General features: G+C 70.8%; 247 protein-coding genes, 2 pseudogenes and 1 riboswitch (1 of these 250 only partly in view). Of the genes and pseudogenes, 183 read left to right on the top strand and 66 right to left on the bottom strand.

Annotated elements, in window-relative coordinates:
- The 3 genes from ACWEN6_RS14220 to ACWEN6_RS14210 all read right to left on the bottom strand — a co-directional run.
- Positions 1–568 carry the 5' portion of a sensor histidine kinase gene (locus ACWEN6_RS14220; RefSeq protein ID WP_452570584.1) on the bottom strand. It extends 146 nt beyond the left edge of the window, so only the first 568 of its 714 coding nucleotides appear in the window; its start codon is at positions 566–568; its stop codon lies off the left edge, out of view.
- 264 nt (positions 569–832) lie between these two features.
- Positions 833–1,186 carry a tetratricopeptide repeat protein gene (locus ACWEN6_RS14215; RefSeq protein ID WP_452570583.1) on the bottom strand — a complete coding sequence of 118 codons (354 nt, stop codon included), beginning with the start codon at positions 1,184–1,186 and terminating at the stop codon, positions 833–835.
- Between the two features lie 150 nt (positions 1,187–1,336).
- The gene (locus tag ACWEN6_RS14210) at positions 1,337–1,555 is read right to left on the bottom strand and encodes a hypothetical protein (protein ID WP_452570582.1); all 219 of its coding nucleotides are present in this window, start codon (positions 1,553–1,555) and stop codon (positions 1,337–1,339) included.
- 222 nt (positions 1,556–1,777) lie between these two features.
- On the opposite strand from ACWEN6_RS14210, the gene ACWEN6_RS14205 reads away from it, so the two are divergent.
- Positions 1,778–2,761: a superoxide dismutase gene (locus tag ACWEN6_RS14205; RefSeq protein WP_452570581.1), complete on the top strand. Its 984-nt coding sequence runs from the start codon at positions 1,778–1,780 to the stop codon at positions 2,759–2,761.
- A gap of 183 nt (positions 2,762–2,944) precedes the next feature.
- Here the strand turns inward: ACWEN6_RS14205 and ACWEN6_RS14200 are convergent, their stop codons facing one another.
- The gene (locus ACWEN6_RS14200; protein ID WP_452570580.1) at positions 2,945–3,391 is read right to left on the bottom strand and encodes an SRPBCC family protein; all 447 of its coding nucleotides are present in this window, start codon (positions 3,389–3,391) and stop codon (positions 2,945–2,947) included.
- A gap of 50 nt (positions 3,392–3,441) precedes the next feature.
- Positions 3,442–4,005: a TetR/AcrR family transcriptional regulator gene (locus tag ACWEN6_RS14195; RefSeq protein WP_452570579.1), complete on the bottom strand. Its 564-nt coding sequence runs from the start codon at positions 4,003–4,005 to the stop codon at positions 3,442–3,444.
- 255 nt (positions 4,006–4,260) lie between these two features.
- On the opposite strand from ACWEN6_RS14195, the gene ACWEN6_RS14190 reads away from it, so the two are divergent.
- Complete coding sequence (locus ACWEN6_RS14190; protein WP_452570578.1) at positions 4,261–5,067, top strand: hypothetical protein; 807 nt, start codon at positions 4,261–4,263, stop codon at positions 5,065–5,067.
- Positions 5,068–5,169: 102 nt separating this feature from the next.
- Here ACWEN6_RS14190 and ACWEN6_RS14185 read toward each other — a convergent pair whose 3' ends face one another.
- From ACWEN6_RS14185 to ACWEN6_RS14155, 7 genes are all read right to left on the bottom strand, one after another.
- Positions 5,170–6,834, bottom strand: coding sequence for a glycoside hydrolase family 27 protein (locus tag ACWEN6_RS14185; RefSeq protein ID WP_452570577.1), 1,665 nt, complete (start codon positions 6,832–6,834; stop codon positions 5,170–5,172).
- A 343-nt stretch (positions 6,835–7,177) separates the two neighbouring features.
- On the bottom strand, positions 7,178–8,716 hold the full coding sequence (locus tag ACWEN6_RS14180) for a glycoside hydrolase family 43 protein (protein ID WP_452570576.1): 1,539 nt from the start codon (positions 8,714–8,716) through the stop codon (positions 7,178–7,180).
- A 36-nt stretch (positions 8,717–8,752) separates the two neighbouring features.
- Positions 8,753–11,755, bottom strand: coding sequence for an endo-1,4-beta-xylanase (locus tag ACWEN6_RS14175; protein ID WP_452570575.1), 3,003 nt, complete (start codon positions 11,753–11,755; stop codon positions 8,753–8,755).
- A 255-nt stretch (positions 11,756–12,010) separates the two neighbouring features.
- The gene (locus ACWEN6_RS14170) at positions 12,011–13,396 is read right to left on the bottom strand and encodes a glycoside hydrolase family 5 protein (protein WP_452570574.1); all 1,386 of its coding nucleotides are present in this window, start codon (positions 13,394–13,396) and stop codon (positions 12,011–12,013) included.
- Between the two features lie 60 nt (positions 13,397–13,456).
- Complete coding sequence (locus ACWEN6_RS14165; RefSeq protein WP_452570573.1) at positions 13,457–14,314, bottom strand: carbohydrate ABC transporter permease; 858 nt, start codon at positions 14,312–14,314, stop codon at positions 13,457–13,459.
- The gene (locus ACWEN6_RS14160) at positions 14,311–15,309 is read right to left on the bottom strand and encodes a carbohydrate ABC transporter permease (protein WP_452570572.1); all 999 of its coding nucleotides are present in this window, start codon (positions 15,307–15,309) and stop codon (positions 14,311–14,313) included. The genes ACWEN6_RS14165 and ACWEN6_RS14160 overlap by 4 nt, the downstream gene beginning before the upstream one ends.
- A gap of 140 nt (positions 15,310–15,449) precedes the next feature.
- Positions 15,450–16,745, bottom strand: a complete 1,296-nt coding sequence (locus tag ACWEN6_RS14155; RefSeq protein WP_452570571.1) for an extracellular solute-binding protein — start codon at positions 16,743–16,745, stop codon at positions 15,450–15,452.
- Positions 16,746–16,992: 247 nt separating this feature from the next.
- Between ACWEN6_RS14155 and ACWEN6_RS14150 the strand changes: the two genes are divergently transcribed.
- Both ACWEN6_RS14150 and ACWEN6_RS14145 read left to right on the top strand, forming a co-directional pair.
- Complete coding sequence (locus ACWEN6_RS14150) at positions 16,993–18,006, top strand: LacI family DNA-binding transcriptional regulator (protein ID WP_452570570.1); 1,014 nt, start codon at positions 16,993–16,995, stop codon at positions 18,004–18,006.
- 426 nt (positions 18,007–18,432) lie between these two features.
- Positions 18,433–19,338, top strand: a complete 906-nt coding sequence (locus ACWEN6_RS14145) for a cupin domain-containing protein (protein WP_452570569.1) — start codon at positions 18,433–18,435, stop codon at positions 19,336–19,338.
- 4 nt (positions 19,339–19,342) lie between these two features.
- On the opposite strand, the gene ACWEN6_RS14140 is transcribed toward ACWEN6_RS14145, so the two are convergent.
- Both ACWEN6_RS14140 and ACWEN6_RS14135 read right to left on the bottom strand, forming a co-directional pair.
- A complete protein-coding gene (locus tag ACWEN6_RS14140) occupies positions 19,343–20,632 on the bottom strand; it encodes an MFS transporter (protein WP_452570568.1) in 1,290 nt (429 codons plus the stop codon).
- Positions 20,633–20,881: 249 nt separating this feature from the next.
- Positions 20,882–21,667 carry a class I SAM-dependent methyltransferase gene (locus tag ACWEN6_RS14135; RefSeq protein ID WP_452570567.1) on the bottom strand — a complete coding sequence of 262 codons (786 nt, stop codon included), beginning with the start codon at positions 21,665–21,667 and terminating at the stop codon, positions 20,882–20,884.
- 123 nt (positions 21,668–21,790) lie between these two features.
- Here ACWEN6_RS14135 and ACWEN6_RS14130 point away from each other — a divergent pair, with 123 nt between their 5' ends.
- Positions 21,791–22,492: a copper resistance CopC family protein gene (locus ACWEN6_RS14130; RefSeq protein ID WP_452570566.1), complete on the top strand. Its 702-nt coding sequence runs from the start codon at positions 21,791–21,793 to the stop codon at positions 22,490–22,492.
- Positions 22,489–23,616: a copper resistance D family protein gene (locus ACWEN6_RS14125; RefSeq protein ID WP_452570565.1), complete on the top strand. Its 1,128-nt coding sequence runs from the start codon at positions 22,489–22,491 to the stop codon at positions 23,614–23,616. Before ACWEN6_RS14130 ends, ACWEN6_RS14125 begins: the two co-directional genes overlap by 4 nt.
- Positions 23,617–23,700: 84 nt before the next feature.
- Here the strand turns inward: ACWEN6_RS14125 and ACWEN6_RS14120 are convergent, their stop codons facing one another.
- Positions 23,701–24,930 (bottom strand): hypothetical protein, encoded by a 1,230-nt coding sequence (locus ACWEN6_RS14120; protein ID WP_452570564.1) that lies wholly within the window; start codon positions 24,928–24,930, stop codon positions 23,701–23,703.
- A gap of 123 nt (positions 24,931–25,053) precedes the next feature.
- Between ACWEN6_RS14120 and ACWEN6_RS14115 the strand changes: the two genes are divergently transcribed.
- Both ACWEN6_RS14115 and ACWEN6_RS14110 read left to right on the top strand, forming a co-directional pair.
- Positions 25,054–27,654, top strand: a complete 2,601-nt coding sequence (locus ACWEN6_RS14115; protein WP_452570563.1) for an alpha/beta fold hydrolase — start codon at positions 25,054–25,056, stop codon at positions 27,652–27,654.
- Positions 27,655–27,951: 297 nt separating this feature from the next.
- A complete protein-coding gene (locus ACWEN6_RS14110; protein ID WP_452570562.1) occupies positions 27,952–28,782 on the top strand; it encodes an ABC transporter permease in 831 nt (276 codons plus the stop codon).
- Positions 28,783–28,883: 101 nt separating this feature from the next.
- Here the strand turns inward: ACWEN6_RS14110 and ACWEN6_RS14105 are convergent, their stop codons facing one another.
- Complete coding sequence (locus tag ACWEN6_RS14105; RefSeq protein ID WP_452570561.1) at positions 28,884–29,918, bottom strand: aldo/keto reductase; 1,035 nt, start codon at positions 29,916–29,918, stop codon at positions 28,884–28,886.
- A gap of 109 nt (positions 29,919–30,027) precedes the next feature.
- Here ACWEN6_RS14105 and ACWEN6_RS14100 point away from each other — a divergent pair, with 109 nt between their 5' ends.
- From ACWEN6_RS14100 to ACWEN6_RS13945, 32 genes are all read left to right on the top strand, one after another.
- Positions 30,028–30,660, top strand: coding sequence for a MerR family transcriptional regulator (locus ACWEN6_RS14100; RefSeq protein WP_452570560.1), 633 nt, complete (start codon positions 30,028–30,030; stop codon positions 30,658–30,660).
- 463 nt (positions 30,661–31,123) lie between these two features.
- Entirely contained in the window at positions 31,124–32,674 is a 1,551-nt protein-coding gene (locus tag ACWEN6_RS14095; RefSeq protein ID WP_452570559.1) for a helix-turn-helix domain-containing protein, read from the top strand.
- A gap of 1 nt (position 32,675) precedes the next feature.
- Entirely contained in the window at positions 32,676–33,065 is a 390-nt protein-coding gene (locus tag ACWEN6_RS14090; protein WP_452570558.1) for an SsgA family sporulation/cell division regulator, read from the top strand.
- 174 nt (positions 33,066–33,239) lie between these two features.
- Positions 33,240–33,524, top strand: coding sequence for a hypothetical protein (locus tag ACWEN6_RS14085; RefSeq protein ID WP_452570557.1), 285 nt, complete (start codon positions 33,240–33,242; stop codon positions 33,522–33,524).
- Positions 33,484–34,116, top strand: coding sequence for a hypothetical protein (locus ACWEN6_RS14080; protein ID WP_452570556.1), 633 nt, complete (start codon positions 33,484–33,486; stop codon positions 34,114–34,116). The genes ACWEN6_RS14085 and ACWEN6_RS14080 overlap by 41 nt, the downstream gene beginning before the upstream one ends.
- A 15-nt stretch (positions 34,117–34,131) precedes the next feature.
- Complete coding sequence (locus tag ACWEN6_RS14075; RefSeq protein WP_452570555.1) at positions 34,132–34,527, top strand: hypothetical protein; 396 nt, start codon at positions 34,132–34,134, stop codon at positions 34,525–34,527.
- 14 nt (positions 34,528–34,541) lie between these two features.
- Positions 34,542–35,333, top strand: a complete 792-nt coding sequence (locus ACWEN6_RS14070; protein WP_452570554.1) for a hypothetical protein — start codon at positions 34,542–34,544, stop codon at positions 35,331–35,333.
- A gap of 84 nt (positions 35,334–35,417) precedes the next feature.
- Positions 35,418–37,322, top strand: coding sequence for a hypothetical protein (locus tag ACWEN6_RS14065; protein ID WP_452570553.1), 1,905 nt, complete (start codon positions 35,418–35,420; stop codon positions 37,320–37,322).
- A 99-nt stretch (positions 37,323–37,421) separates the two neighbouring features.
- On the top strand, positions 37,422–37,571 hold the full coding sequence (locus tag ACWEN6_RS14060; protein WP_452570552.1) for a hypothetical protein: 150 nt from the start codon (positions 37,422–37,424) through the stop codon (positions 37,569–37,571).
- Positions 37,549–37,743, top strand: coding sequence for a hypothetical protein (locus ACWEN6_RS14055; RefSeq protein ID WP_452570551.1), 195 nt, complete (start codon positions 37,549–37,551; stop codon positions 37,741–37,743). The genes ACWEN6_RS14060 and ACWEN6_RS14055 overlap by 23 nt, the downstream gene beginning before the upstream one ends.
- Before the next feature lie 579 nt (positions 37,744–38,322).
- A complete protein-coding gene (locus ACWEN6_RS14050; protein WP_452570550.1) occupies positions 38,323–39,402 on the top strand; it encodes a hypothetical protein in 1,080 nt (359 codons plus the stop codon).
- Complete coding sequence (locus tag ACWEN6_RS14045) at positions 39,399–40,145, top strand: hypothetical protein (RefSeq protein WP_452570549.1); 747 nt, start codon at positions 39,399–39,401, stop codon at positions 40,143–40,145. The genes ACWEN6_RS14050 and ACWEN6_RS14045 overlap by 4 nt, the downstream gene beginning before the upstream one ends.
- A complete protein-coding gene (locus ACWEN6_RS14040) occupies positions 40,129–40,935 on the top strand; it encodes a hypothetical protein (RefSeq protein ID WP_452570548.1) in 807 nt (268 codons plus the stop codon). The genes ACWEN6_RS14045 and ACWEN6_RS14040 overlap by 17 nt, the downstream gene beginning before the upstream one ends.
- Before the next feature lie 522 nt (positions 40,936–41,457).
- Positions 41,458–41,841: a hypothetical protein gene (locus tag ACWEN6_RS14035; RefSeq protein WP_452570547.1), complete on the top strand. Its 384-nt coding sequence runs from the start codon at positions 41,458–41,460 to the stop codon at positions 41,839–41,841.
- A gap of 79 nt (positions 41,842–41,920) precedes the next feature.
- The gene (locus ACWEN6_RS14030; protein ID WP_452570546.1) at positions 41,921–42,370 is read left to right on the top strand and encodes a hypothetical protein; all 450 of its coding nucleotides are present in this window, start codon (positions 41,921–41,923) and stop codon (positions 42,368–42,370) included.
- Between the two features lie 31 nt (positions 42,371–42,401).
- Positions 42,402–42,689 (top strand): hypothetical protein, encoded by a 288-nt coding sequence (locus ACWEN6_RS14025; protein WP_452570545.1) that lies wholly within the window; start codon positions 42,402–42,404, stop codon positions 42,687–42,689.
- A 71-nt stretch (positions 42,690–42,760) separates the two neighbouring features.
- On the top strand, positions 42,761–43,411 hold the full coding sequence (locus ACWEN6_RS14020; protein ID WP_452570544.1) for a hypothetical protein: 651 nt from the start codon (positions 42,761–42,763) through the stop codon (positions 43,409–43,411).
- Positions 43,408–43,926 carry a hypothetical protein gene (locus ACWEN6_RS14015; protein ID WP_452570543.1) on the top strand — a complete coding sequence of 173 codons (519 nt, stop codon included), beginning with the start codon at positions 43,408–43,410 and terminating at the stop codon, positions 43,924–43,926. Before ACWEN6_RS14020 ends, ACWEN6_RS14015 begins: the two co-directional genes overlap by 4 nt.
- Complete coding sequence (locus tag ACWEN6_RS14010) at positions 43,923–44,324, top strand: hypothetical protein (protein WP_452570542.1); 402 nt, start codon at positions 43,923–43,925, stop codon at positions 44,322–44,324. The genes ACWEN6_RS14015 and ACWEN6_RS14010 overlap by 4 nt, the downstream gene beginning before the upstream one ends.
- A 90-nt stretch (positions 44,325–44,414) precedes the next feature.
- A complete protein-coding gene (locus ACWEN6_RS14005) occupies positions 44,415–45,095 on the top strand; it encodes an ArdC family protein (protein ID WP_452570541.1) in 681 nt (226 codons plus the stop codon).
- Positions 45,092–45,697 carry a hypothetical protein gene (locus tag ACWEN6_RS14000; RefSeq protein WP_452570540.1) on the top strand — a complete coding sequence of 202 codons (606 nt, stop codon included), beginning with the start codon at positions 45,092–45,094 and terminating at the stop codon, positions 45,695–45,697. The genes ACWEN6_RS14005 and ACWEN6_RS14000 overlap by 4 nt, the downstream gene beginning before the upstream one ends.
- Positions 45,694–46,353: a hypothetical protein gene (locus ACWEN6_RS13995; RefSeq protein WP_452570539.1), complete on the top strand. Its 660-nt coding sequence runs from the start codon at positions 45,694–45,696 to the stop codon at positions 46,351–46,353. Before ACWEN6_RS14000 ends, ACWEN6_RS13995 begins: the two co-directional genes overlap by 4 nt.
- Positions 46,354–46,418: 65 nt before the next feature.
- Positions 46,419–48,017, top strand: coding sequence for a DUF3560 domain-containing protein (locus tag ACWEN6_RS13990; protein WP_452570538.1), 1,599 nt, complete (start codon positions 46,419–46,421; stop codon positions 48,015–48,017).
- Between the two features lie 25 nt (positions 48,018–48,042).
- Entirely contained in the window at positions 48,043–48,690 is a 648-nt protein-coding gene (locus ACWEN6_RS13985) for a DNA-directed RNA polymerase subunit alpha C-terminal domain-containing protein (RefSeq protein WP_452570537.1), read from the top strand.
- 72 nt (positions 48,691–48,762) lie between these two features.
- A complete protein-coding gene (locus tag ACWEN6_RS13980) occupies positions 48,763–49,314 on the top strand; it encodes a hypothetical protein (RefSeq protein WP_452570536.1) in 552 nt (183 codons plus the stop codon).
- Positions 49,311–50,066, top strand: coding sequence for a hypothetical protein (locus ACWEN6_RS13975; RefSeq protein ID WP_452570535.1), 756 nt, complete (start codon positions 49,311–49,313; stop codon positions 50,064–50,066). Before ACWEN6_RS13980 ends, ACWEN6_RS13975 begins: the two co-directional genes overlap by 4 nt.
- Positions 50,063–50,518: a hypothetical protein gene (locus tag ACWEN6_RS13970; RefSeq protein ID WP_452570534.1), complete on the top strand. Its 456-nt coding sequence runs from the start codon at positions 50,063–50,065 to the stop codon at positions 50,516–50,518. The genes ACWEN6_RS13975 and ACWEN6_RS13970 overlap by 4 nt, the downstream gene beginning before the upstream one ends.
- 84 nt (positions 50,519–50,602) lie before the next feature.
- Complete coding sequence (locus ACWEN6_RS13965; RefSeq protein ID WP_452570533.1) at positions 50,603–50,863, top strand: hypothetical protein; 261 nt, start codon at positions 50,603–50,605, stop codon at positions 50,861–50,863.
- Complete coding sequence (locus tag ACWEN6_RS13960; protein ID WP_452570532.1) at positions 50,860–51,264, top strand: hypothetical protein; 405 nt, start codon at positions 50,860–50,862, stop codon at positions 51,262–51,264. Before ACWEN6_RS13965 ends, ACWEN6_RS13960 begins: the two co-directional genes overlap by 4 nt.
- A gap of 13 nt (positions 51,265–51,277) precedes the next feature.
- Positions 51,278–51,916, top strand: a complete 639-nt coding sequence (locus ACWEN6_RS13955; RefSeq protein WP_452570531.1) for a hypothetical protein — start codon at positions 51,278–51,280, stop codon at positions 51,914–51,916.
- Positions 51,917–52,154: 238 nt separating this feature from the next.
- Positions 52,155–53,222 (top strand): hypothetical protein, encoded by a 1,068-nt coding sequence (locus ACWEN6_RS13950; protein WP_452570530.1) that lies wholly within the window; start codon positions 52,155–52,157, stop codon positions 53,220–53,222.
- Positions 53,219–53,437 (top strand): hypothetical protein, encoded by a 219-nt coding sequence (locus ACWEN6_RS13945; protein ID WP_452570529.1) that lies wholly within the window; start codon positions 53,219–53,221, stop codon positions 53,435–53,437. The genes ACWEN6_RS13950 and ACWEN6_RS13945 overlap by 4 nt, the downstream gene beginning before the upstream one ends.
- Before the next feature lie 50 nt (positions 53,438–53,487).
- Here the strand turns inward: ACWEN6_RS13945 and ACWEN6_RS13940 are convergent, their stop codons facing one another.
- From ACWEN6_RS13940 to ACWEN6_RS13930, 3 genes are all read right to left on the bottom strand, one after another.
- Positions 53,488–54,288 carry a hypothetical protein gene (locus tag ACWEN6_RS13940; RefSeq protein WP_452570528.1) on the bottom strand — a complete coding sequence of 267 codons (801 nt, stop codon included), beginning with the start codon at positions 54,286–54,288 and terminating at the stop codon, positions 53,488–53,490.
- 1 nt (position 54,289) lies between these two features.
- On the bottom strand, positions 54,290–55,141 hold the full coding sequence (locus ACWEN6_RS13935; protein WP_452570527.1) for a ParA family protein: 852 nt from the start codon (positions 55,139–55,141) through the stop codon (positions 54,290–54,292).
- 181 nt (positions 55,142–55,322) lie between these two features.
- The gene (locus tag ACWEN6_RS13930) at positions 55,323–55,715 is read right to left on the bottom strand and encodes a hypothetical protein (protein WP_452570526.1); all 393 of its coding nucleotides are present in this window, start codon (positions 55,713–55,715) and stop codon (positions 55,323–55,325) included.
- Between the two features lie 220 nt (positions 55,716–55,935).
- Between ACWEN6_RS13930 and ACWEN6_RS13925 the strand changes: the two genes are divergently transcribed.
- From ACWEN6_RS13925 to ACWEN6_RS13845, 17 genes are all read left to right on the top strand, one after another.
- On the top strand, positions 55,936–56,580 hold the full coding sequence (locus tag ACWEN6_RS13925) for a hypothetical protein (RefSeq protein ID WP_452570525.1): 645 nt from the start codon (positions 55,936–55,938) through the stop codon (positions 56,578–56,580).
- 43 nt (positions 56,581–56,623) lie between these two features.
- Positions 56,624–57,352: a DUF2786 domain-containing protein gene (locus tag ACWEN6_RS13920; RefSeq protein ID WP_452570524.1), complete on the top strand. Its 729-nt coding sequence runs from the start codon at positions 56,624–56,626 to the stop codon at positions 57,350–57,352.
- A complete protein-coding gene (locus ACWEN6_RS13915; protein ID WP_452570523.1) occupies positions 57,349–57,930 on the top strand; it encodes a hypothetical protein in 582 nt (193 codons plus the stop codon). Before ACWEN6_RS13920 ends, ACWEN6_RS13915 begins: the two co-directional genes overlap by 4 nt.
- A gap of 56 nt (positions 57,931–57,986) precedes the next feature.
- Positions 57,987–58,490 (top strand): hypothetical protein, encoded by a 504-nt coding sequence (locus ACWEN6_RS13910; protein ID WP_452570522.1) that lies wholly within the window; start codon positions 57,987–57,989, stop codon positions 58,488–58,490.
- Positions 58,487–58,783: a hypothetical protein gene (locus ACWEN6_RS13905; protein WP_452570521.1), complete on the top strand. Its 297-nt coding sequence runs from the start codon at positions 58,487–58,489 to the stop codon at positions 58,781–58,783. The genes ACWEN6_RS13910 and ACWEN6_RS13905 overlap by 4 nt, the downstream gene beginning before the upstream one ends.
- Positions 58,780–59,277: a hypothetical protein gene (locus tag ACWEN6_RS13900; RefSeq protein ID WP_452570520.1), complete on the top strand. Its 498-nt coding sequence runs from the start codon at positions 58,780–58,782 to the stop codon at positions 59,275–59,277. The genes ACWEN6_RS13905 and ACWEN6_RS13900 overlap by 4 nt, the downstream gene beginning before the upstream one ends.
- Positions 59,277–59,534, top strand: coding sequence for a hypothetical protein (locus ACWEN6_RS13895; RefSeq protein WP_452570519.1), 258 nt, complete (start codon positions 59,277–59,279; stop codon positions 59,532–59,534). Before ACWEN6_RS13900 ends, ACWEN6_RS13895 begins: the two co-directional genes overlap by 1 nt.
- Before the next feature lie 62 nt (positions 59,535–59,596).
- Entirely contained in the window at positions 59,597–60,112 is a 516-nt protein-coding gene (locus tag ACWEN6_RS13890; RefSeq protein ID WP_452570518.1) for a hypothetical protein, read from the top strand.
- On the top strand, positions 60,112–60,327 hold the full coding sequence (locus ACWEN6_RS13885) for a hypothetical protein (RefSeq protein WP_452570517.1): 216 nt from the start codon (positions 60,112–60,114) through the stop codon (positions 60,325–60,327). The genes ACWEN6_RS13890 and ACWEN6_RS13885 overlap by 1 nt, the downstream gene beginning before the upstream one ends.
- A gap of 18 nt (positions 60,328–60,345) precedes the next feature.
- Positions 60,346–60,978, top strand: a complete 633-nt coding sequence (locus ACWEN6_RS13880) for a hypothetical protein (RefSeq protein ID WP_452570516.1) — start codon at positions 60,346–60,348, stop codon at positions 60,976–60,978.
- Positions 60,975–61,175 carry a hypothetical protein gene (locus ACWEN6_RS13875; RefSeq protein ID WP_452570515.1) on the top strand — a complete coding sequence of 67 codons (201 nt, stop codon included), beginning with the start codon at positions 60,975–60,977 and terminating at the stop codon, positions 61,173–61,175. The genes ACWEN6_RS13880 and ACWEN6_RS13875 overlap by 4 nt, the downstream gene beginning before the upstream one ends.
- The gene (locus ACWEN6_RS13870; RefSeq protein ID WP_452570514.1) at positions 61,172–61,633 is read left to right on the top strand and encodes a DUF6166 domain-containing protein; all 462 of its coding nucleotides are present in this window, start codon (positions 61,172–61,174) and stop codon (positions 61,631–61,633) included. The genes ACWEN6_RS13875 and ACWEN6_RS13870 overlap by 4 nt, the downstream gene beginning before the upstream one ends.
- A complete protein-coding gene (locus tag ACWEN6_RS13865) occupies positions 61,630–61,836 on the top strand; it encodes a hypothetical protein (protein ID WP_452570513.1) in 207 nt (68 codons plus the stop codon). The genes ACWEN6_RS13870 and ACWEN6_RS13865 overlap by 4 nt, the downstream gene beginning before the upstream one ends.
- Entirely contained in the window at positions 61,836–62,564 is a 729-nt protein-coding gene (locus ACWEN6_RS13860) for a hypothetical protein (protein WP_452570512.1), read from the top strand. Before ACWEN6_RS13865 ends, ACWEN6_RS13860 begins: the two co-directional genes overlap by 1 nt.
- Positions 62,561–62,752: a hypothetical protein gene (locus ACWEN6_RS13855; protein WP_452570511.1), complete on the top strand. Its 192-nt coding sequence runs from the start codon at positions 62,561–62,563 to the stop codon at positions 62,750–62,752. The genes ACWEN6_RS13860 and ACWEN6_RS13855 overlap by 4 nt, the downstream gene beginning before the upstream one ends.
- 235 nt (positions 62,753–62,987) lie before the next feature.
- The gene (locus ACWEN6_RS13850) at positions 62,988–63,623 is read left to right on the top strand and encodes a hypothetical protein (RefSeq protein WP_452570510.1); all 636 of its coding nucleotides are present in this window, start codon (positions 62,988–62,990) and stop codon (positions 63,621–63,623) included.
- A complete protein-coding gene (locus tag ACWEN6_RS13845) occupies positions 63,604–64,137 on the top strand; it encodes a hypothetical protein (protein ID WP_452570509.1) in 534 nt (177 codons plus the stop codon). Before ACWEN6_RS13850 ends, ACWEN6_RS13845 begins: the two co-directional genes overlap by 20 nt.
- 179 nt (positions 64,138–64,316) lie before the next feature.
- On the opposite strand, the gene ACWEN6_RS13840 is transcribed toward ACWEN6_RS13845, so the two are convergent.
- From ACWEN6_RS13840 to ACWEN6_RS13825, 4 genes are all read right to left on the bottom strand, one after another.
- Complete coding sequence (locus ACWEN6_RS13840) at positions 64,317–64,928, bottom strand: phosphatase PAP2 family protein (RefSeq protein ID WP_452570508.1); 612 nt, start codon at positions 64,926–64,928, stop codon at positions 64,317–64,319.
- Entirely contained in the window at positions 64,925–66,097 is a 1,173-nt protein-coding gene (locus ACWEN6_RS13835; RefSeq protein ID WP_452570507.1) for an MAB_1171c family putative transporter, read from the bottom strand. Before ACWEN6_RS13835 ends, ACWEN6_RS13840 begins: the two co-directional genes overlap by 4 nt.
- Complete coding sequence (locus tag ACWEN6_RS13830) at positions 66,090–66,581, bottom strand: hypothetical protein (RefSeq protein ID WP_452570506.1); 492 nt, start codon at positions 66,579–66,581, stop codon at positions 66,090–66,092. Before ACWEN6_RS13830 ends, ACWEN6_RS13835 begins: the two co-directional genes overlap by 8 nt.
- A gap of 84 nt (positions 66,582–66,665) precedes the next feature.
- On the bottom strand, positions 66,666–67,172 hold the full coding sequence (locus ACWEN6_RS13825; RefSeq protein ID WP_452570505.1) for a hypothetical protein: 507 nt from the start codon (positions 67,170–67,172) through the stop codon (positions 66,666–66,668).
- Between the two features lie 186 nt (positions 67,173–67,358).
- Between ACWEN6_RS13825 and ACWEN6_RS13820 the strand changes: the two genes are divergently transcribed.
- The 23 genes and pseudogenes from ACWEN6_RS13820 to ACWEN6_RS13710 all read left to right on the top strand — a co-directional run bounded on the left by ACWEN6_RS13820 (position 67,359) and on the right by ACWEN6_RS13710 (position 78,011).
- On the top strand, positions 67,359–67,709 hold the full coding sequence (locus ACWEN6_RS13820; RefSeq protein ID WP_452570504.1) for a helix-turn-helix domain-containing protein: 351 nt from the start codon (positions 67,359–67,361) through the stop codon (positions 67,707–67,709).
- A gap of 34 nt (positions 67,710–67,743) precedes the next feature.
- Positions 67,744–68,190 carry a hypothetical protein gene (locus ACWEN6_RS13815; protein WP_452570503.1) on the top strand — a complete coding sequence of 149 codons (447 nt, stop codon included), beginning with the start codon at positions 67,744–67,746 and terminating at the stop codon, positions 68,188–68,190.
- Entirely contained in the window at positions 68,187–69,134 is a 948-nt protein-coding gene (locus ACWEN6_RS13810) for a lambda-exonuclease family protein (protein WP_452570502.1), read from the top strand. The genes ACWEN6_RS13815 and ACWEN6_RS13810 overlap by 4 nt, the downstream gene beginning before the upstream one ends.
- The gene (locus ACWEN6_RS13805) at positions 69,131–70,711 is read left to right on the top strand and encodes a recombinase RecT (RefSeq protein WP_452570501.1); all 1,581 of its coding nucleotides are present in this window, start codon (positions 69,131–69,133) and stop codon (positions 70,709–70,711) included. The genes ACWEN6_RS13810 and ACWEN6_RS13805 overlap by 4 nt, the downstream gene beginning before the upstream one ends.
- Positions 70,712–70,760: 49 nt before the next feature.
- Positions 70,761–71,270 carry a hypothetical protein gene (locus tag ACWEN6_RS13800; protein WP_452570500.1) on the top strand — a complete coding sequence of 170 codons (510 nt, stop codon included), beginning with the start codon at positions 70,761–70,763 and terminating at the stop codon, positions 71,268–71,270.
- Positions 71,267–71,593 (top strand): hypothetical protein, encoded by a 327-nt coding sequence (locus ACWEN6_RS13795; RefSeq protein ID WP_452570499.1) that lies wholly within the window; start codon positions 71,267–71,269, stop codon positions 71,591–71,593. Before ACWEN6_RS13800 ends, ACWEN6_RS13795 begins: the two co-directional genes overlap by 4 nt.
- A gap of 72 nt (positions 71,594–71,665) precedes the next feature.
- On the top strand, positions 71,666–72,010 hold the full coding sequence (locus tag ACWEN6_RS13790; RefSeq protein ID WP_452570498.1) for an HU family DNA-binding protein: 345 nt from the start codon (positions 71,666–71,668) through the stop codon (positions 72,008–72,010).
- Positions 72,007–72,267 carry a hypothetical protein gene (locus tag ACWEN6_RS13785; RefSeq protein ID WP_452570497.1) on the top strand — a complete coding sequence of 87 codons (261 nt, stop codon included), beginning with the start codon at positions 72,007–72,009 and terminating at the stop codon, positions 72,265–72,267. Before ACWEN6_RS13790 ends, ACWEN6_RS13785 begins: the two co-directional genes overlap by 4 nt.
- 22 nt (positions 72,268–72,289) lie before the next feature.
- Positions 72,290–72,556, top strand: coding sequence for a hypothetical protein (locus ACWEN6_RS13780; RefSeq protein ID WP_452570496.1), 267 nt, complete (start codon positions 72,290–72,292; stop codon positions 72,554–72,556).
- Complete coding sequence (locus ACWEN6_RS13775) at positions 72,553–72,921, top strand: hypothetical protein (RefSeq protein ID WP_452570495.1); 369 nt, start codon at positions 72,553–72,555, stop codon at positions 72,919–72,921. The genes ACWEN6_RS13780 and ACWEN6_RS13775 overlap by 4 nt, the downstream gene beginning before the upstream one ends.
- On the top strand, positions 72,918–73,199 hold the full coding sequence (locus ACWEN6_RS13770; protein WP_452570494.1) for a hypothetical protein: 282 nt from the start codon (positions 72,918–72,920) through the stop codon (positions 73,197–73,199). The genes ACWEN6_RS13775 and ACWEN6_RS13770 overlap by 4 nt, the downstream gene beginning before the upstream one ends.
- The gene (locus ACWEN6_RS13765) at positions 73,196–73,339 is read left to right on the top strand and encodes a hypothetical protein (RefSeq protein ID WP_452570493.1); all 144 of its coding nucleotides are present in this window, start codon (positions 73,196–73,198) and stop codon (positions 73,337–73,339) included. The genes ACWEN6_RS13770 and ACWEN6_RS13765 overlap by 4 nt, the downstream gene beginning before the upstream one ends.
- Positions 73,339–73,518: a hypothetical protein gene (locus ACWEN6_RS13760; RefSeq protein WP_452570492.1), complete on the top strand. Its 180-nt coding sequence runs from the start codon at positions 73,339–73,341 to the stop codon at positions 73,516–73,518. The genes ACWEN6_RS13765 and ACWEN6_RS13760 overlap by 1 nt, the downstream gene beginning before the upstream one ends.
- Positions 73,515–73,688 carry a hypothetical protein gene (locus ACWEN6_RS13755; RefSeq protein ID WP_452570491.1) on the top strand — a complete coding sequence of 58 codons (174 nt, stop codon included), beginning with the start codon at positions 73,515–73,517 and terminating at the stop codon, positions 73,686–73,688. Before ACWEN6_RS13760 ends, ACWEN6_RS13755 begins: the two co-directional genes overlap by 4 nt.
- Entirely contained in the window at positions 73,685–74,413 is a 729-nt protein-coding gene (locus tag ACWEN6_RS13750) for a WhiB family transcriptional regulator (protein WP_452570490.1), read from the top strand. Before ACWEN6_RS13755 ends, ACWEN6_RS13750 begins: the two co-directional genes overlap by 4 nt.
- A 187-nt stretch (positions 74,414–74,600) precedes the next feature.
- Positions 74,601–75,407: a hypothetical protein gene (locus ACWEN6_RS13745; RefSeq protein WP_452570489.1), complete on the top strand. Its 807-nt coding sequence runs from the start codon at positions 74,601–74,603 to the stop codon at positions 75,405–75,407.
- Entirely contained in the window at positions 75,404–75,619 is a 216-nt protein-coding gene (locus ACWEN6_RS13740; RefSeq protein ID WP_452570488.1) for a hypothetical protein, read from the top strand. The genes ACWEN6_RS13745 and ACWEN6_RS13740 overlap by 4 nt, the downstream gene beginning before the upstream one ends.
- The gene (locus ACWEN6_RS13735) at positions 75,612–75,896 is read left to right on the top strand and encodes a hypothetical protein (RefSeq protein ID WP_452570487.1); all 285 of its coding nucleotides are present in this window, start codon (positions 75,612–75,614) and stop codon (positions 75,894–75,896) included. The genes ACWEN6_RS13740 and ACWEN6_RS13735 overlap by 8 nt, the downstream gene beginning before the upstream one ends.
- A gap of 286 nt (positions 75,897–76,182) precedes the next feature.
- Positions 76,183–76,392, top strand: a pseudogene (locus tag ACWEN6_RS13730) (DnaJ domain-containing protein); the annotation flags it as partial.
- Between the two features lie 33 nt (positions 76,393–76,425).
- Entirely contained in the window at positions 76,426–76,716 is a 291-nt protein-coding gene (locus tag ACWEN6_RS13725; RefSeq protein ID WP_452570486.1) for a hypothetical protein, read from the top strand.
- Between the two features lie 43 nt (positions 76,717–76,759).
- Positions 76,760–77,140, top strand: coding sequence for a hypothetical protein (locus ACWEN6_RS13720; protein ID WP_452570485.1), 381 nt, complete (start codon positions 76,760–76,762; stop codon positions 77,138–77,140).
- A gap of 296 nt (positions 77,141–77,436) precedes the next feature.
- Complete coding sequence (locus tag ACWEN6_RS13715) at positions 77,437–77,736, top strand: hypothetical protein (RefSeq protein WP_452570484.1); 300 nt, start codon at positions 77,437–77,439, stop codon at positions 77,734–77,736.
- On the top strand, positions 77,733–78,011 hold the full coding sequence (locus ACWEN6_RS13710) for a hypothetical protein (protein WP_452570483.1): 279 nt from the start codon (positions 77,733–77,735) through the stop codon (positions 78,009–78,011). Before ACWEN6_RS13715 ends, ACWEN6_RS13710 begins: the two co-directional genes overlap by 4 nt.
- A gap of 203 nt (positions 78,012–78,214) precedes the next feature.
- On the opposite strand, the gene ACWEN6_RS13705 is transcribed toward ACWEN6_RS13710, so the two are convergent.
- Entirely contained in the window at positions 78,215–78,424 is a 210-nt protein-coding gene (locus tag ACWEN6_RS13705) for a hypothetical protein (RefSeq protein WP_452570482.1), read from the bottom strand.
- A 118-nt stretch (positions 78,425–78,542) separates the two neighbouring features.
- On the opposite strand from ACWEN6_RS13705, the gene ACWEN6_RS13700 reads away from it, so the two are divergent.
- The 14 genes from ACWEN6_RS13700 to ACWEN6_RS13635 all read left to right on the top strand — a co-directional run bounded on the left by ACWEN6_RS13700 (position 78,543) and on the right by ACWEN6_RS13635 (position 89,031).
- A complete protein-coding gene (locus tag ACWEN6_RS13700; RefSeq protein WP_452570481.1) occupies positions 78,543–79,253 on the top strand; it encodes a hypothetical protein in 711 nt (236 codons plus the stop codon).
- 58 nt (positions 79,254–79,311) lie between these two features.
- On the top strand, positions 79,312–79,884 hold the full coding sequence (locus tag ACWEN6_RS13695) for a hypothetical protein (RefSeq protein ID WP_452570480.1): 573 nt from the start codon (positions 79,312–79,314) through the stop codon (positions 79,882–79,884).
- Positions 79,885–79,960: 76 nt separating this feature from the next.
- Positions 79,961–80,347, top strand: coding sequence for a hypothetical protein (locus ACWEN6_RS13690; RefSeq protein WP_452570479.1), 387 nt, complete (start codon positions 79,961–79,963; stop codon positions 80,345–80,347).
- 565 nt (positions 80,348–80,912) lie between these two features.
- Complete coding sequence (locus ACWEN6_RS13685) at positions 80,913–81,080, top strand: hypothetical protein (RefSeq protein WP_452570478.1); 168 nt, start codon at positions 80,913–80,915, stop codon at positions 81,078–81,080.
- A complete protein-coding gene (locus tag ACWEN6_RS13680) occupies positions 81,077–82,063 on the top strand; it encodes a tyrosine-type recombinase/integrase (RefSeq protein WP_452570477.1) in 987 nt (328 codons plus the stop codon). Before ACWEN6_RS13685 ends, ACWEN6_RS13680 begins: the two co-directional genes overlap by 4 nt.
- Before the next feature lie 83 nt (positions 82,064–82,146).
- A complete protein-coding gene (locus tag ACWEN6_RS13675; protein WP_452570476.1) occupies positions 82,147–82,422 on the top strand; it encodes a hypothetical protein in 276 nt (91 codons plus the stop codon).
- Between the two features lie 125 nt (positions 82,423–82,547).
- Positions 82,548–83,480: a hypothetical protein gene (locus tag ACWEN6_RS13670; protein ID WP_452570475.1), complete on the top strand. Its 933-nt coding sequence runs from the start codon at positions 82,548–82,550 to the stop codon at positions 83,478–83,480.
- A gap of 468 nt (positions 83,481–83,948) precedes the next feature.
- Complete coding sequence (locus tag ACWEN6_RS13665) at positions 83,949–84,110, top strand: hypothetical protein (RefSeq protein WP_452570474.1); 162 nt, start codon at positions 83,949–83,951, stop codon at positions 84,108–84,110.
- 2 nt (positions 84,111–84,112) lie between these two features.
- Complete coding sequence (locus ACWEN6_RS13660) at positions 84,113–85,423, top strand: hypothetical protein (RefSeq protein ID WP_452570473.1); 1,311 nt, start codon at positions 84,113–84,115, stop codon at positions 85,421–85,423.
- 89 nt (positions 85,424–85,512) lie between these two features.
- Positions 85,513–86,583 carry a hypothetical protein gene (locus tag ACWEN6_RS13655; RefSeq protein ID WP_452570472.1) on the top strand — a complete coding sequence of 357 codons (1,071 nt, stop codon included), beginning with the start codon at positions 85,513–85,515 and terminating at the stop codon, positions 86,581–86,583.
- On the top strand, positions 86,583–86,777 hold the full coding sequence (locus ACWEN6_RS13650) for a hypothetical protein (protein ID WP_452570471.1): 195 nt from the start codon (positions 86,583–86,585) through the stop codon (positions 86,775–86,777). Before ACWEN6_RS13655 ends, ACWEN6_RS13650 begins: the two co-directional genes overlap by 1 nt.
- A 136-nt stretch (positions 86,778–86,913) precedes the next feature.
- Positions 86,914–87,519, top strand: a complete 606-nt coding sequence (locus ACWEN6_RS13645) for a hypothetical protein (RefSeq protein WP_452570470.1) — start codon at positions 86,914–86,916, stop codon at positions 87,517–87,519.
- 14 nt (positions 87,520–87,533) lie between these two features.
- Positions 87,534–87,947 (top strand): hypothetical protein, encoded by a 414-nt coding sequence (locus ACWEN6_RS13640; RefSeq protein ID WP_452570469.1) that lies wholly within the window; start codon positions 87,534–87,536, stop codon positions 87,945–87,947.
- A complete protein-coding gene (locus ACWEN6_RS13635; RefSeq protein WP_452570468.1) occupies positions 87,937–89,031 on the top strand; it encodes a GNAT family N-acetyltransferase in 1,095 nt (364 codons plus the stop codon). The genes ACWEN6_RS13640 and ACWEN6_RS13635 overlap by 11 nt, the downstream gene beginning before the upstream one ends.
- Here the strand turns inward: ACWEN6_RS13635 and ACWEN6_RS13630 are convergent.
- Positions 89,017–89,544: a hypothetical protein gene (locus tag ACWEN6_RS13630; RefSeq protein WP_452570467.1), complete on the bottom strand. Its 528-nt coding sequence runs from the start codon at positions 89,542–89,544 to the stop codon at positions 89,017–89,019. The genes ACWEN6_RS13635 and ACWEN6_RS13630 overlap by 15 nt on opposite strands.
- 68 nt (positions 89,545–89,612) lie before the next feature.
- Between ACWEN6_RS13630 and ACWEN6_RS13625 the strand changes: the two genes are divergently transcribed.
- From ACWEN6_RS13625 to ACWEN6_RS13510, 24 genes are all read left to right on the top strand, one after another.
- A complete protein-coding gene (locus ACWEN6_RS13625) occupies positions 89,613–90,101 on the top strand; it encodes a hypothetical protein (RefSeq protein WP_452570466.1) in 489 nt (162 codons plus the stop codon).
- A complete protein-coding gene (locus ACWEN6_RS13620; RefSeq protein WP_452570465.1) occupies positions 90,098–91,399 on the top strand; it encodes a PBSX family phage terminase large subunit in 1,302 nt (433 codons plus the stop codon). The genes ACWEN6_RS13625 and ACWEN6_RS13620 overlap by 4 nt, the downstream gene beginning before the upstream one ends.
- A gap of 147 nt (positions 91,400–91,546) precedes the next feature.
- On the top strand, positions 91,547–92,023 hold the full coding sequence (locus ACWEN6_RS13615; RefSeq protein WP_452570464.1) for a hypothetical protein: 477 nt from the start codon (positions 91,547–91,549) through the stop codon (positions 92,021–92,023).
- The gene (locus ACWEN6_RS13610; protein WP_452570463.1) at positions 92,023–92,496 is read left to right on the top strand and encodes a hypothetical protein; all 474 of its coding nucleotides are present in this window, start codon (positions 92,023–92,025) and stop codon (positions 92,494–92,496) included. Before ACWEN6_RS13615 ends, ACWEN6_RS13610 begins: the two co-directional genes overlap by 1 nt.
- Complete coding sequence (locus ACWEN6_RS13605; RefSeq protein ID WP_452570462.1) at positions 92,496–93,182, top strand: hypothetical protein; 687 nt, start codon at positions 92,496–92,498, stop codon at positions 93,180–93,182. Before ACWEN6_RS13610 ends, ACWEN6_RS13605 begins: the two co-directional genes overlap by 1 nt.
- A 13-nt stretch (positions 93,183–93,195) precedes the next feature.
- Positions 93,196–94,185 carry a hypothetical protein gene (locus tag ACWEN6_RS13600; protein ID WP_452570461.1) on the top strand — a complete coding sequence of 330 codons (990 nt, stop codon included), beginning with the start codon at positions 93,196–93,198 and terminating at the stop codon, positions 94,183–94,185.
- 11 nt (positions 94,186–94,196) lie between these two features.
- Positions 94,197–94,460 carry a hypothetical protein gene (locus tag ACWEN6_RS13595; RefSeq protein ID WP_452570460.1) on the top strand — a complete coding sequence of 88 codons (264 nt, stop codon included), beginning with the start codon at positions 94,197–94,199 and terminating at the stop codon, positions 94,458–94,460.
- A gap of 27 nt (positions 94,461–94,487) precedes the next feature.
- A complete protein-coding gene (locus ACWEN6_RS13590) occupies positions 94,488–96,050 on the top strand; it encodes a hypothetical protein (RefSeq protein ID WP_452570459.1) in 1,563 nt (520 codons plus the stop codon).
- The gene (locus ACWEN6_RS13585) at positions 96,050–97,135 is read left to right on the top strand and encodes a phage minor capsid protein (RefSeq protein ID WP_452570458.1); all 1,086 of its coding nucleotides are present in this window, start codon (positions 96,050–96,052) and stop codon (positions 97,133–97,135) included. The genes ACWEN6_RS13590 and ACWEN6_RS13585 overlap by 1 nt, the downstream gene beginning before the upstream one ends.
- A gap of 87 nt (positions 97,136–97,222) precedes the next feature.
- Entirely contained in the window at positions 97,223–98,059 is an 837-nt protein-coding gene (locus ACWEN6_RS13580) for a hypothetical protein (RefSeq protein ID WP_452570457.1), read from the top strand.
- A gap of 13 nt (positions 98,060–98,072) precedes the next feature.
- A complete protein-coding gene (locus ACWEN6_RS13575; protein WP_452570456.1) occupies positions 98,073–99,011 on the top strand; it encodes a P22 phage major capsid protein family protein in 939 nt (312 codons plus the stop codon).
- A gap of 73 nt (positions 99,012–99,084) precedes the next feature.
- Positions 99,085–99,432: a hypothetical protein gene (locus tag ACWEN6_RS13570; RefSeq protein ID WP_452570455.1), complete on the top strand. Its 348-nt coding sequence runs from the start codon at positions 99,085–99,087 to the stop codon at positions 99,430–99,432.
- Positions 99,432–99,728, top strand: coding sequence for a hypothetical protein (locus ACWEN6_RS13565; RefSeq protein ID WP_452570454.1), 297 nt, complete (start codon positions 99,432–99,434; stop codon positions 99,726–99,728). The genes ACWEN6_RS13570 and ACWEN6_RS13565 overlap by 1 nt, the downstream gene beginning before the upstream one ends.
- Entirely contained in the window at positions 99,715–100,065 is a 351-nt protein-coding gene (locus ACWEN6_RS13560) for a hypothetical protein (protein ID WP_452570453.1), read from the top strand. Before ACWEN6_RS13565 ends, ACWEN6_RS13560 begins: the two co-directional genes overlap by 14 nt.
- Positions 100,066–100,067: 2 nt before the next feature.
- Positions 100,068–100,463, top strand: coding sequence for a hypothetical protein (locus tag ACWEN6_RS13555; protein ID WP_452570452.1), 396 nt, complete (start codon positions 100,068–100,070; stop codon positions 100,461–100,463).
- Positions 100,457–100,771, top strand: a complete 315-nt coding sequence (locus ACWEN6_RS13550; RefSeq protein WP_452570451.1) for a hypothetical protein — start codon at positions 100,457–100,459, stop codon at positions 100,769–100,771. Before ACWEN6_RS13555 ends, ACWEN6_RS13550 begins: the two co-directional genes overlap by 7 nt.
- Entirely contained in the window at positions 100,768–101,118 is a 351-nt protein-coding gene (locus ACWEN6_RS13545) for a hypothetical protein (protein ID WP_452570450.1), read from the top strand. Before ACWEN6_RS13550 ends, ACWEN6_RS13545 begins: the two co-directional genes overlap by 4 nt.
- Positions 101,118–101,573 (top strand): minor capsid protein, encoded by a 456-nt coding sequence (locus ACWEN6_RS13540; RefSeq protein ID WP_452570449.1) that lies wholly within the window; start codon positions 101,118–101,120, stop codon positions 101,571–101,573. Before ACWEN6_RS13545 ends, ACWEN6_RS13540 begins: the two co-directional genes overlap by 1 nt.
- A 73-nt stretch (positions 101,574–101,646) precedes the next feature.
- The gene (locus tag ACWEN6_RS13535; protein ID WP_452570448.1) at positions 101,647–102,117 is read left to right on the top strand and encodes a phage tail tube protein; all 471 of its coding nucleotides are present in this window, start codon (positions 101,647–101,649) and stop codon (positions 102,115–102,117) included.
- Between the two features lie 3 nt (positions 102,118–102,120).
- Entirely contained in the window at positions 102,121–102,612 is a 492-nt protein-coding gene (locus ACWEN6_RS13530; RefSeq protein WP_452570447.1) for a DUF7426 family protein, read from the top strand.
- 184 nt (positions 102,613–102,796) lie between these two features.
- Positions 102,797–103,474: a DNA cytosine methyltransferase gene (locus tag ACWEN6_RS13525; RefSeq protein ID WP_452570446.1), complete on the top strand. Its 678-nt coding sequence runs from the start codon at positions 102,797–102,799 to the stop codon at positions 103,472–103,474.
- The gene (locus ACWEN6_RS13520) at positions 103,465–106,899 is read left to right on the top strand and encodes a phage tail protein (RefSeq protein ID WP_452570445.1); all 3,435 of its coding nucleotides are present in this window, start codon (positions 103,465–103,467) and stop codon (positions 106,897–106,899) included. The genes ACWEN6_RS13525 and ACWEN6_RS13520 overlap by 10 nt, the downstream gene beginning before the upstream one ends.
- A 43-nt stretch (positions 106,900–106,942) precedes the next feature.
- Positions 106,943–109,183 (top strand): phage tail protein, encoded by a 2,241-nt coding sequence (locus ACWEN6_RS13515; protein ID WP_452570444.1) that lies wholly within the window; start codon positions 106,943–106,945, stop codon positions 109,181–109,183.
- Positions 109,183–110,052 (top strand): hypothetical protein, encoded by an 870-nt coding sequence (locus ACWEN6_RS13510; RefSeq protein WP_452570443.1) that lies wholly within the window; start codon positions 109,183–109,185, stop codon positions 110,050–110,052. Before ACWEN6_RS13515 ends, ACWEN6_RS13510 begins: the two co-directional genes overlap by 1 nt.
- Here ACWEN6_RS13510 and ACWEN6_RS13505 read toward each other — a convergent pair.
- Together ACWEN6_RS13505 and ACWEN6_RS13500 are read right to left on the bottom strand one after the other, a co-directional pair.
- Positions 110,027–110,161 carry a hypothetical protein gene (locus tag ACWEN6_RS13505; RefSeq protein ID WP_452570442.1) on the bottom strand — a complete coding sequence of 45 codons (135 nt, stop codon included), beginning with the start codon at positions 110,159–110,161 and terminating at the stop codon, positions 110,027–110,029. The two genes, ACWEN6_RS13510 and ACWEN6_RS13505, sit on opposite strands and share 26 nt — an antisense overlap.
- Before the next feature lie 4 nt (positions 110,162–110,165).
- A complete protein-coding gene (locus tag ACWEN6_RS13500) occupies positions 110,166–110,372 on the bottom strand; it encodes a hypothetical protein (RefSeq protein WP_452570441.1) in 207 nt (68 codons plus the stop codon).
- A gap of 59 nt (positions 110,373–110,431) precedes the next feature.
- Between ACWEN6_RS13500 and ACWEN6_RS13495 the strand changes: the two genes are divergently transcribed.
- The 8 genes from ACWEN6_RS13495 (at position 110,432) to ACWEN6_RS13460 (ending at position 118,708) form a co-directional block, all read left to right on the top strand.
- Positions 110,432–113,254 (top strand): hypothetical protein, encoded by a 2,823-nt coding sequence (locus ACWEN6_RS13495; protein WP_452570440.1) that lies wholly within the window; start codon positions 110,432–110,434, stop codon positions 113,252–113,254.
- A 19-nt stretch (positions 113,255–113,273) separates the two neighbouring features.
- Positions 113,274–113,765, top strand: coding sequence for a hypothetical protein (locus tag ACWEN6_RS13490; protein ID WP_452570439.1), 492 nt, complete (start codon positions 113,274–113,276; stop codon positions 113,763–113,765).
- Between the two features lie 2 nt (positions 113,766–113,767).
- Positions 113,768–113,932, top strand: a complete 165-nt coding sequence (locus ACWEN6_RS13485; protein WP_452570438.1) for a hypothetical protein — start codon at positions 113,768–113,770, stop codon at positions 113,930–113,932.
- Entirely contained in the window at positions 113,925–116,666 is a 2,742-nt protein-coding gene (locus ACWEN6_RS13480) for a hypothetical protein (RefSeq protein ID WP_452570437.1), read from the top strand. The genes ACWEN6_RS13485 and ACWEN6_RS13480 overlap by 8 nt, the downstream gene beginning before the upstream one ends.
- A gap of 2 nt (positions 116,667–116,668) precedes the next feature.
- Positions 116,669–117,223, top strand: coding sequence for a hypothetical protein (locus tag ACWEN6_RS13475; protein WP_452570436.1), 555 nt, complete (start codon positions 116,669–116,671; stop codon positions 117,221–117,223).
- Complete coding sequence (locus ACWEN6_RS13470; RefSeq protein ID WP_452570435.1) at positions 117,220–117,549, top strand: hypothetical protein; 330 nt, start codon at positions 117,220–117,222, stop codon at positions 117,547–117,549. The genes ACWEN6_RS13475 and ACWEN6_RS13470 overlap by 4 nt, the downstream gene beginning before the upstream one ends.
- Positions 117,539–118,333 (top strand): peptidoglycan recognition protein family protein, encoded by a 795-nt coding sequence (locus ACWEN6_RS13465; protein WP_452570434.1) that lies wholly within the window; start codon positions 117,539–117,541, stop codon positions 118,331–118,333. The genes ACWEN6_RS13470 and ACWEN6_RS13465 overlap by 11 nt, the downstream gene beginning before the upstream one ends.
- Positions 118,334–118,408: 75 nt before the next feature.
- Complete coding sequence (locus ACWEN6_RS13460; protein ID WP_452570433.1) at positions 118,409–118,708, top strand: hypothetical protein; 300 nt, start codon at positions 118,409–118,411, stop codon at positions 118,706–118,708.
- 62 nt (positions 118,709–118,770) lie between these two features.
- Here ACWEN6_RS13460 and ACWEN6_RS13455 read toward each other — a convergent pair whose 3' ends face one another.
- Entirely contained in the window at positions 118,771–119,325 is a 555-nt protein-coding gene (locus ACWEN6_RS13455; protein ID WP_452570432.1) for a 2'-5' RNA ligase family protein, read from the bottom strand.
- Between the two features lie 87 nt (positions 119,326–119,412).
- Positions 119,413–120,654 (bottom strand): hypothetical protein, encoded by a 1,242-nt coding sequence (locus ACWEN6_RS13450; RefSeq protein WP_452570431.1) that lies wholly within the window; start codon positions 120,652–120,654, stop codon positions 119,413–119,415.
- A 293-nt stretch (positions 120,655–120,947) separates the two neighbouring features.
- Between ACWEN6_RS13450 and ACWEN6_RS13445 the strand changes: the two genes are divergently transcribed.
- The 10 genes from ACWEN6_RS13445 (at position 120,948) to ACWEN6_RS13400 (ending at position 129,512) form a co-directional block, all read left to right on the top strand.
- Positions 120,948–121,769, top strand: a complete 822-nt coding sequence (locus tag ACWEN6_RS13445; RefSeq protein ID WP_452570430.1) for an SAM-dependent methyltransferase — start codon at positions 120,948–120,950, stop codon at positions 121,767–121,769.
- A gap of 50 nt (positions 121,770–121,819) precedes the next feature.
- On the top strand, positions 121,820–122,068 hold the full coding sequence (locus ACWEN6_RS13440; protein WP_452570429.1) for a hypothetical protein: 249 nt from the start codon (positions 121,820–121,822) through the stop codon (positions 122,066–122,068).
- A gap of 137 nt (positions 122,069–122,205) precedes the next feature.
- A complete protein-coding gene (locus ACWEN6_RS13435; protein ID WP_452570428.1) occupies positions 122,206–123,159 on the top strand; it encodes an ABC transporter substrate-binding protein in 954 nt (317 codons plus the stop codon).
- Between the two features lie 20 nt (positions 123,160–123,179).
- Positions 123,180–124,214 (top strand): methyltransferase, encoded by a 1,035-nt coding sequence (locus ACWEN6_RS13430; protein ID WP_452570427.1) that lies wholly within the window; start codon positions 123,180–123,182, stop codon positions 124,212–124,214.
- Positions 124,211–125,176 carry a hypothetical protein gene (locus ACWEN6_RS13425; RefSeq protein WP_452570426.1) on the top strand — a complete coding sequence of 322 codons (966 nt, stop codon included), beginning with the start codon at positions 124,211–124,213 and terminating at the stop codon, positions 125,174–125,176. Before ACWEN6_RS13430 ends, ACWEN6_RS13425 begins: the two co-directional genes overlap by 4 nt.
- Entirely contained in the window at positions 125,170–125,967 is a 798-nt protein-coding gene (locus tag ACWEN6_RS13420; RefSeq protein ID WP_452570425.1) for an endonuclease/exonuclease/phosphatase family protein, read from the top strand. Before ACWEN6_RS13425 ends, ACWEN6_RS13420 begins: the two co-directional genes overlap by 7 nt.
- A gap of 95 nt (positions 125,968–126,062) precedes the next feature.
- On the top strand, positions 126,063–127,097 hold the full coding sequence (locus ACWEN6_RS13415; protein ID WP_452570424.1) for a thymidylate synthase: 1,035 nt from the start codon (positions 126,063–126,065) through the stop codon (positions 127,095–127,097).
- Positions 127,064–127,600 carry a nucleoside-diphosphate kinase gene (locus ACWEN6_RS13410; protein ID WP_452570423.1) on the top strand — a complete coding sequence of 179 codons (537 nt, stop codon included), beginning with the start codon at positions 127,064–127,066 and terminating at the stop codon, positions 127,598–127,600. The genes ACWEN6_RS13415 and ACWEN6_RS13410 overlap by 34 nt, the downstream gene beginning before the upstream one ends.
- Positions 127,597–128,853: a hypothetical protein gene (locus tag ACWEN6_RS13405; protein WP_452570422.1), complete on the top strand. Its 1,257-nt coding sequence runs from the start codon at positions 127,597–127,599 to the stop codon at positions 128,851–128,853. Before ACWEN6_RS13410 ends, ACWEN6_RS13405 begins: the two co-directional genes overlap by 4 nt.
- 20 nt (positions 128,854–128,873) lie before the next feature.
- Positions 128,874–129,512 (top strand): 3'-5' exonuclease, encoded by a 639-nt coding sequence (locus ACWEN6_RS13400; protein ID WP_452570421.1) that lies wholly within the window; start codon positions 128,874–128,876, stop codon positions 129,510–129,512.
- Between the two features lie 45 nt (positions 129,513–129,557).
- On the opposite strand, the gene ACWEN6_RS13395 is transcribed toward ACWEN6_RS13400, so the two are convergent.
- A complete protein-coding gene (locus ACWEN6_RS13395) occupies positions 129,558–130,409 on the bottom strand; it encodes a GntR family transcriptional regulator (protein ID WP_452570420.1) in 852 nt (283 codons plus the stop codon).
- A 139-nt stretch (positions 130,410–130,548) separates the two neighbouring features.
- On the opposite strand from ACWEN6_RS13395, the gene ACWEN6_RS13390 reads away from it, so the two are divergent.
- Both ACWEN6_RS13390 and ACWEN6_RS13385 read left to right on the top strand, forming a co-directional pair.
- A complete protein-coding gene (locus ACWEN6_RS13390; RefSeq protein WP_452570419.1) occupies positions 130,549–131,025 on the top strand; it encodes a hypothetical protein in 477 nt (158 codons plus the stop codon).
- Positions 131,022–132,335, top strand: a complete 1,314-nt coding sequence (locus ACWEN6_RS13385; protein ID WP_452570418.1) for a hypothetical protein — start codon at positions 131,022–131,024, stop codon at positions 132,333–132,335. The genes ACWEN6_RS13390 and ACWEN6_RS13385 overlap by 4 nt, the downstream gene beginning before the upstream one ends.
- Before the next feature lie 206 nt (positions 132,336–132,541).
- Here ACWEN6_RS13385 and ACWEN6_RS13380 read toward each other — a convergent pair whose 3' ends face one another.
- Entirely contained in the window at positions 132,542–132,709 is a 168-nt protein-coding gene (locus tag ACWEN6_RS13380; RefSeq protein WP_452570417.1) for a hypothetical protein, read from the bottom strand.
- Positions 132,710–132,890: 181 nt separating this feature from the next.
- On the opposite strand from ACWEN6_RS13380, the gene ACWEN6_RS13375 reads away from it, so the two are divergent.
- Positions 132,891–135,002, top strand: coding sequence for an ATP-binding protein (locus tag ACWEN6_RS13375; RefSeq protein ID WP_452570416.1), 2,112 nt, complete (start codon positions 132,891–132,893; stop codon positions 135,000–135,002).
- Positions 135,003–135,323: 321 nt separating this feature from the next.
- Here the strand turns inward: ACWEN6_RS13375 and ACWEN6_RS13370 are convergent, their stop codons facing one another.
- Positions 135,324–136,322, bottom strand: a complete 999-nt coding sequence (locus tag ACWEN6_RS13370) for a 4-epi-cubebol synthase (RefSeq protein ID WP_452570415.1) — start codon at positions 136,320–136,322, stop codon at positions 135,324–135,326.
- A 475-nt stretch (positions 136,323–136,797) separates the two neighbouring features.
- On the opposite strand from ACWEN6_RS13370, the gene ACWEN6_RS13365 reads away from it, so the two are divergent.
- Positions 136,798–137,703, top strand: a complete 906-nt coding sequence (locus ACWEN6_RS13365; RefSeq protein WP_452570414.1) for a proteasome assembly chaperone family protein — start codon at positions 136,798–136,800, stop codon at positions 137,701–137,703.
- Positions 137,700–138,764 carry a Gfo/Idh/MocA family oxidoreductase gene (locus tag ACWEN6_RS13360; RefSeq protein WP_452570413.1) on the top strand — a complete coding sequence of 355 codons (1,065 nt, stop codon included), beginning with the start codon at positions 137,700–137,702 and terminating at the stop codon, positions 138,762–138,764. Before ACWEN6_RS13365 ends, ACWEN6_RS13360 begins: the two co-directional genes overlap by 4 nt.
- 22 nt (positions 138,765–138,786) lie before the next feature.
- Here the strand turns inward: ACWEN6_RS13360 and ACWEN6_RS13355 are convergent, their stop codons facing one another.
- The 9 genes from ACWEN6_RS13355 to ACWEN6_RS13315 form a co-directional block, all read right to left on the bottom strand.
- On the bottom strand, positions 138,787–139,389 hold the full coding sequence (locus ACWEN6_RS13355; RefSeq protein WP_452570412.1) for a helix-turn-helix domain-containing protein: 603 nt from the start codon (positions 139,387–139,389) through the stop codon (positions 138,787–138,789).
- A gap of 418 nt (positions 139,390–139,807) precedes the next feature.
- Positions 139,808–140,800: a glycosyltransferase family 2 protein gene (locus ACWEN6_RS13350; protein ID WP_452570411.1), complete on the bottom strand. Its 993-nt coding sequence runs from the start codon at positions 140,798–140,800 to the stop codon at positions 139,808–139,810.
- Between the two features lie 263 nt (positions 140,801–141,063).
- On the bottom strand, positions 141,064–142,230 hold the full coding sequence (locus tag ACWEN6_RS13345; RefSeq protein WP_452570410.1) for a glycosyltransferase family 4 protein: 1,167 nt from the start codon (positions 142,228–142,230) through the stop codon (positions 141,064–141,066).
- The gene (locus ACWEN6_RS13340) at positions 142,170–143,207 is read right to left on the bottom strand and encodes a lysylphosphatidylglycerol synthase domain-containing protein (protein WP_452570409.1); all 1,038 of its coding nucleotides are present in this window, start codon (positions 143,205–143,207) and stop codon (positions 142,170–142,172) included. Before ACWEN6_RS13340 ends, ACWEN6_RS13345 begins: the two co-directional genes overlap by 61 nt.
- Positions 143,207–144,538, bottom strand: a complete 1,332-nt coding sequence (locus ACWEN6_RS13335; protein ID WP_452570408.1) for an endonuclease/exonuclease/phosphatase family protein — start codon at positions 144,536–144,538, stop codon at positions 143,207–143,209. Before ACWEN6_RS13335 ends, ACWEN6_RS13340 begins: the two co-directional genes overlap by 1 nt.
- A complete protein-coding gene (locus tag ACWEN6_RS13330; protein WP_452570407.1) occupies positions 144,535–145,524 on the bottom strand; it encodes a UbiA prenyltransferase family protein in 990 nt (329 codons plus the stop codon). The genes ACWEN6_RS13335 and ACWEN6_RS13330 overlap by 4 nt, the downstream gene beginning before the upstream one ends.
- A 22-nt stretch (positions 145,525–145,546) precedes the next feature.
- Entirely contained in the window at positions 145,547–146,683 is a 1,137-nt protein-coding gene (locus ACWEN6_RS13325; protein ID WP_452570406.1) for an NAD-dependent epimerase/dehydratase family protein, read from the bottom strand.
- A complete protein-coding gene (locus ACWEN6_RS13320) occupies positions 146,677–148,083 on the bottom strand; it encodes an aspartate aminotransferase family protein (protein ID WP_452570405.1) in 1,407 nt (468 codons plus the stop codon). Before ACWEN6_RS13320 ends, ACWEN6_RS13325 begins: the two co-directional genes overlap by 7 nt.
- Positions 148,084–148,643: 560 nt before the next feature.
- Positions 148,644–149,591 carry an aldo/keto reductase gene (locus ACWEN6_RS13315; RefSeq protein WP_452570404.1) on the bottom strand — a complete coding sequence of 316 codons (948 nt, stop codon included), beginning with the start codon at positions 149,589–149,591 and terminating at the stop codon, positions 148,644–148,646.
- A 68-nt stretch (positions 149,592–149,659) separates the two neighbouring features.
- On the opposite strand from ACWEN6_RS13315, the gene ACWEN6_RS13310 reads away from it, so the two are divergent.
- The 7 genes from ACWEN6_RS13310 (at position 149,660) to ACWEN6_RS13280 (ending at position 154,139) form a co-directional block, all read left to right on the top strand.
- Positions 149,660–149,935: a hypothetical protein gene (locus ACWEN6_RS13310; RefSeq protein WP_452570403.1), complete on the top strand. Its 276-nt coding sequence runs from the start codon at positions 149,660–149,662 to the stop codon at positions 149,933–149,935.
- A gap of 846 nt (positions 149,936–150,781) precedes the next feature.
- Positions 150,782–151,393 carry a dihydrofolate reductase family protein gene (locus ACWEN6_RS13305; protein ID WP_452570402.1) on the top strand — a complete coding sequence of 204 codons (612 nt, stop codon included), beginning with the start codon at positions 150,782–150,784 and terminating at the stop codon, positions 151,391–151,393.
- 52 nt (positions 151,394–151,445) lie between these two features.
- Complete coding sequence (locus ACWEN6_RS13300) at positions 151,446–151,784, top strand: hypothetical protein (RefSeq protein ID WP_452570401.1); 339 nt, start codon at positions 151,446–151,448, stop codon at positions 151,782–151,784.
- Positions 151,775–152,644, top strand: coding sequence for an RNA polymerase sigma factor (locus tag ACWEN6_RS13295; protein ID WP_452570400.1), 870 nt, complete (start codon positions 151,775–151,777; stop codon positions 152,642–152,644). Before ACWEN6_RS13300 ends, ACWEN6_RS13295 begins: the two co-directional genes overlap by 10 nt.
- 91 nt (positions 152,645–152,735) lie before the next feature.
- On the top strand, positions 152,736–153,137 hold the full coding sequence (locus ACWEN6_RS13290; protein WP_452570399.1) for a hypothetical protein: 402 nt from the start codon (positions 152,736–152,738) through the stop codon (positions 153,135–153,137).
- Entirely contained in the window at positions 153,130–153,423 is a 294-nt protein-coding gene (locus tag ACWEN6_RS13285; protein ID WP_452570398.1) for a MerR family DNA-binding transcriptional regulator, read from the top strand. Before ACWEN6_RS13290 ends, ACWEN6_RS13285 begins: the two co-directional genes overlap by 8 nt.
- Before the next feature lie 455 nt (positions 153,424–153,878).
- Positions 153,879–154,139 (top strand): hypothetical protein, encoded by a 261-nt coding sequence (locus ACWEN6_RS13280; protein WP_452570397.1) that lies wholly within the window; start codon positions 153,879–153,881, stop codon positions 154,137–154,139.
- A 50-nt stretch (positions 154,140–154,189) separates the two neighbouring features.
- On the opposite strand, the gene ACWEN6_RS13275 is transcribed toward ACWEN6_RS13280, so the two are convergent.
- A complete protein-coding gene (locus ACWEN6_RS13275) occupies positions 154,190–154,939 on the bottom strand; it encodes a methyltransferase domain-containing protein (protein WP_452570396.1) in 750 nt (249 codons plus the stop codon).
- Here ACWEN6_RS13275 and ACWEN6_RS13270 point away from each other — a divergent pair.
- The gene (locus tag ACWEN6_RS13270) at positions 154,938–155,423 is read left to right on the top strand and encodes a MerR family transcriptional regulator (protein ID WP_452570395.1); all 486 of its coding nucleotides are present in this window, start codon (positions 154,938–154,940) and stop codon (positions 155,421–155,423) included. The genes ACWEN6_RS13275 and ACWEN6_RS13270 overlap by 2 nt on opposite strands.
- Before the next feature lie 528 nt (positions 155,424–155,951).
- On the opposite strand, the gene ACWEN6_RS13265 is transcribed toward ACWEN6_RS13270, so the two are convergent.
- On the bottom strand, positions 155,952–156,824 hold the full coding sequence (locus tag ACWEN6_RS13265; RefSeq protein ID WP_452570394.1) for a tyrosine-protein phosphatase: 873 nt from the start codon (positions 156,822–156,824) through the stop codon (positions 155,952–155,954).
- Positions 156,825–157,021: 197 nt separating this feature from the next.
- On the opposite strand from ACWEN6_RS13265, the gene ACWEN6_RS13260 reads away from it, so the two are divergent.
- The 6 genes from ACWEN6_RS13260 to ACWEN6_RS13235 all read left to right on the top strand — a co-directional run bounded on the left by ACWEN6_RS13260 (position 157,022) and on the right by ACWEN6_RS13235 (position 164,620).
- Positions 157,022–157,900, top strand: coding sequence for a hypothetical protein (locus ACWEN6_RS13260; RefSeq protein ID WP_452570393.1), 879 nt, complete (start codon positions 157,022–157,024; stop codon positions 157,898–157,900).
- Positions 157,901–158,203: 303 nt separating this feature from the next.
- Positions 158,204–159,862 carry an ABC transporter ATP-binding protein gene (locus tag ACWEN6_RS13255; RefSeq protein WP_452570392.1) on the top strand — a complete coding sequence of 553 codons (1,659 nt, stop codon included), beginning with the start codon at positions 158,204–158,206 and terminating at the stop codon, positions 159,860–159,862.
- The gene (locus ACWEN6_RS13250; RefSeq protein WP_452570391.1) at positions 159,859–160,422 is read left to right on the top strand and encodes an ECF transporter S component; all 564 of its coding nucleotides are present in this window, start codon (positions 159,859–159,861) and stop codon (positions 160,420–160,422) included. The genes ACWEN6_RS13255 and ACWEN6_RS13250 overlap by 4 nt, the downstream gene beginning before the upstream one ends.
- A gap of 4 nt (positions 160,423–160,426) precedes the next feature.
- Entirely contained in the window at positions 160,427–161,248 is an 822-nt protein-coding gene (locus tag ACWEN6_RS13245) for an energy-coupling factor transporter transmembrane component T family protein (RefSeq protein WP_452570390.1), read from the top strand.
- Complete coding sequence (locus ACWEN6_RS13240) at positions 161,236–162,561, top strand: amidohydrolase family protein (protein ID WP_452570389.1); 1,326 nt, start codon at positions 161,236–161,238, stop codon at positions 162,559–162,561. Before ACWEN6_RS13245 ends, ACWEN6_RS13240 begins: the two co-directional genes overlap by 13 nt.
- A gap of 79 nt (positions 162,562–162,640) precedes the next feature.
- The gene (locus ACWEN6_RS13235; RefSeq protein WP_452570388.1) at positions 162,641–164,620 is read left to right on the top strand and encodes a sensor histidine kinase; all 1,980 of its coding nucleotides are present in this window, start codon (positions 162,641–162,643) and stop codon (positions 164,618–164,620) included.
- Positions 164,621–164,742: 122 nt separating this feature from the next.
- Here the strand turns inward: ACWEN6_RS13235 and ACWEN6_RS13230 are convergent, their stop codons facing one another.
- The 5 genes from ACWEN6_RS13230 to ppgK all read right to left on the bottom strand — a co-directional run bounded on the left by ACWEN6_RS13230 (position 164,743) and on the right by ppgK (position 172,323).
- Positions 164,743–165,414 (bottom strand): HAD family hydrolase, encoded by a 672-nt coding sequence (locus ACWEN6_RS13230; RefSeq protein WP_452570387.1) that lies wholly within the window; start codon positions 165,412–165,414, stop codon positions 164,743–164,745.
- Between the two features lie 128 nt (positions 165,415–165,542).
- A complete protein-coding gene (locus tag ACWEN6_RS13225) occupies positions 165,543–166,580 on the bottom strand; it encodes a polysaccharide deacetylase family protein (RefSeq protein WP_452570386.1) in 1,038 nt (345 codons plus the stop codon).
- Positions 166,581–166,785: 205 nt separating this feature from the next.
- Entirely contained in the window at positions 166,786–170,676 is a 3,891-nt protein-coding gene (hrpA, locus tag ACWEN6_RS13220; RefSeq protein WP_452570385.1) for an ATP-dependent RNA helicase HrpA, read from the bottom strand.
- A gap of 214 nt (positions 170,677–170,890) precedes the next feature.
- Positions 170,891–171,325 (bottom strand): ATP-binding protein, encoded by a 435-nt coding sequence (locus ACWEN6_RS13215; protein ID WP_452570384.1) that lies wholly within the window; start codon positions 171,323–171,325, stop codon positions 170,891–170,893.
- A 245-nt stretch (positions 171,326–171,570) separates the two neighbouring features.
- Positions 171,571–172,323 (bottom strand): polyphosphate--glucose phosphotransferase, encoded by a 753-nt coding sequence (gene ppgK / locus ACWEN6_RS13210; RefSeq protein ID WP_354851340.1) that lies wholly within the window; start codon positions 172,321–172,323, stop codon positions 171,571–171,573.
- A gap of 60 nt (positions 172,324–172,383) precedes the next feature.
- Here ppgK and ACWEN6_RS13205 point away from each other — a divergent pair, with 60 nt between their 5' ends.
- Complete coding sequence (locus ACWEN6_RS13205) at positions 172,384–173,316, top strand: hypothetical protein (protein ID WP_452570383.1); 933 nt, start codon at positions 172,384–172,386, stop codon at positions 173,314–173,316.
- Here ACWEN6_RS13205 and ACWEN6_RS13200 read toward each other — a convergent pair.
- Together ACWEN6_RS13200 and ACWEN6_RS13195 are read right to left on the bottom strand one after the other, a co-directional pair.
- A complete protein-coding gene (locus tag ACWEN6_RS13200) occupies positions 173,292–175,418 on the bottom strand; it encodes an aminotransferase class I/II-fold pyridoxal phosphate-dependent enzyme (RefSeq protein WP_452570382.1) in 2,127 nt (708 codons plus the stop codon). The two genes, ACWEN6_RS13205 and ACWEN6_RS13200, sit on opposite strands and share 25 nt — an antisense overlap.
- 249 nt (positions 175,419–175,667) lie before the next feature.
- A complete protein-coding gene (locus tag ACWEN6_RS13195) occupies positions 175,668–177,119 on the bottom strand; it encodes a cation:dicarboxylate symporter family transporter (RefSeq protein ID WP_452570381.1) in 1,452 nt (483 codons plus the stop codon).
- Between the two features lie 184 nt (positions 177,120–177,303).
- On the opposite strand from ACWEN6_RS13195, the gene ACWEN6_RS13190 reads away from it, so the two are divergent.
- The 3 genes and pseudogenes from ACWEN6_RS13190 to ACWEN6_RS13180 all read left to right on the top strand — a co-directional run bounded on the left by ACWEN6_RS13190 (position 177,304) and on the right by ACWEN6_RS13180 (position 179,590).
- Complete coding sequence (locus tag ACWEN6_RS13190; protein WP_452570380.1) at positions 177,304–178,923, top strand: ATP-binding protein; 1,620 nt, start codon at positions 177,304–177,306, stop codon at positions 178,921–178,923.
- Positions 178,920–179,063, top strand: a pseudogene (locus ACWEN6_RS13185) (response regulator); the annotation flags it as partial. The gene ACWEN6_RS13190 and the pseudogene ACWEN6_RS13185, both read left to right, overlap by 4 nt.
- A 50-nt stretch (positions 179,064–179,113) precedes the next feature.
- The gene (locus ACWEN6_RS13180) at positions 179,114–179,590 is read left to right on the top strand and encodes a hypothetical protein (RefSeq protein WP_452570602.1); all 477 of its coding nucleotides are present in this window, start codon (positions 179,114–179,116) and stop codon (positions 179,588–179,590) included.
- A gap of 74 nt (positions 179,591–179,664) precedes the next feature.
- Here the strand turns inward: ACWEN6_RS13180 and ACWEN6_RS13175 are convergent, their stop codons facing one another.
- Positions 179,665–179,856 (bottom strand): DUF2795 domain-containing protein, encoded by a 192-nt coding sequence (locus tag ACWEN6_RS13175; RefSeq protein WP_354851325.1) that lies wholly within the window; start codon positions 179,854–179,856, stop codon positions 179,665–179,667.
- A gap of 529 nt (positions 179,857–180,385) precedes the next feature.
- Here ACWEN6_RS13175 and lanKC point away from each other — a divergent pair.
- The 15 genes from lanKC to ACWEN6_RS13100 all read left to right on the top strand — a co-directional run bounded on the left by lanKC (position 180,386) and on the right by ACWEN6_RS13100 (position 193,105).
- Complete coding sequence (lanKC, locus tag ACWEN6_RS13170) at positions 180,386–183,106, top strand: class III lanthionine synthetase LanKC (RefSeq protein ID WP_452570379.1); 2,721 nt, start codon at positions 180,386–180,388, stop codon at positions 183,104–183,106.
- Complete coding sequence (locus ACWEN6_RS13165) at positions 183,106–183,228, top strand: SapB/AmfS family lanthipeptide (RefSeq protein WP_354851318.1); 123 nt, start codon at positions 183,106–183,108, stop codon at positions 183,226–183,228. The genes lanKC and ACWEN6_RS13165 overlap by 1 nt, the downstream gene beginning before the upstream one ends.
- Positions 183,229–183,270: 42 nt before the next feature.
- Positions 183,271–183,393 (top strand): SapB/AmfS family lanthipeptide, encoded by a 123-nt coding sequence (locus ACWEN6_RS13160; protein ID WP_380824511.1) that lies wholly within the window; start codon positions 183,271–183,273, stop codon positions 183,391–183,393.
- 42 nt (positions 183,394–183,435) lie between these two features.
- A complete protein-coding gene (locus ACWEN6_RS13155) occupies positions 183,436–183,558 on the top strand; it encodes a SapB/AmfS family lanthipeptide (RefSeq protein WP_354851312.1) in 123 nt (40 codons plus the stop codon).
- Positions 183,559–183,648: 90 nt separating this feature from the next.
- Positions 183,649–185,622 carry an ABC transporter ATP-binding protein gene (locus ACWEN6_RS13150; RefSeq protein ID WP_452570378.1) on the top strand — a complete coding sequence of 658 codons (1,974 nt, stop codon included), beginning with the start codon at positions 183,649–183,651 and terminating at the stop codon, positions 185,620–185,622.
- Entirely contained in the window at positions 185,619–187,355 is a 1,737-nt protein-coding gene (locus ACWEN6_RS13145; RefSeq protein WP_452570377.1) for an ATP-binding cassette domain-containing protein, read from the top strand. The genes ACWEN6_RS13150 and ACWEN6_RS13145 overlap by 4 nt, the downstream gene beginning before the upstream one ends.
- A 142-nt stretch (positions 187,356–187,497) precedes the next feature.
- A complete protein-coding gene (locus ACWEN6_RS13140) occupies positions 187,498–187,965 on the top strand; it encodes an Asp23/Gls24 family envelope stress response protein (RefSeq protein ID WP_452570601.1) in 468 nt (155 codons plus the stop codon).
- The gene (locus ACWEN6_RS13135; RefSeq protein WP_452570376.1) at positions 187,962–188,447 is read left to right on the top strand and encodes a hypothetical protein; all 486 of its coding nucleotides are present in this window, start codon (positions 187,962–187,964) and stop codon (positions 188,445–188,447) included. The genes ACWEN6_RS13140 and ACWEN6_RS13135 overlap by 4 nt, the downstream gene beginning before the upstream one ends.
- Positions 188,440–188,631 (top strand): hypothetical protein, encoded by a 192-nt coding sequence (locus ACWEN6_RS13130; RefSeq protein ID WP_354851397.1) that lies wholly within the window; start codon positions 188,440–188,442, stop codon positions 188,629–188,631. Before ACWEN6_RS13135 ends, ACWEN6_RS13130 begins: the two co-directional genes overlap by 8 nt.
- Positions 188,628–189,125, top strand: a complete 498-nt coding sequence (locus ACWEN6_RS13125) for an Asp23/Gls24 family envelope stress response protein (protein WP_452570375.1) — start codon at positions 188,628–188,630, stop codon at positions 189,123–189,125. The genes ACWEN6_RS13130 and ACWEN6_RS13125 overlap by 4 nt, the downstream gene beginning before the upstream one ends.
- Positions 189,122–190,015, top strand: a complete 894-nt coding sequence (locus ACWEN6_RS13120; protein WP_452570374.1) for a DUF6286 domain-containing protein — start codon at positions 189,122–189,124, stop codon at positions 190,013–190,015. The genes ACWEN6_RS13125 and ACWEN6_RS13120 overlap by 4 nt, the downstream gene beginning before the upstream one ends.
- 3 nt (positions 190,016–190,018) lie before the next feature.
- On the top strand, positions 190,019–190,699 hold the full coding sequence (locus ACWEN6_RS13115; RefSeq protein WP_452570373.1) for a hypothetical protein: 681 nt from the start codon (positions 190,019–190,021) through the stop codon (positions 190,697–190,699).
- A gap of 119 nt (positions 190,700–190,818) precedes the next feature.
- Positions 190,819–191,277 (top strand): DUF4383 domain-containing protein, encoded by a 459-nt coding sequence (locus tag ACWEN6_RS13110; protein ID WP_452570372.1) that lies wholly within the window; start codon positions 190,819–190,821, stop codon positions 191,275–191,277.
- A 149-nt stretch (positions 191,278–191,426) separates the two neighbouring features.
- Positions 191,427–191,939, top strand: coding sequence for a hypothetical protein (locus tag ACWEN6_RS13105; protein WP_452570371.1), 513 nt, complete (start codon positions 191,427–191,429; stop codon positions 191,937–191,939).
- 176 nt (positions 191,940–192,115) lie between these two features.
- On the top strand, positions 192,116–193,105 hold the full coding sequence (locus tag ACWEN6_RS13100) for an aldo/keto reductase (RefSeq protein ID WP_452570370.1): 990 nt from the start codon (positions 192,116–192,118) through the stop codon (positions 193,103–193,105).
- Between the two features lie 77 nt (positions 193,106–193,182).
- Here ACWEN6_RS13100 and ACWEN6_RS13095 read toward each other — a convergent pair whose 3' ends face one another.
- On the bottom strand, positions 193,183–194,226 hold the full coding sequence (locus ACWEN6_RS13095; RefSeq protein ID WP_452570369.1) for an SDR family oxidoreductase: 1,044 nt from the start codon (positions 194,224–194,226) through the stop codon (positions 193,183–193,185).
- A gap of 19 nt (positions 194,227–194,245) precedes the next feature.
- Positions 194,246–194,698: a MerR family transcriptional regulator gene (locus ACWEN6_RS13090; protein ID WP_452570368.1), complete on the bottom strand. Its 453-nt coding sequence runs from the start codon at positions 194,696–194,698 to the stop codon at positions 194,246–194,248.
- A gap of 265 nt (positions 194,699–194,963) precedes the next feature.
- Here ACWEN6_RS13090 and ACWEN6_RS13085 point away from each other — a divergent pair, with 265 nt between their 5' ends.
- Positions 194,964–195,176, top strand: a complete 213-nt coding sequence (locus ACWEN6_RS13085; RefSeq protein ID WP_452570367.1) for a hypothetical protein — start codon at positions 194,964–194,966, stop codon at positions 195,174–195,176.
- A 73-nt stretch (positions 195,177–195,249) separates the two neighbouring features.
- Positions 195,250–195,333, top strand: a riboswitch (ZMP/ZTP riboswitch).
- Positions 195,334–195,484: 151 nt separating this feature from the next.
- The gene (locus tag ACWEN6_RS13080) at positions 195,485–196,357 is read left to right on the top strand and encodes a bifunctional 5,10-methylenetetrahydrofolate dehydrogenase/5,10-methenyltetrahydrofolate cyclohydrolase (RefSeq protein ID WP_452570366.1); all 873 of its coding nucleotides are present in this window, start codon (positions 195,485–195,487) and stop codon (positions 196,355–196,357) included.
- Positions 196,358–196,399: 42 nt separating this feature from the next.
- On the opposite strand, the gene ACWEN6_RS13075 is transcribed toward ACWEN6_RS13080, so the two are convergent.
- Together ACWEN6_RS13075 and ACWEN6_RS13070 are read right to left on the bottom strand one after the other, a co-directional pair.
- On the bottom strand, positions 196,400–197,656 hold the full coding sequence (locus ACWEN6_RS13075; protein WP_452570600.1) for a low temperature requirement protein A: 1,257 nt from the start codon (positions 197,654–197,656) through the stop codon (positions 196,400–196,402).
- Between the two features lie 108 nt (positions 197,657–197,764).
- The gene (locus ACWEN6_RS13070) at positions 197,765–198,460 is read right to left on the bottom strand and encodes a TetR/AcrR family transcriptional regulator (RefSeq protein ID WP_452570365.1); all 696 of its coding nucleotides are present in this window, start codon (positions 198,458–198,460) and stop codon (positions 197,765–197,767) included.
- A gap of 96 nt (positions 198,461–198,556) precedes the next feature.
- Between ACWEN6_RS13070 and ACWEN6_RS13065 the strand changes: the two genes are divergently transcribed.
- Entirely contained in the window at positions 198,557–199,567 is a 1,011-nt protein-coding gene (locus ACWEN6_RS13065) for an aldo/keto reductase (protein WP_452570364.1), read from the top strand.
- Between the two features lie 23 nt (positions 199,568–199,590).
- On the opposite strand, the gene ACWEN6_RS13060 is transcribed toward ACWEN6_RS13065, so the two are convergent.
- A complete protein-coding gene (locus ACWEN6_RS13060) occupies positions 199,591–200,643 on the bottom strand; it encodes an aldo/keto reductase (protein ID WP_452570363.1) in 1,053 nt (350 codons plus the stop codon).
- A gap of 115 nt (positions 200,644–200,758) precedes the next feature.
- On the opposite strand from ACWEN6_RS13060, the gene ACWEN6_RS13055 reads away from it, so the two are divergent.
- Positions 200,759–201,310: a TetR/AcrR family transcriptional regulator gene (locus tag ACWEN6_RS13055; RefSeq protein WP_452570362.1), complete on the top strand. Its 552-nt coding sequence runs from the start codon at positions 200,759–200,761 to the stop codon at positions 201,308–201,310.
- 191 nt (positions 201,311–201,501) lie between these two features.
- On the opposite strand, the gene ACWEN6_RS13050 is transcribed toward ACWEN6_RS13055, so the two are convergent.
- A complete protein-coding gene (locus ACWEN6_RS13050) occupies positions 201,502–202,116 on the bottom strand; it encodes a TetR/AcrR family transcriptional regulator (RefSeq protein ID WP_452570361.1) in 615 nt (204 codons plus the stop codon).
- A 57-nt stretch (positions 202,117–202,173) separates the two neighbouring features.
- Between ACWEN6_RS13050 and ACWEN6_RS13045 the strand changes: the two genes are divergently transcribed.
- Complete coding sequence (locus ACWEN6_RS13045) at positions 202,174–202,893, top strand: SDR family oxidoreductase (protein ID WP_452570360.1); 720 nt, start codon at positions 202,174–202,176, stop codon at positions 202,891–202,893.
- A 303-nt stretch (positions 202,894–203,196) separates the two neighbouring features.
- Here ACWEN6_RS13045 and ACWEN6_RS13040 read toward each other — a convergent pair whose 3' ends face one another.
- A complete protein-coding gene (locus ACWEN6_RS13040) occupies positions 203,197–204,723 on the bottom strand; it encodes a gamma-glutamyltransferase family protein (RefSeq protein WP_452570359.1) in 1,527 nt (508 codons plus the stop codon).
- Between the two features lie 57 nt (positions 204,724–204,780).
- Between ACWEN6_RS13040 and ACWEN6_RS13035 the strand changes: the two genes are divergently transcribed.
- The gene (locus tag ACWEN6_RS13035) at positions 204,781–205,557 is read left to right on the top strand and encodes a sulfotransferase family protein (RefSeq protein ID WP_452570358.1); all 777 of its coding nucleotides are present in this window, start codon (positions 204,781–204,783) and stop codon (positions 205,555–205,557) included.
- 43 nt (positions 205,558–205,600) lie between these two features.
- Here the strand turns inward: ACWEN6_RS13035 and ACWEN6_RS13030 are convergent, their stop codons facing one another.
- From ACWEN6_RS13030 to ACWEN6_RS13010, 5 genes are all read right to left on the bottom strand, one after another.
- Positions 205,601–206,395, bottom strand: a complete 795-nt coding sequence (locus ACWEN6_RS13030) for a peptidylprolyl isomerase (RefSeq protein ID WP_452570357.1) — start codon at positions 206,393–206,395, stop codon at positions 205,601–205,603.
- The gene (locus tag ACWEN6_RS13025; RefSeq protein ID WP_452570356.1) at positions 206,395–210,654 is read right to left on the bottom strand and encodes a glycoside hydrolase family 38 N-terminal domain-containing protein; all 4,260 of its coding nucleotides are present in this window, start codon (positions 210,652–210,654) and stop codon (positions 206,395–206,397) included. The genes ACWEN6_RS13030 and ACWEN6_RS13025 overlap by 1 nt, the downstream gene beginning before the upstream one ends.
- A gap of 3 nt (positions 210,655–210,657) precedes the next feature.
- Complete coding sequence (locus tag ACWEN6_RS13020; RefSeq protein ID WP_354851243.1) at positions 210,658–211,479, bottom strand: carbohydrate ABC transporter permease; 822 nt, start codon at positions 211,477–211,479, stop codon at positions 210,658–210,660.
- 124 nt (positions 211,480–211,603) lie between these two features.
- Entirely contained in the window at positions 211,604–212,533 is a 930-nt protein-coding gene (locus ACWEN6_RS13015) for a carbohydrate ABC transporter permease (RefSeq protein ID WP_452570355.1), read from the bottom strand.
- Positions 212,530–213,903 (bottom strand): extracellular solute-binding protein, encoded by a 1,374-nt coding sequence (locus ACWEN6_RS13010; RefSeq protein WP_452570354.1) that lies wholly within the window; start codon positions 213,901–213,903, stop codon positions 212,530–212,532. The genes ACWEN6_RS13015 and ACWEN6_RS13010 overlap by 4 nt, the downstream gene beginning before the upstream one ends.
- A 196-nt stretch (positions 213,904–214,099) precedes the next feature.
- Between ACWEN6_RS13010 and ACWEN6_RS13005 the strand changes: the two genes are divergently transcribed.
- Together ACWEN6_RS13005 and ACWEN6_RS13000 are read left to right on the top strand one after the other, a co-directional pair.
- Positions 214,100–215,545 (top strand): ROK family protein, encoded by a 1,446-nt coding sequence (locus tag ACWEN6_RS13005; protein ID WP_452570353.1) that lies wholly within the window; start codon positions 214,100–214,102, stop codon positions 215,543–215,545.
- Positions 215,546–215,660: 115 nt separating this feature from the next.
- On the top strand, positions 215,661–216,581 hold the full coding sequence (locus tag ACWEN6_RS13000; protein ID WP_452570352.1) for an ROK family protein: 921 nt from the start codon (positions 215,661–215,663) through the stop codon (positions 216,579–216,581).
- Between the two features lie 195 nt (positions 216,582–216,776).
- On the opposite strand, the gene ACWEN6_RS12995 is transcribed toward ACWEN6_RS13000, so the two are convergent.
- The 3 genes from ACWEN6_RS12995 to ACWEN6_RS12985 all read right to left on the bottom strand — a co-directional run bounded on the left by ACWEN6_RS12995 (position 216,777) and on the right by ACWEN6_RS12985 (position 218,988).
- Entirely contained in the window at positions 216,777–217,121 is a 345-nt protein-coding gene (locus tag ACWEN6_RS12995) for a hypothetical protein (RefSeq protein WP_452570351.1), read from the bottom strand.
- A 13-nt stretch (positions 217,122–217,134) separates the two neighbouring features.
- A complete protein-coding gene (locus ACWEN6_RS12990) occupies positions 217,135–218,001 on the bottom strand; it encodes an LLM class flavin-dependent oxidoreductase (RefSeq protein ID WP_452570350.1) in 867 nt (288 codons plus the stop codon).
- 75 nt (positions 218,002–218,076) lie between these two features.
- Complete coding sequence (locus ACWEN6_RS12985) at positions 218,077–218,988, bottom strand: alpha/beta hydrolase family protein (RefSeq protein ID WP_452570349.1); 912 nt, start codon at positions 218,986–218,988, stop codon at positions 218,077–218,079.
- Positions 218,989–219,328: 340 nt separating this feature from the next.
- On the opposite strand from ACWEN6_RS12985, the gene ACWEN6_RS12980 reads away from it, so the two are divergent.
- On the top strand, positions 219,329–220,165 hold the full coding sequence (locus ACWEN6_RS12980; RefSeq protein ID WP_452570348.1) for a GntR family transcriptional regulator: 837 nt from the start codon (positions 219,329–219,331) through the stop codon (positions 220,163–220,165).
- Positions 220,166–220,187: the final 22 nt, after the last annotated feature.

Here is a 220,187-nt window from a genome sequence, read left to right as displayed (position 1 = left end):
CGGCGTCACGGCACCGGGCGGCGTCGAGACGGGCGAAGAGCTCGAACACCCGTTCACGCTCATGGGCGGGGATGCCCGGCCCGTCGTCGGTGACGGTGAGCTCGGCGATGGCGTCGTGCGGGCGGATCTGGACCTGGATCCACCGCCGGGCGTGCTTGCGCGCGTTGTCGAGCAGGTTGGCGAGCAGCCTGCCGAGGTGGGCGGGAACCGCGTCCACGGTCACCGCGGCGACGGTGCGCAACCGGACGTCCGGACCGCCCTGCCTCGGGTCGACCTGGTCGCGGACCGCCGCGGCGAGGTCGACGGGCTGATGGGGGGAGGGCGCCTCCGCCGCCACCCGCGTGAGCAACAGCAGGTCGCGGACGATCGCCTGGAGCCGGTCGACATCATCGAGCGCCGCCTCCATGAGCGCGGACAGGTCGGTCTGCTCGGGATGAAGCCCGGCCTCCTCGAGCTTGACCCGCAGCCCGGCGAGGGGCGTGCGGAGCTCATGGGCGGCGTCGGCGGCGAACCGGCGCTGCCGGACGAGGTCCCGCTCGACGGCCGGATCCACACATGTCAAGGTCATCATGCACTCCCCCCAGAGATCCCGATGATGCCAACGGCCTAGGCGGGCGGTACGGCCCGCAGACCACGGCCTCCCGCCCTTCCGCCCGGGTCGAGTCCCCGCTCGGGTCGGCGCATCATCGGCCGGTCACCCACTGAGACCGAACACCCCCCACATTCGTGACAGCCCCGCCCTCCTGCCAAAGCTTGCGCCCCTCCACCTGACGGCGAGGCCGGCGCCGTCTACGGCGCCGGACCCGTGCACGTTCGGGGCGGCGCGCACCAGCTAGGCGAGGTTCGCGGCGTACACCGACACGTCGGTGCCCTCGAGCTCCTCCGCGCCCATCGCGCGGGCCAGCTTGCGGTAGCGGTCGGCCTCGTCGTGGCGGCTGCGGCGCTCCAGGGTGCGGGCCAGCACCTCATGCGCCCAGCCGTTGGCCGGGTCGAGCTCCAGCAGGCGACGGAAGCTCTCCTCGGCGCGGCCGAGCTGGGCGCTGTGGAAGTAGGCCCTGCCCAGCAGCTCGACGGCCGCCCGGTTGCCCGGCTCGGCGGCCACCACCGGCGCCAGGATGCGCGCCGCCTCGGCATAGTCCCTGGCCTCGAAGAACAGGCACCCGCGCTGGTACTCCTCGTAGCTCATCGACCTCTCCCCTCGCGGCCCCGGCAACCCGCCGGACGCCCGACGCCCCACAACACCCCCACCCCCGCCTCTCTTCCCGGGGACGCGACGTCAGGTCCGGCTCTCACGACCGGCCTCGACGTCTCAAGGTGGCCGAGGAGGGTGAACCGGTTAAAGGTGGGATTTGCGGTAGCTCTCGTACAGGGCGGCGAGGTTGTCGGTGTACAACTCGGTGTAGCCGCACGAAGCGCAGATGCGGGCGCGGATCGTCCCTGACGCCGAGCCCTGCTTCCAGATGAACCCGTGGTCGGGCGGCTCCGGCTCCACGATGTGAACGCGCAGCGGCACCGGGCCGTTCGAGGCGCGGTCGCGCATTTCAACGTCCTCCATGACTTGCGGCGAACCGCATTTGAAACAGGGGGCGCTCGTCACGGCCGCAGCCTATCGGGACCAAGCGGGATCTACGGAAAGCGGCCTTTGACCTGTCTGGACGCCAGCAGGGACGAATCCGCCGTGAGCCGCGACGGCGGATCCTTGCGAACGGATCACTCGCCGGCCGTCGGATACGATCACCACACTCGCCGTAAATCGCGACAGATGGGATGTTGTCTGATGAAGGTGGCAGTTCTCTTAGCCGGGTTCCTGGGTCTGCTCGTCGGAGCGCCGGCCGCCGCGACGGCCGAGACAGGAGCGAGCCCCGGAACGTCCCCGACCTCCGTCTCCGGAACCTTCAAACCCGCGGGCGGGCCGGCTCACCAGGCCTATCCGAGCGAGTTCCCCCTCCCTGACGGCTTCCCGCCCGAGGGCATCGCCATCGGCCCGGGCCCTGTCGCGTACTTCGGCTCCCGCGCGACCGGTGAGATCTACCGGGCGGACCTGCGCACGGGGCAGGGCCGCGTCATCAGCCCCGGACCCGGCACCCCCTCGCTCGGCCTGAAGATCGACCCGCGCGGCCGGCTGTTCGTCGCCGGCGGCACCGGCGGCGACGCCCGCGTGATCGACACCCGCAGCGGCGCGGTGCTCGCGAGCTACCGCCTGGCCACCGAAGCCTCGTTCGTGAACGACGTCGCGCTCACCCCTGACGCGGCGTACTTCACCGACTCGGTCAACCCGGTGCTGTACAAACTGCCGTTCGGACGCGGCGGAGCGCTGCCGGCCGAGGCGGTGCGGGTGCCCCTGACCGGCGACATCGTCTACACGGCCGGCTTCAACGTCAACGGCATCGCCCCCACCCCCGACGGCACGGGCCTGATCATCGTCCAGTCGGGCACCGGCAAGCTGTTCCGCGTCGCCCCCTCGACAGGCGTCGCCACCACGATCGACCTCGGCGGCGAGTCCCTGATCGACGGCGACGGCCTGCTGCTGGACGGCCGCGTCCTGCACGTCGTGCAGAACAGCCTGAACACCGTGACGTCCCTGCTCCTGGAACGGGGCGCCACCTCAGGGAAGGTGGTGCGCAGGCTGGTGGACGACCGCTTCGACATCCCCACCACGATCGCCGCCTTCGGCGACCGCCTCTACCTCCCCAACGGCCGCTTCACCACACCCCCCACCCCCACCACCCCCTACAACGTCGTGGCCGTCGCCCGCACCTGACCCCCCGCACCACCGAGCTCCGGTTCCAGGCGCACCGCCCTACGACCCACGCGTCCTGGAACCGAAGTTCGCGCGCGAGCCGCTCGACGGGTGCCCGCTTTCAGCGGAGGCCTTCGGGTCAGGTCCGCTCACGGTGTCGGCGTGCGGAGCGCACGGCCGCCGGCCTGCTCGCCTCCCTCGTTGTCACGCCTGGGAACGCTTCGCCGCGAAACGGCGTGCCAGTTCCCTGCCGCGTGCCACCTGTACCTTCTTCGCCTGGCTCGTCGCGAACCGCAGCAGCCCCAAGGGCGCCGACAGCCGGTAGTGGTCGACCACCCGGGTTCCACCGGCCACCGCATCGATACGGTAGCCGTAGGCCACCCGGACGCCGCCGGGGCTGACCACGTCGCCGGTTATGGCGCCCTCTCCCAGGTGCAGGGTGACCTCGATGACGTTGTCGTGACGCAACGGCCCCAAGGTGAACCGCTCGACCGCCGTGAAGTGCACCGCGTCCCGCCCGCGGCGGACGTCGCGGACCTCGACGACCAGCGGAGACAGGCCGACGTGGTTGTCCGGGTCGGCCAGGTGCTCGAAGACCTCCACGACGGTAGCGGACAGGATCGTCGTGGTGCTGAACTCGACGCTTTTCATGCGGCCTCCCGGTGAACGAGGGTGAATGCGAAGACGGCGTGGCGTTGGTGTCACGCACGCGGAAGAAGCTGGTCGAGGACGGCGTCGATCTGGACGGCGTCCGGGCCGAGCAGCAGGCAGTCCGTACGCATCCCCTCGATCGCCTGCGACAGGACCGTGGCGGCGACCGCAGGACGCGGGACGTCCGCGCGCTCGAACTGTTCCCTGAGCAGATCGAGCAGGATCTCCCGCTGCGCGCGGTAGTGCTCGGCGAAACCCGGGTGGGTCGTGGCGTGCGACACGAACGCCTTGGCCACGCTCGTCTCGGCGGCGCGCTCCTCATCGAGTGGAAGCAACGCCCTGACGATCGCGGACAGCACCTGACGCGGGGATCGCGCGTCTTCTCCTGACCGGGCCCGGAGCCGGTCGGCGCAGCGCCGGCAGTGGTGTTCCAGCGCGAACAGGAGCATCTCCTCCTTGGTGCTGAAGTGGTGTTGCAGGGTCCCGGTCGTCACCCCGGCCTCGGCGGCGATCTCCCGCATGCCGGGGAACGTGCCGTGGCCGCGCATCAGAAGCCTTCCCACCGCGTCGGCGACCGCGGTGCGGCGCGCATCAGGCATCCACCGTTCTCGCATGCCCACCTCCATTACGACTGTAATGTAGCGGCCGCAGGGCACGCGATTGACCACCGCGGACGGGCGATCACCGTCGCCAGTCGTTCAGACGCCGGACCGGTCTGAACGTTGGGGGGGCCGACGAGCGGGGAGTCGTCCTGGCTCGGCGACCGGTCGGTTCTTTGTTTATGGGTATTTGTCCCTTTTGGGTGGGCGATCAGGGGGCATAAGGTCGGGCCGTACATCTGGCCTGATCCATCCCAGGAGATCGACTTCATGTTGCGCCCGCTCGCCGTCACCACGCTCGTCGCGTTCTGTGCCGTTGCTCCGATCACCGGCTCGGCTCAGGCGGCCGCGCCGGTCGCGACGACCGTGACCTCCCCGTCGACCGCGGGTTCCGCGACGTCCGCGGGCTTCGCCACGTCCGGGGCCAGGGTGATCTACGGGTTCGCGTGGGCGGACGGGAAGGGCGTCCTGCGCGTCAGGCCGCTCAAGGCCACCCTCCACCCGAAGGGCGGTCCTCCTCGCTACACCTTCGCTCCCATCGTGGGCGCCAAGGAGAAGCGCGTCGCCTACGCGCGTGCCGACGTCCGCAGGATCACCTCGGCGTGCGGTCTGAAGGAGACCGAGGGCGTCGCCAAGGTCGACGCCAAGGGGCTGGGCACCACCCGCTGCAAGCCGGCCGATCTCACGTTCGCGCTCGGCCTCGGGCCCACGCCGGTCAGGATCTCGCTGGGCGCCACCACGCGCGTCTACGAGGTCCTCGCCATGCCCGGCTCGCCGAAGACCGCCTACGGCACGATCAAGCGGGTGAACGACACGACGGTCATGTTCACCAGGGGCGGGAAGCCGATCAAGCTCGGGTACACGGGGCTGTCGTTCAGCCGCACCACCCGCTCGTGCGGCGCCGCCTGGGCGGCCGACCGCCATAACGCCCAGAAGAACGGCCTCGGCCACAAGTACTGCTCGACGGCGGACTTCACCAAGGCCCTGAGGTCCGCGAAGCGCCCCGTCGCCGTCAGGATCGACTACACGCCACTGAGCGGTCAGCTCAACCAGGTCTGGGAGACCAGCGCACGTTGACCGTGGCCGCCTGACCCGCCGGCGCGGCGGGCAGGACGTCGACCCTGCCCGCCGCGCGACGGCCTGTCTCGCGGAACTCCGTGGCCGGTGGCCGCGGCTCGCCTACACCCGGCTCCATCGCTGGTTCGCAGCGGAGCCACAGGTCCACAGGATCACCGTGGTGCCGTTGGCGGTGTTGTTGTTGTAGACGTCCAGGCACAGGTTGCTGAACTGCACGCTGCGGATCGTGCCCTCGGCGGTGAGGTTCCACTGCTGGTTGGTTCCACCGTTGCAGTCCCAGATCTGCACCTTCGTACCGGCCGTGGCTCCGGCCGGCGCGTCCAGGCACTTGCCGAGAGCCTGGATGCTCTGCCCGCTGAACGTCCAGCGCTGGTTCGCCTGGCCATTGCAGTCCCAGATGACCGGCTGGGTGCCGTTGGTGGTGCTGCTGTTGGGCACGTCCAGGCAACGACCGGACGCCGCGCTGACCAGCGTGCTCGACGGCGTGCTCGACGGCGTCGGGGACGGGGTGACGGTGCCGCCGCCGCTGACGCGGTACACCACGGTGCCGTGCGCCGGGACGCCGGCCGAGATGGAGCCGGTGCTGCTGGTGGTGGCGTTGGTCCAGGCGTCGGTCAGGGTGAACGAGCTGCCCGACTTGCCGATCGCGGAGGCGGTGGTGGAGATGGTGGTGGTGCTGCCGCTCTGGTTGAACAGGGCGACCGCGACGTCGCCGTTGCTGAGCTTTTTGGCCAGTACGCGGCGGGTGCCGTCATTGCTGATCTGGGTCGCCTGCAGGCCGAGGGTGTCCTGGTTGATCGCGATCAGGTTCGCGTTCTTCAGAATCGTCTGGGTGGCGGAGTCCATGTTGCGCACATCGTTGCCCATGATCAGCGGGGAGGCCATCATCGCCCAGAGGGCGAAATGGCTGCGCATCTCGGTGTCGGTCATGCCGCCGCGGCCGATCTCCATCATGTCCGGGTCGTTGAACGCCCCCGGCTTGGCGTAGGAGGCGAGCGGGACGGTGACGTTGACGATGTTCTGGATGCCCATCGGGTAGCCGTTGGTCTGGCCGGTGTCCCACTTGTTGGTGATGTCCTCGGTGGTGCGCCAGATGTTGGCGACATCGCCCCAGTTGCGTCGTGGCCCGGTCTTGTCGTGCACGCTGTTGGAGTTGATGCTGTAGAGGATCTGCCGCCCGGAGGACGCCAGCGCGTCGCGCATCTTGGCGAACGTGCGCACCTGGTCGTCGATGGTGCCGCTCGGCGAGCACCAGTCGTACTTCAGGTAGTCCACCCCCCAGGCGGCGAACTGCCTGGCGTCTTGGACCTCGTGCCCCTGGGCGCCGGTGGCGCCGGGGTAGCTGTTGAAGTACTGCGCGCAGGTCTTGTCCAGTGGAGCCTGGTAGATGCCGAACTTCAGCCCCTTGCCGTGCAGGTAGTCCCCCAGCGCCTTCATCCCGCTGGGGAACCGCGAGGAGTTGGCCTGCAGGTTCCCGGCGGAGTCACGGGTGGAGTTCATCCAGCAGTCGTCCACCACCACGTACTGGTAACCCAGATCACGCAACCCCGAATTCACGATCGCGTCGGCCATCTGCTTGATCAGCGACTCGCTGATGTTGCACCCGAAGGTGTTCCAACTGTTCCAGCCCATCGGCGGCGTACGCGCCACACCGTTCTCCAGGGCCTGCGCCGGCGCGGCGGCGGTCACGGCCGCGGCACCCGACGCCAGGACCAGGGCCGCGGTGGCGACCGGGGCGAGAATGGCGCGTATCCGTTTGCTGTGCAAAGAGGCTCCTCGGGGGTGCGGGGCGGCCGGTTCGGTCCGGCAGGCTGGACGAGCGCCGTCCGGACCGGCGGCTTTCGGTTGTTAGCGCTAACAATCGAAAGCCGGGTGGGTCACGGACGCAAGGGCGTAGGTGGTCCAGTGGAGAGTGCTTCGGCACTGGATCTCTGTCAAGCATGGGACGAGCCGTGATCACGCGAGCTGCGCCGACGCCGCATCCCGTCTGAAAGTTGCAGCCCGGACCATGCGCGGGACCGCCGCGGTCCACCGGGCGTCGCGGACGAGAGACGGGCGACCACGATCCCGCCGCGGCCGCCGGCCGATGCCCGCCGGCGGCCGGAGTGACTCAGTGCTCCGGGAGAGGGAGGTACTCGAACCAGTCGAAGTCGGCGACGTTGCCGGTGGGGTGGTTCTCGCCGCTGAGGTACATGCCGATGTAGGCGCCGATGAAGCCGCCCGCCATGCTGCTGCTGAGCACACGCCCGTCGACCGGCTCGCCGAGCCGGCGCCACTCGCCCGGACGGGTGCCGTACAGCATCTGGTACTCCTGCCCGTGGGCCTCCACGCCGAGCCACAGCCGGCCGGGGGGCACGTCGGCCTGGACCATGGTGTGGTCCACGCCGTCCTGCCTGCGGATCACCGTCAGGCCGGAGGCGGTCATGACGAGCAGGATGTGGAAGTCGTCGTTCTGCACCAGGGCCAGCCCGGCCCGCTCGCGGTTCTCCGGGACGAACTCCATGGCGGTGTGCGCGGCGAAGTGCGCGTGCTCCTGCCGCCGGGCGATGAGGCTGGGGTTGGTCCGCTCGGTGATCGACTCGGGGCGGCCGCGCAGCCGCAGGAAGCCGGGGCGCTCGGTGAGGGTCCAGTACGGCTCGCGGGGCGTGCGCAGGTGGTTCCACTGGGGCATCAGCCGCGGGGTGTCGAAGTTGTCGCAGGCCGGCGGGGCGGGCCAGCGGCAGGGCGGGACGGAGGGGGCGTCCCCGGCGGGTTCGACGAGGCCGGCGACCGGCCAGCCGTCCTCCCAGCGCACCGGGGTCAGGAAGGTCTCCCTGCCGAGGTTGTAGTGATAGCCGCCGTACGGGCGCATGGCCAGCAGCACCATCCACCAGTCGCCGCCGGGTGTCTGCACGAGATCGCCGTGGCCGGTGCCCACGATCGGGTGGTCGCGGCCGAGGTTGCGGTGGGTCAGGATCGGGTTGCGGGTGCTGCCGGTGTAGGGGCCGGTGACCTTGCCGGCGCGGGCGACGCTGATGGCGTGGTCGTGCTCGGTGCCGCCTTCGGACACCAGCAGGTAGTAGGCCCCGCCGATCTTGTAGATGTGCGGCCCCTCGGCCCAGACGGCGCCCTTGACCGCGCCGTCCCACAGGATGTGCTCCTCGCCGACGAGCTTCATGCCGTCGAGGTCCAGCTCGCGGAGCCAGACCTCGGTGTGGCCCTCGTGGCGCCGCTGCCGGGCGGGGCGCGCGCCGTGCACCCACGCCCGGCCGTCGTCGTCGAAGAACAGCGACGGGTCGAAGCCCTCGGTCTCGGGCAGCCAGTAGGGCTCGCTCCACGGCCCGGCGGGGTCGGCGGCGGTGACGATGAAGTTGCCCGACTCCATCAGCCCGTCGACGAGCGTGGTGATCATGTAGAAGAGGCCGTCGTGGTGGCGCAGCGTGGGTGCGTAGATGCCTCCGCTGGGCCGTACGCCGTCGAGGGGCAGCTGCGACGCCCGGTCGAGCACGTGACCGAGCTGCCGCCAGTGCACCAGATCCTTGCTGTGGAAGATCGGCACCCCGGGGAACCACTCGAAGCTCGACGTCACCAGGTAGTAGTCCTCGTCCACCCGGCAGATCGAGGGGTCCGGATGGAACCCCGGCAGGATCGGGTTGCTGAAGCGCACCACGGACGGCCTTTCTCGTTGCGATCTGTACGATCCGGGCTACTTGCCCAGTTCGAGCACTCCCCATCCCGCCGTGCTCAGATAGGACCGGCCGGAGGAGTCGTTCCACGTGACGGCGCCGGTGCGGGCGGCCCCCGTCGCGTCGTTGACCTGGACGTCGAACCCCAGCAGGTCCCCCTTCGCGGGGGTGATGGTCGGCAGCGCGACCGACGCCTCGACGACGTACCCACCGGGCACGACCTTGGCCGCGCTCACCAGGTTGTTCTTCACCCCGGCGGCGTCGAAGGTGCCGCCCATGGTCTGCCGGCCGGAGAACGAGACGCGGTACTGCCCGTCGTCATCGTCGTAGCCCTTGCTCTTGCCGTTGCCCGGGTCGACGAAGATCTCCACCGAGTCCTGCTCCCACGCGTTCTGCGACTCCTCGCTGAGCGCGGGGTCGGTGACGCGGGCGAGCACGTACAGGTGCCCGGCGTCCCACAGGGCCCGCACCTTGGCGGTCGCGCCGGAGCCGCCCTGGATCCAGGTGGCGGTGGTGATCTCGGGGGCCCTGGACCAGGCGGCGTCGGCGACGCCGTCGACGACCGGGGTGCCCTTGGCGGCGGTGGTCAGCTTGACCGGCGCGGTCAGCGTCAGCTCGCCCTTCCAGGAGACGTCCTTGCCGCCCTTGGCGTCGTGGGCGACCAGCTCGAACGGCAGCTTCCCGCCGAGCGCGGCGGAGGCGGGGAGCAGCGCCTCGGCGCGGTATCCGCCCCTGAGGGCGGCGGTGCGGTACCAGGAGGCGCGGCCGTCCCGCGCGACCACGCGGGCGGCGCCGCCGAGCCGCAGGGTGAGCGTGTCGGCCTTGTCGCAGGTGCGGTCGTCCACCTCGGCGAGCACGGCCAGGCCGGCGGCCGACCAGCGGGCCTGGAAGCGGGCGGCCAGGTCACCCACCCGGGCGATCGGCGTGTCGGGCAGCAGGTTCCACTGCTGCTCGCGCTCGGCGTCGATCTTCACGCTCGCCTGCGGCGCGTCCAGGCGGCGGGTCAGCGCCGGCAACTGGGCAGGGTCGACGATGCCCCAGTACGCCGGCTTGGCCTGCAGTTCGTCGTCGAACGGCAGCGGCGCGTTGAGCCGGGTGATCGGGAAGGTGGACAGCCAGGTGCCGTCGTCGGCCAGGCCCCAGAGCGTCACCGAGGACAGACGGGCGGCCTGGCGGCGGAAGACGTCGAAGATCTCCTTGTAGCGGTACCCCTGGAGCGCCAGGACCTCCGGCGGGACGGTGGTGTAGGTGGAGACGAAGTCGGTGTAGACGCTCACGTCCAGCTCGGTGACCTGCTGGTCCACGCCGAGCCCGGCGAACAGCTCGATGGTCTTCTCGATCTCGGCGGCGGCGGGCTGCTCGATGTTGACGTGGAGCTGGTGGCCGACGGCGTCGATCGGCACGCCCTCGGCCCTGAGCTTCTTGACCAGGTTGAAGACCGCCTGGCGCTTGCGCGGCAGCTCGGTGTTGTAGTCGTTGAGCACCAGCTTGGCCGCCGGGTCGACCTCGCGGGCGACGCGGAAGGCCGTGCGGATGAAGTCGTAGCCGGTGACCTGGAACCACGGGCTGCGGCGCATGCCGTCGGGCTGGTTCTCGTCCACGACCTCGTTGACGACGTCCCAGGTCTGGATCCTGCCCTTGTAGCGGCCCATCACGGCCCTGATGTGGTTCTCCAGCCGCTTGAGCAGCAGGGCCTTGTCGGCGGGGGTGGCGGTGAGGGGCCGGTCGCCGTCCTTGAACACCCAGTCGGGGGTCTGGCTGTGCCAGGCGAGGGTGTGCCCGCGGAACCGCAGGCCGTGCGCGGCGGCGTAGTCGACCAGGTAGTCGCCGTCGGCGAAGGTGAACTCGCCCTCGCGGGGCTCGGTGGCGTCCCACTTCAGCGCGTTGCCCGGGGTGACGCTGTCGAAGTGCCGGGTCAGCAGTTCCCCGTGGCCGCCGAGGGTCTGGGCGCGGGAGATGGCGGCGCCGACCTGGAACGGCAGCGTGTCCTTGACCGCCGGGATGTCGGTCTGGATGGGCTTGGCGGGCACGTACGTCAGTGTGAAGTCGTCGATGTAGAACGGGAAGGTTCCGCTGGACGACTCGACGTAGACGCTGAGGAAGTCCACGTCGTAGGCCAGGGTGTATGAACCTTTCAGCTGCGTCCATCCGCCCGCGGCGATCGCGGTGGGCGCGGCGACCTGGTCGTAGCTCGCCGTCCCGTTCAGCCGGCGTTCGACCGACAGCCCGAGGTCGCCGGCGGTCGTGTCCGGTCCGAGCCGCACCCACACCGACAGCGTGTACTTCGACCCCTTGGTCATCTTGCCCAGGACGCTCCGCGCCGGGCCGTCCCAGGAGGCGCTCCTGGCGGTGGAGAGCAGGGCGGCGGTCCCGCCGTGGGCCTGGTCGGTGGCGACGGTCAGCGTGGCCGAGGCGCGCGGCGACCAGCCCTGGGCGGTGCCGGTCTCGAAGTCGGTGGTCACACCGGACCGTCCGGGGTCGGTGTCGGCGGTGATGGTGACGTCGTCGAGGTAGAACGAGGCGGTGGCGTCGGAGCTCTCGGCGTACAGCAGCAGGTCGGGCGAGTCGGTGGTGAAGGAGTAGGTGCCGCTGATCTCCACCCAGGCGGCGTCGGTGACGGTGCCCGCGCCGACCCTCTCATAGGTGGTCGTGCCGCCGTCGGGCGTGCGCTGCACGGTCAGGGCGATGGTGTTCGCGGACGTCCCCGCGGTCAGCCGCGCGTGGGCGGTGACCGAGTAGGTGACCCCCTTCTCCAGGGGCGGGGTCACGGAGGCGCCGTTCCAGGTCTCGGTGCGGCCGGTGGTCAGCAGCGACGCCGAGCCCGAGTGGGCGGCGTCCTGGACGGCCGCGACCGACACCCCCGAGCCGCGCGGCGACCAGCCCTGGGCGGTGCCGTCCTCGAAGTCGTAGCTCGCTATCGTCACCGGCGCCGCGGCCTGTGCCGTCCCCGCCGTGATGCACGGCGACAGGGACAGCGGGAGGCATAACAAGGCGGCCGCCGCCCACGAGCGCGGGAAGCGCATGACTGGTCTCCTCAGGGTCAGGCCGAGTAGGGCCGTGGATGGAGCGGGCCGGTCAACAATGATCGCCGGGGCCGGCGTCGGCCCCGGCGATCACGCGCCGGATATACGGGCGGTCCTGCTTCCGGCGCCTCCCCCGAGGTCAGGTGCCGGAGGAGCGCGGGGAACCGGTCGCAGGAGTACTTCGGGTCGTGGCGGGTCCCGTGGTCAGGCGGGTCCCGTGGTCAGGCGGTTCCCGTGGTCAGGCGGTTCCCGTGGTCAGGCGGCGCCCGAGGTGAGGTTGGCGGTGAGCAGCTCGATGAGCCGGTCGCGCCGCGCGCAGCCGGCCAGGGCGAAGGAGTCGGCCAGGGCGAGCAGCTCGCTGTCGTCCAGCCCGCCGAACAGCGTGGCGTACTCCGGCACCAGCGCCTGGGCGACCAGGATGTGCCGGAGCAGGTCGTCGGTCTGGTAGCGGGCGCCCCACGGGTAGGGCTCCCAGTGCGGGAACTCCTCCTCGACCAGCCGGTGCAGCGGCGCGAGCACGTCGGAGGACTCCTCCATCGTGGAACCCCAGCGGTCGGCGCCCAGCCGCTTCTTCTTGGCCACGAAGTCGCCGAAGCGCCGCAGGTAGGGCCCCTCGGGGTCGGCGTGCACCAGGCCCTGCAGCCCGACATCCTTGTAGGTCCACAGCGACCAGCCGGCCTGGTAGCCGTCGTAGATCTCCAGCTGGTCGGCCAGGATCTGGTAGCGCTGCGCGTCGACCGCCGGGTCTCCGGTGTAGACCGGGCCGAACTCGCCGACCCACAGCGGGGTGCCGGTCTGCCGCTGGAAGGTGGTGCGCTTCTCGAAGGCCCGTTCCAGCTCGCCGCGGTCCACCCACTCGCCGCGCGTGTACCCCGGGTACGGGCCGCCGTGGGCGAACCCCGCGAGCGCGTAGTCGTGGCAGACGAACACCGTGTTCTCGTACACCTCACGGAAGATCGAGAAGTCGGTGGAGTAGGTGTTGCCGTCCAGGAACAGCACGTGGGCGGGGTCCACGGCGCGCAGCGCCTTGACCAGGCGGTCGTAGAACGGCCCGATGACCCGGCCGCCGACGTCGCCCGGCTCGTTGATCGGGTTGTACCCGGCGACCCACGGGTTGTCCTTGTAGCGGTCGGCGATCACCTCCCACAGGTGGACCGCGCGGTCCTGGAAGTGCCTGTGCCGCCAGAACGACGCGACGTGGGTGGGGTTGTCGGAGTGCCAGTGCTGGTTCTGCGCGCCGGGCAGGGCGTGCAGGTCGATGACGCTGTAGATGCGCCGCTCGGCCAGCAGCCCGATCACGCGGTCGAGGTGGCGGAAGCCGTCCTCGATGATCTCCATCGGCCGGTCGTCGGACTCGAAGTGACGGTAGTTCACCGGGATCCGGACGCAGTTGGCTCCCATGGCGGCGAGCAGGGCGGCGTCGTCGGGGCCGAAGAAGGAGGTGAGCAACCGCTCGAAGAACAGCGCCGCCCGCTCCTCCCCCAGCACGTCGCGCACGGCGTCGCGCATGGTCGACTCGTTGGCCGGGTAGCCGGTGATGAAGTTCTCCATGTTCATCCAGCCCCCGAGACCCACTCCGCGCAGCCGCACCGGGGTACCGTCGGCGGCGACTAACTGGGGTCCGGACACACGCAGGGTCATCAGCGCTCCTTCGGAGATGGCCTTATCGGCCGTGGAAGCTCGGTATGTCGTTCGGGTCGGTCACCCCTTCGTCGCTCCCGCGGTGAGTCCGCCGATGAGCTGGCGCTCCGCCACGGCGTAGAACGCGAGGGCGGGCACCATCGCCAGGACGATGTAGGCGAGGATCCGGGCGGTGTCGGCGGAGTACTGCCCGGTGAACTGCTGCACGCCGAGCGGGATGGTCCACCAGTTGGGGTCGTTGAAGATCACCAGCGGCAGGAAGAAGTTGTTCCAGCTCGCCACGACCGCCAGCACCGACACGGTGGCCAGGGCGGGCCGGGCCATCGGCAGCAGGATGCGCCAGAAGAAGCCGAACGAAGTGCAGCCGTCGATCGTCGCGGCCTCCTCCACCTCCCGGGGGATGGTGCGGAAGAAGGCGCGCAGGATGATGATCGTCATGGGCAGCCCGAAGGCGGCCTGCGGCAGGATCACGCCGAAGGGGTTGTCGAGCAGCCCCAGGGTCCGCAGCAGGACGAACAGCGGCAGGATGGCCACGGCGAACGGGAACATCAGCCCCATCGCGAACAGCGTGTACAGGAACTCCCTGCCGCGGAAGGCGAACCGGGCGAACACGTACGCCGCCATGGCCGACAGCCCGACGACGATGAGCGTCGTGGCCACCGCGACGAAGATGCTGTTGACGAGCTGGCGCCAGAACGAGCCGGAGAAGAGCACGTCGGTGTAGTTCTCCGGGACCCAGGGCGAGGGCAGGCCGAAGGGGTTGGTCGAAAGCTGGCCGGTGTCCTTGAACCCGCCGATCACGGCGAACAGCAGCGGCACCACGACGAACGCGCCGAGGATGATCACGACCGTGTGCAGCGAGATGGAGCGGAGCATGCCGAGGCGGGGCCCCGTCCGCTCCCTGGCGTGCGCGGTCATCGCTGGTCTCCCATGGTGGTGATCGCTCCCTGTGTGTCGCGGCGCATGACGAACCGCTGATAGCCGAGCGCGAACACCAGGCTGATCAGGAACATCACGACGCTGATGGCGCTGCCGTAGCCGATCTGGGAGCGCTTGAAGCCGAATTGGAACATCGTGACGGCCATGGTCTCGGAGGAGTGGATGGGCCCGCCTGCGGTGAGCACCCACACCAGGTCGAAAAGCTGGATCGCCCCGATGATGGACAGGAACACGCTGATGCGGATCGTCGGCCCGAGCAGCGGCAAGGTGACGTACCGGAACTGCTTCCAGGGGCCGGCGCCGTCGATCGAGGCCGCCTCGCCGAGCTCCTTGGGGATGGACTGGCGGCCGGCCAAGTAGAGGATCATGTGGAAGCCGAAGTACTTCCAGACCATGACCAGGAACAGCGACATCATGACCGTGTCCGGCTCGGCCAGCCAGCTCGACTCCAGGCTCGAAAGGCCGATGGCGCCGAGGATCTGGTTGGCCAGGCCCGACTCCGGCGACAGGATCATGTTGAACAGCACACCGGTGATCACTTCGGAGAGCACGTACGGGGCGAAGAACAGCAGCCGGTAGAACGTCCGGCCGCGCATCTTCTGGTTGAGCAGCATGGCGATCGCCAGGGCGAGCGGGAGCTGGATCACCAGGGACAGGATGATCAGCACGGCGCCGCGGCGCAGGTCGCCGAGGAAGACGTCGTCGGCGAACATCCGGGTGAAGTTGTCCAGCCCGATCCAGTTCTGCGGCAGTCCGCCGAGCCCGTTCCACTTGTACAGGCTGGTGTACGCGGCCAGCACGATGGGCGCCAGCACCAGCAGCCCGAACAGCACGAGCGCCGGCAGCAGGAACAGCGTGATCGTCGCCAGACCCCTGAACCGGCGACGGCGTGCGGATGGCGCGGAGCCTTGGCCGGCCCGGCGCGGCAGGTCGGCCGCGGCCGCGGGCCGGTCGGTCAGCGCGGGTCGTGTCATCGTCTTCCTCAGCGTGGAGCCCCGGGCGCAGCCCTGGGGAAGAGCGGCGCGGTGCCGCTCGGTGGTCGGGGGGGGCGGGCCGCGGACGGGGGACCACGCGCGCCCGTCCCGGCGCGCGTGGTCCCCCATCCGCCTTCCGGCTACTCGGACTTGGCGGTCTCGGTGACGGCCTGAGTGACCTGCTCGGGGGTCTTGGAGCCGGCGATCAGCGCGGCCACGCTGTCGTTGACCTCCTGCCCGACGGCCGGCGGGTAGGCCTGGTCGAGGTAGAGCTGGAACCCGGAGGCGCCGGCGAGCGTCTTGGCGACGATGGCGAGGTTCGGGTCCTTCACGACGCTCTCCTCGCCCTTGAGCACGGGCTGGATGCCTCCGGTCTCCACCGCCGCGGCGTGGACGTCCTTGCTGGAGAGGAACTTCAGGAAGTCGACGGCCGCGGGCGGGGCGTTCACGCCGACCGCGTACCCGCCGCCGCCGCCGAAGGCGTCAGTGGCCGAGCCCTTGCCGCCGTCGACGGACGGGAAGGGGAAGAAGCCCAACTTGTCGCCCAGGCCCTTCTTGCTCGCGTCCTTCTCGACGGTCGGCGCCCACTGGCCCATCAGCTCCATGGCGGTCTTGCCGTTGCCCATGAGGGCGGCCTGGCCGTCGGGAGTGGAGTAGGCCGCGCCGAGGAAGCCCTTCTGGAAGGGCTGCAGGTCGGACAGCTCCTTGAGCTTCTGGCCGGCCGCGACGAAGTCGGGCTTGTTGAAGTCGTGGTCGACCGCGGCCTGCTTGAGCGCGTCCAGGCCGGCGATGCGCATGGCGAGGTAGGCCCAGTAGTAGTGGCCGGGCCACTTCTCCTTGCCGGCGAGGGCGATGGGGGTGACGCCCGCCGTCTTGAGCTTCTTGACGGCGTCGATGAACTCGGTCCAGGTGGCGGGCGCCGCGGCGATGCCGGCCTTCTTGAACAGGTCCTTGTTGTACCAGAAGCCGACCATGCCGATGTCCTGCGGGATGGCGTAGGTCTTCTGGTCGAACTGGTAGGCCGCCAGGGAGGCCGGAGTGAAGTCGGCGATCCAGGTGGCGGCCTCGGAGGAGAGGTCCTTCACCAGCCCGGCGTCGATCTGCTGCTTCAGCACGCCACCACCCCAGGTGGTGTACACGTCGGGGGTCTTCCCCGACTGCGTCACCGTGGCGAGCTTGGCCTTGAACGCCTCGTTCTCGATGGGGACGTTCTTGATCGTGACGTTCGGGTGTGCGGTCTGGTACTCCTTGACCTTCTGCGCGTAGAAGCTTTTCATGGGTTCGGTGGTGGAGATGTTCCACCACTCGACGGTGACCTTGCCCGCCGACGCGGTCCCCGTCGCCGCGCCGCCCGTGTTCGTCTGCCCGCCGCAGCCTCCCGCCAGCAGCGCCGCCGTCGCGGCCAGTAAGACCACACTTCGCCGACTCAACGACATCCTCGTGGTTCCTTCCTCATAACGCACCCGCTGCGAGAGCTCCGTACTCCGCCCCGAGAACTTTGAAAGTTTCTTTGGCACCCCCGAATATTTCGTGACCCGGAGAGTACGTAAACCGCACGTAACACGTCAATAGCCACACAGGAACGGGTTCGCGATGCCGAGGACAGCATGGCGTCCCGAGGGCCGCACGGAACAGTGGCCCCGGCCGGGGAAATTCCGAAAGCTTTCGGATACACTCCGTCGCATGTCAGCGAAGAGGCGGGTCACCATCGCTCTGATCGCCGAGGAGGCCGGAGTCTCGGTCCCGACGGTGTCCAAGGTCGTCAACGGCCGCCCCGAGGTGGCGCCCGAGACGCGCCGCCGGGTCGAGCGCCTGCTCCACGAACACGGTTACCGGCGCCGCACCGGCCAGGGGGACGGCCCGGTCGGCCTCATCGACCTGGTCTTCGCCGAGATAGAGAGCCCGTGGGCCATGGAGATCATCCGCGGCGCCGAGACGGCGGCCCGCGAGGCCGACGCGGCCGTGGTGGTCTCCGTGCTGCACACCCATTCCGGTCCGGGCCGCGACTGGCTCGACCGCATCGCCGCCCGCCGCACCGACGGCGTCGTCCTGGTCGCCTCGAAGCTGACCCGCCGCCAGCACGGCCAGCTCCTCGCCCGGTCCATCCCCTTCGTCATCGTCGACCCCGAGGGCGAGCCCGCTCCCGACGTCGCCTCGGTCGGCGCGACCAACTGGCACGGCGGCCTGGCGGCCACCCGCCATCTGCTGGAGCTGGGCCACCGCCGCATCGGGATGATCGGCGGGCCGGCCGAGATGCTGTGCAGCCGGGCGCGCATCGACGGCTACCGCGCCGCCCTGGAGACCGCCGGGGTGGCCGTCGACCCCGAGCTGATCCGCTACGGCGACTTCCTGGTCGACTCCGGCCACATCCACGGCAAGGCGTTCCTGGAGCTGCCCGACCGGCCCACCGCGGTCTTCGCCGGCAGCGACATGCAGGCGTTCGGCGTGTTCGAGGCCGTGCGCCGGGCCGGGCTCCGCGTGCCCGACGACCTGAGCGTCGTGGGGTTCGACGACCTGCCCCTGGCCCGCTCGGCGTGGCCGCCGCTGACCACCGTGCGCCAGCCGCTGGAGGAGATGGCCGCGCTGGCCACCCGCATGGCCCTGGAGATCTCGCGCGGCGACTCGCTGGAAACCCGGCGGGTCGAACTGGCCACCGACCTGCTCATCCGCGACAGCACCGCCCGGCCGCAGCCGTAACGGCCGTCCCGTCCCGTCCGTGAAACTTTCAGCCGTCCACCCCACGGGTGGACGGCCTTGACGTTTATCGCCCGGCCGTTTTAGGTTTCTGCCACGAAAACTGTCATAAAACTTCTGAAATGTTTCGGAGGGTCGGGTGCGCAGACGAGCGCGGGCCGCCACGCCTCGAACGGACGGCGCGTCCGGCCAGGCCACCACCTGCGCGCGCGCACGCCGCGCGATCGCGCCCGCCGCCACCGTCCCCGGCGCCAGAGTCCCCGGCGGGACGCCGGCCGCGACGCCCGTCGCCGGCGGGACACGATCGGATCACGGCGGCGGAGAGCGGCACCTGCGCCGCCGTGATCTTCCAGCGCCGCTCCGGGACCGGGTCGCCACGGTCGCGTCCGAGGAGCGCCGGCAGGCCCGTCTCTCCGAGGACGCCGCCCGATGAGCGCGCACCGACGCCCGGGCGGGCACCCGGAAGGTTCCGAAGCCGCCGAGGCTCCGGAGCCGCGAGAATCCTCCGAGTCCCCGACGCCCGGAGGATCCCCGGCGTACTCGGAGTCCTCGGCCGGCATGGTGCGCGAGCCGGCCGCCCAAGACGTGGAGGGCATCTCAAGGGCGCTCGAGGTGCCCTCCACCATGCCCTCCACCATGCCCTCTGCCATGGGCGCCGTCATGGGCTTCCCCGGCGGCGTCGGCGTCTCGGGTCTGCGCGTCTACGACTGGCCCTCGGCCGACGGCGCCTGCGGCGGCTCCCCGCACATGCACCTGCTGTGCTCGGAGGCGTACGTCGTCGTGGAGGGCGCCGGCTCGGTCCAGACGCTGACGTGGGAGGGGTACGACGAGACCCCGCTCTCGCCGGGCGCGGTCGTATGGTTCACACCGGGCACCATCCACCGGCTGGTCAACGACGACGCCCGCCTGCGCATCGTGGTCGTCATGCAGAACAGCGGCCTGCCCGAGGCGGGCGACGCCGTGTTCACCTTCCCGCCCGCCGTGCTCGGCGACCCGGCGGCGTACGCCGAGATAGCGGCGGTCACGGGCGAGGCCGACGCGCGGCGGCGCAGGGACGTCGCCATCGAGGGGTTCCTCGCACTGCGCGAGCGCGGCCAGGAGGGGCTCGCCGCCTTCCACCGGCAGGCCGCGCGCATCGTGTCGGGCAAGCTCGGCTCCTTCGAGGAGCGGTGGCGGTCGGGGGCCCTGCGGGCGGCCGAGGCCACCGGCGCTCACCTGCGGGCGCTTCGCGACGGCGACACCGCGCACCTCAGGCAGGCCCGCGTCATGTCCGCGGCCGCCGAGCCGCGTCTCGGCATGTGCGGGCGCCTTGAGACCTACCAGCTGGGCGGATGAACGATCAGGGAACGGCGCGGATCTTCCACACCAGCCCGGCGCCGAGCAGCGTCAGCGCGGCCGCGGTGAGGTAGAGCACCGGATAGCCGCCCAGGCCCGACACGATGGGGCCGGCTATCACCGGCCCGAGCACCTGGGGGCCCGAGTTGGCGATGTTGATGACGCCCAGGTCCTTGGCCCGGCCGGTCGCCGCGGGCAACACCTGGGTGACCAGGGCGTTGTCCACCGCGAGGTAGATACCGAAGCCGATGCCCATGATCACGGCGGCTGCCACGACCATCGGCCACAGCGGCCAGAACGCCATGATCACGAAAGGGACCGCGCTGATCGCGCCCGAGACCGTGACGAGCATCTTGCGCCGTCCCAGCCGGTCGGAGACCACCCCGCCGGCCACGGCGGTGACCACCACCGCCGCGGTGTAGATGAGAATGAGGACCAGCAGGCCGTCCTCGGCCCTGCTCCCCGGGAACAGCCGCTCGTAGCCGACCGCGTCGGTGAGGAAGTACAGCAGGTACAACAGCGCGACGGCGTTGCCGAGCTGCATCAGGAAGCGGGTCAGCCAGGCCCAAGCGAAGTCGGGGTGCGCGCGCGGGCTCACCCACAGGCCGCCCACGAACCCCCTCAGGGTGAACGGCGGCCGCAGCCGCGCCGGCAGCGGCGCGTCCCGCGTGGTCAGGACGAACGGCAGCACGCCCAGCGGCACCAGGGCGGCGATCAGCAGGTATCCGGCCCCCGTGGTCGTCGCGACCATCGTCACCAGCACCACCGCCAGCACCACCCCGAGCGTCTGCGGCACGCCGATCCACCCCGACACCTCGCCGCGCTGGCCCACCGGCACGTGGTCGGGGACGCCGGCCGTCAGCGCGGCCTGCATGGCGTTCAGCCCGGCCTGCGCGAGGCACCAGCCGATGAGCACGCCCGCGAGCGAGCCCTGGAAGGCGAGAAAGGCCAGGCCGAGGCCACCGGCCACCGCGCCGAGCAGCGTCCACGGGTGGCGTCTGCCGAAACGCCCGGCGGTGCGGTCGGACAGCGCCCCGGCCACCGGGTTGAACACCATCGCCACGGCGGCGCCGGCGCCGGTCACCCACGCCAGGGCGCTCTCTTTGCCGCCCAGGCCCGTCACCAGCGCGATCTGCCGTGGCAGCAGCACCTGGAGCGGGCCGAAGTACGCCATCCACAGGACCAGGTTGGCCAGCGAGATGAAGGCGACCCAGCGCGGGCCGACCCTCCTGACCGGCTCGGCCAGGGCGAGAGGCGGGTCGTACGGCGGGGTGACGGGGGGAAGGGTGCTCACCGGCGCGGCTCCTGAGTGACGAGGCGTGCCCGGATGGTAGTCGCCGCACCCCCCTCCGATAAAGACCCACTTCCGCGCGGACGGGACGTCCAGCCGATCCCCGGGGCGGGCGACGTCCGGCGCCGGACACCTCGGCGGATCACCCGGGCCGCCGGACGATACCGGCGACCCGCGGACGGCACAGGAAACCGGCGGACGGTGAAAACCACCGCTCCCCCGACTCGCAGCCGGAGGTGCCGGGGAGCGTCGTCAGGCCTCGGGGGCCGGGGGGCGGCGGGCGGTGAGGACCTCGGTGGTGAAGCGCTCCTCCCAGACGCCGCCGGGGTTGGCGGCGTCCAGAGCCGCGCCCAGGGCCTCGACGAAGTCGAGGGTGCGGTCGCCGAGCCGGGCCGGCGTGGAGTAGGAGAACGACAGCTGCAACCCCACTACCTGCTCGGTGTCGCGCCGCACCACGCGGTCGAACCGCGCCGTGGAGATGTCGCGGAACGCCGACTCGGCCACCACTTCCCTGTGATGGCGCCCCGACTGCCGGAAGGACTCGTCGTTCACCCGCCATTCGAGGCCGAACCGGTTGCGCACCGCATGCACCACCGGCTCCCACGGCGGCTCCACCGGATCGCGGGTCGGCCCCACGAGGACGACGGCCCCGTCCGGCGGGAGCATGGCGTCCAGGTCGGCCAGCACCCGCGCGCGCCGCATCCAGTGGAACGAGCGGCCCATGACGACGTGGTCGACACGGCCGAGCGGCAGCCCCGCGAGACGGGTGGAGTCCCCCTGCATCCAGTGGACGCCGGACGGCGCCAGGCGCGAACCCTCGGCGAGCATGTCCTCGCTCGGGTCGACGGCGAGGACCGTGCCGGCGAAGCGGGACAGCGGGATGGCCAGCGTGCCGGGACCGCAGCCGAGATCGAGCACCCTGGAGCGCTTGCCGAGGGCCAGCACGCGCGCGATGTAGGCGATGACCTCGTCGCCGTATGCGTTGCGGTAGCGGCGGTAATGCGCGGCCGCGCCGTCGTACAGCAGCCTTGGCTCCACCCGCCAATCCTAGCCACGCCCTCGGCCGCCTCACCGGGACTCATAGGTGGCACCATGGCAGCGTCCGGTGGAAACGACGGAAAGGTCAAGTCAATTGAGGTCCTGTCACGGCCGGAGCGCCGAGTGAGACGACTGCTGACCGTCCTGGCGGTGGGCTTCGCGGCGCTCGCGGTGGCGGTCGCGCCCGCCCTGGCGCACAACGTGCTGACGGGCAGCGACCCCAAGGACGGCGCCCGGCTCGCTTCCTTGCCCGCCCAGGTGACGCTGACCTTCGACCAGCCGGTGCGGGCCGACTTCGCCCAGGTGGCACTGACCGGGCCTGACGGCAGGGTCGCCAAGGCGGCCGTGCGGGTCGTGGACGCCAAGGTGACGGCCGAGGTGCCGGCGTCGGTCGCGGCGGGCGCGGCCGGCGCGTACGTCATCGGATACCAGATCGTCTCCAACGACGGGCATCCGGTCACCGGCAAGATCGGCTTCACCGTCGCCGGCACCGGGTCCGCGGCTCCCGTCTCCCCGTCCACGACGCCCTCCACCGGCCCCGCCGCCCCCCTCCCCTCGGCCACGAACGGCGCGACGGGTCAGCCTGCCGCCCCGGGCGGCACAGGCCCGACGACCGGCTCCGGCGGAGCGGGGCAGCCACCGGCGCCGTCCGGGGTAGCGGGGCAGGCTCCCCCAGCCGCGCAGCCGATCGCCGGCGCGGCAGCACCGGGGACGAGCGGCGGCGGCTGGGTATGGGGGCTGCTCGTCGCCGCCCTGCTGCTCTCGGGCCTCGGCATCCTCGTCGTCGCCCGCCAGAGCCGCCCGGCCCCCGGAGGCGACGCGTGAGCCCCGCCGACGAGACCACCAGCGCGACCGTCCCCCGGCACTCCGGCACCGACCCGACACCCCCGCCCGTCGCTCCCCGCGCGAAGGCCCGTCGCGGGAGGGACACCGCCGGGCGGAGCGTTGCGACGGCCTGGCGTGGAGCGGGACGGGGGCCGGTGTGGGGGCCGGCCGGGGCGGCGCTGGTGGCGGTGCTGGTGGCGACGTGGTGGACCTCGCCTGACAGCGTTCCCGGCATCGCGATCCCGGGGCCGCTGGTGGAGTACGGCCTGCCGGTGACCCGCCTGGCCATGAATCTGTGCGCCCTGGCCGCCATCGGGCTCAGCCTGCTGCCCAAGCTGGTCGGCTTCGACGACCCGGGGCGCACCGAGCCCGTCCTGTCCACGGCCCGCACCTGGGCGGTGCTCGCGGCCTTCGGCTGGACCGTCACGGCGCTGATCGCCATGGTGCTCAGCGCGGCCGAGCTCTCCCCCGGCCGAGCGCCCGACCCGGCGGCCTACGTCGAGGCCATCGGCTCGGGGCAGGGGCTGGTGATGAGCGCCGCGTGCGCCCTGGCCTTCACCTTCTTCGGCCTGCTGGCCGTGCGCTTCGGCGAGAACGTGCCCGCCGAGATCCGGGTGGTCGTCGCGGTGTTCGGCCTGCTCCCCCTGCCGGTCAGCGGGCACGCGTCCAACTGGTACTGGCACGAGCTGAGCATGGTCTCGATGGAGTTGCACGTCGTCGCGGCCGCGATGTGGACGGGCGGCCTGGCGGCGATGGCCGTGCTGCTCGCCCGGCACCGCGACCTGCTGGCCCGGGCCCTGCCGAGATTCTCCCGGCTGGCCACCGTGGCCCTTGCGGTGGTGGCCCTGTCCGGGCTGTTCAACGGGCTGGTCGAGCTGGCCTTGTCGCCTGCCACGCGGCTGCCCGGGTCGCTGTTGACCACGCACTACGGCCAACTGGTGATCGTCAAGGTCCTCTGCGTGGGCGCGGTCGCCCTGCTGGGGGCGAACATCCGCTGGCGCCTGCTGCCGGCCGTCGTCCAGCGGCGGGCGACGGCGTTCGCCGCCTGGGCGGCGCTCGAGGTGACGGTGATGGGCGTCGCCTACGGCGTGGCCGTCGCCCTCACCCGCGCCCCCGTGGCCTGACGCGGACCGCGGCACCCGTTCGGCGCGAAGGCGCAGGACGACGCCGGCCCGGCATCTCGCAGGAGATGCCGGGCCGGGGTTGTGTCAGGGGGTCGCCGGGCCGGGGGCGGCGGGGGTGCCGAGGGGCAGGGCGGCGGGGGTCTCGGGCTCGCCGGAACGGCGGCGGCGGCGGTACCACTCCACCCCGTACCAGGCCGCGCCCAGCGCGACGAGGGTCACCGGGGCCGAGGCCAGCAGGTACGGCGGGGCTTCCAGCAGCCGGTCCTGCACGGCGAGGCCGCCGTAGACGCCCACGGTGACCAGGGCGGCGCCGAGCGCCGCCCGCGCGAGCGGCAGCCGCAGCAGGAACGCCACGTCCACGCAGACGGCGGCGGCGAGCAGGAAGAACGGGACGGCCGAGGGCGGGAAGCCGGTGAAGTACAACATCGGCCAGATGAGGGCGCGGTAGCCGACGTAGACGCCCGCCACCGCGGTGGCGGTCCACCGGCGGCCGACCAGCGCCCGGGCCATGACCAGCACGAGCACCGCGGCGATGCCGAACCACATCGGGTACACCCAGTCGGGCACCGGAAGCGAGAACTTCTCGGCCATGGTGACGTCGATGGGCCGGCCCATCTGCTTGGCCGCGAAGTCCAGCAGTGTCGGCTCGGCGTACGGCGCCCCGCGGACGAAGGAGGCCAGCTCCAGCACGCCGTACTCCTGGTGCTCGCTCGGGAAGAGCGTGTTCTCCAGCATGAAGACGAACAGGGCGCCCAGCACGACCGTGCGCGCCCGGCCCTCGGGCGCGTAGAGGTACCAGCCCCGGATCACTCCGGCGATCATGAACGCCGTGCCGATGTACAGCAGCATGTGGGACGGGCTCCACGAGGTGATGTCCACCCCGTTGATCCGGTGATTGATCAGGTCGATGGGCACCGCGATGAGGAAGGCGCCGGTGCCCCACTGGACCAGCCGCTGGGCGGTGCGGTCGACGCCGTACCCCGTGTAGCTGTGCACGATCGTGAGGGCCAGCACGATCGCCGTGCCCGCGCTGTTGAGCAGGTGCGGCGGCGCCAGGTCGTCGCGCAGCCACTTGAAGTGCCACGACACGTCCCACGAGGCCCCGAGGACCTTCAGGACGAACGCGGCGATCCAGCTCAGGTAGAGGACGCGGAGCAGCTCCGGCGGCGTCTCGCGGCCGGCCTCCCCCCGCGTCCAGTAGGGGCGGGCCCATTCGAGGGCTTCGACGGCTTTGCCTCTGCCCCACCGCCATGGGGAGGGCGCGCGACCGCCCGTCCGGGTGGCCTCGGCCTCGTTACCTGCGCCTTGCTTCACGCCAAGCATGATGCCGGTCACCGGACATGCTCCGCAATCGGGAGTTACCCCGAGATAACCCTGTATCCACCTCGGGGTTGGCGTCTCAGCGATCTCTCAGCGGCGGGTAAGTAGGCTCTCGGCATGAGGGTTCGGGGGAGACCGCAGGTCGCGCTGGCGGCCGTGGTGGCGGCGGTGATCGGCGCTGTGGCGTGGGCGGTCTGGCCCTCACCGGCGGTGCGCGCGTCCGACCAGGTGATTCCGGTGGCCGACGGCCCTTCGGGCGACCAGCACGTGCTGCTGGACACCACCTTCTTCCCCCCGGCCACCGGGGGCAGGAGCCCGGTCGTGCTCCTCGCGCACGGCTTCGGCGGCAGCAAGCGCAGCGTGCGCGACGAGGCCGTCCGGCTGGCGCAGGAGGGGTACGCCGTTCTCACCTGGTCGGCCAGGGGGTTCGGCGCCTCCACCGGGCAGATCGCGCTCAACTCCCCCGACTACGAGGTCAAGGACGTCAAGCAGCTGATCGACTGGGTGGCCCGCCGTCCCGAGGTCCAGCTGGACGGCCCCGGCGACCCCCGGCTCGGCCTGGCGGGCGGCTCGTACGGCGGGGCGATCACGCTGATGGCCGCCGCCTACGACGGCCGCGTCGACGCCATCGTCCCGCAGATCACCTGGCACGACCTGGCCGACGCGCTGTTCCCCGACGCGACCGGCGCCAGCCCGGCCGAGGGCGTCTTCAAGCGCATGTGGGCCGGCCTGTTCTTCAGCCGCGCGGCCGACTCCCCCCTCGCCCCGGGCGCCGACGGTCGAAACGTGCCCACCGACCCCGCCCAGCCGGCCACCACCTCGAGCGCCCCGTCCAACGGCACCTCCAGCGAAATTTCAGGCGGGGGGACGGGGCCGGACGCCGGGGCGCGGGAGGCGCAGTGCGGGCGGTTTCTGCCGGCCATCTGCGACATGTACCTGCAGGTGGCCGAGACCGGGCGCGCCACCCCGGCGGCCGTCGACACCCTGCGCAGGTCGAGCCCCATCTCCGTGCCGGGAAAGATCCGCGTGCCCACTCTGCTCATCCAGGGCGAACACGACTCCCTCTTCCCCCTCTCGCACGCCGACGCCAACGCCCGGGCGATCGCGGCCACCGGCGCTCCTGTCCAGGTGGCGTGGTTCGACGGCGGCCACGACGGCGGGGACGGCGAACCCGACTGGGTGGCCGAGCGCACCATCGCCTGGTTCGGCCACTGGCTGAAGAAGGACGGCACACCGCTCGGCGACGCCTTCACCGTCACCCGGGACGGCGGCCGCGATCCGGGCACGCGTCGTCCCGTCCTGGTGCACGCCGCGGCGAACCGCTACTCCGGCCTGGCCGGCGCGTCGTCCGCGTCGGTGCGGCTCGCCGGCCCCGACCAGCAGGTGGCGGGCCCGCCGGGCGGCTCGCCTGCCGCGATCTCCACAGTGCCGGGCATGAGCGGCCTGCTCGGCGGGCTCGCCGGCGACGGCGTGGCGATCGACATGCCTGGCCAGGCCGCGGCGTTCGAGTCGGCGCCGCTGGCCGCGCCGCTGGAGGTCACCGGCGCGCCGTCGGCCACGGTGAAGGTGTACGGCGAGGGCGAGGTCACGCTGTTCGCCAAGCTGTACGACGTGGGCGGGCAGCGCCCGTCGCTGCCCCAGGGCCTGGTGGCGCCCTTCCGGGTCACGGCGACCCCGGTGGGCACGCCGGTCGCGCTCACCCTGCCGGTCATCGACCACCGGTTCGACGCCGGGCACCGGTTGCGCCTGGTGCTGAGCACCACGGACATGGGGTACGCCTCCCCCACCGCGCCGGCCGTCCACCGCGTCGGGCTGGCCTCCCCGACGCTGACCGCGCCCACCGACCCGGCGCTGCGCACGGCGGGCGGCGGCCTTGGCTGGTGGACCTGGGCCCTGCCGCTGGCCGCGCTGGCCGTCGCCGCCGCCATCGTGCTCACCGGGCGGCGGCGCCGCGCGGACGACTTCGACCCGGCGCTGGCCGGGGTGCCGCTGCGCATCACCGGCCTGACCAAGAGGTACCGCGACGGCGATCCCGCCGTGGACGAGCTGTCGTTCCAGGTCGACCGGGGGCAGGTGCTCGGCCTGCTCGGCCCGAACGGCGCGGGCAAGACCACCACCATGCGCATGATGATGGGGCTCATCCACCCGGACGCGGGCGAGATCCGCATCTTCGGCCACCGCGTCACGCCGGGGGCGCCGGTGCTGTCCCGGCTGGGCTCCTTCGTGGAGGGGCCGGGCTTCCTTCCCCACCTGTCCGGCCGGGAGAACCTTGAGCTTTACTGGCGGGCCACCGGCCGGCCGAGGGGCGACGCCCATATGGAAGCGGCACTGGAGATCGCGGGCCTCGGCGCGGCGCTCGACCGCGCCGTGCGCACCTACTCCCAGGGCATGCGCCAGCGCCTGGCCATCGCGCAGGCGATGCTGGGCCTGCCCGACCTGCTGGTGCTGGACGAGCCGACCAACGGCCTCGACCCGCCGCAGATCGCCGAGATGCGCCGCGTCCTGACCCGCTACGCCGCCGCGGGCCGCACGGTGATCGTCTCCAGCCACCTGCTGGCCGAGGTCGAGCAGACCTGCGATCACCTGGTGGTGATGCACCGCGGCCGCCTGGTCACCGCCGGCCCGGTCACCGACCTGCTCGGCGGCACGGCGCCCTCCAACGGCTCCAGGGGACGTCTCGAAGACGTCTTCCTCGACCTGATCGGAGACAAGGCATGACACCCCCGAAGGTCGAGATGTCCAACGGCTCCCAGAGACGTCCTCAAGACGTCCTCCCCAAGCCGACCGGAGACACGGCATGACAGCCCTGAGAGTCGAGATGTCCGACGGCTTCCAGGTACGTCCTCAAGACGTCTTTTCCAGAGTTGACCGGAAACACGGGATGACACGCCTGGAGGGCGGGATGGCCGACGGGTTTGGGGGACGTCTTGGAGGCGTCTTCTTCGGACTGATCGGGGACGCGGCGTGACGCCGCCGGGGGTGGCGGCCGGGGGGGCTCGTGATGTCCCGGCGGGCGTGTCGTACGCGCCGGGGCGCACGCTGCCGTTGCGGGTGGAGGTCGTGCGCCAGCTCAAGCGGCGCCGGACGGCGGTGATGTTCGGGCTGTTGCTGGCCCTTCCGTGGGTGCTGGTCGTGGCGTTCTCGCTCGGCCCCGCGCCGACACAGCAGAACTCTCTGAGGCTGTCCGATCTCGCCACACAGGGCGGCCTGAACTTCGCGGCGTTCACGCTGTCGGTGTCGGCCACGTTCCTGCTGGTGGTGGCGGTCGCCCTGTTCTGCGGGGACACCGTGGCGAGCGAGGCGAGCTGGTCGTCGCTGCGCTACCTGCTGGCCGCCCCGGTGCCGCGCGGCCGGCTGCTGCGGCAGAAGCTCGTGGTCGCCCTCGCCTTCTCCGCGGTGGCGGTGATCACCGTGCCGCTGATGGCGTTGCTCGCCGGCACGGTGACCTTCGGGTGGAACGATGTGCGGTTGCCCGGCACCGGGGAGGTCTTCCCGGCGACCGCGGTGCTGCCGCGATTCGCCATCGTCATCGGGTACGCCCTGGTCAGCCAGCTCGTCGTGGCGGCGCTGGCGTTCCTGTTGTCGGTGAGCACCGACTCGCCGCTGGGCGCGGTCGGCGGCGCGGTGGGGCTGGTGATCGTCAGCAACATTTTGCAGGCGGTGGAGGCGCTCGGCGCGCTGCGGGAGTTCCTGCCGACCTTCTGGAACACCGCCTGGCTGGACGCCCTGGTCCCCGAGCTCGACTGGAGCGGCATGGCCAAGGGGGCGGCGCTGTCGGTGACGTACGCGTCGGTGCTGACGGCGCTGGCCTTCCGCCGCTTCCGTCACAAGGACGTCGTGTCCTGACCCCCGCCGGCTCCGGCGCTCAGCGGCTCGGCAGCGGGCCTCGCGGTGATGGTGGCGTCGCAGGAGTGGGTCGCGCTCGCCTGCAGGGGGTGCGGGAGGGGTCAGCCCCGGCGACGGCGCAGGGAGGGGGTGGTCAGTTCGGGGGGCTGCCAGCCGGCGTCGGCGGGGTTGATGGTCAGGCCGGGCGGCACGATCTCGTCCACCCGGTCCAGCACGTCCGCGGAAAGCGGGGCATCGGGGGCGGTGAGCTGGCTTTCAAGGTGCTCCAGCGTGCGCGGGCCGATGATGGCGGAGGTGACGGCCGGGTGCTGGAGCACGAAGCGCAGCGACAGCTCGATGAGGGTCAGCCCGCTGTCTTCGGCGAGCCGGGCGAGCGCCTCGACGGCGGCGAGCTTGCGCCGGTTCTCGGGGAGCTCGATGTCGTAGCGGGCGGGTAAGAGGGCCGAGCGCCTGCTCTGGGGCAGCTCGGCCTCCTGCCGGTAACGGCCGGTGAGCCATCCGCTGGCCAGCGGGCTCCAGGCGAGCACGCCCAGGCCGTACCGCTGACAGACGGGCAGCAGGTCGGCTTCTATGCCGCGGGCCACGACCGAGTAGGGCGGCTGCTCGGCGGCGAACCGCTCCCTGCCGCGCCGCTCGGCCGTCCACTGCGCCTCGACCACCTGGTGGGCGGGGAACGTCGAGGTGCCGATATAGCGGACCTTGCCCGCCCGCACCAGGTCGGTCAGGGCGCCGAGCGTCTCGTCGATGTCGACGGTGGGATCGGGGCGGTGCACCTGGTAGAGGTCGATGTGGTCGGTGCGCAGGCGGCGCAGGCTGTCCTCGGCGGCGCGCATGATCCAGCGGCGGCTGTTGCCGCCCTGGTTGGGGTCCTCGCCCATCTGGCCGTGCACCTTGGTGGCGAGGAAGACGCGCTCGCGCAGGCCGTTCTCGGCCAGGAACCTGCCGATCAGCTCCTCGGACTCGCCGCCGGAGTAGATGTCGGCCGTGTCGATGAAGTTGACGCCGGCGTCGAGCGCCCGCTGCATGATCTTGGCCGACTCGTCGTAGCCGTTCTCACCCCACCAGCCGAACATCATGCCGCCGAGGCACAGCGGGCTGACCTTCACGCCGGTGCGTCCGAAGGGGCGGTACTCCATGGGATCAGCTCCTCGACCGAACGAATACGGATAGCAGTGATGTCTACTATCTTCTTGGTACGCTGACAAGCCCCACCGGGCTACTCCGGGGTGACCGCTGGAGGAATCGATGCGCATCGCCGAGCTGAGCCGGCGTGCCGACGTGCCCGTGCCGACGATCAAGTACTACCTCCGCGAAGGGCTGCTGCCTCCCGGGGAGCGCACCAGCCACAACCAGGCCCGGTACGGCGAGGGCCACCTGCACCGGCTCAGGGTGATCAAGGCGCTCATCGGCGTCGGCGGGCTCAGCGTCGCCGCCACGCGCGAGGTCCTCGGCCAGATGTACGCGCCGGGCATGAGCGTCATCGACGCGGCCGGCAAGGCCCAGTTCGCGATGACGACCCCGCGGCCGGTGATCGAGGACGAGGCGTGGGCGGCGGCCACCGAGCACACCGAGGCGCTCATCGAAGAGCTCGGCTGGCGGGTCCGCGCGGCCAACCCGGCACGGCGGACGCTGGCCTCCGCGCTCGCCACTCTTTACCGACTCGGCCAGACCGGGCAGCTCACGCTCCTGCCGGAGTACGCGCGGGCGGCACGCCAGGTCGCCGAGGCCGATCTCGGGCTGATCGCCCGGGAGCCCGACTCTCACACGATGCTCGAGACCGCCGTGGTCTGGACGGCCGTCGGAGACCTCGTCCTCAGCGCCCTGCGCAGACTCGCCCAGGAGGACATCGCCTACGAAGGGCGTCCGGCGGAGCACTAGAGCCGGACGCCGCATGTCCCCGGGGAAGGTCACCACGCCCCGGGCGGCGGAGCCGCGCCGCCCGGGGCCGCGATGGAGCCGCGCCGCGGCACATCTTCGGTCGCCCGCACCCCGGCCGGCCACCGCTCACGGTTGCGGCACCGGGCGGTGGCGGAAGGTCGCGGCGGCACTCAGGGAGCGGTGGTGGGCATGCCGGCGCGGCGGCTTGTGAAGCATTGACGGCCGACGGCGCGGCGCGGGGGCCATGGGCGAACCTCCGGCCATGGGCGAACCCATCTGCCATGGGCGAATCCGCCGGCCATGGGGGGATCCACCGGCCATGGGGGCATGCGCGGGGCCTCTGGGGCTGGTGTGCGGGGTGACTTTCCGGAGACGAATGCGCATTGGTGTGAACAACCCGGCGATATTCTGGAATGATCCTCTCGGTAATCCTGTCGGACATCGAGAATGACGGACAGAGCTGATGCCCCCCTTCGAGCAGATATCTACGTTCGCAGCCGAACATCCGGGTCAGACGGCCATCATCTGTGTGTCCGCCCTGGTCGTTCTGGTTCTGACTTTCTTCGTCCTTCGCACCGCCTACCGCGCGGGCTCCCGCGCCTACCGCAAGTTCGCCGAGAACCGCCCGGCGGAGGACATCCTCACCATCGTCGCCGCCAGCATCGCCACCGGCGTGTCCGCGCAGGGCATGTGGCGCTTCTCCGGCGACGTCCTCGGCTTCGACGGCCCGCTGCGGCTGCTGCTGTTCGCGTTCATCGAGGTCGCGGTGATCACCAGCGCGGTGCGCGCCCGCCGCAACATGCGCGAGAACTTCTCGGCCGGCATCGACGGCATCGCCGTGTGGGCGCTGACGAGCCTTTCCGCGGTGCTGTCCAGCCTGGACGCCCGCAGCATGGCCGAGGCCATCTTCCGTCTGGCCGCTCCGCTGGTCGCCGCGTGGCTGTGGGAGCGCGGCATGGCGATCGAACGGCACCGCATCACCGGCCGTTCCCGCATCAAGTGGCGGCTGACGCCCGAACGCGCCATGGTCCGGCTCGGGCTGGCCGAGGTCAGCGACCGCACCGCCAGCGAGGTCGACGCCCATCGCAGGCTCACCCGCGTCGCCCTGGCCGCCAAGCGGGCGCGCGCGCTGCGTCAGGCCGGCGCCTCCGGCCGCAAGATGCGCGCCGCGCTGGCCAGGCTCGACAAGGCGATGGACCGGGCGGTGGAACACACCGGGCTGGCGCAGGACTCCGACAAGCAGCAGCGGATGCTCGCCCAGCTCGGCGCGCTGTACAACACGGCGGAACTTCTGGAGCTGCAGACGCGGCCGTTCTGGCAGCCAGCCGCCGACGACACCGCGGCGGCCACCGAGCGGGACCGGCGCGGGGAGATGGCCATCGCGGGTGCGCTCAGTCTCCGTGGCCGCCGGGCCGAGATCATCGCGCCGCTCGTCGCCAGCGCTTCCACCGGTGTGACGAGCCGCGCCGCCGCGCAGGAGGCGGCTGCTGACGCCGAAGCGGATGAAGTGATCGCGCGCTGGCGTGGCCACCGAACGGGGGGCGACACCGGGGGCGTTTTCCCGCCCGCGAACACGACGCGACAGGCGGCAGTCGACACGACAGGAGAGGCGACACGACAGGCCGCCGAGGACGACAGGCGGCGCCCGCCGAAGCGACACGACAGGCGGCAGGCGACACGACAGAGACGCGCCATCGCCGCATCCGAGAGACGACACGACAGCACGACAGCCCGGACACGACAGGGCGACACGACAGGCGACAAAGGCGCGCCGAAGTGGCTGGTCTCCGAGCGTGTCGCCCGCGTGGTGGAGCTGCTGGGGCAAAAGCCGAAGCCGACGCAGGGCGAGGTCGCCGAACAGCTCGGCGTCACGGTCCGCACGGTGCAACGCGACATCGAGCGCGCCGAGGCGGACGGCCTGGTACCGCCGGGTGACACGACACGACAGGCGACAGACGGCCCGGCGCCGGGCCTGCCCGCCGGACACGACACGACACGACAGACGGAGGACTGACATGGACGCACTCAGGGGTTTCACCACGTACATGGCGCTGGAGCCGGAGACCGGGGACAGCGAGACGCTGATCGCGCACCTGACATACGACAGCCGCGATCCCCACGCTTTCGTCCTGGAGGCGGCCGAGGCCGGCGTCGCCGCCACGTTCGACCGGTGCCTGCTCGACCAGGGCCGCTACGACCTGGCGCACGGCGGCGCTGTGGCGGTCAGCCCGACACCGGAGCATGACCGCCTGTGGATCACCGTTGACGGCCGTGCCTTCCGGGTGCGCCGCACGCTCGTGGACTGGGCGCTCAGCCGGTCCTACGAACTGGTGCCGCTCGGTGAAGAGGGCGCGCGAATCGACTGGGACGGCGCGTTCGCCGCGCTGCTGGGTGGTGCGTCATGACCCCGCGAGCATCACGCGCCGTGACGGCTGCTGGGAGGCGAGATCCGTGGCCATGGCCGCCGACCAGGGCGGATCCGAGCCGCCTACGCGCGGCCGCGCGTAGGCGCCCGCGCGCGGGCGCGCGAGGCCACCTTACCTGATGTCACAGCCAGTAGCCATCGGAGGCAGATCATCGTGGGCCGCAAGACCCCCTCGTACGAGCGTCGCAAGGAGGAGCTCGCCGCGTCGGTGGCCGCTGCGGTGACGCCTCGCCGGGGCCTGGACATCGCCGTGGACGGGCTGTCCGCGGCGCTCGCCGATCTGGCGCGGGTCGACCAGGCCGCTGCCGACATGGCCCGCGCGAGCATCGCCACCAACCTGGTCGAGGTGACCCTGTCCATCGATACGCAGACCGCCGCGCGGAAGGAGGCCGCAGCCGATGATTCCCCGGATCGCCGACCCGTTCGCCCCCGCCGATGAGGCCCGCCAGCCGGTCGACGCCGAGCACCTGGCCGAGGTCGTGCCGCTGCACGGTGGCCCTGCTGAAGTGGTCTCCGCGCAGGCGGCCGGGCCGGGGCTGCTCGCGCGGGCGGCCGACGCGGGCCGTCACGCGCTGGCCCGCGCGCTACGTGTCGGCGGCGTGGAGATGTACACCGCGGTGCTGGCCGAGCATCTGCCCTCGGTGCGTGAGCTGGCCGAGCAGTACAAGACCGTGCCGGGCGTGCCCCGCGACATCGGCGTGCTGTGGTGGGCCTGCCGGGCGTACGGCCTGATGGTGGTGCTGCCGGTCAACGCGGCGGTGCACACGGCGCTGTGGCTGGCGTGGTACCCGACACGGCTGGTGGAGTCGCCGCCGGCGGTGCTGCCGTCGCTGGCCGAGCTCGGCGCGCTGTACTGGGCACCGCCCGCCCGGTCGCGGCCGGTGCGGGTGGCCTACCGCGTGTACGGCTTCGGCCTGGTGATTCCCCTCAACGCCGCGCTGCAGCCGCTGCTGTGGATCGTGCGTTACCCGACGCGGCTGGCCGTGACCGGCCTGCATGTCGCGCTGACCATCCTGCTGTCCCTGCTGTGAAACGAGGTTCCCCTCATGCTCGCCCTGATCTTCGGTGGACTGGCCTTGTCGGCCGTCCTGGTGTGCCTGGCGTTGCCCATGCGCCGGTGGTGGAAAACCGCCGACAAGCTGGCCGCGATCGTTATGGTCGCGGCCGGGCTCGGCCCGGTGCCCCTGGTGGCGTCCCTGGCGGGCCTGATCACCGACAAGACCACCAACATCGTCATCGGCATCATCGCGCTGTGCCTGCTGCTGCTGGTCGGCGGGTTCTACTACGCCGACGCCAAGGACGGCAGGGTCGACAAGCCGCTGCGTGGCCTGCCGCTGCTGTCGCTGGCCACGGTGGTCCTCATGACCGGCTCGGCGGTGTTCCCCTTCCTCGGCGACCTGGCCCGACAGGGCTATGACACCGTCGTGCAGCAGGTGAAGTGATGATCATCCCGTTTGTGCTGCTCGCGGTGCTCACCGCGCTGATCGGCGGCGCCGTCTTCCGCAAGGACGTACGGGTCACCGCCGCAGGAGCCTGGCGAGCCGGGAGCAGCCAAGCCGGCCGCGAGTTCCGCGCCGGGTACTCGGCGACCCGGGCGGGCTACGTGCGGGCGCAACGTCACCTGCGGCGCGACCATCCCGGATGGAAAGACCCGCGCCGCTGGGCCGCCGCGCTGCTGAAACTCGCCGGGTGGAGCGCCATCGCGGTGGGCGGCACCACCTACGGCGCCTACCGCGTCACGGTGGGCACGGCACGGGTCGCCCGCACGGCTTGGCAGGGCGGCCGGGACGCCTACCGCACCTACAAGCTGACGCAGCCGGTCGACGTCGAAGTCACCGACCCAGACGACCCGGTGAAAGTCGAGCAGGTCCTCGATCAGCCGGATCTTGACCCCGATACGCAAGCGCGTGCGCAAGCCGATGCGCAAGCCGACTCCGACTCCCGGCGCACGCCGGACCCGATCCCCCAGCCAGACCCTCAACACCAACCACGAGAGGACCCCGACATGACATTCGACAACCAGGAGGCGGCCGGTCTCGCCAGCCTGCGCATCGTCTTCGCCACCGCGGCGGAGAACGCCGGCAACGACGTGGTGGCCATCGACGGCATCCAGGCCGACCAGCTCGGCAAGCTCGCCGAAAACGGCGACATCGTCTCCAAGATCGCCGACGTGTCCGAGACGGCCGCCCTGTACGAGAAGCAGCTCACCGCCGTCGTCGACGCCATCGACGCCCTGGTCAACAACTGACGCGTCGGGTCGCCGCTCCGCGCGCTCGGCGCGGGGCGGCGGCCCAACCCGCCAGGTACCGCCCCCTCAACGAGGAGAACACCCATGGTGAGCACCCCCGGCACCGAACAGGACACCTCCGCTGCGCCCCGGTCAAAGCAGGTGGTGCGAGCGGCCCGCAGGACCACGCACTGGCAACGCCGTGCCCTGGTCAACCTGGTGCCGTTCGCCTGCCTGGCCGGCGTGCAGGGCACCGCGATGCTCGTCGCCGCGGCCGAGCTGGCGCTGTGGTGGAGGATCGCCGCGGTCGTCACGGTCGTCGCCGTGGTGCTGATCTGGATGGAACGCAGCGGCGGCAGCCCGTTCGGGATCGCCATCGTGGGCGGCCTGACGTACCTGGTCCCGGCCTACCTGTGGGGCGTGTTCGGCGGGATGGCGCTGGTGGCGGGCTGCGTCATGCCGCTGCTGGCCGCGCCGTTCTGGCGCGAGCATCAGACCCGGTACCGTCACCGGCCCGACCCGGCCGCCACGCCACCTCCCCGGCCGGAGCCCGAGCAGCCGGCGTTGGAGGCGCTGTCACCCGAGCAGGTCAAGTACGCCGAGCGGGTCGTCCCCAATAACGCCGTGTTCACCGGCACCCACCTGGACAAGCCGGTCGCGGTGCCGGGCGGGTTCACCGCGCGGATCATCGGCGAGCCCGGCAAGACCGAGCTGTCGAAGCTGCAGACCGGGGCGGGCACCGTCGCCTCGGCGTGGGAGGGCCGGGTCGACCAGGTGACCATCGAGGAGACCCCTGACGGCAACAGCAGCCAGGCCCAGGTGACCGTCATCTCCCGGGGCGACAACCTGCTGCAGAAGCGGTACCTCGAGGACGACGGCACCGCCATCGACGTTCGCACGGGCATCGCCCGGGTTGCCTACTTCAACGACCTGCGGCCCGCGCACTGGTCGTGGTGGACCGTCACGGGCGGCGCGCAGATGGGCCTGAACTGCGGCACCACGGGCACCGGCAAGTCGAAGTTCGGTGGGACGAAGATGTGCCTGGCCCACCAGTGCCCTGTCATCGCCGTCGTGCTGCTGGACGCCCAGGACGGCTCCAGCCAGCCAAGCTGGAACGGCAAGACCCACCGTTACGGCGAGGGCATCGAGCAGTCCTACGCCGAGCTGCAGGCCGTGGACTACGTGGCCGGGCGGCGGGCGCACTACATCTCCCACGTCCACTGGGTCGACGAGCAGGGCCGTGAACGCATCGGCAAGCCCTACCTGCTGCCCGGTGATCCCGATCTCGGTGGCATGGTCTTGATCTACGTGGTGGTGGAGGAGGCGCCGCTGCTGTTCCAGGACGAGACCTACGGCCCCAAGGCCATCAAACTTCTCGCGCCTGGGTCGAAGACCTACCGCAAACCCGGCATCAGCCTGGACATCTACACCCAGAACCTCGACCTGGGCGAGCTCGGCCGCAACCGGGCGTTCCGCGCGAACATCGCCGCCGGCGGCAGCGTCGCGGCGTTCCGCACCGGGGCCAGCACCGACCACAAGATGGTCGGCCTGGCCAACGACCCGTCCAAGCTGCCCGAGTACTTCCCCAACGGGGAGAAGACCCACGGGCTGGGCTACCTGCGTGGCCTGGACCGCCGTCAGGCCACCATGCGGCCGCTCATCCCCCGCGACGAGTTCGCCATCGCCTCACGGCCTGCGGCCGGCGCGTTCGACCAGGCGACCCTCGGCTTCTACGAGGAGTACTTCCACGGGCGCGCCCGGGGCCGGCGGCCTGCCGTGCCGCAGGACACCCCGCAGCAGACCACCTCGGGGGACGTGCAGGCCGCCATCGAGGAGGTCCTGGCGGCCGCGGCCGGGCCACTGGACATGGGGTCGATCGTCGCGGCGTGCAGCCGGCGGATCCAGGGGTGCTCGCTGGGTGAGGTCAAGGCCGCGTTGCAGGCGCTGGTGGCCGCCGAGCGGGTCTGGCGTAAGGGGCCGGACTACGTCCACGCCGGTCAAGGGAGGTGATGCGTCAGGGACCTGCGACACCCGATACCCGATCGCCCCGGGCCGCCCAACCCGACCAAGAGCAGACGGCCCGGGGCTCCTCAGAGAGGAAGCCTCATCATGTCACGACCCAAGATCGTCCCGATGAGTGAGGTGACGTGGCCGGAGCAGGAGCGGCTGCGGCCTTCCAACATGGGCGAGCCGGACAGCGTCCGCTACGCCTACGACCATCCACAGGAGGACCCCGATGGCGAACACGACCACCAATGACGACGGCCACCGGGCCGCGCCGGTGGTGTGGCAGATCGACACCACCCGGTTCCGTGAGGCCGATCTGCGGAAGATGATCGCGTTGCAACTCGCGATCCAGCATCACAGCCAGGGCGTCGACGCTGAGGTGGTGGTGCACACGGCCGGGCAGTTCGAGAGATACCTCAAGTAGGACATGTCAGTTGATCACGCGCACCTCTGGAGCGGCCCGTGACGGGCGTTGCGGGGGTGCGCGCATGATTGACCGGTTGGCCCGCTCGGGGCTTCGTGCAGCGGTTTCAGGGCCTTATGTGGCCTGGTCTGCGGGTGTGTCGGTGGTGTGTTCGGATGTGCGAAGATGCTTGCGACCGGTGTGATCACCGCTGACAGGTCGCAGACCTGTCCGGGCCGCGACACGCCCGGTCCCCAGAACCGAACCACACGCATGTCATTACGTGGCATGCTGTGGCGTTGACCACCCAGGTCGCTGACGTCACTCAGGAGTCGCCCCGGACAAACGAAAAACGCCCCGCAGTGCGAGGCGCCTTCCGACCGAAAACTTCATCGACACGCTTCCGTAGCTAGCTCCAAAGGTTTGGCCGCCCGGTTGAGCTCAGCGCCTTCGGCGTGTCTGCGTTATTCACGTCTGGAGAGAACCATAGCATCTCGCCAAGGCGCTAGCGGCGTATGCACGAAAACAGAAGTTGCCGCGTGTCGCCACTCAACATCCCCAGCGCACTGCCAGGCTGATGACCAGCCGTCGCTGTCGCTGGTGTCCCTGCCCGCAGGGTCCATCCCGGCACCTGAGCCGCGCCTGTGGCGACAGGCTGTCGGCCATCTCGCCGGCCTGACCGGCCGCCGCGCCGACTGGCAGCGCAACGTGGCGCGCGTGGTGCAGCTCCTCGCCGCGCGGGTCGACCCGCTCATGGTGACCGCGCCCAAGTTCGGCGCAACGTGGCCGCTGCTGGCCCGCGCCGCGGACATCGGCCGGTCGACGCTGGCGTCGATCCTGCGCTGGCTCCGTCAGCAGGGCCTGCTGTATATCGTCACGCCCGGGTCCACCCCCCGGTACCGGGGCGGCGCCGATGCCGACCTGGGCAACCTCGCCGCCGAGTATCTGCTGCTGGTCCCCGCCGATCTGGTGCAGGTCGACGACCCCGACCCGCTCGACACAGCATCGGCAGCATCGGGGTCAGCGCGCCGAGACGAACAACCGCCCTGGCCTGCGCAAACAGTCCCGTCAGAGCTAACTCGGACCCCCGCTGTTGGTAGTTCTCTAGGGGAAGAATCTTTCCCTTTCGCGCGCGCGCGAGCAGCGTCCGAACCGGCGGCACCCCTCGATGCCTCCCCGGCCGCCGTCACGTCGGCAACGAAGCATGATCAACTCGTGATGTGCCAGCGTCTGCAAACCGCAGCGCCCGAGCTGCGCGGGGTGTCGGCTCGTCACCTGCGCTCGCTGCTGCGGCCCCTGCTGGCCGCTGGCGGCACGATGTACGACGCGTTGCTGCTCTTGGAGCGCAAGCCCCCGGGCTTGCGTAATTTCGCCGGTTGGGTTCGTCACCGGCTCGCGCAGTGGTGTGACTCCAGCGGGCGGCTTACCGGCCCCTTGCCGTCGCAGATCGCGGCCCGCGCCATCGAGGAGCGACGCGCCGAGCAGGCGGCGCTCCGCGCGGCGACCGCGCAGGCCAGGGCCGGGGCGGTGGACGCGATGGGCCCGGCCGCGAGGGCTCGCGCTCTGCTGGCGGCCAGCAGCCCGAGGGCGGCCCGGGTGATCGAAGCCCAACATTTGCGGCACGCGCACCAACAATCAGGCTGCGCGTGCAACATCGACGTTGTAGCGTGTGCAACATGACCGGCATACCTGCCAGCAGCGAACCCGCCTTGGCGTTCGAGAACGCCGAACTGGCCGAAGACGCCCTGCACGCCTGGGGAGAGGCCAGCGCCGAGCTCGCCCGGCGCCGCAACCCCCTCGTTCTCGGCGCTCTTGCCGCCGGCGTCAAACCGGCCGACGTCGAGCGGCTCACGAAGATCAACCGCAGCACCATCACCCGCATCAAGGACGGCTACCCCGACATCGAGGTCGCCGTCCTTAACCCCCCGACCGTCGAATACGCCCACCTGCTGTACGCCCGCACCGGCGCCGACACCTACCAGCCCAGCAAGCCCCTCACCGGGGAGGCCCTGCGCAACGCCCGCATCATGTGGGGCGTCACCATGCGGCAGGCGGCCGACTCGATCAGCAAGCCACCTGAGGACCCTTCCCTGTCGGAAGACGCATGGCTGCAGGTCCTCGCCGGCCGCTACGAGCGCGCGCTCAGGCCCGGCGCGCTCCCTCCGGCGTCCGACGGCTTCCCCGAGGGCTACAGCGATGCCTGCATCCAGCTCATCCGCGAAATTACCCATATCCGCCGGCTCGGCGAAGCCGCGTTCGCAGACTTCGATCCGGCCGAGGTCGCCGCCGGAGCCGCTCACCTGGCCGAGGCCAACCGCCAGGGCCAGGAGAAGTTCGCGCAGATGGCTGGTTTCCCCTCCTACGCCGCGGCCAAGGCCGCCGACTTCACCTCCGCCGAGGACGACGATGACGACGACGCCTGAGTACGCCTACCTGATGCAGCTGTGCGGGTGGCTGGCCGAACATGAACCTGCCTCCGGCCCGTGGATGCGCGAACTGACACGCAAACCCATCCAGGGCAACCTCGGCCAGCAGACGTTCTTCTCCTTCGAGCCGTTCCCGCTGTACGGCGCGGCGCATCAGGCGGGCCTGCCGCTACCCACGGCCGACGCCGCCCAGCCCACCGCCCAGCTCGCCACGCAGAACAACGCGCTCGCCGCGGTGCTCGCCGTCCACGCGACGCTGTCGCTGCGCGGCGGCTCCCATCAGGCCGGCGGGCCAGCCCTCGGAATGGCCGCCGGGTCGATCCCTGCGGCCAACATGTCCGACACCGTGGCCAACATGGTCAACGACCAGGTTGCCCGCGCGCACTCCGACACCTGGAGGCGGCTGCTGCACTTCCTGGCGTGGGCCGAGGTGACAACGGTGGACCTGCGGACCGCCGCCATGCTGGCGTACACCGTCCCCGGCCAGGTCCATCAAGTGCCCGGCCACGTCATGAATCCCAGCGCCGACGCCTACGACCGGGTGTCGCCGGCGTCGGCGTTCCTGCGGGACTTCTGGCGGACACGACACAAGCCCGCAGGTTCGGATCGGGCCAACTGTCCCGGCTCGGAGGTGGAGCACTGTGCCAACTGCGGTCGCCGGTCTCCGCAGCCGGGAAACCGGTGGTGGAGTTCGGAGGGTGAGCTGGTGTGCGGCGTGGACTGCGCTGATGACCTCGCCGCCTCGCAGTACGGGAGCCACTACGAGGACCACCTGGCGGGCACGTAGCGCGAGGAGAGCCGCGTACCTGGTTCCGCAGACTAGGAATCTACAGCGTAAAGCCAGAGGCGGGGCCCCATCGGAGAGCGGCAGCACCCGTCATGGTGCTGCCGCTCTCCCTATACCGGACACTCGGGCATACCCCTTGCCATCGGTGCCGAAAGCCCCGCCCCGTGCGGCGGTCACTCGAACGCGAAGGGGGTTTCTGTGGGGCCCCGGCGCAGCCTTTACAACGTAGATTCTGTTTCGGCGCGTCCTTGTGTTTTCGCGGCTGACGCAAGCGTCGGTGCTTGCGCACTCGCTTGCGTCCCTGACCGTCATCGCTGCGTCTGTGCTCGTCGCACACCAGCGATCATCAGCGGTCGCGTGCTCGGGTAAGGGTAGTGATCTGCGCGTCTCAGAAGCGCTCTCAGAGACGCGCACGTTTGGTTGCGTATACGAAACCAAACGTGCAATGATCGCGTCACAACCGAATAGCACGACGAAAACACGCCCTGACCAGGCATAACACCGAGCAGAAAGACCGCGCCGATGACCAGCAGCCTGTTCCTTCTGGACGACAGCATCGAATACGACACCCCGCCCGACAGCGCGGACATCATCCCGGGCACCCTCGCGGTGAACATCAGTCTCGACACGCTGAACGGGCCGCTGCAGTACGCCGACCAGGCCACCATCGAAGACCTCCACGCGGTCATCAAGAACACCGTCGAGACCCTCGTGCCGGGGTCCACCTGGACCAGCGAATGGGGCAAGATCGACGCCCCGTTCGACACCCTGTACGACCTCGCCGTGAACGACACCCCGGCCGGCATGTCCATCGGCACGCTGCATCAGCGCGTCAACCAGGCCGTCATCGCACGGTGCGGCGAACTGCTCACGGCGTACGCCGAGATCCAGTCGGCGCACCCGTAGTACGCAAGCCCACCCGAAAGCCCAAAAGCAAACACCACAGGGACCGGCCGCCGCCGGTCCCTTCGCATGAGGAGACACCATGATCAGCCGCACCTACACCCGCGCCAGCAACGGCGGCGCCACCGAGAGCGTCACCTTCCACGTCCTCGGCGACGACCCCGCCCACCTCACCCTTATCAAGATCGACAACGGCGCGACCCATCCGACGTGCGTCTACCCCACCACCGCTGGCGCCGCCGGCGACTACCTGGACTCCAGGCACCGGCTCCTCACCGGCATCGGCTACGTCCGCAGGGACACTCGCCTCTACACCCGGCAGCAGCCCGGCGACCCCACCACCATCCAGATCGTGGAACTGACCACCCGTGAGCGCGCCCCGCACGACTGCTCGGTCACCGAGAAGCGGCTCACGGACAGTGCCACCACCTTCGAGCAGTCCGCCTTCCACGGCACCACCAGCGACATGGACGGCTTCCTCGCCTACACCGATGAGCGGCTGCTCCTGGAGGGCTACGTCCGCCTGACCTGACCCTCCCCACCCCCACCACACGGAGACCCACATGTACTACGACGACGACCCCGGCGCCGACCTCGAAGCGATCTACGACGCCCGCCGTGACGCCGACCTGGAGCAGGCGGAAATGGAACGGGCGGGCAACCTGATCGCCGCGCTCCGCAGGAAGGGCATCTGCACCCACCAGTCGTGGCTGGAGTACCGCCGCCCGGCCATCTACCCCGAGCAGAAGGACCTGCGGCCTGGGCAGGTCGCCTGCACCGACATGGAGCACTGCAAGCAGGTGTTCGACAGCGTCGAGGATCTGCACGCCGACGCCGACACCAAGTACTGACCCTCACACGCAGGGCCGCGCCGCCACGCAAGCGGCGCGCGCCCTGCGTCGCCCTCACAGAAAGGCATCTCATGCTCACCTTCATCAGGCAGCGGCCGCAGCAGCTCGCCCTGGTCGACTCCGACCAGCAGGACAAGCCGCTGCAGACCCACACCTGGCCGATCCCGGTGATCGTCGCCGACCGGGTCATGGCGGCGCTCAACCAGGCGTTGCGCAGCGGCGCCGCCCACGGCCCCTGCGGCTATGAGGCGCCGGCGTGCCTGTCCTACGCCCACCTCACCTACGCGACCAACCGCGACGCCGTGACGGTGAGCCGCCGCGATTTCGCCCCGACCCTGGCCGTGCAGGGGATCAACCCGCACCGCCTGACCGTGTCGATCGCCGCGGCCCTGCAGGAGGCGTTCACCCTCGGTCAGTCGCATCCGTTCGCACCGCCGCTGCCCGACGACCCCACCTGGGACGACCTGATCGAGGGCGACGAGATCGTCCGCCACAAGAAGGGCGTCACCTGGACGTGGCGGATCGCCGGCTCCGAGCGCCCACCCGCCGTGATCGGCGGCGTACAGGGCTGCGTCCTGGTCCTCATCCAGACCAAGCACGACGATCGGCCCCTCGGCCGCCCGGACTGGACGGTCGTCAACCCGGCGCGGTCGGTCCGTACCTCCATGTCGACGGCCGAGAAGGTCGAGTTCATCCCCTCCCCCGCACGGAGGACCGCATGACCACCGAGTGGACTCCGATCCGCCGCTCGATCCCGCTGCTCAACTCCGAGCCGTACCGCGACCCCGACGGCGAGCACACCTATCTGCTCGTCGACGGCGCGCAGCCCTGGCTCCACGTCCACGGTTGTGCGGAACTCAAACACGCCACGGCGACCCCCGTCACCGGCATCTACCGGCAGTTGACGTGCCCCGTGCACAACCTCCGCCCCCCGCGGCCGTGTAACCGGTGCCACCCCCACTCCGCGCACAAGGTGACCCTCCCCGACGGCACCGACCGGTACCGGCCGATGGGCCCGCTCGCGACCGGCCAGCACGGCGACCAGGTCGCCTTATACGGCGAGTACGCCCTGGTCGACCAGCACAACGGCGAGTGGCGGGTCAGGGAATGGGCCGCTGACGGGCCGTCCGCGCTGACCCGCGCCAAGACCCTTGGCATCCAGGTCATCCTCGGCCCGCGTGACGACCGGTATGGCCTGCCGACCCACCCTGACCCCACCACAGCGGGGCCGCAGTGATCACCGAGGGCCACGCCGAGCGGTTCCCCGGCATGACCGTCCTCTGGAGGGGCGAGGTCGGCGGCGAGCTGGACACCCTGGTCTTCGACGACGCCGACTTCGACACCCGCATCGCCGCCCTCAAGCCGCACACCGAGTTCGGCGACAACCACATTCGCGGCCTGGGCGACCGGCTCCTGCTGGCTCAGCGGTGCCGCTCCTACGCCGACACCTACGAACCGGACCTGTTCATGGCGCTGCACTGGCTGGAACTGGCTGAATGCCAGGCCGGTGCGCTGACCGTCGAGGAACACCACGCGCGGGAAGCCGCACGCAAGCCCGCCCGGCAGGCGTGCTCGGCGCGGTCGGTCGAAACGCTCCGCCGCACCGGCAGCCCGTACGGATACCGCAAGCCGTAACCCTCGCACCCGCTGGCCCGGCACCAGCCGGGCCAGCTCCTCTCTACGCAAGCACACGTGCTTGCGTACCGTGAAAGGCAACACCCACCCATGGCACGTACCACCAGCAAGCCCCGCCGCCGACGCCCCCAGATGACCGAGGAGGAACGCGCCGCGTGGAAGGCCCGCAAGGCCGCCCGCGTCGGCGACCTGAAGGAGCTGCAGCGCGCCGCAGCCATGCGCATCCTCACCGACCCCGCTGCGGCGCACACCTTCGTCAAGGTGTGCGCGTCCATCGGCGCCGGCTCCTACGAGGGAGCCAAGTACACGCTGCGCAACGCGGTGCTGCTGTGGGGGCAGAATCCCGCCATCTCCCACGTCGGGTCGTTCGACTACTGGCGTGAGCAGGGTCGAAGAGTCCGCAAGGGCACCTCCGAGCGGCCGACCAAGGCCCTCGGCATCTTCGTCTACATCGGCAAGGACAAGGACAAGGACGCCGAGGAGGGCAAGCCACGCGAGGAGGCAGAGCACAAGGCCGAGGACAAACGGCCGAAGTACAAGGTGTCCAACGGCACCTACGACGTCCGCAGCACCATCCCCATCGAGACGTGCATCTACTGCGGCACCAACCCGCCGGAGGACCCCACCGGCGACGGCTGCCCTGCCGACTGCGCGGTGTTCGATCTGCGGCCCGGCATCGAGCCCCCTCTCGAGGAGGTGTACGCCGTCGCGTTCGCCCTGGCCGAAGACGACGGCGACGAGGACGGCGAGGACGGGGCGGTGGAGTTGTGAGCACGACCATCCCCGGCCACCTGGCGCACCTGCCCACCCACAACGGCATGATCGTGCCCCGCATCACCCTGCACCACCGCAACGGCACCCCCATCCTCGGCGCCGTCGACCATGACGTGGTGTTCGACCTGCTGCAGCAGCGGCGCTGCCAGCTGTGCGGGGAACCACTGCTCGACCAGGCCGTGGCCACCGCCAAGACGCAGGACTTCCACTACGGCTACATCAGCGAGCCGGCCGAGCACCCCGAATGCAGCGCCTACAGCGTGCAGACCTGCCCGATGCTGCGTGGCCGCCTGGCCGCTCACCGCCCCGCGGGTCACTACCAGCGGCGTTGCGGCGACTCGGCCTGCATATGCGACACCTGGACCATCACCGTCGACGACCACATCCGCGCGGCAGCGCCGGTGCCGCCGTTCTGGACCATCACCTACCCCATGCAGCACTACGAGCTGTCGACCAGCCCCTCGGGCCGGCTCCGCGGCCTGGCCATCACGGTGCCCGACGCGGACATCCGCCTGGTGTCCAAGGGCGGCCCAAGCGGCGCCGGCGACTTCGACCTGCGGATCATCCGCCGTCTCGACCTTCCCTGGAGCAACGCATGACGACCATCGAACTGGCCACCCGGCACGTCCTGGCGGGGACCCCCGGGTGGGGCGAACACGACCACACCATCCGCGTCCGCCGCCTGGCCGTCGCCAACGCGCCCCGACCCCTGCCCGGGAACCCGACCTGGCAGGGCGAGTTCAACCACGGCATCTTCTACGCGGCCGGGCCGCTGCACGAGCTGGCCGAGCGGTGGCACGCCGACGATGCCGTGCTGCTGGTGGAACTGACGCCGCAGGCCATCGTCCGCAAGGTCCACGCCCGCTGCGTGGGCCGCAACTATGACGTCCCGGCCATCCTCGCCGAGTTCCCCGACCAGTTCGGCATATGGGCCCACAACATGGGCCTGCCCTGGGACGACGGGTGGCTCACCCTGCCGTTCCTCCCGGCGCCGCCACGCCGCGACGCCTTCACCGGGATCCCGGTGTGCGAGCACGGCGTCACCGCGAGCGCCTGGGTGATCCAGGAGACCAAGCCGGGCCGCCCTGTCCCGGTCGACGTGGAGCTCGGCAAGGTCGGCAAGTCCACCCCGGAGCCGCTGATCGCGTCGATGATCACCCACGCCGCAGCCGACGGCCGCGCCGACCAGTACCAGATCGGCTGGGTCCACGCCGACCTGTGCCGCACCGCCGACGACCCCCAGCCCACCCACTGACCCACCCACCCGGCAGGGCGGCGGCCACCACACCGCCGCCCCGCCCACCACGCACAGGAGACCACGTGGCCGACGTCACCATCCAGCACACCCACGCGGACGGCACCCTCATCGAGGGCAGCGTCAAAGGCGACGGCGTGTACGAGATCGTCAAGCCGTTCGGGTTCCGCTACTTCCCGTCGATCGGCATGATCGGCATCCGCGGTTCCCGGGACCGGCCCGCCAAGCGGTACGCCATCAACGGCGCCGCCGAGGCCCTGCGCGAGGCGGGGCACGAGGTGCGCGTCGAGATCGACGACGAGCACCGCGACCGCGCCCAGGTCCTCGCCGACCAGGCCGAGCGGCTCGAAGACCGCCGCGACGCCCTGGCGGCGAAAGCCGGGCGGCACGCCGGCAAGGCCGCGGCCGCGCATCAGCAGGCGCATGACCTTTCGGAACGGTTCGCCGGTGGCCAGCCCATCCTCGCCGGCCACCATTCCGAACGCGGGGCTCGCCGCGACAAGGAGCGCATGGACGCCGCGATGCGCCGCAGCGTGGAACACGACGAGGTCGCGCAGGACGCAGCGCGCCGGGCCAACGCGGTCGGCCGCAACGCCCGCCACTCCGCGCGGCCGGGCACCACGGCGCGGCGCATCAAGACCACCGAGGCCGAACTCCGCCGTATCCAACGCGGCCTCGACGGCTACGAGCGGGTGTTCCGCCGGCACGACGGCACCGTGTACTACGTCGAAACCCACCACCCCGCGACCGGTGACCACCGTGAACAGCTCCTGGCCCGCAAGGCGCAACTCCAAGACCAGCTCGCCTACGACCAGGCGCAGCTCGCCGCAGCGGTCGGCGATGGCGCGTTCATCGAGTTCGGCAAGCACAACGTCCACGTCGGGGACCGGGTGTGGGCATGGGGGTACAACGGCCTGGCCAGCAAGACCAACCCCACCACCGTGCGGGTCGAGTTCCGTGACCACTGGGCGCCGAAGGTCGCCTACACCGACATCAAGCAGGTGGAATGCCGCCACGGTGACAAGCCGGTCATCATCGCGCCGTCACCACGGCCCGCCACCGAACCGGCCCCGCGCAAGGTCGAGGTCGCCCCGGTGGACACCGCAGCCCTGCAGAAGCTGAAGGAGGCCCCGGTGGTCGTGGCCCGCGGAACCGACGCGTTCATGTCGACGCCGCTGGTCGTGGACCACGTCATGTCGCTGGCCGGCATCGGCCAGGGCACCACGGTGCTGGAACCGTCCGCCGGCACCGGGATGCTGGCCAGGGCAGCGGCCGAGCTCGGCGCGGTGGTCGACTGCGTCGAGCAGCACGCGGGCATGGCGGCCCGCCTGTTCGACGTCCCCGGGGTGCGTGGCGTCACCACCGGCGACTTCCTGGAGGTCTCCCCGTCGCACTACCCGGACCGGTTCGACCGGGTGGTGATGAACCCGCCGTTCTCAGGCGGCAAGGACATCATGCACGTCACCCACGCCCTGCGGTTCGCCGCACCGGGTGGCCTGGTCGTCGCGGTCATGGCCGCCGGCGTCACCTTCTCCACGACCCGGGCCGCCACCTCGTTCCGCGACCAGATCGAACAGCGCGGCGGCCGGTTCGAGGAACTCCCCGACGACGCGTTCGCCCCCATGACCGGCGTCCGCACCGTCATCGCCGTCATCCCCTGCTGAACACCCCTCGCCGAAGGAAAAACCCATGTCCGACGACACGCCGCAGATGAAGACCATCACCCTGCCCGCCCACGTGTGGAACGACGTCCTCGACGCGCTCGCCGACCGCGGCGAGGAGCTGATGGAGAAGAAGTGGCTCGGCGACTGCCGTGACTGCGACAAGCTGAACGACGACGAAGCCCGATGCCCCCAGCACACCGAGGAAGCCCGCAGCGGCGCGGCCCTGCACATGCACCGCGACCAGATCGTGGACCAGCTCGACAAGCCCCTGCCGACCTCCTGGGACCACCTGCCGCCCATCGCAGAGGTCATCGGCATCAGCGGCCTGCCCGGCGACACCCACATCGGCACGCTGGCTCTGCCGACGCGGATCTACCACATCCTGGCCAGAGAGCCGATCTGGACCATCGGCGAGCTCGCCCACCGCACCGACGACGACCTCATGGAGCTGCGCGGCTTCGGAGTGGGAGCGCTGCGGGACCTGAAGCTGCTGCTGCTGCGCAAGGCGCCGGACTCGGCCGAGCATCCGGTGAAGATGCCTCTGCGGCGGTGGCAGGTCACTATCGACGGCCTGAACGCCGCAGCCGAGGCAGCCGGAGGCGACGTGGCGGGCGAGTACGACGACGTCCGTGACGCCATCCGCGACCAGCTCGGACTGCCCGCAGGCGAATAGCCACCATCGGAGCGCTGTACGCAAGCCGCTGTGCTTGCGTACAGCGCTCCTCGAACGAGGAGCACACATCGCATGACCATCAAGACCCGCATGGCCGTCACCTCCCCGGCCGGTGCCGTCGAGTTCTGGACGGCCACCAGCCCGCAACCCCACCGGTACCGCGACATCACCATCCACACGCCCGCCCCCGTCGCCCCGCCAGAGGCCCCCGACGAGTTCTGCGGCGTATGGTGCCGGCACCTGCGAGGGCGCTGCACCACCCGCAGCCTGAACGACACCTACCCCTGCACCGAAGAGGCGGTCGGTCACCTGGCCGAGTTCGTCAAGGACGGCGAAGGCGACGCCGACGACATCCGCACCACGTGGGAACTGCTGGAGCACTGGCACGAGATGGTGTTCGGCGCCGGGCAGACCACCCGCGTCGGGCACTTCGGCAAGACCCCGGAGCAGAGCGGCCTGGCCGTGGAGTGCCTGGAATGCCACGCACAACCCGGTGAGCAGTGCGAACCGACCTGCAGTTCCCACCCGGATGCTCCTGAGGGGGACGAGGAGGCCACGGGCGTCACCGACGCCTCCGGTCACGTCCACTCCGACGTCCATCTGGAGATGGGGGCCGCGTGGTGACCACAGCGACGAACCCCATCGCGCGGCTCGAAAGGCGCGTCGCGGCCTACCGCGAGTTCGCCGGCCGGGGCACCGACCCCGAGCACCGGTTGGCCGCGCGGCGAGCCGAGGTGCTGGGCCGGCGGCTCGCCGAGGAGAAACGTAACGAGCCGTACGAGTGGCACCACTTCGAGGTGCCCGGCAGCGGAGGCCACGGCAAAGCCCGCTACGACGCGCTCACCGCGATCGTCAAGGCCCACGGATGCATCCTGCCGGTATACGGCCCTGGCCAATCCCCACGGTTCCCCTGGGGCGACTTCGAGCTGCGGTTCGGCGGGCGCGGCGGTTCCGCCGAGCGGGCCGCCGAGGTGCTGCCCGATCTGCTGCGAGAGATCGACGCTGCGGCGGCCGCCGCGGTGAAGGCGTACAACGCCTACCTCAAAACGCTGCCCGAGGAGGACCACGACCCGAAGTGGCGGGTCGGCATGCGGCGCAGATTCCGGCGCGACTACATCGCCGCGTACGGCCGCGCGGTCGCCTACCGTATCCAGTTCGGCGAGAACCTGCCCAGCGGGGCCATCGAGGGCTACAGCGCCCATGGCCGCGCCGCCCTCGACGCGGCCAACCTCGACATGTCGCGGCTGCACATCGGCGGCTACATCCGTGACCCGCTGGGCCGAGCCCGATATGTCGCCATCCACGCTCCCGAGTACATCCAGCCCGTCCGCCTCGACATCGCGGCGCCCGAATCCGCCCGGCAACTGGAGAGATGATGAGCCACGACAGCGACGCCCTGTTCGACCCGCCACCGGGGGCCGATCCCGGCGGCACCTCGCAGGGCTGGACGACCGTCACCCGGCACAGGGTGACCCACACCATCGAAGACCACTTCGCCGCTGCCCAGCCCATCATCCGTGAAGGGCAACGGGACTTCTTTCCCCGCCAAGCTATCTACAGGTGGGTGTGGGAACGGGGGTGCGGCTGGGACCTGGAGCTGTACGAGTTGAGCGGCCCCAACCGCAAGCTGGACGGCACGGTCGGCCAAATGGTCGTAACCCACCGCATCCTGAGCGCGGCCAGATCGGAGGCGTGGGCTAGATTGCCGGACTGGCTGTTCCTGGCGATGGTCGCCACCAAACCGACCTGGGAACCACCCCTCGCCGAGTTGCAGCCGGCAGAGGGCGCGGTGGAAGCCCTCATCGCCGGCGCTGAACGCAACGCATAGAGGACACGGGGCGCGGACCGGATAGTGGTCCGCGCCCCGGCGTTTCTGCTGTTCCAGCGAGGTCATACTGGGTATGGTGCTGGTATGACCGCCAAGTTAAGCATCAGCGTGCCGGACACCGTGTACCAGCAGGCGCAGGACTGGGCTGACGCGCATAACAGCACCGTGTCCGCCTACTTCACCCGCCTGGCTCAAGAACGCGCCGATGCCGACCGGCGCGCCCGGGAGCGCCTCGCCCGGAAAATCGAACAGGACAAAGCCGCCGATCCTGAGGGCTACAGCCTCATGGAGCAGGAACTGCGTCAGCGCATCAACGCCGCCCGGCGCAAGACGGCAGCCGCGTGAACCCCGTCGGCGGATTCATCCCCGACCTGTCGGCCATCCTGAAAATCCTCACCCCCGACAAGGACGGCCAGCAGGCCCGCGCCGCGCTGAACATCCTGGCCAGCGACGGCGACACCATCCTGCTCCCCGCCGCCGCGCTGGCCCAAGCCGCGATCATCGCCGATCCGCCAGTCGACGAGCTGCTGTGGCTGACCGAGTTCGGCGCGGTCCAGGTCGCTTCTCTCACCGTAGAGGACGTGCTGCGGATGCCCTCGGCCGCCCAGTTCGCCGAGCATCCGAACGCGGTTCCCGTGCATCACGCCCACACCGCGCATTTGGCCGCCGACCGTGGCTGGCCCATCCTCACCGGAGACGAGGACTCCTGGGCCGGATACGACCACCTGGAATTCGTCCCCGTCTGACCTCGGAGCCCTCATGAGCAGCAGCGAAAGCCCGCCCTACCGCGTCGTTGACGCCGAAGGGGAAGGCTGGCTTCACCATCCCGCGTACCAGGACATCCCCGAGCACTACGACACCTACCCGCGCCGCGACCTCGGGGAGATGACGCTCGCGCAGCTCCGCGAGCAGCGCGGCCCGATCCGCGAGGTCGTGGCTCCGCCGTCCGAAGACTGTGACGCCTTGCGGCAGGCCCTCACCGGGGCGGGGCGCAAGGCGATGGGCACGGTCCTGGTAGCGCTGTATCAGATCGGCATGGAGTGCATCGAACGCACCCCCAACCGCAGCGACCATCTGCTCGTGGCAGGCCGGCCCGGCTCGTGGGAGTCGGCCACCGTGGGCCGCGTGCAGTGGCTCGGCGGCGACATCACCGCCGGCCGGGTTGACCAGGCGGCGCTGGAGGTGTGCGTGGCCACGCTGCGGCGGTGGCTTCTCGACGGCCCCGGCGTCGTGGAGGTCGCCGAGACCCTCGCATCCATCCTCGGTGAGGTCACCGACGACCTCGGCGGCTGGGAGAAGATGGCCGACCAATGGCTCGTTCGGCACGAGGGAGCCGAGCTGATCGAGGGCTGGGCGTGTTCCCGGTCGGAGCGGCACGGCCCGATGGCGAACTTGTGACCGGCGGCCACTACGCGGCACCTCGGCCGCGGTGAGCGCTCAGCGACCGGCCCCGCGGATTTTCTGCGGGGCCGTCGTTTTCCCGGTGGGCTGGTGTAGATTGCGGGTGCTGACGTTCCAGCCCGCGCACTGCGCGGATCCCGAGCCGGCCTGCCCACGCGGGGACGGCGCACACCGGGGTAGCGGCGACCACGACGAGCGACGAACCTCCTCACCGGATTCCGACGCGATCGCGTACGTGTATCTCAACCCGGGCGGGGGCCAGAGCGTGGGCAGAGCCGCCGCCGGAGTGGACGAGAACATGTCGAACGACCGCGATCTTCAGCGCGCGGCCCGCCGCCGCCAAGCCCAGACCGGGGAGTCTTACCAGGACGCGCTGGCCGCGCTCCGCGCCGACTGGCAGCGCTTCGGCCAACTCCGCTACGTCCTGTCGGACGACGTGACGCGGTTCTTCCGCGGCGTGGGCTGGCGCGGCATCAGCGTGGACAACATGCGGGACCACCGGTCCGTGCTCGCCAACTGGGCCCCGGTGTACGAGTGCGGCACTTGCGGCGACGACGGAGACGTCCGCGCCGAGGACACCAGCCTGCAACTGCACGTCGCGTCTTACGACCCCGACCTCAGTCCCGTCACCGCCCTGCTGGCCTCGGAGCGGCACCATGCCCGCTGCGCGCCGTCCCGGGTGGTGTGGGCGGTGCAGATCGACATCCCGCACGGCCCAAACAAGATGGCCCTGCCGGCCAGTGCCAGACCCGAGGTGGAAGCCGAGCTGGCCATCACCGCGCGGCCGGTCATGCTGCGCTACCACGACCCCGAGCTGCCCCCGGCGCCGGCGTTTCTCGTCAGCGCCGAAGTGACCGAAGACCATGGCGTAGGGGCTGGGCCGTGGCTGTCGGAACTGGCACTGGCGCTGTGGATGCCGGCCGGCTTCGAGGACGTCATGGTGTTCGAGTTCGATGAGCTGATGATCACCGCCTCAGCCGATCCAGGATGGTCGGTCAGGGTCGTCCAGGGCTACCCGAGCGCTCTCACCCCGCAGTGGGCCGCCGTGCGCATGACCGAGCCGACCGAGGGGGAGGAACCGCATCACCTGTTCCTCGGACCGGTCGACGTGCCAGCGGAGTGGGCCGCGGCCGCGGCCGGGCGTGACGAGATCCTGCTACTCGTCGGCCCCGACAGGGGTGACCTGGAAGTGCCGAAGGTACCCACCCATCCTACGGACGACGAGCTGCGGGATCTGGTGGAGGCTGGTGTGCTGTCCGGGGCCTTCGTGCCGTTCACTCTCGACCAGGTGGGTCAGGCATGACCGAGCACGCTCAGGCTTCCCGCATCGCGACCATCCGTAAGGCGCCTAGCGTGCACATCGATGGCGGCGCAGAGATGGGTTTCTACACCATCGAGTACACCGTGGACGGGACATCGGCAGGTGGGAGCGTTGCCTTGCCCCACGACCTGGAGAGCTGGAGGAACGACCTGACCGAGGACGGATGGACGGTCATGGAGGCCGACGAGAGCTCATGACACGGCGAGGGGCGGGAACCGCTGCGGTTCCCGCCCCGTTCGTCCTCGCGTCATTCCTGGCCGGCCGTATCGTCCCCGCTGCCGAACTCCGACTCCAGCGTCCATACGGCCTGCCGGAGCGCGGGAAGCAGGGCCCCCTTTCCCCAGTCGGGATCTGCCTTGGCCACCTCGATAAGGTGCGCACCGTCACGCTCGTTGACGAGCTCCGCGAACTCGCGGAAGCGGGCGTAACTGCGAGGCAGAGGCGGGTCGGACGGCGCGGGCGCGCCCTCCGGTTCCTGCGTGAGGTAGCCCATCGCGATGGCGGTGCGTTTCAGTGCCGCGCCTGACTTCTTCCCCGGCGTGGCCTTGAACACCTCGATCACCTTGCTACGGCCGTCGTCCTGTGTCCACACCGGCCACAGCTCTTTGCCCTGGCTGGCGTTGATGGGGCGGTCGGAATACTCGCTGAGCGCCTTAACCATGGGTACGAGCCGGATGAGCAGGTTGGCGTACTGAGGTGTCCAGTCCCAGCGGAGGCGCAGGTACTCCTCCCACGAGGTGTAATCGGCTGTGCTCCACTTCTCGTTGTCGCGGACCAGTCCGAGTAGCTGGCCGACTTCGGCGACGTACTCGTTGGTGATGGTCGTGATACGCGTCTCGATGTCCTGCAGCGAGGAGTCGGCGTCGAGCTGGGAAACAAATTTGTTTCCCAGCACCTCTACTGCCGCTGGGAGCTGGACCGGTGACGCGGCCTCAGCTTCGGCAAGAGCCTGTTGCGGAGCTGCGGCCTGATCTCCAGCGATTACCTGCTCGGGCTGCGCTACGAGCCGGGAAGTCCCGGCGGGGCGCGCTCGTGTCGGCTTCACCATGTCAGTTCACTGCAGCCGGGAGCTCAAGTCCGACACGGACCGCCAAACGCGTGGCGAGCTGGTCGAAGCGCGTCGCCATCTCCTCACCATCTCGGCCCAGGCCACGAAGGGGGATCGGAGGAGCGGCGTCCGCGGCGTCCTTGATCGCGACCCGCTCAGGGATCACCGGCTGCCACATCTGGTCGCCGAACAGCTCGGGGATCGTGGTCTCGACCTGGAACCGGTGGGCGCCTGTCCTGGTGTCGACCCGATCAACGATGTATCCCGCCATCTCCAGGCTGGGGTTGTGGAGCAGTTTGCGCTTGGAGTTGACGAAGTCGCGGAGCTTCACCGCCCCGTCGATGCCGTCGTATTCGGCATCCATGACACACAGCACGAAGTCGGCGGCGGCGAGAGCAAGCTGGGTGAGATGGCCCAGGTTCGGCGGGCAGTCGATAAGGACCACGTCGAATTCGTCGTCTGCCCCGTCCAAGGCTGTCGCCAGCCGCAGCACCGCGCCGAGAGCTCCGGCCTCCAGAGTGCGGTTTTCCAGGTCTTCCCGTGAGGGCAGCAGGGTGATGCGCTCGGAATAGGGGTGAGGCCAGCCGATGTCAGCAAAGGCGTCGGCTGCGCATCCTTGGGCGTCGGCCTTCACGGCTTCTGAGACCGTGGGTTGCGGGTTGCTGGGATCTTCGACATGGCCAAGACGCCGGCCCGCGTTGCCCTGCGGGTCGAGGTCGACCACGAGGACGTCCTGGCCCTTCTCGGCGAAAGCTGCGGCCAGGTTGACGGTGACCGCGGTCTTTCCGCTGCCGCCTTTGTTGTTGCCGACGGCTATTCGCCGCGCTCGCCTACGCGGGGGTGTGGTGGTCATGGGTGGCCTTCCTGTGAAGAGTGCGGGCCGGCGAGGGAGTCGGAACGCATTGGACATCCTAGGGACGTGGTGCCGCGTTTCAGGGACATCGGCGCCGGAATGTCGAAGGGCCGTCGTCCCGGTTCGGGGATGACGGCCCTTCGGGGCGCTGGTGACCCCTTCGGCAGCCCAGCATCGCGGTTCAGGCGGTAGTGGTGGGCTTGCCTTTCGCCCTGGGGTTGGCGATGCGTGCCCGGGACTGGCTGTCGGCGAGAGCGGCGGCCAGTGCTTCGTTCTGCGCCGGGTCGGTGGGGATGTTCATCTTGTCGCAGGCGGCGTTGATGATCGTCTCGAAGAACTCCTGCGGGCCTAGGCCCATCGCTTCGACAGCGAGGGTGAGCCGCGCGTCGGTCAGCGGAAGAAGGCGGGTGCTGACGGTGACTCGTGCCGGGGGGACGGTTGCGAATCGCCGCCGGCCGCCGGTGGTTGTGGCGCGTTCGTCGCCACGTCGACGTGCGGGTGCGGCTTTGGCCGGCAGGGGGTCACCCGGCTGGGCGAACAGCGCCTGTGGCAGTTCGGGCTGTTTGTTGGCCATATCGGTGATCTCCCGCGGTCGGCGTCTGCCAGTGATATCTCACAGGTTTTGCTTTCGCGCAATCTTATGCGCTTGCGGATCCGCTTGCGGCGGTGCAATCACCGGCCGCGATCGTCTGCCATATACCAACCCGATAGGGGTGTGACTACTCGTAATGCTTCTGTATGCGTAACTGAATGGTAAGATCGGGTCTAGATCGATCTTCATGAGAAAGGTGATCATGAACGCAGCGAATCCCCCCGTCGTGACACGCGCCGCTTGCCGGTACTGCGGCCTCGACATCGAGAACCTCGCCAAAGACGGCCGCCCCGACCGTTGGCGTCACGACCTTCCCCCCGACTACCCCGAATACGCCCTCGCCTGCGATCCCGCACCACCGGCCGACGTCGAACAGGCGCTTCCCCGCGAGAACGTCACCGTGCGGCTCGACGTCACCGAACTGGTCACCCATCGCCTCCAGCTCGTACTGCCCGTCCCCACCGGCGTCGGACCGGCCTCGATCCGCGACTACCTGCGCGAGAACCCGGACCTGTGGATGGACCATCTCGGCACCGAAGGCAGCTACCTCAACGCGACCGACCAGGACGTGGTGGAAGGCGGCGCTCTGCTCCTGCACTCCGACACCCTGACCTACCTCGCCGCCGTCGCCAAGGCCATCGAGGAGACCCCCGACAAGATCCGCCGCTGGCTGACCGATTTCTGCCCCCAATGCGACCGGCAGGTCACCCCAGATGACCCGAGCCACGTCTTCTGCGCCCGCTACCTGGCAGTCGGCTGCGAGGGCTACCGCCTCATCAACCCCGCCGCGCTCGGCCTGGACCCCGGCCAATGGGACGACTGGACCAGCCGCCTCGGCCCCTGGTAGACCCCCGCCAGCGACGACGATCCCACCCACCCAAGGAGACCCGTTGAGTGACACCACCGCCAGCGACAAACAGCTCGAACGCATCCGAAAGCTCCTGGCGCTCGCCGAGCACCCGGGCACCGGCCCGAAGGAAGCCGAGCACGCCAGCGAGCAGGCCATACGGCTCATGGCGAAGTACGGCGTCGAGCGGGCCATGCTCGCCGACGCCGGCCAGCTCCGCGACGACATCACCACCCGCTGCATCGTCATCTCCGCCCCCTACGAGGTGGACAAGAATGTCCTGCTCAACGCCATCGCCACGGCCAAGAACTGTCGGACCGTTTACTCCGGCCGGGGCGGAACGCGGACGGTCCAGATCGTCGGCTACGCCTGCGATGTTGAACTGGTGTGGATGCTGTACGGCTCACTGCTGCTGCAAATGAAGAACGCCGTCAGCTCCAGGAAGCCCCCGCCGGGCGTGGCCACCATCACCTTCCGCAAGTCGCTGACCGCCGGGTTCGCCGCCAGCGTCAGCGCCCGCCTGCAAGCCGCGCTAAAAGACGCAAGCACACAGGAAAGCCCATCAGAAAGCGGGAGGTCGGTGGAACTCGTGCTCCGCGACCGGGCTGCCTTGGTCGACCAGGAGTTCGATCGGCTCCACCCGGACGTGGCCACGGGCAGGGCCCGCACGCTGCGCAGCGCCGCGGGGTGGAACGCCGGAATGGAAGAGGGCAACCGCGCCGACATCGGGCAGACCCGCGTCGGCGGCGACCAGCGCAGGCGGCTCACATGAAGCTACGCCGCCGCAGGGTCGACCCGATGGAGCTGTGGCAGCTCAGCCCCGGCGACGTGGTCAGACTCCCCAACCACCACCCGCCTGAGGTCGAGGTCGACGACATCAACCTCGCCGACCCGGCCAGTTGGCACAGCCTGTACGCCGTCGCGTGGAAGACCACCGGCGACGACGGCGGGGAACGGGAGTCCGGCGTCACCTCACTGTCGAAGAACGCGCTGGTCGTCCTGGTGTCCACCCCCGACCCGACGAAGCAGATGTTCGCCGAACTCGGCGCCCGTCCGCCCGTCCAGGAACCCGACGAGCAGGAGAAGCGGACCACCATGACCCCCATCGCCCGCGGCGTGCTCAACCTCGCCCGCGAGCGCGGGTTCACCACCCAGTGCCGCAGACCGTTCGCCGGGCAGGTCGAGGTGAGCCTGCACCTGGACGGTCCCCGTCACCTGACCGGCCGCATCGTCCTGGGCTTCAAGTCCGGGCGGATCCTCCGCGCCAGCATCACCAACAACCGGACGCAGGAGAAACACCACGCGAAGGGCGCCAACGCCGTCCGTCAGCTCATCACCGACCTCACCTGAACCCCCAGGCGGGAGCCGCGTTGCGCGGCTCCCGCAGCCCTTCTCGGAGGAACACCATGCACAACGCCCCCCTGCCGGGCCCGGTCGGCGAGACCCGTGCCGAGCCGCTGCGCGACGTCCGGTTCACCGTCGAGGAGACCTTCACCTACGACATCGCCATGCGGTTGCCCATCCCCAGCGGCACCACCACCCCCGGCCTGGGCAACGCCATCGCCCAGCTCGACCACCTGTGGCTGCACAAGCTCCACGACGGCACCTTCGAGCACGACGACAGCGACTGGCGAATCACCTCCGCCATCTTCGAGCCGACGACCGAGCGGGAGTACGACCTGGACGACCCGGCACAGGCCGGTGCAGCGATTCACCATCTCATCGGCCTGATCGGCCAGAACGTCACCATCCACGGAGACCACAACGGGCTGGGCTACGTAACCACGGTGACGGTGATCGGCGTCGAGGTCCGCCGTGAGCTCGGTCGGCTGAGCCTCAAGGTATACGAGGGCCCTCATTCGACCGTGACGTTCACCGGCACCATCACGATCGTGCCCGAGTCGCCATGAGGTTCGACCTGTCCAACCCCCTGGGCGCGGTGGCGGCCGTGACCTGCCTGACGGCCGCCGTCGCCCAGGAGCAACGCATCGTCGTCGGGGAGCTCGACGGTCGCAACGAATGCCGAACCATGCGGGGCTGCCCCGTCGAGTTCACGCCCCGTCGTATCCGCGGTCACTTCATGATCACCGTGGTGTTCGCCGACGGGATCAGCCGCACATTCACCGGGGTGCTGACTCTCGATATCGACACGCCGAACCTCCAACTCGTCCACCCCCACACCACAAGAGAGACCCACCCATGACCACCCTCTCCTTCCAGGCCGCGCTCATCGGCGGCGCGTTCCACGTCCACCGCGCCGGTTGCGCCGACCTGACACGGAACCAGCACCTGCACGCCCATGACCATCCGCTGCACGTGACAGCAACCGTCGCCACGGCGATCGCCGCCGAGCTCTACAGCGACTTCATCCCCGGCGAGCTGACCGTCGCCGACGCCTTGGGCCTAGTCGTCTTCGCGCCCTGCACCCGGCTCGACACCACCGCGGCGCAGCAGTTCGATCTGCTCCACGCCGCTGGCGCCGAGGCCGCCGTCCAGTACGTCATGCGGCGTTTCGGCAAGCTCATCACCGTGTCCCTGGTCGAGGGACCGAACGCCGGCCCGGTGTGGACCGGCGTCCCCACCTGCGTCAGCGTCTGGCCGAACACCGGCCCAGGCATGGGGTACGGCATCGACATCGTGGACGAAGACGCCTTCCCGCACGGCTTCCACGGCTCGATCACCATCGGGGAAGCGTGATGGCCCCCCGCATCGTCGTGAAGATCGAGCCCGTCGAAGTGGGCGGCGAAGTCCACCACCAGGCCGTCTGCCACACCGCAGGCTGCACGCTCGGCCGCGACGGGCAGCCCTGGCTGGCCAACCCCCAGTCCGTCAAGGCCGGCGCGGAGGAGATCGCCAAGCTCCACCGCGCCGACCACCGCAACCCCGACCGTCACCCGCTGTCGACCCACTCGGCGGCCGGGCGGCCCGTTCAGGACATCCACCTGCCTGACTGACCAACCCCCGCAGGGGCCCGGCGCCACCGCCGGGCTCCTGCTCTCACTGAACGGAACCACCCATGCGATCTGGCACGATGGGCGCGACCTACCACACGGTGCCCCTGCACTACCTCGAAGGCGACACCACGGGCATCGTCACCGGCTACCGGTACGAACTGCTCGCCGTGTGCCGCGAGCACCACATTCCCCGCACGTACGTGACCCCGTACACCAGCCGCTTCGGCTACGGCTTCGTCATCCAGGGCCCCGGCGACCGCGACGTCAACCGGGTCAGCCTGTGGACCCGCGACGGGTTCCGCATGTTCCAGCTCCGGGCCGGCGCCTCCACCTACCGGGCGCTGATGAAGCTGGACGACTACGTCACGCTGATGGAGACCATCGAGCGGGACTACCCGGCGAGCAGTCTCACCGCGACGCTGACCGCGACGCTCGCGCAACTCCTGCAGCTCTGGGCCGCCGCCAAGGACGACGGGCACAACGTCCTGGACCTGGGGGTCGTCGACGAGATCGTGGCCGCCCGTCTCAACCCGTTCATCCGGCACTGGCTGCACCCGGAGCCCGGCGAGCCCCGCTGATGTCCCGCTGCGTCGAATGCGGCGAGCAGGACAGCCAGCTGCGCATCGCCCCGGTGTCGTACTGCGACCACCGGGTGTGCCTGGAGTTCCGCCGCGAAGGATGCCGCGACGTCCACACCGCGACCTGCCCGTCCTACTGCAGGGCGGTCGGCCGTACCCCTGCCCCCCACCCCCGTGACCTCACCACGCCGCAACAGCTCGAACTGTTCGGCTGACTCACCAAGGAGAACACGATGACACGATTCGGCACCGTCGAGGAGGTCCGCGGCCTCGCCGAGCCGATCGCCGCTGCACTCGGCGACGGCTTCCACCTCGTCCAAGAACCCGCCATCGGCAAGCGGCCCCCTGCGGTCCTGCTCGTCAGCGGCGACCGGCGGCTCATGGTGCACTTCGCGACCCTGCGGGACGCCGCCCTGCACAACCGGCTGACCATCACCGGCCTGGACCCCACGCAGGACAGCCTGCACGGCTGGAGGACGGGCCCGCAGATCCGGGTCACAGCCGACCGCCCGGCCACGGACCTGGCCAAGGACATCACGCGGCGGCTCATGCCGCTCTACACCGCCCACCTGGCCCGCCAGATGGAGCGCATCGCCCAGGCACAAATCAAGAAGGCGCTGCTCACTGCCGAGGCGCAGCGGATCGCCGCGCTGCTCCCTGCGGGCCGGCTCGAACCCGCGGAGGGCGTCGTCCGGGACGCCCCTCGCATCGAGTTCGGCGACCGCGGCGACATCACCATCAGCGCCGACCACGACGGGCGGATGCGGCACTGGGTGTCGGTCGGCCTGCACCCCGACGACCCGCTGTTCGCCGACCTGCTCGACCTCATCAACAGGCGCTACGCCAAGGAAGGAAACCACTCATGAACATCGGATACGTCGACTGCCGCGCCGGGCGCGTGGCACGCATCACCGCCGACCAGGCGGTCAGGGACCTGCGTGCCCTGCAGGGGCGCGCCGACACCGCCGAGCGGTTGCTGGTCGAGCGCACCGCCGAGATCGCCGAACTGACGGCGGCGCTCGACGCACTGACGGCCCGCGTTGACGCCTTGGAGGGCAAGTGAGCAGCGAAGACGTCATCTACCACGGGTACCGGCGCAACGTCGGCGGCGGGTCGTTCATCACAGGTGAGTACGGCTTGGTGAAGCACGTCCCCCGGCACTCGCCCACCGGGATGGGATGGGGATACGCCGGCAGCGGCGCCGCCGACTGCGCGCGGTCGTTGCTGCTGGACGCGCTCGGCGACCGGGCCCGCTGCTGCGCGTGCGGCGGCACCGGGCAGGTCGTGTTCGACGTCGCCACCGAGACCGAGCAGCCGTACGACCCGGCGAAGGCCGACACCTACGACCCCGAGCTGATCGGCGGATGCCACGAGTGCGAGGAGGGGTCGCTGGTGGTGCCAGCGGTGTACCAGGCGTTCAAGTTCGAGTTCGTCGCCGGTTGGGGCGATGAGTGGCGCATGTCGCGCGCGGAGATCCTCGCCTGGTTCGAGCGGTTCGTGGCCGCGAGGGAGGGCCGGTGAGCATCAACGTCGACCACCTCGGCATCACCGATGACCAGGCCCGCGATCTGATCAAACTCGCTGCCGCCGCCTGCGCGAGCGTGGCGTGGGAGGAGCCGAACCCGCTGAACTGGGCGCTGGACTTCTTTGACAACCCCGATGGCCTGGTGGAGCTCGGCCGGGACCTTTGGGACAAGATCGACGCCAAGTACGGGAGCGTGTGATGGGCGTCCGCGTCTTCGAGACCGCCACCGATCGGCTGACGGCGACGATCCTGCCGCTCACCGACCCGCAGATGCAGGACCGCGAGCACCCCTCGGGCGCCACGCACGTGCTGCTCCTGGTGGACGGCTACAACCGGGAGGAGATCGCCGTCTTCGGCACCGCCGCCGAGCTGGACCGGTGGGTCCGCCGCGTCGACCGGCAGGCCGCAGGTGCCCTGCATGACGCGCGCCGGCCGGGACCGGTCTACGTCCTGGCCGACGAGCTGGCCCGCGCGGTTGACCCCGCGCTCGGCGGTGAGGACGACCGGCTGGCCCTGGCCGATCGGTTGCTGACCGCACTGGAGATGTCCGGCCTGGCCGTCGTGCCGCGTCGCAGGGAACGCGAGGAGCCGCGGCCGCGGCCGGTGGTCCCGGCGCACGCCCCGGTCGATCCGTTGCAGATTCAGCCTGGTTTCCGGGTGTCGCGGTACACCGAGCCGGCGCCGCGAGGTCGCGCGCTGGCCACGCAAGCGCCGTGCTGCAGCCGGTGGGTGTGGATCCGCCCGGACGTGGATTCGGTGACCGGCGACCCCCAGGCGACCAACACGCGAGTGCTCTGTTCGGTCTGCGCCGTCGTCTACGAGGTGGACCTGGTCCCCGACAGCGACGGCGGGTTCTGGGCGGTGTTCACCGTGCAGCACGTCGCGGTCGCCATGACCCGGCGGACAGCTGCCAGGAGGGCCAGGTGAGTGTCGAGTCCAGGAAGTACGGCACGCCGTACATCGAGTCGGAGGCGTTGCTGGCCATCGTCAACGACGACGTCGACCACGCTCGCGCCGTCCTTGAGACGATGTCGCCCGGCGAGCGTCACAGCCTGGAGCACCACTGCGAAGAGGTCATCAACATCATCCAGGACATGCGCGAGGGCGAAGAGTAGCGCGGTGAGATGCCTGCCAACGAGTCGGTAATGGCAGTCCCATCTGCGGCGACATAGCGTAGACAGTACGCAAGCCGTGCCGCACGCCTCTGTGCTTGCGGCGCGGCTTGCGTCTTTCCCTGCCTGTGAAAGGACGGCGTCCTTGCCTGAATCGTCGTTGTGCATCGGCCCGGACTGCGGCGGCGATTCGAGGCCGCGTGAGGCGGAACCTGGGCAACTGGTGTGCATGGGCTGCATGACCCGGCTGCGGCGCGACCTTGACTGCATGCCGTCGATCGGCCGATGGCTGGAGCAGCACACCATGCCGGGCACCTCGGGCGGCGACCGGGTATCAGGGTCGAGGGAGAAGTCGGCGCCGGTGCGGCTCGATGTGCTGTCGATGCTGCAGCCCGCGAACGAGGCCGTGCACGACGAGTACGGCGACCAGGTGGGGCCGCCGTCGATTCCCACCATCTTGAAGTCGTGGGTGTGGCTGATCGCCGAGCACCGCGGCCTGACCTACCCGGTCGGTGCGGCCGTCGACCACCTCGCCGGGTGGTTGCGCCGGCAGGTGCCGTTCGCGGTGACCCGGCCGTGGATAGGCGAGATGATGCGCGAGGTCGCCGAACTGCGGCGGGCCGCGCATGCGCTCGCGCCGTGGCAGGTGCATGTGCAGGAGCTGGATGCGCCGTGCCCGAACTCCTGGTGCGAGATGCGGGCGCTGATCCGCACGGCGGGTGAGACCTACATCGAGTGCAACACCGAGGTCGGTGGTTGCGGCTACATGTGGTCGGTGGAGGAGTACCTGCGGCATGTGGCCGAATTGGCGAATGGTTGTGTATACGAACGCAAAGGAGGTTACCCTCATGCTCATGAAGAAGCCGCAGGTTGAAGCTGGTGTGACAATGCAGAAGATGCTCGCCGAGCGGCGGATGGTCGAGGCGACGAAGGCGTTGCACGAGCACATCGCGGGTCAGATGCCGGCGCTGGCCGAGGCCGCGGAGAAGCTACGAGCGCGCACCGTTGACCTGCTGGGCGTGGTCGGCGTTGCAGCGGGGGAAACGCAGGTGCGTTACGAGGAGCTGGTGCGGTCGGTCCTGGGCGCCGGTCTGCTGCCGCGTAACGCCATGGATTCGCCGGTCCGGGCGGCCGATGAGGAGCTGGCGGGCATCGTGCGGGCGATCGTGTCGTATGACCCTGATCCTGAGCCAGGGACGCCGCTCGGGGAGTTCTACGTGACGATCGAAGCCGCGGCGAGGCCGGCGGTGGGGGAGGCGGCGTCGTCCAGGCCGATGGTGTCGCGGGAACGGATGTCGGAGATCACGGGGCTGCCGAAGCAGATGCTGCGGGAGGTGGTGGCCCGGGTGCAAGCCAGGTCGGGAGGGTCGTCTCGCGGTGATCTCTGAGACGCACCCTGACAAGATCATTTACGGTGTGCGTTCAATGACTACAGCGCTACGCGATCTTGACCGTGTGACGATCTCAGGGCCCCCTGAGCGTGTCTGCGATCGACGTTCACAGCACCGACCATGACCGGTGTCGATCATGGTCGCGCTGTGACCCGTCAGCAGCGCCACCACCACGCCTACGCCACCAAACGGTAGGCGACCCAGCACACGATGGCACCGACAACGGCTCCTGCGATGGTCTGCTTCACCGTGTGATCAGCGAGCGACACCCTCGACCAGGCGACGAGCACCACCAGCGGGCTACTCCAGGCAGCCACCGGCCCGAACTCGGCGGCAAGGATCGCCACCGTCCCGGCCGCCACCGCGGCGTGGAAGGAGATCTTCCACCTGCGGGTGATGGGTGCCATCGTCACTCCCAGGCCGAGCAGCGCCACCTGAACTGCGAGCACAGCGCCCGGTGCGCCACCGAGCACCAGGATGACGATCCCGCTGAGCACCATGACGATGCTGATGATCAGCGGCACCAGACGTTGCTCTCTACGCGTGATGTGCCGGTCACCTGCCTGACCGGTGCGGACCCGCCATAACACCAGGGCGTATGGCGCGATTCCCCCGAATATCGACGCGAACACCCCCCACCAAAGCCCGGCGGCGGCTGGCCATGTCTGATGCCAACCCACCACGGCCGGCAGCGGGATCACCAGGTGAAACGGACTGAGAATCTCTGTGGTGATCCTGGCAGGTCGCGATTCCATGCGGCTGCCGCTGGCAGCTTCGCTCGCTGTCACTGTGGCTGATCCTCTGCCATCGTTGGAACACGGCTCACCAGCGGTGAGGAGATGAACGCGCGGCTGACCGCGATCAGCAGCGCGATCTGACGCGCCGGGATGGCCTCGCCACGCAGTTGGACACGTTCGGCGTCCTCCGGCAGCACCTCCCCGCCCTCAGAGGTCCTCAACGCCGCAGCGATCCAGCATGCTTCGGCCACGTCCTCCCCCTGGTCTTCCCTGACGCCGGCCGCCCGCGCCGCGGCGCGGGCACGGACCAGCGTCGCAGGGGACTCATACTCGCTGAGACGGAGCAGACCGTCGCTGATCTCGATGACCCGGTTGTAGAGCCGCTGATAGGTGTTCGCTCCGGGGCTGGGCAGCACGATGTCAGGAAATCGCCCGGCGATGGCACGCCATAACGGCTCCAGAGCGATGTAGGCCCTGTAATCCCGGACCCGCTGTACCCACGCTGCGACAGCCGAGATCGACATGCCGATAGTCAACAGCATGATGCACGGCGCGAGAATCCACCGAGCCAGGATGAGGGAGTAGGTGCCGTCCCACCGGTCCGGACTGATGATCGTCGCCGTGAGGTAGGTGAAGTTGTAGGCCCCGTTGAGCAAGGACATGACGGCGGCCAGTCCCACCAGGCTGATGCCTGTGCGAAAGGCGCTGGGCCGCACCTGGCCCCGGTAGCGGAAACACATCATCGCCAGTTCCACGCCCGCGAAGGCGAGCACCCCCTCGAACGTCGCGAAGTAGGCTCGCGCGGCGGTCGCATGACCCCGTAAATCGGCGAACTCAGCTACCGCGTCCCGTCCCTGGACCGCCCACAGAGCCACCAGAAGAACCGCTGCCAGGACGAGCGTCCAGGTGCGGCGCCGTTCACGCCTGCGGCGCGCGGCTTCCTGATCCTCGGCGGTGGAGATGGTGTCGACGAACATCAGCACCCCGGAGATGGCGATCAACCCGGCCACACGCTTCACCACCGAAGCGACCTGCCATCCGCCGGCGAGGGAGTTGACGGCCTCGATGACGATGGGCACCGCGAACGTCTTAGCCACCAGCAGGCCGAGAAAGGTCAGCCACACCCCCCGGTGCCCAGCTGTCTGCAGCGCCGATGGTGTGCGCCACAATGTGGCACCCAGCAGCAGCAACAGAATGAATGACTCCAGCGCATTAGGCATTCCGACGCCCTCCAGTGGGATCGGTAAGGGTGTGCTCCAGGCGCCGTAATGACTCACTGGCATTGAGGCCAATTGCCGAGAGCCCCATCGGGGCGAGACGTGCGAACAGCTCGGCGTCGCGTTCCTCTTGAGTGTCATAGGCGCTGCGCGCTGCCTTGACACCGGTGAGGCCGAGCGCCGATTCAAGCTCGCTGATCGACTCGGTCGAGCTGCCGCCGCCGTCGAACAGCATGTGCCCTACTTCGTGCAGCACGATATTGACGCGCAACAGCCCTGTCGCGGTCTTGGCGGTGTAGATGTGGTCAGCGGTATCGGTCGCCAGCCATAATCCACAGACAGCGCTCACAGCGGCGTCAGGCAGGGGGTGTATGAACAGGCGCCTGCCACGCATGTGTGAAATCTGCTGGAGGTACTCGTCAAGATCAAACGGTTCGGGTGGTGGGGCCAGGCGTAAGGCGGCCTCCACGGTGGGGGGGATCTGCACGTCTGGAACGGTCCTTCCTCGCTGCCAAGACCGGAAACTTACTCTTTCGGTCGGCAGGGCGGCAAGTTCCTTCAGGTGAACAAATCAGCTCTCACCGGAATTAGGGGTATCGGTCGGCGCCGCCCCCTCGGCAATCAGAGCAGCCTCAACGATTTGAAGTATCGCTTTCCTGGACATAGGGGACAGGCCGGCAGAACGCAACGCGATCCGAGTCACATCGGCCTCTTGCAGGGCTGACAGCAGCTCGGCGGCGTTGGCGTCGACCGACTCGGTGTGCACGGGGCCGGACTCGCCGGTGGTGCGCCGCCCTGATTCCTTTCGCAGGACCTCGGCGACATCCGGCCGGCCGGCCTGCTCCATCTCTTCCGGCGTGATGCCGAGAACCGAAGCGGCGGCGAAGATCCACCTCAGCTTGGTGGTTTTGCCGGCTTCGACGTTCCGCCACGTCATCTCCGAGAAGCTGCCTCCTACCAGCACGGCTGCGCGGGTGGCGGCCTGCCTGGCGGACAGCCCGTCCAGCCGGCTGGTCCTACGAGTGCGGATGAGTTCGGCTACGCGATCGGTGACGGTTGCTTCCTCGTCGGGTCCCACAGGCACATCATCCCACGTTCTTGCGCAAAGTTCTGTTTTTGTGCGATCAGAGGCAAACGTAGCAGCCGTGCAGATGTTCTTGCATCTGCAAGTGCAGAACGTCGCGCGAATCGTCAACTACCAGTTAAATCGCAAAGTTCGCAAAAATCTCGACATGTCGCGCTTGTGAGAGTAAGGTCTCGACCCGTGTTAGTCGATCTTGAGAACCTTGATCATCTGCCCGAAGGGGAAGGCGCAGACCTGCTGCGCTCCTTCGCCACCACCGTCGTCGAGCGGCTCACCGTGCAGCAGGCCGGGACGCTGCTCGACGCCATGACAAGGCAGGTGCTGCAGAAGCTCGCGGACAAGGGCGTCACCGACCTTGGAAGCACCGTGAACGTCAAGGAGACGGCGACCAAGTTCAAGGTCAGCAACACGGCCGTCCTCAGCATGATCCACGAAGGCGTCCTGCCCGCCTTCCGCATCAACCGCCGCACCTACAAGGTGCCCGAATCCGCAATCGCAGCGCACTTCGCCGAGCGCTACAACCAGCCCTGATTTTGCACCGTTCCACCCACCCAAGGAGCAACCCATGAGCCACGACGCAAACCTGTCGGAAAGCCCACACGCAAGCACGGACACCGAGGGGCCGCCCGGCCTGGCCAAAGGGCGGCGGGTCCGCGTCAGCATCGAGGGCAACGTCTACCACGAGTCGGCCCGCGTGATGAGCATCCGCTACGGCGGCCCGGAACGGGACGCCCACCGCACTCTGTCGGTCGCCATGGACCAGCCCGGAGTGACCGTCGAATACCTGGCTCCCGAAGAGTGGCCACCCAAGCCCGGCCAGACATGGCAGAGCGCCAGCAACAGGGTGAGGCAGTGGTTCGCGCTCGACAGGAGCACCGACGGCCACTCCGACCTGGCCACGCACCTGATCGACGCCGACGGCTGCATCTACGACGACGAGCACTTCGATCGCCTGCTGAGTAGCCACGCTCCCTGGATCTTGGTCCACGACCCCCACGAGAAGACGCAATGACGGTGCTGCTCGCGCCGGCCGCGCGCCACCTCGGCACGTGGGAGGCCAACACTCCCGAATGGGACGCCGCCCGGGCCAGCCGGATCGGCGGGTCCACCATCGCGGCCATCCTCGGCATCTCCCCGTGGGAGTCGCCGTACTCGGTGTGGTGCCGCATGGCCGGCCTCGTGGACAAGGGCAAACAGACCAAGGAGATGGCTCGCGGCCACTACCTGGAGCCCGGCATCCGGGCGTGGTTCGCCGACCAGCACCCCGAGTTCGAGGTCCACACGGCGGGCACCTACGTCAACGTCCTGCGGGACTACCAGCTCGGCAACCCCGACGCGCTGTGCGCCCGCGACGGCGTGGTGGTCGAGGGCGCCGAGTTCAAAACCGACGCCAACGCCGGAGAGTCCGGGTGGGGCAGACCTGGCACCGCTGAGATCCCCCGCTACTACATGGCGCAGATCCAGTGGTACATGGACGTCTTCGGCCTGGCGCGGTGGCGGATCGTCGTGCTCGACGGGCGGCTGTCGTTCCGCGAGTACGTCATCGACTACGACGCCGCGCTCGCCAAGGCCATGCGCGACGCCGCCGAGGACTTCCTGGCCAGCCTGTTCTGGGACGAAATGCCCGAGCTGGATGACCACGTGGCCACCTACGAGGCAGTCCTCAGGCTCCACCCAGAGATCCACCCGAAGGGGCATCTGGAAGAGGCGTACGTCGCCGCCGAGGAAGAGGCCGTCGAGTTCATCGAGGCCACGCTCGACCTGGAGCACGCCGAGAAGCGCGCCCAGGCCGCTAAGACGAGGCTCGCCGCGTCGATGGGCAAGGCCCGCCGCGCCCTCTACCAGGGCTACCGGCTGGGTCACCGGCAGCTCAGCAGCGCCGGAAATCCGTTCCTGATGCCGGCGCCGACCAAGAACCTGTCCAAGATCCCACTTCCGCAAAGGGAAGCAGCATGAGCAACACCCAGCCATCCTCCGCCTTGGAGAAGCGCGCAGCCCAGCTCAACGACCACATCGCCACCCACGAGAAGATCCTGCAGGAAGCCCTGCCCGAGGGCATGTCGGTCCGGCAAATCCTCCGTGACGCCTACCAAGTCGTACAGAAGACCCCGAAGTTGGCCACCTGCCACTGGGCGTCGGTGGTCGGCGGGCTGGTCACCAGCGCCCAGCTCGGCCTGCGGGTCGGCGTCAGTGGCCTCGGCCACGCCTACCTGATCCCGATGTGGAACAACAGGGACCAGCGCACCGACGCCACGCTGATCATCGGCTACAAGGGATACGTCGAACTCGGCTACCGCCACCCCGAGGTCGCTTCGGTGCTCGCCGACTGCGTGTACGCCAACGACACCTTCGACATCGTGCGCCGCGGCGGGGCCGAGGACATGGAGCACCGCTTCGCCAAAGGCGAGCGCGGCCTGCCCATCAAGTACTACGCCATTCTCCGGCTCCGCAACGGCGGCTTCGTGGTCACCCGCCCATGGACCCAAGACGAAATGAACGAACACCGCGACAAGTACGCCCTGGCCAAGAACAAGAAGGGCGAGATCGTGGGCCCGTGGGCGCCGGGGAAAGGCGGCCGGATCACCTCCGAGGGCGTGGAGATGGGCAAGAAGACCATGATCCGCGTCCCGCTGGTCAAGTCCATGCCTCTGACCTGGCAGATGGCCGCGGCCGTGTCGATCGACGAGGGCGGCGTACGCACGGAGATCGACCCGACCGCCGACCCCGCCGCGGTGACCGACCATCCCAACCGGCCGGACACGACACCAGCGGAAGGAACCGACCCGGGCGCGTCGGTCCGCGAGTCGATCAACCTCAACGGCGCCGCCAACCGGGGCAAGGTCGGCGAGCCCGGCATGGTCACCGTCGAGCAGGACCGGCAGATCGGGCTGCTCATGCGGGACCGCGGCATGAACAAGGACGCCGCACTGGACCTGGTGGAGAAGACCATCGGGGAACGCAAGTCGGCGCGGCTGCTCACCTTCGACCAGGCCAACCAGGTCATCGAGGCGATCGGGAAGATCGACATCCCGACGCTCGAAGGTGTCGCTCACGCCCCCGGCCAATCCCCGGCCGTCGAGCCCTACGACCGGCGGGCCCGCGAGCGGCGCATGTTCGCGCTGCTCAAGGAGCAGCAGGTCACCGGGCACGGCGACGCCGACGCTGACCGCAGGGCGCGGATCGCGTTCTACCAGGCCGTCATCGGCCGTCAGGACATCGGTTCGACCAATGATCTGGCCGACGCCGAGCTGGAGAAGCTGATCGAAGCGATGGAAGCCGATCCGCTTCCGGCCGACGATGCAGCCGCTCCCACGCCGGCGGCCCCGGCCCCCGCCCCGGCGCGGGCCGCAGGGGCCGAGCCGGTGGCGGGTGACGAGCTGGAAGCGAAGATCCGCGCCGAGTGGCCCGGCACCAAGACCCAGCTCGCCAAGACCTTCCACCAGGCCACCAAGACCAACCTGGCCGACGCCGACGAGGCGCAGCTTGACGACTTCCTCAGGCGGATGCGCGCCGGAGAGTTCACCACTTCCTGACCCACACCACCTCTCCCGGCCCGCGCGATGCGGGCCGGGAGCCCCACCCATGAAAGGCATGACGATGACCCACCCCTACCCGCAGCCCCCCGCCGCGCAGCCCCCCGCCGAGGAGGAGACCGACGTGCTCACCCCCAAGGCGATCAAGTACCTGCAGGGCGAGCTGGATCGCGACGAAAGCGAACTGAGCCTGCTGGAAACGCGGCGCACGGAGGCCCTCGCGGAGGCCGGTGACCTGCGGGTGCTGATCGAAGAGCGGAAGGAAGTGATCGCCCGCCGCAAGGCTCTGCTGGCAGCCAAGCAGCAGCCTCCCGCGACCTCGGGTTCCTCGGCCGCGACCGAGCCGTGCCCCACGTGCGCGCAGCCGATGGAATGGGACACCGATCAGGGCTACGTCCACCGCAACGGAGCCACGGTGGAGCTGGCGGGCAGTTCGTGCCGCCGCACCACCTCCTCCGAGACCGGGGGCGCGGCGGCCCAGTCGGCGTTCTTCACCCCGCCTCAGCCGGCCGCGCAGCCGCAACTCGCCGTGGCGCCCAGCGACCAGCGTGTCGCATGACCGACGCATCGGGGGTGACGCCCCTGGACCCCGAGGTGTTCACGAGGTGCGCGTGCACCAAGTCGGCGCGCTGCCTCGCCCACGACGGCCCCGACATCGGCGACCTGCAGCGCGAGGTGGCCCTCGCCCGCGACAAGGTCGTCCGGGCCGCGCTGCGCGTCATGTGCGGCGACTACGACGACCAGGAGCACGCGCACTCCGACGCCGAAGCGCAGTACGCCGCCGAGCTCCTGGCGCTCGCCGCGCGCAGCCTCGTTCACGCCGTCGAGGCGCTGCCCCCCGACAAGCAGCCGGTCGGCTGGCGGGACACCCCCGGCACCTGACCCCTATTCGTCTCCGGCCCGGCTTCCCCCGGGCCGGAGCGCCCCATCTCATCGCTCCACCAAGGAGAAAACGTGCGCAAGAACCAGCGGAACATGAACAAGCAGGAACTCGTCGACGCGGTCACCGCCGTCGTCGCCGAGGCCACCGGCCGCGACGCCAAGGACATCAAGGACGTCAAGGCAATCGTGGACGCCCTGTTCCTGGTGATGCGGGACACCGTCAACAGCGGCCGCGGCATCACCATAACCAACCTCCTGGCCGTCGAGCTGAAGTACAGGCCGCAGCGTCAGGCCCGCAACCCGCAGAACGGCGGCACCGTCACCGTCGACGCGGCGTACAAGCCGACGTTTCGCGTCAACGGCGCCTGGACCGCCCTGGCCACCGCCGTCCAGAACAGCCAGCAGGCCGACTCGTGACCGCGCTGAGTTTCGCCGCGCACGACGGGACCACCGTCGCCGTCGCATGGGACGCCGATAAGCGCACCTTCACCGCGGCCGCCGACCGGTCCGGGGCGCCTCTGTGGCAGGTCGGGACGACCAGCGGCGAACTGCCCACGGTGCTCGCCCTGCGGGCCGCGTTGTGGCCGCACCGGGTGTGTATCCCGCTGCACGTCGTCGCCGCGCTGCTCGGCCAGCACGACGCCGACCAGCCACCTGCACGCCTCACCGCGTAACCCACCCACCCAGGAGACCCACATGATCACCCAGCGCCTCGTACAGCCGAAACGCGGCTACCCCGACCACCGCTCCATCGCCGTGTGGTGGGGGCAGCACGGCACGTTCGCTGGCCACTGCTACGACCACCCGGCGGGCCGCCCCGTGGAGATCTTCACGATCGGCGCCCACAACAAGGAGTTCCCCACCATGCCCCACTTCGAGCGGGCCCTCGCCGAGCACGACGTCACCCTGCCGCTCGACGTCGTGGAAGCACTTCTCAACGACCAGGCCGGAAACCACGCATGAGCAGTAACGACAACCACATGTCCGGGCCCGTCGGATGCCTCATCCTCATCGTGATCCTGCTGTTCGTCGGTGGCGTCTCGGCCTACAAAACGACCACCGGCCGCACCGAACAGTTCACCGTGCAGCGCACCGAACGGGTCTGCGACGGCGGCAAACACGGCTCCTGCCGCTACCTGGTATGGACCGATCGCGGCGTGTACGAGAACACCGACGAGTTGTTCCGCCTGAAAAGGAACAGCAGCGACATCCAAGGCATGCTCCTGCCCGGGCACACCTATAAGGCCGACGTGCAGGGCTGGCGCAACGGCTTCACCTCGTCCTACCCGAACATCATCAGCGTGGTCGACATGGGCGGCAGCCGATGATGGACAACATCGTGCTCATCGTCGTCGCGCTCGCCATGGTGGTCGGCAACGCGATCACCTGGTGGCGGTGGGGCCAGGTCAAAGCCCGCGAGGTCCGTGTCCTGAGGCTCGACTGGGCCGCTGCGAGAAGGGCCCGTGACAAGGCGTTGATGGAGAAGCTCGACGCCGAGACGAAACTCGCCGAAGCGACGGCCCGGGTGGGGCAGCTCGTGGAACGCAATCGACTCCTGCTGGACTTGCTCCCGGACAACGCGCGGCGGGAGCTGACCGGCCGATGATTTTCCTGCTCATCGCAGGGCTTCTCGCCGAGGTGGCCGCTCCGGTGGCCGCCTCGGCGGGGATCGTCGTCCTGCTGGTCGCGTGTGTGGCCTACGGGCACGGGCGTCCTGTCCGCCGCCGGCCGAGGCGGCACCGGTGATGGCGGGGGTCGCTGCGCTCGGCGCGGTCGTCGTGGCGGCCGTGGCCGCCGCGGCGGCCGGCGTTCGCCGCCTGGCCGCCGGCGTGTTCCCGCGCGTGGATCTGCCGCAGCTTCCCCCGGCCGCCTACACCGATCTGTACGCGTCGATCGACGCTGTTGAGAACGGAGGGCAGCCATGAGTGCCGCCTGGTCCATCGCCATCGGCGTCACCGCCGGGACGGGTGTCGTGGCGCTGCGCTGGGTCGGGTCGGTGTATGCGGGGATCCGCCGTGACCGGGCGCGGATGCGCCGCGAAGCCGCGCGCGGGTGTCTGCGCGTGATCGACGGTGTCAGGGAGGGAGAACCTTGATCATCGATACGCCCATGGGCGGGCCATGCGCCGGGCAGGCCGCAGTGATGTACCCCGACCCGCACGACAAGGCCGCCGTCGAAGCCGCCAAGGCCATCTGCGCGGCCTGCCCGCCCCGGGAGTTCGACAAGTGCCTGACGATCCTGCGGGGCCTGGCCGACAACGAGGACCCGGGCGGGGTGATCGCCGGCCTCAGCGAAGAGGAGCGCGGGGCGCGCGCCCGCCGCCCCGTCCCGAAGGGGTCCCGTCGCTGCAAGGACTGCCACCAGATCAAGCCGCTCGCGCGGTTCGCCAGCAAGGGCACCAGCCGCAGCCTGGCCTGTGACACCTGCTCCGGCGACTTGCAGGGCAGCAAGAAATGCCTGCGCTGCGACCTGGACAAGCCCCTGACCGAATACAGCCGCGACCGGTCCCGGCATGACGGGTTCAGCCTGTACTGCGAGCCGTGCCGCCGCATCATCCGCACGTCCGGCACCGTCCCGGACGGGCAGCGCACCTGCAAGCAGTGCAACACCAGCAGACCGATCCATGACTACGCGCCCCGCGGCAACGGCTACCAGCACATCTGCAAGCCCTGCCAGGGCTACACCGCCACCGCCAAGCCGTGCACCAAGTGCGGTGCGGTGAAGCCGTTGACCGAGTTCAACAAGTCGGCCGCCAAGCCCGGGGGGCGGCAGAGCGCATGCCGGGACTGCCAGAAAGCCGCCAGGAACACGGCGGCGTAACCGTGACCACTATCCCACCAGGAACAATCTGATGACGAATACGCAAGCCCTTACGCAAGCGCCGGAGAAAGCGAAGAGACATGCTCCACGTCCGCGTGGCATCCCTCCCGGCCACAACGTTTACGTCTGCGGCTGCCCGCAGTGCCGCACCGGCCGAGCGCAAATCCGCACCATCCACCACCTGGGCATGTCGCTCAACGTGGACAGCACGCTCATCCGAGCACACCTGCAGGCTCTGCGAGACGCCGGGATGAGTTTCCACGAGATCAGCGCAGCCTCCCGCGTCGAGCGCGCGACGCTGCATCGCATCTACTACGGGCGGCATCACCGGGTGCGGCCGAGAACCGCTCGCCGTGTGCTCGCCATCGCCCCGGCCCCCGGACAGATGTGCATCGACGCGACAGGGACCCGTCGCCGTGTCCAGGCGATGACCGCCGACGGGTGGACCGGCCGGCAGATCGCGCGCCTCGTCGGGGCCCGCACCGGGCACCACCGTACCGATGTGAACCGGCTCGCCACAGCCGAAACGGTCACCGCGGTCCTGGCTGAAGCGGTCAGGGGTGTGTACGTCGATCTGTTCCACACCGCGCCGCCGGACACCGCGGCAGCTCGCAAGGCCCGCCAGCGCGCCACCACCCAGCGCTGGGCGCCCTCGGCGGCGTGGGACGACACCACGATCGATGACCCAGGCGCCGAACCGGACTGGTCAGCGGTTGCCTGCATGCACTGTGACCGCTGTGTCGTGGACGCGCGGCGGCTGTGCCGGCCTGCGCTGGAGTACCTGGCCAAGCACGGCACCCTCGAAGGTCTGAGCCGTAAACGCAACGGCCGGGACCTCGCCGAGGAGGCCCGCCGGTACGCCCGAATGGAGAACTACCCCCTCGCCGGTGACCACGCCAACGCCGGTGTGGAGCACGTCGCTCAATGGCTCGGCGTGCCGGTGTCGACGCTTGAGAAGGCTTTGGAGCGGCACCCCGCAGAGGTCGCCTCATGACGGCGGACAGGGCGCGGGCGGTGGCGTTCAACGCGATCCAACCGGCGCTGGCCAAGACCGGCGACTGGGTTGCGCTGCGCGCCCGGATGAACGTCGCCGTCGACGTCCTGGCGGCGCTCGAGGAGGCCGGTTTCGTCGTGGTCACCCGCGCCGAGCTCGGCGTCTTCGGCAACTTCCACACCACCACCGACACGAAAGACACCGATGTCTGACCTGCCAGACGACGCTGCGTGGATCCTGGCCAGCGACGCCTCGACCGGGTGCGGCTACGAGGAGCTGTACATCCGCTGCGGCGACGAGGCAGTGATCGTCATCGTCACGGCCTGCATCCACGAGCACGAGCACCGGATCGCCCTCTGCGAGTTCCACGTCAGCCTGGTAGAGGCGGGCAACGTGTGCGGGCCCTGCGACGACCTGGGCCACCACTGCCCGGTGACGTTGCTCGCCGAGGTCACCGAACAGGGAGAGAGGCGTGTTCTCCCGAGCTGACCTCGGGCCGTGTCAGGGGCACGGCGGCCGGGGCTCATGCGGGAAGCGGGTCCGGTGGACCAGGTCGGAGGCGGGGGTGCCGCTCGCAGTCGACCCCGTCCCGGACGCCAAGGGCAACACCGCGGTGTGGCGCGACGTGACCGGCGTGCTCCGGTCGCGTCGCGTCACCGGGGAACGGCCGCTCGCGCCACACGAGAAGCTGATGATGCCGCACGTCGCGACGTGCAAACCCAAGGCCCGAGCGAAGCCCAAGCCGCCGCCGTCGCGGCGTCCGTCGCAGCGGCCGGCCGGCGGGTTCTACGACGCGCTCGGCGTCGCCGAGGACGCCACCCCGGCCGACATCAAGCGGGCGTACCGGCGCCTGGCCCGCGAGCTCCACCCCGACCACAACCCCGACCCGGCCGCCGCCGACCGGTTCAAAGCCGTCGCGCATGCCTACGAGGTGCTGTCGGACCCGGCGAAACGCCACTACTACGACGTGACCGGCCAGGCCCCCAAGCCCGGCCGCTGACCATATGGAGAACCAGCCATGATCAAGACCCACACGCGAGCGAAGCGGCTGATCGCCGAGCTGCTCGAACTCATCTGGGCGGAGTACCCTCTCGCGGTCGCGGCGGAGAGGGGCGCCGCGGCCGAGCGGCGCCGGCTCGTCGCGGCGCTGCAGGAGCGGGCCGCCCGGGTCGGCAGCGGCGAACCGGGCTCTGACGGGATGGTCGTCGCGCTCGCCCGCGACCCGCTGCTGTACAAGCACGCCTGTCACCAGGCCGCTAAGAGGGCGTACGGTGCGATGGCGGACATGATCCGCGACGGTTCCATCTGACGCCCCTCCCTCGGGACGACCATGAACAGGATCGGGGGGACGGGTGAGCGCACGGCTCGTCGGAGAGGTCGCGGCCTGGCTGGGCACGCCGGCGGCGAAGGGCCTGACCTCGGCCGAGCGGAACGTGCTGCTCCTCATCGCGGAGCGGGCCAAGGACGATACGCGGCGGATGCTGTCGTTCCGGGGCGACCGGCGCGACGACGGCAGCAAGATCACGTTGACGGAGCTGCTGCAGGAACGGTCGGGACTGGGGGAGCGGGGGCTGTCGGACACCGTGCAGCGGCTCGCGCGCCGGGGCCTGGAGGTCCGCGTCTCCATCGGCGTCGACTCGCTCGGCCGCACCGTGTACGCCCGCAAGGGCCACGCAACCGATTACGTGCTGCCGCCTCTGCCTGCGTCGATCGTGCTCCCATCGGGTCGCTAAGGCCACGCCTGGACGTGACCAAAGCGGTCCGGCCCGACCTGTGGATAACCCCCGTCGATGATCTTGTTCGCGCAGGTCTTTGGCCACGCTGTGACGTGGCCCGTTAGGCCACGCTGTGACGTGGCCCCACGGCCACGCTGTGACGTGGCCCATGTACCTACAAGAGCATGTCCCTACTCCCTCTACCTACAGACACCACCTTGCCCCCCGTACGGCGCTGAGCTGGAAGTACCAAGATCACCACCCGGGCGAATGTGGAAAACCCCGACATCCCCCCGAGCACGCACGGAGCCAACATGACCAAGCCACACCACTCCAAGCCCGCCTACGCCGGCCTCGCGGCGTTCCTCGCCGAACAACGCGACGACTGGGACCCCGACCAGATCCTCGCCGAACTCATCGGCTGCCCCTGGTCCAACAGGCTCGTCCTCGACGCACTCCACTCGGCCTGGTCCGACGACACACGCCTCCGCGTCGCCGAGATCCACATCCGCATGCCGTCCCAACGCCGCATCGTCACCCCCGAGCAGCAAGCCGCCTACACCGCTCACATGCGGCGCCTGCTCAACCGCAACCGAGGAGACGACACCCCATGACCGTCCGCACCTGCGACGACCCCACCTGCGCCTACCACGGCCTCCACCCCCAGGCCGAACACACCCGCGCCCGCGACATCACCCGCATCCACCAGCTCCACGCCCGCGGACGCACCCCCCAGCAGATCGCCGACATCACCACCTGGCCCCTGCGGAAAGTCCACGAAATCCTCGCCAACCACTACCGGCCGCTCGTCGTCGAAGAGTCATCCCAACCCGACGCAAGCACGTACGCAAGCACAGCAGAAAGCGAGACACGTCACAGAACGCTCTGAGATCGACGCACAGACGCAAACGGGGGGTCACCGGTACTCGGGTGACCCCCCTTGATCGTTAACGCTCACAGACGATCACAGAGACACAAGACACCAGACAGGACACCAGGGCCGTCCCACAACGTCGGCTTAACGTCAGAACGACGATAAGGGGTGGCCGGCCCGCCTATCGTCATGGTGACGATAAGCGGGCTGGTCTGCGGCTAGTCGCCCGTCCATTCGGACACTGTCTTACGTGTCACGTCCAACAGCAGGGCGATCTCTTCGACCTTCATACCGAGCGCACGCGCGCGCCTGGCCACGTCGGGCGCTTGCTTGCGCCCTTGCTTGTGAGCCCTGGTGAGATCGCCGAGTCTGGACAGTTCGGCCGTCGTCTCGGCGATCTCGGACAGCTGGTCTGTGTGATCCGTCATGCGCTACAGCGTAAGGGGAAGTGCTTCCCCTTCGTTATAAAACCGACATAAGCATGATCGGTCAGGACCCGATCCAACATGTAACGTAGTTCCCGTGAGTACGAGACAAGGGGCGGTGATGATCATGGCTGGTGCGGCCATCATGATCATTGCCGCTGCCCTACACCCCGCATGGGGACATGCCGCCACGCTGCGTGTCCCCCTGGCCATGGCCACCTGCGAGCAGGCGGACCCGACCATGCCCACGGCATGCCCGGAGCCCACCGACCCCGGCACCGTCACCCCGGCACCGGTCACGCTGCCGCCGGTAACGGTGACCCCCGCACCGGTCACGCTGGCACCGCAGACGATCACGCCGGAGCCCACGACGCTCCAACAGCGAACGATCACCCCCGCGCCGACCACGCTGCCGCAGGCGACGACAACCCCCGCGCCTACGGTCCTGCCGCCGGTCACGGTCACCCCCGCACCGGTCACGGCACCCGCACCACCCGCGCCGCCCGCGCCGGGGTCGAACGCGCTCGGCTTCAACACGGCCAACCCGTTCAACCCGTTCGGGACCCCCGCGCCGCAGCCCACGCTGCCGCTCGTGGCGTCCCCGGCAACCGTCACGATCACCGCCACGCCGCAAGCATCCGGCGACGGCATCCCCGTGCCGGTGCTGGCCCTGATCGGTGGCGCGGCCGTCGCGCTGGCCATCGCTGCCGGTCTGTACTGGCGACGCAAGCGCGTACGCAAGCCTAAGAGCAAGCCCATACGCAAGCGGCAAACCATGCCGGACACCGGCGACACCCCCGCGCCTGATGACGCGGACACACAGGCTCTCTGACCCCTACGGCACGCCTGCACAAGGGCAGGCGAGCCAACCAACCCAAAGGAAAACGATCATGACCAGCAACACCCCCGCCGAGACCCCCGCCGAGACTCCCGCGCCCGTCATCCCGACCGGCCCTGAGTTGGTGGACAAGCTCATTGCCGCTGTCCAGGCGGACAAGCGGAACAAGGGCAGTGAGGGCACGTGGGACCGCACGGTCCGGCACGTCGGCGTGCCCGTGGCGCTCACGTACATCCTTGACGGCACGTTCCGTCTCGGCGCGGGTCAGCCGACCTACGTCAACGAGAACATCCCGCTGCCGAAGGGCTCCACGCGCTTCGACGCCATCGCGTTGACCGCGCCGGATGGCACCAAGGTGATCACGCGCCACGACCTCGGCCGTGCCCTGGCTTCGCTGGACAAGGATGACCCGCTGGCCGTCGTGCCCGGTCCGAACGCGGAAAAGCTTCGTGAGTACGTGGCGGGCGTCCGCCGCGCGCAGGAGTTGGCCGACCTCAAGGCCGAGAACGCGCACCTGACCGCGCGCGTGGCCGAGTTGGAGGCCGAGTTGGCCGCCGCTACGGCTAAGCCTGCCGCCCCCGCCAAGCCCGCCGCCGCGCCGAAGTCCGGCACCGCCACCAAGTGATCAACCGCCGGGAGCGCTCGCACGGGCGCTCCCGGCACCCCGCCGAACCCACCCACCCAACGCAGGAGAACCCATCATGATCATCATCGGAGCCATCGGCGTAGGCGCGATCCTGGAGCACGCCGCCGAACAGTTCAACCGGTGCCTGGAGCTGTGCGCCGTCGCCTACCCCGTCATGATTGGGACCGACGGCCACGGCAACACGGTCGCCATGTGTGACGGCAACTGGTGCGCCCACGTCACCGCCGCCTCCATGGGCATGGGGATCATGTGGCGCGACGCCGTCGGCGACGCCATGAAGGTCTGGCACCTGATCATCGCCATGTCCCATGAGCGCGCCGAGATGGACGCGACCGAGCGACTCGCCACGCTGCCCGAGTACATCCGCCACTTGCTGGCGTACGCCGAGACGTTCGAGGCCATCGCCCGCGCGGTGCCCCCGCGCCGCATGTACGTCGTCTAGCCGACAGCGCCGACAGCGCCCGCGCCGCAGCCAGCGGCGCGGGCGCTTTGGCATACCCCCCTACCCCCCCGGGGGGGCCGGCCAGGCTGCAGTTGGCGTCGCTGGCTGGCTGGGTTTTATCGTGATCTTCATGGCGAGGGCGAGCTGGTTGCCGGTGGCGGATGCTGCGGTGAATGCGTGTGTGTCGGTGTCGACGGTGAATCGGTGGATCCGCGGGGGCCTGCTGGCGTGTTGGGTGGTGGATGCCGGTTCGGGGGCGCCGCGTCTTCGGCGGCCGGGGGAGTCGGGGGGTGTGGTGGCGTTGCGGGAGCTGTTGGTGTTGGAGCGGGCGCAGCGCCGGCGCCGGGGGAATCGTGGTGCGCGGCCGTCGCTGGTGATCTACGACGAGGCGGTGCGCTGGCCGGGGCCTTGAGTGGCGTTCGGTCGCGGTGCCGGGGTTTCGCGCCGAGTCGGGTTCGGTTTGATCTGCTCGCGTGTTCGGTCATGATCACGTTTCTAAGTCATGTTAAGTTCGCTTATCGTGAGTCAGAAACAAGATCATCAACGACACGAGAGGCGCCCGTCCATGGCAACCGATCCCTCGATGGATACCGGCTCGAACGACACCGACGACCGCGCCCTGTGGACGCTCGCGGTGTACGTCCCGGCCGGCCGCGAGACCGAACTCGCGGAGCTGCTCGACGGCGCCGGGTTCGAGATGTACCGGATGTACCGCCCGGGGTCGCCGTCATGAGCACGGAGCTCGTCCCGCACCTGGGCGGCGAACTCGTCCTCGACGAGGAGCTGCAGGCCCGGCTCCAAGCCCTCGACCAGGCCGCCGCCGGGTACGTGCGCCGCAACGCCAACACCGAGCGCGGGTACGCGTCGGACTGGCGGGCCTGGGAGCGGTACGTCGCCGAGGTCGGGATCCCGCTGTACGCCGCGACGATCGGCTCCTACGTCGGGTTCGTGCTGTGGCAGCAACGCGACCGGAAGGCGTGGAAGACCATCGACCGGCGCATCGCCGGCGTCACCGTCACCATGCGGGAAGCCGGGGTCGTCGTCCCCCAGAAAGCCCTCGACGGGGCGCGCCTCGCGCTCGACACCTACAAACGGGAGCTCGCCGAAGCCGGGGAGAAACCTGGCCGCGGCCAGGCCCGCGCGATCCTGATGCGGGATCTGCGACAGATGTCGGCCGCGCTGCCCGACACCCTCGCCGGGGTGCGGGACCGGGCGATCCTGACGGTCGGGTGGGGCATCGCCGGCCGCCGCGCCGAGATCGCGAACCTGCTGGGCCGGGACATCACCGAGCAGAGCGAGGGTCTGCTGGTGGAGATCCGGTTCGGCAAGACCGGAGGCCGCACCGTCGCGGTGCCGCGCGGGCAGAACCCGCTGACCTGCGCGGTCCGGGCGTGGCAGGCGTGGGTGGAGGCGGTGAGGCTCGACATGGACGGCCCGGCGTTCCGGCGCATCGACCGTCACGGCAACGTCGGCGAGGGCCTGCGGCCGCAGTCCATCGGGACGCGCATCGAGCGGGCCGCGCTGCTGGCAGGGCTCCCCCGCACGACCGCGCACGGCCTGCGATCCGGCCTGGCGACCGAGGCCCGTCGCGCCGACCATGACGCCAAGACGATCGCCGTGCAGGGCGGGTGGTCGCCGACGTCGGCCGTCATGCACGAGTACCTGCGGATCGTGGAGCAGTGGACCGACAACGCGGTGAAGGGCACCGGAATGTGACCCGGCCGCGAGAGCATGAACCCAGAAGGCTCACCCAAGGAGATCAGCATGACCGGCACGTTCGAGCTCACGGGGAGCTGAGGATGCGCCGCTTCCGTGAACCGGCCGAGGTCGTCCTGGGCCAGGGCGACCATCCGGTGCGGTTCACCGCGTGGGGACGCACCTACGCCGTGGTGAGGATCGAGGCGCCGCCGTGGGACGAGGTGGAGCCCTGGTGGACTCCGCAGAACGCCGGCCGCGAGGTCGAGGAGCTGCGGGTGCGGCACTACCGGGTGAGGGCGCATGGTGTGCGGCGGAACGCGGTGGTGGAGCTGGTGGAGCAGGCCGGGCAGTGGCATGTCGTGGGAGTGGAGGACTGAGACTGGCCACGAGCACTTCGTTTTTTGCTTTGCGCCATAACCACCGGCACGTGAATAGCATCATCTGAATTTTGCCTCTGCCTTTGTTGACAGCATCGGGCGGCGACTGCATAGTCTGGATGGAAATGGCTGGCCTCGACGCGCGGGATATACAGTGCAAGCAGACCGGCTCGTCAAAGGAGGGCAAGATGGCCGTCCGAATAGCCCAAAAATCCGCAAGAAGACTGAGCTATCCTCCGCCACGCATAACGAGAGCGCCTTCGCTCCAGCCCGACTCTCGCCATGAGAGGGATCTTGCCGCCCTAGAGGTTGAGCATGCGACATCGGGCGTCAGTAAAGGGGGAACTATAACCAAATCCCCGTTCCCCATATATGGAGCCGCCCTCCTCGATAGCTTCTTTTTCCGGTACGAGTACCGCGATCACCATCTACGCCGGATCCAAATCACTCCCGCTTATCCATCAGCCGGCAACATAAAGATCGGCTTCCACGACAGGAACAGTGACGACGATTACTACTACGACGTCATCCACCGCATCCTGTACGATCCTCAGATCGAAAAGTACAGCCTAAGCGCGGGTTACGGTGTAAGTACCTGGCCTGAGTATATAGGGGATACGAAGCCCTCCGGAGACTTCGTATTTGCTCTTCGAGGGTTCGAGTTCGCCTATCACGAGGACGACAATCACGTAGCGAGGATCGAAATCCGGGAAAGTAGCGACAAGCTTATCGTAGCCTTCGCCGACCAGGATCCTGATCGTTATATCTGGAGCGTCCAGTATGCATGGGTCCCGCGGCACCTATTCTCCTCTCTGGGCGCCTCGGAGGGGAAGCATGCCAGGGGGAGCACTGCATCAAGAATCCCTCCCGGGCCGTCGATCCTTCGTGGGTTCCGGCTGCAATTCAATTCCCTGGTGTCATTCTTCGACAAAGATCATCACATCAAGCGCCTCGGAGTAATGACCCGGAATGACGGGAAGCTAGAAACATACTTCGGAGACAAGAACGGAGACGACTGGTACGACTGGCATGTGGAATGGGGCGTCCTCAAAGCGTGAATTCAGCGAGTGGACGAGTGGGGCTAATTGTGCCACTATGCGGGGCCGCGTATCGTCGGCAGCGGTCTTAGCGTTGCTCTCATCGCCATCCCTCGGCAAGGCAGCGACTTGACGCGCAAGCGGATACAGGCTTGCGGGACTTGACAGCCGTGCGTACCCTGGGCTCCAGTGTGGATCACGTATGCGCAGATGCTTGCACGTGTGCTTGCGTATCGCGTCGCATGTGCGTCTGTAGCGCACGCTGACGGGTGATCCCGACCCCCCGAATACCTGACTGACCCCCCCAAAGTTGATCTTGTTAGATTCAAGATCATCTCTGTAGCTCGCCCCCCAGAAGGCCCCGGACCTCTCCCCCCTGGTCCGGGGCCTTCGCCATGTCCGCACCCCTCGAAAGGCCCTCATGAGCCAGCCATCCCCCGCCATCTGCCGGATGGTCCACTACCGCGTCACCTCCGACCAGGCCGGGGCGTGCCCGTGCACATGGGCCGGGTGAACTCCGAGACCCGCGCCCGGTACGCCGCCCACCTCGGCTGCGCGTCGGTCGACGGCACCTACCTGACATACGGGCCCCGCACCAACCTGCCGAAAGTACTCGGCTGGATGGCCGCCATCAACGACCCCGGAAGGTGACCGTGCCGCTCACCCCGACATACGACACCTGCACCGTCCACGGGAAGTTCATCGACCTGGAGGGGCGGCCCATGCGCGGCGTCGTCACCTTCGTCGCGCCGTTCCCCATCGCGGTCCCCGGTGACCTGGTCATTGTGCAGAACCTGCCGCTCGTCATCGCCTTGGACCGGCGCGGCGAGTTCACCGTCGAGCTGCCCGCCACCGACGACCCCGACGTCCAGCCCAGCGGGTGGACCTACACCGTCACCGAGCGGATCGCCTACCGCGAGCCCCGCACCTACGCGATGCACGCCCCGGCCGGCGGCACGGTGGAGCTGGCCCTGGTCGCGCCGACCGCGCCCGTCACCCCCGTGCTCACAGCCGTTGAAACCGTCGACGGGCGCACCGGTCCGGCGGTCACCCTGACCGACCGGTACGTGCCGCGCAGCCTCATCGGCCAGCCAGGCGGCGTCCCCGGACTGGACGGGGCGGGCCGCATCCCGGCCGCGCAGCTCCCCCCGGGTGCGGTCAACGCCGTGGTGTCGGTCAACGGCGAGGTGGGCGCGGTCATCCTTTCCGCTGCCGACGTCGGCGCCGACTCGGCGGGCACCGCGGCCGCCGCGGTGGCCACCCACACGGCGCGCACGACGAGCGTCCACGGCATCAGCGACACCGCGCTGCTGGAAACGGTGACCGGTGCGGCAGCGAAGATCGCCGCGCACAGCACCGGAAGCGACGCGCACGGCGACCGGGCGTACGCGGTCACGCTCCTGCTCACGCACGAGAGCACGGGCAATCCGCATCCGCAGTACCTCACCCAAGCCGCCGGCGACGACCGGTACGCACCCATCGGAGGCGGCGGCGGGCAGGCGATCGGATACGACCAGCAGTACATCACCACCGGTGACCTGAACCCGATCCCCGCGACCAGCGGCCAGTGGATCCCCATCCCGGGTTTCGAGATCTCCCTTCCAGCGGCAGCCGGAGAGCTGATCGAGATCGAGCCGAGCTTCATGTGGGACCCCAAGACCGGCGCCCAGATCCTGGACCTGGCCGTCATTGTCGGCACGTCCCTGGTGCGGTTCTTGTCCAAGGGCGGACCGGTGCCGGCGCTGGAAGGCGACCCGTCGCTGTATCCAACTCCTGGGACGTACCGGACGTCGGGTGCGACGAAGTCGTTCGTGGTCACACCGGATCTCCTGGACGGCGGCACGGCCCGCGTGGTGCTGGCCACCAAGGGGCCGGGCGTCGGCATCCTCTACGCCAGCGAGACATGGCCGTACTTCTGGGCCATCAAAAACTCGCGGACACCCGCCGCCCCGGCTGATCTCTGATCGTCTCGGCTGGGCGTGTCACCGCATCGGGGAGCTGCGGCACGACGCGCCCGGCCGGGGCCCCCAACCCCTCTCCCTCGGAGGCCCTCATGCACTGGCACACCACCGACTACCGCGATGACCACCCCAAGAGTGCCCTGTTCAACCGCGGGTTCTGGGCCAGCGACCTGCCCCGCCTGATCGTGCTGTGCCGCATCTTCGGGCACCGGCCCGTGGTCGACGGGCACGGCACCCCCGGTGAGCGTCGCGGCCAGGTCGCCCGGTGGGTCACCTGCGACCGGTGCGGCGTCCGGCCAGACCCGCAGGGCAACCTCGACCCCGAGCAGTGGAACGTCGGGGACCGGTATACCGAGCCCATCCCGAAAGCCACGGCAGCGGCCCGGTACGTCAGCGCGGTCATCACGCAGTTGGACCAGTGGTCCCCCGAGCGGCGCCGCTACGCCTTCTACGAACCTGGCCCCTGGGAGGCCCACCCGAAGGGCACCATCGGCGGGCAGCTCGTCGTCGGGAAGACCGTTTGCGGGCTGTCGCTGGAGGTGAAGGTCGGCAACGCCGGAAGCGAGCACGTCCTGGCCGGTCACGTGTCCCTGTCTCCCTTCGGCGCGCTGTACCTGCACACCGAGCGATTCGGGACCTGGTTGCAGCGCCGGCTCAACCCGATCGGCTACAGCTCCCGGGTCATCGGCGTGAGCGTCCACGACTGGCGGCTGTACTGGTCGCTGTGGGCCCGCCGCGGCGAGTGGTCGAAAACCGATCCGTGGTGGATGCAGGGCTCGGTCAACCTGGACCTGGTGGAGCTGCTGTTCGGCCCTAAGCGGTACTCCTACGAGGACGTCGAGGCGGGCACCGGAATCGTCCGCATGCCCGAAGGGGACGCGCACGAGGTTGGGCTGCGGTTGCAGCGGGTCCGCTTCGGCCGGCCGAAGACCCGGCGCCCGCAGATGTCGTGGTCGGTGGAATGGGAGGCCAAGCCCGGCATCCCGTTCCGGCGGGACTCCTGGAAGGGCGACAGCATCTTCAGCTCGTCGGTGCAGGTCAGCGATGCTGCGGTGGACGGCGACCGCTGGGTGTCCGACGCGTGCGCGGCGATCGCGCTGGCCATGTCCAAGCAGCGGACCCGGTACGGCTACCGTCCCCCGGCCCCCGACCTGGAGCACTGATGGCGTCCACCGCCGAAGCCGAGCTAGTCGCCCGCGCGTTCCACGAGAGCTACGAACGTCTCGCCCCGTCGTTCGGCTACGCCACAAGGGAAGCATCGGCGGTCCCGTGGGAGGACGTCCCCGAACGCAACAAGCGGCTCATGGTGGCCGTGGCCGCCGAGCTACTCGACCAGGGCGCGATCCGCCTCCTCTGAACAGAAAAGCCGCCCGGGGGTGGACCCGGACGGCTTTCACTTCTGAGCGGTCGGTCGTCGCGTAGAAGGTGCGCCAAGCGTACGCGATCTCCACGTTGACCAGCCACCCCCTCTGACCTGGACAGGAACCTCGTTGATGCGCCACGTCGAGTACATGCCCCTATCGGCCGTCCCCCGGGCCAGACGCAACCCCAAGGACCACGACCTCGCCGCGATCCGCCGGTCCATCGAGAAGTTCGGGTGTGTCATCGCCGGCGAACTGGACGAGCGGACCGGGAATCTGGTCGTCGGCCACGGCCGCCTGGAAGTGCTGGAGCGGATGTCCACCGAAGGCGCAGCACCCGTCCAGGGCATCCAGCTCGCCGACGACGGGACATGGCTCGCCCCGATCATCCGAGGGTGGGCGTCCCGGTCCGACGCCGACGCCGAGGCGTACCTGATCGCGAACAACCACACCTCCGAACGCGGCGGCTGGCTGGAGGAGATGCTGGTCGAAGTCCTCGACGACATCGCCGGCGTCGACGCCGATCTGCTCGCCGCGACCGGCTACAGCGACAAGGACCTGGAGAACATGCGGGCGGCCCTCGAAGACGAGGAGACGCTGCCCGAACCCGACGACGCCGACACCGACGAGCGGCCCGCCGTGTGGGGAGTCGTGGTGACCTGCGAGAACGAAGACCAGCAGGTCGAACTCCTGGAACGGCTCACCAAGCAGGGTTACCAGGTCCGCGCGCTCATGTAGGCAAGGGGGTGCCCGTGATGTGGTTCGAGCCTCCTCCCCCACCGGACTGGACGGTGGAGCTGCCTGCTGGCCTGGACCTGCTGAACTCCAACCAGCGGCTCCACCCGATGGTCCGCAGCAAGCTGACCGCCGCGATCCGCCAGGCCGGCCGCAAGGCCGCCGAGCAGGCGCGGGTGCCACGCATCGCACGGGCGTACATCATCGGGGAGCTGCGGCCCGTCGACCGGCGGCGCCGCGACCAGGGCAACTGGTATCCCAGCGCGAAGGCCGCCGTTGACGGCCTGGTCGACGCCGGGGTGCTGGCCGACGACGACTCGACCCGGCTTGTCGGCCCTGACATGCGGCTCGGCCCGGTCGTGAAGGGCTCGCAGATCGCCCTGCACATCTGGAACCTCACCCTCGGCGAGGAGGAACCGAATGCGCGCTGACATCGTGGTGTCGTCCCCGGTGCAACGCTCCGGCCGCGTGCTGCAACTCCAGGGCATGTTCGACGTGCCGTTGGAGGAGAAGCTGACCACGAGCTGGTCGCTCGACGTGCCGGTGGAGGACCGGCCGTGGAACGTCGGCCTGGTCGTCGGTCCGTCCGGTGCCGGGAAGTCCACGATCGCCCGGCACCTGTGGCCGGATGCGATCGTGGCCGACCAGCAGTGGAGCGGCGGGGCCCTGGTCGACGACTTCCCGCCGGGCATGCGCATCAAGGACATCGTGGGCCTGCTCACCGCGGTCGGGTTATCGTCGCCGCCGGCGTGGATGCGGCCGTACGGCACGCTGTCGAACGGCGAGTCGTTCCGGGCGTCCATGGCCCGGGCGCTGGCCGACAGCGACGGCCTGGTGGTGGTGGACGAGTTCACCAGCGTCGTGGACCGGCAGGTCGCCAAGGTCGCCTCGCACGCCGTGCAGAAGGCGGTACGCCGCGGCGGCCGCCAGTTCGTCGCGGTGACCTGCCACTACGACGTGCTCGACTGGCTGCAGCCGGACTGGGTGCTGGACGCGGCGGCCAGCACCTTCCAGTGGAGGTCGGTTCAACCCCGGCCCCGGCTCCGGCTCGCCATCCACGAAGCCGACCGGTCCGTCTGGCCGGTGTTTAGACGTCATCACTATCTGAGCTCCAGCATCCACCGGGGCGCGCGGTGTTTCGTCGCATACGTGGACGGGGCTCTGGCCGGGTTCGTGGCCTACCGGCATTTCCCTCACCCGCGGACCAAGAACCTCAAGTTCGAGCACCGCCTGGTGGTGCTGCCCGACTACCAGGGCCTCGGCATCGGCGGCCGGTTGTCGGAATGGGTCGGGCAGCACCTCTACCAGCGGGGATACCGCTACCGGTCGGTGTCGTCGCATCCGTCGCTTCTTGCTTACCGCAGCAGGTCGCCGCGGTGGCGGCTGAACAGCGCGGGCGACAAGAGCCTGCGCACCACTTCCACGCACGTCCACATGCATGCGCAGACGCTCGATCCGCGCCGGCTGGGGACGACGTCGTTCGAGTACGTCCCGCCGGCGTCAGGCCCGACGTAGGAACGCTTCGATCAGCGACATCTGCCCCTGTGGTGGGACCGGAGGCCGGGCCGGCATGGCGTCGCGGATGCGCGACAGGGCCAGACCGGTCGGGGGGTCGGACTCGCGGAACGCGCGCCGCCAGTCGGCGGGCGGGTCCAGCAGGCCGAGGTTCCCTCTGACCTCGATCAACCGGGCGGCGGGGACCGGGTCTTCCACGACCCAGTTCCACTCGGGGAACGCGAACGCCCACGGCGAGTCATGGTTTTGGACGCAGTCCACGAGCTGCACGCTGCCGATGATGACGCCGCGTTCCAGGTCCAACGGCCGGGCGATGCCAAGGTCATCGAGTTTCTTGAATCCCTCCGAGTCGGTTTTCTTTCCTGCGTGGATGAGGAGCCGGCCACGGAACGCGGTTTCTTTGCTGCGGTTCTCCACATCTTTCACGCCATTCGGGATTTGCGGGTCGCCGTGAATGAGTGCCCACGCCCATGGTTGCTGCACCGTAATCATCTTGACCTGTTCTGACTTCATATTCGCAGGTTAGCGCAATCGAACATGATCATCACCCCTTAGAAGATGATCATGATCAGGGGGTCGTTTTGAGTGTCGCCAAGAAAATCCAGCTCGCGCAGCGCCGCTCGAAGGCCGTCCAACTGCGGCTCGCCGGGGTCACCTACGACAAGATCGCCACGCAGCTCGGCTACGCCGGGGCGGGCGCCGCGAGTAAGGACGTCACCCGCGCGTTGCAGGCCGCCGCGCGCGAGCAGCACGAGAACTCCGAGGAACTGCTGCGCCTGGAGATCGACCGGCTCGACCGGCTCATGGCCGCCGTGTGGGCCAACGCACTTAGCGGTGACGTCAAGTCCATCGAGGCGGCCGAACGGCTCATCTCCCGCCGCTGCGTCTTGTTGGGGCTGGACCTGATCAACCGCAACGGCGTCGCCGACGGCGATGTGGCGTCCCTGCTCGGCACCATGCTGGAGCAACTGCAGCAGCGCCACTCCACCGCTCCGGCCCTGCACGCCGCCGCCGGCGTGGTCGACGTCGAGGTGCTCGACGCCATCGAGCCCGGCACGGCCGCGCGGTGACCGAGCAGGGCCGCAGGCCCGGAGTCGTCGTCCGCCTGTCCCCCACGCAGGAACGCTCGATCGCCCAGTCGACGGCCCGCATCAACCTGTGGTCCGGGGCGATCCGGTCGGGCAAGACGATCGCCAGCCTGCTCAGGTGGCTGATGTACATCGCCAAGGCGCCAAGAGGTGGCCATCTGGCCATCGTGGGGAAGACCGCCGACACCATCAGCAGGAACGTTTTCGAACCGCTAATGGACCCGGCGTTGACAGGGCCCATCGCCAACAGAATTCATCACACCAGAGGCGCGCCTACCGCGAAAATCTTGGGTCGTCGCGTGGAAATCATCTCCGCGAACGACGTACGCGCCGAGTCCCGGCTTCGCGGAATGACATGCGCGGGCGCGTATGTCGATGAGGCGACGCTGATCCCAGAGGCGTTCTGGGATCAGCTTCTGGCTCGATTGAGCGTCCCCGGCGCCCAATTGTTCGCCACGACCAACCCCGACGCCCCAAATCACTGGCTGCGGAAACGTTTCATTCTCCGCGCCAACGAACTCGACATGCGGTACTTCCATTTCACGCTGGACGACAATCCGGCGTTGGACCCGGTATACGTCGCCAATTTGAAAGCCGAGTACACCGGGCTTTGGTACAAGCGTTTCATTCTCGGGCTGTGGGTCATGGCCGAAGGCGCGATCTACGACGCCTGGGACCCCGACCGGATGATCGTGAAAACGCTGCCCATGATGGAACGCTGGCTCGGCGTCGGCATCGACTACGGCACCACCAACCCGTTCGCTGCGCTGCTCGCCGGGGTGTCCACCCCCGACCACGAAGGCCAGCGCCGCATCTACCTGGCGTCGGAGTACCGGTACGACTCCCGGGCGATGCGCCGCCAGATGACCGACGCCGAGTACTCCAAGGCGCTGCTCGACTGGCTGGACAACATCCCCGACTCCTACGGCACCGGCACCAAAGGCGTGCGCCCGGAGTGGACCATCGTCGACCCGTCCGCCGCCAGCTTCGTCGCCCAGCTCTACCGCGACGGCCTGGCGCCGACCCTGGCCGACAACTCGGTGCTGGACGGCATCCGCACCGTCTCCAACCTCATCGCCGCCGACCAGCTCCGCGTCCACCAGTCCTGCACCGGATGGACCGGCGAGGTCGGGTCCTACGCCTGGGACGACCGGCGCGCCGAGAAAGGCGAGGACGCCCCCGTCAAGGTCGATGACCACTCCCTCGACGGGAGCCGGTACGTCCTGCACACCACCCAGGCGGTGTGGTCGCCGCTGCTGGAACCCGTGCCCAGCTACTGATAGCCCCCGCCCTGCCTCGCGGAAGGGCGGGAAGCTCCGCGCGCGACTTCCCCGTACGCGTGCGTCGAGCTCGGCGGTTCCCGGCCCTGCGTAGTTGAGGGGCTCCGCGGGGCCGGGACCGCTTCGAGACCCACACCTGGAGGACACGTGGCCAACTTCCCCTTCAACCTCGCCTTGGGCCGCACGGCCGAGCTGTACAACCGGGTCAAGACCGGCGACCCGGCGACCAGTGCGCTGCTCGTTGTCGCGCTGGCCCAGACGGGCCTGGAGTCCGATGCGGTGCTCCGCGACAAGGACACCTTGGCTGATGTGCTGGCCGGCGCGACCAACGAGGTCACGAACACCGGGTACGGGCGCAAGGTGCTGACGGCCGCCGACCTGGCCGCGCTCGCGCCGGACGACGTCAACGACCGGCTGGACCTCGACATCCCCGACCAGACGTGGACCAGCGTGCAGGCCGGTGACGTCTGGGCGAAGATCCTGATCTGCTACCGACCCGCCACCGGGTCACCTGACAGCGCGATCCTGCCGCTGACCTGCCACGATTTCCCGTTGGTGCCGGACGGCACGAGCATCGTGGCGCAGATCGACAGCGCCGGCTTCTACCGCGCGGTGGGTGTCTGATGGCCAAGTACTGGGGCGGCGTCATCAACGTCGCCACCGGCGCCGCCCGGAAGACCATCTTGCAGCTCCTCGCCGGGGCGACGCAGCGCAACGGCCTGTATGAGGCGACGATCTCCTTCCGGGGCACCTCCTCGGCCGCGCAGCCCGTCACCGTCACCGTGGAGCGGCAGAGCGGCGGCGGCACCGGCGGCGTCGGCGTGGTCCCGCCCATGGGGCCCTCGCCGATCGACCCCTCCTCACCGGCGTCGGTGTCGTCGCTGCTCGCCGGGCCGGCGGGCGCCGCATGGACCGTCGAGCCGACGCAGCTCGACGTGGTCGGCGCGATAGAGATCCACCCGCAGGCCGGGGTCGTCTACCAGATCCCGTTGGGTGACGAGATCATCGTCAACGCGAGCGGCCGCATCGCGATCGTCTGCACCGCCGCGGCGACGGTCGGCGCGACGGCCGGGATGCGCTGGCGCGAGGGCATCTAATGCCCGCCGCACTGCGCGGCACGGTCAGGACCGCGGCGATACAGATCAGCTCGACGGCGTCGGTGTCCGCGCCGTCCGGGCTGACGCCGGGAGATGTGCTGCTGGCCGTCCAGCTCACGGGCGCGGGCAGCACCTCCGGCATCGGCACGCCGACCGGCGGGTCATCGTGGGGCACGCCGCTGCTGTCGGCGACCGGGTCAGGGTGCGCCGCCCGGCTGTTCGGCAAGGTCGCGGGTACGGGCGAACCGGGCACCTACACCTTCAGCCGCAGCGACGTCGAAGACCACCTGATTCTCCTGCTGGCCATCTCCGAGGCCGCCACCACCGGGGTGGTTGCCTCGTCCACGACCAACAACGACACGCTCATCACCACCCCAGGTGTGACCCCCGCCGGCGCGGACTCCCTCGAGGTGCGGTTCGCCCTCGGCGAGCTGCTCGCCGGCAGCGGGCCCAGCTGGTCGCAGCCGGGGGGATGGACCGAGCGAGCCGACTACAACTTCGGGGGCTCCCTGACCGGCTGCTGCGCGACGCGGTCGCTGAGCAGCGCCGCGGCGACCAGCGCTGTCGAGTTCACGTGCTCCAACGTGGTCAACGGCATCGCGTTCACGGCTGCGGTGCCGTCGATGGCGTTGCCTCGCCCGCCGCTGCTCAGCGCCCAGGCGGCGCTGCGCGGGTCCCTGTGGTGACAGGAGGCTCGTGATGGCCCGTCTGGGGCGGGGATTCCCTGCGCACACCGTCATCACCCGGCCCCTGAGCGAGGACAGCACACAGTCGCTCGGCGGGACCGGGCAGGCCGAGCAGGCACGGTCGATCACTCCGGCCAAGAGCGCGCCGACCGGCCAGGTGGCGCAGAGCGCGACCGCGCGGCCGGTCACCGCGGTGAAGGTCGGCATCGTCGGCCAGGTCATCGAGGTCGTGTCGGTCGCCCCGGTCACGCCGGTCAAAAGCGCCGTGGTGGGCCAGGTCGTCCAGAGCGACACGGCGGTGACCGGTGCACCGGTCAAGAGCTGGCGCGTCGGTCAGGTCACCGAAGGCGGCGCAGCCCTGGCCATCACCATCCGGGCCTACGTCGCGCACCTGGTAGAAACCGGCCAGGCGCTGCCCATCACGCCGGTCAAGGTGCGGACCGTGCCACCGGTCGTGGACACCGCTACCGCGCGCCCGGCGACACCGGCCCGCGGGCGGGTCGTTGGCCAAGCCGTTGAGGTCGGCGCGGCGCCCCTGTTCACCCGGGTCAAAGCCCGGTTGCTGGTGCACGCGACCGAAGCGGCCAGGGCGCTGCTGATCGCACCACCGCACGGGCCGCTCAGCGTCGGCCAGCCCTTCACCACCTGGTCGGCGTCCTCGCCGTACATCGCATGGTCAGCCGGGCCGCCCCGCACCGAGATAGGAGGCGCTGTGGATCCGATCTCGTCGCTCAGCAAGATCGCCGTGAGGTTCTTCGTGTCGGGTGCCAGCGGTGCCGAGCCGGTGGAGATCGCCTTCACCGTGCCGGACGGCGAGCCCACCGAGTCGGACTGGCACACCGCGGAGTGGGACAACCCGACTCAGCGGGGCGCCGAAGCACTGATCATCGTCGGCCCGGGTGGCGCTGTTCCCCTTCCCGACGGCACCTGGCTGGGGTGGGTGCGCGTGACCACGCCGCGCGAACGCCCCGTGATCCCCGGCGGGCTCGTCCCCATCACCTGAAGGAGCAGTTCGTGTCGCAGCTACCCACCACGGGGGCGATCGTCCGGTACATCGGCCGGGAGGGTCTGTGCACCGTCCGGGCCGCGATCGTCACCGCCGACGTCCACACCCTGGACCCGCGTGGCGTCGAAGCCGGAGCGCTGCCCGGCCTGGACTCCGAAGCCCATGCCCACCTGTGGGTGTTCACCCCCGGCAACGTCCGCGGAGGGTTCCCCGAGTACAACGTCGCCCCCGGGACCACGCCCGGCACGTGGCACTGGCCGGTCCAGCCGTGACCCCGAGCGCCGGAAAGGGGGTGCAGGATGCCGCTTCCCGATCGTGACTGTGCCTGGCCACCCCCCTGGACGAAACCGGAGCGCCAGCTCTACTCGCAGTGGGGCGCCTGGTACTCCGGGGACCCTGACGAGCTGAGCCGCGTGTACGGGGCGGGCACGGTGCCCGGCGTCGGCCTGGACCTCAAGGGCTGGGACCGGCCGCTGGTCCAGTCGGGTGGCTGGCTGAACAGGGTGGCCCGGTTCTTCTGGGGCAGCCCGACACCGGTAGGCCAGTCCCGTTCCACCAAACTGCACGTCCCGGTGGCCGCCGACATCTCCGCGACGTCGGCCGACCTGCTGTTCGCCGAACCACCGACGTTGCGGGTCCCCGGCGCCAAGACGCAGAAGCGGCTCGACACCATCATCGCCGAGGACGGCGTCAACGGGACGCTGCTGGAAGGCGGCGAACTCGGCTCGGCGTACGGGGGCCTCTACCTGCGGATGGGATGGGACACCGAGACGGCCGCCCATCCGGTGCTGGACGTGCTGCCCGCCGACGCGGGGATCCCGGAGTTCACCTCTGGCCGGCTGCGCGCCGTCACGTTCTGGCGGGTACTGGCCGAGGACAACCGCGTGGTGTGGCGGCACCTGGAACGCCACGAAGTCGGCCGCGTCTTCCACGGCTTGTACCGGGGCGACGCTGAACGGCTCGGCATGCAGGTGCCGCTGGAAGACCACCCCGAGACCGCAGGGTTCGCGTCGATGGTCGACGCCGACGGCGGGTTCGACTCGCCGTACAAGCGGGGCCTGCTGGTCTTCTACATCCCGAACATGCGGCCGCACCGCACGCTGCGGGGCACCGCGCTGGGCCGCTCCGACTACGCCGGCGTCGAGCCGTTGATGGACGCGCTGGATGAGACGTGGACGTCCTGGATGCGGGACATCCGCCTGGCTAAGAGCAGGATCATCGTGCCCGAGGTGTACCTGACCAACACCGGGCGCGGACGAGGCAGCACCTGGGACCCGGACCGGGAAATCTACTCCGGGATGGCGATGCTGCCGAAACCGGGCGGCGGCGACCCGATGATCACCCTGTCGCAGTTCGACATCCGCGTCACCGAGCACCAGCAGACCTCCAAGGACCTGCTCGCGCAGATCGTGCGAGGCGCCGGGTACTCGGTGCAGTCGTTCGGCGAGGACCAGGGCGGCGGGCAGGCCGCCACCGCGACCGAGATCCGGATGCGCAAGGAAAAGTCCTACACCACCCGGGGCCGGAAAATCGGCTACTGGACGCCCGGGTTGGCCTGGTACGCCGAGGTGTGTCTCACCATCGACCGGGAAATCTTCGGCTCCAAGGTCGCCTCCGAGCGGGCCGTCGTGGAGTGGCCGGACGGTGTGGTGCCCGACCCCGAGGCCGTGTCCCGGACCCTGGACATGCTGCACCGCGCGCAGGCCGTGTCGCTGGACACCAGGGTCCGGTGGCTGCATCCCGACTGGGAAGAGTCGCAGGTCACCGCAGAGAAGAAGAAGATCCGTGACGAGCTCGGGCTGAACGTCCCCGACCCGACCGGGTTGAAAGACGCGGTGCTGCCCAGCGACGGCGAACTGTAGTGGACGGCTTCTCCCCTGCTGACCTGGCTCTCAAGCATGCCCGCCTGGTCGCGGACATGTACGCCGACGCCGAGGCCGAGCTGTTCCGTGTGGTGCGGGACGCTCTGCTGCGCCGCGAGGGCGAACCGGACTACGCGGGCGCCCGTTTCGCTGAGGTGCGGCAGCTCCGCAAGGAGGCCGAGCAGATCGTCCGCCGATTGGAGAAGCTCGCGGCGCAGGCCGCGCAGGACGGCGTCACCGAGGCGTGGCAGGCCGGCGTCGACGCGGCGCTCGCCGACCTTCGCCGGGTCGGGTCCCGCTCCGGCATCAACCCCGGTCAGGGGGTCACCGAGCTGGCCGCGCAGGTCCTATCGATCGTCACCTCGGTCCACCAGGGGGCGTTGCGGGCCGTTGACGACATGTTCCGGCGCGTCATCGCCGAGGTCGCTGGTCGGCCGTTGGTCGGCGCGGAGACACGGCGCCAGGCCGAGCAGCGGGCGCTGGACAGGTTCGCCGCCGCAGGTATCACCGGGTTCGTCGACTCGGCGGGCCGCACGTGGGACATGGTGTCCTACACCGAGATGGCGATGCGGTCGGCGGTAGCCCGCGCGGCCGTCGACGGGCATCTGGCGACGCTGCGGGACGGCGGCCAGGACCTGGTGATGGTGTCGCGGGCCGCCCGGTCCTGCCCGGTGTGCGACCCGTGGGAAGGCAAGATCCTGTCGCAGTCCGGCCCGGCGGGGAACCGGACGGAGACCAACCGGGTCACCGGGGAACCCATCATGGTGCACGTGGCCGCCACGGTGGCCCGCGCCCGCGCCGAGGGGCTGCTGCACCCGAACTGCCGGCACGGCCTGACCCCGTATCTGCCGGGCGCGACGAAACCCCTTCCCCCGCTGCAAGTGCCCGGCGACTACCGCGACACCCAGCGGCAGCGGTACTTGGAGCGGCGGATCCGCGCCGCCAAACGCCAGCAGGCCGCCGCGCTCGATGAGCCCGCGCGCAAGCGCGCCACGGCGAAGCTCGCCGACTACCAGGCCCAGCTCGCCGAGCACGTCAAGCAGACCGGTCTGAGACGCGACTCCCGACGCGAATCCGTCCGCTGACCCTTCCCCCCTGCCGGCCCGCTTGACGTGGGCCTTCTCCCCGGCCCGCCTGGCGCGGGCCTTTCTCATGCCCAGGAGGGCACGTCCATGCTCGAAAACACCTTGCCGACGACGCCTGGCGCGCTGCTCGGCTACACCCGGCGCGGCCCGTTCTACCTGATGGCAGGCGGCTCGGAGGGCGCACCCGAACCCGGCCCGGCCGGTGACCAGCCGCAGAACGCCCCCCAGCCCCCGGCTCCCACACCGCCGGCCGAGCCGGGGCCCGCCCCGGACGCCGAGCGGGTGAACCCCGATGCGCGGCGCGTCGATGAGCTGCCCTCGTGGGGCCAGAAGCTCATCAAGGACCTGCGTAAGGAATCCGGTGATTACCGGGCGCAGCTCAAGGCCGCGCAGGACGCCGCTGACGCCGCGGCCAAGGCGCAGGGGCCGTCCGCTGACGAGGTCATGCAGCAGGCGCAGCAGGACTTCGCGAAGAAGATCGGCAAGGCCCTCGGCCTCATCCAGGACGAAGAGAAGCCCGTCGATCCGAAGGTCCTGATCGACCAGCTCACCACGGAGAAGGACCAGACCGCCAAGGAACGGGACGCCGAGCGGGAGCTGCATCGCCGCGCCCTGGTCGAACTCGCGGTTCACCGCCAGTCGACGAAGGCCGGCGCCGACCCCGACGCGCTGCTCGACTCCCGGTCGTTTCTCCGCAACATCAAGGAATTCGATCCGAACGCGGATGACTTCGCGGAGAAACTCACCGAGGTCATCACCAAGGCGGTCGAGGACAACCCGAAATTCAAGGCGGCATCCCTGGCGGGGCCGCCCGCTAAGAGCGGAGGGGAATTCACCGGCGGGCCCGGTGGACGTAGCTCCGATCCGGAACAGATGAACGTCGACGACTTCCGCGCCCGGCGCAAGAAGCCGTCATCTTCCTAAGGAGTAAGGGCCCGTGGCCAACACGTTTCTCACGCCCAACGTCATCGCACGTCAGGCGCTTGCCACGCTGTACGAGACCACCGTCATGGCGATGCTCGTGCACCGGGACTACGACGCCGAGTTCGCCGCTCGGATCGGCGACACCGTCAACGTCCGAAAGCCCGCCGTGTTCCAGGCGAACGAGTACGTCCGTTCTGAGGGCATCAAGATCCAGAACGCGCAGGAAACCGGTATCCCCGTCACCTTGAACCATTTCGCGGACGTGTCTTTCGCTGTCACGGCGGAAGACCTGACGCTGCGGATCGAGGATTTCGGCGTCCAGCTTCTGAACCCGGCGATGGAGGCCATCGCCCAGAAAATCGACCGGGACATTCTCGCGCTGCGTGACGACATCGTTCAGGAAGTCGGCGTCGTCGGGCAGTTCCCGTCGAACCCGCTCGGCCCGAACGTCTTCAAGTACGACAACCCGCGTACCGCGATCGACGCCCGCCGCGTGCTCAACCAGAGAAATGTCCCGGCCGCGGACCGGCACCTGGTGGTCGGCCCGGAAATCGAGGCCAAATGGCTCGGCGACGACCTGTTCAACAGGGCGGACGCGCGCGGCGACACCGATGGTCTGCGTGAGGCGAACCTCGGAAGGCGGGTATTCGGTTTCGATCCGTACCAAACTCAAAACATTTACGTGCCGCAGGGAAGCGTGTCCGGGAATTCCAAGACGGAGGTCGGCGTCGCGTTCCACCGGACCGCGTTCGCGCTGGTCACGCGGCCCTTGGTTCTTCCGCAGGGCGCGGCGAACGCGGCCGTCGAATCCTATAAGGGATTCGGCTTGAGAGTCGTCATGGATTACGACATCGACCAGAAACAAGACGTCGTCAGTATCGACTGCCTGTACGGCACGAAAACTCTCGACCCGAACCGCGCCGTCCTCATCAAGGACATCGACTGGCCGTAATCCCATCCCCGCTCCCCACCATTTCCTGAGCCTGCCGATTTCGGCGGGCTTTTCGCATTCCCAGGGAGGGAAAATGGCTTACAAGAGCCGTCTCACGGAAAAGACGCTCACGGTGAAGGCCCCCGCAGGGGCGTCCAGCACCGTGCTGTGGCGGGCCCCGTTCCCCTGCAAGGTCAAGGCGGTGTGGGCCTACCGGCTCGGCGGGACCGGCGCCGTCGTCAACGTCAACAAGAACGGCGCCAAGCTCGCCGGTGACGTGTCGCTCACCGCCCCCGGGGCGTGGACGGCGGGCACGCTCAACGCGGCCGCGGTGCTCACCATCGCGGCCGGGGACACCCTGACCGCCGAGGTCATCTCAGTCGCCGGCAGCCCCACCGACGTGGCCGTCCAGGTCGACATCGAGCGGAACGCCGACGCCTGATGCCCTACGTCTACCGCAACACCCGGACCGGGCACACCGAGCAGCTCGCCGAGCGGTCAGCGCGTCTGGACAGCCTCCCCATGTGGCTGCTCATCGACGCTCCCCCACCGCCCGCCGACGCTGTCGACGTGCCGCCCGGTCCGGGCACCATCACCCGCCCCGCCGAGGGCGCGAACAAGGCCGCGTGGGTGGCATACGCCGTCGCCTGCGGCATGACCGAGGACGACGCCACGGCGCTGTCCAAGGCTTCTCTCATCCAGGAATTCGGATCGGAGGATCCCGATGGCCAGGACTGATCTGACCCCCACCCCCGTGACCCGGGCCGGGCTCAGCCTCGCCGCGGCGCTGCCGAACCCGGGCAACGCGCAGGGCCACATGTACGTCAACAGCCCCTACCGGTGGCTGCGGGTGAAGAACACCGACTCCAACCCCGTCACCGTCACCGCGCAGATCCCCGGCACCGTCGACGGGCAGGACATCGAGGACCGCACGTACACCATCCCGGCCACCACCGGCGATGTGCTGATCCCGCCGTTCCCGGCCGTGTACAACCAGCCCAACGGCAAGGTCTACATCGACCTGTCCGGCGCGGCCGGGGTCACGCTCCAGCTCCTCGAGTCTCCGGCGGGCTGATCATGGGGCTGGCGTACGCGACCTCAGCCGACTACGTGAACTACACCGGGCAGACCCCACCGGCTGACATCGCGCGCCGGCTGGAACGAGCCTCCGAGCGTGTCGACGAGATGCTGCTCAGCGCGGTGTACGCCACCAACAACGCGGGCCTGCCCACCGACCCCGACGAGGCCGACGCGCTGAAACGCGCCACCTGCGCGCAGGCGGCGTGGCTCATCGAGCACGGCGATGAGTACGGCGTCGCCGCGGCGTTCAGCGAGGTCGAGATCGCGTCGGTGCGGATCAAACGCGCCGGCGGGGACACCGGGTCACCGGCCCGGCACTCCCCGGACGCCGCGGCGATCCTGCACACCGCCGGGCTGCTGCCCGGGTACATCATCGACGGCCCGCCATGGTGATGCTCCCCAAGTGGCTGCTGCGCCACGAGCTGCAGATCGAGCCGTTCGAGGGTGAAGGGCCGTACGGCGCGGTGCTCGGCACGCCGTACACCGTCCGCGGCCTGGTGGACGACGAGCGGCGGCTGGTCCGCGACGAGCAGGGCGCCGAGGTGGTGTCGGACACCACGGTCATCCTGCCCGCCGGTACCCGCTGCCCGGCGTTCTCCCGGATCACCTGCAACGGCCGGGTCATCACCGTCATCACTTCGTTCGACCGGTCCGGCGGCGGCCTGCCGACCCCTGACCACGTGGAGGTGGTGTGCCGGTGAGCGACGTCGAACTGAACCTCCACATCAACGTGGCCACCTTCACCGAAGCGACCCGGCACGTGTACGTCGGGGCGCTGGACGCGGCCACCGCTCACCTGCTGACCGAGTCCCGGGCCCGGGTGCCCGTCCAGTACGGCGACCTGTACCGCTCCGGTGCCGCGTCCGTCGATGACCGGCTGCTGATGGGCGCGGTGTCCTACGACCAGCCCTACGCGGTCCGCCAGCACGAGGAGCTGACCTACCACCACACCCAGGGCGAAGCGAAGTACCTGGAGAACGCCCTGCTGGAAGAGGCCGACACGCTGGAGGCGATCATCGCCGCCCATCTTCGGGTGCACTTCCGGTGATGGCCGTCCCCACGGGATGGACCCGTGGCCTGCTGACCGGGCTCGCGCAGCTCCTCGCCGGGGCCGGGGTCGGCGAGTGGAACGAGGCCGGCGCCTACGACGCGGGCGCCCTGGTCCTCACCATCGGTGGTCTGCCCGCGTCGGCGGACCGGGCCATCACCCTGGCGGTGTACGGGCTCGGGCAACGCGGCGACGACGTCGACCAGGCCGACAGTTCGGTGTCGGTGCAGGTGCGGATGCGTGGCGGCACCGACCCGCGCGAAGTCGATGACGTCGCTGACGCGGTGTTCGACGTGCTGCACGGCCTGGCCGACCGGGTGCTGGCCACCGGCGTGCTGGTGCTGCTGTGCAGGCGGCTGGTCGTCGCGCCCATGGGCCGCGACGCGTCCGGCCGGTGGGAGCGAGCCGACTCCTACGACGTGATCGCGCACCGCCCATCACCGCACCGTCCCTGACCCCCGGGACCCCCCTGATTCTCAGCCGCCGGCGTCACGCCGGCGGCTTTTCCATGCGCAAAGGAGAAGCGGCATGTCGCTGCGGTCATTGCTGGCCAAGGACTGGACCGTGGAGGTGAACACCGGCACCCCTGAGGCCAAGGTGTGGACCCCCATCCGGGGCCTGACCGAGTTCACCGAGGAGATCAAGACCAAGACCGAGGACGACTCGGACTTCGACAACGACGGCTGGTCCTCCGACGTCGCCGTGCAGCGCGGCTGGACGTTGAAGTGCAAGGGCAACCGCAAGCGGGTCCGGGAGAACCCCACCTTCACTCCCGATCCGGGCCAGGAGTTCGTCCGGCAGGCCGGCCGAGTCGTCGGTCTGGAAGCCTCGATCGAGGTCCGCTGGTACCGCAAGGACGGCTCCCCCGACGCCAACGAGGGCTTCGCCACCGTCGACTACAAGGGCGGCGGCGGCAAGGTCACCGACCTGGAGCCGTTCGAGCTGGAACTCATCGGCCAGGGCAAGCCCGAGCCGATCGACAACCCCGTGGCGGCGTGACCCATGGCCTTCAAGGACCTGGACGAGTTCTTCGTCGACACGCTGCCCCTGCCGGTCGGTGGGAAGACCTACGTGGTTCCCCCGGCCGACGCCGAGACGGGCCTGCTGTGCCAGCGGCTGATGGCCGCTGGGATCGACGCCGCCAACGGCAAGCAGGTGGACCTGGCGTCCCTGGACGACGCCGGTGAGAAGGACCTGTACCGGCGCTGCCTGGGCGCCGTCTACGACGAGCTGATCGCCGACGGCGTGACCTGGCCGAAGGTCAAGCACTGCGGGGTGACGGCGTTCCTGTGGATCGCCGGCGACGTCGACACCGCCGAAACGTACTGGCTGTCGGGTGGTGACGACGACCCGGAAACCCCGGCCCCGAACCGGGCGGCCCGAAGGGCGGCGGCGAGTACGACCCGCAAACGGGGCTCTACGAGTACTACGAACCCGGCCCCGCGTCCGTTGCGGACCCGGACGGCGAAGGCGTCGCCTGGCCAGACCTCCTGACCCGTTGGGCGCTGGTCGAGTGCGATCTGCACACCGAGTACGGGATCGACCTGGATGCGCCTGGGGTGCTGACGGGCCGGTCCTGGCGGTGGCTGCGCATCCGAATCCTCGGGCTGCTGTCGGCTGACACCAGGGTCGCCCGCGCGCTCGCGCCACCTGACGAGGCCGGCAAGCGGTGAGGCGCATGTTCGACGCGTGCTGCGGCGTGGGTGGCGCGGCACGCGGCTACCAGAGAGCCGGATGGCACGTCACCGGCATGGACATCGTCCCGCAGCCCCGGTACGCCGGCGACGAGTTCCTGCAGGGCGACGCGATCACCTACATCAGAGAGCACGGCCACGAGTACGAGTTCATCCACGCGTCGCCGCCGTGCCAGGCCAGTTCGGCGCTGACGAGAGGCACCAACAAGGGCCGGGAGTATCCGCAGCTCATCCCAGCGGTGCGGGCCGCGTTACAGGCGGCGGGGCGGCCGTACGTCATCGAGAACGTGCCGATGGCGCCGGTCCGTAAGGACCTGGTGCTGTGCGGCGAGATGTTCGGGCTCGGGGTGCTGCGGCACCGGTGGTTCGAGTTCGGCGGCGAGGTGTGGTGCCTGGCCCCGCCTCACATCGAGCACCGCGGCCGTGTCGCCGGATACCGGCACGGCGTCTGGCACGACGGCCCGTACCTCGCGGTGTACGGCAAGGGCGGCGGCAAGGGCTCGGTCGCGCAGTGGCAGACCGCGATGGGCATCGACTGGACCGGCGTCCGCAAGGAGATCGCTGACGCCATCCCCCCGGCCTACACCGAGTGGATCGGCCGTGCCGTCCTTGCGCAGATCACCCCCGACCAGCAGGAGGAGGTGGCGCAGCGGTGGCCCTGAACATCGGTGAGTTGTTCGCCACGATCGACTTGCGGGACAAACTGCTGCCCAAGCTCGGGCGGAGCATCGGCGAGCTGCGAGCCAACACCTCGATCTTCCGCGGCGCGATGCAGGTGATGCGTGAGGCCGCCGAAGCGATGGGTTCGGCCGTCACCGAGCAGGCCAAACGGGCCGCGGTGGCGATCGCGCAGATGGTGGCCAACGCCGTGGTGTCGGGGAGCAGCCTCGAAGGGGTGTTCCACGGCGTCACCGCGCTGTTCGGGAGCCTTTCCGGGGTGATCGGCCGGATCACCCCGGTGGCGAGCCTGTTCGGCTTGTCGATGAGCCGGATGGGAATCGCCGCCCGGCTCATGGAGTCCGAGACGGGCCGGTCGGTTCTGAAGACCATCGTGATCCTGGTCGCGCTCGGCGTGGCCGCCACGATCATCGCCCGGAAGATCCGGGAGAACTTCGACCAGATCGCGCCGGTCTTCGAGCGGCTGCGCCCGGCCGCGCTGGTCGCGTCGACGGCGCTGCGGCTCATCGGGGTCAACGCCGACTCCATGGCCCGGGTCATCGGCCGGGCCTCGGCCGCCTACAACCGCGCGATGACCAGCCTGTCGGAACGCACCGAGGACACCCGTAAGAAGATCGGCACCGCGTTCGACCGGATCGGCACGGCCGTGCAGTGGCTGAACCGGCTGATGACCACCATCAAAGTCGTCACCGGGGCCACGTCCATCCTGACGTCGGTGCTCGGCGGGATGACCACCGCGATGGGCACCATCGGCGGGGCCACCCTGTCGGCGACACCCATCGTCGCCGGGTTCGCCGTGAAGTCCGCGGCGGCGCTCGCCGGGGTCGGCGCGGCCGGGGTCGCCGCCGGCGCGGTCGGCGCGCTGGCACTCACCGGGATCGTCGCGGGGCTCGGCGCGATCGGCGTCAAGGCCGCGATGACCGCGCCCGCTGTGAAGAAGTCGTTCGCCGACCTCGGCAAGTCGGTGAAGACCGACCTCGCCGAGGCGGCGTCCGGTCTGGAGGGGCCGCTGATCGCGGCGTCTGGGCGGATCAAGTCGACGTTCTCCGCGCAGATCGCTCCCGCGCTGCGAGGAGTGTTCACGCAGATCGCGCCGCTGATCGGCCAGTTCACCACCGGGTTGACCTCGATGCTGGGCCCCCTGCTGCCGGCCGTGCAGGGCATCACGGGGGCGGTGACCCCGATGCTGTCCCAGCTCGCCGGGTCGCTCGGCACGTTCGGGGGGCAGCTCGCCGGGTTTCTGGCCCCGGTCACGCAGGCGTTTTCCCAGTCCAGCGGGTTTCTGGCGCAACTGGTCACCGGCCTGGGCGGGGTGTTGCAGGCCCTTGGGCCGCTTCTGGGTGCCCTGGTGCAGCTCGGCGCGGCTCTGGTCGGGCCGCTCATGGGGGCGCTCACACAGGTCGCGGGGGCGTTGTCGTCGGCCCTTGGCCCGGTCCTGGTGCAGATGGCACCGCAGATCGGGCAGATCGTCGCTTCCCTGGGCATGCTGCTGGCGTCGCTGATGCCGTTGCTGCCGCCCATCCTGCAGCTCGTCGGGACCCTGGCCAGCGCGCTGATGCCGGTTCTGGTGCAGGTCGCGACGGCCGTCACCACGGCTCTGCGTCCCGTGCTGGTGCAGATGGGGCCGCTGCTCGGGCAGATCGCCATGGCGTTCGGGCAGCTCATCGTGGCGTTGCTGCCGCTTCTGCCGCCGATCGCGCAGTTGGTGGCGTCGCTGGCCACCGCGCTGCTGCCGGCGCTCGCGCCGATCATCCCGATCATCGGGCAGGTCGCGGCCACGCTCGGCGGGATCTTGGTGCAGGCCGTGACCATTCTGCTCGGCGCGCTGACCCCGATGCTGCCGATGCTGTCGCAGATGGCGCAGATGTTCGGCGCAGCCATCATGCAGGCGTTGCAGCAGCTCTCACCTGCGCTGATGCAGATCGTGGCCGCGTTTTCCGGGTTGTTGCCGGCGGTGCTGCCGATCCTGCCTCCGCTGGTGCAACTCGCGACGTCGCTTCTCCCGCCGATCATCCAGCTCGTCGTGGCGCTCACACCGATCCTCACGACGCTGATCAACATCTTCACCGGTCTGGTCGGCGCGATTCTGCCGTTCTTGCCGCCGCTCATCCAGATCGCGACCAGCGTGGTGCCGCTGATGGTCTCGGTGATCACCGCGCTGGTGCAGGTGCTCCGCGGCGACTTCTCCGGCGCGCTGGAGACCATCAAGGGCGCCGTCGTCACCTTCGGCACGACGATCATGAACGCCTTCAAAAAGCTGTTCACCTTGGGCAAGGACTTGGTGGACGGCATCAAGCAGGGCTTCGTGAACGCGTGGAACTCCTTCACCGCCACGGTGGGGTCCCTGTTCTCCGGGTTCATCGGCTGGATCAAAAAGCTTCTCGGGATCGCCTCACCGTCGAAGGTGATGGCGAGCATCGGCTCCGACACCGCCAAGGGGTGGCTCGTCGGCCTGATGGCCGAGCAGCCGAAGATCAAGGAGACCGCCGGGGCGCTGGTCGACACCGTGGTCAACGCCTTCAAGTCCGGGAAGATCAGCGACGGCGTGAAGGACGGCCTGGTCGAGTCGATCCGGCACAGCAACTCCCAGCTTCAGGACCTGGCCGAGGAACGCAAGAGAATCGTCAAGATCATCGCCGACGCGATGGCCTACGTGAAACAGATCAACGACCAGGTCAAGCAGTTCGCCAGCCTGGGGAACATGCAGTTCGGCGAGGAAGGGCCGACCGCCGAGAGCATCAAACAGGGCCTCCAGGCCAAGCTCGCGCAGGTCCGCGCCTTCGCGGGCGTCATCAAGAAGCTGGCGAAACGCGGCTTGTCGAAGTCGCTGCTGCAGCAGGTCATCGAAGCCGGCCCGGACGCCGGCACCGAGCTCGGGCAGGCGATCCTCGCCGCGGACTCCAGCACCTTCAAGGCGATCAACTCGACCGCCGGGATGATCGACAAGGCCGCGAAGGACGCTGGCAAGGCCGCCGCCGACGCAATGTTCGACGCCGGGCGAAACGCCGGGAAGGGCTTTTTGACCGGTTTGACGTCGCAGAAGAAAGAGATCATCAAGGCGATGCAGGACATCGCCAACGCCCTGGTCACCCAGATCAAGAAGGCGCTGAAGATCAAATCCCCGTCCGGGGTGTTCGCGGAGATCGGCATGTTCACCATGGCCGGCCTGGAGAGCGGCATCACGGTCGGGTCGAAGAAGATGCTCGGCTCGGCGGCCACCGTCGCCGGGAAACTCGCCGACACCTTCGGCTCGCAGGTCGCGGTCCCGGGCGGGCAGGTCGGCCCGGCTCCGGCCCGCTACCAGAACACCACGACGGTGCACGTCACCAACCACTACCCGCAGGCAGAGCCGACCAGCCGCACCGTCAACCGGGGCCTGCAGTACGCCGCCGTCGTCGGCCTGGCCTGACCCCTGCCTCCGCTCCGACCCGGGAAAGGGGGTGGGCGTCGCCATGGCGATCAACGTGGGCGAGTTGTTCGCGACGATCGACCTACGAGACCGGCTGTCGCCGCTGCTGCGCCGCGCGGTGAACAACCTGCGGCAGGCCGCGGCCGACGCTGGACGCCACGCCGGGAACATGAGCCTGTCGCTCGGCCGGGTCGGGGTCGCGGCCACCTTGGCGGCGGCCCGGCTGGTGGTGCTCGGCGCCGCTGCGGCAGCGGTCGGCAACGGCGTCGCCTCGCTCGGCGCGGCGCTCGCGCCGGCGGTGGGGGCGCTGGCCGGGCTACCCGCCGCCGCAGCGCTCGCCGGGGCGGGACTGGTGACCCTGGCCCTGGCCCTGTACGGGGTGCAGGACGCGTTCGAGGCGGCGCTGGGCGACGACGCGGCGAAGTACGAGGCGGCGCTGGCCATGCTGTCCCCGGCCGCGCAGGCCGCCGCCCGGGAGCTGCGCGCCTTGAAACCGGTGATCGACTGGATGCGCTTCCAGGTGCAGGACGCCCTGTTCGTGCCGCTGATCGGGCAGCTCACCGCGTTGGTGGCCGTGCTGCTCGGCCCGCTGCAGTTCGGCATGACCGGGGTCGCCTCAGCGATCGGAGTGGCCGCCGCCCAGGTCGCGCAGTTCGCCCGCTCGACGGTCGCCGTCCGCGCGCTGATCACGGTGTTCACCTCGCTGCGGACCATCATCGGTGAGCTCACCCCCGCCATCACGCCACTGCTGACCGGGCTGTCCCGCCTGACGGAGGTCGGGGCGTCGTTCGCGGTGTCCCTGGCCCCGGCCGTCGCCGCCGTGGTGACCCGGCTCGGTGAGTTCCTCACCGCGGCCGCCGACTCGGGGCGGGCCCTTTCGTGGATGCAAGGCGCGGTGCAGGTGTTCCTGCAACTGGCCTCGATCGCCCGGCAGGTGTGGGGCATCCTGTCGGGGGTCTTCGAGGCGATGCGCAGCGCCGGTGGTGACGCGCTCGGCGTGCTCGGCACGATCCTGGTCCGGATCAACCAGTTCGTGAACAGCCTGCAAGGTCAGCAGACCCTCGCGGCGGTGTTCGTGGCGATGCACCAGGCCGCGCTCGCTTTGGCCCCCGTCATCGTGGTGCTCGCCCTCGGCGTCGGGCAGCTCGCGCCGCTGGTCGGGGCGCTCGCGGTCGTCCTCGGCCCGGTCCTGGTGGCCGCTGTGAACGCCCTGGTGCCGGCCCTTGCCGCGCTCGCGCCCGGCATCTACGCCCTGTTCGTCGCGGCCGGTCAGGTCGTGGTAGCGGTGGCGCCGCTTCTCCCGGCCGTCGCATCACTGGCGTCGCTGCTCGCGGTGACCCTGACCGCCGGCCTCCAGGCGGTTCTGCCGTCGCTGGGCCTGCTCGCAGCCGCGTTCATCCAGGCCGTGTTCGCCGTGGCTCCGGTTGTGCCGATGCTGCTCGCGGTCGCGGCGAGCCTGGTGAGCCAGCTCGTCCCGGCGTTGCTGCCGCTGATCCCGATCGCCACGCAGATCGCCGGGGCTCTCGGGCAGCTCGTGGTGACCGGGCTGACGCAGCTTCTCGCCGCTGTGCAGCCTCTTCTGCCGGTCCTGTCGCAGGCGGTCGCCACCATCGGCGCCGCTCTGCTGGCCGCCCTGGTGGCGGTGGCGCCGCACCTGACGTCGATCATCGGGGCGTTCACGCAGCTTCTCCCCGTGATCGTGCCGATTCTGCCGCCGATGGTGCAGCTCATCACGGGGATTCTCCCGCCGATGGTGCAGCTCGTCGACGCCGTGGCGCGGCTGCTGCGTGGCGACCTGTCAGGGGCGCTGGTCGTCGCCGGGCAGGCCGTCGTCGGGTTCCTCGCCGTGATGGGCAACCTCGGCTGGGAGCTGCTGACCGGGCTCTACAACGGCATCGTCGCCGCCGGGCGATGGTTTCGCGACGTGATCTACAACTTCTTCCGGGACCTGATGCCGCAGTGGGTGCGCGACGCCCTCGGCATCCGCTCCCCGAGCACGGTGTTCGCCGAGATCGGCGTCAACACCATGCTCGGCATGAGCGCCGGCATGACGGCTTCGGCCCGGCACGTCCTGGACACCGCCCGGGGCATCGCCGGGCAGCTCGCCGGAGCGTTCGCCCCGGAGTTGTCCGCGTCGATCGGCTCGACCGGGGTGCTGCCCACCGGGGCCCGCCCCGGTGGGGGCACCGTCATCAACGTCACCGCGATCAACCCACAGGCCGAACCCACATCCGACACGATCAACCGCGGGCTGTCGTACGCGGGCATGCTGGGGGTGCTGTAGTGCCGTCCTACTCGCTCGACGGGGTCGCGTTGGACCATCCGGCGGGGTGCTGGAAAACCAAGGTCGGAACCAAGCGGCGTCCGTTCCCCGGGGCGCGGTCGGTGTCGGTGAAGGTCGTCGGCCGCGCCGGGGAGCTACCCGTCGTGGGCCTGGACCACGAGACCACCACGCTGGCGCTGGTCATCGGCGTGACCGCGCGCACCCCATCCGGAGTGAACGGCGGCTTCGAGCAGCTCGAACACAACCTGGAGGCCCTGGCCGCGCTGCTCGGCGTCCGGCACCGTCTCATGACGTTGACCTACACGGCCGGGTCGATCGTCCGGGTCGCCGACGTCACGATCGACGCGGTGTCGGAACCCGACGTCGACGTCGGATCGGCCCGGGCCCGGCTCACCGCCGTGTGCAAGGTCCCCGGCGTGTACTGGCGGACGCCGGCGGCCACGACATGGAGCGGCCTGCTCGCCGCGGCGTCGCAACCGGTGACCACGCTGGCCGGGTCCACCGCGCCCGTCACCGACGCGGTGCTCCGCTGGACCGGGCCCGTGGTCAACCCCAAGCTCGTCGACGTGGCCACCGGGGGCAGCGTCACCCGCTCTGGCGGCGTCACCGCCGGTCAACGGCTCCTGGTGGACTGCGGCGCGATGCGCGCCGCGATCGTCACCACCGACACCTGGGACCTAGCCACCGGCACCGACGTGACTGGCACCATCGACGCCGCCGGGTCGGGGTCGGGGTTCCGGTGGCTGCACCTGGTGCCCGACGTCGCGGTCGGGGACCCGCACTCGCGGGCCGTGCTCGTCACCAGCTCGGGCACCGGCACGTCGGGCGCGTCCGCCTTGGAGGTCAGGGCGCGTCGTTCATACCTCTGATCGAGCCGTAGACGGCCGGGTCGGCGAGTAGGTCGCCGACGGTCGGCATCCCCTCGAACAGCCCTTCGGGGATTCGCTCGACGGTGATGCGATCGGTGTCATCCTCCATGCGGTCAGTGTCGCACTTGGGCGACCTGCTCGCGCTCCGCTCGGATCTGTCGGCCGCGCCGCACGGCGTCGTCCAAGTCGGCCGCGAGCTGTGCGGCGAAGTCCAGCTCCAGCTCGGGTGGCCACACGGTGGCCGCCGCGGTGGGCGTCATGATGATCCGGCCGGTCGGGGTCACGGTGACGGCGAGCGGAGGATACAGAGAAGTCGTCACGATGCTGATCATTATGGCGGGTTCTCGCACGTCATTGCCATCTTGGGGCGGAGGTGGACGTGACCTTCGATCTTCGGCTGGTGGCCTACACCCCGAACGGGGCCCGGCTCGGCCCGCTCCCCCACCCCCTCGGTCTCGAGGTCGCCTGGCCGCTCGATGACGTGCCAGCGTTAAAGCTGGCCTACTCAGGGCGGGCGGTCGGCGCCGAGCTGCTGGCGTCGCCGGTCGAGGTGGCGGTGGAGTGGCAGGTCGACGGCGGCCCGTGGACCGAGGCCCCGGACTCGCGGTTCCTGCGGATCGCGCGCCGCGGCGATGAGGCCGACCGCGCCGAGCTGGTGCGGTACGAGATGCCCGGGTACGGGTGGATGCTCCGCAAGTGCGTGCTGTACCCGCCGGCGGATCTCGGGACGCTGGTGGAGGGGAAGCGGCCGTTCTACTCGGCGACGCCGGGCACGATCGTTAAGACGCTGCTGGACGAAGGGCACGCGCGGGGTGCGCTTCCGGGGATGACCTACGACTTCACAACCACCGTCGACAGCAGCGGCGCGGCGTGGGACAAGGTCCTCACCATCTATTACGAGCCGGGCCTGGACGCCTTGACCATTCTGATCAACCTCGCCGAGCAGGGCGTGTGCGATTTCCGGATGAACGGGCGGACGTTGCAGGTGTTCAACGCCGATACCGAGCTCGGCCGGGACCTCGCGTCGGGCCCGGGGCCGGTTGATCTGTGGCTGGGCCGGGACGTCACAGCGGCCCCGGATCAGGGGACGTGGGAAGACGCTGCGAGCGCGGTCCTGGTCGTCGGTGACGGGGGGTTCAGGCAAGGGTTCACCAACCCTGCTGCGGTCAAACCGTGGGGACGGTGGGAGCTGTACATCGGGCAGGGCGGGGTGTCGGACGTCGGGACCGCGACCCTGCTGGCCGACGCAGCGCTCACACGGGCCCACAACGAGCGTAAACAGCACACCCGGGAGATCACCTTGGGTGCGGCCCGCTGGTACCCACACGCGCATTACAGGGCCGGGGACCGGGTTCTCGCCCCTGCTGATCAGGGGGTCATGGAGTCGCTGCGGGTGCGTCAGGTCACGCTGACCCGGGACCGTACCGGCGTCATCAGCGGCAACGTGGTACTCAACGATCGGATCCTGGAGCGGTCGATCCGGCTGGCCCGCCGCACTGCGGGCATCGTCGGCGGGTCGACCGCCGCGGGCGGGTCCGGTGCGCGGCCTGCACCTCCGACCCCGACGCCGCGTACCCCGGCGGCCCCGGCCGGGCTGATCGTGGACCCGGTGGCCTACATCGATGAGCACGGGTACGCGCGCGGCCAGGTCACGGCCACGTGGGGCACGGTGACCGCCGACGTGAACGGCGCCGCGATCGACGTCGGCGGCTACGAGCTGTTCATGCGGGTCAACGTCGTCGGTGCGCCGTGGTTCCTGGTGGCCACGACCGACGCCGGCGACGAGTCGACGACCTACAGCCCGCTGGTGGTCGGGCAGGAGTACGCGTTCAAGGTCCGCGCGGTCAACCTCGGCGTGTCCGGGCCGTTCTCGGCGCAGGTCGCGGTGACCGTCCCCGATGACGTCGACCCGCCGCCGGTGCCGACCGCGCCGGCGGTGTCGACGCGGCTCGGGGTGATCCACGTCGCATGGGACGGGCTCGGCGTGGGTGCGGCGCCGATGCCGTCCGACCTTGACCGGGTGCTGGTGTGGATGCAGGACCCGCTCGCGCCGGGCGCGGCCACGGTGGGGTACCTGCAGTCCGCCGGGTCGATCGTCGTGCCCGGCCAGCCGTACGGGCAGGACCGCGAGTTCTGGCTGACCGCCCACGACCGGTCGGGCAACTCCTCGGCCCCGTCGGCCAGCTCGACCATCGCGCCCCAAGCCCTGGTCGACACCGACGTCATCGGTGAGGTCCTCGACGGCTCCCACATCATCGACGGCACAGTGGTGGCGTCGGACAAGGTCACGGCGAACACGATCACGGGCGGGTTGATCCAGGCGCTCGCGATCGCCACTGGGCACATCCAGGCCAACGCGATCACCACCGACCGGATCGCGGCCGGGCAGATCGTCGCCTCACACATCGGCGCCAACCAGGTGACGGCCGACAAGCTGCAGGCCGTGCTGACGCTGGCCACGCGGATCGTCGCGGGAGACCCGGCCGCCGCGCGGGTGGAGCTCAACTCGGCCGGGCTGGTCGCGGTCAACGGGTCCGGTGTGCAGACGGTCAGCGTCGACGCGGCCACCGGGGCGGTGTCCATCATCGGGTCCCTGGCAACTGGGGTGACGGGCAACCGCATCATCGTCAACCCGGCCGGGGCCACGCAACCGGAGATCCGGTTCATGCCGGGCACCGGGACGAACTACTCGCGGATGTACTCCGATGGGTCGATGTACCCGGGGGAGGCCACGATGGTCACCCGGTCCGGTGTCAACGGCGCGAACACCGCGCAGTGCCAGGTCATCGTGGCGGCCACCGACTACCGGGTCAACATCGTCAACCCGACCAGCGGCCTGGCGGCCGGCGGCTACCTATTCGCCAAGCCCACCGAGCTGGAGGTCGGGTACAACGACGCTTCGGCGAACCTGGTCCGGTGGCGGTTCACCTCGGCGTCGGCGCAGTTGGCGGGGAAGGTGTCGTGGTCGGGGTCGACGCCCGCGCTGCTGATGATGTCGTTCACGGCGAACACCGGCAGCGGCTACGTGGTGGCGTGGGGGCAGGTCCTCGCGTCGGTTCCGTTCATCGTGGCCACCTCCGACTACGACGGGTCGAACAACACCTCGATCCGGAACCGCACCACCTCCAACTTCGGTCTCGGCGTGACCGCCGGAGTCAACGGCGTGGCGGTCACGGTGAGCATCTGGGCGTGGCGCATGTAACCCCTCCGAGGAGAACGAAATGCCTGATCAGTGGGTGGTTACCGGGGTCGAGGAGACCACCGACGCCACCGGCCGGATCCCGCTGTGGATGATCGTCTACCAGGTGCCGCCCGAGGCCTCCCCCGACGGGGAGCTGCGGTACGTCGTGCCGCGCGAGGTGATCGACTTCCGGGCCGCCGAGTACGGCCTGACCACGGTCGAGGAGGTGCTGGACCTGCTGGTGTGGGAACCGCTGCTCGGCATCGCCCAGGCCGCCGGCGACCTCGACATGCCGGCCGCGCCGCTGCTCGACCCGGCTGCCGCGCGGGCGCAGATCGCCGGGCAGATCGAGGCGTGCAAGGACCGGCACGGCACCGTCCGGGTCGGGGCCACGGCGGGCGCGGCACGCGCGGCCAAGGCGGCTGATCCACTGCACGCCATCCGGCAGGCCACGCGGATCGATCCGATCCGGGTCGCGGCGCTGCGCGTCGAACTCGACCGGGCCCGGGCCGCCCACACCAGCAGGAGGTGAGCGTGGCTCAGCAGATGCAGGTGTCGCAGCAGGCCATCATCGACGGGTTGCGGCACCGTCACGCCGCCGAGGTGGAGCGGCTCACCTACGAGATCGTGCTGCTGTCGGCCGCCGTCGACGACCTGCAGCGCCGCCTGACCGAACAGCAGGGAGGTCAGGATGCGTAACGTCATCATCCCCGGCCCGCCGATGCGGTACGGGTTACGGCTGGTCGCCTACGCCGCCAACGGCGCCAAGCTCGGGCCGCTACCCGACCACCTGGGGTTCGAGGCGGCGTTCCCCCTGGACGACGTGCCGAGTCTGCGCCTGTCGTACTCCCAGCACGCTCCCGGCGCCGCCCGGCTCGCCGACCCGTGCGAGATCGCCGTGGAGTACTCCGCGGGCGGGCCGTGGATCGAACCCCCTGATGGGCGCTTCCTGCGGGTCAAACGCAACGTCGACCACACCGACGAGGCCGGCACGTCGTCCTACACCTGCCCCGGGTACGCGTGGATGGCACAGAAACTCGTGCTGTACCCGGGCGGGTTGATGGTCGAGGGGAAACGCCAGTTCAACGCGGTCACCCCGGGCGCGATCCTGCGGACCATCCTGGACGAGGGCCACGCACGCGGCACTCTGCCCGGCATGACGGCCGGGTTCTCCGCCACGACCGACAGCGCGGGCCAGCCGTGGGCGGCGGCGCTGACCCTGGCCCTGGACCCCGGGGTGACGCTGCTGGCCACGCTGATCAACCTGGCCGACCAGGGCGTCATCAACTGGCAGATGCAGGGCCGCAGCCTGCGCGTCTACAACGCCGACACCACGCTGAACCGCGACCTGGCCGCCGGGCCGGCCCCGGTGGATCTGCGGTTCGGCCGCGACATCAGCGAAGCCCCCGACGACGCCACCATGGAAGATGTGTCCTCGGCGATCCTCATCGCCGGGGAGAACGGCCTGCAGGTCGAGGTGACCAACCCGGCCGCGTTGATCCCGTGGGGCCGCTGGGAGACCTTCCAGCAGCAGGGCGGGGTGTCCGACGCGGGGACGGCGCAACTGCTGGGCGATGCGGCGCTGCAACGCGCGTCGGCCGAGCGGGTGCAACTCACCCGGGGCCTCACGCTGCAGGCGGCGCGGTGGCTGCCGCTGGTGCATTACCGGCCCGGGGACCTGGTGCTCGCCCCGGGCGGCAGGGCCGTCATGGAGCCGCTGCGGGTCCGGCAGGTGACAGTGACCTGCGACGGCGACGGCGTGCTGTCGGGGAACCTGCTGCTCAACGACCGGTTCATCGAACGAGACATCCGGTTGGCGCGACGAGCTGCCGGCATCCTGGACGGCGGTGTCGGCTCCGGAGGGGCCGGGGTGACCCCGGCGCCGGAGACCGGTGGCCGCACCGCGGCCGCACCTGCCGGCCTGGTGGTCCTCCCGGCGGCGTTCGTCGACACGGCCGGGTACCCGCGCGGGCAGATCACCGCGACGTGGGCGCCGGTGCTGGCCGACGTCGACGGCGTCGCGATCGACGTGGACTCCTACGAGCTGTACGGGCGGCGCAACCTGGTCGGCGAGCCGTGGCAGCTCGTGGCCACGACCACGTCGTCCGACACCACGGCGTCGTACTCGCCGGTCGACGTCAACACCGAGTACGGGTTCAAGGTCCGCGCGTCGGCCGAGGGTGTGAAGGGCGAGTTCTCCGACGCGGTGGCGGTGCTGGTGCCCGACGACACCACGCCGCCGCCCGTGCCCACCACGCCGGTCGTCACCTCCCGGCTCGGCGTCATCGAGGTCGCCTGGGACGGCCTGGGCGAGGGCGGCATCGGCATGCCGCTCGACTTCGACAAGGTCCGCGTGTGGATGCAACCGCTCCCGGACCCTGACCCGGTCGAGATGGGGCATCTGACCGCGCCGGGCAGCATCGTGATCACCGGTCAGCCCTACGGCCAGGACCGGGTGCTCTGGCTGACCTCGCACGACAGGTCAGGCAACGCCTCGGCGCCCTCGGGCAGCGTCACCATCTCCACCAAGGCCCTGGTGGACACCGACCTCATCGGGAAGATCATCGACGGTGCCGAGCACATCATCGACGGGTCGATCCCCGCCGAGGCCAAGCTCGTCGCCGGGTCCATCACGGCGGGACTGATTCAGGCGCTGGCGATCGAGGCGGGGCACCTGGCCGCCAACGCCGTCACCGCCGACAAAATCGCAGCGGGCACCATCGACGCCTTCCACATCAAGGCGAACGCGATCACCGCCGACAAAGTCGCCGCCGACGCGATCGACGGCAAGACCATCACCGGTGCCTACCTCAGGACCGCCGCCTCCGGCCGGCGGATCGAGCTCGCGCCGCCGGGGGCGACCCTGCCGGAGATCAGGATGTATCCGGGCACGGGCGGCAACCACGCGAAGATCGTCGCGGGTGGTGGTGGCGGGTCCGGAATCGAGATCCTGGGTGAGGCCAGCGCCTTCGGTCAGAGGTACGCCGTGCGCGTGGCCGAGGGCGGCATGCGCATCACCTATTCGGACGCCGCGGGCAACGAGGACATCGGCGGGCAGATGTTCTGCAACACCGACGAAGGGGCGATGGGGTACTTCGGTGACACCTCTGACCAGGAGAATTTCCACTTCTACCAGTCGGATGGGACGACCGTACACATCGGCCGGTGGCAGAAGAACCACACCTCGTTCTACCGGGGCATGTTCGTCGGCGCGGTCACCATCGGCAGCGGGTTCGTCGGCATCAATGTCGGCTACGGCACGTCCCTGATGTCCGAGGTGATCCCCATCGCCACCGTCCACGACCTGTCCATCTCCGGGAACCCGACCTACGACTGGGTGATGACCGCGCGCAGCAGCAGCGGCTTCTCCATCGACTGGTCGAACGCTTCCACCACCTCGAAGGAAATCTGCTATGTCGCGTTCCGGGTGTAGCCGTGGCTGAACTGCTGGCGGTGGTGTTCGCCCAACTGCAGCGCGTCGATGGCGTGTTGATCTGGCACTTCCATGTCGCCGATGAGGCCGGCGCGTTGCGGCTGTTCATCGTCCCGCATGAGTCGTTCGCCAACCAGGTGGCCCGCTACGCCCTGGACCCGGACGACGTCGACACCGTCATCGACTACGTGCTGCACGAGCGGCTGATCCGCCCTGACCCGACCGCCGGCGTGGAGGTGGTCGCCTCCTCCGGCACGGCGACCGCGCAGTCCTCGGCCCGCGCCGTCGCGGCGCCCACGACGCCGGAGGCGGCGCGGCAGGCGCACCTGCAGCAGCTCGCCGAGGTCAAGACGCGGGCGCGGTTCGTCACACCGGCCGAACAGGTGCGCACGGTCGCTGAACGAGCCGGTGGGAAAGCGTCGCGCGCCGCAGTGGCGGCCGATCCGCTGGACCTGGTGCGGCAACACCTGGTCCTTGACCCAGACGACATCGCAGCCCGGCGGGAGTGGATATGGGGACGCCGCCGGGCCGCCGACACGATAAGGGGGCAGCGGTGACGGTGACCATCAGGGACCTCGGCGACTTCGTTATCTACCTCGGGGGCGTGGCCGCCGCGCTGGCAGCGATGGGTGTACTGGCCCGGTACGTCGTGCTGCGGCCCCTGAAGCGGTGGGTCGGCGAGCAGATCACGGCGCTCTTGCAGGGCACCCAAGCCGTTCAGGAGACCGCCGAGGAGGTGCGCAACGAGGTGAAGAACAACGGCGGCAACAGCCTCAAGGACGCCGTCACCCGCACCGAATACAAGATGAACGAGCTCACCAGGCGGTTCGACGATCACCTGGTCAATCACGGCAGAACACGGGAGGACCCTCATGGCCATTGATCTGGTGACACGGGCGGAGTGGAACGCGCGGACCCCGCGCGGCGCCTACTCGCCGCTGACCTCGACGCTGGGTGTGAAGGTGCATTACACCGGCGGCCGGGTCGAACCGGCGACCCTGCATGACCACGCCAAGTGCGTCAAAGCCGTCAGGGCCATCCAGAACATGCACATGGACAGCAACGGATGGCTGGACATCGGCTACAGCATGATCTGTTGTGCCCATCGGAAGGTGTTCGTCGGCCGCGGACCCCACCACCTGCCCGCCGCCAACGGGGCCGGCCTGAACAGCAACCACTACGCGGTGCTCGGGCTGGTCGGCAACTCCGGCCTGGTCGAGCCGCCCGACGACATGCTGCACGGCATCCTCGATGCGGTCGCCTACCTGCGTGAGCACGGCCGCGCGGGCGGGCAGATCAAGGGGCACCGCGATGGGTACTCCACCGACTGCCCCGGTGAGCCGCTGTACGCGTGGGTGCGCAAGGGCGCGCCCCGGCCCGGCGGCCCCGTCGCCACACCGGTCGACCCGGCGGAGACGCCGTGGCCCGGCCGCGCCCTGAAGTACGTCAAGGGCAAGCCCATGATGAAGGGCGACGACGTCGAGGCGTGGCAGAAGATCCTCGTCGCCAACGGCATCAAGGTCGACGTCGATGGGTTCTACGGCAAGGTGACCACCGCGGCGACCGAGAAGTTCCAGGAGCTGTACGACATCATCCAGGACGGCGTGGTCGGCCCGGAATCGTGGCGGACCGGCCAGGCCGCGATGAAGGCCGGCAACAAGAAGTAGCGCCCGCCTCCCACCTCGTCCCCCGCCGCCCCGCGCCGATCGGCCCGGGGTTTTTCCTTGTCCGGAGGTAGTCCCATGTCTCTGTTCGACTTGCTCGCCAACTGGATCCGCACCGGCGTCGCCGCTGCGATCGGCGCGGTCATTGCGTGGTTCGCGGTCCGCGGCATCGACATCGATCCGACCGCGGCCGCCGGAGTCGTGCTCGCGGTCGGTTCGGCGTGCACGCTGGTCTACCAGGTGCTCGTCACCAGCCTGCAGGCCCGGTGGCCGATCCTCGGCATCCTGCTCGGCGTGCCCCGCAGCCCGATCTACGACCGGGATCTGCCGCCGGTCCAGAAGTACCACCCGGGCGTCCACACCGGGTCTGACATGTAGCAAAACCGTGTAACGAGCGCCCCGCCCTCCTCAGGAGGGCGGGGCGCTTTCGTGCTGTGCGGCTACTGGCCGAGCGGCACCGATGCGACGGTCTCCCACTGGTACATCTTGGCGTCCCTGTCCAGGCGTATGAGCTGCACAGCGCTCACCGTCACCGACGCAGGAGCAGCAGGGACGCAAGCAAGCGCCTCCAGCAGAGGCGCGGCCGGGCCCTCGCTGTTGCTGTAGGCGATGCTGACGTGGGGCGTCCACTCAGGTGCATCCGGTACGTTGTCGTGGCCCCAGACGTCGGCGATGGCTTCCCTGACCTCATTGCGGACCTGGCGCAGCTCATCGGCGGGTTCGGCCCGGAACATGATCGCTTCGGGGTCGACGATCGGGCTCCCTGATGTGAACGACACCGGCCGCATCGCCTTCAGACGTCCCCGCGCCGCAGTGATGATCTGATCGACGTCGCTGCGATCCACCTCGTCGGTGAAGCCGACGCCTTGCATGGTGAGGTGCAGCCACCGTTCGGGGATGAGGTCGACGCCGAGCATGGGCAAGGCCGCCTGATACCGGCCGACGACCTCGTGCAGGGCAGTCTGACCGTCGAAGGTGACATGCCAGGTGTACATGGACCGCCCGACCCGCCACCCCGGTCTCCACCACCAGTGGTCTCGCATGCGCCCCGACGAGTTGAGCGCTGTCACCATGCAGGACTCCTATCCGCTTGTGATTTCCGCGACCGGCTTGCTGGTTGAGCAGTATTCCCGGATCTGCGCCGACAGCGCCACCGCCTGCCGGCCGCCAGCGCGGGCACGACCGGCGAGAACAGGCGTCACCTGCTGGAGTAGCCGTGTGGTCAGTGTGGCGAGTCGCCTGTCCATCGGCAGCTCAAGTACCGGCCGCAACATCACCTGGGCACCGTCGATTTCGCCGTCGTGCAAATGAGCGATGGCTGCGCCGATACGCACCTGCGCCCACGTGCCGTATGCCTGCGCGTCACCGTTTCGCCATGCTCGTTCGGCGTCGGCGGCGGCTTGCAGTGCGCGTTGTGGCTGGTGATCACGCAAATGCACCGCCATGGTGTAGTTCGCCTGCCGTGCCGGCCCGCACGAGTAGGGCCCTGCCAGCAGGTTGTGCTGGACGATCTGGTCGCGAGCCTCGTCCGCGCGGGTCAGGGCGCTCTTGGCGGCCGTGATATCTCCCTGGGCCTGCCATGCGTCGGCTTCCTGGCAGGCCAGCAGAACGCGCGCGCTGTCAGGGCCGGCCAGGTCGTAGCCGTGCCGAGCCAGGGCGGCGGCTTCTCTCCAGCGTCCTTCCCAGAACGCGGATTTGGACTGTGCTGACAGCAGTAGAGCAGTGAGCGCCGGGTGGCTGACCTGATCGGCGATGATCCGGCCGGTACGGGCGTGTGCGTCGGCTGCTGCCATGTGGCCGATGTCGCTGCTGACCCACGACATCAGCGCGCAGAGTTTCCCCACCATGATGTGCAGGTCGAAAGCCTGGGGCAGATGCTGGTGGCCGCTGCGCAGCAGGTGCAGCGTGCGGCGGGCCAGGTCGGCCGCCTGTGCGAGGGTGACGAGCGGGGCGCTGTGTAGAGACTCGCGGGCGAGCCGGTTGATCTGCTCCTCCAGATGGGCCATCGTGCCGGCGCCGACGTTGGTCGATTCGACCCAGGCGCCGAAATCGGTCATCTGCGCGGCAGCGGAGTGGATGAGCGACTCGCTTTGCAGCATGTAGGGCTGAAGATCATCGGCCGGACTCGGCTCAGGTGGTAATTCGGTTTTAGTGCGCCCGAATAGGTCGGATTCTTTGATCCCCAGGGCTCGGGCGATGAGCACCCGGTAAGGGTCGGTCACCTCGTGCTCGCCCCGCTCCCAGCCGCCGATCATCCGCACGATGGAAGTCGTCGTGGCCAGTCGGGCAGCGGTCCGCGCGTCGGCGACCTGGCGTAATTGCACTGCTAGATCCTTTTGGCTCCAGAGCCGAGCGCGGCGTGCCCTCCTCAAGGGGGACTCGAGTTGTGCGTTCTCCGGCATCACGACCTCCTGGCGCGGACGCGAATGCGGACAGCGGATATCCGCAGGTGTCCTCCATGGTCCTATCGGACCCTCTGTCCGCGCACGGTTTCACAGCGTTGTCTTTGACATGGCAAAAGAAGCCGGGCCTATAAGGCGTGTCAGCGCCGAACGGTCCCTTGATCACACGCGGAGGTGCCGCCCGTGATGGACGATACAACGGCTGGTGAACTCATATGAAGGGCGCATGGCAGGTTCATCCTCTAAATGATGAGGAGCGTGCGAATCTGGCGAATCGGCCCACCGCGGCAGGCGTATATCAGGTTCTTCTCGGGGACGACAAGGACGGCACGCCCGCCGAGCGCAAGCTCGGCGAGCAGTTGGTGGCCACCACCCCGAACATCCAGGTGATGGCGCGTGAGAACCGGGCGTTCCTGCGACGTGCCGTCACTCACGTGGCCCGCGAAGGTGTCCGCCAGTTCATCGACATCGGCAGTGGCCTGCCGACATCGGACAACGTCCACCAGGTCGCCCAGCGCGTCGACCCGGACGTCACCACGGTGTACGTGGACAACGATGCCCGAGTGGCCGTGCACGGGCGGGCGTTGCTGGCCACCGATGACCGGACGCACTTCCTCGACCATGACCTGCGCCATCCCGGGGAGCTGCTGCACGTCTTGCAGACGGGGCAGCTCATCGACTTCACCCGGCCGGTCGCCCTGGTTTTGGTGGCCATCCTGCACTTCATCCAGGACGAGGACGGACCCGAGGACATCGTTGGGACGCTGATGTCCGCGCTCCCGCCGGGGTCGTTCCTGGTGCTGTCGCATGCGATGGACGTGGCGGAGCTGCGCCTGGCCGCTGAGGTGTACCAGGCGGCCGGTGTGCCGTCCAAGCCTGCGCTGCGCAGCGCCGAGCAGATCGAGGGGTTCTTCGCCGGACTGGAGCCGGTGGATCCCGGGCTGGTCACGGTGACCGACTGGCGGCCGGACATCCCGGAGCTGGGAGCGCTGGTCGGGCCGCTGCCCGTGCTCGCCGGCGTGTACCGCAAGCCGTGATGTCGTCCTCCATGTCCGGCGGCGCCCGGCCACAGGACCGGGAGAGCGCGGTGCGGGACACCGCGGCTCGCGCTAGCGAAGCGGTGCGTCACCTGGTGCTGGCGAAGCATGAGCGTGACGCCGCTCTCGATCTCGTCCTGCGCTGGGACCTCACCCGCGAGGAGATGGACGCGGCAGCCGAGCGAGCCGGGATCGCGCCGCCGAGTGATGAGGAATGGCTGCTCATCGAGCGGGACCTGAGAACGCTGTGCCCACCCCCCAATCGCCCTGACCGGGGTGCCCTGCCCGCCCGCAGTTGAGCTCTGGTCAGGGCCGCGGCCCCGGGGTGTGAGCCCCTTCCCCCGGGGCCGCTTCCACGTTCACACCATCTGCCCCTACTTCGGATACCCACATGAGATCACGTAGAGCAACATCACTGGTACTTATCGGCGTTTCGATGGTCGCTGTGGCCTGCGGAGGCCAGACACTCTCCGCGCCCCCGTCCGCGCAGGCACTGGAGAAGCCGGTCGTCGCCGTCGGGGCGATGCCCATCCCCGACTGCGCGACCTTACAGATCGCGGCCGAGCGCGGATTCTTCCGCGACGAGGGCCTGACGGTGGAGGTCAAAGAGATCCAGAGCGGCGCCTACGCGCTGAACAACCTGGTGGGCGGCAGCCTGGACATCGCCATCGGCAACTACGTGTCGACCCTCACCGCCCAGGCCAAGTCGGGTGGCGAGGACCCGTTCCGATTCCTCGAAGACGCCTACGAAGCCACGCCAGGCACGTTCCTGCTCATGGTGCCGGGGTCTTCCAAGGTCAAGGCCCTGCCCGAGCTGCGGGGCGCGCGCATCGCGGTGGCCGCGCCTTTCAGCATCATCACCTTGGCCGTGGAAAACGCGCTGAAGACGGCCGGCATGTCGCCCGCCGACGTGCACATGGTGCCAATGGCGTTGCCGCAGATGATCGCCGCGATGCAAACCCACCAGGTCGACGCGGCCGTGCTGAACGAGCCGTTCATCACGCAGTTCTCCGCGCAGTTCGGCGGCCGGCAGATCCAAGACGTGATGAGCGGGGCCATGGCGAACTTCCCCATCGCCGGGTGGATGACCACCGCGAAGTTCATCGGCAGGTACCCCAAGACGGCGGCCGCGTTCCAGCGGGCGATGTTCCGCGCCCAGGCCGTCGCGGCGGGCGACCGCACCGCGGTCGTCAGGGCCATCCCCAAGTACACCAAGATCCCCCCGGCCATCGCCTCTGCGATCACGCTGGGGAACTATCCGCTGCACCTGGACCCCACGCGCGTGCAGCGGGTCGCCGACCTGCTGATGGAGCACCACTACATCGACAGCAACCCCGACATCAAGGGGATGCTCGCCCCTGCCCCCACGACCACGGCGAGGGCGTCATGACGCTTCCCCGCAGAGGACAGATGCTCCCGCAGAGGATGACCCACCGCCGCAGCTCTCCGGCCGACGCGATCCACGACATTCTCGCCGCCGGGTGGCGTGCGCAGGCGCTGCGGACCTTCGTCGCCTTCGGCTGCCCGCAACAGTTGACCATCTACGGTCCGATGACGGCGGATGAGCTCGCGGTGCGGGTCGGCGCGGTCGCCGCCGCCTTGGAACCCGTCCTGGTCGCGTTGGAGCCCTTCGGCGTGGTGGCACAGACCGAAGGTCGCTACGAGCTGGGCCCGATCGGGCGGGTGCTCCTCGACGGCGAACCCGACTCGATGGCCATCGCGGTCGCCGTCGACGCCCACCCGCTGTGGCAGGAGGCCATGCAGAGCCTGAACACCACCATCCGGACCGGACGCCCCCCTCACGGCGGCCTGTACTCCTACCTGGAAGACCACCCCGACGTCGCCGAGCTGTTCGACCTGTACATGGCGCGGCGCACGCTGAGGACCGCGCCGGCCGTGGCCACGCACGAGTTCGGGGACCGCGTGGTGGACCTCGGCGGCGGCACGGGCATCATGCTCGCTCACATCCTGCGCGCCCACCCGCGCACCACGGGCTGGGTGGTCGAACGGGAACCCGTGGCCAAACGCGCCACCGCACACCTGGACGACCAGGCCGACATCCACGGCCGGTGGGAGGTGATCGTCGGGGACATCTTCGCCGCCGGCGACATCCCGTCCGACGCCACCGACTACCTGGCGGCCAGCGTGCTGCACAACCTCAGCGACGAGGCCGCCGGCGTGCTGCTGGCAACCATCCGTCAGGTGATGCCACCTGGCAGCCGGTTGCGGCTGGTGGACATGGTCGTGCCGCCCGGCGCCGCCCCCGACCCCTCCCGGGACCTGGGACTGCGGATGGCGGCCATGTTCGGCGCAGGTGAACGCAGACTCGGGCAGTACGCGGCGCTGCTGCAGAAAGCGGGCTTCCGCATCGCCGAGGTGGTGCACCCGCTGCCCTGGGGGCTGACCCTCATCACCTGCATCTCAGACGAAAACGAGGCGACGTGAGCACCACCGGTCTGAAGCCGTTTGAAGAGGTCATCGGCCGGTCGTACCGCAAGGCCGTCGGCGTGGCCGACCCATCGGTGCAATCCCCCAAGGCGCAGTACGGCATGACGATCAGACGGATACTGCAGGGGCTCGTCCCGCCCGTCGCGTTCGCAGGACTTGGGGCGGTCCTGGCGGCCGTGTTCGGATCGGCCGGCCTGCTGGTGGCCATCGGCATCACGATTGCGATGTTCCTGCTGCAGGTGATGGCCAGTGGCGCACGTTTCGCCGAGGTCGACTGGGACACCGCAGACCCCTACTGGCGTCGCACCTGCCTGGAGCTGCCGGAGGCGTTCACCAGCACCGTCCAGCACGTGGTGACGTCCACGCTGGCGCGGCGGCCACGCATCACCGCCATCCACCCTTACCTGCAGCCGTGCTCGTATGGCCTACCACTCGGCTCCTGCGGGCATCCCGAATGCCGCAACGCGGGGTCGGTCGTAGCTGGTCGCCGCCGCGTGTTCGTCATCGGCGCGGGCTATGTGTCCAGCCCGGCCACCGAGCTGGAGGCGACGCTGCGCCACGAGATGGGACACGCCGCCGGAATGATGGCGTGGTACGCGGCCATGCTGCAGACGGGTGCCTCGGTCGGCTGGATGATCGCGGGCGGCATGCAGAGCTGGATCGCGATCGCGGTGTGGTGGGCGGCCTCCGCCGCCGTGGGATGGACCAACGAGCTTATCTGTGACGTCATCGCTCTGCGTGCCACCAGCGCAGCAGCATGCATCGACGGCCTGAAGGCGACGAAGAGGCCGACGCGCATCCCATGGAAGCACCGGCCTTTCAACTGGCTGTACCGGATCGTGTGGTACACCATGCCTCCGCTGCCGGTCCGAATAGCGGCCCTGCGCGTGTGTGCTCTGTTCAAGCCGCGTGATCGCCGCCCCGTGACGGCCAGCTCCTCCCAGGATCCAAGATGCTGACCGTCTCGTGGAACCTTCAGGACGGCGGGATAGATGAGGGAAACGCCAGCCGTCTGGGCCGCCAGCTTCGTCTCCTCGCCGACATCGGCGCCGACGTGGTTCTCATCCAGGAGGCCAAGCACTGGCTGGAACGCGGCGGCAGGGGCGTGCACATGGCCGAGTGGATGCTCGGAGCGCGGGTGTACCTGGCGACCGCTCCCCGGCATGGATGTCACCTGGCAGTGCTCGTCCGCAACGGCAGCAATATCGAGGTGCTGCGGTCACGGCACGAACGTCACGCGCCGTTCTGGCACGCCCAGGCACGCATATTCTGCAAGGTCGCCGACAGGAAGATGATCTTCGCCAGCGCGCATTTCAGCCCTTTCAGCCCCGACCTTCGGGTGCAGGAAGCGCAGGCCAGCAGCGACCTGGCCGGAGCGGTCACCGTGCTGGGCGGCGACTTCAACGATCCCGCCCTGGGAGAGACGACGCACTGGAGCGGCCTGCCGGGCTACAAGGCGGTCCGGCACGCCGCTGTGGATGATCCGGCCCGTCAGGACGAGCGACCGGCCCGCGTCCTGGACCAGGCTGGCTTCATCGACGTAGCGGCTTTCCTCAGCGACACCCGTGATCAACCGGAGCTGCGGACGCCCACCTCCGGTTTCAGTCCGACAAGCGTCCCGATCCGCTGCGATCGCATCTACGTCTCAAAGCCGCTGCGGAAGACGATCCGCCGCTACGAGGTGATCGAACAGGAGGAATCCGACCACCACATCGTCCTGGCCGAGCTCGATCTCAAGCATCTGACGTAGACCGGGCGACTCTGCCCGGCCCTGCCGGTTCTCGTCGAGCTCCCACGCCGAGGAACGCCGGCGATCCCCTCACCTATCGGAAGGGAGAACAGCCCATGACTGGCAGTGCGGCACAGCCGCTCCTGATCGAGGCGTTCCCCGGCTTCCACGAGGCGTACATCGCCGTCCTGGATGCCGTGACCGGCCGGCCGGAACACACCATCTCCACCCGGGGGAACACCTCGGCGGAACTGCTGGATGTGTCTTTCCGGGTCACCGACCCGCGTGACCGGACGCCGTTCCTGGAGCGGCGTCCGGTCAACATCGCCTACAACCTGGCCGAGGCGCTGTGGTACCTGTCCGGGCGATGCGACCTGGACATGATCGCCTACTACGCGCCCGGCATGAGGAACTACTCCGAGGACGGGCGCACCCTGACCGGCAGCGCCTACGGGCGGGCGCTGTTCGCTCAAGGCTCGGACGGCGTCACCCAGTGGGACCGAGTGCTGGACCTGCTGCGCAAGGACCCCGACAGCAAACGCGCCGTGCTGGGGTTCTTCCACCCCGCAGAACTCGCCGTCCTCGGCAACCTCGACGTGTCGTGCACGATCGCCGCCCAGTTCCTCCTGCGCGAGGACCGGCTGCACCTGTCGTGCTACATGCGCGGCAACGACGCCTACATGGGGATGGTGTCCGACGTCTACGCCTTCACCTTCATGCAGGAGTTCGCCGCCGCCCTGCTGGGAGTGCAGGTCGGCCACTACTCCCACCACGTCGGGTCGATGCACGTCAACGACCCCGACGCCAAGGCGGTGCGGCGCCTGCTGGCCGAGACACACCAGGAGGGGTACCGGCGGCCGGCGTGGCCCTGCCCGGTGATGCCCGCCACCACCTCATGGAGTGAGGTGCTCGCGGTACTCGAGCAGGAGGAGGCGTTACGGACCAACGCCGTGCAGCACACCCCGGCCAGTGTGGAGGCGACGGGGCTACCGCCGTACTGGCAGCAGGTGCTGCTGGTGTTCGAGGCGTACCGGCAGATCAAGCACACCGACCGGCCCGTCACTCTCGGCGTGCTGGACGCCATGGACGCCGGGCATCGGTGGCTGGTGACCCGCAGGTGGCGCAACCGCATGCCGGCCGGGACATCGTGACCCCGCTGGACGGGTGGGGCCGGTGGACGGTGATCTTATGCAAGCCGGACGCGGCCGGTCGAGGGCTCACCGGGCCGGTGCTGGAGTGGGTCAGCCGCGAGGTGCACCTCATCGGCGTCCGGCAGGTCATCGTCGCCGAGCAGCAGATTTTCGCGCACTACGCCGACATGATCGACATCGGCGACCGTTTCCCCTTCGATGTCAAGGCCGAGCTGCGCCGCAACTACGTCGGCAACACGGTGACCGTCGCGCTCGGGCACGGCGACAGCGACGACACCGCCAAGCGGGTGCGCGCCCTGCTCGGACACTACGACCCCGCCCAAGCTCACCCGGACACCATCCGCGGCCACTACGGCACCGACTCCACCGCCGCAGCCGCGGCCGAGAACAGGTTCATCGACAACCTGATCCACACCAGCGACGACGCGGCCGGAGCCCGGCGCGAGTTCGGGGTGTGGTTCGGGGCCGACCATCACCATCTCCTGAGGCTGGAGGCACAATGACCGCTGAACCGGTGTTCATCACGCCCACCATCGGCCCGCGCACGCTGAAGGTCATGCCGGCCGCCGTCCAGGCGGGGCTGGACCCGTACATGGCGCAGATCATCACCAACCGCAAGTCCGGGCTGTCGCTGAACCACATCATCGGCTGCCCACTGGACTGCGGGTACTGCGTCCGCCACTTCTGGGGGAACTTCGAGCAGAAGATCCCCCAGCTCCTCATCTCCACCTCTGAGGCGGTGGAGATGCTCGTCGGGCACGAGGCGTTCCGGCCGCACACCACGCCGATTCAGCTGTTCAACAAGGCGACCGACCCAATGCTCCCCGGCGTCAAGCCCCACACCTTCGCCGTCCTGCGGGAGCTGGACCGGCGCGGGTGCACCAACCTGGTGCTGATCATCACCCGGTTCCACGTCACCCCCGAGGACATGGCGGCCTTCGAGGCGCTGGAGCACGTGCGGGTGACGTTGCTGTTCACCTACTCCGGGATCAGGGACGATCGGGTGGAGCCGATCGCCAAGACCACCACCACGGTGGACTCCATCCGCACCGCCGCCGCCCTGCGCCACCGCACGAAGGTCATCTTGTACTGGCGGCCGATCGTGCCCGGCTGGAACGACGACGCCGACACCATGGCCGGCGTTCTGCAGGTGGGCCGGGACGTCGACGCGGTGGTGTTCACCGGCTACTACCACAAGCAGGAGAACGCCACCTACCTGCGGGAGCTGGGTGTCCCGGTGCCGTACGAGGACGACTTCCAGCGGCGCAAAGTGCTGCCCGGGGACCTGGACGCCCGCGTGGTGCAGGCGTGGCGGGACTCGGGGATCGCCACGCCGCTGTTCCGGAAGACCTCGTGCGGGGTCACCTACGCCCACCAGGTGGCCGACTACAACGGGCACCTGGGCGTGCCTGAGCTGTGCGACATCTGCCCGCTGGAGCAGGTCCAGCGGTGCAAGGCGGCGCTCCGCCCGCCGACCGAGGAGGAGTTCCGGGCCGCGCTGGAGTCGTTCGGCTACGACACCGACGTGCCGTTCCTCGTCGAGGACGGACATGTCCTCACCAGCGCCCTCGGGGAGCAGCGCAGGTACGCTCTGCAGCACGAGCTCGGCTACCAGGTATGGGAGGTGGCGCATCCGCATGTGCCCGCCGCGCACGGCCGCGCCCTGCAAGGGTATGTACTGAGCCCGGAGGAGCAGGCACAGCTCGACCAGGCCCGCGACCGGCTCGCCGCCGCGGCCCGCTACGACGACGACTGACCGACCAGGAGGCGCACGCCATGCAGCAGCCGTGGACGACCGCTCCCCTGGTGGCCTTCGACCTGGAAGGCACTGGCAGCCAGGACAGCGACAACGAGGCGATCCTCGAGGTCGGGGTCGTCCCCCTGGTCGACGGCCGCCCTGACATGGCGGGGAGCTACCAGTCCACGGTGAACCCGGGGCGGCGCATCGCGCGCCGCCCCTGGATCTCCCCGGGCCTGACCAATGAGTCACTCGCCGTCGCCCCGCCGCTGGATGCCGTCGCCCCGGAACTCGTGGCCCGTCTGGACGGGGCGTTCATCGTCGGGCACAACGTCGCGGTCGACTGGCGGCTGCTGTCGCGGCGGTGCCCTGCCGTCCGCCCGGCCGCGCTCATCGACACGCTGAAACTCGCCCGGACCGCTGCGGCGAACCGTGAGCTGAGCTTGACGGCGCTGCTTTCGGCCTTCGGGCTCACCGACGAGGTGACCGCCCTCGTCGGCCGGCAGACGCCGCACCGCGCGCTGTGGGACGCGACCGGTGCCGCGCTGCTCCTGGCTGAGCTGGTCTGCCGGCTCCCCAGAGGCTCCGCCCTCACCATCGCCCGTCTCCACCACGCGGCAGGGCTGCCGCTCAACGTGGAATCCGACAAGACCGGCGATGCGCTGCTGCTGTTCTGAGCCCGCCCATGCCGTCGCCCGTGAGGCCTGCGAGGAGCTGACGGTCTAAGGCAGCGGGGTTAGCCGCAGCCCCTTGTGGCCGATGCGCACCCGGGCGCCGTCGGCAACCCGGCGCAGCAGCTCGACGGCGCGGCCTTGCTCGTTGTAGGTGATGCGGTCGGCTACCAGGACGGGAGCGCTGGGGCGGACCTTCATGATGGCCGCCTCTTCTTGGGTGGCGGCCCGTGCGCCGATCATGTCGTCGATCGTCTTGGTGGCCGGGTCGAGAATGCCTGCGGTGGCCAGCGCGGCGTCGATGCCGCCCTCGACGCGCGCTTTCCCGGCGATGGGTGTCCCCTCGACCAGGTCGAGCGGGTAGTACGCGGCGTCGATGCACGCGGGGACGCGGTCCAAGGTGGCGTGCCGGGAGCGGACGACGACATCGGCGCCGGGGGTGATGGCGAGCGCGCCGGCGACGTCGACCGGGGCGGGGATGGTGCCGACGCCGATGATCAGCATGTCGCCGGTGCGGCCGGCCTGTTCGCAGGCGACCTGCCAGGGGCCGGTGGGAGTACCCGCAGGGATGTTGAGGGTGAGGTCGACGGGGACGGGGCGCGGCCGGACGAGCAGGCGGCCCCGCTCGGTGGATCGTGACAGGAGCCCTTCGGTGCGCAGTATCCGGGTGGCCGCGGCCAGTGTGCTGGTGGAGACTCCGAGCGTCTCCAGCAGTTCCGCTTGCCTGGGCAGGGTGGAGCCGGGCGGGTAGACGCCGGTGTCGATGAGGGCCCTCAGTTTCTCCGCGATCTGGAGATAGAGCGGCGCTGCTGGGCGCTCGACTGCCACGGACGTCCTCTCTAGCGCTGCCACCTCGAAGACCTGGATGCTCTCACAGTTCCAGTTGACGTGGCATTCGTTCATGGTGCATCCTGCTCACGGTACAGTCAGTTATGCGAATAACTGACCAGGACTCGAGTAAAGAAAGACGACCCCCGACGTCGCCAACGCCGAAGGCCGTCCCTTGTTACACCTGGCCCACCCACTGAGCCTGGAGACCCACATGACCACACCAGCCCCGAAGGGAGTCGTGTCTCTTGTGAGTGCACGTCAAAGTATGACATCGGCGGGCGATGCCCGCCGCATGCACGGCCGACAACTCCACGACTTGCTCTCCGCAGCCGCTAAGCCATGCTCCGATGACAACGAGCCTTGGTTCGAGGTGCCAGTCAGGAGCGAGTTTCAGTCCCGGGAGGTGTGCCGGGGCTGTCTGGTGCCGAATCTGTGCTTCGAGCAGGCGGTGCGGGATGAGACCCGGCTGGTTCGGGCGCACATCGCGACCCGCCTCGTCCAGGGGCGCGGCGGCGCCGATCCGCTGCAGGTCGCGGTCAAGACCATCGTCCAGGGCGTCCGCGGTGGCGTCTCGGTCAACGCCAGACGCGTCATCGTCGCCAAGCGCGCCCAGCGCCTCGATACGCAAGCCCGTGGGCAAGCACATACGCAAGCGCAAGCCTCGACGTCAGAGACGAGGGTGGCGTGAACATCGACATCACCGGCCTGCCGTTCCTCGGCGAGATTCCGAACTGGGTGAAGACCAATCCCCTCACCGCCGGGATCATCGCCGTCTGCGTGGCGGTGATCGTGCTGCTGGCGTGGAGGACCGTGCGGTGGGGTAAGCGGCGCGTCCAGGACGTGATCGCGGGCCGCCCTGGGGAGGACGTGCTGACCGTGGTGGCTGCGACCATCGCGACCGGTGTGTCCGCGCAGGGCATGTGGCGCTTCTCCGGCGACGTCCTCGGCTTCGACGGCCCGCTGCGCGCCCTGCTGTTCGCGTTCATCGAGGTCGCGATGATCACCAGCGCGGTCCGGGCGCGGCGCAACATGCGGGAGAACCACGCCGCGGGTATCGACGGCATCGCGGTGTGGGCGTTGACCTGCCTGTCGGCGGTGCTGTCGGCCATGGACGCCCGCAGCCTCGCCGAAGCGGCGTTCCGGCTCGCCGCTCCGCTGGTCGCCGCGTGGCTGTGGGAGCGCGGCATGGCGATCGAACGGCACCGCATCACCGGCCGTTCCCGCATCAAGTGGCGGCTGACGCCCGAACGCGCCATGGTCCGGCTCGGGCTGGCCGAGGTCAGCGACCGCACCGCCAGCGAGGTCGACGCCCATCGCAGGCTCACCCGCGTCGCCCTGGCCGCCAAGCGGGCGCGCGCGCTGCGCGAGGCCGGCGCCCCCGACCGCAAGATGCGGGCCGCGCTCGCCAGGCTCGACCGCGTCATGGACCAGGCCGTGGAGCACACCGGCCTGGCGGTGGACGCCGGGCGCCAGGAGGCCCTGCTCCAGCAGATCGGCGCGCTGTACAACACCAGCGCCCTCATCGACCTGCGCCCGCCGGTGCCGTGGGGCCCCGAGCCGGAGGAGGAGCGGCAGCACGCGCTGCCGGTGGCCGCCTCCCCCGTCGCGGCGTACATCGCCGACGACGACGAGGAGGCCGAGATCATGGAGGCCGAGTCCGCCCCGCAGGTGGTGGACACCGCCCAGCGTGCCGCCCTGCTGCGCGCGGCCCGGTCCTACTGGGACCGGCAGATCGAGCGCAAGATCGTCCCCCGGGCGGCCGACATCGCCAGGGAGATCGGCATCTCGCTCACCACGGCCAGGGAGTACCGCGCGCTGTGGAAGCTGGAGCCGCGCGCCCACGCGCTCATCGAGATCGCCTACAACGAGCACGGCATCGTCGACACCGGCACCTTCCCCGCGATCGTGGTGCCCGACAAGGCGGAGCGCACCGAGCAGCGTGAGCGCGTGCTCAGCGTGAACGGCTCGGCCCCGGCGGCCGACGCCGTCGGCGCCTGACCGCGCGGCCGGGAGGCGAAAGGAAGTCGGAGGGAAGGCGGAGGAAGGTAGCCGAGGAAGACGGCGGCGGCCCGAAGGCCGGTTGAGGACCTTCGGGCCGTGACGGACAGGTGATGGGCTCCGCGAGCAGCGGAGCCCGGGCGACGGTGTGAGTCCCTGGCCCGAAGGCCGCTCCTTCGGGTGGCCGTTCGCAGGCCTTCCCGGCGTCAGTCCCAGTGGGGTGGGCGCTCTTCCAGCAGGTGGGACACATCGTCGGATGAGCGCCACTCGCCCCAACCTGAGTCGGTGTCGTCGCTCGTCTGGTCTGGCAGCACCGGCAGCCCCTCATCGAAGAGGTCCACCGGACGCAGGTCATCCGGCTCATGCACAGTCACGAGGACAATGCTACGCGGCCGGCGGGCGGTACGACCGCCGCCCCCACCGGCATCATCGGTCCCGCAGTCACCATGGCGACCACGCGCCGCCGTACATTCGCGGCGCAAGGACAGCCAACCGCTCGCACAGGTACGATGCGGAAGCAGGTAGCACGCCGGAACGACCCCCGTGAGGCGGCCCATGGCACCCCCGTCAGGATGGCGCAGAGAGGGCAACCTGCCCGCGGAGCTCACCAGCTTCGTCGGCAGAGAACGCCTGCTGGCCACCATCAGGCAACGCCTCCAGGAGTCCCGCCTCGTCACGGTGACCGGCATCGGAGGCGTCGGCAAGTCGCGCACCGCGCTGCGCATCGCCCACCAGGTGGGGCCGCAGTTCGCCGACGGCGTCTGGTACGTCGACCTGTCCCGGCTGCAGGACCCGACGATGGTGCCGCACGCCGTCAACGCCGCGCTCGGCATCGCCGACCAGTCCGCCCGGCCCGAGGTCGAGACGCTCACCGAGTGGATGACCCCGCGCGATCTGCTGGTCGTCCTCGACTCCTGCGAGCACCTGCTCGACCCGTGCGCGCATCTGATCCAGCAACTGCTGCGTGACGCCCCGCACGTCCGGGTGCTGGCCACCAGCAGGCAGTCGCTCGGCGTGCAGGGCGAGCAGACGATCCCGGTGGCGCCGCTGCTGGTGCCCGGCGACGACGGCGGCGAGAGCCCGTTCGTCAACGAGTCGGTCCAGCTGTTCACCGAGCGCGCCTGCGCGGTCCTGCCCGGTTTCACGGTGGACGAGGAGAACATCGCCGCGGTGTCGGAGCTGTGCCGCAGGCTCGACGGCATCCCGCTGGCCATCGAGCTGGCCTCGGTGCGCCTGCGCGCGCTGTCGGTGGAGCAGATCCTCACGTTACTGACCGACCGCTTCAGCCTGCTCGCGGGCGCCAGCCGCACGGCGCTGCCCCGCCACCAGACGCTGCGCGCGGCCATCGGCTGGAGCCACGAGCTGTGCGAGCCGGCCGAGCGGCTGCTGTGGGCGCGCCTTTCCATCTTCTCCGGCGACTTCGAGCTGGAGGCCGCCCGCTACGTCTGCGCCAGTGAAGACCTGCCCGCCGAGAACGTCATGGACCTCATCGCCGGCCTGGTGGAGAAGTCCATCCTGCTGAGCAGCAACGAGCGGGCCGGGGTCCGCTACCGCCTCATCGACACGCTGCGGCACTACGGCAAGGAGTGGCTGGACAAGCTCGGCGAGACCGACCGGGTCAGGCGCCGCCACCGCGAGTACTACCTGCAGCTCGCCGAACGGGGCGAGCACGCCTGGTCGGGGCCGCGGCAGGTCTACTGGTTCGGGCGCATGCGCCAGGAGCACGACAACATCCGCGCCGCGCTGGACTACTGCCTGAGCGACCCGGCCGAGGCGCGCACCGGCCTCGAACTGCTGTCGTCCCTGTGGTTCATGTGGGTCGCCTGCGGGTTCGCCCGCGAGGGCCGGCTGTATCTGGAGCGGGCGCTGCACGCGAGCCCCCAGCCCAGCAAGGAGCGCTGCAAGGCGCTGTGGGTCCTCGCCTACGTCCGCAGCGCCCAGGGCGACACCGCGGCCGCGCTGGACGCCGCCGAGGCGTGCGCGACCGACGCCGTACGCGTGGGCGACTCGATCGCGGTCATCCTGGCGACGAAGATGCAGGGGTCCGCCGCGTTCCTGCAGGGCGACCTGCACAAGGCGACGGCCCTGCTGGGGGTGGCCATCGAGTTCCACCGCAGCGGGCGCGAGCTGAACCCCGGCCTGCTGCCCGCCATCGTCGAGCTGGCGGTCGTGCTGACCCAGCAGAACGAGCTGACCGAGGCCGAGTCGCTGCTGCGCGACTGCCGCCAGCTGTGCACCGAGCGCGGCGAGCTGTGGCTGCGCTCGTACGCGGTGTGGGCGACCTCGGCGATCGAGCGGATGACCGGCCGCACGCACGACGCCGTGCAGAGCGCGCAGGAGTCGCTGCGCATCAAGCGGCACTTCCACGACGTGCTGGGCGCCGTCCTGGCGATGGAGACGCTGTCGCAGCTCGCCGTCGACCAAGGCGAGCCGGCGAGGGCGGCGCGCATCCTCGGCGCCGCCCAGGCGAACTGGCGACTGTTCGGCCTGCCGCAGTTCGGCTCGCCGTTCTTCGGCACCGAACACGAGGCGTGCGTGAAGGAGTGCAAGCGGCTGCTCGGCGACGAGGTCTACCTTGAGCACTACCAGCAGGGCTCCCTGATGAACTTCGAGGAGGCCGTCAGCTACGCCATGGGCGAGATCGACCCGGGCGAGGTCCCCGCGTAGTGCGCCGTCCACGAACGTCCGCGGCTCCCCGCTCCGGCATGTGCTGGACGTGATCGGCGCCGGGTCGGCGAGTCGCGGTACGGCGATGTCGGCGCCGCCTACGGCGCCCGACCCGATCGCCCTGTGAAGGTACGTGGTCACCGCACCGGCCGCTCCCGCATGGCGGGGATGTGAGCGACCCGCGGAGATCACCGCCCGGCCGCTCGCCCCGGCCCGGTGCTCGATCGCACCCCGCCCGGCGTGATGCTCGGTCGGTCCCCACGTGGCCGCTCGCCCCGCCGGCTCGGTGTTCAGGTGCCCGGCGGGGCGCCCGTGGCTGGGTCAGTTCGTCCCGGCGTGGCCGGCGCACACCGGCATCGCGCCCTGCCACGCCTTGGTGTAGCGGCTGCTGGTGAGCGAGTAGGCGACGCTGCCGCTGATCCAGTGCTCCAGGCCCCGGACGTAGGCCGAGACGGCGGGCGAGCCCAGTGCCTCCAGTACGGCCCGGAGGGCGACCATCCGGGTGACGGCGGCGTCCCTCATCCTGCCGATCTGGTTCATCGACTCCTGGATCGAGCGGTGCCGGTGGCGGGCGAGCACGTTGACGAGGTTGTTGCGGGCGTTGACGCCGCGCCGTTCCTTGGCGTAGGAGAGCAGGTCGTTGTCCCACACCACCACGTCGTTGGCGCTCTCGGTGATCGCGGCGAGGTCCGGCTGCCGCCACTCGTCGGGGGTGAGCGGGCGCCCGGTGGCCAGGTCGATCAGCGCGAAGACCGTCAGCATGGCCCCCGTCCTGCGGCGCATGAAGATGTAGTCGCCGACGGTGGGGACCACGGCGTCCTCGCGGTTGGCCGCCTCCCACACCTGGGCGAACAGGTAGTCCTTGGTGACGGTGCGCCAGCGGTCGAGCTGGTCGGGGCTGCCCGCGGCGCGCACGCGGCCCTTGATGTCCAGCATGGCGCGGGCGAAGGGGTTGTCCACGGGCGCGCCCGGGGCGGGGTCCTCGTCGAGGACGGCGAGCAGTTGCGGCAGCGCGCGGGCGATCTCCGCGGCGCGGCGGTCGCACTCGCAGAAGGCGTCGTCGAAGGCGAACAGCCAGACGCACCAGTCGGTGACCAGCCGGAGCATGTCGTGGGCGGCGTAGGGGTAGGTGCGGGCGCCCAGCCAGCCGTATCCGGCCTCGCGGTAGCGGTCGAGTTCGGCGGGGTCGACGATCATCCGGCTGGCGACCAGCCAGGAGAAGGTCTCGGCGTCGATCTGTTCCGCGTAGGGGCTGACCAGGCTGGGGAATGGAGACGACAAAGGCGGAAGAAGGAGCTTGGACGGCGCTAAATCAGCCATCCCCACATCATGACAACAAAGGGCCCATATAACTACACGGCGATAGGCCCGGATGTGCGCGGTTATTTCGTTTCACGCGCGAACCATTCCGGGAATTCGGCGTGTCCGAACACCTGGGCGGTCTCCCACGCGGACGGGGTGCCCCGCGCGGGGTCGGCGCCCGCCTCCCAGCAGAGCGCCCACCACCTCGGGCTTCTTCTGAAACACGGCCGGGAACACGGCCTGGAACACGGCCCCGGCGAGCGGGTGACAGCCGGGTGGCGAGCTCCTCGACGTCCCCGCCCCCCGCACGGCCTCCATCGTGCGACCGGCCCGCCGGGCGAACCCGCGAGCGACCCCCGGGCCGGCCCGCGACGGGGTCCCCGGTGGCGTCGCGGGTGGAGGCCGCTTCCCGTAGCCGGAGACCGCCCGGCGGAATCGTCAGCGCATCCCATAGGTTCTGTGTTGAGAGACGATAGAAAGGCTGGGACCCAAGGTGTTCGACCCGACGGATCTTTACCGGCTCAGCGGTGATGTCCCTGAGCTGACCGATCCGGTGCTGCTCTACCACTTCGAGGGTTTCGTGGACGCCGGAGGAGCCGGACGGCTCGCCGTGGGTCACCTGCTCGCCGAGCTGGAGCACCGGGTCGTGGCGACGTTCGACGTCGACCGGCTGCTGGACTACCGCTCGCGCCGCCCTCTGATGACCTTCGACACCGACCGCTGGGTCGACTGCGAGTCGCCTGAGCTGGCCGTGCATCTGACCCATGACGCCTCCGGCACCCCGTTCCTGGTGATGAGCGGCCCGGAGCCCGACCGCGAGTGGGAGCTGTTCGTGGAGGCGATCGGCACGCTCGCCACCCGGCTCAACGTCGGCAGGCTGGTCACCGCGCACGGCATCCCGATGGCCGCGCCGCACACCCGCCCCCTCGGCATGACCGCGCACGGCACCCGGCCCGGCCTGGCCGCCGGCCCGGGGAGCCCGTTCGGCCGCATCCAGGTGCCCGGCAGCGCCGCCGCCCTGCTGGAGCTGCGGCTCGGCGCCCGGGGTCACGACGCGGTCGGCTACGCCATCCACGTCCCGCACTACCTGGCCCAGGCCGAGTACCCGAGCGCGGCGGTGACGGCGCTGGAGGCGATCAGCCGCGGCACCGGCCTGGTGTTCCCGCTGGACGGCCTGCGCGACGCCGCCGAGAAGACCACGGCCGAGATCGAGGAGCAGATCATCGCCTCGACCGAGCTCTCGACGGCCATCCAGGGTCTTGAGCAGCAGTACGACGCCTTCAACGCCGGCGCCGAGCGGGAGAACCTCATGGCCGAGAGCACGCCGATGCCGACCGGTGACGAGCTGGCCGCCCAGTTCGAGCGCTTCCTGGCCGAGCGGGACGAGAAGGACTCATGATCGATGTCGGCCTGGCCGGATACGGCCCGGCCGGGGCGTTCTTCCACGCGCCCCTGATCGCGGCCACCCCCGGGCTGCGCCTTTCCGCCGTGGTGACGCGCAGCGCGGAGAGGGCGGCCCAGGTCGCGCGCGATCACCCGGACGCCGCGGTCGTCCCCTCGGTGGACGAGCTGCTCGCCCGCGGCCCCGGCCTGGTCGTCATCGCCTCCCCCAACCGCACCCACGCTCCCCTCGCCCGGCAGGTTCTGTCCGCCGGGGTCCCCGTGGTGGTGGACAAGCCGATGGCCGCCACCGCCGCCGAGGCCCTGGAACTGGCCGAGCTGGCGCGCGGGCGCGGCCTGATGCTGACGGCGTTCCAGAACCGCCGCTGGGACGGCGACTTCCGCACCCTGGGCACTCTGGACCTCGGCGAGGTCCACCGCCTGGAGTCGCGCTTCGAGCGCTGGCGGCCGGTGCCCAAGGGCGGGTGGCGCGAGAACGGCGGCCCGGAGGAGCTGGGCGGCCTGCTGTACGACCTGGGCAGCCACCTGGTCGACCAGGCGCTGCGGTTCCTCGGCCCGGTCACCGACGTGTACGCCGAGGCCGACGTGCGGAGGGCCGGGGTGGGCGCCGACGACGACGCGTTCATCGCGCTCACCCATGCGAGCGGCGCCCGGTCGCACCTGTGGATGAGCGCGGTCGCCGCGCAGCTCGGGCCGAGGTTCAGGGTGCTCGGCTCGCGTGGCGCCTACGTCAAGTGGGGACTGGACCCGCAGGAGGAGCGCCTGCGCGCCGGCGAGCGGCCGGGCGGCCCCGGGTGGGGCGCCGAGCCCGCCGACCGCTGGGGCCTGCTCGGCGTGGACGGGGAGGCCCGCAGGGTCGAGACACTGCCCGGTGCGTACCAGGACTTCTACGCCGGCGTCGTCGCCGCGCTGACCGAGGGGGCGCCGCCGCCGGTCGACCCGGTGGAGGTCGCCGAGGCCCTCGCCGTTCTCGGCGCGGCGCGCGTCTCGGCCGCCGAACGCCGCGTGGTCGCCCTGGAGGCGCCGGCCGCTCGCCCACCGTGGGTCACGCCCGGTTGACCCGGGCGCGCCCCGGCGGTGCTCAGGCGGGGTCGTGGAGCAGCCCGTTCCGCATGGCCAGCACGACGGCCTGCGTGCGGTTGGGCGAATTCAGCTTCAGCAGGATATTGCCGACGAGGCGTTTCGCTCCGTGCACGGATATGTACAGCCGCTGAGCGATTTCCTTGTTGCTCAACCCGTCGGCGAGCAATTCCAGGGCTTCCTGCTCTCTGGAAGTCAGTTCCACGAATCGCGGGTGCGAGTTGCGCAGATTGCGCGTCGCCGAGTCGAACACCTGGGAAAGAATCGTGGACGGCATGGGCATCTCGTTGCGCACGGTCCTGACCAGCGCGTCCTCCAGCGCATGCCGGGTGAGCCCGCTTTCCAGGAGGTAGCCGTCCGGCCGGATGGCCAGAAGTTTCTCGGTGTCCTTGACGCTGTCGTCGTCGACGAAGGCCAGCACCCGGACGTTCGCGTCGCGGGCGACGCCCACGACCGTGCGGGCGACGTCCCAGTCGGCGTAGCTGACGATGACGACGTCGAGGTGGGCGAGCCCTCGCGGGTCGAGCGCGGCACGGGCCGGGACCTCGCGGACGTCCCTGACAGCCGGTGACCCGTCCAGGGCCGCCTTGAGCCCATAGCGCAATATCTCATTCTTACAGGCGATTCCGACGTTGACGCTGGCGATCAATGTGCTGGTCGCCGGATTGCTACTTGGCTGTTTCACTCAATCCCCCGGATGGCTGAGGAGCTCCAAGTGCTGGTCAGATCGTTGCCCGATCACCTTCACGTCGTCCTGATCACCTCAAATCTCTCATTCGGCTCATTAATATCGGATATCCGGCCTGGCTCATTCTTCACATCTTAACAGAGCCATTACGATCCAGCCAGGCGACATAAACCCTATTCCTCCCGGCCCTTTCCCGCGCCCGGGGCACGCGAGAACGTCCTGGTGCCGGCCCGTTCGGCGGGCCGGCACCAGGACTCGGGCGGATGTCGTTCGCGAGCGGCGGCCGCCGCGGGCCGCCGTCGCCTCACCGAGCGTGACCGCTCGCCGAGCGGAATTAGTGGAGCGGCGTCTCGGCCCGCACGGTCGGCCGCCCGAAGTCGCGGTCCACCACCGACCGCAGCCCTCCGACAGCCGCTCCCGCCGCGATCGCGACGTTGATGGCGAAGTGGATCGCGGCGAACTTCGTCAGGAACCGCCAGCCGCGCCGGCGCGCGACGAACCGGTAGAGGGCCGGGTTGGAGCAGGAGAAGACCGCCGCGGACAGCACCGGCAGTACGGCGAGCCTCGGGGAGAACAGCACCGCCGGCAGGGCGGCCACCGTGAGGGAGGCCATCGCCACGCCGAGCGTGCTGTTGGGACGCAGCGCGCCCGGCCGGTTGCGGTGCCGGGCCACGAAGGGGATCATCAGCTGCGAGCGCCGGTACTGCTCGGAGAGCAGGTCCACCAGCCGGTCCTCGTCGTCGTGGTAGACCACGACCCGATCGGACAGGCAGATGCGGTGCGCGGCGGCCAGGCGCTCGCTGTACTCGACGTCCTCGAAGTCGCGCAGTTTCTCGTCGAACGGCCCGACCTCGTCGAACACCGACCGCGGCATCGCCGCCGCCTGGAACATCGCCGTCACCGTGGGGCCGGCCGCGCGCTTGCGGGCGTGGTGGGCCAGCATCGTCATCACCCACTCGACGGCGCCGTCGTCGATCATCGGCTCGGGGGCGACGACGCCGTGCACGAACCCGTAGCCCTCGCCGCCGCGGAGCACCGCGACCGCGTTCTCCAGCGCGTCCGGCGCCAGGGCCTGGTCTGAGTCCATGAAGAACAGGATGTCCCCGCCGCTCGCCGCCACCCCGGCGTTGCGCGCGGCCGACACCCCGCGGTTGTGCGGCGCCCGCACCACCTTGCACGGGAACCGTGCGGCGATCTCCAGCGAGTCGTCCGTGCTGGCGTCGTCGGAGACGATGACCTCGTAGGGCGGCAGCGTCTGGGCGAACACCGACTCCAGGCATCCGGCGAGCGTCTTGCCGTAGTTGTAGTTGGGGATGACGACCGACACCCGCGGCGGTCCGGGCGGCGGCGTCTCGGGTCGTGCGGACGGGCGGGGCGACGAGTCACGCGCTGACGGTTCGCGCAGTGCGGATTCCACGGTGTGCCTCCGGCGATCGAACGGACGGTAGGGCGGACGGTAGGGCGGACGGGCGGACGAACGATCCGGACGGACGGGAGACGGACGACCCGGCGGGCGGAGACGGGCGGACGATCCGGGCGGCCGGGTGATCTGGACGAGTGGGCGGACGAGCAGCGGGCGGAGCCGGGGCGTCAGGCGATCTTCCTGTGCGTCCGCGCCAGGGGGCGCCCCGCCGGCCGGCGGCCGGCGCCGAGCTCGCGGAACAGCTTCTCGTAGGCGTCGATGCACGCCTCCAGGCCGAACCTGGCGCGCGCTTCCCGCGCCCCGGCCGCGCGGCGTTCGGGCGTCATCGCACGGAGCTCGCCGATCGCCTCGGTGATCGCCGGCGCGTCGCCGGGCCGCACGAGGCGCCCGAAGCCGGTGGAGGTCACCGGGAACCGCCCGCCGGGGATGTCGGTGGTCACCGAGGGCACCCCCGCCATCATGGCCTCCGCCTGGACGATGCCGAACGACTCCGAGATGGAGGGAAGAGCGAACACGTCGATGGAGGCGTAGAAGTCGCGCATCCGCGCGCCGTCCAGCAGGCCGAGCAGCCGCACCCGCGGGTCGTCTCCGATGGCTTGACGGACCCGGGCGATGTCGCTGCCCCCGGCCACCTTCTCGTAGTCGCCGGCCAGCAGCAGCCGCGCGCCGGGCTCGGGCAGCGCGCGGAACGCCCGCACCAGGTACTGCAGCCCCTTCTCGGCGGCGATGCGGCCGGCGAACCCGACGTGCAGGCCCGGTCCCTCGCGGAAGGACGGCCGGCCGCCGCCGCGCTCCTGGCAGGGGGCGGGGATCGCGCGCAGGTCGGTGCGCCGCAGCGACGGCCACAGGCGCGAGTGCCGGGCCTGGTCGTCGCTGTTGGTGACCACCGCGGCGGAGTTGCGCATCGCCATCCGCGCGGAGGCGTCCACCGCGCCGATCACCGCCGGGCTCATCACGCTGCGCCGCAGCCACAGGTCGATGTGATAGGTCGTCACCACGGGCGTCGGGGCGCACAGCCGGGCGATGGGCCCGGCCTCCAGCATGGGAATGTGCAGGTTGGCCACCGAGGACGCCCGGGCGACCCGCGCCGCCACGAAAGGCAGCGACACGCTCACCGGGCCCCGGCTGATCGTCGTCACCACCGGACAGCGGAAGATCTCCACTCCGGCGCGGCTCTCCCGGCGCGGCAGGGACCGGTCGTGCTGCGCGGCGACCACCGCCACGCGCCAGCCGCGTCCGGCCAGGCCCTCGGCGATGGCGCGCGCCGAGTCGGTCAGCCCACTGACGTAGGGCGAGTAGTAGTTGAGGATGACTGCGAGGTCGAAATCGGCCACGGTGACCCCTCTTGTTGACGTTGGTATAGGGAGATGCGCAGTTGGGCGGCCAGCAGGGTGAGCCCGGCCACGGCGACCTCCGTCACCGTGCACAGCAGCCGGCTCGCCATCACCGCGACGCCGGCGGCGGGCAGGGGCAGCACGGAGGTCAGCGCCACCAGCAGCACCGCCTCGCGGACGCCGAGGCCGTCGGGCACCAGGATCATGAGGTAGCCGGCGACGGCGGCCACCCCGAACGCGCCGACGCACACCGGCAGCGACGCCGCCGGCGGGGCGCCCAGCGCGACGGCCAGCAGCCACAGCTGCACGCCCGACAGCAGCCACGACAACGTCTGGAGGGCGATCGCCCACCGCACGCTCGCGTCGGGCGCCCGGGTGGCCGGCTCGGGACGGCGCAGCAGCCGCGCGGCCGCGTCGGCCAGGCGGTGGGCCAGCCCCGGCCGGGCGAAGCACGCCACGACCGGGACGGCCGCCACCGCCATCACCGCCGGCCACACGACCGGGGAGCCGGGGAGCCCCGGCACGCCGGAGACGCCGCCGGCGCCGCCGAGCAGGGCGGGCGCGGCCACCAGGCCGGTCATCACACCGGTGAGCGAGGTGACGGCGATGTTGAGCACGTACAGCGTCGCCATGCGGGAGGCGGACAGGCCGAGCCTGCCGCCCATGCGGAGGTTGGCCAGCAGCGTCCACACGCGGCCGGGCACGAACTTGGCCAGGAAGCCGACGAAGAACACCCGGGCCGCGTCCGGCAGGCCGGCCCGGGATCCGAACCCGGTGGCCAGCGCCCGCCAGGCCAGCATGCCGAACCACAGGCCCGCCGCGTTGGTGGCGACCGCGGCCGCGATGAGCCACAGCGCCCGCGGCTCGGCCAGCCGCGCCAGCGACGACCAGGGCTGGTCCCTGAGCGTGATCGCCACGAACGCGGCCACGACCAGCGCCGCCGCGGCCGTGACGGCTCTGCGGAGCCAGGTGGCCATCACGCGACTCCCACCGAGAACGTCTGTCCCATGTGGTCCGACAGCCCGTCCGGGCCGACGAACCGGTAGCCGTCCACCCGTGCCCCGCCACGCGACATCACCCAGTCCAGCCGCCACAGCGGCCAGGGCACCGGACCGAGGCCCTGCACCGGCCAGCTCAGCGGCAGCGGCGCCGGGGACCGCGGGTTCTGGCAACTCGCCACCGCGCACATCCGGCGCAGGTCGCGCATCGAGGAGGTGGAGTTGAAGTCGCCCGCGACCACCGCCGGCAGCGCGTTGCCCGCCACCTCTGCCCGCAGCGCGCGCAGCTCGGCCTGCCTGCGGCCGTGCTGGTCGTGGATCACCCGGTAGAACCCCGCCGACAGCGGGCTGCGCCGGATGTCCACCTGCACGGCCAGGTGGACGTTGTAGAACGACACCACCGCGCCGCCCACGCGGAGGTCGGTCCTCAGCGCCTTGGTCGTGTAGTAGTCGCGCCACGGCGCCCCGGGCGGAGGTGCGCTGCCGTCCGCGGGGGACATCAGGGCCGAGGCGTCCACCGGACGGGACGCCACGACGGGCAGCCGCGAGATGGTGATCAGCTCGCTGGCCGCCACGACGTGGTAGCCGGGGAACGCCTCCCGCACCCGCCGGAGGTCGTCGATCCTGATCGGGTCGTCGCCGAAGTTGAGGTACTCCTGCAGCAGGTACACATCGGCGTGCTGGGCCCGCAGGTAGGCGTAGAACGCGCTGGGGTCCTCACCTTGATGCCAGTAGCCGGTGTTCCAGGAGAACACCTTCACCGTCCCCGCGGCCCCGGCCGCACCGGAGATGCCCGCGCCCGGGACGCCGCCGCCGGCCGGGGCCCCGCCGGGCAGGGTGAGGCCCGACAGGGCGGCGCCGAGCAGCAAGGACGCGACCTGGACCGTCCCGATGGGCAGCCGCACGGGCCGCGCGGCGAACGGGGTCAGGACGAGCAGCGCCAGCGGAACGACCGGCAGGAGGATCGGCGGGGCGAGCTCGACGACCAGCCAGAGCCACCACCGCCCGCTCAGCAGGGCGTGCGCCACCAGCAGCGCCGCCCAGGCCAGCGTCGCCGCCACGACCAGCCGTGTCCCGAGGCACCAGCGCGCCCGGGGCTGCCGCGCGCGCTCCGTCCTGCCCGGCGCTCCGGAGCCCCTGGGAACGCCGGACATGGCGGGCGCTCCAGCACCCCAGGGAACACCGGACAGGGCGGGCGCTCCGGAGCCCTCGGCACCGCCGGACGGGGCCGGGGCCGCGGAGACCCCGGCCGGCCCAGGGGCCGTGGTGTCGGCGTCGCGGCCGCCCGGGGAGCCGGTGACGGCCGTCACGAGGGCCACCCCGTGCCGCTGATGACGCCCAGCCGGGACAGCAGCGACAGCGCCACCAGCACCGCCGCGCACAGCGCCGCGGTGAACAGGATCGCCCGGTCGCGCAGCAGCGCCCGTACGGGGTCGCCGTCGGTGCCGCGCGCCGCGAGCATCTGCATGTACCGGAACAGCCCGAACAGTCCGAGGGGTGCCAGCGCCAGCAGCGCCGCGCTCTGGGAGAGGCCGCCCGCGGGGGCCGCCGCCGTGCCCCGGCTGAGGAACAGCAGGAACACCACGGTGGTCAGGCCCGCGCTGATGGTCACCATCTGGTCGAGCAGGGCGGTCGAGTACCCCGCGAGGGAAGGCCGGTGCGCCGTGCCGGCGTCGTCCAGTTCCCTGCGCCGCTTGCCCAGGATCAGGGTCATGCACAGGAAGAACAGGCACAGCAGCAGCCAGGCCGACGGGACCGAGCCCACCGCCACGTACCCGGCGACGACCCGGGCCTCGAAGCCGCTGACCACGATGAACACATCGACCAGCGGCACGTGCTTGAGCCCGGCGCTGTACAGCACGTTCAGCGTCAGGTAGATCACGACCGGCGCGGCGAGCCCGGGCGCCGCCAGCACCAGCGTCGCCACCAGCGCCGCCAGCAGCGCTCCCCCGAGCAGGACGGCCGCCTCGACCGAGACCCGGCCGGCCGCGATCGGACGGCGCCGCTTGACCGGGTGGCGGCGGTCCCGCTCACGGTCGGCGATGTCGTTGCCGACGTACACCAGCGAGGAGGCCAGGATGAACACCACCACGGCGATCACCAGGTCCGCCGCCGCCGACGGCCGCCACACCGCCGGGTCCACCAGCGGCAGCGGCACCACGAGCAGGTTCTTGGCCCACTGGTGGGGCCTGAGCAGGGCCAGCAGGTCGCGGGGACGCCCGCTCCTCGCTCCGCCGCGCGGGCCGGAGGGGACCGTGGCGGGCGGCGGTGGCAGCCCTAGCGAAGTTCCTGACACATCTACCTCCGGAAAGGGCGGGTCAGAAGAAGACCTTGGCGAGCGACAGCACACCCTGGCGCCATGGCTCGCGGCTGGTGCGGCCGGAGCCCCCGGCCGCGGCGTCATGGCGGTGCTCGCGCCACCAGCGGTAGGTGGACAAGATCGCGTCCTGGTTGGACAGCCTCGGCGTGAAGCCGAGGCGCTCGCGCGCCTTGTCGATGCTCACGTAGGAGTCGGCCAGCAGCTTGTGGAGCAGCCTGCCGTACACCGGGGACCAGCCGCGGCTCTCCAGGGCGGCCAGCACCCGAACCGCCGTGCGCGCCGGGACCGACACCACGCGCCTGCCGTGGCCGGCCGCGTCGAGCACCGCCTGGAAGTCCTCGCGGATCGTCGCGAAGCGGGCCGCTCCGAGGTTGTAGGTGTCGCCGGCCACCTCGGCGGGCGCCGCCAGGACCGTTGTTACCGCGTCGACCAGGTCGTCCAGCCCGAGCATCTGGATGCGGACGTCACCCTTGCCGAGAACGGGGAAGTTGCGTCCCTGCTCGGCCCACTCGAACAGCATCGAGAACAGGCCCATGCGGCCGGGGCCGAGGAAGGTCTTGGGGCGCAGCACGCCCACGCACATCCCGTCCGCCCGGTGCTTGTCCACCACCTCCTCCGCCTCGGCCTTGGCGGCGCTGTAGGTGTCCACCGGCTCGCGGGGGTGGTCCTCGGTGGTCGGCACGATCTTCGGCAGCCCGTACACGGCGGTGGAGGAGATGTGCACCACCCGCTCCACGCCGGCCCGCCGGGCGGCGGTCAGCACCGAGCGGGTGCCGTCCACGATGATCGACTTGATCTGCTCGGCGGGGTAGCTGGGCAGCGCCGCCGCGCAGTGCACCACCATCCGGGCCCCCGAGAAGGCCCGCACCATGGCGGGGACGTCGCGGACGTCGGCGGCGTGCGAGGTCAGGCCGGGCGCGCCGGCCAGTTCGCGGAGCTCGCGGAGTTCACGCAGGTCGCGCAGGTCGACGCCGGTGACCTCGCCGCCGTCTCGCAGCAGCCGGGACACCAGATTCGATCCCAGGATGCCGGCGGCGCCGGTGACGGCGACCGGGCCGCGCACGTTCGTCTCCCGGGACGCCGGGGCGGGGCGGGTGCCGGCGGCGACGCCGCCGTGGAGACCGGTGTTCACCACAGCGAGCTCACCTTCTGGCGCAGGAACCGGGACAGCAGGTGCGGCATGCCCTGCGCGAGGGTGGCGTCCAGCGCCGTGAGGACGCGCTCCATCTCGGCCGGCTCGGCCACCAGGGGCGGACCGATCACCATGGGGCTGTCGCCGTTGAGGGTGTAGTAGGCGTAGATGTCGTGGTCCCGGTAGAGCGCGTCGATCACCGAGCACGCGATCAGCTTGGTGCGCAGCATCGGGTCCTTCAGCGGAGGCAGCCGCCCGGCCAGGTCCAGGATCCTCGGGCCGCCGGTCAGGAACACTCCCCACAGCGCGCCGCATCCGGCGACGCCCGCGATCTCGTCGGGGTAGGTCTTGTGCAGGCGTTCCAGGCCGGGGCGCAGCACGCGGTCCAGCGCGCGGGCGCGCGCGGGGTAGTCGTCCTCCACGGCGATGTTGACCGCCTCGATCGCGGTGGCGGCCTCCTCCCCGAACCCGTAGTACGTGGTACTGGTGCTCTGGATCAGCGCGTCCGCCATGTTGTCGTACGCCTTGCGGAACAGCGGCTCGCGGGCGACGAAGGCCGAGATCGACGACTTGCCGCCGCCGAACGACTTGGAGGTCGTCACCACGTCCGGGATGAGGTCCTGATATCGCATGAAGTAGAAGAGGCTGCCGGTCTTGCCCCACCCGGTATAGATCTCGTCGAAGATCAGGACGATGTCGTTCTCCGTGCAGATCTCCCGCAGCCCGCGCAGGAACTCCTCGGAGCACCACCGCATCGTCGAGGCGCTGAAGGGCTCGATGAGCAGCGCGTACACGTCCCCCCTGTGCTCGCGCACCGCCGCGCGCACCGAGTCGAGGTCGTCGTAGCGGAAGGTCGCGACGCCGGGGATCGTCGGGAAGCTGAAACGGTTCTGGGTGCTGCCAGTGAGGCCGCCCGAGCCCAGCAGCTTGCCGTGGAAGCTGATGTCCGAGCGCAGGATCGTGCCGCGCCGGCCCCGGTGGTACTTGTAGGCCAGCTTGACCGCGCCCTCCACCGCCTCGGCGCCGGAGTTGGGAAAGAACGACAGGTTCAGGTCGCCCGGCAGCACCGCGGCCAGGTTGCTCCCCAGAGCCGCCAGGTAGGGGGAGAAATAGGTCTTGTGCACCTCCATGCGCCGCCGCTCCTGGAAGCGGGTGCGCGCGGCGAGGATGCGGGGGTGGTTGTGACCGTGGTTCAGCACGCCGACCCCGCCGGTGACGTCCAGCACTCGGCGGCCGTCCCGAAGGTACAGGTAGGCGCCCTCGGCGTGGTCGACCAACTCCCGGCCGAAGCCGAAGGAGGTCATCAGCGATACCTGGCTGCGGTTGACGTGCCGCCGGTACATCTCGTGCACCTGGCTCATGTCCAGTTGTTCGGCTTGTTCGACGGAAAGGAGTTCGGACATGTCTTCCTCTCTGTGGTCTCCGCACGGCCGGCGACGACGCGGGAGGCACAACCCGCACCGCCGGAGGCGGCCGGGAGCGGGCGTGACGAGCCCGGGCATGCTCGCGCGCCCGCTCCGGCTCCGGGCCGCAGCGGCCTGTCAGGGGTTTGGACCTGTCGCGAACGCGTGGGCGTCCCATACCCATGGGTCGGCGCGTTCGGCGCGTCCGGCGATCGGCGCACCGTGCCGCACCGGCGCCGATCTCGTTGCTCTCTCCGGACACGGACAGCATCGCCCGCGGCCGCGCGGAAGCGGGAGAGGCGATCGCTCGCCCGATGGACCTCCCCATTCGATCTTCATGGTGACCCGCCGGACCTGTCTGCCCGGCCACCCCCGCCCGCCCCGGACGGGCATACCCGAACGGTCATCCCCCGCGCGCCCCGGACGGACATGCCCGGACGGTCATCCCCGCGGGTCTGGACGGACATGACCGAGCGGTCACTCCCCTGGCCGCCCGCACGGGCATACGCGAACGGCCACCCCCGCCCCGCGGGAGTGGCCGTCCGTTGACGCGGAGGCGGTCAGCCGGCCTGGTCCAGCCGGCGGCGGTGCTCCTCGGGCAGCACGAGCGCCACCCCGGCCAGCGCCTCCTCCAACTGGCCGACGCCGCTCACGCCCACCACCGGCGTGACGGCCGGCGTGCCGCCGGTGAGCCATGCCAGGACCACCTGGTTGCGGGTCACGCCGAGTTCCTCGGCCACCTGCGACAGCGCCGCCATGCGGAGCGCATTGCCGGGGTGGTCGTAAGCCTGCGGCAGCGGGCGGTCCTCACGTGCGTAGTAGCCGTTCAGCAACGTGGTGTAGCCCCAGAGCTCCATGTCCGGGTGGGTGTCCACGTAGTCCAGGACCTCCTCGGTGACCCAGCCGAAGCGGTGGTTCTGGTCGGGCACCGGCGAGTCGGGCCGAGGTCGCAGATAGGAGTGGCGCAGTTGCAGCGCCGTGTACCCCGCCCAGCCGTGGTCCTCGGCGACGCGCCGTGCGCGCTCCACGCGCCAGACGGCGTGGTTGGAGGCCCCGAGCCGACCGGCCGTCCCGGACTCCACCAGCTCGGCGAACCCCCGCGCGGTCTCCTCCAGGGCGACCGAGCGGTCCTCCATGTGGGCCCACAGCATGTCGACCCGCTCGACGCCCAGGCGCCGCAGGCTGCCCTCGACCGCCGTCTTGATCGCCGGGGCGGACAGTCCTTCCCGGTTGGCGGGCCAGTCGCCGCCGTCGGAGGGCTCGGCTCCGACCTTCGTGCTGATGGACACCCGGTCGCGCGCGCCCGGGCGGGCCGCCAGCCAGCGGCCGATGATCCGCTCGCTCTGCCCGCCGAAGCCACTGGAGTGCGCCCAGAACGAGTAGCAGTCCGCCGTGTCGACCAACGTGCCGCCGACCGCCACGAAGCGGTCCAGCAGCTCGAACGAGCCCCGCTCGTCGAGGCGGGTGCCGAAGTACATGGTGCCCAGCGCCAGGTTCACCTGCGGCATGAGACGCTCCTCACTCGGTCGTGACTCGAAGTCAGGTTCGGCAGGCGAGTCTGGCAGCCCGCGCGCGGATGTGTCGATCCCGCGGGGACCGCGCACCCGGCGGCCGGGACGTCGAGACCACGGCCCGGCCGCAGGCGCGGGGTGGCGCCTCAGTCGGGGGCGGTCCGGACGAGCTGGGCGGCCTGCAGTACGACCTGGGCAGCCACCTGGTCGACCAGGCGCTGCGGTTCCTCGGCCCGGTCACCGACGTGTACCCCGAGACCGACGTGCGGAGGGCCGGGGCGCGAGCCTTCTGGGCACTGTCCCACTCACGGCGGTCGGGCACCGTGGCCGGCCTGCCGTAGCGGTGTCGCCCGGCGTGCGCGCGGCGAGTACGGGGCAGGCGACGGGGGCCGCGGAGGTCCAGGGCCGTCATCGGGGTCGCCTCCTGGTGCCGGTGCGGTTCGCTTGCGGGGGGCCTGCGGTGGCACATCGATCGCACTCATGATCGGATCGGGGCCGACCTTCGGAACTATTGTTCTGTAATCGATCCATCATTTACAGTTACGATCAGGTTGATGGTTCGTCGGCGGCCGGAGCCAGAGCTGATCCCCTTCGGTGATCGGCCGGTGATTCCGGTGACCCCCCGGAGGCGAAAAGGACGTGCCCGCACCACGTAAGAGCACCGATCGATACAGGTCGATGGCGCACTATTTCGGGGCGCTCATCCGGCATCTCCGCGATTCGTACCAGCTGCGTGTTGGCGAGCCGCTGATGGTCGCCCAACTATCGGCCAGGACGAACCCAGAGGGCTCTTCCACTGTCCGATTGGCTGCAGCCGACGTCTTATCCTGGTCCACTAGGAAGGTCGCGGCAGGGCGAAAAGCCACCGATCCGTAGTCAACCTGACCAGCGCCCTACGGCCGTTCTGCCTTACTGGTGCCCCACTGCAAACCCCCTTGATAATCGCCCAACCACTCGATGTGACGACGTTTACACCCGCCCCACCGCCACGCCAAGCGCTTCCGGCCAAACGACCAGGGATCGACCACTCCTCGGCGTTACGCCCGAAGAGCGCGACGATGGCGACCGGCGTCCCGGGGAAAATCTTCGAAGAAATCCGGGAGGAGGTGTCGGATCGGGTCGGGGGCGTTCGTAGCAGGGGTGAGGCCGCCCACAAGGGGCGGCGCCCAGGCGAAGGAAGTGTGATCATGAAGCTGACGACCATGACCCAGGTCACCATCGATGGAGTGACGCAGGGAAACGGCGGCGCCTCGGATGAGGACCGCAGGAACGGGTTCGAGCGCGGCGGATGGGCCCTGGGGGCGGGTGACGACGAGACCAGGGCGTTCATCACGCAGACCTACGAGCGCGCCGAGGCGTTCCTGTTCGGCCGGCGCACCTACGAGTTTTTTTCCACCTCGTGGGGATCGAACGACGAGATGCTCGCGCATCCCATCGGCGTGGCCCTGAACAAGGCCCCTAAGTACGTCGCCTCGACCACGCTCACCGAGCCGCGCTGGGCGGGCACGACCGTTCTCCTCGGTGACCTCGCGGCGGCCATCAGGGACTTGAAGGCCAAGCCCGGGGGCGAGCTGCAGGTGCACGGCAGTGGCATCCTGACCCGGTGGCTGCTGGCGAACGACCTGGTCGACGAGATGACGCTGATCGTGGTCCCGGTGATCCTCGGCCAGGGCCAGAGGCTGTTCCCGGAGACCGGTCCGGATCGCGCGCTCGACCTGGTCGAGTCGCGGGTCGACTCGAAGGGCGTGATGACCCAGGTGTACCGGCCGGCCGGGCGTCCGCGGTATGCGACGGCCTGAAGTCCCCACCACCGAACCACGCCGTCCTGACTCCACAGGAGACGATCTTCAGATGAAGTACCTGGCTTCCGTGATCGATGACAAGGGCGATCCCGGCAGTGCGGATCGGATGCCTGCCATCAGCGAGTTCAACGAACGGCTGATCGCCGAGGGCTACTGGGTGTTCTCGGGCGGACTCGCGGACACCGACGCGGCCACGGTCATCGACAACCGGGGCGAGGAGGCGGTGTTCAGCGACGGGCCGTTCGTGGGGGACGACAAGCACAAGGAGGCTCAGATGCTGCACGATGGCGCCCCGCCTGAGCCGCTTGGCGCCATCGACGACGACCGGCTCCGGCTGATCTTCACCTGCTGTCACCCGGCGCTGGGGGGGAAGCGCGGGTGGCGTTGACGCTGCGCATGGTCGGCGGTCTGACCGTGCCCGAGATCGCCCGCGCCTTCCTGGTGCAGCGGACCACCATGGAACAGCGCATCACCCGCGCGAAGGCCAAGATCAAGGCGACTCGCATCCCCTATCGGATGCCGTCCGCCGACGACCTGCCGGCGCACGTCTCCGGCGTCCTGGCCGTCCTGTTCCTCGTCTTCAACGAGGGCTACCTGGCCAGCGGCCCCGACACCGATCCCCTGCGACACGACCTGGCCGCCGAGGCGATCCGGCTCACCCGGCTGGTCCGCGTGCTCTTGCCGCAGGACGGGGAAGTGGCCGGCCTGCTGGCGCTGATGCTGCTCACCGAGGCCCGCCGCCCCGCCCGGGTCTCGGCCGACGGCGAACTGGTCCCGTTGGCCGAGCAGGATCGCGGCGCCTGGGATGCGGAACTGATCGCCGAAGGTCACCGGCTGGTGCGCGAGCGCCTGGTCGCCGCTGCGGCCGGGGTGGCTCCGGGTCGCTACCAGATCCTCGCCGCGATCAACGCGGTGCACACCTCCGCCCGTGACATCCGCGACACCGACTGGTCACAGGTCCTGGCCCTCTACGACCAGCTCGCCCACCTCGACCCCTCGCCGATCATCGCACTCAACCGGGCCATCGCCGTGGCCGAGCTCGACGGGCCGGAGGTGGCGCTGGCCATCGTCGACCGCCTCGCCGAGGCGCTGGCCGGCTATCACGCCTACCACGCCACCCGCGCCGACCTGCTACGCCGGCTCGGCCGAAGCCACCAGTCACGCAAGGCCTACGACCGCGCCATCGACCTGGCGGGCAACACCGGCGAAACCGCCTACCTCACCCGCCGCCGCGGCCAACTGCGATAGCGCCCGCGTTCGAAAAGCGAGGGCAGAAAAGGCCTCGCCTGCGCGAAAGGCCCTGCATCCGGTACCGGGGTACAGGTTTACCATCCGAGGTATGAGGAACCGGATCCCCCTTGACCAGGTGTGGGTGCCGTCGGCGTGTACGTTGCCGACCGCTGAGCAGCCGCTGCGCGTGGCCGAGTTCGACGCCCTCTTCGCCGAGACCCTGCAGGCCGTGCGGCGCGAGAGTTCCACCCGGCTGGGGCTGGAGCTCCGCTTCGCTCCCGAGCACGCGGGGCGGGCGGCTGAGCTGGCGGCGCGGGAGAACGGCTGCTGCTCGTTCTTCACTTTCACGGTGACCGTCGCCGCGGGCGGCCTGACGCTGGCGGTGGCGGTCCCGGCCGAGCACGCCCCGGTGTTGGACGCGCTGCAGGCCCGCGCCGAGGCCGCGATCACCTCGCCCGCCCCGCCCTCCGCTGACTTCGGGACGGGCCGACCGGTGGGAGGCGGTGCGTGAAGCAGTACCTCCACATCGCGACCGTCGCGACAGGCAGAGCGGTGGCAGGCCGTATCTGCGCAGCGGGCAGGTGGCCGAACTCGCCGGGGTCAACCCGCAGACGTTGCGCTACTACGAGCGGCGGATCGCCGAGGTGGAGACGAGGATCGCCGACCTGACCACCATCCACACCGCGCTGACCGCCGTGGTGGCGGCCGGCTGCGACAGCCTGACCGATTGCACCTGCCCCGGCTGCCCGCTCCCGTTCGTCGATCTGGCCGACGACCACCCCCCGAAGGAGAACTGATCACGTGAGCATCTGCCCTGATCACCGCGAGCCGGTCACGGTATCCCTGAGTGAGTCACGGTATCCCTGAGTGAGAACGGCGGACCGCCCCGTCGGAGCAAGGTCGGCAACAGGGAGCGCCGTTGGCGCGTATCCGCTCCCTGCCAAAACGTAGTCGCACCTGCGCCCTGGCGGTCGTGAATCGGCGCCGGGAGTGCCTTGCTCGTCCGTGTCCGCCGGACGCCGGCCACGGGTCAGCCCGAGACCTCCGCCTCGCGACTAGACGTCGTCGAACTTTTTCGTGCATCGAATTCACATGTGTTCTAATGGACTTAAGTGAACACTGAACCGATGGAAGGACGCGTATCGTTATCACCCCCGTCACGCATCTGGACGAGTTCCGTACCCGCGCGTCGCGGGCCGGGCGGCGGGCACGTCGGCTGGAGCAGCAGGCTTCGCTGCGGCACGGTCGGGCCATGCACCTGGTCGACATCGAGAATCTCGTGGGCTCGACCCGGCCCACGACCTGCCACGTCCGGAAGGTGATGACGATCTACGAGTCGCTGGTGCCCATAGGGGCCGGCGACCAGTACGTCGTGGCCGTCAACCACACCGCGCTGCTACCGGTCGGCATCGCCTTTCACGGAGTACGACTACTCGCCCGCTCCGGCCGCGACGGCGCCGATCGGGCGCTGGTCGAGTCGTCCACACGGGTGATCCGGCGGCCATGCCGCTGATCGCGGCCACACGCGTATCCCCAGCAATCCGCGCGCTGGGCCGGAGCCACTCAGGGGGTGGTCGCCGCCGCTATGAAGATCGGTACGGCCGCGAACAGCCGGTCGGCGCGGGCGCGTTCCCGCTGGTCGGCGATCCACCCGTCCGCCTGGGCAGGTGTGATCGCGCCGCGCTCGCAGCAGACCTCGGCGAGCCGGGTGAGCACCGGCAGGAACGAGCCGTCCATGAACACCTCCGTGTGCACCTCCACCGACACGTCGCGGAAGCCGGCGTCCAGCAGCAAGTTGCGGTGCTGACGAGCGGCCCGCGGCGACGCCACCTGGTCGGCGCGTTTCCGCACGATGGTGCGGGTGAGCTCCGGATCGGTGGAGTCGATCACCAGCGTGTCCCAGTCCTGCCCGCACAGTACGACGCGCCCGCCCGGAGCGAGAACGCGTCGCGCCTCGGCAAGCGCCCGCCCCGGGTCGGCCAGCGTGTGGATGACCTTGTCGGCCCGGTAGCCCTCGATCTCCCCGTCCTCGAACGGCAGGGCATTCGCGTCGCCGACGCGGAACTCGACGTACGGCCAGCGCTGCCGGGCCAACGCGATCATCTGCTCGTCAACGTCGACCCCCACCGCCCGTGCGCCCCGATCCGCCAGTTCGGCGACGGCCCGCCCGGCACCGGAGCCGACGTCGACCACGAGCGCGCCCGCGGCGGCACGCAGCAGTTCGTACGAGCGGGCGCGTAGCGCGGCGGCGCCGGGACTTCGCTCGACGGCGTCGAGTTGAGGGATGAGGGCCGCGATCGCTTCGTTGGACATGCGCGCCATGATGCGACTTAATGCCGACATGAAGTCAAGCGCGACCATGAGCATCGGCGAAGTGGCCGGGCACTTCGGCCTGGCCACGCACGTCCTGCGCCACTGGGACTCCATGGGCCTGCTCTCGCCCGCGCGCGCGACCGGAGGTCGCCGCCGATACGGCCCCTCCGACCTTCATCGGGTCGCGGCCATCCTGGTCGGCAAGGAGGCGGGGCTGACCCTTACCGACATCCGCGACATGCTGACGACCACCGACATCGAGAAGCGCCGAGAAACCCAGCGCCGCCAACGCGATGAACTGATCCGGCGAATAGCGAAGATGCAGGCTGCCCTCAACCTCATCGAAGGCGGCCTGACCTGCGAGTACGAGGACATCACCGCGTGCCCCAACTACCAGTCGCTGGTCGCCGACCGACTGGGCCCGCACACCGCCGGACGCCGTGGCTCAAGGCCCGATGGTCTATCACCTTGGGTGCGGCCGTGATCGGCCTGCTCATCTTCGCGGCCCTGCGTATCGTCGCAACCCCAGATTCGCCCGGGAACGCGACCTAGCTGGCATGGCACGCGTTTCGCAACCGGCGTTCATCCGCCAACAGGAAGTCCCTCACCCTGTCGCTGACCGCGCGCACGGTAAGCGGCCGACACTGCTCCTCTCGACCAGAGCGATCGGCCTACTGCCACAATTCGCGGATCATCCTGAAATCGAGGGAATACCTGATGTTCGACCGGACCGACATGGGCGATTGCGGCCCGATCACCTGGACGACACCGACGCCCACCGCTTCTAAGACGGCACCGATCACCTCGGTCGTTGTCACGTATGTGATCTGACTTCAGGCTCCGTATCGACAGTTCGGGCCGCTACGACTGGAAATGCGCGATCGGCTCGGCGAAGCCACACACTAATTCGGCCGCCAGGCTCGGTAATGCGCCTGTTTGCGAGTACCGGGCGGAAGGTGATCGGTCGCGGGACCAGGGGCGGAGGGGGCGCGGCGCTGTCGGTGGTGCGGGGTCAGTCGAGCAGGCGGGAGCGCAGGGCGGTGGAGTCATCGGGGGTCCAGCCGTTGCGGGCGAGCCAGCCGAGCGGGCCGTCGTCCCTGGTCTCCAGCATCTGCAGGAAATGGTCCATGTACTCAGGGCGGGGCAGGTGGCTGTCGGCCGGGCGGGAGTCCAGGTCGTCGCGGTAGGTGTCGCTGGCGCGCAGGCGGGCGAGGATGGCCTCCATGCGCTCGCCGGTCGCCGCGTAGTCGGCCACGATGGCGTCGCGGGCGACCCCGGCCACCGACAGCGCGAGCGCGCAGACCACGCCGGTGCGGTCCTTGCCGGCCGCGCAGTGGACGAGGGCCGAGCCGTCGCCGTACGCCAGCACGCGCAGGGCGGCGAGCACCGAGTCGGGCCGGTCGAGCAGGTAGGCGTAGTAGAACCCGAGCACCCTGATCTCGGCGCGTTCCTCGTTCCTGGTCTGCCAGGGCAGCACGCGGTCGCCTTCGATGCGGGGACGCGCGCGGCCGTCCGGCCCGTTTCCGGCGCCCGCGGCCGTGCCCTCCACGGGGTCGGCGTCCTGGGCAGGGGTGTCGGCCTCGACGTCGGTGTGGCGGCCGCCCTCGGGGAACAGGGTGAGGTGATGGATGCTCACCTCGGGCACCCGGGTCAGCGGGCCGGGGCCTTCCAGCTCGACCTCGGCGGAGGAGCGCAGGTCGATCACGTCGCGCAGCTTCAGCTCGCCGACGAGCCGCTGCACGTCGGCGTCCGTCAGTCCCTGCAGGTTGTCCGAGCGCATCACCCGCCCGAACCGCGTCGTCCGGCCGTCGATCGTGGGGAGACCTCCGAGGTCTCGCACGTTCACGGCGCCGTCAAGGGCTATCCACCTCGTTAGTTCATTCATCACATCCAACCCTATATGCGCTATATGTCCGCGCGAAGAAGGCGACGGGGGCAGAGTGTCAAAAGAACATGTCCGTTACGTGGCGGCTGCCATCGTGACGCCGGCCCGCGCGTGATGTAAAGGAGCGGGCCCTTCCGGGGTCCGCACCCCCCGGAGCCGGGGGCTTGCCGGCTCAACCGCCTGCCCCGAAGGAGGTCATGGTGGACACATCCGCGCCCTTCCCCCGGCTCGTGCTCGACCCGGCGCTGCCCGCCGAGGTCGCCGCCACCCTGCGGACCAGCCCGGACGCGCTCCACGCGGTGCGCGCGGGGGCGGCGCCCCGGCCCTGCGCCCCGAACCCCGCCCTGGTCTGCGCCGTCACCGTGCTGCTGCTGCTCGCCCTCGCGCTGACCGGCCCGTGGGGCATGATCGCGCTCGGCGCCGCCGTCACCGGCCTCGGCGGCGCCCAGGCCCTCGCGGGCGACCCGAAACTGCGCGAGGCCCGCCGCCGGCTGCGCGTGGCGCACCGGCACGCCGGCCGGTACATCCTTCCCGAGGACCTGGACGAGCGATGCGGCGAACTGCTGGCCAGGGCCCAGCGGGCGGTCGCGGAGGTGCTGGAGTCCAGGGTCAACCGTGACGGCCTGCTGGACACGATCGCCAACACCGTGACCCTCCCCTCGGAGCTGTGGCGGCTCGGCGTGCGGCTGGCCGACCTCACCCGGACCCGGCGCGAGCACGAGCGCATCGTCCCCAGGGACGTGCCGGCCGACATCGCCGGGATGTTCGCACCCTACGACGAGGTGCTCGAACGGGCGCACCGCTCGCTGGCCGCCCGCGTGGAGTCCTTGGAGGACTACGCCCGCGAGGTACGGCGGGCCGACGCGGTGTACCGGGCCTACCGGCAGCTCGGGGTGCTGCGGGAGCGCACCCCGGACTATGAGCGGCTGCTGGCGGAGACCGCCGAGGACGAGACGGCGCTGCCCGCCATGGAGGGGCTGAGCGGGCAGGCCCACGAGGTGGAGCGGGTCTTCCGCAGCAGCATCGAGGAGGCCCGGCGGGCCGGCACCCATCTCCTCCTGCTTTCCGCCGCATGACGGGAATGCGATGTAACGCGCCATGCGTCCGCTATAAACCCTGAAAGTCCATTTCGTCGGCAATAATCCATGAAAGGTGGCTTACGCCCGCCACGGAAACGGTCCTGTAACCGGTTCGGGCAGCCGGTTCATGTGCGCGTAATCGAGCCGCCCGAAACGCCATGATTCGGCCATGCCACTCAAATCCCGGCCTTTCACCAGCAATTGCGCAAGACAATGGAACTCCCCTTTAATCTCCACTGGACCGATGTCCGGCGCGCACCGCCCGGCACCAGAACACGGGAGGGAGAAGGGTGATCCGTCATGACCGCGCTCATCGAGGTCCGTGACGCGAGCGTCCGCTACCTCTCGACCGGTCAGACGGCGCTCCGCGGAGCCGGCCTGACCGTGAGCCCCGGCGACCTGGCCCTGGTCAGCGGCCCGTCCGGCTGCGGCAAGAGCACCCTGCTCCGCCTGGTCAACGGCCTCATCCCGCACTCCTACCGCGCCGAGGTGACCGGCGAGGTCCTGGTCGGCGGCCTGCCCGTCCCTGGCCGCACCATCCGCGAGCTCTCGACCGTCGTCGGCACGATGCTCCAGGACCCGCGCAAGCAGATCGTCGGCACCACCGTGGCCGCCGAGATCGCCTTCGGGCCGGAGAACCTGGGCCTCCCCCGCGGCGAGATCCGCGAGCGGATCGCCGAGGTCGCCGGCCGCGTCGGCATCGGCCACCTGCTCGACCGCGCCACCGCCGGGCTCAGCGGCGGCGAGCTGCAGATGGTCGCCTTCGCCGGCGTGCTGGCGATGCGGCCGAAGGCGGTCGTCGTGGACGAGCCGCTGGCCAACCTCGACCCGGCGGCCGGCCTGCGCCTGATGCGCGAACTGCGCAGGTTCGCCGACGGGGGCGGCGCGGTCGTCGTCGTCGAGCACCGCGTCGAGGAGATCCTGGAGTTCTCCCCCACCCAGGTGCTCTACCTGGAGGAAGGCGCCCCCCGCTACCAGGGCCCGGTGGAGGGCTTCCTGCGCGTGGCCCCGGTCGGCCACGTCAAGCTGCCCTTCGCCACACTGGTGTCGCGCGCCGCCGAGCTGCCCGCCGTCCCCGAACCGCCGGAGCGTACGGCCGCCACGACGACCCCCCGGCTGGAATACCGCGGGGTGAGCCTCGGGTACGGCGAGCGCACGGTGCTGTCGGGCGTCGACCTCGCGCTCGGCCCGTGCGAGCGGGTCGCCGTCCTCGGCCCGAACGGCGCCGGCAAGTCGACCTTGCTGCGCGCCGCCGTCATGCTCATCACGGCCTCGCGCGGCGAGGTGCTGGTGGACGGCTCCCCCGTCGCCGAGCGCTCGGTGAAGAACCTGGCCACCACCTTCGGCTACGTGTTCCAGAACCCCGGCCAGGCCCTGTTCAGCGCCACCGTCGGCCAGGAGCTGGCGTTCGGCCCGCGCAACCTCGGCCGTGACCCCGAGGAGATCGACGCCGACGCGCGCGCCGCGCTGCGCGCCGTTCTGCTGGACGACGAGAAGGACATCATGGACCGGCCGCCGCGCACGCTGTCGTTCGGCCAGCAGCGCCGCCTCACCGTCGCCCTCGCTCTGGCCATGCGGCCGCGCACGCTGATCCTGGACGAGCCCACCGCCGGGCAGGACCTGCGCACCACGACCGAGTTCATGGGCCACGCGCTCGCCGCCCCGAGCGTGGAGAGCCTGTACTTCATCACCCACGACGTCGATCTCGCCCTCACCTACGCCGACCGGATCATCGTCGTGGACCAGGGCGGCGTCGCCGCCGACGCCTCCCCGGCCGAGCTGGCCGCCGAAGGCGCCCTCTGGTCGCGGGCGGGCCTGGCGGCGACCAGCCTGGTGGCCGCGGTGCGCGACCACCTGCCCGGCTCGGGGGCGATCGCCCATCCCTTCGACCTGGCCCGCCGGGTCTCCCTCCTCACCCCTTCCCCCTCTTCCCCCACGGAAGGAACCACCCCCTCATGACCACAGACGCAACCACCCCGCGAGAGCCCGTCTTATCGATCTCCTCCCGGACGGTCGTCTTCGGCGCGGTCGGCGCGGCGCTGTACGGCGTGCTCGGCCTGTTCAGCTTCCTGATCCCCGGCACGCAGGCCGTCACGGTGCGGCCCGCGTTCGCGCTGGTGCCGTTCTTCGGCAAGCGCTTCGGCGTGATCGCCGGCTTCTTCGTCGGCTTGGTGGGCAACGCCATCATCGACCTGATCTCCGGGTACGGGCTGACGTACTGGAACTGGAGCGTCGCCAACGGCCTGGTCGGCGCCTTCGCCGGGCTGTTCTTCGCCTACCTGCCGCCGATCGCCGGCGAGGCGCTGCGCCTGGTCGTCACCGCGCTCGGATCGGTGCTGGCCACCGCCATCGGCCTGCTGTTCGTGTTCACCGACATCTGGGTGCAGAACATCGACGTCTCGACCGTCATCTCGATCAACTACGTCCCCGCGCTGATCGCCGACGCCATCGCCGTCGTCATCCTCACCCCCGCGCTGGACGCCATCTGGGAGCCGCTGTCCAAGCGGACCGGACGGTAACCGGGTGGACGTCACGCCGCGTTACCTGGGCGCGGGTTCTTTCCTGAGCCGCCGCGATCCGCGGGTGCTCCTGCTGGTTCCCGTGTTCTACATCGTGGCCGTGGCGGGAGTCGACGACCTGCGCGCCGTGCTGGCGTGCACGGCGGCCGCCCTGCTGTACTACCGCGCCGCGGGCATCCCGTGGCGCGGTGTGCGGGCCAACTGGGCGTTCATGCTCACCGTCACCACGGTCCTGGTCCTGGTGAACAGCGTCCTGACCTCGTCCATCAGCCGCGGCGGCGGCACCGGCGAGGTGCTGTTCACCGTCCCGCTCACCCATACCCCCATCACCTGGGCCGCCCTGTCGTACGCCGCCACCACCCTGGTCCGCTACATCTCGCTGGCCATGGTGAGCTTCCCGGTGGCGTTCAACATCGCGCCCTCGGACTTCGGGGTGGCCTTCGCGCGGCTCGGGCTGTCGCAGCGGCTGGCCTACGGGGTGGACCTGACCTTCCGGTTCCTGCCCTCCACCTGGGCGAGCCTGCACGAGACCATCGACGCCCAGCGCATCCGGGGGTACGAGCACAGCCGCAGCCGCAACCCGGTGCGGCGGCTGCTGGCGCTGCGGCCGGTGGTCATCCCCCTGACGGTGAACGCGCTGATCGACGCGGAGGACACGGTGAACGCCATGGACCTGCGCGGCTTCGGCGGCCGGCACCGCACCTGGATGCGCGAGCTGGCCTTCGACCGCGTCGACCTGCTGGTCCTGGCCGGCTTCGCCGCCATGACCGCGGTCATGGTCACCGCCAAGATCCTCGGCCTGACGGGCACCGTATGGGCGCCGTGATCCACTCCGCGCCGCTCCTGCTCCCCATCGCCCGCCCGCCGATCCGCGACGGCGCCGTGGCCGTGCGGGACGGCCGGGTGCTGGCGACCGGCCAGCGGCGCGAGATGCTGACCGCCCATCCGGGCGCGCAGGAGCTGCGCTGGCCGGGCATGGTCGTGGCCGGGCTCGTCAACGCGCACACCCACCTGCAGTTCACCCGCATGGCGAAGGTCGGCGCGCGCGTGTACGGCTCCTTCGAGGAGTGGTCCACCACCTTCGACGCGGTCTACTTCTCCTCCGGCGGCGCCGACTGGGCGGCCAGCGCCCGCGAGGGGGCCCGGCTCGCGCTGCGCCACGGCACCACGGCCGCCGCCGACGTGGTCACCGACATCGAGGCGATGCCGGTGCTGCACCAGACGGGGCTGGCCGGAGTCTCCTACCTGGAGGTGCTCGGCGACACCGACGAGAGCTGGGCCGGGACCGGCCGCGAACACCTGACCTCCACGGTGCGCGAACTGCGCGGCGCCGGGGACGCCCCGCGCGCGGGGCTCGTCGGGCTGGCCCCGCACGCCCCCTACACCCTGGACACCGGCGTGCTCGCCGACCTCGGCGTCCTGGCCCGCAGGTACGGCCTGCGCCAGCACATCCACCTGCTGGAGTCGGCCCACGAACGCGAGTACACGGTCTCGGGCACCGGGCCGATCGCCCGCCTGGTGCGCGACCTCGGCTTCGACTTCGAGATCCTGCGCGCGGGCGGCACCGGGCAGGGGCCGGTCGACTTCCTGGACGCCCTCGGCCTGCTCGGCCGGCGCTGCCACGTCGCGCACGGCGTCCACCTGGACGCCGCCGAGCGGGCGCTGTTGCGCGAGCGCGGGGTGAGCGTCGCGCTGTGTCCCCGCTCCAACCGCACCCTCGGCCTGGACGGACCGCCGATCGCGGCCCTGCTGGAAGAGGGCTCCCCGATCGCCGTGGGCACCGACTCGCTGGCCTCCAGCCCGTCGCTGGACCTGCTGGAGGACGTGCGGCTGCTGCACCAGCTCGCCCGGCGGCAGGGATACCGCGGCCAGGACCTGCCGCGCCGCCTGGTGGAGGCCGCCACCGCCGGCGGCGCCCGCGCGCTCGGCCTGGACGAGGGCCCAGGACGCATCGGTGTCCTCGCGGCGGGCTCGCGCTGCGACTTCGCCGTCTTCCCGCTCGATCCCGGCGAACGCGACCCCTACCTCGCCCTGATCCAGGACGGGCCGGGAAGTTGCGTCGCGACGGTGACCGGCGGCGACCCGTCCGGACGGGTGCACCTGGCCGGCTCGGCCCAGGAGCGGCGCCATGGGCACTGACCTCGCCGCGATCTCCACGAAAGTGCGCGCGGCATTCCCCCGAAGGCCTCCCGTAGGCCTCCACGCAAGGCGCGGAGACATGGCTTCCCAGAATCGCACCATTCGCTTCAAGTTGTACTCGCTGCTCAGCCTGCCGATCGTCGCGCTCATCCTGCTCTGGGTCGTGATGACCGCGCACCTCGTGGGCGTCTTCTTCGACCTGCGCAGGGCGGTCACGCTGTTCGACCAGGTGGCCACCCCCGCCGGAGTGCTGGCCGACCACGTGCAGCAGGAGCGCCAGCTTTCGGCGATCTTCCTCAGCGGCAGCGCCCCGGACGGCGGGCGCCTGTCGGCCGCGCGCGAGCAGACCGACCTGGCCGCGCGGCTGTTCCACCAGCGGTCCACCTCGCTGGAGGGGCAGTCGGCGACCGGGCCGGAGGTGGTGCAGAGCCTCGCGGAGCTGGAGAGGCAGTTGCTGAGGCTCAGCTCGGTGCGCCAGGACGTCGACGGCCGCACGCTGAGCCGCCTGTCGGCCATCCAGGAGTACACCAAGATCCAGGATGCGCTGTACCAGATGTACGACCAGCTGATCACCGTGCCCGACCTGACGCTGTACCGCAAGTCCAACGGGCTGCAGACCATCGCCAGGTCCCGCGAGCTGCTGTCCCAGGAGGACGCCCTGCTGTCGGGGGCCATCCAGCAGAACTCGCTCGGCGACGAGGAGCGGCGCGTCTTCGCCGACATGGTGTCCGGGCGCCGCCTGCTGCTCGCCCGGGGGGCCGAGGCCCTGGACGCCGAGCTGCGCCGCCCCTACGACGACCTGGTGGCCTCGGCCGACTACAAGCGGCTGACCACCATGGAGAACCAGGTGATCTCGCGGGGCGGGCCCCCCGCGCAGGCGGCCGCCTGGCAGCCGCTCGCCGGCACGCTGGGGTCACGGCTCGACCAGCTCGCCACCGACCGCGCGACGCTGCTGAACACCCGCACCGACGCCACGGCCTCGGGCATCATCGCGCAGATCGTCGTCGCCGCCGGCCTCGGCCTGGTCGCCATCCTGCTGGCCGTCGTGCTGTCGGCCCGGTTCGGGCGCGGCCTGGCCCAGGAGCTGGCCGACCTGCGCAGCGCCGCCATCGACCTGGCGGACGTGCGGCTCCCCCGGGTCGTGGCCAAGCTGCGCGAGAGCCAGCCGGTCGACGTCGAGAGCGAGGCGCCGCCGATCCTCGCCACCGGCACCACCATGGAGGTGCAGGACGTCGCCCAGGCGTTCACCACCGTGCGCCGCACCGCCGTGGAGGCCGCCGTCGGCCAGGCGGAGCTGCGCAAGGGGGTCAGCCTGGTCTTCCGCAACCTGGCCCGGCGCAACCAGTCGCTGCTGCACCGCCAGCTCACCCAGCTCGACGGGATGCAGCGCAAGACCAGCGCGCCCGACGCGCTCGCCGACCTGTTCCGGCTGGACCACCTGACCACCCGCATGCGCCGCCAGGCGGAGGGCTTGATCATCCTGTCCGGCGCCCCCGCGGGGCGGGCCTGGCGCAAGCCCGTGCCGATGCACGACGTCGTGCGGGGCGCGGTCGCGGAGGTCGAGGACTACACGCGGGTCACCGTGCTGCCCATGTCGGACGCCTCGCTGATCGGCACGGCCGTCGCCGACGTCATCCACCTGCTCGCGGAGCTGATCGAGAACGCCACGGTCTTCTCCCCGCCCAGCACCCGGGTCAACATCCGCGGGGAGCTGGTCGGCCGGGGCTTCGTCGTCGAGGTGGAGGACCGCGGCCTCGGCATGGGCGAGGAGGACCGCGCCGAGCTCAACCGGCGCCTGGCCAACCCGCCCGAGTTCGACCTGGCCGACAGCGACCGGCTCGGCCTGTTCGTGGTCAGCCAGCTCGCCGAGCGGCACAAGGTCAAGATCACGTTGCGCCGCTCCCCGTACGGCGGCACCACCGCCGTCGTCCTGGTGCCGCACGAGCTGATCATCACCACGGCCGACGACCTGCCCCCGGACCCCGACCACGAGCCGGAGACCCGCCACGCGCCGGACGCCCGCCACGCGCCGGCGCCCGAGCCCGGCCATCTCATGTGACCGGGACCGGGCCCGGCCATCTCACGTGACCAGGACCGGGCCCGGCCATCTCACGTGACCGGGAAAGGGCCGGGCGATCGTCGGTGATCATCGGCCGGAGCCGCGGGCGGCCCGGCGGGTGATCAGGAGCGGGCGCCGTCGAGGCGGCCCTCGGCGAGGAGGGCGGCGAGGTGGGGCAGGTCGTCGATCACCAGGTCGGCGGCGGCCGCCTCGGGGCGGTCGGCGTGCAGGTGGCCCCACGGGCCGCGGCGGAACAGGGCGGTGCGCAGACCGGCCTCGCGGGCCGGGAGCACGTCGTTGTCCAGCCGGTCCCCCACGTACAGGATCTCGCCGGGCTCGCGGCCGGCGACCGCGACCACCTTGGCGAAGAAGTCCGGGTGGGGCTTGCTGACGCCCCATCCCGCCGAGGTGTGGACGGCGTCGACCGGCAGGTCCATCGCGACGAGCGCGTCGTAGGCCTGCGGCGGCTGGTTGCCCGCGATGATCAGCTCGTATCCGGCCGCGCGGAGCAGGGCGAGGCCGGGCCGCGCGTCGGGGTACAGGTCGCCGGCGTCGAAGTTCTCCCGCAGGCCGTCGGGGTCGTCCTGGCGCCAGGCCTCCACCTCGGCCTCGACGTCCAGACCGGGGCGGACGATCTCGAACGCCTCACTGTAGGACCGGTCGAGCGCGGCCATCCCGCCGAGCACGCCGAGCATGGTGAAGCGCGAGACCCCCAGCCGGTCGGCCCAGCGCGTCCAGATGCGGGTCTCGTCGATCAGCGTCTCCCCGACGTCGAACACCAGCGCGCGAATCACGACACTCCTCCCGTATGCGTGTGTCCGACCTTACTTGCCGGGGAAACGGCAGTGGCGTGGCGACCGCCGCGGCGCCACGCCACGTCTGCTCTCGCCCGGCGGCCCCGCTCAGGGCCGCCGGGCGAAGTTCACCCGGCCTGACAGGAGACCGAGGGCCAGTTCCAGTTGCCGTTGTGCTGGATGGTGAGGCCGAAGTTGTTGCCGCTGCCGTTGGGCCTCGCGGTCATCACCTGGGCGCTGGGGAAGCTCGCGCTGGTGTTCCAGGTGGCGATGACCTTGGCGGGCGAGGGGATGTTCAGCGTGACGGTCCAGTTGCTGGAGCCGGAGACCGCGACGTTAAGGTTGTAGCGGTCGCTCCACGACTGGCCTGCCGAGAGGGTGGCGGTGCAGCTGCCGCCGCCGCTGGGCGGAGGACTGGAGGGCGGAGGGCTGGAGGGGGTGCCGCCTCCGTCGGGCGCGACGGCCCGGCCGGTGGAGGGGGAGATCATGCCGGCGCACAGGTTGCGGCTGCGCAGGTTCGCGGCGATCTGCGAGATCGCCTGGACCGTCGTGGCGTACTGGTCGTGCATGAGGATGATCTGGCCGTTCTGCAACCGGCCGGCGGCCTGGACGATCTGGGCGGTGCTGGCGCCGTTCCAGTCCTGCGAGTCGACGTCCCAGATGATCTCGGTGAGGCCGAGCTGCTGCTCCACCGACTTCAGGGTGCCGTTGGTCTCTCCGTAGGGCGGGCGGAACAGCCGGGGCGCGGTGCCGGTGGCCTGCTGGATGGCCTGCTGGGTCCGCTGCAGCTCCGACTGGATCTGCGAGCTGCTCATCTGGGTCAGGTGCGGGTGGGTGTAGCTGTGGTTGCCGATCCACATTCCGGCGTCCCGCTGGGCCCGGACCAGCCCCTGGTTGTTCTGGGCGTTCTGCCCGATGTTGAAGAACGTGGCGCGCAGGCCGTTGGACTTCAGGGTGTTCAGCAGGTTGTTAGTGTTGTTGGGGTTGGGTCCGTCGTCGTAGGTGAGGCCGACGTAGCCGGCGCTGCAGTCGGCGGCGCTGGCCGAGGACGACAGGCCCACGGCGAAGCCCGCGGCGAGGACGCAGGCGGCGACGGCGATGAGCAGTTTGCGGACACCGGACAGGCGCCCGCGAGTTCCGCCGAGGGGGGCGGCACTGTCGATCATGTCTGTTCCTCCACTGGAACGCTGATCGTCGACATGGCATGTGCGTACGGCGGCCGGCCTGCGCGCCATTCTGCGGACCGCCTCGAAACATGTCAATGAGATGAAGAAACATTTCAGGCGTCTTAACCGCTTAAGGAGGACATGACCTCATGAAACATCGATGAAATTCTCGAAAGGTTTCGGCGTCCCGTCGCCCGGTTCGCGGTCAGGCGGTGAGCTGAGCCATGGCCTTCTGGATGCGCTTGTCGGAGACGGGGTAAGGAGTGCCGAGGGTCTGGGCGAAGTAGCTGACCCTCAGCTCCTCCAGCATCCAGCGGATGTCGGTCACCGCCCGCTCCGAGCGCCGCGCCGGGGGCAGGCGGTCGACGGTCTCCTCGTAGGCCATGCGGATCTCGTCGAGCCTCAGCATGCGCTCGCGGTCGCGGTAGGGGTCGTCGGGGAGCTTCTCCAGCCGCCGCTCGACCGCCCGCAGGTACCGCTGCAGGTCGGGCAGGCGCGTGTAGCCGGTGGCGGTGACGAAGCCGGGGAAGACCAGCGACGACAGGTGCTCCTCGATCTCCTCCAGGATGTCCTGCGGGTCCTTCATGCCCGAGAGCGTGGCGCGGGCCTTCTGCCAGACGGCCAGGATGCGCTCGACCCTGGCCACCACCTCGGCCGTCGTGTCGTGAAGTTCGGCCCGCACGTGGTCGTGCACGCGCGTGAAGGCGGCCGCGTCCCACGCCGGGCCGTCGGCCTCGGCGATGAGCTTGTCGGCCGCGCAGGTGACGCAGTCTTCGAACAGCTCGGCGGCGTCGCGGTGCGGGCTGTGGCTCAGCGCGAGCTTCTGCTGGGTGGTGAGCCCGCGCAGGATGGCCTTGGCCGGCGAGGTGACGTTCAGCAGGACCAGCCGCCGCATGCCCGCCCACATCGCCGCGCGCTGCTCCTCCTCGGTCTCGAAGACGCGGACCGCGACGCTGCTCCCCTCGTCGACCAGCGCCGGGTAGGCCTTGATGCGCCCTTGCTCGAACAGCTTGGGCAGCTCGCCGAAGGTCCAGGAGCGCAGGCCGGTGCGTTCGAGGCTCTCGCCCGCGCGCGACAGCGTGGCGCGCAGCTTGGGCGCCAGCCGCCGCTTCAGCGCCGGGAGGTCCTTGTCCTCGGCGACCGTGCGCTTGCGCTCGTCCACGACCCGGTAGGTGACCCGCAGGTGGTCGGGCAGCCGGCTCGGGTCGAAGGCGTCCGGCTGCACCCGCACCCCGGTGAGGGCGAACAGCTCGCGGGCCACGGCCTCCGCCAGCGGCTCGCCGCCCGGCGTCACCCGCTCGAGCACGGCCTTGGCGTAGTTGGGGGCGGGGACGAAGTTGCGCCGGACGACCTTGGGCAGCGAGCGGATCAGCTCGGTGACGAGCTCCTCGCGCAGGCCCGGGATCTGCCAGTCGAACCCGTCGTCCTCGACCTGGTTCAGCACCTGGAGCGGGACGTGGACGGTGACGCCGTCGGCGTCGGCGCCGGGCTCGAACTGGTAGGTGAGCCGCATGCGCTGGCCGCCCTGCCGCCAGGCGTCGGGGTAGGCCTGCTGGAGGTCGGCGGCGTCCGCGCCCTGGTTGATCAGCATCTCTGCTGAGAAGGTCAGCAGGTCGGGCTCGTCCTGCTTCTTCCGCTTCCACCAGCTGTCGAAGTGGGCGGCCGACACGACGGTCTCGGGCACCCGCCTGTCGTAGAAGTCGAACAGCGTCTCGTCGTCCACCATGATGTCGCGGCGGCGGGCGCGGTTCTCCAGCTCCTCGACCTCCGACAGCAGCCGGCGGTTCTCCTTCAGGAAGCGGTGGTGGGTCTCCCAGTCGCCCTCGACCAGGGCGTGGCGGATGAACAACTCGCGCGACAGCTCGGAGTCCACCCGGCCATAGTTGATCTTCCGGTCGACCACGATCGGCACGCCGTACAGCGTGACCTTCTCGTAGGCCATGACCGCGCCCTGGTTCTTCTCCCAGTGCGGCTCGCTGTAGGTGCGCTTGACCAGGTGCTGCGCCAGCGGCTCGACCCACTCGGGCTCGATCTTGGCGACCACCCGCGCCCACAGCCGGGAGGTCTCCACCAGCTCGCCCGCCATCACCCACCGGGGCTGCTTGCGGAACAGCGCCGACCCCGGGAAGATCGCGAAGCGGGCGTTGCGGGCGCCGATGTACTCGCGCACCGGGCGCCGCCGCGGCCCCGCCTCGTTCTTGTCGGACTTCTCGACGTCCAGCACGCCGATGTGGGACAGCATGCCGGCCAGCAGCGAGACGTGGATCTGGTAGGGGTCGGGACGCGTGGTGTTCAGCGTGACGCCGAGCCCCTTGGCGACCTGCTTGAGCTGGCTGTAGATGTCCTGCCACTCGCGCACGCGCAGGTAGTTGAGGTAGTCGGCCTTGCACATGCGCCGGAACTGGCTCGATGACAGCTCGCGCTGCTGCTCGCGCAGGTGGTCCCAGAGGGTGAGGTAGCTCAGGAAGTCCGACTCCTTGTCGGCGAACCTGGCGTGCTTCTGGTCGGCCTGGGCCTGCTTGTCGGCCGGGCGCTCGCGCGGGTCCTGGATGGACAGCGCCGCGGCGATGACCATGACCTCGGTGGCGCAGCCGTTGCCGTCCGCCGCCAGCACCATGCGCGCGAGCCTCGGGTCGATGGGAAGCTGGGCGAGCTTGCCGCCGATCGCCGTGAGCTTGCGGTGCTCGTCGAAGGCGCCCAGCTCCTGCAGCAGGTTGACGCCGTCCTTCACCTGCCGCTGGTCGGGCGGCTCGACGAACGGGAACGCCGCGATGTCGCCGAGGCCGAGCGAGGTCATCTGCAGGATGACCGAGGCGAGGTTGGTGCGCAGGATCTCGGGGTCGGTGAACTCCGGCCGGCCGAGGAAGTCCTCCTCGTCGTAGAGCCGGATGCACACGCCGTCGGAGGTGCGGCCGCAACGGCCCTTGCGCTGGTTGGCCGACGCCTGCGAGATCGCCTCGATCGGCAGCCGCTGGACCTTCAGCCGGTGACTGTAGCGCGAGACGCGGGCGAAGCCCGGGTCGACCACGTACTTGATGCCCGGCACGGTGAGCGAGGTCTCGGCCACGTTGGTCGCCAGGACGACGCGCCGGCCCCGGTGGGCCTGGAAGACCCGGTGCTGCTCGCCGGCCGACAGCCGCGCGTACAGCGGGAGGACCTCCTCGGGCCGGCCCTTGAGCGCCTCGGCGGTGTCCCTGATCTCGCGCTCGCCGCTGAGGAAGACCAGGATGTCGCCCGGCCCCTCCCGGCACAGCTCGTCCACCGCCTCGACGATGGCCTGCGCCTGGTCCTCCTGGTCCTCGCGGATCGGGCGGTAGCGCACCTCGACGGGATAGGTGCGGCCGGAGACCTCGACGATCGGCGCGTCGCCGAAATGGCGGGAGAAGCGCTCGGGGTCGATGGTCGCCGAGGTGATGACGACCTTGAGGTCGGGCCGCTTGGGCAGAAGCTGCTTGAGGTAGCCGAGGATGAAGTCGATGTTGAGGCTGCGCTCGTGCGCCTCGTCGATGATCAGCGTGTCGTACCGGGACAGGAGCCGGTCGCGCTGCAACTCGGCGAGCAGGATGCCGTCGGTCATCAGCTTGACCAGCGTGTCGTCGCCGGAGTGGTCGGTGAAGCGCACCTTGTAGCCGACGGCGTCGCCGAGCGGGACGTCGAGTTCCTCGGCGATGCGCTCGGCCACGGTGCGCGCCGCGATGCGGCGCGGCTGGGTGTGACCGATCTGCCCCCTGACACCCCGCCCGAGCTCCAGGCAGATCTTGGGGATCTGGGTGGTCTTGCCGGAGCCGGTCTCCCCCGCGACGATCACCACCTGGTGGTCGCGGAGCGCCTCCAGGATGTCGTCCTTGCGCCCGCTGACCGGCAGGTTCTCGGGATAGGTGAGGGCGGGCACCAGCGCCCGGCGTGCCGCGACCCGGGCCTCGGCCGCGTCGATCTCGGTGGCCACCTGGTCGGCGATGGAGCGCAGGGCCTTGCCGTCGCGCACGCGGCGCGCGCCGTCGATGCGGCGGCGCAGCCGGAGCTCATCGCGCAGCATGAGCGCGGGCAGCCGCTCGCGCAGATCGGTCAGGGGCGATTTCAACGAAGACGTTCCCATGGTCGCTTTCCCGGCCGTCTCGTCGAACGACCGCCACCGGCAAGGATAAGCAACCTTCCCCGGCTCTCCGCCAACGGTTTACCGCCGCCCCGTCCCCGATTTCGCCCCTCGCCCGCCCTGACCTGCGCTCTTACCCCTCTGCTTCCCCTCGGCGCGCCTTCCGCGAATCCCGCGGCCCCGCCGGCGGCGACCACCTGCCGGCGGGACGCCGGGGTCAGCGGGCGGCGCGCAACAGCTCGCCGGGTGAGTCGTGGGTGTACTTGAGCGCTTTCTCCAGGCACACGATCGCGCCCTGCCGGGGACGGTTGATGAAGCGCACGTCGTCGGCCAGCGCGCGCATGATCTGCAGCCCCCGTCCGCCCTCGGCCATCGGCGGACGCTCCCCGATCTTGTCCGGGTCGAAGCCACCCCCGGTGTCCAGCACGGTGATCACGAACTTGTCCGACACGAGCTGCGCGCTGACGGTGTACTCGTCGCCCTCCGTGGCGTGCTTGATGACGTTGGAGCAGGCCTCGGTGAGCATCAGCAGGATGTCGTCCCTGATCTGTTGCTCGACGCCGAGCACCTCCAGCTCGGCCCCGAGGATCTGCCGGGTCACCGACACGCTCGCCGCATCGCGCGGCAAGCGCAATGCGATGGTCACCTCCATGATTTCTCCTTTCCGCCCACGTCACTAAAGGTGCCCCCAGGACAGGGGACAAACGCGGAAACGGAAAGGTGATGCGGTCCGCGCCGCGGTCCGCGTCCGGTCATCCTTGCCCCGCGAACAATCTCCCCAGAGCCGGTCAGAACGATCGCGGGGACCGGGGAGAGGTCCGCGCGGGGCGGGGACGCGTGTGCGCGGCTGTGCGGCGCCGCGGCTCCCCCCGGGGCCGCGGCTGCGCGCGGGGTGGGTCAGCGGTGCGCGTGCGCGGCGGTATCCGCGGCGAGCGCCGCCCCGATGATGCCCGCCTCGTTGAGCAGCGCCGCCGGCACGATGGGCGTCCCCGGCAGCTCGATCAGGGGCAGCCACTTGTCGGCCTTCTTGCTGACGCCGCCACCGACGATGATCAGCGACGGGGACAGCAGCATCTGGATGTGCTCCAGGTACCTCTGCACCCGTTCGGCCCAGTGCTCCCAGCTCAGGTCGTGCTTCTCCCTGGCGTGGTCGGAGGCACGGCGCTCGGCCTCGTGGCCGTCGATCTCCAGGTGCCCGAACTCGGTGTTGGGGACCAGCAGCCCGTCCACGATCAGCGCGCTGCCGATGCCGGTGCCGAAGGTGAACATCGCCACCAGCCCCGCCCGGCCGTGCCCGGCCCCGAACCTGGCCTCGGCCAGGCCCGCCGCGTCGGCGTCGTTGAGCACGGTGACGTCCAGGCCGGTCGCGTCGGCGAACAGCCCGCGCGCGTCCAGGCCGATCCAGGAGCGGTCGACGTTGGCCGCCGTCCTGGTCACCCCGTCCAGCACGACCCCGGGGAAGGTCACCCCGACCGGGCCGGTCCAGGCGAAGTGCTCCACGATCTGCCGGACGACGCCGGCGACCTCCTTCGGCGCCGAGGGGCTCGGCGTCGGCACCCGCAGGCGCTCGCGCGACAGCCTCCCGGCCGCCGTGTCGACGGGGGCGCCCTTGATGCCCGATCCGCCGATGTCGATTCCCAGCACGTCCATGTCCACTCCTCGTCGAGCCGTCACCGTCTTATTACCGCTATCGTGCGCATGATGCCGTACTTGCTCAGACCGCTGACGCTGCTGCTGTCCGCCGCGCTCGCCATGACGTGCCTGCCGGCCCCGCCCGCGCGGGCGTCCGCGGGCGCCCCTGAGGCGCGCCCCGTCCCCCGTGTCCCGGCCGGCACGACCGCGGGCTACATGGTCTTCGACCGCACGACGCGCGCGACGACGCTCGCCTACAACATCCACAGCCGCTTCCGGTCGGCCTCCGTGGTCAAGATCCTCATCGCGCTGGACCACCTGCAGTCTCGCAGGCCGGGCCAGGCGATTCCTGCCGCCGACCAGCGGCTGCTCCGGGACATGTTGCGCTCCAGCGACGACGACGCGGCCTCGGAGTTCTGGCGGCGCGGCGGCCGGCGGGCGATCATCGAGCGCATGGTGCGCCGGCTGGGCCTGCGGGACACCGAAGCGCCGCCCGCGTCCCGGCCGGGCTTCTGGGGCTACACCGCGCTCAGCGCCTCCGACGTCGTGCTGACCTACCGCTACCTGCTCGACCGGGCCGACCCGAAGATCCGCGATCTCATCCTCGGCCACCTGCGGCACGCCACGCGGTGCGCGAGCGACGACTTCGACCAGTACTTCGGCATCCCGCACGCCGTGCCGCGGCCATGGGCCGTCAAGCAGGGCTGGTCCGGCTACGGCGCCACCCCGGCCGTGCGCTGCTCCGGCGCGCGCTCCACCGCCACCGCCTCCACGGCGGTCGGCGCCACGGCGGCCGGCGCCACGGCGGCCGGCGCCACGGCGGTCGCGCCCGCGCGTCCGCCCGTGAACCTCCTCCGGCCGGTGCTGCACACCACCGGGCTGGTCGGCGCGGGCGACCGCCTGATCATCGTGGTGCTCACCCTCCAGCCGGCGGGCGCCTCTTACAGCGGCTCGACCGCGCGGCTGACCACCCTGGCCAGGCAGGTCTACCTGGCCGGCCGCCCGCGCTGAGGGCCGTCGGGCCAGGTGCCGAGCACGGCGTCGAAGGGCTCGGTGTTCTCGTCGAACCTCCACCGCGCCGAGGTGTCCAGCGGGTCCAGGCGCCCGTGCCGGGGGTCGTCCCTGCCGACCACGAACGGGTCGGTCTGGGCGGGCGCGGCGTAGGCGTCGTCCGGCCGGCGGGAGGCGCCCGACGGGGCCTCCCGCCGGTAGGAGGAGGACCCCTCCCACTGGTGGGAGGACGCCGGCTCGGCCTGGTAGGAGGAGGCGGCCTCCGGCCGGTAGGACGACGGGGACGGGTCGCGCGAGTAGGAGGACGGGCCCGGCTCCAGCGTGTAGGAGGACGGAGCGGCCTGCCATGTGTACGAGGGCGAGCCGGCGTCCGCCGGATACGAGGACGGGGCCGGGTTCCGCGCGTACCCGGACGATCCCGCGTCCCTCGACGAGGACGACGCGGCGGGGTCCCGCGAGTACGAGGTCGAAGCGGCCTCCCGGGTGTACGAGGACGCGGCGGCCTCCCGGGTGTACGAGATCGGAGCGGGGTCCCGCGAGTACGAGGCCGGGGCGGAGTCCCGCGAGTACGAGGCCGAAGCGGAGTCCCGGGAATACGAGGTCGAAGCGGCCTCCCGGCCGTACGAAGACGCGGCGGCCTCCCGCGAGTACGAGGCCGGGGCGGAGTCCCGCGAGTACGCGGTCGAAGCGGCCTCCCGGCCGTACGAAGACGCGGCGGCCTCCCGGGTGTACGAGGCCGGGGCCGGGTCCCGCGAGTACGAGGCCGAAGCGGTGTCCCGCGAGTACGCGGTCGACGCGGGGTCCCGCGGGTAGGGGGCCGTGGTCTCGGAGAGGTAGGCGGCCGGGGCGATCGCGGACGGCGTCACGGCCGGCTCGGAGGAGTAGGACGAGTAGGTCAGCGGGTCCTTGGCCGCGGACGCCGGGGCGGCGTAGGCCTGCTGGTAGGAGGACCCCACGCCGATGGCGGCGGCGGCCCGGCCGTTGCCCACCGAGAACAGGCACGCGTGCAGCCCGTCGATCAGGCGCTGCACGTCCTCGCGGGGCCGCACCGCGAGCCGCAGGAAGTCGCTGCTGGAGCCGAGCTTGTCGCCGCACTCGCGGACCAGCACATTGTGGGCCGACAGCAGGTGCTCGCTGATCGCGCGGCCGTCCTTGCCCTCGGGCAGGCGCACCATCACGAAGTCCGCCTGCGAGGGGTACACCGTCACGCCGGGGAGCGTCGCGAGCCGCTGGGACATCGACCGGCGGTCCTCGGCGAGCGCGCGCAGGCTCTCCCGGTGGTCCCGCAGGTGCTCCCTGAGCAGGAACACCAGCGACTCGGCGCAGGCGTTGAGGTTCCACCGGGGCAGCACGGACCGGATCTTCCCCGCGAGCGCCGGGTTGGCGACCAGGTAGCCGAGGCGGGCGCCGGGCAGTCCGAGCGCCCGGTCCAGGCTCCGCAGCACGATCACGTTGGGCCTGATGGCGGCCTCGCCGGCGACGCCGGGGGCGGCCTCGGCGTCGACGAAGTCGGCCAGGGACTCGTCCACGACGATCAGGTCGAGGTCGGACAGGCCGTCCAGAAGCTCGACGACCCGCGTGCGGGACAGGTGGCCGCCGTCGGGGTCGTTGGGGGTGCAGATGACCGCGACCCGCGACCCGCGCCTGCGGACGAAGCGGGTGTAGGCCTCGGGGTCGAGCGCGAAGCCCTGGTCCTCCTGGAGGGGGAACATGTCGACGCGCTTGCCGGTGCCGAGCGGCTGCTCGGTCCACAGGCCGGGGGCCGGGATGGGCACGGCCAGGCTCTCCTGGACCAGCAGGTGGTCGATCCAGGTGATCAGCTCGCTGGTCCCGTTGCCCATCACGACCGTCTGCGGCTTGAGCCCGAGCACCGCGCAGAGCTCGGCGGCGACGGCGTCGGCGTCGGCCGGGTGGCGGCGCAGGACGGCGGCGGCGTCGCGTTCCAGCCGCTCGCACATCTCGGGCGTGGGGAAGTGCGGGTTGCGGGGGTGGCGGAAGTCCACCGGGGCGCCCTGGGCCCCGGTGGTCCCGCGCTGGTGCGAGAAGGACGACGGGCCGTTCGCCTCCGCGCGCAGCGGGCTGAGATCGGTGGAACCGGCCAACAGGGGTCTCCTCCATGACGGCGTGACGACGGGCGTCCGCGGGCACGACATCCCGAGGTACGCGGCCGGGAGGTCACGGGTTCATCCCCATTCCCGCGCGGCCTCGCCATCGGCGGGGCCGCGCGGCCCGGCGGGCCACGGGTTCGGCGCAGCCCGCCGAATCACGGGTTCGACGCGGCCCGGCGATCACCGGTTCCGCCGATCACCGGTTCCGCCGATCATCGAGGCGGTCGATCACCGATTCGCCGATCAGCGGGCGACGGTCTCGCCCTCGGCCCGTGCCGGGCGCTCCGGGGCGACGGCGTCCGGGGCGTCCCCGCGGGGCTCCGCGGGGCCGTTCCCGTCGCCTGGGCCGTCGCCGTCCCCCGGGTCGTGCGCCTCGCCGGGGCCGTGGTCGTCCACGAAGGTGGCCTCGTCGAACGGGTCGCGTCCGGCCAGCACCTCCGTGGCGCGCTCGCGGTCGAAGTCCTGCACCCACGTGCCGATCACCACGGTGGCCACCGCGTTGCCGGCGAAGTTGGTCAGCGCGCGGGCCTCGGACATGAACCGGTCGATGCCCACGATCAGGCCGACGCCGTCGACCAGTTCGGGCCGGTGGGACTGCAGCCCGCCGGCGAGCGTGGCCAGACCGGCCCCGGTGACGCCCGCCGCGCCCTTCGAGGCGATGATCATGAAGACGAGCAGGGAGATCTGCTCGCCGACCGACAGCGGGGCGCCGGTGGCGCTGGCGACGAACAGCGTGGCCATCGTGAGGTAGATGGCGGTGCCGTCGAGGTTGAAGGAGTAGCCGGTCGGCACGGTGATGCCGACGACGGCGCGGCTCACGCCGAGGTGCTCCATCTTGGCGATGAGGCGCGGCAGCGCCGACTCCGAGGAGGAGGTCGACAGGATCAGCAGGAACTCGCGGCCGAGGTAGCGCAGCAGGGTCAGCAGGTTGATCCGGGCGACCAGCCAGAGGATCGCCCCGAGGACGATGCCGACGAACAGCAGGCAGGTGAGGTAGAAGCCGCCCATGAGGATGGCGAGGCTGCGCAGGGCCTCCCAGCCGCCCGCGCCGGCCACGGCGGCCATCGCGCCGAACGCGCCGACGGGCGCCGCCCACATGATCATGGCCAGGACGCGGAAGACGAGCCGCTGGACGTGCTCCAGGCCGCGCAGGATCGGCGTGCCGCGCGGGCCCATGCGCTGGAGGGCGAAGCCGGTGAGCAGCGCGACCAGCAGGGTCTGCAGCACCTGGCCGCCGGTGAACGCCGAGACGAACGTGGTCGGGATGATGCCGATCAGGAACGAGACGCTGTCGCCGCTCTCGCCGCCCTTGGCCGCCTGCTCCTCCCCCGCCTTGCGCAGGGCGTCGGTGAGCTGGAGCCCCTCGCCGGGGTGCAGCATGTTGCCGACGACCAGGCCGATCACCAGGGCGACGGTCGACATGACCAGGAAGTAACCGATGGCCAGGCCGCCCACCTTGCCGACCTTGGCCGCCTGGGCGACCGAGCCGACGCCGAGGACGATGGTGCAGAAGATGATCGGGCTGATCATCATCTTGATCAGAGCCACGAAGGCGGTGCCGAGCGGCTTGAGCGCCACGCCCGTCTCGGGCGCGAGAAGTCCGATCAGGACGCCGGCGACCACCGCGACGATGACGGCGAGGTAGAGATAGCGGGTGGGGTCCCGGCGCGCCGGGGGTGAGGCCGTGATGGTCACTCGACGCTCCTTGTCTGTTCGTGCGCGTACGTTCGTACGGGTGGATGGGGGGTTCGATCGAGTGACTATGCGCCGAGTCAGTGACCTGGGTCACTATTGCGTACATTTCGTACGTTGCCGCTGTCGCACGGCGACGGCCCGGCGGCGTGCGCGGGCCACCTCGGGACCCGGCGGAGGTGAGGCCGTGACCGCGATCAGCTCCCGGCTGCGGGGCTGGAGCCTGGCGCGGCAGATGCTCGTGCTCCAGATCGTCGTCGTCGGGGTCACCGTGGCGGGCGGCACCGCCCTGGCCCTGCTGCACACCGGCCGGCTGATCGACGAGCAGGCCGCCTCCACCTCCAGGCGGATGGCGATCAGCGTGGCCGACTCCCCCACCGTGCTCGCCGCCCTGGACGACCCCGACCCCTCGGCCGTCCTGCAGCCCTACGCCGAGCGGGTCCGCCGCGAGGCCGGCATGGACTTCATCACGATCATGAGCACCGAGGGCCGCAGGTACAGCCATCCGAACCCGCGGCGGATCGGCGGGCGGTTCCTCGGCACGATCGCGCCCGCCCTGGCCGGGCGCACCTTCACCGAGACCTACACCGGCACGCTCGGCCCCTCGGTCCGGGCCGTCACGCCGGTGCGCGACGCCTCCGGCCGCGTCCGCGCGCTGGTGAGCGCCGGCATCTTCGTCGACAAGATCAGCGCCCAGCTCCGCGAGCAGATCGCGGCGGCGCTGCTCACCGGGGTGGTCGGCCTGTCCGCGGGCACCGCGGGCACCTACCTGGTGGGGGCGCGCCTGCGCCGTCACACGCACGGCTTGCGCTCCTCGGAGCTGAACCGCATGTACGAGCACCACAACGCGATCTTGCACGCGGTGCGCGAGGGGCTGCTGCTCATCGACGGCGAGCGCCGCCTGACGCTGGCCAACGACGGGGCGCGCGAGCTGCTCGGGCTGCCCGCCGACGCCGAGGGGCGGCCGATCGCCGAGCTCGGGCTGCCGCCGTCGCTGGCCGGGTCGCTGGCCTCCGGCGAGGACCGCGCGGACGACATCCACCTGACCGGCGACCGCGTCCTTGTGGTCAGCTCCGCGCAGGTGCGCTCGGGCGCGCGGTCGCTGGGCACGGTGGTGACGCTGCGCGACCACACCGAGCTGCAGGTGCTCACCGGCCAGCTCGACGCCGAGCGCGGCTTCGCCGAGTCGCTGCGCTCGGCCGCGCACGAGGCCGCCAACCGGCTGCACACCGTGGTCACCCTGGTGGAGCTCGGACGCGCCGAGCAGGCCGTCGCGTTCGCCACCGCCGAGCTCAAGACCGCCCAGCAGCTCACCGACCGCGTCGTCGGAGCCGTGCGCGAGCCGGTGCTGGCGGCGCTGCTGCTGGGCAAGACCGCCGAGGCCGCCGAGCGCGGCGTGGAGCTGGCGATCAGCCCGGACAGCGAGCTGGACGACGTCGCGCTCGACGGCCGCGACCTGGTGACCATCCTCGGCAACCTGGTGGACAACGCCGTGGAGGCCGCCATGACCGGCGCCGCCCCGGCCCGCGTGCGCGTTCACCTGCGCGCCGAGGACGGCGCCTTCCTGGTCCAGGTGAGCGACAGCGGGCCGGGGGTGGACGCGGCGGCCGTCGAGGACGTCTTCCGGCGGGGCTGGACCACCAAGGGCGACGGCCGCGGCCTGGGGCTGGCCATGACCGGCCAGGCGGTGCGCCGCCTCGGCGGCACGATCGAGATCGGCCGGGGCGGCGCGGACGGGAACCCGGGCGAGGGCGCCGTGTTCACCGTCCGACTGCCGCTCCCCGCGGGCCCGGGCGGCGCGTCGTGATCTCGGTGCTGATCGTCGAGGACGAGGAGCTCACCGCCGAGGCCAACCGCCTCTACGTCGAGCGGGTGCCCGGATTCACGGTCGTGGGCGTGGCCCGCTCGGGCGGCGAGGCGCTGCGGTTCCTGCGGCGCCGCCCGGCCGACCTGGTGCTCCTGGACCTGTTCCTGCCCGACATGCACGGGCTGGACGTGTGCAGGAGCTGCGGGCGGCGGGGGTGTTCTGCGACGTCATCGCCGTCACCTCGGCGCGGGACCTGTCGGTGGTGCGCTCGGCGGTGTCGGTCGGGGTCGTGCAGTACCTGCTCAAGCCGTTCACCTTCGCCACGCTGAGCGAGAAGCTGCGGCACTACGCCGCCTTCCGCTCGTCCATGGACGGGGCGGGCGAGGTCAGCGGCCAGAGCGAGGTGGACAGGGCGCTGTCGGCGCTGCGCGGGACGGCGCGCACCGTCCTGCCCAAGGGAATGGCCGAGGCGACGCTGGAGGCGGTGGCGGGCGAACTGCGCAGGACCCCCGGGGGGATGTCGGCGCAGGCGATGGGCACCGCGATCGGGGTCTCGCGGGTGACGGCCCGCCGCTACCTGGAGCACCTCGTCGGCAACGGCGTCGCGCGCCGGGTGCCCCAGTACGGCGGCCTGGGGCGGCCCGAGCTGCTGTACCAGATCACCTGATCGCAGCGGTGCGGCAGGCCGCGGGAGCGGTCCGCTCAGGACCTCGACGGCGGCCGGGCGTTTGACTGACCTCGTCAGGACCTGGCCAGTTCCTTGCTGATCCCGCTCGGTCCTTCGTACTCCTTGTCGGGAAGCCGGCGCAACGCGTCCATCGCCTGCTCGTCCGCGCCCTTCGACTTGGCGTGCTCGACGAGCTGTTCCTTGCTCGCCGGGTAGTCAACGCCGGACAGGAATTTCTGAACGTGGATGAAGTCCACCTGCGTCATGCTTCCTCCTTTGTCGCGAGGTAGTTCCTGTCCGTCGCGGAGATAGAGAAACCCGACATTCCACGTCGGCAAGCGAGACTGCCCGAATCTTTGCCATCGAAACCGAATCGCATTCAGCATTGTCGCGGCGGCCGCGGAGGACGCTTGGTAACATCTGTCCGAAATGACCCTATATAGCACCCAAAAACCGTTCAGGTGCCGTAAACACCCAGCCCCCGACGTCGCCGGAATCGCCGCGAACCCCTACCCCGCCAGTAGGACCGAGCAGCCGGAGGCCCAGGCAGAGGCCGGGCCGGGGGGTGCCGCGACCCGGCAAAGTGTGTCAACCCTAAATTTTTCGCAATGTCATCGACATTGCAGCCTCGGTAAAGATCCACTGGTCAAGGTAGATAACTATGACAGTTATCACGAAAACAATAGTGACACTGGCATATGACGGCTATGGGTCCGGTCACTAGGCACGGCTGGGGCTATCCGTAACTCTCCTCTTAGCGCCGAGCAGAACCGAGCGAAGAGAGGGGTGCGGGACGTGATCGACAGGTACGAGATCTATTGCCTCGCCGATCCACTGTTTTACGACACCCTTGACACTCAGCGTACAAAGTATCCCGACTTTCCCATATCGGGCAGGGAGGTACCTGTCGGCTGGGAGCACCGCGCCACCGACACCTGGCTGCACTACGGGCCCGAGGACCGGTCCCTCCCCCTGCAGGGATGGAAGATCCACGTGTCGGCCTGTCTGGACGACGCCGAGAAGACGCTCGCCGTGATCTGGGACTACTGCGTGGGCCGCCGGCTCAGCTTCAAGTTCCTGCGCGGCCCCCGCGTGGTCATGATGCTCAACTCCAAGTACGCCGAACGGGGCAGCAGCGGCAAGCTCGCCACCCTCTACCCGGCCGACGAGGCCGAGCTGGAGATCGTGCTCAAGGAGCTGGGCGAGCTGCTGCACGGCGTGCGCGGCCCGTACATCCTCAGCGACCTGCGCTACGGCGAGGGTCCCCTGTACGTGCGCTACGGCGGATTCGCCGAACGCTACTGCCTGACCCCCAACCGGGACCGCGTCCTGGCGATCGCCGACGCGGACGGCACCCTGGTGCCCGACCGCCGGGGCCCGTCCTTCTCGCCGCCGTCGTGGGTGACCCTGCCGGACTTCCTCCGGCCGCACCTGGAAGCCCGCAACTCGGTGACGCTCGCCGGCCTGCCGTACGAGATCGAGAAGGTGCTGCACTTCTCCAACGGCGGCGGGGTGTACAAGGCGCGCGACACGCGCACCGACCGCCCGGTCGTCCTGAAGGAGGCCAGGCCGCACGCCGGGCTCGACGCCGCCGGCCGCGACGCGGTCGCCCGCCTGCGCCACGAGGCCGACATCCTGCGGCGCCTGCAAGGGCTCGACGTCGTGCCCGCATTGCTCGACTACTTCACCCTGGGCGAGCACCACTTCCTGGTCCAGGAGTTCATCGACGGGACGACGCTCAGCCAGGAGTCGGTGCACCGGCACCCCCTGACCCGCGCCACGCTCACCCCCGAGGACGCCGCCGAGTACACCGAATGGGCGCTGGACATGCTGGCCCGGGTCGAGCGGGCGGTGACCGCGCTGCACGAGCGCGGGGTCGTCTTCGGCGACCTGCACCCGTTCAACGTGCTGGTCGAGGACGACCGGGTCGTGCTGATCGACTTCGAGGTGGCCGGGCTGGCCGAGAACAACAGCCGGCCGACCCTCGCCCACCCGGGCTTCTGCCCGCCCCCGGACCGGCTCGGCATCGCGGCCGACCAGTACGCGCTGGCGTGCATGCGGCTGAACCTGTTCGCCCCGATGTCCACGGTGCTGATCCCGCTGCAGCGCGCCAAGGTCGTCCACCTGGCCGAGCTGGTCGGCGACACCTTCCCGGTGCCGCGCGCCTTCGTCGAGGAGGCCGTGCGCACGATTCTCGGCGGCGACCCGGGCCAGGTCGCGGACCGCGCCTCCGCCGCACCGGAGGCGCCCGCGCCCGCGAATGGGGCCGCCGCGTCGCCCGCGGGAACCGCTCCCGCGCGCACGGCCTCCCCGGCCCACGACCTGGGCGCGATGCGCGAGCTGCCCCTGCCGGGCCGCGCCTCGTGGTCCGCGGTGCGGCAGGCGGCCCACCGCGCCATCCTGGCCTCGGCGACCCCCGGCCGCGCCGACCGGCTGTTCCCCGGCGACGCCGCGCAGTTCCAGCCGGGCGGCGGGCTCAACCTGGCCAACGGCGCCGCCGGCGTGCTGTACGCGCTCGCCCAGACCGGCGCCGGCCGGTTCCCCGAGTACGAGACCTGGCTGCGCGAGCGCGCCATGACGCCACGGCCGGGCACCGGCCTCGGCTTCTACGACGGCCTGCACGGCGTGGCCTACGCCTTCGAGGCGCTCGGCCGCAGGGATGACGCCCTGGAGCTGGTCACCCTGTGCCTGCGCGAGAAGTGGGAGCAGCTCGGCCAGAGCCTGTACGCCGGCCTGTCCGGCATGGGGCTCAACCTGCTGCACCTGGGCGAGGCGACCGGCGACCGCGAGCTGACCGGCGCCGCCCTGCGGATCGCCGACATGGTGGCCGGCCGCCTCGGCGCGGTCGACAGCGTGCCGGAGGTCAGCGGCAGCGGCAACCCGCACGCCGGGCTGATGCGCGGCTCGTCGGGCCCGGCCCTGCTGTTCCTGCGGGCGTACGAGACCACCGGCGACGCCGGGCTGCTGGACCACGCGCACGTCGCGCTGCGGCAGGACCTGCGCCGCTGCACCCACCGCTCCGACGGGCAGCTCCAGGTGCAGCAGGGCTGGCGGACCAACCCCTACCTGGACGAGGGCTCGGCCGGCATCGGCGTGGTTTTGGCCCGGTACCTGGCCCACCGCGAGGACGACGACCTGCGGCAGGCGCTGACCGACATCGGCCCGGTGGCGACCCTGGACTACTACGTGCAGTCGGGGCTGTTCGCCGGGCGGGCCGGCATGATCGCGGCGCTCGCCCTCGGGCTGCGACCCGGCGTCGGGCCCACCTCGCCCGAGGTGAGCGGCCAGATCGCGCGGCTCGGCTGGCACGCCATGCCCTACGGCGGCGGGCTCGCCTTCCCCGGCAACCAGCTCCTGCGGCTGTCGATGGACCTGGCGACCGGCACCGCCGGCGTCCTGCTCGCACTGGGCACCGTGCTGCACGACCGGCCGGTGACCGTGCCTCTGATCTCCCCGTCCGGCGCTCCGGCCGGAACGGGGCTCCCTGCGACGACCACGGAAGGAGGTGATCGGTAATGGCTCTCCTCGACCTCCAGGAGATGGAGCTCGCCGGCGGCCACGGCGGCGGCGGCAGCAACCTGAGCCTCGTCGGGTGCACCCCCCACGAGAACAGCAGCCTCAGCATCCTCTGCGGCTGATCCCCCGAACCCTCCAAGTACCACGAAAGGGCGTGACCTCGAATGGCGCTTCTCGACCTGCAGGACATGGAGATCCCCACCGGCGGTGGCGGCGGCGGCAGCAACCTGAGCCTCGTGGGCTGCACGCCCCACGAGAACAGCAGCCTCAGCATCCTCTGCGGCTGACCTTCAATCCCCTCCAAGTACCACGAAAGGGCGTGACCTCGAATGGCGCTTCTCGACCTGCAGGACATGGAGATCCCCGGCGGCCACGGCGGCGGCGGCAGCAACCTGAGCCTCGTGGGGTGCACCCCCCACGAGAACAGCAGCCTCAGCATCCTCTGCGGCTGATATCGGCTGATATCTGAGCCAGTGCCTGGGGCGGCCCTCATCCGGCCGCTCCAGGCCTGACCATTCCCGCACAACACGGAGGGGAAACCTTTGCCACGCCGGACGGGGTCGGACGGGCTTCTCTTCGAGGTGCTCCGCCGCAGCGGCCGGTGGCCCGCCGTGTACGCCGTCACCGCGCTGTCCGGCGCCGTCGTGGAGCTGCTGCTCCCGGCCGCACTGGGTGGCGCGGTGGACGTCCTGGTCACCCCCGGCGGCTCCCCCGATACCACCGGCCCCTCATCTTCGGGGGTTCTCGCCCTGACCGGCGGCCCCCTCCTGCACTGCGTCCTGCTCGTCGCCGCGCTGGTGGCCTGCGACGCCGTGGCCGTGTTCGCGGCCGGCGCCGGCGGAGCCCAGGCCGCGCGCGGGCTGCGCCTGCGGGTCGTGCGGCACATGCTGGGCGTCGGCCCGGCCATCTCCCGGCGCTTCTCCGCAGGCGACCTGGTCACCCGGGCGGGCGGCAACGCCGAGGAGGTCGGCGCGGCCCCCGAGGCGCTCATCACCGCCGTGGCGCTGCTGGTGCCCGCGGCCGGCTCGCTGGTCGCGCTCGCGCTCATCGACCCCTGGCCCGCGGTGGCCTTCGTGGCGGGCCTCGCCCTGATCGGGCTCGTCCTCCGCGCGTTCCTCCGCGAGACCACCGCCGTCGCCGGCGGATACCAGCAGGCGCAGAGCGACATCGCCTCCCGGCTGATCGACGCGCTGTCGGGGGCGCGCACCATCGCCGCGGCCGGCACCGAGGACCTGGAGGTGCGCCGCGTGCTCCAGCCGCTGCCGCGCCTGCGCGCCAGCGGCATGGCCCTGTGGCGGGTCAACGCCCGCGCCGGGGTGCAGGCGGCCATCGTCGTGCCGCTGCTGGAGATCGCCGTCATCGGGGTGAGCGGCTTCCGGCTGGCCGCCGGCGCGATGAGCGTCGGAGACCTGTTCGCCGCGGCGCGCTACGCCGTGCTGGGCGCCGGCATCGGCTCGGCGCTCGGATACCTGAACCGCCTCGCCCGCGCCCGTTCAGCGGCCCGGCGCGTCAGCGAGGTCCTCGATCGGCCGGCGACGGCCTACGGCGAGGCCCGCCTGCGCCCCCCGGCCGGCCCCTGCGCCGGGCTCTTCGAGGACGAGGACACCGACGCCCTGGCGGGGGACGGCGCGCCGGACGAGCGCGGCCGGCTGGAGCTGCGCGGCGTGAGCGTGCGCGTGGACGGGCGTCCCGCGCTGCGCGACATCGGCCTGACCGTGCCGGGCGGCGCCACGCTCGCCGTGGTCGGCAGGTCGGGCAGCGGCAAGTCGCTGCTCGCCGCCGTCGCCGGGCGGCTGGTGGACCCCGACGAGGGCGAGGTGCTGCTCGACGGGGTGCCGCTGCGGCGGCTGGAGCGCGCCGCCCTGCGCGGGGCCGTCGGCTACGCCTTCGAGCGGCCGGTGCTCTTCGGCGCCACACTGGCCGAGGCGATCGGCGTGGGCCGCCCGGAGGGCCTGGCCAGGGACGCCGCCCGGGACGCCGCGGCCGACCCCTTCATCCGCAAGCTCCCCCGCTCCTACGCCACCCCGGTCGACGAGGCCCCCATGTCGGGCGGCGAGCGCCAGCGCGTCGGGCTGGCCAGGGCCTTCGCGCACGGCGGCCGGCTGCTGATCCTGGACGACGCCACCTCCAGCCTGGACACCGTCACCGAGTACCAGGTGGCGCGGGCGCTCACCGAGAAGCTGGGCGACCGCACCAGAGTGATCGTCGCGCACCGGGCCACGACGGCGGCGCGCGCCGACCTGGTCGTCTGGCTGGAGGACGGGCGGATCCGAGGACGCGGCAGCCACGAGACGTTGTGGCGCGACCCCGCCTACCGCGCCGTCTTCCAGACCCCCGACCGCGCCGCCTCCCCCCGGGACGAGGCCACCCGCCCCACCGCCACCCCGGCCTCCCCTGAGGATCTCCCCTGCCCTGCCGCCCCCCCGGCCTCCGCTGAGGTAGGACGGCCGCCGGGCGCCGGTCCATCCTCCGCCTCGCGGGGCGCGGAGGGCGTTCGCGTGGTGGAGCGGGCATGAGCGTCCGGGAGCCGCTGTGGCGGGCGGTGCGCGCGCGCCCGCGCCACCTGGCGCGGCTGCTCGGCTGGTCGTTCGCCGAGGCCGCGCCGTCGTTCGTCTCGGGCCAGGCGGTCGCGCGCGCCCTGGACGACGGGTTCGCCGCCGGGCGTCCGGTGACCGGTCTCGGCTGGCTGGCCGTGCTGGCCGCCGCCTGGCTGGCCGCGGCGCTCGGCGCGCGGCAGGTGCTCCTGGCGATCGGAGGGATCGTCGAGCCGTTCCGGGACGACCTGCTGCGCCGCGTCGTCGACGGCACCCTGCACCGGGCCGCGGCCTCGGGCCTGCGACCCGACAGCGCCGCGGTGGCCCGGCTGAACCGCCAGGTGGAGCTGGCTCGCGACGCGTTCGGCGCCGTGATCGCCGTGGTCAGGTCGTTCCTGTTCTCGGTGGCCGGCGTGGCGCTCGGCGTGCTGACGCTGATGGGCGCGGTGCTGCCGCTGGTGCTGCTGCCGCTGGCCGCGGGGCTCGTGCTGTTCGCGCTCTCGCTGCCCGCGATGGCCCGGGCGCAGCGCGAGCTCATCCTGGCCGAGGAGCGAACCGCCTCGTCGCTGGCGGCCATGGTGGACGGGCTGCGGGACGTCACCGCGTGCGGGGCCGAGGACCGCGTGGCGGACCGGGTCGGGGTGGATGTCGAGCGCCAGGCCCGGGTCGCCCGCACGCTGGCCGGGCTCACGGCCGTGCGCACCGTCTCGCTCGCGGTGGGCGGGTGGCTGCCCGTCCTGCTGGTGCTGCTCGCCACGCCGTCGCTGGTGCGGCAGGGCGCGACCGCCGGGGTGATCCTGGGCACGCTGACCTACGTCGCGCAGTCGCTCACCCCCGCCTTGGGCAGCCTCGTGCAGGGGGCGGGGGTCAACGGCGTGCGCCTGGTGACGGCGCTCCAGCGCATCGCGGCGACCAGCGCCCGGCCCCCGGCGGCGGCGACCCGCCGCACGGGCGGGCCGGAGGGCGTGGAGCTGCGTCTTCAGGGGGTGAGGTTCGCCTACGGACCGGGCGCCGACCCGGTGGTCGCCGACCTGGACCTGACGGTGGCCGAGGGCGACCACCTGGCCGTCGTGGGGCCGAGCGGCATCGGCAAGTCCACGGTGGCGGCGCTGGTGGCCGGCGTCCTGCGCCCGGACGCCGGGCGGGTGCTCATCGGCGGGGTGGCGGTCGGGGAGATGGACCGCGCCGCCATGTGCCGGGCACGGGTCCTGATCCCGCAGGAGGCGTACGTGTTCCGCGGCACGCTGCGCGACAACCTGACCTACCTGGCGGACGGCCGGTCCCGGGGGGAGCTCGCGGAGCTCGCGGAGCTCGACCGGGCGGTGGAGGCGGTCGGCATGACCGAGCTGGCCCGGAGGCTGGGCGGCTACGACGCCGAGGTGGACCCGGGCGAGCTGTCGTCGGGAGAGCGCCAGCTCATCGCGCTCACCCGCGCCTACCTGTCGCCCTCGCGGCTGGTCCTGCTCGACGAGGCGACCTGCCACCTCGACCCGGCGGCCGAGGCGCGGGCCGAGGAGGCGTTCGCCGCGCGCGGCGGGACGCTCATCGTGATCGCCCACCGGCTCACCTCGGCCCTGCGCGCGAAGCGGGTGCTGGTCATGGACGGCGCGCGGGCGCGGGCCGGGACGCACGAGGAGATGGTCGCCGCCTCGGAGCTCTACCGGGACCTGATGGGCCGGTGGTCGGCTCCGGTGGGCGCGCACGCCCGGCACTGACACGCCGATAATCAGACATTTGCCATAAATAACCATATATCTCCCTATTTACGGGTACGTGCTCACTTACGCCGGTTGTGCCTTCCTATTCGGCGACGCAGGCCAGTCCTGCTGGAACGGAGGCAACGAGGTGAGCACACAGATGAACCAGACCAAGACCCAGGCGCCCGACGTCACGACCGCGCGGCCGATGACGCATCGGGGCAACGCCGAACTCGTCAGCGAACACGGCAGGACGACCATCGCCGACACCGTGGTGGCCAAGATCGCGGGCATGGCGGCCCGCCAGGTGTCCGGCGTGTACGCCCTGGGTGCGGGCATGTCCCGGGCGCTGGGCGCGGTACGCGAGGCCCTCACCGGGGGCGGCGGCACGGCCAGCACGCAGGGTGTCGCGGTCGAGGTCGGCGAGCGCCAGGCCGCGGCCGATCTGGACGTGATCGTCGAGTACGGGGTGTCCATTCCCGACCTCGCGGCCGGCGTGCGCCGCAACGTGATCGACGCCGTGGAGAACATGTGCGGCCTGGAGGTCACCGAGGTCAACATCACCGTGGACGACCTCCACCTGCCCGGCGAGGAGACCGGCGAGCCCCAGGAGGCGCGGGTCCGATGACACCGCCCGCGGGCGTCCGCGAGAGGCCCGAGGTCGAGCGGCTGGCGGACCGCATCGCCCTGGCGGTGGAAGGCTGCCCGGACGTCGCCTCCCTCGCGGGAGGCCCGGTGGCGACCTACCTGGCCGGGCGGACGGTCGCCGGGGTCGCCGTGCGGGACGCCGAGGTGGAGGTGGCCGTGGTCGTCCGGTACGGCCGGCCGCTGACCGAGGTCGCCGCCGAGGTGCGCTCCGCGGTCGAACCGCTGGTGCCCGGTCTGCCGGTCCACGTCCGCATAGACGACATCACCCTGCCCGGCCAGGAGGCCCTGACCGGCGAGGAATCCGCCGCCCCGCCGGCCGCGCGGGCCGATGCCGCCCCGGAGGAGACCGGCCGCCCCGCCGAGGGCGAGGCGGGCCGTGCCGCAGGAGCGGGTGGCGGCCGGCGGCGGGCGCCGCCGCGCAGCGATCGCTCAGAGACAGGAGAAGGTGAGCGAGATGGATGACAACCGTCTGTGGCCCGCGGTCGGCCTGCTGTTCGGGGCCGCGCTCGGATTCGCCGTGGTGGTCGGCGGCCTCACGGCGTTCCTCGTCGTACTGGTGCTCGGCGTGCTGGGGTTCCTGGTGGGCCGGGCGCTGACCGGCGAGCTGGACATGAGCGGCCTGCTGGGCGGCCGGAGACGCACATGAACACCGGGCCGGGCCGGCCGTCGCCGGCTCAGGACCCCATGGCGCCGGGCCGCGCCGGGACGGCCGCGCCTCCCGCCGAGGGGCGCGGCGCCGCAGGCCCGGGCACCGGACCCGCGTCCGCGGGCGCCGTCGCGTCCCCGGAGGGCCGCGGGCACACCGGCATCACCGACCGCGTGCTCGAACGCGTCGCCGCATGCGCGGTGCGCGAGGTGGAGCAGGTCGGCGGGGCGGCGCCCCGGATGCTCGGCGTGCCGCTCGGGCGGGACGCCGGGCGGGCGGACCCCCGGGTCAGCGGGCATGTGGAGGGCCGGATGGCCATCGTGCGGGTCACCCTGTCGGTGGCCTACCCCGCGCCGATCCGCCAGGTCGTCCACCGCGTGCGCGAGCACGTCGTCAGCCGGGTCAGGGAGCTGACCGGCCTGGAGGCACGGCAGGTGGACATCGACGTCACCCGCCTGATCCACCCGGCCGAACCGGGGAGGCGGGTGCGATGACCACCACACCGGGCCCGGGCGACCCGGCCTCCCGGCCCCCCGGAGCACAGGAACCGGGTCACGAGCCCGCCGGCGGACCGCCCTACGAGGCGGCCACCGAAGGCATGCCCCGGCCGCCCCACGAGGCGGCCACGGAGGGCATGCCTCGGCAGACCTACGAGGCGGCCACGGAGGGTATGCCGAAGGCCACCACGGAGGGCATGCGCGGAACCGGCGCGGAGGGCACGCCCGAGGCCGCCGCGCGGGACATGCCGCCACGGAGCCGCGAAACCGGGAACATGACGCCACCCGAGCCCGGCGGCCTGCCGGCGACGACCGAGCCGGCGCCGGTCGACCGGGCCCGGCGCAGGGCGGCGGCGCGGGCGTTCCGATCGCATCGGACGCTTCCCGCGACCCTGGTCGCGCTCCTGCTGGCGGCGGCCGGCATCGTCACCATGGTCGGCGCGGTGACGGCGGCGGCCCGCACCCGCGCGGGGCTGCCCGCGCTGACCTGGCTGGCTCCGCTCGGCCGGGCGCGCTGGGACGACCCGATGGCGCTCACGACCGCGGCCGTGGCCGGCCTGCTCGGCATCGTGCTGCTGATCGCCGCGTTCAAGCCCGGACGGCCCCGGCTGGTCGCGCTGGCGTCGGAGGACCCGCAGACGGTCACCGGCATCACCCGGTCCGGCCTGCGCCGCCACCTGGCCGCCGTCGCGGCGGCGGTGGACGGCGTCTCCCGCGCCCGGGTACGCCTGCGGCGGCGCGCCGCGGAGGTGACGGTCGCGACGCCGCTGCGCGACCCCGGCGAGCTGCCGGGCGAGGTCGGCCAGGCCGTCGAGGGCCGCCTGGCCGAGCTGCGGCCACTGCGGCCGATGCGCGTACGGGTCGCCGTACGCCGGAAGGGGGGATGAGCGGTGAGCCACCTTCACAGCCGCCACGCCGGCGTCAACCGCACCGGGCTGGCGATCGTCGGCCTGATCCTGCTTCTGGCGGGCGCCGCGGCGCTGGCCAAGGGTCTCGGGCTGCTCGGCGCGCGCGGCCAGCCGGTGATCTCCGGCCAGGTCGCCGCGTTCGCGTCCCGCACCGGCTGGTTCTGGCCCGCGGTGGCCGTCGCCGGGCTGGTGGTGGAGCTGCTGGCCCTGCGCTGGCTGCTCATGCAGGCGCGCAGGAACGCCATCCGCCACCTGGATCTGGAGGAGGACCCCGGGCACGGCGCCACCCACCTGTCGGCCAGGGCCGCCGCCGAGGCGGTCGAGGACGACCTCGTCCTGGCCATGCGCGAGGTCCCGGCCATCTCGGAACGACCGGCCGCGACCGGTACCGAGCCCGGGCACGGCCCGGCGGGCACGCAGGGCACCGGACGCGGGCACGGCGCCGGACGCGGGCGCCGCGCGCCCGCCGAACGGGTGCGGGCCCGCCTCGGGGGGGCGCCCAGCGCGCCCAGCCTGGCGCTGGCCGTCGTCCTGCCCGACGAGTCCGACCCGGCCGCGGCCCGCCAGGGCATCCAGAACGCCGTGGCCCGGCTGCGGGGCTCGCTGGAGACCGACCGCCTGCCCGCCACGGTCCGGATGCACACCGTCCGCACCCACCACTGACGCCGCTTCCGGCGATCGCGCCGGCCCGCCCGCCCGGCGGCCGGCGCGATCAGCGGTCCGGCGGCGGCTCCCATCCGGCCACGACCCATCACATCAGCAAGATCTACGCAGGAGGCGTCATGAGCGCGCACACGCGTCAGATGACCCGGACACCGCTGCAGACCGCCGCGCTCGTCATGGGGATCATCTTCCTCGCGGTCGGCATCCTCGGTTTCATTCCCGGCATCACCACCGACTACGGCGCCATGAGGTTCGCCGGGCACAACTCGGGGGCCCACCTGCTGGGGCTGTTCCAGATATCCGTCCTGCACAACATCGTGCACCTGGTCTACGGCGTCGTGGGGCTGGCTCTGGCCCGCGGTTGGACCGGGGCGCGCAACTTCCTGGTCTGGGGCGGCGTCATCTACCTGCTGCTGTGGATCTACGGACTGCTGTTCAGCCACGCGAGCGCGGCCAACTTCGTGCCGTTCAACACCGCCGACAACTGGCTGCACTTCCTGCTCGGCATCGTCATGATCGGCCTGGGTGTGGCGCTGTCGCGCGGCGGCGGCCCCCGCAGAGGCCCCTTCTCCGTCTGACCGGCTCGGCGCCACCTCGCGGGAAGGCTCCGCGAGGTGGCGCCGTCACGCCGGCGTCACGCCGCCATGACGTCCCGTGCCTCATGGTGAAGCCACGTCGACTCATCCGCGGAGGGGTCGAAGCAGCGGCCACGAAAGGGGACGGCGACATGAACAGAACCATCCGGAAGGCGTTCGTCGGCGCACTGGGCACCTGTTGCCTGACCGCGACGCTCCAGACGGCGGCGAGCGCGGCCGGCGCCCCGACCACGAACCGGACGGCGCAGTCGGTCAGCTCCCTGAACGACCTGCGCACCGACAACGGGGACCGGGGCAGAAGCAGCATCCGGGACCGCGACCGCGACAGAGACCGAGATCGAGACCGAGGCAGCGAGAAGCGAACCAGAGAGCGCGACCGCGAAAGGGACCGCGGCAGGAGCAGCAGCAGGGACCGCGATCGCGACCGAGGCAGCGAGAAGAGAATGAGAGAGCGCGACCGGGACCGCGACCGCGACAGAGACCGCGGCAGCGAGAAGAGAGGCAGAGAGCGGGATCGGGACCGCGACCGAGGCAGCCGGGACCGCGACAGGGACCGCGGCAGCGAGAAGAGGACCAGAGAGCGCGACCGCGACCGGGACCGGAGCAGCAGCAGGGACCGGGACAGGGACAGGGACCGGTACTAGCCGCCGCGGACAGGCCGTCGCGTCACCGGAGTGGCCAGGGGTGGAACGTGCTCGCGTCCCGTTCCCCGGCCACTCCGCACGCCGGCGGAGCACGGGGGTTGACCTGGAGCGCGCTCCAGCGTCCAGACTCCTGCACGACGCGCCGGCGCACGGCCGGCCCGCCGAGAGGAGAGCCCGTGAAGTACCGCGCGATCGGCACCGACCCGCGGACGCGCCGCGAGGTCAGCGTGATCAGCCTCGGCGCGATGCTGTTCGGCACGGCCACCGACGAGGCGACGTCCTTCGCCATCCTCGACCGGTATCTGGAGGCCGGCGGCACCTTCATCGACACCTCCGACAACTACGCGTTCTGGGTGAACGGCACCCAGGGCGGCGAGAGCGAGGAACTGCTCGGCCGCTGGCGCCGCGACCGGGGCGTGGGACACGAGATCGTCATCGCCACCAAGCTCGGCGCGCGGCCCCTCGCCCCCGGCACCGCCTTCGGCCCGGACGTCGAGGGGCTGTCCGCCAAGGTGATCAGGGAGTCCGCGGAGCGCAGCAGGGAACGGCTCGGGGTGGACCGCCTGGACCTGCTGTACGCGCACATCGAGGACCCGCGGGTCTCCCTGCGGGAGACCGTCGAGGGGTTCGCCGAACTGGTCGCCGAGGGCGCCGTCGGCCTGCTCGGGGTGAGCAACCACTGGGCCTGGCGGGTGGAGCGCGCCCGGGCCCTGGCCGCGGCGTCCGGGCTGCCCGGCTACGAGGTCCTGCAGTACCACCACAGCTACCTGCGGCACCGCACCGACCTGCCCAGCCTGCGCTCCCCGGACGGAAACCAGGGCGTGACCGGCCCCGACCTGCTCAGTTATCTGCGGGCCGAGCCGGATCTGGCCATGGTCGCCTACTCCCCTCTGCTGAAGGGCGCCTACGTCCGTGACGACCGGCCCCTCGGCCCCGGCCACGACCACGCGGGAACACCCGCCCGCCTGACCGCCCTGCGCGAGGTGGCGAAGCAGACCGGCGCCACCCCGAACCAGGTCGTGCTCGCCTGGCTGATCGGCGGCGAGATCCCGATGATCCCGCTGGTGGGCGCCTCCTCGGTGGCCCAGCTCGACGAGACCCTCGCCGCCGTGGACCTCGAACTGACCCCGGAACAGCGCTCCAGGCTCGACACCGCCGGCCACTGACGGCGCGCCGGCCACCGACCACGCGGGCCGGTCCGAGCGGCGCGCGTCCCGGCGCCCGGCGGGGTGGCCGCGTCCGGTCACCCTTCCAGGAGACCGTGCCGCTTCAGGCTCTCGACGGTGTCGACGAGGGTGGTCTCCAGATCCCGCGGCCGCCAGCCGAGCAGGTCGCGGGCCTTGTCGTTGTGAATGACCGGCACGTGGCCGAGCCGGCCCGCCGCCTCCTCCAGCGCCGGGTCGATCAGCGCGCCCTCCCGCACCTGGTCGTCGGGGATCTCCGTGACGGCCATCCGCGCGGCGAGCGAGGGGAACCGGCGGGCGATGATCCGCGCGATCTGCGGGAAGGTGACCGCCGGGCCGTCGCCGACGGCGAGGAAGCGCTGCCCGGCGGCGGCGGAACCGGTCATGGCAAGGACGTGGGCGTCGGCCGCGTCACGGACGTCGACGACGCCGAAGTACAGGCGCGGGACGGCTCGCATGTGCCCGTCCAGCATGGCCCTGACGAGCTTGGTGGAGGTGGACAGGCGCGGGCTGAGCGTGGGGCCGAAGATGCCGGTCGGGTTGATCACGGTCAGCTCCAGGCCGCCGCCCTCGGTGCGCGCGAAGTCCCAGGCGGCCCGCTCCGCGAGCGTCTTGGACCGGTGGTAGGCCGGGATGTCGGCGGCCGGATCGGTCCAGTCCTCCTCGGTGTAGTCGGCGCCGGGCTTGGGGCTGTATCCGACCGCGGCGAAGGAGGAGGTCATGACGACCCGCTTCACGCCGGCGTCGCGCGCGGCACGCAGCACGCGCAGGGCGCCGTCACGGGCCGGGACGATCAGCTCGTCCTCGTGCCGCGGGGCCTCCAGGGGGAACGGCGAGGCGACGTGGACGACGTGGTCGCGGCCGGCGACCGCCTCGGCCCAGCCGTCGTCGGAGGCCAGGTCCGCGGCGACGACCTCCAGACGGCCGCCAGGGTCGGCGCCGCCGTTCCGCACGGCTTCCAGGACCTCGGCGGCCCGGCCGGGGTCGCGGACGGTGGCCCGCACGTGGTGGCCGTCTTGGAGCAGACGGACGACGACGTGCGCGCCGAGGTACCCGGAACCGCCGGTGACCAGGACGGCGCCGCCGGAGGGGGCGGTGTTCATTGTGGTGCTCCTCGGTGGCTCAGAATTCTCCGATGGCCCGTACGATCTCGGCGATCGCCCGGGACTCCGCTTCGGCGTCACCACGGCTCCGCGCGTCCCACAACTCGGCTTTGTGCCGCAGGTACCTCAGGCGCACCCGCATGCGCTCGATCTCGTCCGCGACGCGCTCGGCGTGCCGCAGGAACAGATCACGCATGTCGGTGGCCGCCTCGTCCTCGCGGGCGAGATGGGCGAGGTAGGCGCGCATGTCCTCGACGCCGACGCCCGTCGAGCGCAGGCAGGACAGGGCCTCGATCGTCTCGAGGCTGCCGGCGTCGTAGCGCCGGTGGCCACTGCTCGGGTCGCGGGGAACCGGGCCGATCAGGCCGATCTTCTCGTAGTACCGCAGCGTGGGCTCGCTCAGCCCGCTGCGGCGGGAGACGTCCTGGATCGTGAACCACGAACGGTTCCCGGAGCGCGCGGTGACTGCCATGGAAGAAGCCTCGGATACCTCAAGCGCTTGAAGTCAAGCGAACGCCGGCGCGGGAGGGGGCGGGAACGGCGCGCGGTTCACCCCGCCCTGTGCCGGCGTGACGACGATTACGCGTGGGCCCCTACCCGGGGCTCCTCCAGGACCAAACCCGCCTGTGCGCGTCGTCGGCCCCGGAGGTCTCGCCCATCCTGTCGTGGGTGACCGGCCCGCGGCCGGTGGGCGCCGGACCCTGGTTGAGCCGCCGTGAGGGGGTAGGGGGGCGGACATGGACCGACGACTGAACATCAGGCTGATCGTCGCCGTGTGCGCGTTCATAGCCTTCCTGGCCCTCAGTCTCTACGCGGGGATCGCCCAGCTCTGGTGGCTGTTCCTCTGCGGCATCCTGCTCACCATGGTCTCGGTGTCGTACGCCCTGGTGGAGGGCGAGTGGTGGAAGAGCACGCGCGGAGACGACTCCGTCCGCCCCGGCCCTTCCTGAGCGGCGGGTGAGTCCGCGTTTCGCGGCGGCCCGGCGGGGACGGCTGGCATGGCGGCGCGCGGATCGGGCATGCTTGAAGCCGCGCGACTGGCGGCAAGGGGATGGCAACGACCATCGGGGAGCCTGCTCGTGGGAGTCGACCGCCTGGGCGCCCACGGCGAGGAGCGACCATGTCCCCGTCCGCCCATGACCACGCCACCCCTGGCCACCGCCCCCCGCCCTCCGGTTCTTCCGTTCCCTCTTCTTCCGCCTCTTCCGCGTCGGCGTCCTCCGTGCCCGCCGGCTCCGCCGGGGTTTCAGCGTCGCCGGTGGGGTCAGCGCGCATCCTCGCGGGCGGACCGGTGGCGGAGGCGATCCTCGCCGACGTCGCCGGGCGGGTGTCCGCGCTGAGAGACCGGGGCGTGACCCCCGCGCTGGCCACGATCCTGGTCGGCGACGACGACGCCAGCGCCGGGTACATCCGCATCAAGCAGCGGCAGGCCGCCGAGCTCGGCTTCACCTCGCCGCACGAGCACCTGCCGGCGACCGCGACCCAGGCCGACCTGCACGCCGCCATCGCCGCCTTCAGCGCCGACCCGGCCGTCCACGGGCTCCTGGTGCAGCACCCCGTGCCGGGGCACCTCGACTACGACCGCGCCCTGCAGTCGATGGACCCCGACAAGGATGTCGACGGCATGCACCCGCTCAACATGGGGCGTCTGGCACTCGGCATTCCGGGGCCGCTCCCCTGCACTCCCGCCGGCATCGAGGCGCTGCTGGCCCACTACGGCGTCCCGGTCGCCGGCAAGGAGGTCGTCATCCTCGGCCGCGGCGCCACCCTCGGCCGGCCCCTCGCCATGCTGCTCGCCCAGAAGCGCCCGACCGCGAACGCCGCCGTCACCGTCGTGCACACCGGAGTGCCCGACTGGCCGCGCTACACCCTGCGCGCCGACATCCTGATCGCGGCGGCGGGCGTGCCGGGCATCATCACCCCCGAGCACGTCAGGCCGGGTTCGGTGGTGATCGGCGGCGGCGTCCGGTACGCCGGGCGCCGGCTGCTGCCCGACGTGGACGAGTCCTGCGAGCGCGTCGCGGGCGCGATCACGCCCCGGGTGGGCGGCGTGGGCCCCACCACCGTCGCGATGCTCTTCCGCAACGCCGTCACGGCCGCGGAGCGCGCGTCGGACGGATCGGCGCGTTAGCGGACGGGTCACTCCGGACGGCCCTCCGCTTCAGCGGAGGGCCTAGGCGTCCTCTGTCGCGCTCGCTTGTTCCACGACGCGCACGGTGTGCCGGTAGCCGACCATCTCGTGACCGACCACCTCGACGACCAGGCCCAGCGCGACGAGCGCGACCACCGAGACCAGGGCGGTCAGGTCCGGCGCCCGCGTCACGTCGATGGTTCCGCGCGAACCGGCTCTCAGACCGACGGCGACCGCCGCCACCACGGGAGCCAGGGCGGTCAGCAGCAGCGGAACGTGGGACAGATCCAAGGAGCGCATCAAGACGCTCCACATCACGAAGACCATCAAAATCACCGCTCCCACCGGAACGGCGAGCGCGAGGGCGATCTGCGACACCGGCAGGTTCTCTTCTCGCACCGCTCCGGCCGCCACGCGGAGCCCCGCCCCGATCGCCGCGATGCCACCGAAGATCGGCAGATGGGCGTACCGCCAGGCGAAGGTGCGCTCCGGCCACTTCTCCAGGATCGTTCTGGAGGGGATGAGGAAGTAGGCCCACCACAGCGTCGCCGCCATGACGAGCCCGGACGACGCGATCACCACGGCGGCGAGGGACCACCCCCTCTCGTCGACCAGGGCTTCGACCGCCGCGGTGGTGGCGGCCACGACCTCACCGACGGTGATGATGGTCAGCAGGCTGAACCGCTCGGCGATGTGGCCGGCGTTCCAGGGCGCCCTGCCCAGCTTGCCCTCGACGACGACGGGGGCCGCCATCTCGGCGATCGCGAGCACGATGAGCGCCGCGATCGTCACGCTCAGGGGCAGGGCGAGGACCGCCGTCAGCACCCACCCCGTCTGCGCGATCACGATCATCACCGCGTAGCCGATCGCCACCCGACGATGATCCGGGTCCTGCCTCGCGGCCCTGAGCCACATCGCGATGAGCGGCACCCGCATCACGATGTAACCGATCACCATCAGCGCGTTGTTCGGGCTGTGCCCCTCCACGGCGGCCGAGAAGCTCGGCGGCAGCCCGAAGATCAGGATCACGACCCCGACCATCTGCACGATGGTCGCGACCCTGAACAGCGCGTCGTCGTTGCCGTACGCGGAGGCGAACCACGTGAAGTTCATCCAGGCCCAGCTCACCGAGAAGATCGCGAACAGGTAAGCGCCGATCGACGGCCCGATGTGGCCGTCGGCCACGTGGTGGGCGAGCTGCTCGGCCGCCGCGGCGAACGCGATGACGTACGTCAGGTCGTACAACAGTTCCAACGGAGTCGAGGCACGCCCTCGTTCCCGCGGATCTCGACCGGACATCGGACGCAACCGGTGCCGGAGATCTCCCTTCAGCTGCGCCTTGATCCTCGTGTCCTCGGTCATCTCACTTCTTTCATCGGCTGACCAGCGCGGTGTCGGCGGACCGGGTCAGCGTGCCAGGCGGTCGAGCCATTCGGCGAGCAGGTTCCGCTCGCCGGGAGTGAGCCGGGGGTCGTCCGGGGCGAGGGCCGCCTGCAGCGCCACGGCCCGGCCGGCGACTCCGGCCCCGCCGCCGTCGCCCGGCGGGTCGGTGGTGACCGCGCCCAGGACGGCCTCCCTGGTGAGGGTGGACAACTCGGGATCGCGCGCGCCGGGGTCGGTGGCGATCAGGGCGAGCGTGACGCCGACGCTGGCGGCGTGGACCATCCGCGCCGCCCGGTCCACCGGGAGTCGTAGCCGCCCGGCTGCGGCGATGCGCCCGATCAGCCCGGCGAGGATCCTCTCGGACTCGCGCGCGGCCGGGGAGCCGGCCCCCGGCCGCGCGTCGCCGTACATCAGCACGTAGAAGGCGGGCCGGGATAGCCCGAAGTCCACATGCAGGTCCCAGCCGCGGCGCAGATCGGCGACGGGGTCGCCGGAGCGTCCCTGGGCCCGCTTGGCCGACAGGTACTCCTCGAAGCCGTAGGAGGCGACGGCCGCCAGCAGTCCCTCCTTGTCGCCGAACAGGCGGTACAGCGTGGGCGCCTGGACGCCGGCGGCGGCGCCGACCGCGCGGGTGGAGACCGCCTCCCTGCCCCCTTGGGTGAGCAGGTCGGCGGCGGCGCGCAGGATGCGCTCTCGGGTGCTCGGCGTCTCGACGGACATAGAACAAAGTTAACAGACCACCGGTAGCGCCGCTAAGTTAGCAGTGATACCTTTGCTTCGTTAGCAACGGAAAGAAGCGGACGATTGGACACCGCAATGCGTACGCGCACTCTCGGCACCACCGGACCGGCCGTCTCCGAGCTGGGCCTCGGACTGATGGGCATGTCCGACCTGTACGGGCCGGCCGACGAGGCCGAGTCGATCGCCACCATCCACGCCGCGCTCGACGCCGGCATCACCCTGATGGACACCGGCGACTTCTACGGCATGGGGCACAACGAGATGCTGCTCCGCGACGCGCTCAAGGGGCGGGCCCGCGAGCAGGTCGTCATCAGTGTCAAGTTCGGCGCCCTGCGCGACCCGGACGGCGGCTGGGGCGGCAACGACGGCCGCCCGCAGGCCGTGAAGAACTTCCTCGCCTACACCCTGCGCCGCCTCGGCACCGACCACGTCGACGTCTACCGTCCCGCCCGGCTGGACCCGGACGTCCCCATCGAGGAGACGGTCGGAGCCATCGCCGAGATGGTGAAGGCGGGTCATGTGCGGCACATCGGCCTGTCCGAGGTCGGCGCCGAGACCCTGCGGCGCGCCCATGCCGTACACCCGATCTCCGACCTGCAGATCGAGTACTCCTTGCTGTCGCGGGGCATCGAACGGGACATCCTGCCGGCCGCGCGCGAGCTCGGCATCGGCGTCACCGCCTACGGCGTGCTGTCCAGGGGGCTGCTGAGCGGGCACTGGAGCCCCGGCCGGGCGCTCGGCGCGGGCGACTTCCGCGGCATGAGCCCGCGCTTCCAGCAGGAGAACCTCCAGCGCAACCTCGACCTGGTGGAGGCGCTGCGCCGCGTCGCCGAGGCCAAGGGGGCCAGCGTCGCGCAGCTCGCCCTGGCCTGGGTCGCCGCCCAGGGCGAGGACATCGTCCCCCTCGTCGGCGCCCGCCGCCGCGACCGGCTGGCGGAGTCGCTGGCCGCCGCCGACCTGGCGTTGACCCCGCAGGATCTCGCGGACATCGAGCGGGCCGTCCCTGCCGGGGCCGCCGCCGGCGACCGGTACGCCACGGCCCAGATGAGCCACCTCGACAGCGAGGCCCCGGGCAACGAATCCTGATCGCCCGAAGGCCCCGGCGTACTTCAGAGGTTGGCGAAGCCGGGGGTGCGGGCCTTGATGCGTTCGAGTTCGCGTGCGTCGGAGACGCCCTGCAGGTCGGAGCGGGGGGTGTAGGGGGATTCCAGGCGGCGGGCCTCCTCGTCGGTGAGGTCGAGGTCGAGGGAGGCGACGGCGTCGTCGATCTGCCCGATGGTACGGGCGCCCACGACGGGGGCCGCGACGACGGGGTTGCGGCGCAGCCAGGCGAGGGCGACCTGGGCACGGGTGACGCCGTGGGCGTCGGCGATGACGCCGACCTCGTCGAGGATCCGCCGGTCGCTGTCGGCGTTGGCCTTGGTGTAGAGCATGTCGGCGTAGGAGCCGTCGGTGGCGGCGCGGTCGGTGGTGTGCGCCTGGTCGGCGGGGCGCGCGAGCCGGCCGCGGGCCAGGGGGCTCCACACCATGGTGGCGACCCCCTCGTCGGCGCACAGCGGGAGCATTTCGCGTTCCTCCTCGCGGGCGAGAAGGTTGTAGTGGTTCTGCATGGTGACGAACCGGGCCCAGCCGTGGCGCTCCTGGAGGTGGAGGGCCTTGGCGAACTGCCAGGCGTGCATGGAGGAGGCGCCGAGGTAGCGGGCCTTGCCGGACTTCACGACGTCGTGCAGGGCCTCCAGGGTCTCTTCCAGGGGTGTTTCGCCGTCGAGGCGGTGGATCATGTAGACGTCGACGTGATCGGTGCCCAGGCGGCGCAGGCTGTTCTCGATCTCGGTCATGATCGCCTTGCGCGACAGGCCGCCGCCGTTGGGGCGGCCAGGGCGCATGACGTGGCGGACCTTGGTGGTGATGACGACGTCGTCGCGGTCGGCGTAGTCCTTCAGGGCGCGGCCGAGGATCTCCTCGCTCGAACCGTAGGAGTACATGTTGGCGGTGTCGAAGAAGTTGACGCCCGCCTCCAGCGCGTGCCGGATCAGGGGGCGGGCGGCCTCCTCGTCGAGCGACCAGACGGGGTGACCGCGGTCGGGCTCGCCATAGGTCATGGCGCCGATGGCGACCGGGGAGACGTCCAGGCCGGTGCGGCCGAGCTTGATGTAACGCAAGGGGGAGCTCCTACAATGGGGAACGAGAAACGGAGAACTCTCCGCTGACTCCGGCGACGTTAACGGAGAACTCTCCGTATTGCAATCCGCCGGCCCCCGCACGCCAGGAGAACCCATGCCCGACGCCGCGCCACAGCGCTCCGACGCGTTGAAGAACCGGGAGGTGATCCTCCAGGTCGCCCACGACGCGCTCACCGAGTCCCCCGACGCCTCGCTCAACTCGATCGCCAAGCGGGCGGGCATCGGCCCGGGCACGCTCTACCGGCACTTCCCGACCCGCGAGGCGCTGATCCTCGCGGTCTACCAGCACGACGTGGACCGCCTCGTCCGGTCCGTGCCGGAGATCCTGGCGACCCGCTCACCGCTGGACGCGTTGCGGCACTGGTTCACCACCCTGACCACCTACGTTCGCGTCAAGCACGGCCTCGGCGACGCGCTGCACAGCGATGCCGCGCAGAAGGCCATCGGCGAGACGCACGCCCCCGTCGCCGCCGCCATCGGGCGCCTGCTCGACGCGTGCGAACGCGCCGGCGAGGTCCGCCCGGGCCTCGACCCCGACGACGTTCTCCTGCTCCTGAGCTGCCTGTGGCGCACCCCCGACACCCCGGAGGGGGCCGCCCGGGCCGGCCGCCTCCTCGAACTGGCGATCGACGGCTTCCGGCCCTGAGCGGTCCCGGCGCCGTTCGCGGCGCCGGTGGAGATCATCGGGCGCACACCCCGGCTCGTCAGCGGAAGAGCACGCCGAACACGGCGCGGACACCGGTCACCATCACCGGACAAGTCCGGACCCGCATCGATCCGAGGCCGGCATCCCCCGGGCCGCACGGCTCGACGTGCTTGTCTCAGTCGGTGCGTCTCTCAGTCGCGTGAAGGCGCGAGCACGGCGAGCAGTTCCTCGACGAGCGCATGGTCGAGCGGCTCGCGGGTGGCCAGGACGCGGTACCAGAGCGTCCCGAAGACGATGTCCATGATCGTGCTCGTCGACAGCCCCGGAACCGGGCCGGGCCCGCCGCGGGCGCGGGCGCGGCCGAGCACGACGCCGAGCGCGTCGCGGCGGCGCTGGAGGAACGCGGCGCGGAACCGCTCGCCGAACTCCGGGTCGATCTGCGCCTCGGCCATCAGAGCGCACAGCATGTCCCTGACCTGCGGCGTGTCGCCCAGGGCGAAGGTCGCGGTGAGAAAGGCCCGCAGGTCGCCCTCGTAGGTGCCGGTGTCGGTGAGCGGGATGTGCAGTTCGCTCTTCTGGGCGAGGGCGTCGAACAGCACGTCGGCCTTGGTCTTCCACCAGCGGTAGATCGTCTGCTTGCCGCAGCCCGCCCGCGCGGCGATGCCCTCGACCGTCAGGCCGGCGTACCCGGCCTCGGTGAAGATCTGGAACGCGGCCGCCAGGATCGCGCGCCGGCTGTCCTCGCTGCGCTTGCGACCCGGCCTGGCGCGGCCTGCGGCGTGGTCGGGACCGGGATTGTCGTTCATCGTGAACCGATGTTAGCGTAAATAACGAGACGCAACGGTTCGAAATAAGGGGTCATCATGAGCGAGCACACCGCGCTGGTCGTCGGCGGCACGTCGGGCATCGGCCTGGCCACCGCCCGGCGGCTGCGCGCCATGGGCGCCCGGGTGCACGTCGCCGGGCGCGACAAGGCGAGGCTGGACGCGGTCGCGGCGAGCGATCCCGAGCTGGTCCGCCACCGCGCCGACGGCGGCGACGCGGGCGAGATCGGCGCCGTGGCCGAGGCCGTCGGCACCATCGACTGGCTGGTCGTGAGCCTCAGCGGCGGCGAGGGGGCCGGGCCGATCGCCGAGCTGGACCTGTCGGCCCTGCGCCGGGCCTTCGACGCCAAGCTCTTCGGGCACCTCACCACGGTGCAGGCCGTCCTGCCCCGCCTGGCGCCCACCGGGTCGATCACCCTGATCGGCGCGATCTCGGCCCGCGCCGCCATCCCGGGCACCGCGGGCCTCGCCGCCGTCAACGGAGCCGTCGAGGCCCTGGTCAAGCCGCTGGCCGTGGAGCTGGCGCCGATCCGGGTCAACGCGGTCTCGCCCGGACTGGTCGACACCCCCTGGTGGAGCGCCCTGCCCGACGACGCGCGGGAGGCCTACTTCGCGCAGTCCGCGCGGGCGCTGCCGACCAGACGGGTCGCCACGGCCGACGACGTGGCCGAGGCCGTCGTGCTGGCGGCCACCAACCGCAACATCACCGGCACCGTGATCGAGGCCGACGGCGGCGCCCGCCTGGTGTCGCTGGGCTGACCCGGGGTCTTCGGGAGGACCGGCGAGACGAAGAAGACCCCGCCGGTCGCCCGGCGGGGTCTTCTCACGAATGCGAACCGGTGTGCGGGTCGCCTCTCGGCGGAAGGCTCAACGCGGCTCCAGCCGAACGGTAATCCGCGAAGGCAATAGGTGAGGCCCGGGGACACCGGACACACCGGTCACGATTCATGTAACCGCGATCCGCCGGCGGTCATTCCCCGCCGGCCGAGAAATTCTCGGACGCTTCCGCGAGCCTCCGCCGCCCGGCACGCCTTCAGCGGGCGGCGGATGACCGCCATGCCTTCAGCGGGCGGCGACGCTGGAGATGAGGGCGCGAGGGTCGGCGGCGCCGGCGAGCACGCCGTCCGGGCGCACGTCGATCAGGTGCGCGTGCCCGAAGGACCCGCCGTAGGGCAGCGGCCGGACCTCGTGACCGCGCTCGCGCAGCCCCCGCGACCAGGGCCCGCCCTCCTCGACGTCCAGGGACGCCTCGTCCGGCGCGCTCCAGGCGTCGAAGCCGGTGAGGCCGGGCCCGAGCCGCCACCGGGGGGCGGCGACGGCCTCTCCGGGCGCCTGCCCGGCGGCCAGCAGGCGGGTGAGCACCTGCAGCAGGATCTGCGGCTGGGAGTCGCCTCCCATCGTCCCCGCGACGGTGCGCAGCGAGCCGTCCGGCCGGGTGACCAGGACAGGGGCGAGGGTGTGCGGCGGGCGGCGCCCCGGACCGTACTCGGCCGGGTGACCGGGGACCAGGGAGAAGCCGAGGCCCCGGTTGTGCAGGTTGATCCCGGTCGCCGGCTCGAAGAGCATGCTGCCGAAGCCCGCGGCGTTCGACTGGATGAGCGAGACGCCCATGCCGTCGGCGTCCACGGCGCACAGATAGGTGGTGTCGCCCGGTGCGACCAGGTCGCGCAGCCGCGCCCGGCGGCCGGAGTCGATGCCCGCGCGGCGCGCGTCCGCCGAGGCCAGCACCTCCTTCATCGGCGCGCCCTCGAACAGCACGTCGGGACGGTCGTGCCCGGCGGCCCTGGCCGCCTCGGCGAGCAGGTGGGCCCACAGGGGGTCGGCCGGGTCGGCGGGCAGGTCGAGCCCGTCGGCGATGGCCAGCGCCAGCAGCACCAGATAGCCCTGGGAGTTCGGCGGGACGGTCCACACGTCGTGCCCGTAGGCCCGGGCGCGCAGCGGCTCCACCCAGCCGGCGTTCACCCGGGCCAGATCGTCCTCGCCGTACTCCCCCGCGGCCGACCCGCCCACCGCGCCGTCGCGGCCGAGGGCGAGCAGACCCCGGCCGAACTCGCCGAGGTAGAAGCCGTCCCGCCCGCCGTCGGCCAGCGCCCGCAGCGCCCGGGCGACGCCGGGCCGCCGGATCAGGTCGCCCGGCTCCAGCGGGCCGCCGACGCCCGGCAGCACGCCCGCCGCAGGGGCGAGCGCCGGCGACGCGGGGAAGCCCTCCTCGGCGTACCGGACGGCGGGAGCGAGCAGGTCCGCGAACGGCAGCCGTCCGTAACGCGCGTGCAGGGCGAGCCAGCCGTCGGCGCAGCCGGGCACCGGGACCGATCGGATGTCGTGCTGGAACGGCATCCGGTCATGCCCCTCGGCGCGCAGCCGCACGGGGTCGGCGCCGGACCCGGCGCGGCCGGAGGCGTTCAGCGCCTCGGGCGCGCCGTCGCCGTCGTGGACGAGGGCGAACAGGTCGCCGCCGAGCCCGCAAGCGTGCGGGGCCGTGACGGCGAGCACGGCGTTGGCCGCGATCGCGGCGTCCGCCGCCGAGCCGCCCCGGTCGAGCGCGGCCAGCCCCGCCCCGGACGCCAGGTGATCGATGGTGCATACCATCCCAGACACCGCAAAGCGGGTAGACATCATGCCGGAACTGTACGACCCCTCGAATCCATGATCCAGCCCGCCGTCCCCCAAGAAAGGGTCACATCATTCGCTATCCCTCCAAGACACGCTATGACGGGCGCGCTCCGGTTGCCGGAAGGCTCCGGGCTCTGCTGTCGTGATCGGGGGGTTTCCATGTTGCGAGTCATCGGCGCCGGCTTCGGCCGGACGGGCACAATGACGCTGAGAACGGCGCTGTGCGCGCTCGGCTTCGGGCCGTGCTACCACTTCACCGAGGTGTTCGCCCACCCTGAGCACCTGCGTCATTGGGCCGCGGCGGCGCACGGCCGGCCCGGGGCCTGGCGCGTGCCGCTGGAGGGGTACGCGGCCACCGCCGACTGGCCGGGCGTGACGTTCTGGCGCGAGCTGGCCGAGGCGTACCCGCGGGCCAAGGTGATCCTCACCACCAGGGACGCCGGCGACTGGTACGAGTCGATGCGCACCACCGTGTTCGCGGCCATCAACGGGCACTTCCCCGAGACGGCCGAGCGGTTCCGCGCGTTCGAGGCTGCCGACCAGCTCGCCGACTTCCGGGAGGCCGGCCTGATCGGCCGCTCCTTCGAGGGACGCATCGACGACCGCGACCACGTCATCGGGTGTTACGAGCGGCACAACGATGACGTCCGGCGCACGGTGCCCGCCGGACGCCTGCTGGACTTCCGCGTGGAGCAGGGCTGGGAGCCGCTGTGCGCGTTCCTCGGCGCCCCGGTGCCCGATCGGCCGTTCCCGCGTTCGAACGCCCGCGAGGACTTCCGCGCCACCGTCCTGACCGACCCACCGCCCTGACCGACCCACCGCCCTGACCGACCACCGCCCTGACCGACCACCGTCAGTGGTGGTGGGTGGCGTCGGGGTGGCGGGGGTCGGCGGGGTGCTCGTAGCCGGGGTGCAGGCGGACCTTCTCCGCGTAACGGCGCTCCAGCCATTCGGCGAAGAACCGCTCGGCCGCGACCGCGGTCAGCTCGGCCGCGACGGCCTGCCCGACCGCCTCGTACGGCCGCCGCCCGCCCGGCTCGACGCGGTCCACCCGCAGCGTCCACGGCCCGCCGGGGCCGTCGACCGGGCCGACGGTCTCGCCCTCCCGCGCGGAGAAGATCGCGATCTCCAGCGGTCCCGCCAGCTCGCCGCGCCGCACCGGGCCGAACGGCGACACGCGCCCGCCCTCCACCCGGCTGACGTGGCGCGTCTCGGGGACGGTGAAACGGTCGAGGTTGCGCTCGTAGTAGCCGCGGACCTCCTCCTCCGGCGCCCGTACCCCGGCGGTGACCGCGTCGCGCAGCGCCCGCGCGAGCGGCATCGCGACCGTCACGGCCGCGATCACGCCCCCGGTGCGCAGCGCGGCCGACAGCGTCAGCGCGGGCGCGGGCCGGGTCCCCGGGCCGTCGCCGGCCTCGGTGACGCCGAGCACGGCGGCCTCCTGCTCGACCAGAGCCTCGGTGACCAGCACCTGGACCAGCCAGCGGCGCAGGTTGCGTCCCTCGGCGCCGTGCGGGCGCGGCAGGCGCGAGGCCAGCGGCCCCGCGCGCAGTTCGGCCTCGCGCGCGTCGACGTGCGCGACCGGGACGACCCGCTCCCCCACCCGCGCGGCGACCGTCCCCGCGCGGGCCGTGACGGCGCCGCCCACTACGCCTCGACCTCGACGCGCACGGCCTCGGTGTAGTGGAGCCGGCCGGCGCAGGCGATCTTGACGACGGCCCACCAGTGGCCGGGACGCGCGCCGGGCGGGGCCTGAAGGTCGAAGCGGACCCGCGCCTCGCCGCGGGCGGGGACGACCACGCCGGTGTTCCACTCGGGGACCAGCTCGAAGGTGTGCCAGGGGCTGATGAGCTGGACCTGCGCCGACACCTCCGTCCGGGCCGCGGAGCGCACGACCACCTCGGCCGCGCCGGAGCCGCCGGGGACCAGCCGCACGACCGGCGTCTCCAGCGTCACCTCAAGGGCGGCGTCCTCGGCCTCGCCGACGCGCAGCCGGGCCACGTCCTGGTACTCCTGCCCGCCGTGGGCGACGCGGGCGCGCAGCCAGTACTCGCCCGGCTCGGCGTCGCCCGGAGGCGACACCCGCACGGTGAAGGCGGCGTGCCCGCCGGGCGGCAGCGCGTACGGCCGCTCGGCCGGCTCGCAGGACCACCCTTCCGGCGCGACGAGGGTGACGACGCCGGACGCCTCGCCCTCGGTCAGCCCCGAGGCGACCGACACCTCCAGCTCGACCGGCCCCGCGACCGCCGCCCCGGCCGCGGCGAGGTGGACCGCCACGGGCACGTTGCCGACCGGCGCGGGGCCGGTGTTGTTGAGCCAGTAGCGGGTGTAGACGGGCTGGTACGGCTCCGCCTCCGGCCCGAGCGCGACGCCCGGCCCCCCGGCGGCCTCCCCGGCGGCGTCTCCCGCGGCGAGCGGGGCGGTGAGGGTCGCGATCTCCATCGGCGCCAGGGGGAAGGCGGCCGGGTCCAGCTCGGCCGAAGGACGTTCGAGCAGGTCGGCGCGGTGGACGTCCGCCAGGGGCAGGGCGGTGGTCACGCGCGCGGTGACGTGGTCGCCCTGCGCCTCGTACAGGCGCAGGGTGACGCCCTCGGGCCGTCCGCCCGCCGGGCGTCCGGAGGCCAGCGGGTTGCCGGCCGCCTTCAGGGCCGCGAGCACGACCTTGCCGGCCGGCTCGACCGACAGCAGCGACGTCGTCGCGGGCAGTTCGCCGTCGTGCGCGGGGGCGGGGAGGGCGGCCAGCGGATGGTTGACGTCGTGGCCCCGGCCGACCAGCCCTGCCCTGCGCCAGTCGCCCGCCCCGGTGACCAGGGAGTACTCGAAGGAGTGCGTCCAGTGCTGGAGCTGGAAGTTCGTCCCGTCGGGGGCGGTGCGCCGCGGCGGGTCGATCCACACCCCGGACGGCCATCCGGTGCACGAGCGCAGCAGCGACAGGTGCAGCGCGCCGCTCGCGTCGACCGCGAAGCCGGGGATGCCGCGGTTGACCACGCCGATGGTGTAGTCGTCCAGCGCCGGCTCGGTGAGGACGGTCAGCTCGGCGGGCTGGGTGACCTCGATGACCGCGTCGTCCAGGTCGGCGGCGAGTTCCTCGGCCGCGCCGTCGCCGGCGACGATGAGCACCGGGAGCGCGCGCGGGCCGGTGAGGTCGGCGCTCGGCACCCAGACCTTCTCCAGCGGCTCGGCCGCGGGGACCCAGACGCGCGCCCGCCCGCCGGCGGCCAGCCGCCGGCGCAGCAGCTCGGCGTACCCGGGGGCGGCGGCCTCCAGAACCCGCGCGACGAACGGGTTCTCCTCCGGCGTGCCGAGCGCGACGCGGACGTCGGGAAGGTTGGAGTCGACGCCGAGGTCGCCGTAGCGGGGGCCGGTGGCACGGGAGCAGGTGGCGGTGACGCCCTTGCGGACCAGCGCCACGGCCACCTCGCGCGGCTCACCGCCGATGATCTCGGCGATGCCGATGGCCCGCTCGCCGACCATGGCGCCGTCCTCGCCGCGCAGCGCGACCCGGGCGGTGGAGGACAGCGCGAACCAGCCGCCCGCGGGGTTGTCCAGCGTCCAGGGGTGCTCGCCGGAGTCGACGTCGATGAGGCCGAAGCCGCGGCCGACCACGGCGTCGCCTACCTCGCTGACCGGAAGCGCGCCGGGCACGCGGGCGGGCCAGCGCAGCCGGACGAGCTGGTCGGCGCCCTCCCACTCGTCCAGGTGGGTGACGCAGTCGACGCGGTCCAGGCCGTGCCACAGAGTGATCACCTGGGTGTAGGCGGCGGGGCCGACGCGGCCGGTGACGGTGACGCGCTCGGCCAGGGCGCACGTCTCGACGAGGACCGACGTCGCCGGACGTGCGGCCGAGCCGGTGGCGGTGCCCTTGGGCACCAGGTGCCAGGGGCCCTCGTGGAACTCGGGATGCGCGGAGTACTCGTCGTGGACGACCAGCTCGTTGCCGACCCTGCCGGGCTGGAGCAGCTCGCGGTCGCGGGCGACGTCGTAGAACCGCGACACGCAGCCGCCGCGCGCCGGGTCCACCTCGACCAGATGGAAGCCGTTGGAGATGGCGGCGCCCTCGCGGGCGGCCCAGCCGGCCGGGACGGCCTCGGCGACCGGCTCGGCCCGCAGGGTACGGCAGCCGAGTGAGGGCACGTCGCGGGCGAGCACGACGACGTCGACGGCCAGCAGGCTGCCGTCCTCGTGCCGCTCGGGGTTCTCCAGCAGGACCGGCAGCTCACCGGTCTCGGGGTCGGTGACGCGGACGCCGTGCGCGCCCGGCGCGGGCAGCGCGAGCCGTACGCGGACCAGGTCGGTGCGCGGCCAGGACGAGGGGTTCCACACGACCACGGCCGTGCCCTCGCCGCGGGTGTCCACGCGGGCGGTCAGCTCGCCGAGCGAAGCGGCGAGCACGTCGCGGCCCAGGTCGTGGGCCTCGCGCCAGCCGGTGAGCAGGTCCAGGTACACCTGGTCGGACTCCGAGCCGGTGATCGCGTCGTGGTGGGCGCCGTAGACGAGCTGCCGCCACGCCTTGTCCAGGGAGGCGTGCGGGTAGCGGGCCCCGGTGGTCGCGGCGGCGAGCGTGGCGAACTTCTCGGCGTCGCCGACCAGCGACTCGGCCGCGCGCTGGGCCTGCTTGGTGTCGATGAAGGAGACGTCCTTGCCGGTGTAGATCGGGTTCATGTCCCGGGTCTGCGGCGAGACCTCGGTCAGCGAGTCCCGGACGGCGGCGAAGAACTCCTTGGGCAGCCCGACGACGAACTTCGGCGAGACATATCGGGCGTTCCAGTCGCGGTGGATCGCGGTCACCCACTTGTTGGGCGGGGTGTAGTCGCTGCCGATGGGCAGCAGCAGGTTCCGCGTGGCCGCGACCTTCCTCAGCCGGACGAACAGCTCGTACACCGCCTCCTCGGCGGCGGCCAGGTCGGCGGCCGAGTCCATCCACCAGCCGGCGCTGTAGTGCGCGGGCATGTAGTGGGTGAGCACGCCCTTGCCGGACGGCGACAGCCACTCGAACTCGGCGGGGAACTGCATGGTGTCCGGGTCGCCCCAGCCGTCGCGCTCGCGGTCGCGGCCGGTGAGCATCGGCCCCCACTGGTGGTACGGCCCGCGCGCCCAGGAGCTGGAGGTGAGCCCGGCCTCGGCGATCAGGCCGGGGAACTGCGGGTCGTGGCCGAACACGTCGAGCTGCCAGGCCGTGGCCGGGTCGCCTCCGACGACGTCGCGCTGGAAGCCCACGCCGTAGACGATGTTGCGGATCGTCGACTCGGCCGAGGTGAGGTTGGTGTTGGGCTCGTTGTAGGTGCCGCCCATCAGCTCGACGCGGCCCTCGGCGAGCAGCCGGCGCAGGTGGCCTCGGTCCTCGGGGTGGGCGTCCCAGTAGGGCTTGAGGTAGTCGACCTCGGCCAGCACGAACTTGAAGTCCGGGTCGCGGCGCGCGGTGTCCAGGTACTCGCGCATCAGGTCGAACCCGGCCTTCTGCCCGTCCCACCGGAACTCCTGGGAGACCGGGCCCGCCTGGTCCCAGGAGGTGGTGTAGGCGGCCTGGGTGTTCCACCAGACCGGGTCATAGTGGAAGTGCGGCACCATCCACACCGTCCAGCCGGACTCGGCCACCACCAGCTCGCCCGTCGCGACGGCGCCCCCGCCGGGCCCGTCCCCCGCGAGGTCGTCACCGTACGCGACGTCACCGGCCGCGACGTCGCCGGCCGCGCCGGAGACCGTGACCTCGATGGGCACGCGCGTGCCGGGCGCGGCGTCCGCGGACACCGCCACCTCGGCCGGACGGCTCGCCGTGCGGGCGCCGCCGGCGACGCCGGGCCCGGTGACGCGGACCTCGATCTCACCCGGTGGTCCGTCGACGTGGACGCGGACGACCTGCCCGGCCTCGACGAAGAGCTCGGTGGATTCGACGCTGGTGATACGCAAGGGTCAACCCTTCACTGATCCGGCGAAGCTGAACGAACCGGCGAGATACTTGTTCACGGCGACGTAGAGGACGACGGCCGGAGCGGTGTAGATGATCGAGAACGCGGCGAGCTGCCCGTAGGCGACCTGGCCGTACTGCGAGAAGAAGGTGTAGATCGTCACGGCCGCCGGCTGCTTCTCCGGGGTGTCCAGCAGGACGAAGGGAACGAAGAAGTTCCCCCACTGGCCGACGAACACGAAGATCGCCACGACCGCGACGCCGGGCGCCATGAGCGGCCCGACGACGCGGGCCAGCGACTGCACCCACCCGGCGCCGTCGACCCAGGCGGCCTCCTCCAGGCTGATCGGCACGCTGTCCATGAAGTTCTTCATCATCCAGATGGCGAACGGCAGCGCGCTGGCCGTCAGGAACAGCACCATGGCCGGCACCGACCCGTACAGGTTGAACCGGAAGAACATGCTGTACACCGGGACCATGATCGCCGTGACCGGCAGGCCGGTGGTGAACAGCAGCGTCAGCATGAAGTGCCGCTTGAAGCGCAGCTTGTACCGCGAGAGCGGATAGGCCGCCAGGCCCGAGACCAGCACGGTCAGCAGCGCGGTGGCGCCGGAGATGACGATCGAGTTGAGCACCGGCAGATAGATGGTCTCCCAGGTCAGCACCTCGGAGAAGTTCCGCAGCGAGAACGAAAGGCTCGGCTCGGCGGTGAGGTTCGCCTCCGGCTGCACCGAGGCGAGCAGCACCCACAGAAACGGGCCGACGAAGGCGAGGGTGATCACCAGGAGCGACAGCAGCGCCGCGGTGCGGGCGGCCACGCGGGTCATGGGCGCCCCTCCCCGGCTCGCGTGCCGGCGACGGGCAACGCGCGGGCGGCCGGCATCCGGCGGTCCCGCTCGCGGGCGCCGCCGACGATCACCCTTCGCTCCTGGTCGAACGCGCGGGGCGCCATCACGCGTCCGCCTTGATCAGGCGCAGGTACACCAGGGAGAAGACCGCGCCGATGACGAGCATGACCAGGGCCATCGCGCTGCCGTACCCGATCTCGAAGTAGCGGAAGGCCTGCTCGTACATGTACAGCGGCGTCGTCTGGCTGGCCGTCCCCGGTCCGCCGCCCGTGAGGGCGTAGATCAGGCCGAAGCTCGCCAGCGTCTGCAGCGTGATGAGCATCAGGTTGGACATGATCGAGCGGCGGATCAGCGGCAGGGTGATGTGCACCAGCCTGCTCCAGGTGCTCGCCCCGTCCACCGCGGCGGCCTCCAGCAGGTCGGCGGGGACGTCGGACAGCGCCGCGGAGTACACCAGCATCGAGAACGCCGTGCCCCTCCAGATGTTGGCCAGGATGATCGCGATCATCGGCGCGGTGAACAGCCAGTCCTGCGAGAGCCCGAGGACGCCGAGCAGTTCGTTCAGCGTGCCCTCCTCCGACAGGAAGGAGTACCAGCACGCCGCGGCGACCACCTCGGGCACCACCCAGGCCGCGATCACCACGCCGTTCACCACGCTGCGGACGGCCCGGCCGCGCCCCCGCTGGAGCAGCGCGATGATCAGGCCGAGGGTGTTCTGCCCGACGACGGCCGAGCCGATCACGAAGATGAAGGTGAGCAGGAAGGAGTTGCGGAAGTCCTCGTCGCCGAACATCTTCACGAAGTTGGCGAAGCCGACGAACCGCGAGTTCACCGACGCGGCGCCGGTCAGCGTCTCGTTGGTGAAGGCGATGTAGACGCTCCACAGGATGGGCCCGGCCATGAAGACCACCAGCAGCAGCAGCGCGGGCAGCAGCGGGAGCAGCCGGCGAAGGTTCCCGCCGGCCGGCCGGTCCGGCTCCCTCCGTTCGAGGGAGCCGGGCGGCCGTGACGAGGTCACGGTGGCGGCGGTCATGAGCCGGCGAGCACCTTGTCGGGTCCGCCGACGACGGCGGGCAGCGCGTCGGCGTACTCCTTGGCCGCGGCCTCGGGGGTCTTGGAGCCGGTGGTCATGGCCTCCATGGCCTTCTGAACCTCGGCCGAGACCTTCGGGTACACCTCGTACGCCGGGCGGTAGTGGGTGACGGAGGCGAGGTCGGTCCAGAACTTCACCGCGGGGTTGCCGGCCGTGTAGGAGGGGTCGGCGGCGACGTCCTTGCGGGGGGCGAGGTCACCGGAGCCCACCGAGTAGGTCAGCGTGTTCTTCTTGTCGGTCACCACGCTGATGAAGTCGAAGGCGTCCTTCTTGTCCTTGGCGTAGGAGCTCATCGCCATGACCCAGCCTCCGGACATGCTCACCGCGCCGGGGGCCTCGCCGTTCTGCGTCGGCATGGGCGTCCAGCCGATCTTCTCGGTCCACTGCGGCCACGGCTTGCTGCCGGTCGGCTTCCACGCCGAGGACACCCACGCGCCGTCCAGGTCGATGCCGAGCTTGGCGTTCGGGAACCACTCCATGGTGACCTTGTCGTACAGCTTGGTGCTGAACGCGTCGGCCTGCTTCGGGCCGAGGTTCTCCCGGTAGATCGTGTTGATGAAGCCGAGCGAGTCGGTGATGCCCTTGCCGGTGGCCACCCACTTCTTCTGCGTGTCGTCGTACAGGGTGCCGCCGGGGGTGCCGTAGAGCAGCATCTCGAAGCCCTGCATCGTGGCGGCCTCGCCGTGCGGCTTGGTGGAGTACATGCTGAACGGGATCGCCTCCGGCGCCTTCTGCTTGATGGCGCGGGCCGCGCTCAGCACATCCGCCCAGGTCTTGGGCTCCCACGGCACCGGCAGGCCCGCCTTGGCGAACACGTCCTTGCTGTACCACAGGCCGCGGGTGTCGGTGCTGATCGGCACCCCGTAGATCTTGCCGTCGGGGCCCTTGGCGGCCTGCTGGACCGCCTCGGAGTACTGGGTGCTCCAGTCGGGCCACGACTTCAGGTAGTCGTCGAGCGGGGCCAGCTTCCCTGCGGCGACGTCGGCGTTGACCTGGAAGGTGTCGTGCAGGTAGACGTCGGGCGCGGAGTCGGCCGAACGGTTCAGCAGGGCCAGCTTGGTGTAGTACACCTCGTTGTTGCCCTGCACCGCGGTCAGCTTGATCGTCACGCCCTTGTGCGCGGCCTCGTAGTCGGCCTTGGCCTGCTTGAGCACCTTGTCCATGTAGGGCCAGGTAGGTTCCATCTTGTACAGGACCTCGATCTCCTTGGCCCCGTTCGCGCCCTGACCGCCGGCCTTGTCGCCGCCGCACGCACCGGCCGTGGCGGCGACCACGACCGCCAGTGTCGAGGCAACCATCGCTCGTCTCATCGGACTCCTTCTCCGGCCTGGCGGCCGACCATGCGGTCGCGGGCGCGGGGCCCCGATCCCCGCGCCAGGAGCGTCCGGTCGACACGTGTTTCGGCCGTGTTTCCCTGGGTGACGAGTAGTTAAATCTTTTTGATTTACTAAGTCAACGGTCTGTGCGATATTGCCCGGAAGAGATCCAGGACGCCAGGAGCAGCGCATGCAGATGGGCACCAACCTGCCGAGGGTGGGCAGCTACAACCGCGCCGTCGTCCTGGAGGCGATCCAGGTCTCCGACGGCATCAGCCGCGTCCAGATCGCCGAGCGCAGCGGGCTGACCGCGCAGACCGTCTCGGTCATCGTGCGCAGGCTGCTGGAGGACGGGCTGGTCGTCGAGGACGGCTCGCTGCCCTCCAGCGGCGGCAAGCCGCGCACCATCCTGCGGGTGGACCCGGGCGCCGGGTACGCCGTCGGCATCCACTTCGACCCCGGCGAGCTGTCCTACGTCCTGGCCGACCTGGCCGGTCAGCCGGTCACCATGCGGCGCGAGGCCGTGCCCCCCGGCCTCGCGCCCGACACGGTGATCCGCCAGATGGCCCGCACGGCCCGCGACATGCTGAGCCGCGCGGGGGTGCCCGACGACAAGGTGCTCGGCATCGGCCTGGCCTGCCCGGGCCCGCTGGACGCCGACGGCGTGATGAACTTCCCGCCCCGTCTGACCGGCTGGGACCACGTGCCCATCAGGCGGCTGCTGGAAGAGCACACCGGCTTCCCGGTGACCTTCGACAACGACGCCGCGGCGGCCGCCATCGGCGAGCGGTGGGCCGGCTCGGCCCGCTCGACCTCGAGCTTCGCCTACCTGTACCTCGGCACCGGCATCGGCGGCGGCCTGTTCCTGGACAACCAGATCTACCGCGGCAGCTCGCTGAACGCCGCCGAGTTCGGCCACATCACGGTGATGCCCGACGGGCCCGACTGCTACTGCGGCAACCGCGGCTGCATCGAGGCCTTATGCTGCCCCGGCGCCATCGAGGCCACCGTCCGCACCCGCCTCGCCCAAGGCGAGCGAAGCACCCTCGCCACCCCCGCCGCGCCCAACGAGAGCACCCTTACCCCGAACCCCGCGAACGGCCCCACCCCGACCCCAGGGAGCGGCTCCGCCGGCAACCCCGGGAACAACCCCGTCCCGAACCCCGGGAACAGCTCCACCCCGACCCCAGGGAACGGCCCCACCCCAAACCCCACAAACAGCTCCACCCCGAGCCCCGGGAACGGCCCCACCCCGGCCGTCCCCGTTCGTGAAGGTTCCCCGGTCCCCTCTTCCCCCGACCATGCCGCGATCTGCGCGGCCGCCGCGGCGGGCGATCCGCTCGCTCTGAGCGTCATCCGCGAGGTGGGCGAGCGGCTCGCCGCCGCCGCGGTGAGCCTGGTCAACGTGCTGGACATCGACCTGCTCGTGCTCGGCGGGCCCGCCATGCACGACATCGGCCACATCTACCACCAGGCCATCGCGGCCGCCGTGGCCACCCGGCCGCTGGCCCGGCGGCTGCACCAGGTACAGGTGGTCACCTCCCCCATCGCCGCCGACGCCGCGGCGATCGGCGCCGCCTCCCTGGTCTTCCACGCCACCTACGCCCCCCGCCTGGGCGCGCTCCTGACCCCGTGACACACTCATCGCTTGACGTCACCGCGCCGGACGTGCCGGGCCGGCGGTGCCGTCCTTCGCCTTCCGGGCCCGTGCCAGGCGCCCTTCGCCCGACCTGCTGAACGACGAGGAGCCCATGACTTCGTACGTGCTGGCCGCCGACATCGGCGGCACCAAGCTGGCCGCGGCCCTGGTCGGCAAGGACGGGACGGTGCTGCGCGGCCGCGAGGTGCCGACCCCGCCCGCGCCGCCCGGCCACCCCGGCGTGGTGAGCGACGCCCTGATCGGGCTGCTGCGCGAGGTCGCCGGCGAGGTGCCGCCCGTGGCCGTGGGCGTGGCCTCCGCCGGCCCGCTGGACCCGCAGGCGGGCACGGTGAGCCCGGTGAACATCCCCGCCTGGCGGCACTTCCCGCTGCTGGCCCGGGTCTCCGACGCCGTGCCCGGGGCGCCGTGCCACCTGTTCGGCGACGCCGTCGCGGCGGCCGCGGGCGAACACTGGCGCGGCGCGGGGCGCGAATCCAGGGCCATGCTCGGCATCGTCGTCTCCACCGGCATCGGCGGCGGCCTGGTGCTGGACGGACGCCCCTACACCGGGCCGACCGGGAACGCCGGGCACATCGGGCACATCGTGGTGGACCCCGCCGGCGCGCCCTGCCCGTGCGGCGGGACCGGATGCGTCGAGACGATCGCGAGCGGCCCGTCGATGGTGCGCTGGGCCCGCGAGAACGGCTGGCGCGGCGCCGACGCCCGCGAGCTGGCGCAGGCGGCGGGCCAGGGTGAGGCCGTACCCCTGGCCGCCTTCGACCGGGCGGCCGGGGCGCTGGCCACCGCCATCGTCGCGGTCGCCACGGTCTGCGACCTGGACCAGGTCGTCGTGGGCGGCGGCGTCGCCGCGGCCGGCGAGGTCCTGTTCGCCCCGCTCCGCCGTGCCGTCGCCGAACGCACCAGCCTGGAGTTCGTCCGCCGCCTCCGCGTCACCCCGGCCGCCCTCGCCCGCGACGCCGGCCTCATAGGCGCCGCCCGCATGGCACTGCTGTCCTCCCCCCGGACGACCTGACCACACCGGCGATTCCCGCGCCGATGGCTCCGCGGTGCGGGAATGGCGAGCGCGAATCCGAACCTTCCCCGCCGCCCAGGTACGGCCGACCACCACTCCTGCCGGGGACGGTGGCCGTGAAGCCGGTCACCGCCCCCAGGGGTTCACCGTCCCTCCACCGCGTCGAGAGCGGGGTGGGAGCCGGGGCGGCCGGGTCTAGGTGGTGGTCGGGGCGAGGGTGGGGGTCGGCGCCGGGATGGCCGGGTCCGAGGTGAGGGTCGGGGCGGCGGTGGAGGTCGGCTGGGTTGTGGGGGCCGGCTGGGTTGTGGGGGCCGGGGTGGGCGGTGCGTCATTGCCCGGCGGGACCTCCCGTGGTGGCGGGAGGACCTCCGGGCGCTTGCTGGGGAAATCCTTGCAGGCGGGGTCGGCCTTGATCAGGTCGCGCTGGTCCTGGATGGCCCACTCGGTCTCCTGACGCTCGATCCCGGAGGCGTACGGCGCCGAAGCCGCCGACCGCGCCGACGGGATGGGCCGGTGACCCGCTCCCCATGGGCGGCCCACCGGTCCCTCCGGCTCACCGTGCTCTGACGAGCTCGTCGGCGACCCACCGTGCGACGCCGGCGGGGTAAGGCGCGGACAGGCCGAGGACGACGTGCTGGAAGCCGGCGGCGACCGCCTCGCCGATCGCCTCCCGGGTCGTCCGGGGCCGGTCATAGGAGACCGGCAGGTGGATCGACCGGGTGATGGAGGCGGGGTCGCGGCCGATCTCGGCGCAGTACCGGTCCAGCAGGGCGCTGCGTCCGGCGACGTCGTCGATGTCTCTGGCGTCTCCGCCGGGGATGTTCCACACGTCGGCGTGCTCGGCGGCCACGCGCAGCGTCGCGGACGAGCGTCCGCCGATCACGATCGGCGGACTGGGCCGCTGGACCGGCTTGGGGTTGCAGAAGGCGCCGGTGAGCCTGACGTAGGCGCCGTCGAAGTCGAAGGGCTCGGTCGCGGTCCACATCCGGCGGATGACGGTGCACGCCTCGGCGAGGCTGCCCACCGAGTGGGCGAAGTCGTGGAAGGGCAGGCCGTGCGCCTCGTACTCCCGGCGGGCCAGCGGGTGGTCCGGACGTGAGCCCGCGCCGATGCCGAAGTCGAGCCGCCCGCCGGAGACGACGTCCACAGTCGCGGCGATCTTGGCCAGCATCGCGGGCGGCCGGAACCGGTTGCTGGTGACCAGCAGTCCGAGACGCAGCCGCCGGGTCTGGGCGGCGAGCGCCGACAGCAGCGTCCAGCCCTCGTACGCCGGTCCGTTCAGCTCGCCGGCGATCGGCAGGAGGTGGTCGAACAACCACGCGTGCTCGATCTCGGGAATGGCGTCCGCCTCCCGCCAGACCCGGAGGACGTCGTGGTAGCCGACCTGCATGGGGGCGGTCATGATCCCGAAACTGGGCATGGTGCCGTGGATCCTCTCTGCTGGCAGGAGGCCTGCCGCCCGTCGTCTGACGGCGGCGGCAGGCTTCCCGGAACGTCACTTGGATTCGACACGGCCCACGGAATCGGTGCCTCGCGCCGGCTCGGCGCTCGCCACGGACCAGCCGTCGTCCGCGGGGTAGAGCGCGCTGCGCAGGAACGCCGACGTGAGCCGCTGGATCAGCGCGACCCGTTCGGGGCTCTCGTCCGTCGTCTCCGTGACGGCGTGGCCGGCGACTCCGCCCAGCGAGTGCTCCGCCCCGAACAGGGTGAGCAGGCTCTTGGCGCCCGGGCTCAGGAAGTAGGCGTCGGTGAACCACTCCGGGCCCCGGACGCTCAGGGCGGACTGGTCCTTGTCCCCCGCGACCACCAGGGCCGGCGGGGTCATCCGGGTGAAGTCGGGGTTCATGAAGGAGAAGTGCTCGGCGGCGAACGGCGTCAGGTCGGCGCCGCCCGTCCCCGGCACGGCGAGCAGCACACCGGCCCTGATCCGGGGGTCGGACATGTCCTCGCCGGGCACGCCCTCGGCGTCCAGGACCCGCGCGCCCAGCAGCATGCTCGCCGTCTGCGCGCCCCAGGAGTGCCCGGCGACCGCGATGCGGCCGCGGTCGATCCGCCCCGCGAGGCCGGGGACCGAGGCCTCGACGAGGTCCAGGTGGTCAAGGACGCACGTCAGGTCCCGCACCCGGAACCGCCAGATCTCCGGGTGGCGAGGGTCGTCCGGCGTGACGTCCAGCGTCCGCGAGTCGAGGTGGGTGGGCTGGACGACCACGAACCCGCGAGCGGCCCAGAAGTCGACCAGCGGAGCATAGCCGTCCATCGACTGGCCGAACCCGTGCGAGAACACGATGACGGGCAGGTCACCGCCGGCCACCGGGGCCGACACCCGCACCTGCAGATCCTCCCCACGGCCGGGGGCGGGCAGCACCACCGGACGCACCGAGATGACGACTCCATCGAGCTGGTTCATGGGTGTTTCTCCTGAAAAGGGCGACACGAACGGCCACAAACGGCCAGACCACGGGGCACCCGTCCTGGCATCGCCAACAAACGGATCCACGTTCCGCTACCCAACATACGGAACCATGTTCCTCTTAGCAAACCGGCAGTCTCGCGGAGGTCAGCCGCACGACCGTTGCCATGAGTTCACCGAGGGCCTCTCGCGGGCCGGCGGGACTCCCCCACCATCGGAGACCATGGCGCTTTGGACAACGCGGCGTGCAGGCCGTTCGCGATCAGCGACACTTCCTCCACCACACGGCCTTGCCGACGCCATGCACGCCGGGATCCACTCCCCATTCGTCGGTCAGGTGCTCAACGATCCGCAACCCGCGGCCGCCCTCGTCTTCGTCACTCGCCCGAGGTCGAGGAACGGCGAAGCCCTCTCCGTGGTCGGCGACCTCTCCTACCTGCGAATCGCTGATCACCTGCGTCAACGGATACGCAACGGCGACCTCGCGCCGGGCGCCCGCCTACCCGCGCATCGCGTCTTGGCCGAAGAGCACGACGTCTCCGAGATCCTCATCAGGCGTGCGCTGGACCTGCTGCGCAATGAGGGCCTGGTCGAATCCCGTCGCGGGTCGGGCACCTTCGTGCGCGAGCGGCCGCCGGTTCGGCGCGTCTCCATGGAGCGTTACCTGGCCGACGCCGGCGCGCAGACCGTGCCACGGACGAGCTTCACCCAGGACCAGGGCATCACGTGGACCCGGTATCGGCTCGACAAGGCGTTCCGCTGGATCTCGGCCGACGAACGCCTGGCCACCCTGTTCAATGTCGAAGTAGGCGCCCGAGTCCTGGAACGCCGCTTTGTGTTCTACGCCGCCGACGTCCCCTCGCAGATTTCCCGGACCTGCCTCCTGGCGTCCGATGTCGAGGCGACGCCGGTCGCCAACCCGGACAACGAGTCCTGGCCGGGCGGCAACATCGCGCAGTTGCGTACGCTCGGGATCGACGTCGACGACATCGTGGAAGAGACGGCGGTCCGCATGCCGACCCCCGAGGAAGCCGAGGCGCTCGGCATCGGCTCCGGCATACCGGTGTTCGCCATCACCCGCCAGATGCTCGCGAGCGGCCGCGTGGTCGAAGTGGCCGACCCCATCGTCCTCCCCGGCGACCGCGCCGTACGCGTCGACCGCATCACTCTCTAGGTCAAACAAGACGCCGAACCCG

This window comes from Sphaerisporangium sp. NPDC004334 (assembly GCF_053602655.1).
The sequence above is the reverse complement of the archived record's forward strand: the minus strand, read 5'-3'. Positions and strand labels throughout refer to the sequence as shown.

What these genes read in the sequence shown, in the direction of transcription:
- ACWEN6_RS13265 (WP_452570394.1), bottom strand. Translation starts at nt 156,824, where the DNA reads ATGAATGAACTAACGAGGTGGATAGCCCTTGACGGCGCCGTGAACGTG.
- ACWEN6_RS13565 (WP_452570454.1), top strand. Translation starts at nt 99,432, where the DNA reads ATGCCCTACGTCTACCGCAACACCCGGACCGGGCACACCGAGCAGCTC.
- ACWEN6_RS13685 (WP_452570478.1), top strand. Translation starts at nt 80,913, where the DNA reads ATGGCAACCGATCCCTCGATGGATACCGGCTCGAACGACACCGACGAC.
- ACWEN6_RS13850 (WP_452570510.1), top strand. Translation starts at nt 62,988, where the DNA reads ATGACCCGGCTGCGGCGCGACCTTGACTGCATGCCGTCGATCGGCCGA.
- ACWEN6_RS13020 (WP_354851243.1), bottom strand. Translation starts at nt 211,479, where the DNA reads ATGACCCGCGTGGCCGCCCGCACCGCGGCGCTGCTGTCGCTCCTGGTG.
- ACWEN6_RS14105 (WP_452570561.1), bottom strand. Translation starts at nt 29,918, where the DNA reads ATGGAGTACCGCCCCTTCGGACGCACCGGCGTGAAGGTCAGCCCGCTG.
- ACWEN6_RS13580 (WP_452570457.1), top strand. Translation starts at nt 97,223, where the DNA reads ATGCTCGAAAACACCTTGCCGACGACGCCTGGCGCGCTGCTCGGCTAC.
- ACWEN6_RS13360 (WP_452570413.1), top strand. Translation starts at nt 137,700, where the DNA reads ATGATCGATGTCGGCCTGGCCGGATACGGCCCGGCCGGGGCGTTCTTC.
- ACWEN6_RS13930 (WP_452570526.1), bottom strand. Translation starts at nt 55,715, where the DNA reads ATGGCCAACAAACAGCCCGAACTGCCACAGGCGCTGTTCGCCCAGCCG.
- ACWEN6_RS13300 (WP_452570401.1), top strand. Translation starts at nt 151,446, where the DNA reads ATGAAGTACCTGGCTTCCGTGATCGATGACAAGGGCGATCCCGGCAGT.
- ACWEN6_RS13225 (WP_452570386.1), bottom strand. Translation starts at nt 166,580, where the DNA reads ATGATCGACAGTGCCGCCCCCCTCGGCGGAACTCGCGGGCGCCTGTCC.
- ACWEN6_RS13805 (WP_452570501.1), top strand. Translation starts at nt 69,131, where the DNA reads ATGAGCAACACCCAGCCATCCTCCGCCTTGGAGAAGCGCGCAGCCCAG.
- ACWEN6_RS13075 (WP_452570600.1), bottom strand. Translation starts at nt 197,656, where the DNA reads ATGTCCGGTCGAGATCCGCGGGAACGAGGGCGTGCCTCGACTCCGTTG.
- ACWEN6_RS13655 (WP_452570472.1), top strand. Translation starts at nt 85,513, where the DNA reads ATGCACTGGCACACCACCGACTACCGCGATGACCACCCCAAGAGTGCC.
- ACWEN6_RS14065 (WP_452570553.1), top strand. Translation starts at nt 35,418, where the DNA reads ATGGTGAGCACCCCCGGCACCGAACAGGACACCTCCGCTGCGCCCCGG.
- ACWEN6_RS13305 (WP_452570402.1), top strand. Translation starts at nt 150,782, where the DNA reads ATGAAGCTGACGACCATGACCCAGGTCACCATCGATGGAGTGACGCAG.
- ACWEN6_RS13320 (WP_452570405.1), bottom strand. Translation starts at nt 148,083, where the DNA reads ATGTCCGAACTCCTTTCCGTCGAACAAGCCGAACAACTGGACATGAGC.
- ACWEN6_RS13650 (WP_452570471.1), top strand. Translation starts at nt 86,583, where the DNA reads ATGGCGTCCACCGCCGAAGCCGAGCTAGTCGCCCGCGCGTTCCACGAG.
- ACWEN6_RS13430 (WP_452570427.1), top strand. Translation starts at nt 123,180, where the DNA reads ATGCTCCCGCAGAGGATGACCCACCGCCGCAGCTCTCCGGCCGACGCG.
- ACWEN6_RS13085 (WP_452570367.1), top strand. Translation starts at nt 194,964, where the DNA reads ATGGACCGACGACTGAACATCAGGCTGATCGTCGCCGTGTGCGCGTTC.
- ACWEN6_RS14165 (WP_452570573.1), bottom strand. Translation starts at nt 14,314, where the DNA reads ATGACCGCGCACGCCAGGGAGCGGACGGGGCCCCGCCTCGGCATGCTC.
- ACWEN6_RS13130 (WP_354851397.1), top strand. Translation starts at nt 188,440, where the DNA reads ATGGATGACAACCGTCTGTGGCCCGCGGTCGGCCTGCTGTTCGGGGCC.
- ACWEN6_RS14155 (WP_452570571.1), bottom strand. Translation starts at nt 16,745, where the DNA reads ATGTCGTTGAGTCGGCGAAGTGTGGTCTTACTGGCCGCGACGGCGGCG.
- ACWEN6_RS13995 (WP_452570539.1), top strand. Translation starts at nt 45,694, where the DNA reads ATGACGACCATCGAACTGGCCACCCGGCACGTCCTGGCGGGGACCCCC.
- ACWEN6_RS13735 (WP_452570487.1), top strand. Translation starts at nt 75,612, where the DNA reads ATGTCTGACCTGCCAGACGACGCTGCGTGGATCCTGGCCAGCGACGCC.
- ACWEN6_RS13240 (WP_452570389.1), top strand. Translation starts at nt 161,236, where the DNA reads ATGGGCGCCGTGATCCACTCCGCGCCGCTCCTGCTCCCCATCGCCCGC.
- ACWEN6_RS13695 (WP_452570480.1), top strand. Translation starts at nt 79,312, where the DNA reads ATGACCAGCAACACCCCCGCCGAGACCCCCGCCGAGACTCCCGCGCCC.
- ACWEN6_RS13670 (WP_452570475.1), top strand. Translation starts at nt 82,548, where the DNA reads ATGGCTGGCCTCGACGCGCGGGATATACAGTGCAAGCAGACCGGCTCG.
- ACWEN6_RS13420 (WP_452570425.1), top strand. Translation starts at nt 125,170, where the DNA reads ATGCTGACCGTCTCGTGGAACCTTCAGGACGGCGGGATAGATGAGGGA.
- ACWEN6_RS13715 (WP_452570484.1), top strand. Translation starts at nt 77,437, where the DNA reads ATGACCAAGCCACACCACTCCAAGCCCGCCTACGCCGGCCTCGCGGCG.
- ACWEN6_RS14095 (WP_452570559.1), top strand. Translation starts at nt 31,124, where the DNA reads ATGCCCCCCTTCGAGCAGATATCTACGTTCGCAGCCGAACATCCGGGT.
- ACWEN6_RS13010 (WP_452570354.1), bottom strand. Translation starts at nt 213,903, where the DNA reads ATGAGACGAGCGATGGTTGCCTCGACACTGGCGGTCGTGGTCGCCGCC.
- ACWEN6_RS14160 (WP_452570572.1), bottom strand. Translation starts at nt 15,309, where the DNA reads ATGACACGACCCGCGCTGACCGACCGGCCCGCGGCCGCGGCCGACCTG.
- ACWEN6_RS13600 (WP_452570461.1), top strand. Translation starts at nt 93,196, where the DNA reads ATGGCCCGTCTGGGGCGGGGATTCCCTGCGCACACCGTCATCACCCGG.
- ACWEN6_RS13780 (WP_452570496.1), top strand. Translation starts at nt 72,290, where the DNA reads ATGATCACCCAGCGCCTCGTACAGCCGAAACGCGGCTACCCCGACCAC.
- ACWEN6_RS13610 (WP_452570463.1), top strand. Translation starts at nt 92,023, where the DNA reads ATGGCCAAGTACTGGGGCGGCGTCATCAACGTCGCCACCGGCGCCGCC.
- ACWEN6_RS13040 (WP_452570359.1), bottom strand. Translation starts at nt 204,723, where the DNA reads ATGGTATGCACCATCGATCACCTGGCGTCCGGGGCGGGGCTGGCCGCG.
- ACWEN6_RS13710 (WP_452570483.1), top strand. Translation starts at nt 77,733, where the DNA reads ATGACCGTCCGCACCTGCGACGACCCCACCTGCGCCTACCACGGCCTC.
- ppgK (WP_354851340.1), bottom strand. Translation starts at nt 172,323, where the DNA reads ATGGACGTGCTGGGAATCGACATCGGCGGATCGGGCATCAAGGGCGCC.
- ACWEN6_RS13885 (WP_452570517.1), top strand. Translation starts at nt 60,112, where the DNA reads ATGTCCCGCTGCGTCGAATGCGGCGAGCAGGACAGCCAGCTGCGCATC.
- ACWEN6_RS13065 (WP_452570364.1), top strand. Translation starts at nt 198,557, where the DNA reads ATGCGTACGCGCACTCTCGGCACCACCGGACCGGCCGTCTCCGAGCTG.
- ACWEN6_RS13925 (WP_452570525.1), top strand. Translation starts at nt 55,936, where the DNA reads ATGAACGCAGCGAATCCCCCCGTCGTGACACGCGCCGCTTGCCGGTAC.
- ACWEN6_RS13895 (WP_452570519.1), top strand. Translation starts at nt 59,277, where the DNA reads ATGGCCCCCCGCATCGTCGTGAAGATCGAGCCCGTCGAAGTGGGCGGC.
- ACWEN6_RS13525 (WP_452570446.1), top strand. Translation starts at nt 102,797, where the DNA reads ATGTTCGACGCGTGCTGCGGCGTGGGTGGCGCGGCACGCGGCTACCAG.
- ACWEN6_RS12990 (WP_452570350.1), bottom strand. Translation starts at nt 218,001, where the DNA reads ATGCCCAGTTTCGGGATCATGACCGCCCCCATGCAGGTCGGCTACCAC.
- ACWEN6_RS14175 (WP_452570575.1), bottom strand. Translation starts at nt 11,755, where the DNA reads ATGCGCTTCCCGCGCTCGTGGGCGGCGGCCGCCTTGTTATGCCTCCCG.
- ACWEN6_RS13795 (WP_452570499.1), top strand. Translation starts at nt 71,267, where the DNA reads ATGACCGACGCATCGGGGGTGACGCCCCTGGACCCCGAGGTGTTCACG.
- ACWEN6_RS14055 (WP_452570551.1), top strand. Translation starts at nt 37,549, where the DNA reads ATGGCGAACACGACCACCAATGACGACGGCCACCGGGCCGCGCCGGTG.
- ACWEN6_RS13745 (WP_452570489.1), top strand. Translation starts at nt 74,601, where the DNA reads ATGTCGCTCAACGTGGACAGCACGCTCATCCGAGCACACCTGCAGGCT.
- ACWEN6_RS14020 (WP_452570544.1), top strand. Translation starts at nt 42,761, where the DNA reads ATGCTCACCTTCATCAGGCAGCGGCCGCAGCAGCTCGCCCTGGTCGAC.
- ACWEN6_RS14205 (WP_452570581.1), top strand. Translation starts at nt 1,778, where the DNA reads ATGAAGGTGGCAGTTCTCTTAGCCGGGTTCCTGGGTCTGCTCGTCGGA.
- ACWEN6_RS13135 (WP_452570376.1), top strand. Translation starts at nt 187,962, where the DNA reads ATGACACCGCCCGCGGGCGTCCGCGAGAGGCCCGAGGTCGAGCGGCTG.
- ACWEN6_RS13280 (WP_452570397.1), top strand. Translation starts at nt 153,879, where the DNA reads ATGCACCTGGTCGACATCGAGAATCTCGTGGGCTCGACCCGGCCCACG.
- ACWEN6_RS13755 (WP_452570491.1), top strand. Translation starts at nt 73,515, where the DNA reads ATGAGTGCCGCCTGGTCCATCGCCATCGGCGTCACCGCCGGGACGGGT.
- ACWEN6_RS13770 (WP_452570494.1), top strand. Translation starts at nt 72,918, where the DNA reads ATGATGGACAACATCGTGCTCATCGTCGTCGCGCTCGCCATGGTGGTC.
- ACWEN6_RS13645 (WP_452570470.1), top strand. Translation starts at nt 86,914, where the DNA reads ATGCGCCACGTCGAGTACATGCCCCTATCGGCCGTCCCCCGGGCCAGA.
- ACWEN6_RS13215 (WP_452570384.1), bottom strand. Translation starts at nt 171,325, where the DNA reads ATGGAGGTGACCATCGCATTGCGCTTGCCGCGCGATGCGGCGAGCGTG.
- ACWEN6_RS13015 (WP_452570355.1), bottom strand. Translation starts at nt 212,533, where the DNA reads ATGACCGCCGCCACCGTGACCTCGTCACGGCCGCCCGGCTCCCTCGAA.
- ACWEN6_RS13290 (WP_452570399.1), top strand. Translation starts at nt 152,736, where the DNA reads ATGAGGAACCGGATCCCCCTTGACCAGGTGTGGGTGCCGTCGGCGTGT.
- ACWEN6_RS13370 (WP_452570415.1), bottom strand. Translation starts at nt 136,322, where the DNA reads ATGGCTGATTTAGCGCCGTCCAAGCTCCTTCTTCCGCCTTTGTCGTCT.
- ACWEN6_RS13760 (WP_452570492.1), top strand. Translation starts at nt 73,339, where the DNA reads ATGGCGGGGGTCGCTGCGCTCGGCGCGGTCGTCGTGGCGGCCGTGGCC.
- ACWEN6_RS13235 (WP_452570388.1), top strand. Translation starts at nt 162,641, where the DNA reads ATGGCTTCCCAGAATCGCACCATTCGCTTCAAGTTGTACTCGCTGCTC.
- ACWEN6_RS13445 (WP_452570430.1), top strand. Translation starts at nt 120,948, where the DNA reads ATGAAGGGCGCATGGCAGGTTCATCCTCTAAATGATGAGGAGCGTGCG.
- ACWEN6_RS13605 (WP_452570462.1), top strand. Translation starts at nt 92,496, where the DNA reads ATGCCCGCCGCACTGCGCGGCACGGTCAGGACCGCGGCGATACAGATC.
- ACWEN6_RS14075 (WP_452570555.1), top strand. Translation starts at nt 34,132, where the DNA reads ATGCTCGCCCTGATCTTCGGTGGACTGGCCTTGTCGGCCGTCCTGGTG.
- ACWEN6_RS13880 (WP_452570516.1), top strand. Translation starts at nt 60,346, where the DNA reads ATGACACGATTCGGCACCGTCGAGGAGGTCCGCGGCCTCGCCGAGCCG.
- ACWEN6_RS13965 (WP_452570533.1), top strand. Translation starts at nt 50,603, where the DNA reads ATGACCGCCAAGTTAAGCATCAGCGTGCCGGACACCGTGTACCAGCAG.
- ACWEN6_RS13725 (WP_452570486.1), top strand. Translation starts at nt 76,426, where the DNA reads ATGATCAAGACCCACACGCGAGCGAAGCGGCTGATCGCCGAGCTGCTC.
- ACWEN6_RS13890 (WP_452570518.1), top strand. Translation starts at nt 59,597, where the DNA reads ATGCGATCTGGCACGATGGGCGCGACCTACCACACGGTGCCCCTGCAC.
- ACWEN6_RS13530 (WP_452570447.1), top strand. Translation starts at nt 102,121, where the DNA reads ATGGCCTTCAAGGACCTGGACGAGTTCTTCGTCGACACGCTGCCCCTG.
- ACWEN6_RS14200 (WP_452570580.1), bottom strand. Translation starts at nt 3,391, where the DNA reads ATGAAAAGCGTCGAGTTCAGCACCACGACGATCCTGTCCGCTACCGTC.
- ACWEN6_RS14170 (WP_452570574.1), bottom strand. Translation starts at nt 13,396, where the DNA reads ATGACCCTGCGTGTGTCCGGACCCCAGTTAGTCGCCGCCGACGGTACC.
- ACWEN6_RS14100 (WP_452570560.1), top strand. Translation starts at nt 30,028, where the DNA reads ATGCGCATCGCCGAGCTGAGCCGGCGTGCCGACGTGCCCGTGCCGACG.
- ACWEN6_RS13005 (WP_452570353.1), top strand. Translation starts at nt 214,100, where the DNA reads ATGCAGATGGGCACCAACCTGCCGAGGGTGGGCAGCTACAACCGCGCC.
- ACWEN6_RS13315 (WP_452570404.1), bottom strand. Translation starts at nt 149,591, where the DNA reads ATGCCGCAGGTGAACCTGGCGCTGGGCACCATGTACTTCGGCACCCGC.
- ACWEN6_RS13255 (WP_452570392.1), top strand. Translation starts at nt 158,204, where the DNA reads ATGACCGCGCTCATCGAGGTCCGTGACGCGAGCGTCCGCTACCTCTCG.
- ACWEN6_RS13980 (WP_452570536.1), top strand. Translation starts at nt 48,763, where the DNA reads ATGACCATCAAGACCCGCATGGCCGTCACCTCCCCGGCCGGTGCCGTC.
- ACWEN6_RS13260 (WP_452570393.1), top strand. Translation starts at nt 157,022, where the DNA reads ATGGTGGACACATCCGCGCCCTTCCCCCGGCTCGTGCTCGACCCGGCG.
- ACWEN6_RS14060 (WP_452570552.1), top strand. Translation starts at nt 37,422, where the DNA reads ATGTCACGACCCAAGATCGTCCCGATGAGTGAGGTGACGTGGCCGGAG.
- ACWEN6_RS13985 (WP_452570537.1), top strand. Translation starts at nt 48,043, where the DNA reads ATGTCCGACGACACGCCGCAGATGAAGACCATCACCCTGCCCGCCCAC.
- ACWEN6_RS12985 (WP_452570349.1), bottom strand. Translation starts at nt 218,988, where the DNA reads ATGAACCAGCTCGATGGAGTCGTCATCTCGGTGCGTCCGGTGGTGCTG.
- ACWEN6_RS13635 (WP_452570468.1), top strand. Translation starts at nt 87,937, where the DNA reads ATGCGCGCTGACATCGTGGTGTCGTCCCCGGTGCAACGCTCCGGCCGC.
- ACWEN6_RS13270 (WP_452570395.1), top strand. Translation starts at nt 154,938, where the DNA reads ATGCGCGCCATGATGCGACTTAATGCCGACATGAAGTCAAGCGCGACC.
- ACWEN6_RS13875 (WP_452570515.1), top strand. Translation starts at nt 60,975, where the DNA reads ATGAACATCGGATACGTCGACTGCCGCGCCGGGCGCGTGGCACGCATC.
- ACWEN6_RS13175 (WP_354851325.1), bottom strand. Translation starts at nt 179,856, where the DNA reads ATGACGCAGGTGGACTTCATCCACGTTCAGAAATTCCTGTCCGGCGTT.
- ACWEN6_RS13940 (WP_452570528.1), bottom strand. Translation starts at nt 54,288, where the DNA reads ATGGTGAAGCCGACACGAGCGCGCCCCGCCGGGACTTCCCGGCTCGTA.
- ACWEN6_RS13455 (WP_452570432.1), bottom strand. Translation starts at nt 119,325, where the DNA reads ATGTACACCTGGCATGTCACCTTCGACGGTCAGACTGCCCTGCACGAG.
- ACWEN6_RS13125 (WP_452570375.1), top strand. Translation starts at nt 188,628, where the DNA reads ATGAACACCGGGCCGGGCCGGCCGTCGCCGGCTCAGGACCCCATGGCG.
- ACWEN6_RS14090 (WP_452570558.1), top strand. Translation starts at nt 32,676, where the DNA reads ATGGACGCACTCAGGGGTTTCACCACGTACATGGCGCTGGAGCCGGAG.
- ACWEN6_RS13390 (WP_452570419.1), top strand. Translation starts at nt 130,549, where the DNA reads ATGACCACACCAGCCCCGAAGGGAGTCGTGTCTCTTGTGAGTGCACGT.
- ACWEN6_RS14080 (WP_452570556.1), top strand. Translation starts at nt 33,484, where the DNA reads ATGATTCCCCGGATCGCCGACCCGTTCGCCCCCGCCGATGAGGCCCGC.
- ACWEN6_RS13680 (WP_452570477.1), top strand. Translation starts at nt 81,077, where the DNA reads ATGAGCACGGAGCTCGTCCCGCACCTGGGCGGCGAACTCGTCCTCGAC.
- ACWEN6_RS13630 (WP_452570467.1), bottom strand. Translation starts at nt 89,544, where the DNA reads ATGAAGTCAGAACAGGTCAAGATGATTACGGTGCAGCAACCATGGGCG.
- ACWEN6_RS13435 (WP_452570428.1), top strand. Translation starts at nt 122,206, where the DNA reads ATGGTCGCTGTGGCCTGCGGAGGCCAGACACTCTCCGCGCCCCCGTCC.
- ACWEN6_RS14045 (WP_452570549.1), top strand. Translation starts at nt 39,399, where the DNA reads ATGACCGGCATACCTGCCAGCAGCGAACCCGCCTTGGCGTTCGAGAAC.
- ACWEN6_RS13055 (WP_452570362.1), top strand. Translation starts at nt 200,759, where the DNA reads ATGCCCGACGCCGCGCCACAGCGCTCCGACGCGTTGAAGAACCGGGAG.
- ACWEN6_RS13090 (WP_452570368.1), bottom strand. Translation starts at nt 194,698, where the DNA reads ATGGCAGTCACCGCGCGCTCCGGGAACCGTTCGTGGTTCACGATCCAG.
- ACWEN6_RS13375 (WP_452570416.1), top strand. Translation starts at nt 132,891, where the DNA reads ATGGCACCCCCGTCAGGATGGCGCAGAGAGGGCAACCTGCCCGCGGAG.
- ACWEN6_RS13310 (WP_452570403.1), top strand. Translation starts at nt 149,660, where the DNA reads ATGTGTCGATCCCGCGGGGACCGCGCACCCGGCGGCCGGGACGTCGAG.
- ACWEN6_RS13570 (WP_452570455.1), top strand. Translation starts at nt 99,085, where the DNA reads ATGGCTTACAAGAGCCGTCTCACGGAAAAGACGCTCACGGTGAAGGCC.
- ACWEN6_RS14145 (WP_452570569.1), top strand. Translation starts at nt 18,433, where the DNA reads ATGAGCGCGCACCGACGCCCGGGCGGGCACCCGGAAGGTTCCGAAGCC.
- ACWEN6_RS13590 (WP_452570459.1), top strand. Translation starts at nt 94,488, where the DNA reads ATGCCGCTTCCCGATCGTGACTGTGCCTGGCCACCCCCCTGGACGAAA.
- ACWEN6_RS13275 (WP_452570396.1), bottom strand. Translation starts at nt 154,939, where the DNA reads ATGTCCAACGAAGCGATCGCGGCCCTCATCCCTCAACTCGACGCCGTC.
- ACWEN6_RS13120 (WP_452570374.1), top strand. Translation starts at nt 189,122, where the DNA reads ATGACCACCACACCGGGCCCGGGCGACCCGGCCTCCCGGCCCCCCGGA.
- ACWEN6_RS13810 (WP_452570502.1), top strand. Translation starts at nt 68,187, where the DNA reads ATGACGGTGCTGCTCGCGCCGGCCGCGCGCCACCTCGGCACGTGGGAG.
- ACWEN6_RS13105 (WP_452570371.1), top strand. Translation starts at nt 191,427, where the DNA reads ATGAACAGAACCATCCGGAAGGCGTTCGTCGGCGCACTGGGCACCTGT.
- ACWEN6_RS13900 (WP_452570520.1), top strand. Translation starts at nt 58,780, where the DNA reads ATGACCACCCTCTCCTTCCAGGCCGCGCTCATCGGCGGCGCGTTCCAC.
- ACWEN6_RS13775 (WP_452570495.1), top strand. Translation starts at nt 72,553, where the DNA reads ATGAGCAGTAACGACAACCACATGTCCGGGCCCGTCGGATGCCTCATC.
- ACWEN6_RS13155 (WP_354851312.1), top strand. Translation starts at nt 183,436, where the DNA reads ATGGCGCTTCTCGACCTGCAGGACATGGAGATCCCCGGCGGCCACGGC.
- ACWEN6_RS14115 (WP_452570563.1), top strand. Translation starts at nt 25,054, where the DNA reads ATGAGGGTTCGGGGGAGACCGCAGGTCGCGCTGGCGGCCGTGGTGGCG.
- ACWEN6_RS13045 (WP_452570360.1), top strand. Translation starts at nt 202,174, where the DNA reads ATGAGCGAGCACACCGCGCTGGTCGTCGGCGGCACGTCGGGCATCGGC.
- ACWEN6_RS13160 (WP_380824511.1), top strand. Translation starts at nt 183,271, where the DNA reads ATGGCGCTTCTCGACCTGCAGGACATGGAGATCCCCACCGGCGGTGGC.
- ACWEN6_RS13555 (WP_452570452.1), top strand. Translation starts at nt 100,068, where the DNA reads ATGGGGCTGGCGTACGCGACCTCAGCCGACTACGTGAACTACACCGGG.
- ACWEN6_RS13395 (WP_452570420.1), bottom strand. Translation starts at nt 130,409, where the DNA reads ATGAACGAATGCCACGTCAACTGGAACTGTGAGAGCATCCAGGTCTTC.
- ACWEN6_RS13480 (WP_452570437.1), top strand. Translation starts at nt 113,925, where the DNA reads ATGCGTAACGTCATCATCCCCGGCCCGCCGATGCGGTACGGGTTACGG.
- ACWEN6_RS14025 (WP_452570545.1), top strand. Translation starts at nt 42,402, where the DNA reads ATGTACTACGACGACGACCCCGGCGCCGACCTCGAAGCGATCTACGAC.
- ACWEN6_RS13540 (WP_452570449.1), top strand. Translation starts at nt 101,118, where the DNA reads ATGGCCGTCCCCACGGGATGGACCCGTGGCCTGCTGACCGGGCTCGCG.
- ACWEN6_RS13835 (WP_452570507.1), bottom strand. Translation starts at nt 66,097, where the DNA reads ATGCCTAATGCGCTGGAGTCATTCATTCTGTTGCTGCTGCTGGGTGCC.
- ACWEN6_RS13035 (WP_452570358.1), top strand. Translation starts at nt 204,781, where the DNA reads ATGATCCAGCCCGCCGTCCCCCAAGAAAGGGTCACATCATTCGCTATC.
- ACWEN6_RS13860 (WP_452570512.1), top strand. Translation starts at nt 61,836, where the DNA reads ATGGGCGTCCGCGTCTTCGAGACCGCCACCGATCGGCTGACGGCGACG.
- ACWEN6_RS14015 (WP_452570543.1), top strand. Translation starts at nt 43,408, where the DNA reads ATGACCACCGAGTGGACTCCGATCCGCCGCTCGATCCCGCTGCTCAAC.
- ACWEN6_RS14190 (WP_452570578.1), top strand. Translation starts at nt 4,261, where the DNA reads ATGTTGCGCCCGCTCGCCGTCACCACGCTCGTCGCGTTCTGTGCCGTT.
- ACWEN6_RS14040 (WP_452570548.1), top strand. Translation starts at nt 40,129, where the DNA reads ATGACGACGACGCCTGAGTACGCCTACCTGATGCAGCTGTGCGGGTGG.
- ACWEN6_RS13140 (WP_452570601.1), top strand. Translation starts at nt 187,498, where the DNA reads ATGAACCAGACCAAGACCCAGGCGCCCGACGTCACGACCGCGCGGCCG.
- ACWEN6_RS13535 (WP_452570448.1), top strand. Translation starts at nt 101,647, where the DNA reads ATGTCGCTGCGGTCATTGCTGGCCAAGGACTGGACCGTGGAGGTGAAC.
- ACWEN6_RS14030 (WP_452570546.1), top strand. Translation starts at nt 41,921, where the DNA reads ATGATCAGCCGCACCTACACCCGCGCCAGCAACGGCGGCGCCACCGAG.
- ACWEN6_RS13415 (WP_452570424.1), top strand. Translation starts at nt 126,063, where the DNA reads ATGACTGGCAGTGCGGCACAGCCGCTCCTGATCGAGGCGTTCCCCGGC.
- ACWEN6_RS13400 (WP_452570421.1), top strand. Translation starts at nt 128,874, where the DNA reads ATGCAGCAGCCGTGGACGACCGCTCCCCTGGTGGCCTTCGACCTGGAA.
- ACWEN6_RS13675 (WP_452570476.1), top strand. Translation starts at nt 82,147, where the DNA reads ATGCGCCGCTTCCGTGAACCGGCCGAGGTCGTCCTGGGCCAGGGCGAC.
- ACWEN6_RS13095 (WP_452570369.1), bottom strand. Translation starts at nt 194,226, where the DNA reads ATGAACACCGCCCCCTCCGGCGGCGCCGTCCTGGTCACCGGCGGTTCC.
- ACWEN6_RS13490 (WP_452570439.1), top strand. Translation starts at nt 113,274, where the DNA reads ATGCCTGATCAGTGGGTGGTTACCGGGGTCGAGGAGACCACCGACGCC.
- ACWEN6_RS13165 (WP_354851318.1), top strand. Translation starts at nt 183,106, where the DNA reads ATGGCTCTCCTCGACCTCCAGGAGATGGAGCTCGCCGGCGGCCACGGC.
- ACWEN6_RS14210 (WP_452570582.1), bottom strand. Translation starts at nt 1,555, where the DNA reads ATGGAGGACGTTGAAATGCGCGACCGCGCCTCGAACGGCCCGGTGCCG.
- ACWEN6_RS13550 (WP_452570451.1), top strand. Translation starts at nt 100,457, where the DNA reads ATGGTGATGCTCCCCAAGTGGCTGCTGCGCCACGAGCTGCAGATCGAG.
- ACWEN6_RS13765 (WP_452570493.1), top strand. Translation starts at nt 73,196, where the DNA reads ATGATTTTCCTGCTCATCGCAGGGCTTCTCGCCGAGGTGGCCGCTCCG.
- ACWEN6_RS13110 (WP_452570372.1), top strand. Translation starts at nt 190,819, where the DNA reads ATGAGCGCGCACACGCGTCAGATGACCCGGACACCGCTGCAGACCGCC.
- ACWEN6_RS14215 (WP_452570583.1), bottom strand. Translation starts at nt 1,186, where the DNA reads ATGAGCTACGAGGAGTACCAGCGCGGGTGCCTGTTCTTCGAGGCCAGG.
- ACWEN6_RS13970 (WP_452570534.1), top strand. Translation starts at nt 50,063, where the DNA reads ATGATGAGCCACGACAGCGACGCCCTGTTCGACCCGCCACCGGGGGCC.
- ACWEN6_RS13250 (WP_452570391.1), top strand. Translation starts at nt 159,859, where the DNA reads ATGACCACAGACGCAACCACCCCGCGAGAGCCCGTCTTATCGATCTCC.
- ACWEN6_RS13815 (WP_452570503.1), top strand. Translation starts at nt 67,744, where the DNA reads ATGAGCCACGACGCAAACCTGTCGGAAAGCCCACACGCAAGCACGGAC.
- ACWEN6_RS13845 (WP_452570509.1), top strand. Translation starts at nt 63,604, where the DNA reads ATGAAGAAGCCGCAGGTTGAAGCTGGTGTGACAATGCAGAAGATGCTC.
- ACWEN6_RS13515 (WP_452570444.1), top strand. Translation starts at nt 106,943, where the DNA reads ATGGCGATCAACGTGGGCGAGTTGTTCGCGACGATCGACCTACGAGAC.
- ACWEN6_RS13460 (WP_452570433.1), top strand. Translation starts at nt 118,409, where the DNA reads ATGTCTCTGTTCGACTTGCTCGCCAACTGGATCCGCACCGGCGTCGCC.
- hrpA (WP_452570385.1), bottom strand. Translation starts at nt 170,676, where the DNA reads ATGGGAACGTCTTCGTTGAAATCGCCCCTGACCGATCTGCGCGAGCGG.
- ACWEN6_RS13800 (WP_452570500.1), top strand. Translation starts at nt 70,761, where the DNA reads ATGAAAGGCATGACGATGACCCACCCCTACCCGCAGCCCCCCGCCGCG.
- ACWEN6_RS14005 (WP_452570541.1), top strand. Translation starts at nt 44,415, where the DNA reads ATGGCACGTACCACCAGCAAGCCCCGCCGCCGACGCCCCCAGATGACC.
- ACWEN6_RS13740 (WP_452570488.1), top strand. Translation starts at nt 75,404, where the DNA reads ATGACGGCGGACAGGGCGCGGGCGGTGGCGTTCAACGCGATCCAACCG.
- ACWEN6_RS13560 (WP_452570453.1), top strand. Translation starts at nt 99,715, where the DNA reads ATGGCCAGGACTGATCTGACCCCCACCCCCGTGACCCGGGCCGGGCTC.
- ACWEN6_RS13690 (WP_452570479.1), top strand. Translation starts at nt 79,961, where the DNA reads ATGATCATCATCGGAGCCATCGGCGTAGGCGCGATCCTGGAGCACGCC.
- ACWEN6_RS13505 (WP_452570442.1), bottom strand. Translation starts at nt 110,161, where the DNA reads ATGGAGGATGACACCGATCGCATCACCGTCGAGCGAATCCCCGAAGGG.
- ACWEN6_RS13935 (WP_452570527.1), bottom strand. Translation starts at nt 55,141, where the DNA reads ATGACCACCACACCCCCGCGTAGGCGAGCGCGGCGAATAGCCGTCGGC.
- ACWEN6_RS13700 (WP_452570481.1), top strand. Translation starts at nt 78,543, where the DNA reads ATGATCATGGCTGGTGCGGCCATCATGATCATTGCCGCTGCCCTACAC.
- ACWEN6_RS13945 (WP_452570529.1), top strand. Translation starts at nt 53,219, where the DNA reads ATGACCGAGCACGCTCAGGCTTCCCGCATCGCGACCATCCGTAAGGCG.
- ACWEN6_RS13910 (WP_452570522.1), top strand. Translation starts at nt 57,987, where the DNA reads ATGCACAACGCCCCCCTGCCGGGCCCGGTCGGCGAGACCCGTGCCGAG.
- ACWEN6_RS13405 (WP_452570422.1), top strand. Translation starts at nt 127,597, where the DNA reads ATGACCGCTGAACCGGTGTTCATCACGCCCACCATCGGCCCGCGCACG.
- ACWEN6_RS13340 (WP_452570409.1), bottom strand. Translation starts at nt 143,207, where the DNA reads ATGGCCACCTGGCTCCGCAGAGCCGTCACGGCCGCGGCGGCGCTGGTC.
- ACWEN6_RS13050 (WP_452570361.1), bottom strand. Translation starts at nt 202,116, where the DNA reads ATGAACGACAATCCCGGTCCCGACCACGCCGCAGGCCGCGCCAGGCCG.
- ACWEN6_RS13070 (WP_452570365.1), bottom strand. Translation starts at nt 198,460, where the DNA reads ATGTCCGTCGAGACGCCGAGCACCCGAGAGCGCATCCTGCGCGCCGCC.
- ACWEN6_RS13465 (WP_452570434.1), top strand. Translation starts at nt 117,539, where the DNA reads ATGGCCATTGATCTGGTGACACGGGCGGAGTGGAACGCGCGGACCCCG.
- ACWEN6_RS13905 (WP_452570521.1), top strand. Translation starts at nt 58,487, where the DNA reads ATGAGGTTCGACCTGTCCAACCCCCTGGGCGCGGTGGCGGCCGTGACC.
- ACWEN6_RS13145 (WP_452570377.1), top strand. Translation starts at nt 185,619, where the DNA reads ATGAGCGTCCGGGAGCCGCTGTGGCGGGCGGTGCGCGCGCGCCCGCGC.
- ACWEN6_RS13000 (WP_452570352.1), top strand. Translation starts at nt 215,661, where the DNA reads ATGACTTCGTACGTGCTGGCCGCCGACATCGGCGGCACCAAGCTGGCC.
- ACWEN6_RS14035 (WP_452570547.1), top strand. Translation starts at nt 41,458, where the DNA reads ATGACCAGCAGCCTGTTCCTTCTGGACGACAGCATCGAATACGACACC.
- ACWEN6_RS13705 (WP_452570482.1), bottom strand. Translation starts at nt 78,424, where the DNA reads ATGACGGATCACACAGACCAGCTGTCCGAGATCGCCGAGACGACGGCC.
- ACWEN6_RS13915 (WP_452570523.1), top strand. Translation starts at nt 57,349, where the DNA reads ATGAAGCTACGCCGCCGCAGGGTCGACCCGATGGAGCTGTGGCAGCTC.
- ACWEN6_RS14150 (WP_452570570.1), top strand. Translation starts at nt 16,993, where the DNA reads ATGTCAGCGAAGAGGCGGGTCACCATCGCTCTGATCGCCGAGGAGGCC.
- ACWEN6_RS14195 (WP_452570579.1), bottom strand. Translation starts at nt 4,005, where the DNA reads ATGCGAGAACGGTGGATGCCTGATGCGCGCCGCACCGCGGTCGCCGAC.
- ACWEN6_RS13955 (WP_452570531.1), top strand. Translation starts at nt 51,278, where the DNA reads ATGAGCAGCAGCGAAAGCCCGCCCTACCGCGTCGTTGACGCCGAAGGG.